Below are 227,613 nucleotides of genomic sequence, written 5' to 3' on the forward strand. Positions count from 1 at the left end.
CAGATTGCCGTTCCGGATCGACTGTGGAACCTCGGTCACAGTCTCGGTCATCGCCGCGGCCACCTGATCAGACCGCCTGGAAGCCAACACATTCAACGGCTCCTGCCGCAGAACCTGCCGCTCCAGCTCGATCAATGCGGCTCCGGGATCGATGCCCAGCTCCTCGGCGAGGACACCACGCACCCGACGGCAAGCCTCCAACGCATCGGCCTGCCGCCCGGACAGGTACAGCGCGGTGATCAGCTGGCCCCACAGCGGCTCGCGCAGCGGATGTTCGTTGGTCATCGACACCAGCTCGCCGATCACCGAAGAAGCGCGCCCGCAGGCGATTTCAGCGTCGACGCGGGCGGAGACGGCGAGCAGCCGCTCCTCGTTCATCGCGGTGGCGAAACCGTCGGCGAACTGCAATCCGGCCAGATCGGCCAGCGCCCGCCCGGTCCATTCCCGCAGTGCCGCACCGAAAAGATTGGCGGCACCGGGGTGGTCGCCCACGTCCAAACACCGCGTACCGGCTTCGCGCGCACTCTCGAACCGGCCGAGATCACAGGCGGTGTCGGGGATTTCGAGCCGATACCCCGCGCCCTCGGTCCGCAACACCTGCGCCGAATCGATCCCCGCGTTGCGCAGTGCCTTGCGAATATTCGACACGAACACCTGCAGGCTGGCGGCGTAGGAATCCGGCGGATCCTCGTTCCATACCATCTCGGCAAGCACAGCAGAAGACACCGCGCGCCGCCGGTTGACGGTGAGCGCGGCAAGGAGAGCGCGCGGCTTGGGCCCGCCGACCGCTACCGGCTCGCCGCCGACGAGCAGTCGAACGGGCCCGAGCACACGGACATCAAGACTCATGAGCTCGGGCCCCGTTTGTTGGTGCGAAAATCAGGAACCGCTGACGGAGCGTCCGGCCGACTTCAGGTCGTTGCAGGCCTCGGTCACGCGCGCGGCCATCGAGGTCTCGGCCTTCTTCAGGTAGCTGCGCGGGTCGTAGACCTTCTTGTTGCCGACCTCACCGTCGATCTTCAGCACACCGTCGTAGTTGGCGAGCATGTGACCGGCGACCGGGCGGGTGAAGGCGTACTGGGTGTCGGTGTCGACGTTCATCTTCACCACGCCGTAGCGCAGCGAGTCCTCGATCTCGGACTTCAGCGAGCCCGAACCACCGTGGAAGACGAAGTCGAACGGCTGCGCACCGGACTCGAGGCCCAGCTTCTCCGCGGCTACGCGCTGACCCTCGGCCAGCACCTCGGGCTTGAGCACCACGTTGCCCGGCTTGTACACACCGTGCACGTTGCCGAAGGTGGCGGCCAGCAGGTACTGCCCGTTCTCGCCCGCACCGAGCGCCTCGATGGTCTTCTGGAAGTCCTCGGGCGAGGTGTAGAGCTTGTCGTTGATCTCGGCCTCGACGCCGTCTTCCTCGCCGCCGACGACACCGATCTCGACCTCAAGAATGATGTTGGCCGACTGACAGGCCTTCAGCAGTTCCTTGGCGATTTCGAGGTTCTCGTCGATCGGGATGGCCGAGCCGTCCCACATGTGCGACTGGAACAGCGGGTTCTGGCCGTTGTTCACGCGCTCCTGCGAGATCGCGATCAGCGGACGCACGTAGGTGTCCAGCTTGTCCTTGGGGCAGTGATCGGTGTGCAGCGCGATCGTCACGTCGTACTTCGCGGCGATGACGTGCGCGTACTCGGCCAGCGCCACCGCGCCGGTGACCATGTCCTTCACGCCGAGGCCCGAAGCGAATTCGGCGCCACCGGTGGAGAACTGGATGATGCCGTCACTGCCGGCGTCGGCGAAGCCCTTGATGGCGGCGTTGATCGTCTCCGACGAGGTGCAGTTGATAGCCGGGAATGCGAACGAGTGCGCCTTGGCCCGGCCGAGCATCTCGGCGTAGACCTCCGGGGTCGCGATAGGCACAGCAGTGACCTCCGTCTTGTGGGGAGCAAAAACCAATTCTGTCAGGCCACACCCTAAATTAGGAAGACGAACGCGAGATCACCCGGTGGGCCGAGGTTCACCCGCAGGGCACTCGTGTCACAGATCGGACCGGTACTGTGGGGGCCGTGACTTTGCTGGCGGTATCCGATGCGGTGACGACCAACCTTGCGTTGACCCAGTTGCTGGACCCGATGTATCTACTCCAGGAGACCTGGCTCGCGAACGCGGTGCTGCCCGCCATCCTGGCGATTGTCTTCATCGAGACCGGTTTGCTGTTCCCGTTGCTGCCAGGTGACTCGCTGCTGTTCACCGGCGGCATGCTCGCCGCGCAACCGGGCTCGACCCTCTCGATCTGGGTCCTCGTACCGTTGGTGATTCTCACAGCCTTCCTCGGCGACCAGTGTGCGTATTGGATCGGCCGAAAGATCGGTCCGGCCATCTTCAACAAGGAAGACAGCCGCTTCTTCAAGAAGCACTACGTCACCGAGACGCACGAGTTCTTCGAAAAACACGGCCCCAAGACCATCATCCTGGCCAGGTTCGTGCCGATCGTGCGCACGTTCATGCCGGTGCTGGCCGGTGTGTCGCAGATGAGCTACCGCAAGTACGTGGCGTTCGACATCGTCGGCGCGGTGCTGTGGGGTGGCGGCGTCACGATTCTGGGCTACTTCCTCGGCAATGTGCCGTTCATCCGCGACCACATCGAGGGAATCTTCCTGCTGATCGTGTTCGTCTCGATCCTGCCCGCGATCATCACGGTCGGTAAGAAGGTGCTCGAGCGCCGCAACGCACCGGCCGCGTCGGCCCAGAGCGGCGAGCTGGCTGCTTCGACGAACGAGACGCACTGATCCCTGTGACCGCAGTACCGTCGACCCTCGCTATGGGCAGCTTCGATCCGCTGATCTCGGCAGGCCCCGCTGTGGTCTGCACGGTGGTGCTCGTTTTCGTCTTTCTCGAATGTGCGTTCATCATCGGGCTGTTCCTGCCCGGTGATTCGATGCTGATCACCGCGGGCATCGTGCTCGCCTCGCATGCCAATGGCGAAGCGCAGGTCTGGGCGTTGTCGGTGGGCACCATGCTCGCGGCGATCGCGGGTAATCAGGTGGGCTATGTCGTCGGGGCGCGTACCGGGCATCGCCTGGTGGCGCGGAAGAACGGCCGCTATATCAACACCAAGAATCTGGCCAAGGTCACCGGTCTGCTCGAACGGCACGGGTTCCTGGCGGTGCTGGTGGCCCGCTGGATTCCGTGGGTGCGCACGCTGTGCCCGATGGTGGCGGGCGCGGCCGGGATGGATCACCGGCGCTACACCGTCGCCAGCACGCTCGGCGCGGTCATCTGGGCGCCGGTGCTGTTGTTGATCGGGTATTACGCGGGCGAGTTCCTCGAGCAGGTGCCGTGGCTGATGCCCGTCGTGATCGGCACGCTGATCGTGGGTCTGATCATCGGCACCCTCCTCGGTATCCGGCACTATCGCCAGGAGATGGCGCGGCCGGTCGACGATTACGACCTCGAGCCGAGCATCGCGGGCGACGCCGAGCGCTGAGCTACAGCCCGGCCGCGCTGACCTGGTAGGCCGCTTCCATCAGCATCCAGCCGGCCAGCTGCACGGACAAGTCGCGTTCCGGCACCGCCGAGGCCGTCACCGAACCGCCCGGGGTGAACTTGCCCGCGCCCGCCGTGCCGCCGGGTAGCCGGGCCGGTTTGCACCAGTCGTACCCGAACAGCGGCTCGCCCTCGACCTCGAGCCGATTGGCCCAGGCGGCGGTGGCCGAGGCTTTGACGATGGCAGCGGCGGTGCGCCGATCGGTTTCGGCCTGCTTGCCCTCGCCCGGCAACATCAGGGCGACCACCGCGAGGTAGCGCGCCAGCACGCCGTTGAACAGGCCGCCGTCACCGCCGCCGCCGCCGTTGATCACCAGGCGGGTGGTCATGTGTTCTTCCACCGCGGCCAGCAGTGAACTGACCCGTTCGATATGACGTTCGTCGTCGTCGGTGTGCACGGCGAGCTCGGCTTCCAGGCCGAGGACGACACCCTGGCAGTAGCTGAACACCGGACGTTCGATCTCACCGGAGGGTAGGTGGATGCCGTCGAGGATCAGGCCGGATTCGGAGTCGCGGAGGGTGGCGTCGATCCAGTCGGCCATCTCGCGGGCGCGCTCCACGCGACCGAGGCGCAAGAGGGCAATGCCCGCCGGGCCGTTGGCGGGGGCATTGAAGAAGTCCGATTTGATCCGCCATGGAATGCCGCCGCCGACCTCGGGTTCCCAGGCGCTGTAGAGCTTCTGTTCCAGGGCGAGCAGGCCGCTGCGGGCCGAGGTGAGTTCCTGGGTGCGCTCGGCGCGTTCCAGTGCGATGGCCAGCCAGGCCATGTCGTCGTAGTAGCGGTTGGTCCAGCCGGTGAGGTTGCGCAGCCGGATGGCGCGGGCGATCGCGCCGATGCGCCTGCGCCGGGCGGGGGTGGGCACGCGATTGGCGGCGTCGACCGCCACATCGAGCAGGTGGGCCTGCCACCAGTAGTGCCAGCCCGCGAAGCCCCGTTCGCGGCGGGTCGCCGGCCAGCCGACAACACCCAATTCCGTTCCGGGACAACCCCACAGCATTCGCAGATGCCGCGAGATGATCGCGGACTCGGCCATATCGGCACGCTCGGACCACAGCGCCGGGGTGGGCATGGATCCGGCGCGATCAGTGGGCTGGGGGCGCCGGCCGCTGCGCGAGGTCATGGCTCCATGGTGCCAGGTGGTACCGACATTCCGTGCCCATTCCGTTACCAGGCCGCGGACAGGTCGGCGTGTTGACGGATCCAGGCGTGCATGGCGATGCCCGCGGCCACACCGGCGTTGATGCTGCGGGTAGATCCGAACTGGGCGATCGAAACAGTCAGGGCCGCTGCGTCTTTCGCGTCATCACTGACGCCGGGGCCCTCCTGGCCGAACAGCAGCATGCAGTTGCGCGGCAGATCGGCTGTTTCCAGCGGGACCGCGCCGGGCACATTGTCGACGGCAACAACCGTCAGACCCTCGCGCGTGGCGAATTCACGCAGTTCGGCGAGGTCGCTGTGGTGGACGAGGTGCTGATAGCGGTCGGTGACCATGGCGCCGCGGCGGTTCCAGCGCCGCCTGCCGACGATGTGTACCGCCGCCGCCGCGAAGGCATTTGCGGTGCGCACGACGGTGCCGATATTGGCGTCGTGGCCGAAGTTCTCGATGGCCACATGGAAGGGGAACCGGCGGGCATCGATGTCGGCGACGATCGCCTCGCGGGTCCAGTAGCGGTAGGCGTCGACGACATTGCGGCGGTCGCCTTCGGCCAGCAGGACGGGGTCATAGCGGGCGTCGGCAGGGGCGGGAGTGTCGTATTCCTGCTCCCACGGACCGAGGCCGTGCGGGTGCTCGCCCCACTCGGTCGGGCCCGCGACCTCTGGTTCATTCACCCGGCAATGCTAGGTGGGAGCTCAGTAGGTCGAAGAATCGGCCGTCATTACCAGCAGCAGTACCGAACCGGCCACGACGAGGATCGACACACCGAGGACGCAGCTGCCGACGATGCCCATGATGTAGCCGGCGTTGGCCTGCGAGCGGCCACCGAGCTGCCCGCCGGAGGCATCGATCTCGGCGACGACCTTGCGCCCCTTCACCCAGGCGAACGGGGCACACAGGCCACACAGGGCCAGTCCGAGGATGCCGAGGATGAGGACCGTCGTCGACTCGGGGTGCTCCGGCGGGCGCGGGTAATAGCCCTGGGGCGGATAGCTCATGGACCAAGGGTAATCGCGGCGGCCGCAGGGCGCTTACCCTGGAAGAACACCGACTTCGGGTGGTGAGCGAGATGGATCATGAGCGGGTATCGCGGGCGCTGGTCGGCGTCGTGGCGGGGTATCTGATCGCGCTCGCGGTGTGGCTGGCGTGGTTGGCTCCCCACGCACCGCCGGGGACCCTGCCGTATCAGGTGATGATCATGGTCGGGTTGTTCGGCTCGGCGTGCGGGATCGCGATGGCGTGGGCTTCTATGCCGACGCGGGCGGATCGGCAGCTGCGCAAGCACGGGCTGGAGGGGTGGGCGCGGATCGATGGGGTGCATCCGTTGAGTCGGACCGATCACGCGAGTGAACTGACCGAGTTCGATGTGGAGCTCACGGTGCCGGGGGCCGAGAGCTACCACGGGACGATCGTGGTGGATGTGATGCCGGTACACAAGGCGAGAATGGTTGTGGGAGAGACGGTTCCGATTCGGGTGGACCCGCAGGACCGCGATCGGATCATCCTGGTGCTGTGAGCGCGGGTGTGTTCGTGGGCGGGGGCTCGACCGACGGTGCGGGCTCGACCGACGGCACGGGTGCGTTCGACGGTGTGGGTGACGGGAGGCCGACGATCGGGCGGCCGCGGCGGAGAGTGCGCTGCCAGCGGAGGGGGTCGAAGACCGCGGGCTCGGTCTCCTCGATGAAGGAGAGAATCAGTTCGACGAAGCGGGTCGGGTCGAAGTGGTGGGGGAAATGGCCTGCGCCGACGAAGATTTCGATGCGACTGCCGGGGAAGGCGCGGTGAGCGCGATCGGCGTGACCCGACGGGATGACGGTGTCGCGGGTGCCGCCGACGACCAGCGTCGGGAGGTGGGCGGCGAGGTAGCCGCGGTCGAGCATGGTGATGGTCTGGCCGCGACGGTCGGCCGCGGCGCGAATGGTGCGCAGAAAGGCATTGCGGGCGCCGGCGTCGGAGAGGTGGCCGTAGAGGCTGAGCACGTATTCGGCGTCGGGGCCGAGGCCGAGTCCACCCGCCGCCGTCACCACCGGAATCGCGGCGCGCACCGCGGTGCGGACCGGCCAACTGGTGATCGCCTTCAGGGCTGGGCCCGCGCCTGCCAGCGTCGCGAGCCGGAAAGCGGGATGCACACCCGCGCCCATCCCGGCCGGGCACACCAGCGCGATCCGCTCCACCTTCTCGGGGAACTGGTAGGCGAACTGCATGGCCACCCCGCCGCCGAGTGAGTGCCCGACGACAGTGATCCGCTCGATCCCGAGGATGCTGAGCAGATCGCGCATGCCGTTGGCATAGGCCGCCACGGCGTAGTCGCCACGCGGTTTATCGGAATCACCGTGGCCGAGCAGGTCGGGCGCGATCACGGTGTAGTGCTCGGCCAACGCGTCGAAAACCGGCGCCCAGGTCAGGGAGCTGTCGGTGATGCCGTGGATGAGCAGCAGCGGCGGACCGGTTCCGGCCATCCTGAACGCCCGGCGATACCCGTGCACCTCGATGAACTGCGCTTCCCCGCTCATCTAGGAAGCGTGCGCGCGAGGTGTTGCATCGCGACAACACAGAAGTAAGCGCCATGTGACGGCGCTGCCTCCCAGAAATCAGCGGTGCTGGGGCGGCGGCTCCGTGAGCAGGTATTGCGCGGCGGTGTAGGTGGCCAGAATGGCGCCTTCGGTGATCCGGCGGGTGCGATCGTCGCGGGCGAACAGGCGGCGCAGGACGATCAGTCCGTCCGAAATCGTGAACAGCAGGGCGCCGAGACCGTAGCCGCTGCGTGGGTCCGCGTTCGGAATGTTCAGGCCCGCGATGTTTTTCGCATCCGGGGCGAGAGCTGGATCCGAAGCGAGCGTCGCGGCCGTGCCCAACGTCGCACCGTAGGCGGTGAGCGGGACGACGAGGTTCGGAGCTTTGGCACGCAGCAGGCCCGCAGCGCCGACCCAGGCCACCACTCGAGGTAGGGCGATCTCAGGGCGCGGGCGAGCGCCCCGTTTCCACCACAGCAGGGAGTAGCCGGTTTGCATGACCGCGAACGACGACGCGCCCGCGATGAGACGGCGGTCGTCGTCGGGATCAAGGAGCAGCACGTCACCCACGGTGGCCGCGGCCAACGAGCCGAGCAGCAACCGACGCTCGGCCGGATCCAGCTCGACGCCGCTGGTCACCGTGTCGGCGGCGAGCAGCGGCATCAGCAGTGGCTTGGCGACCCATTGCAGGCGGTCGCGGCCGGTGACGGCACCGAACACGGTGACCGCCGCCGCCGCCAGGTAAGCGACGCGCAGCCTTCGCATGTCAGAAGCTCGGTTCCTTCGGGGCGGGCGGCAGGGTGACGACTTGGCCCGCGTAGCTCAGACCCGCGCCGAAGCCGAGCAGCAGCGCGAGCTGACCGCCCTTCGCCTTACCGGTGACCAGCATTTCCTCGATCGCCAGTGGCACCGAGGCGGCGGAGGTGTTGCCGGTGTTCTCGATGTCGTTGGCGATCGGGACACCCTCGGCCAGGCCGAGGTTCTTCTTCATCAGCTCGTTGATCCGGGCGTTGGCCTGGTGCGGGACGAACACCTCGATGTCCTCCTTGGCCACGCCGGAGGACTCGAGCGCCGCCGAGAGCGCGCGCGGCAGGGTGACCGCGGCCCAGCGGAAGACCTTCGGGCCCTCCATGTGCAGCGACATCCGGCCGACGGCCTCGACCGCCGGATCGGTGCCCTGCAGGGCCTGGGCCTTGTTCATGTACGCCAGGAAATCGACGTCCTGGGCGATGGCTTCGGCGTTCTCGCCGTCGCTGCCCCAGACCGTCGGGGAGATGCCGTTGTCCTCGGCCGGGCCGACGACCACAGCGCCCGCACCGTCACCGAAGATCATCGCGGTGCCGCGGTCGGTGGGGTCGAGGCCGACGGTCATCGTCTCGGCGCCGATCACCAGCACGTAGTCGAACGAACCGGCACGGATCAGGTCGGCGGCGACACCGAGGCCGTAGCAGAAGCCACCACAGCCGGACGTCAAGTCGAAGGCGGCGACACCGTTGAGCCCTAGGTCGAAGGCCACCGAGGGGGCTCCGTGCGGGGTGAGCTTGAGCCAGCTCGAGGTGCACAGGATGACCGCGCCGATCTTGCTTCGATCGATCGGGGTGTTGTTCAGTGCGCGCTCACCCGCGGCCACGGAGATCGACCGGATCGTCTCGTCGCCACTGATCCAGCGACGGTTGTGGATACCGGTGCGCTCGAAGATCCAGTCGGGCGTCGAGTCGAGGGTCTCGCACACTTCGGCGTTGGTGACGATGCGCTGCGGACGGTAGGCACCGATCCCGAGCATCGCAACGTTGTCGCGACCTTTGTTTACTGCAATGCTCACCACAGGTGACTCACACGTCCTTCAGACTGTCCGGACAGACCACGTCGTCGTCCGGGTTCGGCGTTGTTCAGGCTATCCCAGGGCAAGATCGTCGAGGCCGAGGATGGATCGATATTCCAACCCCTCCTCAGCGATCACCTGGTCAGCGCCGGTTTCCCGGTCGACGACGGTGGCAACGCCGACCACGATCGCGCCCGCGTCACGCAGCGCGCGCACCGCGGTGAGCGGCGAATTGCCGGTGGTGGTGGTGTCCTCGACGACGAGCACCCGCTTGCCGACGACGTTGGGGCCCTCGATCTGGCGCTGCATGCCGTGCGCCTTGGCGGCCTTGCGGACCACGAACGCGTCGATCGGGCGGCCCGGCGCGTGCATCACGGCCATCGCGACCGGATCGGCGCCCATGGTGAGCCCGCCGACGGCGTCGAAGTCCCAGTCGGCGACGAGCTCGCGCAGCAGGGAGCCGATCAGCGGGGCGGCCTGGTGGTGCAGGGTCGCGCGGCGCAGGTCGACGTAGTAGTCGGCCTCCTTGCCCGAGGACAGCGTCACCTTGCCGTGCACGACCGCGAGCTCGCGCACGAGGGTGGCCAGCTGGTCGCGATCGGCCTTCGTGAGCGCCTGACGTGCTTGGTCGATCATCTAAGTCATGTCCTTCCGCGTGCGTTGAAGAGTCCGCGATTCATCCGGGTCACCAGGGTGCGCGGGACGAAGCCCGCAACCGCGGTGAGCACCTTGTACTGCACGCCGGGCACGCTGATCACCCGGCCGGAGTCCAGATCTTGTAAGCACCCGTCGACGACCTGATCGACGTCGAGCCACAGGCGCTTGGGCAGGGAACTCATCTCGATGCCGGCGCGCTCGTGGAACTCGGTGTGCACAAATCCGGGGCACAGCGCTTGGATGCGAACACCGGTGCCCACCAGTCCACCCGCCAAACCCTCCGTGAAGGATACGACGTAGGCCTTGGAGGCCGAGTAGGTCGACCCCCGTCCGGGGATCAACCCGGCCACGCTCGCCACATTCACGATCGAACCCGCGCCCGCCGCGACCATCGGCGGCAGGGCCGCCCTGGTGAGTTGCAGGACCGAGGTGACGTTGACGTCGAGCTGGGCTTGCAGCTCAGCGGGCTCGAGCGTCCAGAACTCACCCGAATGCGCGAACCCCGCGTTGTTGACGAGAAATTCGATGCCGCTCGCGGCGCGGGCGGCGACACGGGCGCGGTCGTCGTCATCGGCCAGGTCGGCGACGAGAACCTCGGACGAGGTGGCGAAACGGCGGGCCAGCTCGTCGGCGAGCTCCCGTAGTCGTTGTTCGTTCCTGGCCACGAGAACCAGGTCGTAGCCGAGGGCCGCGAGGCGGTGGGCGAAACCCTGCCCGATGCCGGACGTCGGTCCGGTGATCATCGCGACGGGGCGGTGTACGCCGGGCAGGCGCAGAGGACTATCGGTCATCGCAGATCGATTCCGGTCGAGGAAGGTGCCGCGACGACTACCGCGGCAGGTGGATCACTTCGGTACGGGGCCCTGGTACGGGCGGAAACCCGGGTGGAACGGCCCGCCCGGCCGACCCGGTTCCGCGTCGTCGAGCGGTGGCTCGGTGCGGGGACGCGGCTCGGGGACCACGGCCAGCGACGGGCGCTTGGGCGGTTCGCCGAGCGGGCGGCGGCCGGGTGCGGGCTGGTCTTCGAATTCGGGGTCGTCGAGATCGGGGTCGTAATCGGCGGGCAGTGCGGGGGCACGGCCGCCGATCGGGGCGCGATCGTCGCGGGGTCGGCCGCCGCCGTAGGAGTCGTCGTCCGGGCGGGCGGCAGCGCCGCGCGGGCGCTCGGCGTCGTCGATGCCGGCCGCGGCGCCACGACCGTCGTAGGGCTTGTCGGTCTCGGGCAGGCGTGCCGCCGCGCCTCGGGTGACGTAGGGCTCGTCGTCGGCCTCGAGTTCGTCGGGGCCGGGGAATCGGGCGCGGCCACGCTCTTCGGCGTCGGCGAATTCGTCACGCTCCGAAGCGAATTCGCGCTCCTCGTCGTCTTCGTCGTACTCGGGCCGGAAGCCCGGCGCCAGATTGGCGCTCGAGCGCGGGCGGTTGTATTCGTTGGGCTCGGCCACCGGCGGCAGCACGTGCAGCAGCCCGGACAGACGGAGCACCACGTCGATCGCGGTCTCCCAGTCCTTGGATCCACTGCCGACGGGCAGCATGCCGAGAGTCCAGTTGCCCTCACTCCACAGCATCTGCACGGTGTCGGACAGCGACTCGATGAAGCCCACCATCCGCTGATCTACCGCGTGGCGCGCGATCTCCGGATCGGTGGCGAACACGACCCGGTCGCCGATGGCACCGAGCAGTTCCAGATCGTGGTCCTTCGGCGGCGCGGCGGTCTTGAGCCGCATGTCGACGTCGATCTCGGAGCCGATCTGGCGGCGCACGGCCACCAGGGTCGCCGCGTCCTCCAGGTCGAAGAGCACGAACTTCTCGCCCTTGCGAATACCGGAGACCACATCGACCGCCGAGAGGTAGCCGAGCTTGGCCAGCGCGCCACGACGCCACGTCGAGGCGAGGGCGGGCTCCACCGACACGTAGGTGTAGCCCTGGGACTTCGCCCACACCTGTCTCGCGTGTCCGGTGCGCTGCCGCTGGACCCGATCGAAATACAGCAGAACTACCGCACCCACGAGTGCGATCGCTGCTAACCCGAACCACATAGCCGTCATCGTCGCCTAGCCTATCCAGCCGTCGCCGTGATTGCCCGGTAGCACCGGGGATTCGACGCGCGGGTCGCTCATCGGGGGCCGCCCGGCAACGCCGTACTGATGATGATCTTGGCGTGGATCGACCCATCTGGGTTCTTGTCGCCCTGCACCATAACCATGTCGCCGACGGGAAGCTCGCTCGCCTTAGTGCTGGTCAGCGAGATCACCTGGGTGGCATCGTCGATCAGCACCCGAACGTCGGATCCGCCGAGGGTGCTCATGGTGATCTCGGTGCCGGTATTTGCGGTGATGCTGCCCATGGTGGCACCGAGGTCTTCGCCGCCGCCGAGGCCCGGTAAACCGGGGAGTCCGCTCGTGCTCGGCGGCGCGCCCGGCGTGGTCTGTTTCAACGTCGGCGGGGCGAACGGTTGCGTGGACGTCGGTGCCGAAGCGGTGTTGTCGTTCGAGCCGTTGCCGCTCAGCACGAGCCCGGCCAGCACCCCACCGACCGCGATCAACGCCAGCACGCCCAAGCCGAGGGCGATCCACAACCCGGTGTGGCGTTTGGGCGGTTCTTCCTGGTCACCATCCTGCGGACGCGGTGGATAACCCGGTGGCGGCCCGGCGGGATAGCCCTGGTCGTAGCCGGGCGGCGCCTGCTGCGGCGGGGGTTGAGCCGCGGGGTAACCACTTTCGTAAGGACCCCATTGCGCGTCGTGCGGCGGCAACGCCTGCGTCGGGTTCGACGGTTGCCCCCACTCGTCGAACGAATTGCCCTTGTACGGCGTGGTCGAGTCGGAGCCCGGCGAACCCAGCCGTTCGGTCGGCGAATCCTCCGGGCGTTGCCCCCACGGATCGTTCGGGTTCGTCATGGGCTCCAGGGTAGGACAGCCCGGCGCGTTTGGGAGGTCCCTACGCACCGGGCTGTGGACAAATCACGAGCTGTGGACAACTTCGCGTTCGACGACGAGCTTGTCGGTGGCGTTGTCCACACTCACTTTGACGGTGTCACCGTCGGCGACCGAACCGGAGAGGAGTTCCTTGGCCAGGCTGTCGCCGATGGCCTGTTGGATCAGCCTGCGCAGCGGTCGCGCGCCGTAGGCCGGGTCGTAGCCGCGCACGGCGAGCCACTGCTTGGCCTCCTCGGTGACATCGAGGGTCAACCTGCGCTGCGAGAGCCGTTTCTGCAGCTGACGCAGGTTGATGTCGACGATCGATTCCAGTTGCTTCGCGTCGAGCGCGTGGAACATCACCACATCGTCGAGCCGGTTGATGAACTCCGGCTTGAACGCGCGGCGCACCGCCTCCATCACCTGATCGTGGTCACCACCGGCGCCGAGATTGGAGGTGAGGATCAGGATCGTGTTGCGGAAGTCGACCGTGCGACCCTGGCTGTCGGTGAGCCTGCCTTCGTCGAGAACTTGCAACAAAATGTCGAAGACGTCCGGGTGCGCCTTCTCGATCTCGTCGAACAGCACCACCGAGTACGGCCGCCTGCGCACCGCTTCGGTGAGCTGGCCGCCCTGGTCGTAGCCGACGTATCCGGGCGGCGCGCCGACGAGGCGGGCCACCGAGTGCTTCTCGCTGTACTCGCTCATGTCGATACGCACCATGGCGCGCTCGTCGGCGAACAGGAAGTCCGCCAGCGATTTCGCCAGCTCGGTCTTGCCGACGCCGGTCGGTCCGACGAACAGGAACGAGCCCGTCGGCCGGTTCGGATCGGCGACACCGGCACGCGCCCTGCGCACCGCGTCGGAGACCGCCTGCACCGCCTCTTCCTGCCCGACGACGCGCCCCGCTACCTCGGTTTCCATCCGCAGCAGCTTGGCCGTCTCGCCTTCGAGCATCCGGCCGACCGGCACCCCGGTCCACGCCGAGACGACATCGGCGATGTCGTCGGGAGTCACCTCCTCGTTGAGCATCACCTCACCGTCGGACGCTGCGGCACTGGCCTTTTCGGCGTCGGCGAGCTCCTTCTCCAGGTCGGGAATGCGCTTGTACCGCAGCTCGGCGACCTTGCCGAGATCACCGTCGCGCTCTGCCCGCTCCGACTCCCCGCGCAGCGCCTCCAACTGCTCCTTGAGCCCGCGCGCCGAATCGAGGGCGTTCTTCTCGTTCTGCCAGCGGGTGGTGAGCTGGCTGAGCTTCTCGCGGTCGTCGGCCAATTCCTGGCGCAGCTTCTCCAGCCGCTGCTTCGACGCAGCGTCGGTCTCCTTCTCGAGCGCCACCTCTTCGATCTCGAGGCGCCGTACCGCCCGCTCGATCTCGTCGATCTCGACGGGACGCGAGTCGATCTCCATCCGCAGGCGCGACGCCGATTCATCGATCAGGTCGATCGCCTTGTCGGGCAGGAATCGCGAGGTGATGTAGCGGTCCGACAGCGTCGCGGCCGCCACCAGCGCGGAATCGGTGATCCGCACGCCGTGGTGCACCTCGTAGCGTTCCTTGATGCCGCGCAGGATGCCGATGGTGTCGGCCACCGATGGCTCGCCGACCAGCACCTGCTGGAATCGCCGTTCGAGCGCCGCGTCCTTCTCGATGTACTTGCGGTACTCGTCGAGGGTGGTCGCGCCGACCAGGCGCAGCTCGCCGCGGGCCAGCAGCGGCTTGATCATGTTGCCCGCGTCCATCGCCGAGTCGCCGGTGCCGCCCGCACCGACGATGGTGTGCAGTTCGTCGATGAAGGTGATGATCTCGCCCGCGCTGTTCTTGATGTCGTCGAGCACGGCCTTGAGCCGCTCCTCGAATTCACCGCGATACTTCGCACCCGCCACCATCGCACCGAGGTCGAGGGAGACAACCTTCTTGTTGCGCAACGACTCCGGCACATCGCCTTCGATGATGCGTCGCGCCAGACCTTCGACGATGGCGGTCTTGCCGACGCCGGGTTCGCCGATGAGCACGGGGTTGTTCTTGGTGCGCCTGCTCAGCACCTGCACCACGCGCCGAATCTCGGTGTCGCGCCCGATCACCGGGTCGAGTTTGCCCGCGCGGGCCAAGTCGGTGAGGTCTGTGGAGTACTTCTCCAACGCCTGGTAGCTGGCTTCCGGATCGGCACTGGTGACCCGGCCGGTGCCGCCGCGGACAGCGGTGAACGCGTCGCGCAGGGCCTCCGGGGTGGCGCCGTGCTTGCGCAGCAGCTGAGCGACATCCGAAGCGCCTTCAGCCAACCCGACCAGCAGGTTCTCGGTGGAGACGAACTCGTCGCCGAGCTCGGTGGCGAGCTGCTGGGCGGCGGTCATCGCGGCCAGTACCTCACGGCCCAGCTGTGGTTTGGTGGTGGCGCCGGTGGCAGACGGCAGACGGTCGACGAGGGCACCTGCCTCACGTTCGACTGTCGCCGGATCGACCCCGATGGCCTTGAGCAACGGTGCGGCGATGCCGTCGGTTTGATCCAGCAACGCCACCAGCAAGTGTGCCGGACGGATCTCCGGATTGCCCGCCGCCGCGGCGGCCTGAAGGGCGGCGGTGAAGGCCGCCTGCGTCTTGGTGGTGGGATTGAACGAGTCCACGAATCTCCCTTGTGTGTGTCCGATATCGACTAGTTCAACGCTCACAAAGTTGAGTCTGTTCCGCTCAACTCTTAAAACTTTCAGCGGACTTCGGATCCGCGCTTCACGCTACGCTGCGACACCACCGAAGACGACCAATCACTGCATGTCGGACGGCTATCCGCCTAGGATTGCGATGCCCGGCTCACCCCCGATGCGAGGAGTTCACCCCCATGCGCGCGATCGTGGTTCAGAAGTTCGGCGCCACACCCGAGCTCGCCGATGTACCGGTCCCCGCCGCGGGGCCCGGTGAGGTTCAAGTGGCGCTCGACGCGGCCGGGGTCAACCCGTTCGACCTGAAGATGGCCGACGGCATCCTGAAGGGCAAGATGCCCACCGACTTCCCGATGATCCTCGGCGTCGACGGCGCGGGCACCGTCTCGGCGATCGGCGCCGGCGTCACCAAGTTCGCGGTCGGCGACAAAGTAGTCGGCAAATTCCTGACCGCGCCCGCGGGACACGGCAGCTGGGCGCAGTACGCCACGGTCCCCGAGGACGCGACCCTCGTCCCGATCCCCGACGGCGTCACCACGGTGGCAGCGGCAGCGCTGCCGGTCGCCGGCGTGACAGCCCAGGATCTGGTCGACGCCGCGCATATCCAACCCGGCCACACGGTGCTGATCGTCGGCGCGACGGGCGGTGTCGGGTCGTTTCTCGTTCAGCTGGCCAATATCGCGGGCGCCCATGTCATCGCGACCGCCCGAGGCGATGCCGCCGACCAGGTCGCGCGCCTCGGCGCCGCCGAAACCGTCGACTACACCCAGGCCCGCCCCGCCGACCCGAATTTCGTCGACCCGGACCCGGCCTCCCGCCAGGACTCCAACGTCACCGACGCCGTCCGCTTCACCCACCCCGACGGCATCGACGTCCTGTTCGACTTGATCAGCTCAGCAGGCGATTTCGCCTCCCACGCCACCCTCGTCCGCCGCGGCGGACACGCCTACTCGACGACCTGGGCGGCCGACGAAGCCGGCCTGCGCGACCGCGAGATCACCGGAGGAAACTTCGAATCCAAAGGCCGCTCACCGGAATTGAGCCGACTGCTGTCCCGGGTGGCCGCTGGTGATGTGGTCGTTCCGGTGCAGATAACGGTGCCGCTGGAGGCTGCTCCCGCCGTGCTCGGCCAGGGCAGCGCACGCGGAAAGACCGTCCTCGCCATCTGATTCGCGGCACATTGCGGCTTGGGCTGCCCCTCCGCGATGCCGGACGAGCGCTCACCGTCAGTTGGGGCGGTAGGTGCCGGTGCGGGCCTTGGTGGCTGTGGTGGCGAGGATGGTGGCGAGGGTGGTTTTGATTCGGGTGGGGGTGGTGGGTTTGGCTATGAAGGTGGTTTCGCCGTAGAAGACGTAGCGGCCGTCGCCGGGGATGTCGTGGAGTTGGAAATCGTCGCGGCCTTCGGTGTGGCGGTTGTCGACGCTGGCGTGGGCGTAGACGCCGATGTGGGTGAGGGTGGTGGTGGGTTTCGCCAGGAAGGATTCGAGTTGTTCTCGGGGGGTGGGGTTCCAGCGGTCGCGGACGTCGGGGCGGGGGGCCGCGAGTTCGGCTGCGGTGACTCGGATTTCGCGGCCTTTGCCGGGGGCGACCTTGGGGAGGGTGGAGAGGACGGCGGCAGCCAGGGCATCTGGGTCGAACAGGTGGAGGGTGATGTCGCCGGGGTTGGTCTCGTCGCCGGGGGCTTGGACGGCGAGGGAGGCGTAGGTGTCGCGGGCGCCGCCGTGGGCCCGGATCGTTTTGACGCCCTTGGACGCGCCCGCGACTTCGACACGGGCGTGCGGGGCGAGCAGGGCGGCCATGGCGCGGTCGAGATCGCTGTCGAACTCGGCCATCAGGTTCTCGGCGGCCTTGCTGCGCAGGCGCAGGACCTCGGCCTGGGTTTCGACATCGGTGTGGCGGTGATGCAGGGGGTACGGGAGGACATCGCGGCCCGCGGCTTCCCACAGGGTGCGGAAATCTAACGCGGTAAAAAGCCAGGTACGCACGGGAGATCTACTCTGTTCCATCAGGATTGGCGACTAGTCGGCGCCGATGACGGGCGGGACCATCTTGGGCAGGGTGTCCAGACCGGTGAGTTCGTCACCGTGTTCCTGAGTGATGAGGTAGTCAGGGATGCCCTTGGTCGATTCGTCGTCCTTGCCGCCGCCCTTGCCCGCGCCGGGGCTCATCATGCCGGGCGTGCCGGAGCGGCCCGCTGTGCCGGATCCCGTGCCGGTGCCGCGGCCCGCGGTGGTGCCGGCAGCCGTCGGACTTCCCGGTACCGCACCGCCGGGAGTGCCTGTGCCCGGCGTGCCCGCGCCTGGCGATCCGCCGCCGGGAGAGCCTGTGCCACTGGGTGATCCGGAAGTCGAGCCCGAGCCGGGGACGGTTGAGCTCGGGGTGGTCGAGGCGGGGGTGGTCGAACCCGGCTCCGTCGACTGGGGACTGGTCGATTCGGGGGTGGTCGAATCGGTTGTCGAGTCGTCGGTGTCGTCCGGGTCAGTGATGGGAGTGGTCGACGCCGGCGTGGTGGGCTGCGTCGCCGTGGGCTGCGTGGTGGGCTGCGTCGTCGAACCCTGAGTGGTGGATTGTGTTGTACTGCCCTTCGTTTCGGGTTCGCCGCCGCCGTTTTCGATGGTTTTCGGAATGGGGATCACCGGGACTTTGTTGTCGGATTCGTAAATCACCGGGGCGTAGACAGTTTGGAGAATACGGACGGCCTCGACTCGCGCGTTCTCTTGCGCAACATCGTCATTGCGCCACCCACGACCGGTGAGCAGGGCTCCGACATTGTCGAGACCGCTGCGGTGCTCGGGCTCGTGGGGGACGAGGCGTTTTGTCGGCTCGAGGCCGGTGCGGAGTTCGTCCAGTTTGGTGCTGGTGAGCGCCGCGGCGGCGGTGACCTTCTTTCCCGTAGTGTCATATGCCGCAACGGTTTGCGCGGCCGCGCTCGCAGCGGAACCTGCCCAGACGTCGGGGGACATGCCTCGGGCTATCTGCTTGCGGAACTCATCGAGGGACGTGCTGTTGCGGGTGGAGATTTCGTTCCATGCGCCGATCAAGCCATTTACGGCATCGAGATCAATCTTGTCGACCTTGTCGCGTAGTTCCGCGACGGTCCCAGGAAAGGCATCGTTTTTCGCCACCACGGTGGGGCGGTAATCGCCATCGAAACCGAGGTCGCCTGCTTTCCGTCGGTTGCCGTCACGCTGAGCGTTGTACTGGTTCTGAATATCAGCGATGTCTGAACTGTCGAGTTCGCCGTCGTCGCCGGAGAACGGGGACATGACGAAGTCGCGGAGGTTGCCGAACAGGTCGATGCCGCTGATGCTCTGCATGCCGGTCATGTCAGCTCACCTGCTCGGTGATGTAGTCGAGGGCGTTGGCGTTCTCGATGTCCTTGCCTGCGATGCGCTTGAAGGAGATGGAGAAGACCTCGCGCAACTGTTGCACAGCTTCGATGTCTTTCCTCACCACGGCATCGATCGAGTTCTGGTCTCCAGTCGCCTGAAGGAGGAACTTCTTCTCGAGATCCTTGCCGATCTGGAAGTCCCCAAACCCGGTGACGCTTTGGACCCGACGGGTGACAACCAGGATCTCTTGCAGATCGGCAAGTCGGTCATCGCACGCCTTGAACATGTGGAACGCCGCAGCTTCGTCGTTCAGATAGACCTCGCCCGCCTTTGCCTGCGCAAGCAACGCGCTGTACGCGGTGTTTTCACTCATGAACCCTCCCCGGTTCAGCTCGGAAAGATCGGAACGAGGACTTCGCCCACGCGCGCGAGGTACGCGCAGGGGTCATCCAGCCCTGTCTTCAGCGCCGAGTTGAAAATCTGCAACTGGACGACGCCCTGTTTTGCCGGGAAGACCACGTCACAACCGAGGTCCTTCGACGCACCCGTGACCTTGAACTCGCGTCCCGTACGGCCCGCAATGGTCACGTCTCGGAAGTCGACATTGCCAGGCTTCTGCTCGAACTCATCCACAGGCTTGTTCGTCGTGTAAACGGTGATCGAATAATCGGGTCCACCCCATCCACAGATCTCCCACCCCGACTGCGGAACCCCCGCGACACCCTTCTCCTCCGTAGCAGGATTCACCCCCGCCTCCGTCAACGCAGCATCAGGAATCTCCGTGCACGGATTCCACAGCACCGGCTTGGCCGTGGTCGTCGCGCCCTTCGACGTCGACTCCCCCGAGTCACACCCCGCCAACCCGACAACCGCCAACCCGGCAATCACCAACGCCGTACCTGCGCGTTTCATCCCCACCCCTTCCGGCCGAGCACTGCCTTGACCAGGGACATTAGCACGGTCAACTGACCAGAGTCGGGGCCGCGTAGGTTGTCTGAGCATGAGCGAACTTCGACTTTCGGCGCCCTTCGACGGGCGTGATCCCGAGGGCAAACCGGTGGTGAACCGGTCGGCGGTGGACTCCGATATCCAGGATCGGGTGCTGTCCTACCTCGAGCACGCGCCGGTGATTCTGAGCGCCCGCAGCCACGACGCCGACGAGTTCGACCCCGCCCAGCGCGACGTGCCGTTGAACTTCCACACCGACGGCGCGTTCGTCTGGCCGGGCGCTGTCCCCTACTACCTGCGCAAGTACGGGCTGCCGCCGGAGGCCGCGTTGGTCCAGCACATCGTGGGCAAGGGGTTCGAGATCGGGGAGGTCGACGAGGAGGCTCGGCAGGCGGCGGTGCAGAAGGTCGTGGGCTGACCTCCGGAAAACGCTCACCGCTCTCCGTGAAGTCACCGACCCTTACGCGTGAACGCGCTACCAGCTTCGATGCACAGTCGCCTTGGAACCGGTTACCAGGCTGCTCGCCGGAACGTCATCGGCGACGACCGCGCCCGCGGCGATCACCGCGTCGCGGCCGATGCTGACGCCGGGCAGGATCATCGCGCCCGCGCCGATCCACACGTTGTCCGCCACGTCGATCGGCGCGCCGGTGAGGAATCGCCGCCGCTCCTCCGGATCGACGGGATGGCCCATGGTGATGAAGGTGGCCTTCGGGCCGACCATCACGCCCCGACCCAACCGGATTCCGGCGTAGTCGAGGAATGTGCAGCCCTGATTGATGAACACGTGCTCGGCCAGCTCCAGGTTCAGGCCGTGATCGGTATAGAAGGGCGGATAGATCGTGAGACCCGCGGGCAGCGGACGGCCGAGGATCTCCTCGAGCAGCGCCGCCTTCGCTGGCTCGTCGTCGAAGGGCACCACGTTGAGCCGGGACGTCAACGCGGTGACCTGCAGAACCCGCTCGTGCATCGCCGTGAACTCGGCCCCGAGAACCCGTTCACCCCTGGCCAGAAGTTCGGGATCGTGAATCTCCATGAAGTTGTCGCTCGCCATCCCCCGATTCTCACGCACCCCACGCTCACCACCCGCAAGATCACTGACGCGTATCGATGATGGGGAGATCGCGCTGATCGGAGACGTGGGGTTTACGATCCGTGCGGCTGGGAACGGGCGTGACGAGCATCCCTGCACCGAGACGACGGTTTCGGGGGATACTGGGGAGGGCCTCACCGACGGGTGAGCCACATTGTGGCAATTGCAGAGAAACGGAGCTTGACGACGTGGATGCGCGTTCGCTTGCGCTGGTCCGCGCCGATTTCCGCGGGGTGGCCGAGACACCCGGTGGGTCCGAGCGGCTGATCAGCGCTTTCTACGGTCACCTGTTCGCGCAGGACCCGAGGTTGCGTGAGCTGTTTCCGCCTGCCATGGACATGCAGGCCAAGCGGATCACGACGGCGGTGCAGTTCGTCCTCGACCATCTCGAGGACTTCGAACGCGCCCAACGCTTCCTCGAGCAACTTGCCCGCGACCATCGCAAATACGGGGTCGAGGCCGACCACTACGACCTGGCCGGGCGCGCGCTGCTCGCGGCGTTGCGCACCTTCCACGGCAACCGCTGGACCAGGGAGCTCGACGAGGGCTGGCGTGACATCACGCTGCTGATCTCGGCGTCGATGGCGATCGGCGCCAACGAGGACACCTCGCAGCCGTACTGGGACGCGACCGTGGTGGGGCATCGGCGGGTGCTCGACGATCTGGCGATCGTGCGGTTACAGGCCGACGGGCCCATTCCGTTCAAGGCCGGACAGTTCGTGCCGGTCGCGGTGCCGCAGCGGCCGAATATGTGGCGATACTTCTCCCCCGCCATCCCCGCCAACCCGTATGGCGAGATCGAATTCCATGTGCGGCGGATCAGCGGCGGCTGGGTGAGTCCGGCGATTGTCAACGACACCAAGGTCGGAGACCGGTGGAAGATCGCCGGGCCGCTCGGCGGTTTGCACGTGGACCGGGAGTCGGGGCGCGATGTGCTGATGATCGGCTCCGGCACGGGGATCGCGCCGTTGCGAGCGCAGCTGATCGAGATGAGCCAGCGGGGGATCAATCCGCGCGTGCACTTCTTCATCGGCGGGCGCTATCCCGGTGACCTCTACGACGTGGACAACATGTGGCAGCTCTCGCAGTCCAATCCGTGGTTGACCGTGGTGCCGGTGTGCGAGGAACACACCAATCCCTGGTGGTATCCCCAGGATTCGGGCCAGACGCCGATGGGCATGCCGCGTCGGCTGGTCGGTAATCTGGGAGCGGTGGTGACCAGCTTCGGCGCCTGGTCGGACCGCCAGATCCAGATCGCGGGATCGCCGACAATGATCGCCAACACTCGTTACGCGCTCCAGCGGGCCGGTACACCGAGTGAGATCATCGCCGCCGATCCTGTCTGAACCCGCCCGCGACATCGCGAAAGAGGCTGATGAGCAACGCTTTTCCTGACCCCGCATGGACGGCTACCGTCGTCGGCCACCACCGCCTACGCCACGACCTCGCCGTGATCCGGCTGATCGGCGATTTCGTGCCGTTCGAGCCGGGCGGTTCGGTAGAGGTCGAGGTGCCGCAGCATCCCGGGGTGCGACGGCGGTTCTCCCCCGCGCTGCCGCCCTCGCTGGACGGCAAGCTCGAGTTCCATGTGCGGACCGTGCCCGGTGGGTGGTGTTCGAGTTCTATCGTCGCCGACACCAAACCCGGCGATCAGTGGCGAATCAATGCTCCCCATGGGGTTTTCGCCGTCGATCCCGATGCTGTCGAGGTGGTGATGATCGCCGGCGGTACCGGGCTGGCGCCGATGCGCTCCCAGATCCTGGACCTGGCTCGCCGTGACACTCCGCCGCGCACCTACCTGTTCTTCGGTGGCCGCTCGCCTCGCGACCTCTACGCCAACGACATGCTGTTCCTGCTGTCGGGCGAATTGCCTTGGCTGTCGGTCATTCCGGTTGTCGAAACCCCGGACGATCCCGCGGTGCGCGATGAATGGCACGAGCAGACCCGCTCCGACGTGGGCTTCGGGCCGCAAGAAATGCTCCACGGCACCCTCGCCGAGGTCGCCGCCGCCCACGGACCCTTCACCAAGAACCAAGTCCTGGTCTGTGGCTCACCCGCGATGGTGCGCACCACCGTCGACCGCCTGATCGAAACAGGCACTCCCCCGGCGAACATCATCTCCGAAGGCGCCTGACCTCAGGAGCTCAGAACAAGGGGTCGTGGCGGATCGATTGGGCTTGCGTGCCTGCGGGAATGACAAGTCAGAACAAGGGGTCGTGGCGGATCGATTGGGCTTGCGTACCTGCGGGAATGACAAGTCAGAACAAGGGGTCGTGGCGGATCGATTGGGCTTGCGTACCTGCGGCCATGAGGCGGAACTTGGTGGTCTGGACCATCGATGGGGAGCCGACGATCTGGACGTCGCGGTCTGCCCAGGGGCCGTAGCTGGCCACCACCTTGCCGATTTGGCCGGTCATGCGGGGCTCGAGGCCGGGGAGTTCGGGGTGGGGTTCACCGGAATCGAAGTACCACCACGGGTTTTCGTCACTTTCGGTGACGGGGGTGACGGTGAGCCATTTGTTGGCGATGGCGAGTTGGCTCAGGACCTGGAGGTCGTAGAGATCGCAGGGGTGGTGGCCGCCGACGAACAGGTGGACCTTCGGGTTCACCCGGCGCTGAGCCATCGACATGATCTGCGCGCGCAAGGGGGCGATGCCGGTGCCGCAGCCGACCATGAGCATCTTGCGTTTGGTGTTGCGTGGCACGCCGAGGCCGCCGAGGGGGGAGCCGAGCGCCCACTGGTCGCCGACGGCGGTGTGCGCGACCATGGCCGGGCTGACCCAGCCGCCGAGCACCCCGCGAATGTGGAACTCGATCTCGCCGTTGGGGTTGGCCGGGTTCGCGGGCGAGAGATAGCGCCACATCCGCGGCCGCGAGGGGATCTGCACGCTGAGATACTGACCGGCGGCGTACTGCATCGGCACGTCGAGCTGGACTCGGACGATCGAGAGATTGCGCAGCACCTCGCGATGTTCGACGACGGTGCCCGTCCAGGTAGCCGGGGTGGACTCCTTGTCGGCCGCGCTGATCATGGCGCCGCTGATGGTGGCCAGGCCCTCGTCCCAGGCGGTGGCGACCTCATCGGTCCACATCTCCGCGCCGGCGAACAACCGCATGGCCGACTTCAGCGAGTTGGCCACGGCCACATAGTGAGCCGGTTGCACGCCGTACTTACGGTGGTCGCGCCCGAGCTGGGCCAGGAACGGCAGCAGCTTGTCGGGCTCTTCCAGTCGGTCGAGGGCGTAGGAGATCGCCGTGACCAGACGGTCGCGCTGGGAATCCATGGCAGCCGGGAAGTAGTCTCGGACACCGGGGTAGTCCGTGAAGAGGATCGAGTAGAACGACCTCGACAGCTTCTCGGGTCCACCTTCTTCCGCAGCAACCGCCTTGAACGTAGTACGGATCAAAGCGACAGTCCGCGAATCCATATGTGTCACAACCTCGTTTCGCCATCGAACGCTAGCCGCGCCGGCGAGTGACGGGCTGGGAGGACACTCGTCAGCAGCCGATGCGAGAAGTCTAGGCGAGGTTTGCCAGCTTAGGAATCGTACTCTTAAACATCACGCATGTAATTCCCGAAATACCAGGCGGTTCCCAGCAGTTTCCCACGGAAACATACCTGGGGCCCGTTAATTGAGGGTGAACACTTGCTCACGATTCCTCAAAGTGCCCGGCATTCCACACAATTGGATATCAACGTGCCTGGTAGAGCGACCCTTCCGCTACGACGACGGCATGTCGTAAGCCGACGCGCCGAGCCATGACACGCAGGGTAGGCATACCAGAGCGGCTGGTCGAGGACGGCGAATTGCGTTCCGATTGAGCCGAATTCAGCATCCCGTCAGCAAACTTTTGGACGTCCACGGTGATAAATCCCCACCTCAGCGCGCCGCAACGCTACTTCCGATCAGCAAAATCATGAATAAGTGGGTTGCTGGAGAGTCACCAGCCGGTCGCCGGGGGTTGACCGGAGACCGACGAGCCCCCGGCTCGCCTCCACCACAGCGGAGGGGCGAACCGGAGGCTCGTCGGATCGAAGGCGGCTCAGCGACGATGCCGTGGCTGCCACACCACGAGCGCGGTACTGCGCGCCGGCGGCGACAGATCGGGCCGGTAGCCCGCCCGCAACCGCTCCATCTCCGCGCTCATCTCCTCGACGCGCTGCTGCAACGCCTCCACCTGATTGGTGAGTTCGATGATGCGCTTGATGCCGGCGAGGTTGACGCCCTCGTCCTGCGACAGGCGCTGCACTTCGCGCAGCACCTCGACATCGCGGGCCGAATAACGGCGTCCGCCACCCGATGTCCGTTGCGGGGTGACCAAACCCAGCCGGTCGTAGGTACGCAACGTCTGCGCGTGCATCCCCGCCAGTTGAGCCGCCACCGAGATCATGAAGAACTCGGCACGCGAGGTCGCACCCGAAACAGACTTCGGATCCGGGCTATCCGCGCCTCTTCCTACGCCCTCCGTGGTCACGCTGCGCTACCTCCTCCGGACGCTGAGCTCGATGTGCGGGGACATCAAGCACCCGCCCATCCCGCACGCGGTTCGAAGCCGCTGGCCTTCTCCGCCTCCTGATACCGCTTGAGCGCATCGGTGGCGTCGGAGTCGAGCGATTGCGGTACCGCGACCTTCACCGTGACCAGCAGGTCACCGGCGCCGCCCGCCGCACCGCGCTTGGGTACGCCACGACCACGAACTCGCAGGATACGCCCGTCGGCGGTGCCCGGGGGCACCTTCACGCCGACCCGGCCGTCGAGCGTCGGTACCGAAACTGTTGTCCCCAGTACCAATTCGCTGTAGCTCACCGGGAGCACCAGGGTGAGGTCGTCGCCCTGACGGCCGAAGACTTTGTCCTGGCTGACGTGCACGGTGACATACAGATCGCCCGAAGGCGCACCGCGCAGACCCGCCTCGCCCTGACCGGCCAGCCGGATCTTCTGACCATCGCTGACGCCCGGAGGAATCCGGACGGTGATGGTGCGGGTGCGGTTCTGGATACCGGTGCCCGAGCAGTCGGTGCACGGGTCGTCGATGATCGACCCGGTGCCGCGGCAGTCGTCACAGGGCTCGCTGAAACCGAACGCGCCCTGATTACGGCTGACCACGCCCGCGCCGTTGCAGTGCGGGCATACGCGCGGGCTGGTGCCCGGCTTGGCGCCGCTGCCGTGGCAGGTGGTGCACGGCGAGGGACTGGTCATCCGCAGCGGAACGGTGACGCCCTGGGCGGCCTCGCGGAAACCCAGGGTCGTCTCGGTCTCCACATCGGAGCCGCGACGCGGACGAGCCGCCGCCCGGCCGCCGCCGCCACCCCGGTTGAACAGCCCGCCCAGCAGATCGCCGAGCCCGCCGTCGCCCGCGGCGCCGGTGCCACCGGCCTGACCGAAGATGTCGCCGATGTTGAAGTCCTGCGAGAAGCCGCCGCCGGCACCGGGATTGAACCCGCCGCCGCCGTAGGCCCGTCCGCCACCGCCGCCGCCGGCGAACATGCGCCGCGTCTCGTCGTACTCCTTGCGCTTGGCAGGATCCGACAGCACCGCATTGGCTTCGCTCACGGTCTTGAACCGCTCCTCGGCCTTGGTGTCACCCGGGTTGGAATCCGGGTGCAGGTCGCGGGCGAGCTTGCGGTATGCCTTCTTGATCTCGTCCTGCGAGGCGCCGGAGGAGACACCCAGCTCCTTGTAGAAGTCCTTTTCGATCCACTCCCGTTGGCTCACCGGGCGTCTCCTCCTTTCGCGTTCTTATTGACTGTCGCCGGCATCCGGATCCGATGCCCCCGCGGTCTCGGCATCGGTTACCCCGACCAGCGCGTGCCGAAGCACCCGGTCGCCGAACCGATAGCCCTTGCGCATGACGATGCCGATCACCGGGTCGGCGCCCGAACCCTCGTGCTGCACTGCCTCGTGCAGCGTGGGGTCGAACGGGTCACCGGTGGAACCGAATTCGACGAGACCCTGCTTGGTGAGCGCGGTCTCGAGCTTGTCGGCGACGGACTTCAGCGGGCCGGAGTCGAGGTCGCCGTGCGCCCTCGCCCGATCCAGATCGTCCAGCACCGCGAGCAATTCGGTGACCACCGAGGCCTTGGCGGCATCGATGTTGGCCTGACGGTCGCGCTCGACGCGGCGGCGGTAGTTCGCGTATTCCGCGGTCAACCGCTGCAGGTCGGCGGTGCGCTCGGCCAGCTCGTCGTTCTCCGGCTCGACAACGTCGGCGTCGAGGGCGGAGTCCGCCGCGGCGGCCTCCGCGTTCTCGTCGTCGGTGTCTTCCAGAATGTCGTCGACCAACTCCTGCTCCGAGGAGTTCGCCTCGGTCACTTCTTGTCCGTGTCAACCGGCTCGTCCACGACCTCCGCGTCGACGACCTGATCGTCATCGGCCTGGCTGGGGCCCGCACCGTTGCCGGACTGCGCGTCGGCGGCGGCGGATGCCTCGTAGATCGCCTGGCCGAGGGCCTGCGACTCGGTGGCCAGCTTCTCCACGGCCGACTTCACCGCGGAGATATCGGTGCCCTCGAGTGCCTGCTTGGCCTCGGCGACCGCGTTCTCCACCTTCGCCAGCTGATCGGCGGAGACCTGTGCGCCACCCTCGCTCAGCTTCTGCTCGTTGATGAACTTCTCGGTCTGGTGCACCAGCGACTCGGCCTGGTTGCGGGTCTCGGCCTCTTCACGGCGCGCCTTGTCGTCGGCGGCGTGCGCCTCGGCGTCGGCGACCATGCGGTCGATCTCTTCCTTGGACAGACCGGAGCCGTCCTGGATCTTGATCTTGTTTTCCTTGCCGGTGCCCTTGTCCTTCGCGGTGACGTGCACGATGCCGTTGGCGTCGATGTCGAAGGTGACCTCGATCTGCGGCACGCCGCGCGGGGCCGGGGGCAGGCCGGTGAGCTCGAAGGAGCCCAGCAGCTTGTTGTGCGAGGCGATCTCGCGCTCACCCTGGAACACCTGGATCTGCACCGAAGGCTGGTTGTCGTCAGCGGTGGTGAAGGTTTCCGAGCGCTTGGTGGGGATGGTGGTGTTGCGCTCGATGAGCTTGGTCATCACGCCGCCCTTGGTCTCGATGCCCAGCGACAGCGGGGTGACATCGAGCAGCAGGACGTCCTTGACCTCGCCCTTGAGCACGCCGGCCTGCAGTGCGGCGCCGACGGCGACGACCTCGTCCGGGTTCACGCCCTTGTTGGGCTCACGGCCGCCGGTCAGTTCCTTGACCAGGTCGGACACGGCGGGCATACGGGTGGAGCCACCGACGAGCACGACGTGGTCGATATCGGCCACGTTCAGACCCGAGTCCTTGATCACGGACTGGAACGGCGCGCGGGTGCGATCCAGCAGATCAGAGGTGATCTTCTGGAACTCCGAGCGGGTGAGCTGCTCGTCGAGGAACAGCGGGTTCTTGTCCGCGTCGACGGTGATGTAGGGCAGGTTGATCGAGGTGCTCTGACCCGAGGACAGTTCGATCTTGGCCTTCTCTGCAGCCTCACGCAGACGCTGCATGGCCATCTTGTCCTTGGTCAGGTCGATGCCCGAGGACGCCTTGAACTTGTCGACCAGCCAGGAGACGACGCGCTCGTCCCAGTCGTCGCCACCGAGGTGGTTGTCACCGGAGGTCGCGCGGACCTCGACGACGCCCTCGCCGATTTCCAGCAGCGAGACGTCGAAGGTGCCGCCGCCGAGGTCGAAGACCAGGATGGTCTGCTCTTTGTCGCCCTTGTCCAGGCCGTACGCGAGCGCGGCCGCGGTGGGCTCGTTGACGATGCGCAGCACGTTGAGACCGGCGATCTGGCCGGCTTCCTTGGTGGCCTGACGCTGGGCGTCTTCGAAGTAGGCCGGGACGGTGATCACGGCGTCGGTGATCTCCTCGCCCAGATAGGCCTCGGCATCGCGCTTCAGCTTCATCAGCGTGCGCGCGGAGATCTCCTGCGGCGTGTACTTCTTGTCGTCGATCTCGACGTTCCAGTCGGTGCCGATGTGGCGCTTGACCGAGCGGATGGTGCGGTCGACGTTGGTGACCGCCTGGTTCTTCGCGGGCTGACCGACGAGAACCTCGCCGTTCTTCGCGAAGGCGACGATCGAGGGGGTGGTGCGCGAGCCTTCCGAGTTCGCGACGACGACCGGCTCGCCGCCTTCGAGCACGGCGACGACGGAGTTCGTGGTCCCGAGGTCGATTCCGACCGCACGAGCCATAGTGGTTTCCTCCTGTTTGACGTTCGGTTATTGCAACGCTGAGCGTAGTGGGCTCAATCCTGCCTTCGAGGTCCACCGTGAGTCAACCCGAAGTTGAGTCAGGTTCGCTCAGGTTGTTAATCGGCACAACCAGTAGCTGCGGCGATTCATTCCCGCCGCCCGAAAAAACTTCCCGACCCCGAGCCATTCTTGCCAGGAGTGCGCTCAACTGCAGCCGCTGATGCTGGATCGTGACGCGCCGGAGACGGAGTTATCGGGTGAGGCCGGGGTGGATGCCGGGACGAAGGCCGTTGCCTTCGGCGGTTCGGCGCAGGAGATCGAGGAAGACGGCACGATCCTCGGGAGCCAGCGGGGACAGGAGTTCGGCGTCGAGCTCGGCGACCCGCTGCTCGGCTTCGACCAGGAGGGCATGGGCGGCGGGCAGGAGATGGAGGGCGTGGGCACGGCGGTCGCTCGGGTGGCGACGACGCTCCACGAGGTTGCGCTTCTCCAGGTCGTCCACCAGGCCGACCATCACATTGCGATGGATCTCCAGCGCCTCGCCGAGCTCCTGCTGAGTGCGGCCGTCATGGGCACTCAGGAGTTTCAGCATGCCGAAGTGGCGCGGCTTGATGCCGAGCGGCGCCAGCAGATCACTGAAGCGGTAGGCGGTATGGAAGCCCAGTTGGCCGAGGAGGAATCCGGCGTGGGTCGACAGCTGCGTCGGGTCGGTCACACCCCTACGATACGCCGATTAACGCACCATTCATGATTGCCCTATTGATTGATAATCACCTGAGGTGCATAGTTTGAGAGGTCTCCACTCCCTACTCGAAGAGAGACCATCGTGACTACCTCCCCCACTCCCCCCGACGCCGATCCCCGGCGCTGGATCGCCTTCGCGGTGGTCCTGGCCGCCGGCTTCATGGATCTACTCGATGTGACCATCGTGAACGTGGCCGTGCCGAGCATTCGCAACGACCTGCACGCCGAATACTCACAGCTCGAATGGATCATCGCGGCCTACGTTCTCGCCTTCGCCGCGGTATTGATCACCGGCGGGCGACTCGGCGACATCTACGGTCGCAAACGCGTATTCCTCACCGGCATGGCCGGTTTCACGATCGCCTCGGCGGCCTGCGGGCTGGCCACCGATCCGACCGTGCTCATCGGCTCCCGCTTCGCCCAAGGCGCGATGGGGGCGCTGATGGTGCCGCAGATTCTGGCCATCATCCAGACGACGTTCCCGAAGGAGGAGCGGGCCAAGGCGATCGCCGTCTACAGCGGCGTCGGCGGGTCGGCCTCAGCGGTGGGTCTAGCGCTCGGCGGCGTCCTGGTGCAGGCCGACCTGTTCGGGCTGGCGTGGCGGCCGATCTTCTTGGTGAACATCCCGGTCGGCATCGCGGGCTTCATCGCGGCGTGGTTCGTGATGAGTGATTCGAAGTCGGCTACGCCGCCTCGACTGGACCCGGTCGGGATGGTGCTGGCGGTTTCGTCCGTACTGCTGCTGGTCTACCCGTTGACCGAAGGACGTCGACTCGACTGGCCCGCATGGGTTTTCGTCATGATCGCCGCGGCTCTCGCGATGTTCGTCGGGTTCCTGTTCTACGAGCGTGGGCTGGCTCGGACAGGGCGTTCGCCGTTGGTCGACCTCGGGCTCTTCCGGTCTCGGCCGTTCGCGGTCGGGGTGGGAACCTGGTTGCTGTTCTGGATCGCCATGGGCGGGTTCTTCCTGGTGTGGACGTTGTTCATGCAGGGTGGGCTCGGGTGGTCGCCGTTGCGGGCCGGGCTCACTGCGGCGCTGTTCGCGGTGGGAGCCGGTGTGGGAGCCGGTCTTTCGGTCGGAGTACTGGCCGCTCGGTACGGGCGGCGGGTGTTGATGATCGGGGCACTGGTGAATGCGGCGGGGTTCGCGCTGTACGGCGCGATGGGGGTGCGGTACGGAAGCGAGTTCACCTCGTGGCAGATGGCATTGCCGTTGCTGCTCACCGGCGCGGGATTCGGGATGGTGGTGGCGCCGACGCTGGATCTGCTGCTCGGGCAGGTACCGCAGCGCGAGGCCGGGTCGGCCTCCGGACTGCTGAACACGGGCCAGCAGTTGGGAACCGCGCTGGGCGTCGCGTTGGTCGGTGTGCTGTTCTTCACCGTGCTGGACCGGGATTCCGATCTCGGGGTGGCCGCCGTGACGCCCGATATCCGGGCGGAGCTGGCGCTCGAGGGAGTGCCGACAGAGGTCCAGGATCAGATCGTGGCCGGGTTCGCGGCGTGCGTGCACGATCGGTCGGCGGAGGATGATCCGGCCGTGACACCTGACAGTTGTCAGTCGAATCCTGTTGGCGAATCGGCGATCTCGCGGGTACTCGCCGAGGCGGGCACCGAGGCGAACGCGGTGAACTTCGCCGAGACGTTCCGGTACACGCTGTCCTACGGCGCCGGGATGCTGCTGGTGGTATGCCTCGGATTCTTGGCACTGCCGAAGGAGGCCAAGCTGGAACAACGCGTGCTCGAAGATGACGAGCCGGAAATCGTCACTGTATGAAACAGCAAGGACGGAAACTCATGTACACAGTTGATCTGCTTGCCGTCGGGCGCGGGCGCGAAGTCGTCGATGCCGCACTCGGCTATGTGGGCGAGCTCGGATTTCGCGCCCTCGGGTCGACCACCGACGACGAGGCACTCGCGATTATCGGGCGTGAGCGGGTTCGCGTGCTGGTGATCGGGGGTGGGGTCGAACCCGACTCCCGGAAGGTCTTGACGGCCGCGGCCGAGGAGCACGGCGCCACCGTCATCCAGGCGGAGCGGGCCGGGCGTGGGATCGAGCAGTACCTCGCGGAGGAGGTTGTGCCGAAGCTGGGTGAGTGATCAGCCCTACCGCACGCTCGACGAGCGCGTTGCCCCGAGAATTCGGGGCAACGATAGGGGTGCGAAACAGTTCGGTCCGGCACTAGTTTCGGGGTATGCGTGCATCGATGGGCAGAGTTCAGTGGAAGCGGGCGTTCGGCGGAGTGGCTGTGGTCGCCGCCTTGGCCGGGGGCGGGATGGTCTCGGCCGGGGGAAGCGCCGTGGCCGACAGCGGGGTCGCCATCGCCGATGATGGGTGCACGTTCTCCTCGGTCGGGGGGTCGTGCAGCGATCCGGGGCCGGTGGGAAATGCGTTGATCGCGGTTCGGGAGTTCGCCAAGAGCTTGGGGTACGGGACCGGAAGTTCTTCGGGGACTGCCTACTTCATCTGAGCGGCTCGTGATCCGCGGCGTTCACCGTGGCAGTTCGGCCAGGACTCCCTCGGCGCTGCGGGCCGCGGCGCGGCAGGCGGTAGCGGTCGATTGGTCGGCGAGTGGGTGGCCCGCTCGCGCCCGCCAAATACGGACGGCGGCGAAAGCCGTGGCGCGCAGGGAATTCGAGTCGGCCTCGGCGGGCAAGCCGAGGCGCAGGTGTGCCGCCACGCCCTCGCCGCCGAGAATGCGGTGCAGGTCGGCGAGTACCGCTGGCGGCAGAGGTAATTCGTCGGTGCGCAGGCGGCCGAGCAGTCGGAGTTCGGTGAAACCGTGTACGTCGGCGAGCCGCGCTCGCACGCGCGGGCGCAGGTCGTCGGCCTCGGTGCCGGGGTAGGCGGCCAGGATCCGGTCCAGCGTGCTCAGCGCCGAATGCGCCTTCAGTTCGTCGGCGCGCTGGCCGAATTGGACCTCCAGCACCGAACGCAGTTCGTCGATTCCGCTGCGGGCCGCCAATTCCGCTGCCAGCGAGGAAGAATCGCGAACTCCGAGGCGAATCAGCATGGTGGCCATGCGAATACCGAACAGGCCGAAGCGATCCACCAGCTGTGCGCGGAGTTCGGGAGCCACCGGCAGCGCGATGTCGGCGCGGGCGAATCGGTCTGCCGAGAGCAACGCGATCCCGAGGTCTTCCGCGGGCACCGTGGACAACGCCTCGAACGCCGCGAACTCCGGCTGCCGCAGCGTCGAAGCGGCGAACGCCAGTAGGCCCGCCACCGGAATCACCGCCTGGCACAAACCGGTTCGTTCCAGCTCACCGGCGAACCTGGCGGCCACATCGCGAGCCGAATGCAACGCGTCGATGCGGCCGGAACCGATCTCGTCGGCGCGCGACACCACCCCGATCACACCGAGAGGGCCCGCACCACCGGCGCCTGCCCCGATCTGCTCGAGGAAACTCACATCGGTGGCGTCGAGACGGCGCAGCAGATACACCACGGCATCGGCCCCCGGCACCGAGATCGGAGCGCCGCCCACTCGCGGATCACTCCCGGTATCAGTGGGAGTGAGCAATCGTGCGGTACGCAGCGACACCTCGCGCGAGAGCGACGACGTGCCGGGGGTGTCGATGATCGTGGTCTGTGACAACGCGGCCGAGGGCCAGCCGACCTCGAGATGGTCCACCTCGCGGGGACCGCGCGCGTCCCAGCGCAAACCGTTCAGGTCGAAGGTCAGGCCGTGCGCGCCACTTCCGCGGCGCACGATCACATTCGCGCGCGAGCCGTCGGCGGCGTGCGCGGTGACCGTGGGGGTCGCGCCGTCGCGATACCAGGTGACGACGCGGGTGCACTCGGTGGCATCGGTCGGGGCGACGGCCTGGCCCACCAGCGCGTTCAGCAACGTCGACTTGCCCGCCTTGATCGAACCGGCCAACGCGACGCGCAGCGGCTCACGCAATCGGTAGTCGCATTCGGCCAGCAGCGTGCGCGCGTACTCGTCGCGAGCGAATGCCCGCGCCGCCGCGCCGACCAACTCGTGCGCCTCGGTCAGGATCCTCGGTGTGGTCCGGTCGCCGGGCGCGGCGGTGTCGAAACGGTGGGTCACCCAGATACCGTACCGTCGGCCCGTCTCGGTTCGATCTGCATCGATTCCGCGTAACGCCGCAGCTCGGCGACCGCGTGCAGTTGGCGTTCCAGCACGATGGTGCGCTCGGCGCGGTGCGCGGCGGCCATCGCCGCCGCTTCCTGTGCTGCTCGCAGGGACGCGTCGATCGAGCGCAGACTGCGTTCGGCCACGCCGGCGAAGTGGTCGCGCAGGGCGCGGTGGATGCGGTGCAGCCGGTCTTTGGTGTCCTTGGCCGCCTGGAACGCCACGTCGTCGAGAAACCGGCGAACCTCCCCGTTGGCCTCGACGCGGCGCCGCGCCAGTCGGGCCGACTTGTCGTCGCGATAGGCCTTGCCGCCGACGATCAGACCCGCGCCGAGGGAGATCGGGTTGAGCATGGCCAGGCCGGCGAAGGTCGTGGCCAGACCGATCATCAGCACGCCGCCGTAGGAGCCGCGCATACCGACGAGCACCTTGCTCGTGAAACCGATATCCGGCTCGAGATCGGCCAGGGAGCCGGAGCTCACCAGGCCGCTCTCTTCGTCCATCTCAGCGTGCACCTGCGGCAGCTCGACCGCGCCGACCTCCCTGAAGTGGTCGGCGATCCGTTCGGCGAGCAGTTCTGTTCTGTGATGGGTCAGTACCAGGTTGTCGCCGAGCGCGGTGTCCACGGAGCCGGTGAGCCATTCGGTGATCGCACCCCAATGCCTGCCCGGATCGTTCTCGTCGATCCACTCCTGGCCGGTGCGGGCGATACCGCGCAGGCGGTCGCGCAGGTCGTGGTCGACATCGCCGACGAGGTCGGTGATGCCGTCGGCGAGGGTCTGCTGCCAGCTCGCGGTGCGCCGCTGCAGGTCCTCGGCGGCCGCGCGCGCCGACTGCAGCTCGCTGACCGCCGCCGTGCCGCTTGCCGGATCGCGCAGCGCGACCAGTTCGCTGCCCAGCGCCAGCGCCAGATGCTCTGCTGCCGAAGACAATTCGCGAGCCACTGCCTGCCGCGCGACCGCCTGGTCGCGGGCGACGACCCGATCGCGCAGAAAACCGAACAGCGCGCCGAATCCGGATTCCAGGCCGAGCTGCGCGTCCTGCAGACGCAGGGCGTGCGCGCGCAGCAGCGCCGACACCGGGATCAACGCGACCTCGGCTTGCGCGCGCGTCAGATGGGCGCGGTCGGCCTCTAGCACCTGACGCCAGTGCGGATACAGATCCGTCTTGGTGAGCAGGACCGCGACCGCGGGACACATTTCGCGGATCTGCCGGACGAAGGTGAGCTCGGGTTCGGTGAGCTCGGTGGAGGCGTCGGAGAGCACGAGCACCGCGTCGGCCGCCGCGGCGAGGCTGAGTACACCCGCGGCGCAGACACTTCCGTGTCCGCCGACGCCGGGGGTATCGATCAGGACGATGCCGTCGGCGAGCAGCTGAATCGGCAGCTCGGCCTCGATTCGGACGATCTGTCGGCCCTGTGCCAGCGGGCTGCGGGCATCGACGGCGCCGATCTCGTCGAACGGGATCTCCACCCGCGATTCGTCGGTTCCCGGCGCGGTGAGCACCAGGTACGCCCGCTGCTGCTCACCGTAGGACAGCTGCAAGGGGAGCACGGTGGTCGCGTCGTCGCCGACCCGGCACACATCCATCCCGAGCAGTGCGTTCACGAACCGGCTCTTGCCCTGACCGAGCTGACCGGTGACGACGATCCGGTGCCGCGGGTCTCGCACCCGCTCGGTCACCTTCTCCAAGCGTGCGACCAGGTCGTCGCGGCCCGCGGCATGGGCCGCCGCGACGGTGTCGGACAACACCGTCGTCAGCGGCACCGCGTTCGGTGCGAGAACAGTCATCGCATCGCCCGTTTCGCTCAGTGGAACAGTCCGTCGGTGTGCACTTCGGGCCCGTGGTCGGTGACGGTGCTCGATTCACCGAACAGCGACGTCTCGGTCCCGCCGAGGTCGGAACCGTGCAGGCCGGAACCGAACGCGCTCGATACGTCGACCGCGGACCAGGTGTCGGCCGCGGTGGTGACCGAGCCCTGCGTCGTCGCACCGACCGTGCCGGAAGCATCGGCCTGGGTTGTCGAGGTCGCCGTGGTCTGGCCGGAGAGGCCGCCGACCGCGGCGGTGCTGCCCTGTGCCGTGCCGTCGACGGCGGAGGTGAAGCCGCCCGCGAGCTGGGTGCTGCCGGACAATCCCGCGTCGCCGAAGCCGCCGAGGCCGGTCTCGAGGCCGGTTCCTGTTTCGGTGCCGCCGGTCGCGGAACCTGTCAGCCCGATGCCGGTTTCCGCGGCACCGGTCAGCCCTGTATGCGCACTGCCGACAGCGGAGCCCGCGAGCCCGGCGCCTACGTCGGCGGCACCGTTCAGACCCGCCTGCGCACCACCGGTCGCCGATCCGGCCAGACCCACACCCGACTCGACGAGACCGCCGAGGCCCGCCTGCGCACCGCCGGTCGCGGAGCCGGCCAGACCCACACCGGACTCGACGGCACCGTTCAACCCTGCCTGTGCACCCGAGGTGACAGCGCCGGACATGTCGGTGCCGAGAGTCGTCGCGGTATCGAGACCGCCCTGCAGGCCGGTGGTCAGGCCGATGCCTGTCGTGGTGGACAGCGCTGATTCCAAGCCGGTCGTGACCTGCCCCGAGCCGCCGCCGAGGAGCGACCCGTCGATACCCGACTCACCACTCGCACCGCCGGTGAGGCCGCCGATCAGACCCGTGCCCGCCGATGCGGCGCCACCGAGCCCGGTTTCCAGGCCGGTGCCGAGCTCCGCGCCGACCACACCGTCGAGACCCGTGATCGCCGTGGTGGTCGCGGCGGCTCCGAGCCCGCCCGCAGCCTGCGCCCCCGCGTTGGCTACCGCGCCGAGCCCGCCGTTGACTTCTGCCCCGAGCCCACCGACAGCGGTGCTCGCCCCGCTCAGCCCGGCTTCGAGGCCACCGCCCAGACCGGTAGCGACATCGCCACCCGCGGTCACTGCCCCATTCACCGCACCGTCGAGATCGGCACCCACCGCGCCGTTCAGCGCACCGCCGAGACCGGCACCCGCACCGACCGCACCATCGAGACCGGCCGCGAGATCCGCACCAGCACCGGCCGCACCGGACAGCACGCCACCCAGACCGACACCGGCACCGGCCGCGCCACCCAGCGCAGCGTTCAACCCGGTCTCCAGATCGGCACCCGCGCCGACGGCGCCGGTCAGCGCACTGTCCAGCCCAACACCCGCACCCGCCGCACCGTTCACTACACCGCCGAGGCCGGCGGCAACATCGCCCCCGACGCCGACCACACCACCAAGGCCGGCAGCCAGGTCGCCACCGACGCCGACAGCACCGTTCAGGGCGCCACCGACGCCAGCGGCCAGATCGCCACCCAGGCCGACCGCGCCATTCACGGCACCACCGAGACCAGCAGCCAAGTCGCCACCTGCGCCGACCGCACCGTTCAGAGCTCCATTGAGACCGGCGGCCAGGTCAGCACCTGCACCGACCGCACCGTTCAAGGCACCACCGACGCCACCAGCAAGATCGCCACCCAGGCCGACCGCGCCGTTCAAAGCTCCGTTGAGGCCGGCGGTCACACCGGCGGCCAGGTCGGCGCCGAGGTCGGCGTTCACGTCCACGTTCGCGCCGGTGACAGCGTTCAGGGCGACGTCGAGGCCGGCTCCCACCTGGGCGGCGGCGTCGGCGACTACCGAGGCCACGGCGCCGAGGCCCACGTCGAGGCCGAGGTCGAGTTCGGCGTCGGCTGCCGCGGCCGCGGTGACAGCGGCGGCCGCCGTCGCGGTGGACGCGAGAACCGCGCTCGTGCTCGCCGCGGCGCCCGCTGCCACGATCGCCTGCAACTGGGAGCCACCACTGACCAGCGCGGATTCGGCCACCATGGGCGCTACCGCGGAAATGTCCTCCGGGGTCACCGCCAGGCCTGCCACGCTCAGCGCATGGCACGGGTTGGCGCAATAACTGGCCGCGGCATCGGGGTCGCGCAGCAGATTGAGGATGAACTCCAGAATCGCGTTCGGTGTCATCGAGATCAGCTCCTCCAGATCATGGGCGGTGATGCCCGATCTGTTTGTCGTTGGAATGTCTTTCACGCTAGGCGGGCACGTCGTTACAGGTAACGGGGCGAATACCTAGTTCCCACCGAACGCACCCCATTAGGGGCCGACGCGGATTAGGGGAATTTCCCCATACTTCCCCCACCGCAGGTAACAGCTGCCCCCTAGCAACCGACAGATCGGATGGGACGCCCGCCCTCGGCGATCTCGCTCTACCCAAGCGTTTACCGGTCCACCGGAAGTCCTGCGAACGGGGTTGTCCAATGACAGAGCGTCTGGCGCTCGGCACCACTGTCGGAGCGGTGAATTCGGCTGCCGCGGCCACGACAGGCGACGTGGCCGGGGCCACCGTTCTCACTCACCGCAGCGCGCTGCGGCTCGGCACCGACGGATCGGTGAGCTTCGCCGACACGACCGGCCACCATCGCGGAGTAGTAATCGACGATTACTTGTCCAGAGTCGGCGATCCGGTGGACCTGCTGGCAGCGGATGGTTCCACCCACGACGCAGCCGATTTGTTCGCCGCCGCGACCCGCGCGCTGACAGCCGAACTCCGCTCCGCCGCCGCCGAATCCGACGACGCGGCGACCACCGTCGCGTGTTACCCGGCATGGTGGCCCGAGGTCACCGTCGAGGCCGCCAGGTCGGCACTCGCGCGCTCGGGCCTGCCCGAGGTGACGCTGGTGCCCGAGCCGCTGGCCGCGGTGCGCCGATACGAGATCGAGAACGGGCCGCTCGACGACGGCGCGCTGGTCGTCTACGACCTCGGCGCGAGCGGATCGACGGTGACGGTCCTGCGCACGGGCGAGCAGGCCGGACTCCTCGGTACGCCGGTGCACAGCACCGCGATCGCCGGTTCCGAATTCGATCTGCTGACGATGCGCTATGTGCTGGCAAATGCCCTGGGTGGAAACGACATCGATCCATTCGATCCGGTTGTCGAAGCGGAATTGTCGGCATTGCGCGAGCGCTGCAGAATTGCGAAGGAAGAACTGTCGAGGAATACCGCGACGGCGATTCCGGTCGGGATGCTCAGCCCCTCCGTGCACACCGAACAGGTGCGGCTGACCCGGGGCGAACTCGAGGATCTGCTGCGTCCGACCCTGCTCGGCTCGATGAGCCTGCTCCAGGACGCGGTCCGCCGTGCCGACCTCACCCTCGGCGATGTCGGTCGGGTGCTGCTCACCGGTGGCGGTGGCGCGATTCCCCTGGTAGCCGAGCTGATCTCCACCGAATTCGGCCTGCCGGTGATCGCGTGTGCCGACCCCACGACCTGCACGGCACTCGGCGCGGCCGAGATCGCCCTCGATATCGCCGCGATCAGCCTGCCCACCGCGGCCATCCCGGCCGTGGCGGTGGCATCGTCGTCGGTGGCGGTGGCCCCGGCCGTCGAGGTGCTCGCACTGCCACCAGCGGAACCGGTTCGAACCAAGATGTTCACAGCCAAACGCTCGGCGATCGTCGCGGCCGCGGCCTTGACCATGGCCGCGCTGGCGACCGGCACCCTCGCGCTCGGTGGCGCCACTCAGTTCTCACCCACCGGACCCGCCGCGACCAGCAACGCTCCACTGGTTCCCGGCGCACCCGCGTCAACCAGCGCGGGCGGCACGGCCGGGACAGCGAATACCACGAACTCCGGCGTCACCGACCCGGCTTTGCCAGGCGCGACCGGCACCGCGACGCCGTCGGGCGTGATCCCGGTCGGCACGACCGACGCCGGCGTTCCTGGCGGCACGCCCGCTGCGGGAACTCCGGCGCCTGCCGGTGGCGCCCCCGCCGCCGGAACACCAGCGACCGCAACACCGGAGACCGCTGGTCAACCAGGTCCCGCCGCGCAGCAACCGGCGCAGGCGCCGCCCGCCGGGCAGGCCCCGGCACCTGCCCCTGCGCCCGCGCCGGGACCGGGACCCGCTCCAGCACCTGCCCCCGCTCCGGCGCCCGCGCCCGCCCCGACCAAGCCGCAGGTTCCGACCATCCAGGTCGATCCCGGCGCTCTACTCGACGACGTAGGCGGCGCGGTCGGCGAGACCCTCGAATCGGGAACGCAACTGCCGGGCCGGGTCCTCGGAGGAAATGGTGGCTGAGATCGCTCACGACACTTTCCCGAACGCCCGAACCGTTTTCCGCGCACTCGACACCGCCGACGAGCAGACCGTGCTGCTGTTGATCCGCGGCCGAGCGGGCACCGGAAAATCGTTCCTGCTCAACGCCGTCCGAGCGCATCTACGTGGCCGCGGCATTCCGATGGTCGACTCCACGGCCGATCAGGTCGAAACCGAGATTCGCGACCGGGCAGTGCTCGTCGCCGACAATATCCATCGCTACAGCGACGCCGAGCTTCGCGCACTCTGCGCCGCCATCGAGACCGGACAACGCTCCGTTGTGCTGACCACCCAGCCGCGCCCACACGATCCCCGGCTGCGCGCGCTGGCCGACGCGGTGGCGCGCAACGGCCGCACGGTGGATCTGCGCGCACTGGGTAGCGCCCACATCACCTCGTTCGCCAGGGAACTCGGCGTGGCCGTGTCCCAGCCGCTCGCTTCGCACATCCATCAGCTGACCGCGGGGATTCCCGGCGGTGTCGTCGCGGCGCTGATGGGCGCCCGTTCGGCCTCGCTCGAGACCTGCGAGACAGCGGTGAACGAGTCCGTCACCGCCTGGACGCGGTCGCTGCTGGAAGCGGTCGAACCCGAGCTGCTCGAAACGCTGGTCATCGCGGCGACCGGAACCGGTTTGGACGCGACAGAACTCACCGAGGTGCTCGGCGTCGACACCGCCACCGCGCACGAGCTGATCGACCGTGCCAGAGCGGGCGCCCTGGTCACCGATGCCGACCTACTCCTCTCACCCGCCGTCGCTCCGCTGCGGACGCTGCTCGGCGATCGCCGCTATGTCGACGTACAACGCAGGCTGCTCACCGCGCGCCTCGACGCCGGCCTGCTCCGCGACCGCACGGCGCTGATCCTGGCCGAGTCCGGCGTGGTCGATGCCCGGCTCGCGGAGTTCCTCTGCCGCACTGCGGAGAAGTCGGACGAGGCTCCCCGCTGCTACGCGGCCGCGGCCGCGGCGGGCGCCGCGGTCGAGACGATCGCGGTGCGCTGGGCCGAGGCCGCCGCGCACGCGGGCGACACCGACACCGCCCTCCGCCTGGCCGAACCGCTGCTGACCGCACAGCACATCCCCGGAACCGAACTCGTCGCTGCGGTGCGAATCTGCGCGGGCGTGCTCACCCGTCGGGGCCTGGTGAGCCGCGCGGCGGGACTGTACAACTGGCTCGGACCGGAGCGAGTCGGCGCCGACTGGGCACCTGCGGCCATGGTCCTCAACCTGGCCGGTGACCAGGCCGCCGCCGCGCGCATGTCGGTCTCCGCACAGCACTGGCCGCCGACCGAGGCCGACGCCGGGGCTCGGCTGATCGCGGGCGCGCTCGACGAATCGCTCGACCCGCACGGCGCGGGCACGGCCGCGGCGATCTCCGCGCTGATCCAAGCGGGCAACACCGACACCGGCGACGATCGCTACCTGCCCTGCTCGGCCGTCTCGATCGCCACCCTGCTCTGCCTCGGCAGCGGCGAGCCGCGCCGCGCCGGTGACGCGCTGCGCCGGGCGGCCGGCATGGGCGGTAGCCGACAGCTTCCGGTGCTCACCGCGTGGACCGCGCTGCTCGGCGGCGACGAACGCCGCGCCGCGAGCACCCTCGCCGACATCGACATTCGCACCCTCGCGCCACGCGATCAGCTTCTCGCCCACGCCCTGACCGTGGGCCTTGCCCGCCGCGGCGGCGACCACGCCGCCCTGGCGCACGCGTGGCAGGCGGCCTGCCCCCTCTTCGACGAGCTGGAAGCCGACCTGTTGAGCCTGTTGCCGATCGGCGAACTGTGGCTGGCAGGCATCCGCATGGGAGATGTGCGCCGGATCGAACCGCTCGTCGACGCCGCGCGGGCGCTGGTCCGCAAGCTCGGCCGCGCCCCCGCCTGGACCAATTCCTTCCACTGGTACGGGGTACAGGCCGCGCTGGCCGACGAGTCACCTCGCGCGCTGCTGCCTCACGCCCATGCACTCAAAACGGCGGCGGAAGCGGGTGACCGGCAGGCCGCAGTGCTCGCCGACGCCGGGCGCACCTGGTTGCTCGTGCTGCGCGGACAGGTGGCCGCGGCCGACGTGCAGGCCGCGGTGTCGGCACTGGCCGAACTCGGACTCACCTGGGACGCCGCCCGACTGGCCAGCGAGGCCGCTCTCGCGGCAGGTGATTCGACGACCGCGACGGCCTTGCTCAAACTCGCGCGGTCGGTGCGCACCCAGTCCCAGCCGGTCGAGCCCCCACGACCGACCGCACAACCGCTGCCGCAGGTAACCGCGGGTCTCACGCCGCTGACCAGCGAGTCCAGCGCACTGAGCGACCGTGAACGCGAGGTGGCCGAACTGGTACTGCTCGGTCTGACCTATCGCGAGATCGGCGCGAGGCTGTACATTTCCGCGAAGACCGTCGAGCATCACGTCGCGCGAATCCGTCGTCGAATAGGCGCGCGCTCACGATCGGAATTACTGTCAATGCTGCGCGCGATGGGACACGGCCAACTGCTGGTGTGACTCGCGCGGACGATCTATGCCGAAGTGAGGGGTGTACCGCCGATGGCCACTGGGGTCGGCCTGCGTATCGCCGATGACGAATGCATCGCCGCGGTGGTCACCGAGGACGGCACGGTTCAGGTCATCGAGCGTGCTTCGGTCCTGCACATGTCCGACGAAGGTGACGCCGCCCTCGGCGGACCCGCGCCCACCGGGCACGCCCACTCGATCGCCGGATTCGTGCGCGCGATCGGCGACCCGGCCGGTGTCGATGTCGACGGCGGCGAGGCCTATCGCGCCGAAGATCTCCTCGCGACGGCCATGTTCTGCCTGATCGATCTCACCACCGAGCACCTCAGTGGTCCCGCCGAGTTCTACGCGACCCATCCCGCCGGCTGGTCGACCGAGGTCGTGCGCGGCGTGCGCGAGGCACTGGACTATCTGGGATTGAAGTCGGTGGCCCTGCTCGGCGAGGACGAACTGCCCCAGCCCGAGCACGGCGCCGATCCTGGCAAGACCTACGCCAACGCCGCCGCCCAGGCCGCGCTGGTCGCGGTGCTGGCCACCCCGGCGGGCGCGACCCCGCCCGATCCGATCGTCACCGAGAACGCCACGGTCGCCACCGATGTGATGCCCGCGCTGGAGCCGCCCGTGGTGACCGCGCAGGCGTACTCGGCGGCGCTGCCGGTCACCCCCCTGCCGACGAAGGCGATGGCGCCGGTCGCGCCCGCCCCGATCGCCGAGCCGGCGGTGGTGCCCGCCACGAAGCCCGCCCGCAGCAAGACCCCCTTGCTGATCGCCGCCGCAGCGCTCATCGGCCTGCTGCTCGGCGGCGTCGCGGTCTCGGTGCTGATCCGTGACGCCGAAACCACCCAGCCCCCCACGATTTCCGATGCCCGCCCGGAAACGCTGACCCCCACCTCGGCGCCCGCGCCGCCCCCACCGCCGGTCGTCGAATCGACCCCGCCGGTCACCACCACCGTCGAGCCGGAGCCGACGACCACCACCGAGGCGCCGCCGACGACCACCCCGGAACCGACCACCACCCCGCCGACGACCACGCCGAGCCCCACCACCAGCCGTCCGCGGTCGCCCTTCGGGACCTACCCACCGGGCTATCTCCCCGCGCCTCTCACCATCCCGGGTCAGCGCTGAATCCAGCAGCCGGACGGTAACCGAGCCAGCTGAGCGAGCGTGCCTTAGAGTGATGCGCTGACCGACATGATCGCCGCCGGCGGTGTTCTCGGTCACTGGTTGTCGACGAAGGGATTTCATGCGCAAGTTGGTGGCGCGTCGCGCCGCGGTCAAGGCAGCCTCCGCCGGGTTCGCTGCGACTGTTCTACTCGCACCCCTGCTCGGATCCGGTATCGCGTACTCGGAACCCGTTGCGCCACTACAACTTTCAGCCGACGCGTTACCCGGCGAATTGGTGACCGCGCTGTCACGTGATCTCGGGATGACCCCCACCGAGTACCTCGATCGCGCCGCGCGCGCCCAGCAGTTGCGCGACTACGCGACCGATTTCCGCGCCGCCAACCCCGATACCTTCGCCGGCGCCTGGCTCACGCCGGAAGGCAAGGCGGTCGTCGCCACCACCGACGCCGAGGCGGGCAAGCTCGTCACCGCCGCCGGCTACCAGACCCACCTCGCGCCGATCTCGGCCGGTGGACTGGAAGGCGCGCTGGTGCAACTGAGTCAGTGGGTCGCGAGCCTGCCGCCCGCCATCTCCGCGCCGATCAGCTCGATCGCGATCGACGCGCTCAACAGCCAGCTGGTGCTCAACGTGGCCAACACCGGCACCGGCCACATGCTCAACCTGCCGACCCTGATCGCCACCATCAAGGTGGTGCTCTCACCCGGCGGCGGTGGTCCGGTGGAATACAAGCCGATGGGCGGCGACACCTACATCACCGCGAAGAAGGACCTGCACGACGCCGACCTGCGCGGCGTGGATGTCTGCTCGTTCGGGTTCAACAGCACCGACGCCGCGGGTAACGCGCTCAATATCTCCGCGGGCCACTGCAACCCGAATGTCGACAACGGCGGCACGGCCTCGGTCTACGTACCGAACGTGCGCGATATCCCCAACAGCCCCGAGGTCGGCTCGTTCGCCCGCTCGGTGCTCGGCGGGCCCGCCTCGCTCGACTACTCGGTGATCAAGCTCAACGAGCGCGCGGTGAACGCGGGCATGGACCAGCCTCGGGTGCGCGGCGCCGAAGGCACCACCCTGACGCTCACCGGCACCGCCGAACCCGTCACCGGCGCGCCGGTCTGCAAGACCGGTCAGTCCTCCACCTTCACCTGTGGTTTCGTCTCGGCTGACCACGTGGAGACCCAGCTGTTCACCGAGACGGGCGTCAGCAAGACGATCCGCGGCTTCGCCAGCACCGCCTGCACCCTCGGCGGCGACAGCGGCGGCGCCATCGTGTCGGGCACGCTCGCCCTCGGCATCACCAGCGGCTCGAACGCCTCCGGCGCGCCCAACTGCACCGAAGCCAACACCCAGCTCGCCCCCTACGGCGGCACCGCTTCCCTCGGCATCCCGATCCGGCCCATCCTGGCCGATATCGAGGCTACTTCCGGCGGCGGGCTCGGCAGCGGAATCATGGTGCGCACCAAGCCCAACGCGGGCTGAGCGGGGACAAATCACCGACCGGACCGGGTGAGCGAAATCTCTTGCCCGGTCCGAGTAGGCATAAGTCGCTCGAGCCCATATAGTTCGGACCATGCTCCTGCCACGTATGGGTCGTACCCCGTCCGCGCGAAGCTCGAGAAGAGCTCGGAAATCCATGATCGCCGCTTCGGCGGCGTTTCTGCTGTTCGGCCCCACGATGGCGGTCGCCGACGCGCAGCCCGCGCCCGCCGACCTGCCCGCCCAGCTCATCGAGGCGGTCACCCGCGATCTGAAGATCTCCCCCGACGAGTACCTGCGCCGTGCCGATGTCGCGCAGCAGGTCGCCGCGTTCTCCACCACCGCGCAGCGTCAGTTCCCGCAGGTCTTCGCCGGTTCCTGGCTGAGCGACCAGGGCAACGCCGTCGTCGCGCTGTCGCACGGCCCCGGCGCCGACCAGGCCCGTGAAGCCGCGCAGTCGGCCGGTTTCGAGGTCCGCAACGTCGCCAAGAGCGAGTCCACCCTGCGCGGTGAGAAGACCGCCTTCGAGAACTGGCTCGCCGCCGCGCCGCCGGAGATCTCCGCGCTGGTGCGTGGCGTCGTCGTCGACACCGTGAACAACTCGATCGCGGTCCGCGTGCAGCAGGCCGGGCTTCCGCTGCCCAGCTTCATCGACCCCTCCCGCGTCATCGTCACCGCTCCGCCGGTGGCAGGCGAGCGCGTCGACCTGTCCGCCACCCCCATCGCCGGTGACGGCAACGGCGCGCTGGCAGGCGGCGACGCCTACGCCTCCATCGTGGGCCGTAGCTCGCTGCGCTGCTCGCTCGGCTTCAACGGCACCGACCGCTCCGGCAACGTCATCAACATCTCGGCGGGCCACTGCAACCCCGACATCGAGTCGGCGGGCACCGGCAACGCCGCCGCCGTGTACGAGATCAACGGCGACCGTGCGGGCGCCCAGCTCGGCACCTTCCAGAAGTCGGTGCTCGGCGAGCAGGACTACTCGATCATCCGGGTCAACGACAACGCGCGTGCCCGCTTCGAGAACAACCTGGTCCGCATCCCCGGTCAGGCCCCCATCGCCGTCGACGGCGTGGCCACCCCCGTGGTCGGCGCCCCCGTCTGCAAGTCCGGTGCCCGCACCGGCTTCAGCTGCGGCGTGATCAACGGCGTCGACCAGACCGTTCAGGTCGGCGACCGTCAGCTCACCCAGAGCTTCTCGGCCAACATCTGCGCCCTCCCCGGCGACTCCGGCGGCGCCATCGTCACCGGCCGCCTGGCCCTCGGCATCTCCAGCGCCTCCTCGGTCGCCGACTTCCCCATCTGCGAGATCCCGAACATCATCGGCGCCCTCACCGGCGACACCCCCCAGCTGTTCGCCCAGCCCCTGACCGTCGTCCTCTCGGACAACCCCGGCCTGGCGGTCCGCACCAACTGATCACCACCATGTAGGCATAGAGCAGCCCCAAAAAGGCCGGTAGCACTCCCGCTACCGGCCTTTTTGGCGTCAGTGCTCAGTGGGTTCACCCCAGGCCCACGCTGCCCTCACTGACCACACCAACCACACCACCCACCCCGAAGCCCCCACAACCGCACTCCCAGCCCCACCACACCGCACACCCCGAATCCGCCATGACCGCACACCCGACCCCGAACCCGCGACCCATAGGGAGCGGCGGCCACGAAGTGGCCGGTCGCGGCCGGGTCGCCGGTTAGGCGCCGTTGCGTAGGCGACGAAGGAGCAAGCAACGGCGCCTAACCGGCGGCCCCTCAGGGCCGCGACTCGAGCGCGCCAGCGCTCCAATAAACACAGCCTCAACCCTCCTGGGACTACCGAACAAAGCCCCCTAACCCAGATTGCCCACTACTTGCCAGTACTCCCCTCCCACACCCCACCCCGGATATACGCTCGCCCAGCGCTCCTGTCGGGGGGAGTCGCGCACACCGGCCATCCGACCGTCAGTGCAACTGTGAGCAGGGGACTTCAGACATGAATCACTCACCGGGGAAAGCGTTTCCATCACCACGCCACGCGCAAGCAGCAATGATCGCGGCAGCGATGCTGGCAGCAATCACCGCTTGCGCACCCGAGACCGTTCCGAGCGCCCCATCGACAACAACACTGCGCCCACCCACCACAGCCCAAGCCGCCGCTCCGACCGACACACCCACGATCGCACCACCCCCCGCGACCACGCCGGCGTCCGCCCCGACAACCGCCGCCGCACCGACCGCGATCATGCCCGCAGTGGTCTGCATGAACCTCCAGGCGGCACAGAACACCATCCAGACGGCAGGAGTGTTCTTCTCCCGCTCCACGGACGCCAGCGGACGTGGCCGAGCCCAGGTCATGGACCGCAACTGGACCGTCGTAGCCCAGGAGCCCGCACCGGGAACACCGATCGGCGAGGGAGAAGCCGTGCTGTCAGTGGTCAAGAACGAAGAACCCAACCAGTGCTGAGCTGAGACCACCGACTCGACCTAGGCGAACTAGTCCTTCACGGCCATAGGTCCACCTTGCGCGAGGACATACGCAGAAAAACAGTGAGGCGCGGATTCCTGAGAATCCGCGCCTCACTGGGGTGTCCAGTCGTCAGCTCTTGCGACCCGGAGACTTCGCACCGGACTTGAACCCGAGACCGCCGGGCTTGGCGGTCGGCGGCGCCACCGAGGTGCCGTTGCCATTGCCGTTGGTCGGCTCGGCCTTGGTGGCCGACTCCGCCGCAGGGGCTTCCGGCTCGGCCGCAGGTTCAGCTTCAGCCGGAGCCGCAGCTTCAGCCGGAGCCGCAGGTTCGGCCGGGGCAGCGGGAGCCGGGGCCGCAGCAGTGCCGGGGGCCTTCGGGCCGGGCCGCTTCAGACCGGACTTCATGGCAAGCCCCTTGGCGGGAACCGACGGCTTGGATTCCGCAGGAGCCGAAACCTCAGGAGCGGCAGGAGCTTCGGCGGGAGCCGCCTCTGCCACCGGAGCCGCCTCTGCCACCGGAGCCGCCTCTGCTGCCGGAGCAGCCGGTGCAGCGGGTGCCGGAGCTGCTGCCTTGGCACCCGGAGCCTTCGCCTTGCCCTTCATACCGAGGCCCTTGACCGGCGCGGCCGGTGCGGAAGCGGCTTCAGCAGCAGGAGCTTCGGCGGCGGGAGCTTCCGCAGCGGGAGCGGGAGCGGGAGCGGCCGGAGCCTTCGCACCGGGAGCCTTCGCACCGCCCTTCATGCCGAGACCACCACCGGGAGCCTTCGCTCCACCCTTCATGCCCAAACCCTTGACCGCAGGAGCTGCGGGGGCTTCGGCAGCAGGGGCAGCTTCAGCAGCAGGAGCCTTGGCACCGGGAGCCTTGGCGGCGCCCTTCATGCCGAGACCACCACCGGGAGCCTTCGCTCCACCCTTCATGCCCAGACCCTTGGCCGGAGCGGCTGCGGGGGCTTCGGCCGCGGGAGCAGCTTCAGCCGCAGGAGCCTTGGCACCGGGAGCCTTGGCGGCGCCCTTCATGCCGAGACCACCACCGGGAGCCTTCGCGGCGCCCTTCATCCCCAGACCGCCACCAGCAGGAGCAGCCTTCGGCGCGGCGGTAGTCGCGGTCGCGACCTCGGCCACCGGCTCCGGCTCCACCTCGGGTTCGGCCTTGGGCTCCTGAACAACAACCAGATTCGCCGACAACTGGGCTGCGTCGACACGGGTGATCGAGTCCAACATCAACTGCGAGACATCGACAACCTCGACACCCTCGCCTTGGCCCTGCTCCTGACGCGCGGTCACACCATCGTTGAGCATCACCCGACAGAACGGGCACCCCGTCGCGATCTTGGTCGGATTCGTCGACAACGCCTCATCGACCCGATCGACATTGATCCGCTTACCGAGCTGCTCTTCCATCCACATCCGAGCACCACCGGCACCACAACACATCGACCGCTCACCATGACGCGGCATCTCCACCAACGTCGAGCCCGACGCCTCCATCAACTCACGCGGAGCGTTGTAGATCTTGTTGTGCCGACCCAGATAGCACGGATCGTGATAGGTGATGTTCTGCGAGACCGTCGCGACCGGAACCAACTGCTTCTGGCGCACGAGCCGGTTCAGCAACTGGGTATGGTGCACGACCTCATAGGTGCCACCGACCTGCGGGTACTCGTTGTTGAGGGTGTTGAAGCAATGCGCACACGTGACAACGATCTTCTTCTTGGACTGCTCGACACCTTCGAACACCGAGTTGATGACCTCGATGTTCTGCAACGCCAACTGCTGGAAGAGGAATTCGTTGCCTGCGCGGCGAGCGGAGTCACCGGTGCAGGTCTCCTCAGCACCGAGGACCATGAACTTCGTGCCCGCGGTCGCCAACAACTCGGCCACGGCCTTGGTCGTCTTCTTCGCCCGGTCCTCGTAGGCACCGGCACACCCGACCCAGAACAGGTACTCGTAGCCGTCGAAGCTGTCAGCGTCTTTACCGAAGACCGGAATGTCGAAATCGACTTCCTTGATCCAGTTCAGCCGGTCCTTGGAGTTCTGACCCCACGGGTTGCCCTTGTTCTCGAGGTTCTTGAACAGACCCGCGAGCTCGGACGGGAACTCCGACTCGATCAACACCTGGTAGCGGCGCATATCGATGATGTGATCGACGTGCTCGATATCGACCGGGCACTGCTCGACACACGCACCACAGGTCGTGCACGACCACAACACCTCGGGATCGATGATGCCGAGAACATCCTCGCCACCGACCAACGGACGCTCCGCCTCCGCACGAGCGGCCTCGGGGATCTTGGCCAGCGCGGCCTCATCGGGCTTGCCGTCGGCATCGACCAGGCCGACCTCGTCGCCACCGGCGTCCTTGCGGCCACCGGCCAGCAGGTACGGGGCGGCGGCGTAACCGTGGTCGCGCAGCGACATGATCAGCAGCTTCGGCGAGAGCGGCTTACCGGTGTTCCAGGCGGGGCACTGCGACTGGCAGCGACCGCACTCGGTGCAGGTGGAGAAGTCGAGCCAGCCCTTCCAGGAGAAGTCCTCCATGCGGCCCGCACCCAGGGTGTCGACCTCGGGGTCGACGTTCTCCATGTCGAGAACCTTGCCGTTGGACACCATCGGCGCGGCCGCGCCCAGCGCGACGCTGCCGTCGGCATTGCGCTTGAAGTAGATGTTGAAGAAGGCCGAGAAGCGGTGCCAGGCCACGCCCCAGGTGATGTTGCGGCCGACCAGGTACAGGAACGCCATGCCCGACATCAGCTTGATGAACGCGAAGACCGACACCATGGTCGGGCTCGCGGGCAGCAGCTTGGCGATCTGCATGGTGAAGAAGTCGGTGCCGGCGTGCCCGTGTCCGTAGGTGGCGATCTTGCCGGCCTTGACGAAGATCATGCCGAGGCCCTCCAGCAAGACGATCGTCTCGATGACATAGGCGGGGGCCATCTTGGAGCCGCTGAAACGCGACAGGCGCTCGGGAATCCGCGGGTGGTTCAGCTGGCGGATGATGATCAGCGTGCCGATACCGATCACGGTGCCGATACCGAGGATCTCGTCGACGAGGTGGTAGATCGCCCAGTTGCCGATGATCGGCCAGTGGAACGAGCCGTCGAAGGTCTGGCCGTAGGCCTCGAACCACAGGATCGCGCCGAGGATGAAGCCGGTCATGACCAGCCAGTGCGCCCAGCCGACGGTGCGGAACTTGTTCATCCGCGTATGGGCCGCGACCTCGATGAACATGTTCTTGAACCGCGGGAAGAACGGTCGCCAACGGTCGGGGGCCGTCTGGCCGATGGTGACTGCCTTGCCGATGTTCCAAGCGCCGCCGATAAACGACGCCCAACAGAACAGGCTGAGCACAGCTCCAATCGTGCCCAACGTGATAGTCAGGGCATTCATGTCGCGACCTTTCTTTCGAGGCAACACGAGGTTCTGAGCGAGGAGACCTCGCCCGATTTGCTCGTATCGTAACCGCCACTAAGTTACCGGCCAGTAACTACCGCTGTCCACCGTAGGTTCGGCTTTTGCGCCCTGACCTCGTTTACTGCGACTTGACCTGTGGTTTGCCTGTGAGCAATATCACAAAATTGTTTGCTACGGGGTTCCCGTAGCGACTGTTGAACACCGTAAACCGTCCGTGAACTGCGGTGAAGCTAAGGTCAGGCTTACTAGCCCCGCCGAAATTCCTTCTGGCCTCAGGGGATTCAGTACATTAAGCTCCAGCTGTTCTGCATGCTGTGCCGGTCTTCACACTGCTCGGGGAGAAGTAGGGGACATCTCATAGGGATGCCCTGCTTGACGGGTCTCGCGTGTCGCTCGATCGCACTACGCACCACACCTGATGGATTGGAACCTGAATGAACTTCCGTAGGACCACTGCGGCTGCCGCGCTGGTTATCGGGGCGATGACCGTTGCCATGGGCACTGCTCATGCCGAAGAGGCACCGCAGGACATCAAATACTCGGTCAAGCTGGTCGACAAGACTGTCGTCGCCACCGTGAAGAACGGCACCTTCTCGATTGTCGAGCAGGCCGGCGAGACCCCAGAGGCCCCCAAGACCAAATTCGCCGAGATCAAGGACACCCGCGGCGACGTGGTAGTGGCGCTGCCGATCGCCTTCGCGATCAACGGCGCGGAGATCCCGACCGCTGTCAAAGTTGCCGAGGACTCCACCGTGCTCTCGCTGACCCCGGAGAAGCCGGCAGGCGTAGACGTGGCGGCCAACCCGGTCGCGGTCAAGCCGGTCATGAAGGGGCAGGAGATCGCCTCGGCTCAGGAAAACCAGAAGGCGATCAACGACTTCGCAGGCAAGTTCAGCATCGGCACCGCCATCGGTACGTTCGTCGGCACCGCCATCGGCGCCATCGCTGGCTGCGCTATCGGCTTCTTCGTTCTTCCGGTTGTTGGTTGCGTTCCCGGATTCGGCACCGGTGCCGCGGTCGGCGGAGTGCTCGGCATGATCGCCATCGGTGGTCCGACGATGATGGTTGCCGGCTTCGAGCTGCTCAACATCATGCAGGCTCCGGACGGCACCACCGTGTGGGCCGACAAGCCGCAGGCAGTCACTGCGCCGGCTCCGAAGTCCGCTCCGGCCAACTGATCGGCTCCTCCACAGTTTCCCGCAAAGGCCCCGCTCTTCGGAGCGGGGCCTTTCGCGTCCCCCGATTGCCGAACGCGGCGCCATCAGCAATCGGCGAACCAAGCCTTCACGAACCCCGCCGACTGATAGACGTAGTCCCACGCCCAGCGCACGGGCGACAGCTGTGGCTCCGGATCGACGAACAACAACTCCCCGTCCCAGCATTTTCCGAGGATGTAGCGAGCACGGGAGACGTGCGGAGTGAAGGTGACCACGATGACGCGGTCCCACTCGGCACCGAGGCGCGCCAGTTCACGGCCTTCACCGAGAGTCGTGCGCGGACTCGGGTCGAAGCAGATCACCTCGAAGCTGTAGCCCCCGTGGCAGATTCGATTCACCATCGGACTGTGGTCATAGGGGTTGGAGACCAGCACGCGTGGCGCGTACCCCTGCGCGGCCAACCGCAGCCCGAGTTGTTCGCGGCCGTCGTGTGCCCCACCGAGGATCACAATCGCATCGGCGACCTGCGGATCGTCCGTGCGCGGCCGCACATACACCGGCCACAGCGCGACCACCGCGATCAACACCACGACCAGCAATCCACCCGTGGCGAACAGGACCCGACGCATAGTCAATGCTCCATCCCCGATGGGGTATTCGTGCGATCCCGCCCGATTATGCCAACCCCCACACACCCGAGCGGCTCGCTGCGAGTGCAGGCCCACGATCCGAACCGTGCACCCACCGACTTTCTCGTTTACGCAGGTGAGAGCCCCGCGCACGGATCACCCTCGCTGGCGTTTCCCCCTGTACACCAGATGTTGCGCCCCCTCTTGCCTCGCTGACGCGGCGTAGCCACGCGCGCCGCTTACCAACAGAACTATGCGATGCACAGTCTTCGGAACGGGGTACCTCGGAGCCACGCATGCAGCGTGTATGGCCGAGTTGGGACACGACGTGGTCGGGGTGGACGTCGATCCCGGCAAGGTGGCCAAATTGGCCGATGGTGTGGTGCCGTTCTACGAACCGGGGCTCGAGGAAGTGCTGCAACGCAATCTCGCTACCGGCCGCCTGCGGTTCACCACGGATTACGAAGATGCCGCAGCCCACGCCGACGTGCACTTTCTCGGTGTCGGCACACCGCAGAAGAAGGGCGAGTACGGCGCCGACCTGAAATACGTGCACGCGGTGGTGGATACGCTCGCCCCGATGCTGGAACGCCCGGCGATGATCGTCGGCAAGTCCACGGTGCCGGTGGGAACCGCCGCTGCCCTCGGCGTTCGGGCCCGCGAGCAAGCGAAGGTCGACGTCGAGGTCGCCTGGAACCCCGAGTTCTTGCGCGAGGGTTTCGCGGTTCAGGACACCCTGCGCCCCGATCGCCTCGTTCTCGGTCTCGACCATGCCCGCGAACGCTCGGCGTGGGTAGAGGAACACATCCGCGAGATCTACGCCGATCTCATCGCCGCCGAGATCCCCTTCCTGCTCACCGACCTGGCCACCGCCGAACTGGTGAAGGTCTCGGCGAATGCCTTTCTGGCGACGAAGATCTCGTTCATCAACGCCGTCTCGGAGGTCTGTGAGGCCACCGGCGCCGACGTCACCATGTTGGCCGACGCGCTCGGCTACGACGCCCGCATCGGCCGCCGATTCCTCAATGCCGGACTCGGTTTCGGTGGCGGCTGCTTACCCAAGGACATCCGCGCCTTCATGGCACGCTCGGGCGAACTCGGCGCCGATCACGCCGTGGCATTCCTGCGCGAGGTCGACAACATCAATATGCGCCGCCGCACGAAGGTCGTCGACATGGCCGCCCGCGCCTGCGGCGGTTCCCTGCTGGGTGCGAACGTGGCGGTTCTCGGCGCGGCCTTCAAACCCGAATCCGACGATGTGCGCGATTCACCGGCCCTGAATGTGGCCGGGATGATCCAGCTGCACGGCGCCGTCGTCACCGTGTACGACCCCAAGGCCGTGGAGAATTCGCGCCGCGTGTTCCCCACGTTGAACTACGCCACCTCGGTCTCGGAGGCCTGTGATCGCGCCGATGTGGTGCTGGTCCTTACCGAGTGGAACGAATTCACCGCATTGACGCCGGCCGACCTCGACCCGGTGGTACGGTCCCGTTCGATTATCGACGGTCGCAACTGCTTGGACAGCGCAACCTGGCGTGCGGCCGGGTGGGTATACGCCGGACTCGGCACCCCGTAGAGTAACGAGCCAAGCGGGGGCTGGAGCGGATTTCGGTCCGCGTTATCGCAGTCCTCGCATGTCGTGCAGCACGGACGAGATGGGCAGCGGATGAGTTCGGTTCTGGGAATTTCGGTGGGGGCCGGGACGGTGCGCCTCGCGCGTCCGCAGCACGGCGGCCCACACGGTTCCGTTCCGCCGTATTCGTTCGACCTGCAATCGATCCCGATGCCCGAACAGCAGGCCGAAGAGACCGCCGCCGACGCGATCGCCGCCACGCTGGCCGCGTCGCCGGAGATCGCCGCCACCACCATCACCTTCCGCAGTGAGCCGCAGGCCAGGGCGGTGCGCGCCGCGATGGCACGGCGCCAGCTCACCAACTATCAGCTCGTGCCCGAAGCCGTTGCCGCCGTGAACTTCGCCCACGCCACCAGCGATATGCGCGAAGTGTCCACCCTGGCCGTTTACGACCTCGGCAGTTCCGGTCTCACGGTGAGCGTGATCAACGCCCGCACCAGCGATGTGTACCAGTGCGAGCGGATCAGCGACATCAGCGGCGACTACCTGGATTCGCTGATCAGGGAGCAGCAGATCGCCTCGGGCCGGATCGCGCATCCGGCCGACCCCGCGGGCCTCGCCGCCCTCGACGCGCTGTGCCGGGCCGCCAAGGAGCAGCTGTCCAACAGCAATGCGGTGGCGTTGCCCAGCGAGCAGGGCCTGGTTCTGCTCACGCAGGAGAACTTCGAAGCGCTGATGATGCTGGCGATCGAGTCGTCTGCCCGGATGACCCGCGATGTCATCATCCGCGCGCAGCATCCGGTGCAGGCGGTGATGGTTCTCGGTGGTGGCGCCCGGATTCCGTTGATCGCGCGCGTGCTCGAGCGCACGATCGGCGTGCCGGTGATCGTGCCGGCCGAGCCGGAGACCGCGCTCGCCCGCGGCGCCGCGCTGCTCGCCCGCCCCGCCCAGGTCCAGCAGGCGCCCGTCGCTCCGGCGCCGGTTCCGATGGACGAACACGACGACACGACCCCCGCCTGGCTCACCGCGCCCACCCGCGGCCGCCGCCCGCTCAGCGCACTCACCAACCGGGCTCATTCCCGTCGCGAACTGAATGTGGCGGTGCTGACGGTGAGTTCGCTGGTGGTCGTCGCCGCGATCGGCCTCGGCCTCGGCTACGGTCCCGAAGTGCTCGAGCGCGGTTCGTCGAGCGACGGTTCGCAGGCCGTCCCCGCGACCACTCCCCCGCGCCCCAGCGCGGTCAGTCCGTCGACGGCGCCGGTCGCGACCACCGAGGCCGAACACGAAACCGCCGCGGCCCCACCGGTCAATCCGCGCCGAGTCGAGGAAACCACCGACGCGCCACCATCCCAGGGTCCCAACACCTTCACCGTGGTTCCCGGCCTGCCCCCGGTGGTGCTGCCTACTCTGCCCCCGGTGGCCCTACCCGGCTTCCCACCTGCCGGTCAGTAACCCTCCAGCTGGACACCGCCCGGCATCCGAACAGGATCAGTTCCGAGCGTGCCTGGCCCGCGCGGGCGCCACCGCGGCCGTCTTCGCACCGAACGGCCGTGCCAACATCACCGCGATCATCGTCGTCAACGGCACCGACAACGCCAGCGCGATACCGCCCACCGCCGAGCGCGTGATCTCGATGGCCACCGCGTCTCCGGTCAGCACATCGGTGATCGACCGCCCCGCCACACTGAACAGCAGCAGCAGCGGCAACGCCCCACCGGCATAGGCGAGCACGAGCGTGTAGACCGTGCTGGCGATGTGATCGCGCCCCACCCGCATGGCCGCGGTGAAGATCTCCCGCCGCGTCGCGCCTTCGTCGAGCGCGGCGAGTTCGAAGGCCGCCGAAGCCTGCGTGATGGTCACGTCGTTGAGCACACCGAGCGATCCGATGATGAACCCCGCCAGCAGCAGCCCGGTGATGCTCACGTGCTGAATGTAGGTGGCCACGTTGGTGTTCTGTTCCTCGGACAACCCCGTGAGATGGGTGACCTCGATCGCCACCCACGACAGCACCGCCGCCAGCACCATCGACGCGAGCGTTCCGAGCAACGCCGAACTGGTCCGCAGATTCACCCCGTGCGCGAGATAGAGCACAACATAGAGAATCAGCGCCCCCGACACCAGCGCCACCGGAATCGCCGACTTCCCGTCGAGCAGCGCCGGCAACAGGAACATCACCACCACAGCGAAGGCGAAACACAACCCGACCAGCGCCCGGAATCCCCGCCACCGCGCGACCACACAGATCACCACGACGAACGCGAGCACGATCAAGGTCAACGGCAGCCCGCGCGCGTAGTCCTCGAACGCGTACATGGTGACTCCGGCCGGATCCGCGGCCCGCACCACCCGAATGTTGTCGCCCGCCCGCAGATCGGGCTGCCCCGGCCCCGGCGCGATCTCGAACAGCGTCTTCTTGCCCTCGTCGGGTCCCGTCCTGATGTCGATGATGCTGCGCTGACACGTATAGGAGGCGACCCGCGGCGGTTCCGGCTTGTCCTCGAACACCTTCCCGATCGACGGGCTCCCGCAGGCCCCGATGTCCTGCATGACGACGGTTCCGGCCTCGGTCTGTACCGCCCCGCCGGACATGGTCTGCATCGGCAACGGAATCTCGACGTGCTGCGCGCTCGGCCACAGGAACACCGTCGCGACCAACACCACCACCCCGATGATCGCCAGCAGCCCGACAACCACCTTCGCCGCGGTGTCACTGATGGCTATCGGCCCGGAATGGTCGTGATGGTGATGATGCTCGCTCACGCCCAGAGCTTAAAGGCTGCGGTTTTCAATAACACCCTCGCAACACCAGATCGCGCAAGAACATGGGTAGCTCACCCGGGACGGGCCAACTCGGCCGAAGATCAGACCCCCGGCCGCATACAAAAACCTCCCCGGGCTAGGTCTGACCTAGGCCCGGGGAGGCGGGTTTGTGCGGCGGCGGAGAGCAGGGGGGTGTCTCCGCCGCCGGAGGCAGGCGCCCAGGGGGGTAGGCGCGCATACCTTAAGGCTCTCGGTTGTCCAGGGGGGGTAGACAACCGGGCCAGGGCGCCGAAGCGCCGAGGTCTACTGTACACAAAAGATGGACTTTTGCACTAGTAGATCTTCATAACATCCAACATTCCGAACTCACAGTCGGTTTTCCCTGCGATACCAGGATGGCCATCCTGGCCCGAGCCCAGAAAACTCACTGGTCAAAGCCCTTACAAGTGAGCGCCGACTGTATCGCTACTGACGGTAGCTGGACAGGAAGTTGCCGAATCGCTCGATCGCCACGGCCAGATCTCGCGCCCACGGCAACGTCACGATCCGCAGATGATCGTTCGCAGGCCAGTTGAACCCGGTCCCCTGCACCATCAGGATCTTCTCCTGCAACAGCAGATCCAGGACGAGCTTTCCGTCGTCGTGGATCTCGTGCACATTCGGGTCCAACCGAGGGAACGCGTACAGCGCGCCACGCGGCTTCACGCAGGACACACCCGGGATCATGTTGAGCCGCTCCCACGCCACATCGCGCTGCTCGAGCAGCCGCCCGCCGGGCAGGATCAGATCCTCGATGCTCTGATGTCCGCCGAGCGCCACCTGGATGGCGTGCTGAGCGGGCACGTTCGGGCACAGTCGCGAGGACGCGAGCAGATCGATGCCCTCGAGGAAACCGGCCGCGTGCTCCTTGGGCCCGGTGATCGCCAGCCAACCCGAGCGGTAACCGGCCACCCGATACGCCTTCGACAGGCCGTTGAAGGTCAGGCACAGCAGGTCGGGGGCGAGCGAGGCCAGCGAGATGTGCTTGGCGTCGTCGTAGAGGATCTTGTCGTAGATCTCGTCGGCCAACAGCAGCAACCGATGCTTGCGCGCCAGGTCGACGATCTGCTGCAACACCTCCGCCGAGTACACCGCACCCGTCGGATTGTTCGGATTGATCACCAACAGGGCTTTGGTCTTGTCGGTGATCTTCGATTCGATATCGGCGATATCGGGCTGCCAGCCGTTCTCCTCGTCACACAGGTAGTGCACCGGAGTACCGCCGGCCAGGCTGGTCATGGCCGTCCACAGCGGGTAGTCGGGCGCCGGGATCAGCACCTCGTCGCCGTTGTCGAGCAGGGCCTGCATGGTGACGGTGATCAGCTCGGACACCCCGTTGCCGAGGTAGACGTCGTCCACATCGAGCTCCGGGAAGCCGGGTACCAGCTCGTAGCGGGTCACGATCGCGCGCCGCGCCGACAGGATGCCCTTGGACTCGGAGTACCCCTGGGCATACGGCAGCGCGGCGATGATGTCGCGCATGATCACATCGGGCGCCTCGAAACCGAAGGGGGCAGGGTTGCCGATGTTGAGCTTGAGAATGCGGTGGCCCTCGGCCTCCAGCCGTGCTGCCTGTGCGTGTACCGGCCCACGGATCTCGTAGACCACGTTCTGCAGTTTGGTCGACTGCTCGAGAACGCGCGGGGACACATGCGGCGATTGAGGACTCACCGGTCCCATGTTGCCATCCTGCGCAACCTCATTTGGTCGCACGGTCGCCTTGTGCCTGGTGACAGCCCTCTACGGTCGCGGGTGGCTGGCAAGCGCGGCGGTCGCTACACAGAATTCCTCGATGCGTTCGTCGAGTCCGCGCGCTTCCACCGCGTCGCGATAAGTCGGGGCGGCGATACGGCGGCGCAGGCCCACGAGGCGCTCGCTCAGCTGGGCGATGCGTTTGTCCTCGGGAAGGTCGAGGACCGGGCGCAGGGCGTCGGCGGCGCCGTCGATACTGCCGTTGATGAGGTGGGCGGCCGCGTTGTCGACGCGGGCCAGTGATTCGGCGCCGTAGGAACGTTGTAGCGGCGGGCCACTCGAGTAGAGCGTGATGGCGCGTTCGGTGGCGGCCAGTGCCTGTTCGGCGCGGCCGAGCTGGATGCAGGTGGCGCCCGCGTAGTAGGCGGCCTTGGGTGGGCCGAAACCGAACACCCCGCCGATCTCGTCGTGCAGCTCGTCGCGGCGATCACCGGCCGCCACTTCCGCCGCGCGCAGGCACCGGTCGGTCTCGGCATCGCTGCCGAGCCGTGCCCACACCCTTGCCTCGATATTGAGCAACCGCACCCGCCCCAGCCCCGGACCGGCGAATTCCTGTCCACTGCGGGCTAATTGGACGGCGTTGCGCGGCCGGTCGGACCAGTTCTCGATCAGCGCGTGCATGCCGCGGGTCCACGCGCGTAACCCGTTGTGCCCGCTCAGTTCCGCGTAAGCCCAAGCGGCCCTGATCTGTTCGCCCGCGGCATCGAGATAGCCCAGGTCGGTACTCGCGTTGGCCAGCAGCCCCGACAACGTACCGGCCAGCAGATATAGGTGGCTGGTGTCGACCGGCTTCTGCTGCCCGTCGAGTAGTCGATACACCCGCCTGCGCACCCGCAGCATCTCCACCATCATCGGCGCCGGTGCGGCATGAACATATTCGTTGGCGATGCGCCGGACGTCGGCGTCGAGCTGGGCCAACGTCGTCGCCCCCACGTTCGTGCCCTCCGCGGCGGCCGCGTGTTCGCTGGCCTCGTGCGCAGCCGCCATGATCAACTCCCTCTCCGACAACACCTCGGGGACAGCACCTTTGACAGTTCCCGCATCGACGAACGCGAGCAGGTCGGCATCACCCGCGGGCGCCAGCAGGGTCGAGAATCGCGCGCGCACAACGTCATCGGAGCGAGCCAGTGACGTATCGAGCGCTGCCTGGTTCACCGGACGTGGGCGCACCCGCACCCCACCGGCCTCCCATTTCGACACCAGCCGTTCGTGCACACCGAGATGGGCCGCGAACTCCCGGATGCTCATTCGTTTGGCATCGCGAAGAGCTCTGGCCTCTCTCCCTGTCCACTCTCCGACCACGGCGTCACCTCATCCGACGAACAACTCCCTCCAGAGTACGAGCGTGACAGTGAGACACACCACAAGTTCGCGGAATCGGTTGCCAGAGGCAGTGAAAGGGCGGTGCGGGGCAGTGGTCAGGCCCTCCCATATGCGGGATTCTGGAAGCGTGGAAGCCAGAACTGTCGACGACTGGGTGCAGTGTTACCAGCGCGAATTCCGGCTACCCGTCCGCGAGCGCGGTGGCTTTGTGATGCTGCCGATCACCGACCGGCTCTGCGTGGTGCATCTGCCGACCACGCGCGCCGAGAAGGTGCTCATGGCGCTGCGTGAGCAACGCTGTGAGGGTCCGGTGCTGGCACGTCAGATCCGCTGGAGCGTGCTCGCCGCACCCGACGCCAGGCCCTCCGAGGAAGAGGCCGCCGAGCTCGCGGGGCTCGATATCGATATCCCCGGCATCGGCAGCGCCGTGATGCTGCCGACCAATCTGGGTCGCTGGAGCCGCGAGGGTTGCCACTGGGTGCGCCCGCCGTCCGGTGGCGGAGACACCCTGCCCGCCCTGTCGCTGGTGCTGCGTATCGCGGTGGCGGCAGGCCCTCAGCGCGTCTCGACCGCGCTCAAAGAATCGGGCGACAAGGGAAAATTGAGGTACGACCGCGACGGCGTCGGCCCCCGCTGATTCTGGTACTTCGACCCGGCTTTCGCACTGCCGTACGGGTGCTCGGCCGGGCTCGACAGCCGGATCAGGCACAGCTGCCCGATCTTCATCCCCGGCCACAGCGTGATCGGCAGATTCGCCACGTTCGACAGCTCCAGGGTGATGTGCCCACTGAACCCCGGATCGATGAACCCCGCCGTCGAATGCGTGAGCAACCCGAGCCGCCCCAGACTCGACTTACCCTCCAGCCGCCCCGCCAGATCGTCGGGCAGCGAGCACACCTCGAGCGTCGACCCGAGCACGAACTCCCCCGGATGCAGCACGAACGGCTCCCCCGGCTTCGGCTCCACGAGACTGGTCAGCTCGTCCTGCTGCTGCGCCGGATCGATATGGGTGTAGCGACTGTTGTCGAACACCCGGAACAGCCCGTCGAGGCGCACGTCGATACTCGACGGCTGAACCATCGACTCGAGCATCGGTTCGACGCCGAGCCGCCCCGCGGCGATCTCGGCCCTGATGTCACGATCGGAGAGCAGCACCGGCCCAGTGTAGGCAGCTGCACCCCAGGTAGAACCCCCACCCCTGCGGCTCCGTTCAGCGAGCGCCCTCGTCAGCCCACCGGCGACGAAGGCAGACGCATCAACACTTGCCTCGCACGGCGAGAGGTCTGATAGAGTCGCGAACGCGCCCAACAGCGCACTGCCGATGTAGTTCAATGGTAGAACTTCTGCTTCCCAAGCAGATGGCGCGGGTTCGATTCCCGTCATCGGCTCAACAACGAAAGACCCCAAGATCACTTGGGGTCTTTCGTCATTTCTACGACAGATCAGCGGCGAACCCGACTCGCTGGCAAATCCCCGCTGTCGGAAGACGCATCACATACCGTGGACATGCTCAGCCTTGCCCGAGAGAGCATGGAGTCGTCATGACCGATACGGTGCCTGTGTCGCAGGAACAACGCGGCCTGCGGGGCTTCATGAATCGCGGCGGATTCTGGCGATTTCTCGCCTTCCTCGTTGTCTATCTGGTGATCTACCTCGGTTCCGGCTTCGTGATCGGCCGCCTCGGCGGGCACTATGTCGACGATGATCTGCTGAGCAGTCTGGGTAGCGTGTTCCTCCAGGTCACCGCATCATTGATCATCGGAGCCGTTGTGCTGGCGGCGTTCTCCGCGTATCTGGGCTGGAACCGGGAGCTGTACGGCCGACAGCCCATCTACCGGTCGAAGTGGATGTGGATCGCACCGGTGATCGTCGCTACGCCGATCGTGCTGCGCGTGCTCGGGATCGACTGGGGCCTGCATCAGGCCGACGTCGTCGCGCTCCTGCTCGCCACCGGATTGCTGATCGGCTTCGTCGAGGAACTCACCTACCGTGGGTTCGCAGTCAAGATGCTGCGCGACGGGGGCCACGGTGAGTTGGTGGTCGCGGCCGTGACCTCGCTCGCCTTCGCGCTGTCGCACAGCATGAATCTGCTCGGCGGGCAGTCGATCACGGTCGTCGGCCCCACCATCCTCTACACCTTCTCCTTCGGCGTTCTGATGTACCTGACGATGCGGGTGACCGGTTTTCTGCTGGGTGCGATGGTGCTGCACGGCTTGACCGACCCGACCACGATGCTCGCCACCGGCGGCGTCGACGAGGTCGCCGCCGACGCGTCCTCGGGCGGTCTCCTCCAAGCCGCCGGCCTGTTCACCATGCTCTTGATCATCAGCGGTTACGTGCTGGTGCTCTTCATCCGCGGCCGAGTGAAGGATCAGCGCCCGTCCTGAGCGGTACGACGAAGGTTCAGCCCGTGTGCAGAGTCCGGAACTTACTGCCGTGGAACACCAGTGGATCGATGTCCTCCCGTGCGGCGACACGATTCACGCGCAGGATCACCACGAGGTGATCGCCTGCGCTGACCTGCGTTTCCGGCACCCCTTCGATCCAGGCCGTCGCGCCGTCGATGAACACCGCCTCGCCGGTACCCCGGTGCAGGGCGGTCTCGCGGAAGCGGTCGCCGTTGCGGGCGCCGAGCGCCTTGGCCGCCGCCTGCTGGTCGGTGCCGAGCAGACTCAGGCCGAGGTGGCCCGCGCCTGCCAGCTTGGGCCAGGTCGATGACGAGTTCTGCACGCAGAACGACACGAGCGGCGGATCGAGGGAGACGGGCACGAAGGTGCTCACCGCCAAACCGTGTGGGACGCCGTCGATCTCGGCGCACACGGCCACTACGCCGCTGGGGAAGTTGGCGAAGGCGCGGCGTAAGCCGTTGCCGTCGGCGGGAAATTCCAAGAGCTCATGCATGATTCGTTGCCTCCACCGGCCGCACGGCCGGGTCTGTCAGTGCCTCGGCGACGGGTCCCCATCGCCGGGCGTATTCCTCGATGACGCCGTCCTCACCGAAAGTCCGGTCGGACAGATAGAGCCCGGGCAGCGCGGCGGTGCCACCGATTTCCACCAGCACGGGCTTGAGCAGCAGATCGGGTGCGAGCGCGTGGGCCGGACCCGCGCCGAGCATCACCGGCACGGTCACCACACCGGCCAGGCCGGTACCGCCGTCGAACTGTTCGAGGAACAGCTTCAGCAGCCCGGTGTAGGTGGCCTTGAAGGTCGGACTGGCGAACACGACGAGTTCGGAGGTCGCGACGGTTTTCGCGGCCGCCGTCACCGCCGGGTCACCCCAGCCGAGCAGGCCCGGCCCGAGGGTGACCAGGTCGATCACCTGTGGCTCGGTATCAGGGCGAAGCGCCCGCGCGACCTGCACCGCCGCGGCGAGGGTGCGCGAAGCGGGTTTCGGGTTTCCGACGACGACCGTCACTGTCATGGGCTGTCCTTGTCTCGCATGGTGGGTCTAGATCACGCCGTGCAGCGGCGGCGGTCGGTTGTGCAGAACGGCCCGGCCGATGTGCTGGTATTTCCAGCGAACCGGGTCGTGCAGCGTGTGGGTGCGCGCGTTGCGCCAGAAATGGTCGAGCCGGTGCTCGGACGCGGCGCTGCGGGTACCGCCCACTTCGAATATCGCGGCGGACACCTCGTTCGCAGCACGGTCGGCGAGGATCTTGGCCGTGGCGACGGCGATCGATGCCCGCGCGCCCGCGCTATCGACGTGCGCCACCGGATCCTCGCCCTCCGCGATCACCCCGGGCCGCACCGCCGCGTCGACCGCCGCACCCGCGGCGATCAGCGTCGATTCAGCGGCCGACACGGCAACAGCCAGTTCGCCGAACCGCTGCACGACGAGCGGATCGTCAGCCGCATTCGCCACCTGGGCCTCGAACCAGGGCCTGCTCCGCGTCCGGACGAACTCCGCCGCCGCCTCCAAGGCACCGCGTGCGATACCCGCGTCGATGCCGGCGTGCAGGAGCTGGGCGAACGCGCCGTAGCCGGTCGGCGCGTTGACCGCGGACGCCCGCGAGACCAGCTGCTCATGCCCGACCTCTACCGCGTCGAACTCGACCGTCCCGCTGCCGGTTGTCCGCTGCCCCAGCACATCCCAGTCGTCGACGATCCGTACGCCCGGCTCGAGCGCGGGCACGAAAGCCACGTACTCCCCAGGCGCGAGCCCCGAAATGCCCTGTGGATCATCGAGTCTGGTCAACACCGCGAGCACATCGGCGAACAGCGACCCGGTGCAATAGAACTTCGTCCCCTCGACGGCGAACCGCCGCGCACCGCCGCGCCCGGCCGCACCATCGACCGGCCGCAGCACCGTCGCGATCTCGGCGACCGTCGCCCCGCTGCGTTCGGACTGCGCGTTGGCGATCCGCGCACCAGCGAGCACCTTGCCGAAGTAGTCCCGCTGCTGCGCGTGAGTTCCCGCCAGCCGCAACAGGTTCAGATACACGAAGTGACTGTGCGGCACCTGCGCGATATTCGGATCGGCCGCGGCCAGGATCCGCACTACTTCGGCCACCACGCTCGGCGGGAGGTCGGCGCCACCGAATTCGGCGGGCACGGTGATCGCGAGCAAGCCACTGGCCGAGAGCTGATCCAGCTCCTCGTGCGGCAGCCGACGCGAGAGATCGCGCTCGGCGGCACCAGCGGCGAACGCCTCGGCCAACTCGGCCGCGATCCGCACCGCCTGGTCGGCCGTGGCGATCCGCTCAGCGGTCACCACCGTCATCAGCGTCCCGCCGCGACCGGCGTCGCGGCGGCCTCCAGTTCACGCACCAGCGGCAGCACCTTGGCGCCGAAGTATTCGACCTCTTCCTGGAAGTGCAGGAACCCGGCCAGGATCAGGTCGACGCCGAGCGCCCGGTAGGCCACGATCCGCTCGGCGATCTGCTCGGGCGTGCCGATGAGCCCCGTCCGGAAGCCGTCGTTGTACTGGACCAGATCCTCGAACGTGGAATCGGCCCACATGCCCTTGCGATCACCGGTGGACGCGCCCGCCTGCTGCACCGCGTCGCGGAACCCTTGCACGGCGGGCTTGTTCGCCTTCTCGACGATCTCGCGCAAGGTGTCGCGCGCTTCCTTCTCGGTATCGCGGGCGATGATGAACCCGTTGAGCCCGAACTTCACCTCGCGATCGTTGTCCCTGGCGACCTCGCGCAGATCGTCCAATTGCTCTGTGACGCCGTCGAAGTCCTTGCCGTTGGAGAAGTACCAGTCCGCGTGGCGGCCACCGTTGCGGCGGGCCGCCGTGGAGTTACCACCTTGGAACAGTTCGGGATTGGGCCGTTCGGGGGTATTGAGCGGCTTCGGCTTCAGGGTGAAGTCGCGGATCCGGTAGAAGTCGCCGCCGTAGTTCACCGCGTCCTCGGTCCAGATCTTGCGGATCACCTCGAGGAACTCGGCGCTGCGCCGGTACCGCTCGTCGTGTTCGAGCCACGGCTCGCCCAGCGCCTTGAACTCACCGGCGAACCAGCCCGACACCACATTGATCGCGAACCGGCCGCCGGACAGGTGGTCGGCCGTGGCGCCGAACTTGGCCAGCACCGCCGGATGCCACAGTCCAGGATGGATGGCGGCGATCACCTTGAGCCGCTCGGTGGCGGCCAGCAGCGCGAGGCTGAACGAGGTCGACTCGTGCTGGAACTCGGCGCCATAGGACGCGGTGTAGCGCACCTGGGTGAGCGCGTAGTCGAAACCGTTGCGCTCCGCGGTCTGGGCGAGCTTCTTGTTGTAGTCGAAATCCCAGCTGGTGCGCTGCTCGATATCGCTGGTCACCAGCCCGCCACTGACGTTGGGTACCCAGTAGGCGAATGAGACCTGGTCGGCGATTCTCTCCGTGGTCACGGGCAGTTCCTCCTCGTCGTCGGCTGTTCCAGTGCAACACCGGCAGCCGACCCCGACGAGGGTTTGAATCGACGCGATCGATACGGGCTCCGCTCAGCTCCCCACGCGTACGCAATCCGCGGCGATCTTCGACTGCGCCGAGCTCACCTTGGCCGCGTCGCCCTCGCTGAGCAGCTTGGCCGGATCGTCGGACTGCGCGTTCGACACCATCACCCGCAGCCCCTCCTGCGACATCCCCGAGTCGAGGAATACCTGCGCGGCGCAGTCGGCCAGCGCGGGATTACTCAACCCCTTGTCCTGCAACGACTTCGACAGCTCGGCCTGAGTAACCGCCGGTGCCTCGTCGCCACTGCCGCAGGCCGCCAGCACCGGCAGCGCGAGCAGCGCCGCGGCCATCAGACAGATCCGCATTCGGTGAGTCCTTTCGATCGTCGCGCATCGAATGACGCGCGATGCGTTCGGATCATGCCGCACCGTCGTCCGCGTGGCCACCCACTCGAACTGACTCGCGAGTAAGATAGCGATATGGGAGACCACATCACCGTCCGCTTCGACAACGACCGCGCCTATGTCGAATTGAACCGGCCCGGCAAACACAACGGGCTCACTCTGGAAATGCTCCGCGATCTTGTCGAGGCGGCTCGAAAAGTGGCCGAACACAAGACAACCCGCGCTGTCATCCTCACCGGAAACGGCCCGAGTTTCAGTAGCGGACTCGATATCGCCGCCGCCACTCGCAATCCGGTGGCTATCGTCAAAGAATTCCTCCCTCGGCCCCTGCGCGGCACCAATACCTTCCAGGAAGCCTGTTGGGCCTGGCGCCGACTCGACGTCCCGGTGATCGCCGCGGTCCACGGGCGCTGCTTCGGCGGCGGCCTCCAGATCGCACTGGCCGCCGACTTCCGGATCGCCGCCCCCACGGCCGAATTCTCGGTCATGGAAGTCGCCCACGGCCTGATTCCCGACATGACGGGCCCAGCCGCGTTGTCACAGCTCATCGGCATCGACCAGGCCAAGTTGCTGGCGATGACCGCCGACTCGATCGACGCCGACTACGCGCTCCGGATCGGCCTGATCACCGACGTCGCAGACGACCCCGTGAAGGCCGCGCAGGCCCTCGCCGACCGCGTCACCGCCCGCGACCGCGCCGCGGTGACCGCCGCCAAGCACCTGTTCGACCGCTCGTGGCACCGCGCTCCCCGTGCGACCTTCGCCGCCGAGCGGTTGGCCCAACTGCCATTGCTCCTGCGTAAGGCCATGAGTAGTAGCGGCTGACAAGCAATCCACCTGCAAATTCATGTCGGCTACCCAACGTATGTACCGCATATCACTCTTAGCTGCTGTTAGCATCGCTTCGATTCGCTGACCAGCCGAAGAGTGGTACGTGACGGAAAAGCCGCGACGTTCCCGGATTTCGGCCTGACCCGGAGGCTCGAACACCTGTGAACAAGACCGGATCCATCCTGCTGTCCGCACTCGCAGGTACTACGGCCTTGCTGGTGAGCGCCGCGCCTCCCGCCGTGGCGAACCCGAACGCCATCAACCCGATTCCGGTCCTCAACGGCACCAATGGCCTGCCCACCCTGCACGGACGCACCCAGGCGGTCTTCCAGGTCACGGGCATGGCCAGCCCCAACAACACCCAGAACTACAACGTTCTCGGCACCGACCTCGGCATCATGTGGGACAACGGGCGCGGCGAGATGCTCACCGCCTTCGGCGACACCGCGGGCATCGGCTTCCCCAACCTGCTCGCGGGCAGTACCTGGGCGTGGCGCTCCAACATCCTGGTCCGCAGCCACGACCAGAACCCGGCCGACGGGGTCATGTTCAACAGTGTCGTGCGCGATGTCATCGGCCAGGCACGCGACCTGATCCCCAGCCCCAAGATCCCCTTCCTCGAGATCAGCCGCATCCCCACCGCGGGCATCTCGGCCAACGGCGTGCAGTACATGTCGCTGATGTCGGTGAAGACCTGGGACGCCCCCGGTGAATGGACCACGAGCTTCTCCGGCCTCGCCGCCTCGGCCGACAACGGCGAGACCTGGGCCGATCTCGGCCACACCCGCCGTCCCGACGAGGGCGGCAACGCCAACTTCCAGATGAACAGCTTCGTGAAGGACGGCGGCTTCGTCTACGAATACGGCACCCGCTCCGGCCGCAACAACGAGGCCTTCATCGCCCGCGTCCCCGAAGCCCAGATCGAGAACCTCGCCGCCTACGAGTACTGGGACGGCCACGAGTGGAAGCTCAACGACGTGAACGCGGCGGCACCCATCATGGGCGGCGTCGGCGAACTCTCGGTGATGTACAACGAGTACCTCGGCCAGTTCATCTCCCTCACCACCGACCCGTTCAACTCTGTGGTGATGCGCCGCGCGTCCTCGCCGGTGGGCCCGTGGAGCGACCCGGAGGTGCTCATCGATGCCCGTGAACTCCCCACCGCCTACGCCCCGTCGATCTTCCCGTACCAAACCGGCCGCGACCTGTACTTCATGACCACCATCCACACCCAGTACAACGTCGTACTCATGCGCACCACGCTGTGAAGGTTTGACCAGCTCTAGTGAGTACATGGGTAACTCACGGGGAACGGGCTACCATGGCTTCGACCTACCGCCAGCCGCGTCGCTACCAGTTACGCCCCTGAGTCTGGCTTGAATTCGCGGGGAGGCGGAATGAGCGCGGCGGATTGGGACTCGCGTTATGCGCGCAGTGAATTGGTTTGGGGCGCACCGCCGAACAGCACCGTCGTCGAACATGTGTACGGCCTCGACCGCAGAATCCCCCTGCTCCCCGACGAATCAGGGGTGGCGCCGTCGCTCCCGCGGGCTCTCGACTTGGCCTGCGGCGAGGGCCGCCACGCACTCTGGCTGGCTACCCACGGCTGGCAGGTGACCGCCGTCGACTTCTCCCAGGTGGGGATCGACAAGGGCAGAACCGTCGCCGCTCGCCTGTCGCGCTCGGTCCGTTCTCGCGTGCACTGGCAAACAGCCGACATCACCGACCTCGAAGCCGCCGACATCACCGGCCCCTTCGAACTGATCCTGATGGTCTTCGTCCACCTCCCCGCCGACGAGCGCCGCACCCTGCTGCACCAACTGTCCGACATGCTCGCCCCCGGCGGCATGCTCCTGGTCCTCGGTCATGCCACTCGCAACATCACCGACGGCTACGGCGGCCCGCAGGAAGCGCAGATCCTGTTCTCCCCCGAAGATCTGCGAGCCGACCTCGCCCGCGACGACATCACTATCTCCCTCGCGAATGAGATCTTCCGCCCCACCGAGGGCCCCGACGCGATCGATTCCCTGCTCATCGCCGAACGCCCGCTCCCCGAACCCACCGACTGATCACCGCGCCCACCGGGCGAACCAGGGGGCCACGGCCGCCGCGATGACGTCGAATCCGGTGCGGAACGAGTGCGCTTGCTTGGGAATCACCCGTACTTCGGCGGCGTCTGCGGCGTCGGGCACCCCGAACGGGTCACTACCCCCGTTGATCACCACGACCTCGATATCTCCGGTCGCCAGCAGCTCATCGCGCCTGCTCTTCTCCGGCTTGCCCGGCGGATGCAACGGGAACGACAGCGCGATGACGCCCCTCGCCCCGACCGCCACCGCTGTGCGACACGCGACCCGCGCGCCGTTGCTGCGACCCCCCTGAACAACCGGCACTCCGGGAAATCTCGCCCGCAACGCCGCCACGATCTCGAGCCAGGCCCGGTCCTGCTTGTCCGCGTTCCCCGGCGCCCGCCCACCGGCAACCCGATAGGGCTGCACCACCCGAGCTACCGTCCCGCCCGCTTCGACGGCCGAATCACGCACGGCCAGAATATCTTCGGCATCGACGCCGCCACCGGCCCCATGCGTGATCACCAGCAGGAACGCCGGGTCACGCACCTCGTCGAGCTCGATCTCGGCCGGTCCCACAGTCGTCTCGATGCGCACATCTCACGGTAGCCCCGAGGTCGCGGCGAGCAACGCCTCCGCAGCCGCGCGTGTTTTTCACATCACATTGCCGCCTACCCCTTTGCCGAGACCATTACCCACCGGTAATATGATGGATAAGTTACCCGCGAGTAGCATGCGGAAAACCGGCGACGGGCGGGAACGGCACACCACCGACCGCACCAGAACTCAATGGAGAGTGAGTACTCACATGGGCCACTACAAGGCAAACGTTCGCGACCTCGAGTTCAACCTCTTCGAGGTCCTCGGCATCGACAAGGTGCTCGACGCAGGCGCCTTCGGCGACCTGGACACCGACACCGTCAAGGAAATGCTCTCCGAGGTCCGCCGGCTGGCCGAAGGCCCGCTGGCTGAATCCTTCGCCGACGCGGACCGCAACCCGCCCGTGTTCGACCCGAACACCCACACCGTCGCCATCCCCGAGTCCTTCAAGAAGTCCTACAAGGCGCTCGAAGACGGCGAGTGGGCCAAGGTCCCGCTGAACGAGGAGCTCGGTGGCCTCGGTGCCCCGTCCGCCGTCGCGTGGGCCCTGTCGGAGATGGTGCTCGGCGCCAACCCGCCCATCCAGATGTACGCCGCGGGCGCGGGCTTCGCGCAGGTGTTCTTCAACAACGGCACCGACGAGCAGAAGAAGTGGGCGGCCAAGATCGCCGACCGCAACTGGGGCGCCACCATGGTGCTGACCGAGCCCGATGCCGGTTCCGACGTCGGCGCCGGCCGCGCCAAGGCGATCAAGCAGGAAGACGGCACCTGGCACATCGAGGGCGTCAAGCGCTTCATCACCTCGGGTGACTCCGACGACATGTTCGAGAACATCATGCACCTGGTGCTGGCTCGTCCCGAGGGCGCCGGACCGGGCACCAAGGGCCTGTCGCTGTTCTACGTACCCAAGACCCACTTCGACTTCGACACCGAGACCTACGGCGACCGCAACGGCGTCTTCGTCACCAACGTCGAGCACAAGATGGGCATCAAGGCCTCGGCCACCTGTGAGGTCACCTTCGGCGGCCACGGCGTGCCCGCCAAGGGTTGGCTGGTCGGCGAGGTGCACAACGGCATCGCGCAGATGTTCGACGTCATCGAGAACGCTCGCATGATGGTGGGCACCAAGGCCATCGCGACCCTGTCGACCGGTTACCTGAACGCGCTGGAGTACGCCAAGACCCGCGTCCAGGGTGCCGACCTGACCCAGATGACCGACAAGGCCGCGCCCCGCGTGACCATCACCCACCACCCGGACGTGCGTCGTTCGCTGGCCACCCAGAAGGCATACGCCGAGGGCCTGCGCGCGATCTACCTCTACACCGCCGCGCACCAGAACCCGGAAATCGCCGAGGTCGTCTCGGGTGCGGACAAGGACGTCGCGTTCCGCGTGAACGACCTGCTGCTCCCGATCGTCAAGGGTGTCGGCTCCGAGCGCGCCTACCAGTACCTGACCGATTCGCTGCAGACCTTCGGAGGCTCGGGCTTCCTGCAGGACTACCCGATCGAGCAGTACATCCGCGACGCGAAGATCGACTCCCTCTACGAGGGCACCACCGCCATTCAGGCGCAGGACTTCTTCTTCCGCAAGATCGCGCGTGACCGCGGTGTGGCCCTGGCCCACGTGGCGGGCCAGATCCAGAAGTTCCTGGAGTCCGACTCGGCCAACGAGCGCCTCAAGGGCGAGCGAAAGCTGCTCGCCACCGCGCTCGAGGACGTGCAGACCATGGCCGCCACCCTGACCGGCCACCTGATGGGCGCCCAGGAGCAGCCGACCGAGCTGTACAAGGTCGGCCTGGGTTCGGTGCGTTTCCTGATGGCCGTCGGCGACCTGTTCATCGGCTGGATGCTGCTGAACCAGGCCGAGATCGCCCTCGCCGCGCTCGACAACGGCGCCACCGGCTCCGACGTCGCCTTCTACACCGGCAAGGTCGCCTCGGCGCAGTTCTTCGCCCGCAACGTCCTACCCGAGCTGACCGCAACCCGCGCGATCCTCGCCAACCTGGACAACGACATCATGGACCTGGACGAAGCCGCCTTCTGAGGTTTCTCACCTGATCCACGCAAAACGGGCCGGAGCATTCAGCTCCGGCCCGTTTTCTGTCTCTGCCTCTATGCGGAGCCGCTGGAGAGTGCAGCGAGCGTCGTGAGGAAGTACATCAGGCCATCCATGAAAAATCTCCTTCGAAGTGGGTCGGCCATTCCTATCACGGAATGGTTACCTACAACCTTGCCGAGGTGAACGCCGAGCGAACATGCCCGCTCAGTCCTCCTTCGACGCGGTGAGCACCTGAAACCAGCGCGCTGACGGGCTCGGCGGTCGCGGTTCCCCGCCGTCCGGCTACCCACCCGGCGTACCCTGGGATCTACCGTCGGTCGGGGTGAGGCTCGGGGGTTGAGATGGCCGAAAGCACTGCGCTCAGTGTGTATCTGCGCGAGCGGCGACTGGCTGCGGGGCTAGCACGGGGCGAACTCGCCACTCGCACACAGCTCGCGCCACTTCTCATCAGCCAGATCGAATCCGGGGCTCTCGTCCCGAATCCCCCGATGCTGCAACGACTTTTCGACAGCCTCGACGTGCCCCAGTGGTATCGCAAACACATCCTGGTCCGCGGCCTGCCCGCCATCGAATCCGGCACCGCACCCACGACCCCCTCGGCCGAAGACCTCGCCGACCTGGCCAGCCTCACCCATCCCGCCTGCTTCGCCCGCTTCCCCACCATGGACATGCTCGCCGCGAACTCCGACTACCAGCGCCTGTTCCCCGGCCTCGGCGCCGGCGTGAACATGCTCGAGTGGATGTTCCTCAACCCCGTGGCGAAGAAGGTCTACCTCGACTGGACCACCGAAGCCCAGCTCCTGGTCCACGCCTTCCGCATGCTCGCCCCGCTCGCCCCCTCTCAGCGCATCACCGCCATCACCGCGGCATGCAGCGACTCTCCCGACTGGGATCCGGTGTGGACCAGCGAAGTTCGTCCACAGGACATCGCGCGGCGCCACCTGCGCCTGCGCGAACGCAGCACCGGTCTGGAGCGACGCATGATGCTGCGCGTCTACGACCCCGCGTTCCCCAGCCGCCCGTGGTGGCTGTACCGCCTGATCCCCGTTCGATGACACACAGCGAAGCCCCCGTCGCCGCGACGACGGGGGCCCACGATTCTTCCGGAGTTACTCGCCGGACCCGGACGTCAGCTGCTCCAGCAGCGCCGCGAGACCGTCTGCCGAACCGGTCTCGGCCTCTTCCTCGACGACGTCCTCGGCTTCCTCGCCCGATCCCGAAGTCAGCGAGGCCAGGATCGCGGCCAGCTGCTCCGACGACCCGGTGCTGGGGGCAGGCTCTTCCGCCGACGCCGTGCCCGCACCGAGCACGGCGATGCTCGCCGCCGCGGCCATAGCCACACCGAAGACACGAATCTTGCTCATTGTGAACCCCTCATTGTTCAGATTTGCCACGGATTTCCGCCGCACAAGATGTTTAACAGCGGAAGAACCCTCGACGGCAGACCAATGAAAGGGGGGCAAGACAAGTTTCAGGCCGCCGAGCCACTCACCAACAGCTGCAACAGCCCGGTCATTCCCCACAACATCGTCGTAGCCGACCCGGTCGGCCATTCCTCCGCAATACCCATTCCCGAAACCTCTTACTGCTCATACCATCACCGATAATTTCCTGATCGACATCATAGTGAGTCACCCGATACGAAATCGGCGGCGGTACTCGTTGGGGGTCGTATCGAGCTGGCGGCGGAAGGCACGCGCGAGCGTATCGATGGTGTTGAAACCGCAAGTGGTAGCGATTCGTTGGAGCGTTTCGTCGCTCGTCTCGAGCCGATGCCGCGCCACCTCCACCCGCGCCGACTCGATATACGCTGCGGGCGTCATCCCGAGTTCGGTGCGAAAGATGCGCGTGAGCTGGCGTTCACTGACATGGACCTGCTCGGCGAGGTCGGTCACCGTCAGCGGATTCGCGATATTGCGCGCGATGTAGTGCCGCAGATCCTCGATCCGCCGAGTGGTCGACACCGGCTCGAGCGACACACTGAACTGGCTCTGCCCACTCGGCCGTTTCAGATACATCACCAGCTGGCGAGCAACCCGCAACGCCAACTCGTCCCCGAAATCATCGGCCACCAGTGCCAGCGTGAGATCTAAGCAAGCCGTGAGTCCCGCACCCGTCCAGATGTTTTCGTCGCGAATATAGATCGGATCCGCATCGACGATGACCTCAGGATGCTCGGCGGCCAACTGCTGCGCCGTCGACCAATGCGTGGTCGCCCGCTTCCCGTCGAGCAGCCCCGCGGCCGCCAGAATATGCGCACCGACACACACCGAAGCCACCCGCCGAGCCCCCTCGGCCAACCGCGCCACCGCCGCTACCACCCCCGAATCGACCACCGCGCTGACCCGCCGGTGACTGTCCGTCTCCACCGCCCCCGGCACCACCACCGTGTCCACCCGCCCCAACTCGGCGAACGTCACATCCGGCAGAATCCGCACCCCCGCCGAGGTGGTCACCGCCTCCATCGACTCGGCGGCCAACACCACCCGATACCCCGTCGGCTCGCCCATCTCCCGCTGCAGCAGCGAGAACACCTCCGGCGGGCCCGTGACGTCCAGCAGATCCACCCGATCGAACAACACGATCACCACGAGCCGCTCAGTCACCCACCACCTCCATGTCCGAATCTGCAGGTTACATGACATTGCCGACATGACACGGCGTCCATACCGTGGATCCCATGACCTCCACGACCCTGCGCGAACTCAACGGCTTCGACGAAACCCCCGCTTCCCTGACCAACTCCACCCTCGTCCTGATCGACTACCAGAACACCTACGCCCAGGGCGTCATGGAGCTGACCGGCTGGGAACCCGCCATCGACGCAGCCGCCGAACTCCTCACCGCGGCCAGGGCGGCAGGCACCCCCGTCATCCACGTCATCAACGACGGCGGCAAAGACACCCCCTACGACATCACCACCGACATCGGCCGAATCCATCCCCAGCTGTCCCCAACCCCCGACGAACCCACCGTCGTCAAATCCGTCCCCAACGCCTTCGTGAACACCGACCTCGCCGAATTGGTCGACGCCGCAGGCAACACCAACCTCATCATCGCCGGCTTCATGACGCATATGTGCGTCACCTTCACCACCGAAGGAGCCTTCCTCCGAGGCAACACCCCCACCGTGGTCGCCAACGCCTGCGCCACCCGCCCCCTCGGCGAAGTCCCCGCAGCCCAACTCCACGCCAGCGCCCTGGCCACCATCACCGACCTCTACGGCATCGTCGTCCCCACCCCCAACGACCTCAACGCCTGATCCGCAGACCGACTGGTGAATCACTGTTGCGCAGGGCCGCATACCTTTTCGAGCATGCGGCCCCACGCTTCCGATATCAGCTTCGAGTGGACCGGAACGCTACGACGGGCAGTTGACCGTGTACTCCCACTGGGTGTCATTCGGACCCGTGACCCGAACACTCACCGTCGATGACGACCCCGCGGGCAACGAGACGACTCGAGATCCGGTGCCCTGGTTGGCATTGTCGCCGACGTAGCCGGTGTCGAGCACCTGCCCGCCTTCGTAGAAGACCTGAATACGGTCGGGAATGTTGAGGGTTTCGTAGGTCAGGACGAACGAGGTGGGTCCGGTGACGCCGAGCTGGTGCGTGGTGTTGGTGACGCCCGCCCCACCCGACTTGGTCGAGCGGTTGCACTGCTGCACGGTCTCGGAGGACCCGCCGCTCGAGCTACCGCCGAGGATTCCGCTGCCGGTATCGAGCAGATCCCCCAGAATCCCACTGCCCGTGTCGATCACCCCGCTGCCGGTCTCGCCGCTGCCGGTGTCCGCGCCGGCCACTCCGGCGCCGGCGACAAGCGACAGTGCCGCTCCCACCACGGCCACCGTCCGAAGAATCCCCCGATTCGAAAGACTGATCTTGTTCATAACGCTTCCTCCACAACACTTCTCGCCACGGATCTGGATCAGGTGAAGCCGCCGACGCGACCGAACGATCGCTGGGCAAGAGAAGTTCTACACGCGTTGCGGAGGATCCGGAGGGCTCGAAATTCGGCCATCGCCGTGTTCGGATGCCGAATAGTTGCCCGGTAAGCGAGCACTCGATATTGGCGGTCGGGCAACACCACGAACGCAGCCCACCGCGCCTCGAGCAATTTCTTAGCACGCAGAAGAAAACACCGGACGGTAGACCAACATGGGCATTTCACTGCCTCATGGCAACTGTGCAGCGAATCAATTCAGGCCGATGAGTAAAGTCACAGCAATTCCGAGTAACAGCACCCATCACGATGACGATCGCCCGAAGCGCAAGGGCCCGAACATATTCCGCAGTGGGAACCTGTCCACCGCGCCCGAATACCGCAAGGGCCGCACACCCCCCTGGAGCGTGCGGCCCTTGTGGCTGGAGACTCAGCGCACGGTGGCGGTGAGGTGGGGGTAGCCCTTTTTGGGGTGCAGGATGGAGAGATCCCAGCCGGATCCGACCTGGTCGGCGTAGATGTTCACCGAGGACGGAAGGAAGATCGGCTTACCGAATTTGACCGCGTAGGTGGTCTTTTCGGGAACACGGCCCTCGATGGTGCTGAGGATCGCGGCGGCGGACCACATGCCGTGGGCGATGGTTTGCGGGAAACCCATTGCCTTGGCACCGATTCCGGAGACATGAATCGGATTGCGGTCGCCCGAGGCCGCGGCGTAGCGGTTGATCAATTTCTGATCGACGCGCTGCACGCGCAGCGGAGGCGGCGGCACCTCGTCGGCCGGAGGTTCCGACTTGGGACCGCCGGAGAGAGAGGTACGCTGCTGGTGCAGGAGGGTCGATACCTGCCGCCAGACGAGCTCGCGGCCTACCCGGATCTCCGTAACCGCGTCTACCAGAAGACCTTTCGGGTGTTCGCGAAGGTTCTCGATGTATGCGGAGAAGTCGAGGGGCTCGGCGGCGGAGATCTCCCGGGTGCGCTCGATGACGTTCTCGAAGTGCACCGCGCCGACCGCCGTGAACGGGAAGTCCCGCGCCACCATCAGTTCCATCATCAACGGGAACGCGAGGATGAAGGGGTAGGTCAGCGGCAGGGTGTCGCTGAAACGCAGGCCGGTGGCGTGGCAGTAGGCGGCCAGGTGGTCGGAGTCGATCCGCACGCCGTCGACGACGACGCGACGGTCGGGCAGGGTCGGCTTGCGACCCGACAGCGCGGCGGGCAGCGGGATGGCGCCCAGCGCCGCCTTCGCGTACAGGCCGCCGTTCTTGGGAACCTCGGTGAGGGTGATCGTCTGGGTCATCAGGCGCCGATCAGGCTCTGACCGCAGACGCGAACCACGTTGCCGCTCACCGCGTTCGACGCGGGGCTCGCGAAGTAGGCGATGGTCTCGGCGACGTCGACGGTCTGGCCGCCCTGCAGCAGCGAGCTCATCAGGCGACCGGCCTCCCTGGTGCCGACGGGGATGGCGGCGGTCATCGCGGTCTCGATGAAGCCGGGCGCCACCGCGTTGATGGTGATGCCCTTCTCGGCCAGCAGCGGGGACTCGGCGTCGACCATACCGATGACGCCCGCCTTGGACGCGCCGTAGTTGGTCTGACCACGGTTGCCCGCGATGCCCGCGATGGAGGACACGTCAATCACGCGACCGCCTTCCTTGAGCACACCCTTGGCGACGAGGCCGGAGGTGATGCGGTGCGGGGCAGCGAGATTGACGTTGATCACCGAGCTCCAGCGACCCTCGTCCATGTTGGCGAGCAGCTTGTCGCGGGTGATGCCTGCATTGTGGACGACGATGTCGATGCCGCCGAAACGCTCGGTGGCGAACTCGGCCAGACGCTCGGCGGCGTCGGGCGCGGTGACGTCGAGAGCCAGCGCGGTGGCGCCGATCTTGTTCGCGGTGTCGGACAGGGCCTCGCCCGCGGCGGGGATGTCGGCGACGATCACGGTGGCGCCGTCACGGGCGAACACCTCGGCGATGGTGGCGCCGATACCGCGTGCGGCACCGGTCACGACAGCGACCTTGCCGGCGAGCGGCTTGTCCCACGAAGCCGGGGCGACAGAATCGGCGGAACCGACGCGGATGACCTGACCGTCGACGAAGGCCGACTTGCCCGAGAGCAGGAAGCGCAGGGTCGACTCGAGGCCGGTCGCGGCGGCACCCGCTTCGGGGTGCACGTAGACGAGCTGGCCGGTGGCGCCGCGCAGCAGCTCCTTGGCGACCGAACGCGAGAAGCCCTCGAGCGCGCGCTGGGCGATCTGCTCATCGACCGAGCCGGCCAGTTCGGGGGTGGTGCCGAGAACCACGACACGCCCCGAAGGAGCGAGGTTGCGCATGGCGGGCTGGAAGAATTCGAACAGCTGCGCGAGCTTGTCGATCGAGTCGATGCCGGTGGCGTCGAAGACCAACGCGCCGTACTTGGTGCCCGAGTCGAGCGAGTCCGCGACGGTGTAGTCCGACAGCAGCGCGCGGACCGGCTCGGCCAGGCGGCCCTTGCCACCGAGCAGCACCGGGCCGGGCAGGGCGGGCTCGCCCGCCTTGTATCGGCGCAGCTCAGCCGGCTGTGGGAGGCCCAGTTTGCTCGCGAGGAACGCGCCGGGGGCGGAGTGGATGAAAGATCCGTAGAGGTTCGGTGCACCCTTGCTCTTGGCTGCCACTGTTCCTACCTTCTCTGTGCTCGACGAGTGTGTGACCGTGCTCCGCCCAGTGTCCCCCGTGTGAGCGCACACTTGCGGGTACGGTGTCGACAACGAACTTACTCCGGAGTAAGTTTAATGTAAACCGATACGACGCCGCGACCGCACGGGGGCCTATTCCACCGGCCGGCGTTACCCGGAACCGACGAGACCATGGAGAACTCGAGTGACAAGCAAAGCCCGCTCGGCGACGGCCAAGGACAGCACTGCTCAGACCAGCACTGCCAAGGCCGCGAAGACCCAGCGCCCGGTCGCCATCGTTGGCGGCAACCGAATCCCCTTCGCTCGCTCGGACAAGGCCTACGCCAAGGCGTCCAACCAGGACATGTTCACCGCGGCCCTCGACGGGCTGGTCAGCCGGTTCGGGCTGCAGGGCGAGCGCCTCGGCATGGTCGTCGGCGGCGCCGTGCTCAAGAAGGTCGGCGAGCACAGCCTGATCCGCGAAAGCGTGCTCGGCTCGAAGCTCTCGCCCTACACCCCGGCCCACGACCTGCAGCTCGCCTGTGGCACCGGCCTGCAGTCGATCGTGACCGTCGGCGACGCGATCGCCCTCGGCCGTATCGAGTCCGGCATCGGCGGCGGCGCCGACACCACCTCCGACGCGCCGATCGGCGTGAGCGAGGACATGCGCGAGTGGATGCTCACCGCCAACCGCGCCAGGACCAACAAGGACAAGCTCAAGCTGGTCGGCCAGCTGCGCCCCTCGATGCTCGGCATCGAGATCCCCAAGAACGCCGAGCCGCGCACCGGGCTGTCGATGGGTGAACACGCCGCCATCACCGCCAAGGAATTCGGCGTGGCCCGCGAGGCGCAGGACGAGCTGGCCTACCTCTCGCACAAGAACATGGCGGCCGCCTACGACCGAGGCTTCTTCGACGACCTGGTCACCCCGTTCCTCGGCCTGACCCGTGACGACAACCTGCGTCCCGGCTCGACCGTGGAGAAGCTGTCCACCCTGAAGCCGGTGTTCGGCGTCAAGGCGGGCGACGCGACCATGACCGCGGGCAACTCGACCCCGCTCACCGACGGCGCGTCGGCGGTGCTGCTGTCCACCGACGAGTGGGCCGCCGAGCACAAGCTGCCGGTGCTCGCGCACCTGGTGGACTCCGAGGTCGCCGCGGTGGATTACATCCACGGCCCCGACGGCCTGCTGATGGCGCCCACCTACGCGGTGGCGCGTCTGCTGGCCCGCAACGGCCTGACCCTGCAGGACTTCGACTACTACGAGATCCACGAGGCCTTCGCCTCCGTGGTGCTGGCCACGCTGGCCGCGTGGGAGTCCGACGCCTACTGCAAGGAGCGCCTCGGCCTCGACGGCGCGCTCGGCTCCATCGACCGCAGCAAGCTCAACGTGAACGGTTCTTCGCTCGCCGCGGGCCACCCGTTCGCCGCGACCGGCGGACGCATCGTCGCCTCGACCGCGAAGCTGCTGGCGGAGAAGGGATCCGGCCGCGCGCTGGTTTCCATCTGCGCCGCGGGCGGCCAGGGCGTGGTGGCGATCATCGAGCGCTAGTCCGCGCCGATCACACAGCGACGGCGGGTGGTCTCCGATTCTTCGGAGACCACCCGCCGTTCGTTGTCAGACCTCAGCGGCACATCGGGTTCGGGTGCGGCTGCGAGGAACCCCATGGTCCGCAGATGAGGAGCTTGATGAAGCCGAGGGGAATATCGATCGCGGCGGAACCGGTTCCGGCGGAACCCGATTCGGCTACCACAGCCGGTTGCGCGGGAGCGGCGAGCGCGGCGGGCGCGCCTGCGGCGATTCCGGCGACAGCCGCGGTGGCAACAAGGACTCGGATCATTCGACGATGCATGACTAGCCTTTCAAAGGACAAACTGAGCGAAGCTAATAACCACATCGGGTGCCCCGAGACGGGCGTTATCCATAACTTCCATGGGCTTGACGCCTCGAATTACTCAGTGCTACAAGCCATTCACGTTGCGCGAAGCACCGTCAGTTCGCGTCGATAGCGGCGGCGAGAAGTGGCCAGGATTTGTGCAGGTCTTGTTCCCAGTACTGCCAGGTGTGGGTGCCCGCGGGGCGGAATTCGGCGTGGGCGGGAATGTTCAGTTCCGCGAGCCGGGCGGCGAGTCGCTGGGTGCACAGGTTGGCGGCGGCCTCGATGGCGCCGCCGAGGAGGATCTGGTCGGTCATGCCGATGACTTTTCCGGGCGTGGCACCGGGCGGGAGAGTTTCGGCGGCGCCGGGCAGACCGTTCGCGCTGGAGAGGTAGATCGCTTTGCCGCGCAGACGTTCCGCGTTGAGGTAGGCGTCGTTCGCGCGCCAGGCTGGATCGCCGGGCGGGCCCCACATGTTGGCCGGGTCGGCTCCGCCACGGGCCAGGACGAAATCGATGTAGGCACGACTCACCGGGTCATCCACCGAGGCGCAGCCGCTGTAGGCGCCGACCGCGCGGTAGCGGTCGGGAGCGGCGATGGCCAGGTTGAGCACCGCCGTGGCCGACATCGACAGGCCCGCGATGGCGTTCACACCGGTGGTGTTCATGGTGGCGTCGATGATCGGCGGGAGTTCTTCGGTGAGGAAGGTCTGCCACTTGTTGCGGCCGAGCTTCGGATCGTCGCGCTGCCAGTCGGTGTAGTACGAGAACGCGCCTGCGGCAGGCGTGACCACGTTGACGTTCTTGTCGGCGAAGAACTGCACGATGTCGGTCTGGTTGTACCAGTTCGCGATGTCCTCACCGCCACCCGCGCCGTTGAGCAGATACAGCGTCGGCCGTGGCGCGCTGGTGTCGTGTGGGGTGATGACCTGCAGCGGGATCACCCGGTCCATCGACGCGGAGTACACGTGCAACATCTGCTGCCGCTGGCCTGGCCGTTCGATCCGATCCAGCCTCGATCCGTCCGCGTCGGCCGTCCCGATCGACGCGACCGACAGCGCGGTGACAGCGAGCGCGGTCAGCACCGTCCGCATGCAGGTGAACAAGAGTCCTCACAGAGTTCGAATCGAATCGCGCCACACAGAGAATGGTTCGCCGGGACGGCAGCGCGAATCCGTCCCGGCGACCAGGTGCTACGCGATCAGCTACCGATCAGATCGCCCAGCACGTCGGAGATGATGTCGCTCAGCGAGCCGGTGGAGCTCAGCTGGCCATCATCGGAACCCAGCCCGTTGTCGCCGAGGCTGCCGATCACCGTCTCGCCCGCGTTGGCGCCGCGCGCGGTGAAACAGGCAGTGAGGCCGGGCATTTCATTGCTGACACCCACGGTGCCCGCGACGCCGACGCCACCGCTGGTGACCATCTGGCCCACCTTGATGCCGCTGGGCACCGGGTAGGTGATGGTCAAGGTGACCGGGTTGCCGGAGTTGACGAACCAGCCGGTGCTCGTCACCTTCCAGCCGCCCGCGTTGGGCTCGGCGGTGACGTCCTCGGTGACCTGGCCGCCGACCGCGTGATAGGCGGTGATGGTGGCCTTGGTCGGCGCGCCGAAGCCGACCGGTGGGAAGTCGGTGATGGTGTTGACGTACGGGTTGCCGATCCCGGTGGTGCCGACGATCACCTTGTAGGTGACCGAGGTGCCGACGCCGATCTGCTCGGCGCTGGCGATCTTGTCGTAGACGTGGGTGACACCGACGGTGCTCCAGTCCTGCTTGGTGTCGTGACTGCTCACCGCGCAGGTGGCGGCGGCGGCGACGCCGGATCCAAGGCCGACACCGACACCGGCGACGACCAGAGCGGTGGTGGCGACGCCCGCGGCGATACGCGAAGTCCGGAACATGATTTTCCTCCATAGCCCCGGCCGACACGGCCGGAGCGAATTCCTCATCAGGTGGGCTTTCCCCCCTCTGACCACAAGGTATAGGTCTGATTGGACGATTGTCCTGGAAAATAGGAACGTGTTCTTATTTTGTGGAACATGATCGTTTTACTCTGCGGCACGGGTAAGATCCGAGAATTTTCGATCCTTCTGAATCCGTCCGAAAACGCGACAACCGGCCCTCCGTCTGGCGACGAAGGGCCGGTTGCGGGCGTCAAGGGGGCTATCGCCTACTGCTGCGGCAGCTCGTTGTGGCCACCGAACGCCTTTCGGAATAGGCGCGTCTGGCTACTGCTGCGGCAGCTCGTTGTGGCCACCGAACGCCTTTCGCATGGCCGAGAGCATCTTGTCGGCGTAGAGGGCCTGGCCGCGGGAGGAGAAGCGCTGATAGAGGGCTGCGGAGAGGATCGGGACGGGGACCGCGGTGTCGATGGCGGCGTCGACGGTCCAGCGGCCTTCGCCGGAGTCGGAGACTCGACCACTGTAGGAGTCCAGGTCGGGGTCGGCGACCAGCGCCGATGCGGTGAGATCGAGGAGCCAGGAAGCGACGACCGAACCGCGACGCCACACCTCGGTGATGGCCGGAATGTCCAGGTCGTACATGTAGTACTCGGGGTGCTCCATCGGCGTCTCCTCGGCGGAGTGCTCACCGTGCAGGTACTCCGAGCCCGCGTTGGCGTGCTCGAGAATGTTGAGACCCTCGGCGTAGGCGCCCATCGCGCCGTACTCGATGCCGTTGTGCACCATCTTCACGAAGTGGCCCGCACCGTGCGGACCGCACAGCAGGTAGCCCTTCTCCGCCTGCGACGGCTCACCGGTGCGGCCAGGGGTGCGCGGGGCCGACTCGTAGCCCGGAGCGATGGTCTTCAGCAGCGGCTCCAGGTAGTCGACCTGGGCCTGGTTCCCGCCGATCATCAGGCAGTAGCCGCGCTGTAGGCCGAAAACGCCACCCGAGGTGCCGATGTCCAGATAGTGAATGCCCTTGGGCTCCAGCGCCTTCGCGCGTTTGATGTCCTCGTGGTAGCGACTGTTTCCGCCGTCGATGATGATGTCGCCCGGCTCGAGCAGCTCGGCGACGTTCTCGATCACCGCACCGGTGGCGCCTGCGGGGATCATCACCCACACCACGCGAGGAACCTCGAGCCTGCCGATGAAATCGGCCAGGTCGGTCGTGCCGCTGAACTTGTCACCGAGCTCGGATTCCAGGTCGGCGAGGGGCCCTGGGTGGCGCTCGTACCCCACGGCGGTGTGCCCGTCGCGCACGATACGGCGCACGATGTTGGCACCCATCCGGCCGAGGCCGATCATTCCCAGCTGCATCAGTTCTCCTCGTTGTCCGGTCCGTGGTGTCGAGTCTCACCTCGATTGTCTCGCGCCGCAGCGACCTCGGCCGTGGGGGCGTCGCCCCGCGCGCCGAAATTCTTCCGAATGGGCTGTAACGCCCCGCTCCGGGCCACGATAAACAGATCGGCTCCGTGTAGTTGCCAGACCCCCGACCCGGCAACTACACGGAGCCTTTCTGCTGCCCCCGACCCGGTGCCGAGCTGCCGAGCGCGCCGAAGCGCGTTACCCTCGGGCCGGACCCCGCAAACATTCGGGGCCAACCTAACGGAAGGACCTCCGTGCCCAGCGAGTCGACCGCCGGACAACCGGCCGACCGAAGGGGCGAGGTCGGATTACGCAAGCTGCTCGAATCAAATCGCACTTTCGATCCGGACACCACCGCCCTCACCCAGCCCCTGAACACCGTGACCCGCGATCGCTGGTCACCCACTCCCGGCCCCGCGGGCAACCAGCCGCCGACCCCGCCGGGCAACCAGCAGCTGGTCAAGCGAATCGGGATCGCGGTCGGCGCCGTGCTGGCCGTCGGAACCGCCGCCTACCTGGCCGACCTCGCGTTGAGCTCGGGTGAGGTGGCGCGCGGCGTCGTCGTCGCCGGTATCGACATCGGCGGGATGGACCAGGCCGAAGCCGACGCGCTGCTGCACACCGAGCTCGGACCCAAGGCCGAACGACCGCTCCCTGTACGGATCGGTGACGTGCAGGCGAGCATGGTGCCTGCCGCAGCCGGTCTGTCGGTGGACTACGACCGCACCTGGGACGCCGTCGGCGGTCAGCCGTTGAACCCGGTGAGCCGACTGATCTCCCTGTTCGGCACCCGCGAGGTACCGGTGTCGAGCACTGTCGACACCGCGGCTCTCGACGCACAGCTCGCTGATTTCCGCGTCCACGACAATCCGACCGTCGAAGGCACAGTGCGGTTCGAGAACGGCAGACCCGTCGCGGTCGCGCCGGTGCCCGGCCGGGTGCTCGACACCGAGGCCGCGCGCACCACCATCACCGACCGCTGGGCCGCCAGCAGCCAACTGGATCTGCCCGTGGTGGCCGCACCCGTCGCCGTGCGCACCGATGCCGTACAGGCGGCGTTGCGCGAGATCGCGACGCCGGCTGTCGCCTCACCGATCACCTTGTCCGGCAAGGATGTTCAAGCCTCGCTGACCACCGGCCAGATCGCCGATGTGCTCGGTTTCGTCCCCGACGGCAACGGCGGACTGGCGCCCCAGATCGACAACGACGCCGTAATCGCATTGCTCGCACCGCAATTGGCGAAGTCCGAGGTGGAACCCAAGGACGCCACCTTTACGGTCGGTGCGGGTAAGCCGACCGTCGTGCCCGCTGTGGTCGGCGAGAAGATCGACTGGCCCAAGACGCTGGAGAAGCTGCCCGCCCTGCTCACGCAGTCGGGTCCGCGCACCACCCCGGTGGTGTATCAGCGCGTCGAGCCCAAGCTCACCACCGAGGCCGCGAACGCGCTCGGGGTGAACGAGACGATCGGCCAGTTCACCACCGGCGGCTTCAGCGGACCCTCCGGAGTGAACATCCGCACGGTCGCCGCCAAGGTCGACGGGGCGGTGATCAAGCCGGGAGATACGTTCTCGCTCAACGAGTTCACCGGTCCGCGCACCGCCGCGGAAGGCTATGTGGAGTCGGGCATCATCGACAAGGGCAGGCCGAGTACCGCGGTGGGCGGCGGCATCAGCCAGTTCGCCACCACGCTCTACAACGCGGCCTACTTCGCCGGGATGGAAGACGGCGGACACACCGAGCACAGCTACTACATCTCGCGCTACCCGGCCGCGCGCGAGGCGACCGTGTTCGACGGTGCGATCGACCTGGCGTTCCGCAACACCGGCACGACCGGCGTCTACATTCAGGCGGTCGCCACCGGATCCGACATCACCGTGCGGTTGTGGGGCACCAAAACCGTGAACGTGGAATCGATTACGGGTGAGAAGTCGAAGCCGACCGAGCCCAACGAGGTCGTCCTGCCCAAGGGCAAGGACTGCATCGCCTCCGAGGGTGCGCCCGGCTTCACCATCTCCGACACCAGGGTGATCACCGACGCGAAGTCCGGCGCCCAGGTGTCGCGGCATACGCGGACCGTGAAGTACGACCCGATCCCGATTGTGAAGTGCGAGTAGGGGTTCGACGGTAAAAGGCTCGCGCTGTCGGCGGATTCGCCACCACGCGAGCCTTTTTTTCGTCAGCAGCCGCAATCGCAACTGCAGTCGCCGCAACTGCAGTCCTCGCCGCAGCAGTTACCGCAGCAGTCACCGCAATCGCAGCAACTGTCGCAGTCGCAGTTCTTGGCCCAGGCGTCCTTCTGTTCGCCGGTGCACGGACTGGTGTGATCGACACAGCAGGCCATGCCGGTGCAATAGACGCCCAGGATCAGCCCACTGGCCTTGAACGGACCAGGACGGCCCGGGCGGCGACTCGGCGGCGACGGAAACTCGTACGGCGAATGCTGTTGAGCCGTAACGGAAGTACGGCAAGCATGCCCGACCGCCATGCCGAGCCCACGGCCGAGGCTTCGCAGCAGGCTCGCCAGCGGATCGAGCAACGCCCAGCGCACGGTCGGCAGCTGATCGAGTTCGGCCTCGGCCGCGGCCCGACGGATGTGGGATTCGCTCTCGCGCAGCAGATCGTAGGCGCGGGGCATATCCGTGCCGGTGGCCTCCAGTGGATTGAAACGGCCGCGGGCACGGTCGCGTTCGAGGTCTTCGATGGCGTCGGCCAGATGCGCGATACGACCGACGTGCCGACCGATCTCCTGGAGAGCGGCAACGTTTTCCGGGCGACCGGCCAGCGTGGCGGTATGCCCGAAGAGGGTGGCGGCACAGAGTTGAGTCGGCCCGGTGAGTTCGTCGAGCGAGACCGAACCCGGACCGCCCGCACGTCCTTGCGCGCTGAAGGCCGCCGCGCGGGACTCCAGCGAGGACTGGGTGCCGATCGCGTTCAGCATCGGCCGTACATCGAGCCCGATCAGGTCTGCCTGCTGTTCGGCTCGTGCCGCCCAGGAGTTCGACACCCTGCGCATCGGACCACGGGCAACAGCGGACGCATCACCGTCGTCGACGTGATCGCCAATCTTGGCCGCGCCCAACAGCAGTGACGCGGTGGCGGCCAAGCGCACGCCAGGCGCGCTCGCGGCGACCACCGAGGCGCGCTTCATTCCGCGCAGCGGACACGGACCCGCGGTCGTGCGCGCACCGGCACCCGACTGCGCCTCGGTGAGCACACTGAGCACGATCGCATCGGTATTGGTCGCCGCACGGGCCAGCTGACCGTGCCCGTCGCGCAGACCCAGACACAGCCCGCACATGTGTGCCTGCCACTGCCCCGGATCGATGCCATATTTCGCCGCGCCGTGCGCACACGGCTTCAACACACCGAACACTGCCACCCCGTCTTTCGTGAAACGTCAACCGTGCACGATCGCAGCCGACGGGGCGCGGCGCAACCGCTAGTCGGTCTTCTTCCGACCGGCCAGACCGCGCCAGGCGAGATCGTCGAGCAGGTCGACCGCCTCGGCCACTTCGATCCGACCGCTCGCGACCCGGTCGGCGATGGCCTCACCCGCGCCGATCACCGCCGCCGCGACGACCTCGAAATTGGTGCCGGGGTCGGCGTTCTTGGCACTGGATTCCAGCAGTTTCGCGGTGAGCTCGATGACGCGCTCACGGGCATTGTCGATTTCGGAGGCGAAAGTTTGCTGACCGATAGCCTGTCGGTAGAGAACCTGCCAGGACTGCCGATTGCGGTCGACGAAATCGAGGAAGCCCTCCAGCGCGGTGCGGACCTGTTCGTGGGGGGTCAGTTGCGGGTTGCCCGCGGGCGCGACGGCTTCGATGAAACGCAGACCCTCGCGCTGGATGCAGGCGCGAAACAGCTCGTCCTTGGAGCCGTAGTACAGGTAGAGCATCGGTTTGGAGATCTTCGCCTCGGCGGCGATGGCATCCATCGACGTGTCGTGGAAGCCTTTGCGCGCGAACACCTCGACGGCGGCATCGAGCATCTGCTGCTCGCGAACCGCCCGGGGAAGTCGCTTGGTCCCGCCTGCCATCCACTCTCCTACCGCAGGGTGAACCACCTATCTTACTTCAAGGTAAGTTCACCCGCGCTCATTTGCCGCACAGTCGCCGGGCACGATCAGCAGCCCAGCGCTACGCCCTTGTAGCGCGCCATCCGCAGTACGGAAGTGTCGACCCGGTCGGCGGGCAGTTTGCCACTAGAGACCGACTGTTCCAAACGGTCGAGTACCTGCGGCACCGCGTCGCTGCTGATCCACAGCGCGTTGTCGGCGCCCGCGACGAGGGTGGCCTCGACCGCGTCGACGATGGACATGCGGGCGGTGATGGCGGCCATGCCGCTGAGATCGTCGGTGAAGATCGGACCGTTGAACGGCGGGGCGCCGTAGCCGGTGCCCTCACGCAGCAGCGTCATCGCGGCCGGGCTGATGCTGGCGGGCACACCGGGGTCGGTCAGGCCGGGGACGTCGAGGTGACCGACCATCACCGCCGCGCCGGAGTTCACCAGGTCGCGGAACGGCACCAGGTCGGTGTTCTGCAACTGATCCAGCGGCGGGGTGGTCACGGCACCGGTGTGCGAGTCGCCCGAGCCCGAGCCGTGGCCGGGGAAGTGCTTGATCACCGAACCGAGGCCCACCTCGTTGGACGCGCGGATGTAGGCGCCCGCGAACTCGGAGACGACCTTCGGATCGTCGCTGAAGGAGCGGTCGCCGATCACGCTGTCGTCGGGCTGGCTGCTGACATCGACGTCGGGCGCGAAATCGACCGTGATGCCGACGTCCTTCAGCGCCTTCGACCGGGTCAGGGTGAGCTGGTAGAACTGCTCAGGGGTCTTGGCCTGCGCGATCTCGCGGGCCGACGGCACGGCGCCGATCACGTTCTTCGCGCGCGAGACACGCCCGCCCTCTTCGTCGATCGTCACCATCAGCGGCACCTTGGCCTGAGCTTTCACCGCGTCGAGCGCGGCGCGGTCGAGCAGGCTCGGATCGGTCCAGCTGCCGACGAAGATGCCGCCCACCTGCTCCGAACTCACCACATTCGAGGCATCCGCCGAACCGGTGATGCCGACGGTCAGCAACTGGGCGAGCTTCTCCCGCTGGGAGAGTTTGGCGAGATAGTCTGCGCCGCAATTACTTTGGACCGGCGTCGCCGACGCGGGCGCACTCGACTCCCCAGCGACAGAGGGGGCGGCCACTCCGCTGCTACTGACCGCGGGCGTCGTCTCGTTCGACGATCCTCCCGAACAAGCGGTGGCAACGGCGGCGAGGACTGCGAACACGACCACAGGCGATTTCCGCATGCGCTCCACGTTAGCCCGCCCGGGTCGCGAACCCCACAACGCTGGTTCGGATCGATACCCTCCGCCCGGGGGTAACCTGAGAAAAAAGCCGCTCCGACCAGCGCAGGAGGTCGTCATGGCATGCGATCGGATGCTCATCGCCTACGACGGTTCCGAACACGCCAAACGAGCTATCGAATACGCCGGGCGGTTCCTCACCGCCGAACGCGCGATTCTGCTCACCGCATGGGAACCGATGGTGCGCCAAGCCGCACGCATCTCCGGGATCTCCGGGGTGATGCAGCCGGAGTGGGTGCCCGACGAGGAGGTGGAGGACATCGCCTACTCCGACGCCCGCAAGATCAACGCCGAAGGCGTACACCTGGCGAAACTGGTCGGGATCGACGCCGAACCGCGCACCGCCGAGTGCACGACCACGGTCTGGAACGCCATCGTGGCCTGCGCCGATGAGCTCGACGTCGACATCATCGTCGCCGGTACGCGCGGTTCAACGGGGTTGCGCGCGCTGTTGCACAGCAGTGTCGCCGAGGCGGTGCTCAAGCACGGCCACCGGCCGGTCTTCCTGGTGCCGCCCGACCAGTGAGAGTTCGATCGCTCTCCCGAATCGATGCCACGGTCTCGGAGCTATGGTCGAGACACCATGAACGAATTCCTGCTCGCTCGACCCGACGCGGTGTTGCGGACTTCGGGCGTGCGCGCGACCTATTCGGATCCTAAGCAGGCGGTCGCGGCATTGCGTCGGACGAGGGCGCCGAGGTTGATCGTCGGTGCGCTGCCGTTCGATCCGCGCACGGCGGCCGCGCTCTGGGAGCCCGAGAGCGTGCTGCACACCGCGGGTCCGTGGCGGCCCGCCGCGCTGCCCGCGTTGCCCGACGTGCGGGTGGTGGCCGAGATACCCAGTGCACCAGAGCATGTGGCCCGGGTGACGAAGCTGGTCGAGCTACTCGGCGACCCCGCGAACGAACTGCGCAAGGTGGTGGCCGCGCGGTCGATGGTGCTGGCTGCCGACGCGCCGCTGGAACCAGAGGTGCTGGCCGGTCACCTGCTGACCAGGCATCCGAACGCCGCGGTGTACGCGGTAGATCTGTCCGCGGCGGGGCGAGCGGGCGAGACGCTGATCGGCGCGACGCCCGAAGTACTGGTCGCACGGCGCGGCGATCGTGTGAGCCTGCATCCGCTGGCAGGCACCCTCCCCCGCCTCGCCGACCCGGCCGATGACGCGAAGCAGGCCGCAGCGCTGTTGTCCAGCACCAAGAATCACGACGAGCACGCCTTCGTGATCGATTGGATCCGTGCGCAACTGGCGCCGGTCTGCGCGGAGCTCCACATCCCCGACGCGCCCGAACTCCTCAGCACCGAACAGGTCTGGCACCTCGCCACGCCCATCTACGGCGTGCTGCGCGATTCGTCGACCACCGCACTCGACCTGGCGCTGCTGCTGCACCCGACCCCCGCTGTCAACGGCACGCCCTTCGCCGCCGCGCTCGACGCCATCACCTCCGACGAACCGTGGCGCGGGTTCTACGGCGGGGCGGTGGGCTGGTGTGACGACGACGGCGACGGCGAATGGGTCGTGGCGATTCGCGGCGGCGAACTATCCGCCGATCAGCGCGTCCTGCGAGCCAGTGCGGGCGGCGGGATCGTGGCGGCGTCGGACCCCATGGCGGAGCTGGCCGAGACGACCGCCAAACTTCGCACCCTGCTCGGCGCCCTGCGTTGCGAGCTGCCCAACGACTGACCGAGCCCGATAGACCTGCTAGGTTTGCCGGAGACAGGCCCCGACGCCGAGCGTATTGGAGTGCGCGATGAAGTTTGCTGTTCCGGCTGTTGCCAGCGCGGTCGGCGGCGCCTTGCTGAGCGCGATCGCCGTCTTCGCCATCACGGCGGCGGTGCAGCAGAACACGGCGCCCTCGATCGACCGCAGCGGTGACAAAGACTCCTCGCTGCTCAACGCACCTGAATACGGCAGCCGCTGAGGCTGACGCCCGCGCGTCGCGCCCCGCATCGGGGCAACCGGACAGGGCGCCACTGGGTTGGCGCTGGCTCGTCGGCTCGGTAGTAGCCGCCTTCGTACTGACCTTCGCGCAGGCGCCCGGCCTCACCGTCGCCGACACCAAATACGACCTCGCGCAGAACCCGCTCGGCTTCCTCGCGCGGGCATCGCACCTGTGGAGCAGCCAGGCCACGATGGGCCAGGTCCAGAACCAGGCCTACGGCTACTTCTTCCCACACGGCGCGTTCTTCTCCGCAGGGCACCTGCTGCACCTGCCCGCGTGGGTCACCCAGCGCGTCTGGTGGGCGCTGCTCCTGCTCGCCGGGTTCTGGGGCATCGTCAAGCTGTGCGAAACGCTCGGCATCGGCTCGCGCGGGTCACGCGTGATCGCGGGCATCGCCTTCGCGTTGTCGCCGCGAGTGCTCACCACGCTCGGGTCGATCTCCTCGGAAACCCTGCCCATGATGCTGGCCCCGTGGGTTCTGCTCGCGCCCGCGGCGCTCGGCACGGCGATCAAACGACGGCGCGGCGGCCCGCTCTCTCCCGCGGGCAGTGCGTTGGCGTTGGCGCTGATGGGATCGGTCAATGCCGTGGCGACCGTGGCGGCGTTCCTGCCCGCGGCGCTGTGGTGGGCGTCCTATCGGCCGAATCGGCAGTGGTGGCGGTTTACGCGGGCGTGGATTCCGCTGCTGGTCCTCGCCACTTTGTGGTGGGTGGTGCCGCTGCTGCTGCTCGGCAAGGTGAGTCCGCCGTTCCTCGATTTCATCGAGTCCTCGGGGGTGACGACGCAGTGGGCCGCGCTGAGCGAGGTGCTGCGCGGGACCGATAGTTGGACGCCGTTCGTCTCGCCGGAGCGGATCGCCGGTGCGGTGCTGGTGACCCAGCCTGCCGCGGTGCTGGCGACCGGTCTGCTCGCGGCGGCAGGCATGGCCGGACTCGCCCGGTCGACGATGCCGTTTCGGGGTCGATTCGCGCTGATCCTGTGCGTGGGGCTGGCGGGAATCTGTGCCGGGTATGTCGGGACGCTCGGTGGGCCGTTCGCCGAATCGGTGCGGATCTTCCTCGACTCCGGCGGTGCGCCGCTGCGGAATGTGCACAAACTCGAACCGCTGATCCGGCTGCCGCTGGTGGTGGGGATGGCGCACCTACTCGGTCGCGTCGCCCTGCCCGCCTCCGTGCCGATGCCGGTGTGGCGCAGCTCTTTCGCCCATCCCGAGCGGGATCGGCTCGTCGCGGTCGCCGCGCTGGTCCTGGCCGCGCTCACCCTCGCGACCTCACTGGCGTGGACCGGTCGGCTCGCCCCGCGCGGCGCCTACGACCGGGTGCCCGCTTACTGGACCGATACCGCCGACTGGCTGGCCGACAATGCCGCCGACACCCGCGCGCTCGTGGTGCCCGGCGCGCCGTTCGGCAGTCAGATCTGGGGACTCACCCGCGACGAACCGCTGCAAGCCTTGGCGAGTACCCCATGGGCCGTGCGTGATTCGGTTCCGCTGAATCCGCCGGGCACGATTCGCGCGATGGATTCGGTGCAGCGGCTGATCGCCGACGGCAGGCCCTCGACCGGTCTCGCCGCGACCCTCGCCGACCAGGGCATCGGCTTCCTGGTGTTGCGCAACGACCTCGACCCCGAGACGTCGCGTTCCACCCGGCCGATCCTGGCGCACCGCGCGATCGAGGGCTCGCCGGGGTTGACCAAGGTGACCTCGTTCGGCGCGAATATCGGGCCGCGCGCGGCGGATGCGGGACTGGTGGTCGACAACGATCTGCTGCCCGCCTATCCGGCGGTCGAGATCTACCGGGTCGACGTGCCGCCGCCCGGCACGCCCGTCGACGTGCGAAGCGGTACCGGGGCACCGCCCGGATTCCCCGGCGCGTACACCACCCCGCTGGATTCGATCCCCGTAGTCCGCGGCGGCCCCGAGGTTCTCGAGCGGGTGCGTCGAGACGGCGAGAACCCCACGGCGCCGGTACTTCTCGAAGCGGACGCGCAGCGTGCCGGGTTGCCTCCGCGGCCCGTATCGCTGACCGACACTCCGATGGATCGAGAGTCCGACTTCGGCCGGGTCGACAATCACAACTCCGCGGTGCGCGCCGCCGACGATGCTCGGCGCACCCACAATCTGGTCTCCGACTATCCCGTCGAAGGCACCGAACTCGTGCAGGGCGAGTGGTCGGGCGCGAAGGTCACCGCCTCCAGCTCCGCCGCCGACGCCACTCAGATCGGTGGGGCAGCGCCCGGTAGCTCCACCGCGGCCGCCGTGGACGGCGATCCGAGCACCGCGTGGATCAGCAATGGTTCCGAATTCGCTCTCGGGCAATGGATTCGGCTCGATCTGGACAAGCCGATCGCCAACGGATCGCTGCGTTTCACCACCACGGCGGCGGCGCTGGGCGATCCGGTGAAGTGGGTCGAGGTGCGCACCTCACGCGGCACCGTCTCGGCGCGGATCACCGAACCCGGTGAGCCCGTATCCGTCGCGCTGCCCGCGGGCAAGTCCGACTGGGTGATGATCTCCGCGGCTCGCACCGAAACCGGCACCCGTGGTGGGCAATTCGGGATAAGCGAACTCACGCTCGACGACTATTCGAATCGGGAAGACCCGGTGCGCGTCGACATCCGGCACCGGGTGGTGCTGCCCGATGTCGCCGCGGGAACGATTGTCAGCGGGTGGGATCTCGGACAGGAATTCCCCGGTCGCGGTAACTGTTTCGACGGTCCCGACCGCGTGCACTGCAGTAAGGGACTCGGCTTGCCCGCCGAGGAACCCGGCATCTTCGGCCGCACCCTTTCGGTGCCGGAGCCGCTCACCGTCAGCACCGACCTCACCGTGCGCACCCGACCCGGTCCCGCGCTGGAGGGGTTGCTCACCGACCCGACCAGGCCGGTGGCGCGCGGCAAGGCCGATGTCGCCGATCTGCGCGGCGCCGCCTTCGCGGCCACCGACGGCGACCCGAAGACCACCTGGACCGCACCGGAATCCACCGTGCGCGAGCTCGCGAGCGGCAGACCCACACTGGTACTGGAACTTCCGGAACCGACGATGGTGACCGGACTCGACATCACCACCGCCCTCGGCGGGCTACCCGCCACCGCCACCTCCGTGGCGGTGAACCTGGGCAACGGTCCGCAGATCCGCGAACTGCCCGAACGCGAACACGGTGAACCGGCACGGATCTCGCTGTATCCCACCGAAACCGATCGCGTCGAGATCAGCATCCAGAGCTGGAACGAGGTTCTCGACCGCACCGCGCTCGGCTTCGTCCTCACCCAGCCCGCGGGCCTGGCCGAAGTGGAAGTGCTCGGCCCCGAGTACCCCGCGCACGCGCCGGGCGAACGGCTCGTCACCATCGGCTGCGACGTGGGACCGGTGATCGCCATCGGTGGGCGCGCCGTCCACACGACGATCACCGCCACCGCCGACGAACTGCGCTCCGGCGCACCGGTTTCCGCGCAGCCGTGCCCCGAGGACGCGGCCGACATCGAACTCCTGCCCGGCCACCCCGACCTCACCGTCGCACCGACCGAACTGTTCACCGTCGACCGGCTTCGCCTGCCGCGCACCGACCCCTACCCCGGCAAAGCCGTGAACCCGACCGATGCCATACCCACCGAGGCCGTACCGGAAGACGCCGCCGAACCCGCGCCTGCGCCTCCCACCTACGTCCCGGATCCGGCGTCGGGTACTCAGCTGCTGGTCCTGCCGCTGAGCACCAATGTCGGCTGGCAGGCGCACACCGCGGACGGGCGGGAACTCTCGCCCATCGTTGTCGACGGTTGGCAGCAGGCTTGGCTCGTTCCGCCTGGAACCAGCGGCGAGATCACGGTGTCGTTCCCGGCGGACCGCTGGTATCGGCTGGCGATCTTCGGCGGACTGCTGTTGCTGATTCCCCTTGTTCTGCTGGCGATTCCGCGTCGACGTGCGGTTCCCGACGTCGGCCCGGCACCGAGCACATGGGGGGTCGGCTGGGTCGCGGCGATCGGGCTGACCGGCGTGATCGCGGTCATCTCCGGGCCGTTCGGTGCGGGATTCACGCTGATCACGTTGGGCTGCAACTACTTCCGACCCGCGGTGACGGCTCGGACGCTGCCCTGGCTCGCGGGCCTCGGGACGTTGATCTCCGCGGCGGCCCTGTCGACGGGGACCTGGCGCTCCGGTACCGAATACATGGGCGGCTCGCTGTGGGCCCAGGCACCGGCGGTTGTCGCGGTCGTCGCCGTGGGGGTGGCGGCACTCCCGCGCCGTCGCTGACCGCGAGTCAGCGCACCGCCGAGGTCTCGACCGATTCCGCCCCGGGTTCGAGGCGCGCGGACGCGGTCCGCTTGTCCCAGCGGGCCGCCCAGCGGCGCGCGGGTTCTTCGATCAGGGCGAAACTGGCGGCGGCCAGCGGGAGGGTCAGGGCGGTGGTCAGGATGAGCACGTAGAGGAAGTGGCCGTGGAAGGGCATGATGCCGAAGACCGGGAAGACCACGGTGAGCACCACCAGGTGCCACAGGAAGATGCCGTAGGACCAGCGGCCGAGGATCGAAGCCGTTCGCGATTCCAGCCAGCGGTGCGGGGCGCCCGATCGGCGTAGCGCCAGGGGCGCGAGCAGGCAGAAGCCGAGGATCATGCCGAGCACCATCTTCATCGCGTACTGCCACGGCTGCGCGCGTTCCAGACCGGCCGGCCCGCCGTACTCGGTCGCCGAGAGCACGAACGCCGCGAGCGCGAACGCCCACATCAAGGGCTGACTCGACAGGATTCGGGCCCACCGGACATCACCTCGCGCGAGGTGGATCAGTTCCGCCAGGAGCATCCCCGCCGCGAACCACGGCAGGTAGGCGGGCAGCCAGTTGTCGGAGTGGATCGCGTCCGGCGTCGGGACCGGCCACAGGTTCCAGGTCAGACACACCGCGATCAGCCCACACAGCACCGGCACCCGCCACCGGGCCGCGGGGCCGCGCAGGCGCACGACCAGCCAGGCCAACAGCGGCAACACCAGGTAGAAGGCCATCTCGACCGACAGGCTCCACATCTGCGTGAGCCCATCGGTCAACGTCAACGGCACGAACACCTGCAACAGAAACAGATTCGACACCCACACTCGCAGGTTCGCCGAATGCGCCGCGCCGGGCAGCAACAGCAGGACGAACACCACAACGACCCAGTACGCGGGCATGACCCTGGCCACCCGGTGCAACAGGTAGCGGGAGGTCTTCGGCGCGCGGCCGAGACCGTGCGCGGCCGCCGCGTGTGGGCGCCACAACAGGAAACCCGACAGCGCGAAGAACACCGCGACCGCCATATCGAAGCGTTCCAGGAGCGGGCCGAGGACCGGTATCCCACTCGTTCCGGTCTGGAAAGCGACGTGGGTGACCAACACACCGAACGCCGCCATCCCGCGCATTCCTTCGAGGGCGGGAATGAAGGCGCGCGGGGGCGAAACGGGGGCGGTGGCGGTCGTCATCGGAGTCCAGTCTGCCGTGTCGGCGATTTCCACGGCACAGCGCCGCACCTTCGGAGTCCGGGCTGTTAGTGTCGGGGCTCACGAGTGCCTGTGGTGCAATACCAGACCACCGGGCCATCCGTGTTCGAACGACGAGGAGAGTTTGCATGGCACTGAGTGCCGGTACCAGAAGAACGGTCGCCTGTGTGCTCGTGGGTCTGGGCGCGGCATTACTCGTCGCCGCGCTGCTGATCCCCACCTACACGGTGAGCAAAGTCGCCAAGACTCCACTCGATCTCGAGATCACCACGATCGCGGAGAACCAGAAGGGCGAGGAAAGTCTCGTCCTCGACTCCAAGTCGTTGACCTCCGGTGAGGGTGCCGCCGTGGTGAACAAGGATGTGCCGCTGGTCTCCCAGCGTTTCGTCACCGTCGAGGAGCCCTCCGACGCCGACGATATGACGCTGCAGGCAGGTCAGACGCTGCGGCGCACCGACGTGCAGGGCGACACCGGCCTGCTCACCGCCGCCATCGACCGCGTCACCATCTCGCGCACCACCGGCATGCCGGTGGAGACCGACCCCAACGGGTCGATCGCGGTGACCGTGGACAAGGAAGGCAGCGTCATGGAGCCGGTGCAGCACACCGGCATCGGCTACCGCTTCCCGATCGGCACCGAGAAGAAGACCTACCCGTACTTCGACATCAATGTGCGAAAGTCCTTCGACGCGAACTTCATCGAAGAGACCGAGATCAACAACACGAAGGTGTACCACTTCCAGATGACCGCGCCGGTCACGAGCACCTGGGACGTCGTGCAGTCGCCGACCAACCGGCTCACCCTGCCCGCCTCCAAGTGGGGCGTCGAGGGTGGCGACACCCCCGTCACCATGACGCGTTACTACACCAACGTGCGTGACCTGTGGGTCGAGCCGGAGACCGGCACCGTGATCAAGGGTGGGGAGTCGATCCACCTGTACTACGCGCGGTCCGGGGACAAGCCCGAGGTCACCGCGCTGAAGTCGCACCTGGTGTTCGACGAGGCGACCGTCGAGTCGCAGATCGCCATCGCCAAGGAGAACACCGACAAGCTGTCGCTGTTCGGCCGCGTGGTGCCGATCGTGTTCGGCGTGCTCGGCGTACTGGCGTTGCTGGCGGGGTTGTTCCTCGGACTGCGCGGTGGTGGCACTCCGGCTCATGCGAGTCCTCGTCGGACCCGCCCGACGCCTGCGCCTACTACGGCACCTGATGACAGTGCGGCCACTCGCTGGGACGGCGACGACGCGCCGACCACGCAGTTCCCTCGTGGGGACTATGACACTCCCACCGAGCAGATTGATATCGACAAGCGTCCCTGAGTTCTGATGCTGTTCGACGGCCCCGGTCATTGACCGGGGCCGTTGTTCTCTGTGGGGAGACTTCGGGTCCGGATGGGCTACCTGGGCGCTCTCAGTCCAGGTCAGGCCGCGCCGCGCCGGACAGGGGCACTTCGGGGCGGTCCGCGGCTCGGGGTGTGGTGCGGGCGGCTCGTAGGACCACGACGGCGACGATCGTGGTCGTGACGGCGGCTACGGAGACCGCTGTGCCGATCAGGGATTCGATGGTGCGGGCGAAGGCCAACATCAGGGTTATCTCGATTGCCAGGCCGATCCAGGTGACGGCCGCCAGGGCGGTGCGTTCGACGGCGATCGCGGAGAGCAGGGCACCCTGTAGTACCGCCAGGATCGCGCCGTGCAGGGCGAACAGCCACAGCAGACCCTGAATGGGCGCGTAATCGGCACCGGCGAACAGGGGGGCAAGGGGGGCGGCCAAAGCGGCGCCGATCACCGCGACGACGCCGATCGCCGATAACACCGAGAGCGCGTCGCGGATCGCACGGGCCGACTGGGTGGGCTGGGCCATGCGGGGATACAGCACGACGCCGACTGCTTGCGGCAGCCAGAACGCGATCTTGGTGGCGATGGTGCCCAGCGAATAGCGGCTCGCGTCGACCTCGTCGAGGACGATGCGGACCACGATCAGGTCGACCGAGGACAGTGCCATCAGCGCCGCTTGCACCTGGACAGCACGCAACACTGGCACGACGCCGACGGCGGCCGATTCTCGACTGTCCCCGCCGCTGCTGCCCTCGGTCGAGGCCGTCGAACGAGCGATTCGACCGGCGACGATCGCCGCGCCGACGATGCCCGCCGCACCCGCCCACAGCGCACCGGCGGCACCGCCGCCCAGCGCGAGCGCGAGCAGCGCGGGCACCACCCGGGCCGTACCGGCCATCGCGAGTACCGTCGCGAGCGCGCGGAAGTGGTTGCCGCCCTGCAGGATTCCCTGTTCACCGGAGAGGATCACCAACGCGGGTGCCGCACCGAGCGCAGCGGCCGCGGCCCACACTCCGACGTTCAGCACGCCGGCCACCACCGGAATCAGCACGACAGCGACCGCGGCGACCATCGCCGCGCACCGCCACATCATCGCCCGCACGGCCCGCAGCGACGCCCCGCGCACCACCTCTCGGGCGACCACGTTCTGCATGGCCAGGGCGGGGACCGCGCACAACAACTGCACCGCGAGCAAGCTCGCGAACTCGCTGTACCCCTCGACCCCCAACCAGCTCGCCGCCAACAGTTGCAGCAGGTAGCCGGCGACGTTGGCGGTCATCGCGCCAGCCGTCACCCAGGTCAGGTCGGCGACAACGGGAGGGCGGCGGACTGAGGACACGCCTCATCGTCGCACCTGCCTGTGTTCGCCATCACGCCTACCCCGAAAATGTGAGTCCGAGCGGACTCACCTCGAGCGATTCCGCCCCGAACAGCGCCGATACGACCCCGGCCACGGCGACGCGCGACGGGACGTAAGGTGCGTGGACGTGATGAGTAGCGGGCGTGCAAGGGCCTTGGTGGCCGGATACTGCGCTCTACTCACGATGATCATCGTCGGACCATTGGCCGGATCAGGCTATCTGCTGCTGCGGGACGCGGTGAGTACCCCGCGCTCGTACCTCACCGATTCGGCACTCGGCTTGGGCGCCGCCGCACCACGCGCCGTTCCGCAAGATGCCTTGCTCGCGGTGCTCTCGCCGGTTATCGACGGCGGGATTCTCGTGAAGGCGATTCTGATCGTCGCGCTGTGGTCGGCCGGCTACGGCGCGGCGGTCCTCGCCCGACGATTCGTCTCCGCCTCTACCGGAGCACAATTGGTCGCCGCGACGCTCGCGTTGTGGAATCCGTATGTCGCCGAACGACTTCTGCAGGGTCACTGGAGTCTGCTCGCCGGCTACGCCGCCCTCCCGTGGACCGCGCTGGCCGCCGCGCGTATCAGAACAGCCACGGGTGCAACAGAATCCAGTCCGACCCAACGCTTCGGCTCGCTCGGGGGGTGGGCCGCGCTGACCGCGAGTTTCGCCGCGGCTGGGTTGACGCCGACCGGTTCGTTGCTGGCCGCCATCATCGGGCTGGCGCTGATCGGGCGGCGGGCTCTTCTCCCCGCCACTGTTCTCTGGGTCGCCACCTGCGCGCCATGGCTGACCGCGACCGCGCTCGGATCGGGGGCCGAGCCGTCGGACCCGGCCGGGGTCTCGGCGTTCGCGGCCCGTGCCGAACCGTGGCTCGGCACGCTCGGCAGCCTCGCCGGGCTCGGTGGGATCTGGAACGGCGAGGCGGTACCGGCGAGCCGCACGACTCCGCTCGCCCTGGTCGGCACGCTCTTGGTGCTCGGCATCGTCGCCCTCGGAGTGCGGGCGGTGTGGGCGCTCGGCCGTGACGGGCGGGCACTGCTGGTGATCGCGGCGGTGGCGATCGTGCTGCCCGCCCTCGGCGCGACCAGTTGGGGGCTCGGGGCCGGGGAATGGTTGATGGTGCATGTTCCGGGGGCGGGGCTGCTGCGGGATACGCAGAAGTACGTCGCCTTGGCGATGCCCGCGTACGCGCTGTGCGCCGCGGCCGCGTGCCGAACCGTCGCCGCGGCGAGCCGCCGACTGCTGACCGACGGGCAGCCGGGGAGCACAGATGCGGCAGACACCGAGTCGGTCTCCGGCTTCGGAATACGATTCACCGCAACGCTTTTCATTCTTCTCATCACCCTCCCCATGGCCGACCTGGCCTGGGGAGTCGGCGGCGCGATGCGTCCCGTCCATTACCCCGCGGGCTGGCAGCAGGCCATCGACCATATCGATGCCCCCGGTGACATAGCCGTACTCCCCGGGGGGATGTTCCGCCGATTCCCTTACAGCGGAACAGCTCCCGTCCTCGACCCCGCGCCGCGGATTCTCCCCCACGACGTCCTACAAACCGGCGAGCTCCGCGTCCGCGGCTACGCGGTCACCGGCGAAGGCAATCGCGCCCGCACAGTCGAGGAAGCGCTGCTCCGAGGCGCCCCGGCCGCCGACCTGGCAGCCCTCGGCGTCGGCTGGATCCTCATCGAACACACCACCCCCGGCCCCCTCGGCGCATCAGCGAACACCCTCGCCACAGCCGAACTCGAATACCAGGACTCCGACCTGTCCCTCTACCGAGTCCCCTCCCCCACCACCCTCGACACCGCCACACCGGCCCAACGCAGAATCTCCGCCGCAGCCCACCTTCTCTGGGCCGGACTCCTGCTCGCAGGACTGATCGTCGCCGCGCTACGCCCCTACCGCACACCACCGGAGCGTCGTCCGGCGAGCCGGAGCGTCACTTAGCACCGCTGAGAGCCCGCGCTCAGTCGCGCGACGCGACCAACCCGGAGACCCGTTCTCCGCGAGCCGCGGCGGCGAGAACCGTGTGTACCCCGGCGCCGGTCTGCTCCCAGGAGAACTCGTTGGCGCGGGCTCGGGCTTTTTCGCCCATGACCAGTCTGACTTCGGGATCGGCGAGGAGGTCGGCGGCGGCTGAGGCGAGCGCGGGCGCGTCGTCGACCAGGAGGCCGGTGACGCCGTCGACGATCGAATCGGTGAGGCCGCGAGAGCTGCGGTAGCCGATGGTGGGAACGCCGTGCTGGGCGGCTTCGATGACAGCCAGGCCCCAGCCTTCCTTGCGCGAGGGCATCACGTGGACCCAGGCGGTCGAGAGGATCTCGTGCTTGCGGCGTTCGTCGACGTGCCCGTGGAAGGTGACGGCGTCGGCGATGCCGAGGTCGTCGGCGCAGGCGCGCAGGTTGGGGGCCCACCAGCCGTCGCCGATGACGTCGAGGTGCACGTCGGGGAAGCGTTCGCGCAGGTGGGCGACGGCGGTGAGGGCGTCTTCGATCTGCTTGTGCGGGACAAGGCGCGACAGCACCGCGACGCGCGGGTGCGTGGCGCGGGTGTCGTCGTCGCCGGGGACGACCTCGGCCGGGACCGGTTCGGCGCCGTTGCGGACCACGGCGATGCGCTCACGGCCCACCCCGAGCACCGACAGCTCCTCGGCGGAGGGCAGCGACACGGTGAGGTACTGATTCTCGCGGTGCACGCGCGGGGACAGCGTGGATTCGATCCACCAGCCGATCCGCCCGACCAGGCGACCGGCGACCGGCCACTGCTCCCGGTGCCCGTGATGCACCAGCACCACCGAGGGCACGCCCGTGGCCGTGGCGAAGAAGGGGATCCCGTTCTGGGTGTCGATCACGACGTCGGGGCGCACGCCGCGCAGCGGACCGAAACCGAGCCGACCAGCCACGATGGCGGCCAGCGCGCGGGGGTAGACGGTAAAGCGCCCGCCCGCGCGACTGATGTCGATCCCATCGATCCGCTCGCGCTTGGGAGCGCCCGGATACCCGGCCGTACGCAGGGTGACCTTGATGCCGCGCGCGGCCAGCTGCGCGCCGACCTGCTCCAGATACCGCTCGCTGCCGCCACCCTGTGGGTGCCCGGTGTCACGCCAGCAGAGTAGGAGGACTTCACGCACGGTCGGGGCTCGCAATCGGTTCGGAGGAAGACAAACGTCGGACCCCACACTAGCGGGTGTGCTCTGCGTAACACGGACGGATCGACAGTGTCCGCCCAAACCGCGCGATCCACCCCAACCCCTCACCGACCACACCCACTCACCCGCACCAAACCCCACCCCGACCACACCCCCGAACCAAGCCCACAAACCCAACCCACCCACCACCGACCGCACCCACTCAACCGCGCCGAACCCCACCCCGTTCACACCGCCCAACCCAAACCCACAAACCCAACCCACCCACCACCAGCCGCGACCGAAGGGTCTGCCCATAAACTCCAGCCCGTGTCGACCGCCACCATGCCGAGAACCGAGCAGCCCGTCGCGCGACGTGACCGATCCAGGTTCGCGCGCCGGGCGAGCCTGCGCCGCTCGCTGCGCCTGCTCACCAGCTTCCGCTTCGAGCAGTCCGACCCGGCCCGCTTCTACGGCGGCATCGCCACCGACAGCGCCGAGCTGATCGGCGACTTCTACGCCGACGTCACCGGCCGCGACCTCACCGGCACCGTGCTCCTCGACGTCGGCGGTGGCCCCGGGTACTTCGCCGACGAGTTCACCGCGGTGGGCGCGCGCTACGTCTCGGTGGAGCCGGACCCGTCGGAGATGCACGCGGCCGGACTGCGGGTGTCGGGTTCGGTGCGCGGATCGGGGATGGCATTGCCGTTCCGCGACAACGCCTTCGACGTATGCTTCTCCTCCAACGTCGCCGAGCACGTGCCGCAGCCGTGGCTGATGGCCGACGAGATGGTGCGGGTGACCAAGCCAGGCGGCCTCATCGTGTACTCGTACACGGTGTGGCACGGGCCTTTCGGTGGTCACGAAACCGGCCTCTGGCACTACCTCGGTGGCGAGTACGCGGCCCGCCGATACCGGCGCAAGCACGGACACGAACCGAAGAACAGGTTCGGCCGATCACTGTTCACGGTGACGGCGGCGGATGGGTTGCGCTGGGCGGCAATGACATCAGCTGATGTGCGGACTATTTTTCCGCGTTATCACCCGCGCTGGGCCTGGTGGCTCGTCCGCGTTCCGGTGATCCGAGAGCTACTGGTCAGCAACTTGGTCGTGGTTGCCACCAAAGCGTGATCACGCCAGCCAGCTCAAGCGCCTCGATCTCCGCATCGGCTCGGGCAACACCCTGACCCACGGCGATTCCTGAATCGCCAGGCCGACGGTCTCCAACGTGGTCAGGCCGACCTGATCGGCCAGCGCGCCGACCATCGCGACCGCCTCAGCGGCCTGGATAGCGGCAGTCGCCTGCTCGATCGTGAGTGTGCGGCCCGGCAGGAATGAGACAACCCATCCGCCACTGCCCACACTTTTCGCTTGATGGTCGGTCTGGTCGCTGGTCATCAACGATCGGCCGATCACTTGCACAGCCATGAGTCGGTCTCCCCAATTCGCTGTTAATGTCCGATGAATCGAGCGAGCTGATCAGTAGCTAAAGCATCCCCTTTTCACCACCGGAACGCAATAGTGCGTTTCCCCGAAAAGCGAACCGACAGGTTGGAATTCGCAATCTTCACAGTCGTTGCGCCACAGCGAATTAGAACAGGTTGCAGACAATTCGCCCGCAAAACTGTAACGTGTTCTCATGCACTACGACAGTCTGTTCATCGGCGGGAAGTGGACCACCCCGGCCGGTAGTGACCGCATTTCGGTAGTCTCCCCGGCAACGGAGGAGACCGTCGGCAGCGTGCCCGCGGTAACGAACGCCGATGTCGACGCGGCGGTCGCCGCGGCGCGCGACGCGTTCGACAGCGGGCCGTGGCCATCGACGCCCCCACTGGAACGAGCCGAGGTACTCACCAAGGTTGCCCGGCTGATCGAGCAGCGTTCGCCAGAATTGGTCGCCGCGCTCACCGCGGAGATGGGTGCGCCGCCGTTAGCCGCCTTGACACTCAACCAGATTCCGGCCGTCGCGGCATTGGACGCACTCGCCGAGCTCGCGAAAACGTTCGCCTGGAACGAGACTCGAGTCGGCCTGTTCGGAACCTCGCGTGTCTCACGGGAACCGCGCGGTGTCGTCGCCGCGATCACCGCATGGAACGTCCCGTTGTTCCTCGCCGCGAACAAGCTCGGACCCGCGCTGCTGGCCGGCTGCACGGTGGTGCTCAAGCCGTCGCCGCTGACTCCGCTGACCGCGAATATCCTCGCCGACCTGTTCACCGAGGCGGGCCTGCCCGACGGCGTCCTCTCGGTGCTGCCCGCCGAGGCCGAGGCCAGCGAGTATCTCGCGAGCCACCCCGGCGTCGACAAGGTGACCTTCACCGGCAGCACCCCCGTCGGCAGGAAGCTGGCCGCGTTGGCCGGTGAACAGCTCAAGACCGTATCGCTCGAGCTCGGCGGTAAGTCGGCCGCGATCGTGCTGCCCGACGTCGACCTGGCCGCGAGCATTCCCGTGCTCGCGTTCTCCGGGCTGATGAACAGTGGGCAGGGCTGCGTCGCGCAGACGCGAATTCTCGCGCCGCGCAGTCGCTATGACGAGATCGTCGACGCGCTGGTCGCGCACGTCAAGACCATGCAGACCGGCGATCCGACCGATCCCGCGACCCAGCTCGGCCCCCTGATCAGCGAAAAGCAGCGCGATCGCGTGGAGGGCTACATCGCCAAGGGCAAGGCCGAGGGTGCTCGACTGGTGCTCGGCGGCGGCAGGCCCGAAGGCGTGGAGCGCGGGTGGTTCGTGGAGCCGACGATCTTCGCCGACGTCGACAATGCCAGCACCATCGCCCAGGAGGAGATCTTCGGCCCGGTGCTCTCGGTGATCCCGTACGAGACCGAGGACGAGGCCATCGCCATCGCCAACGACTCCGATTACGGTCTCGCCGGTTCGGTGTGGACCACCGATATCGAGCACGGCGTCGAGGTCGCGGCCCGGATTCGCACCGGCACCTTCGCGATCAACTGGTACGCCTTCGACCCGACGGCGCCATTCGGCGGCTACAAGAACTCGGGTATCGGCCGCGAGAACGGCCCGGAGGGGCTCGACGCGTTCTGCGAACAGAAGTCCGTCCTGATGCCGATGGGCTGGACCGCCGAGTAATCAGTGCTGGACCGCCGAGTAGTCGGTGACGGCCGCCTAGAGGTCCGGCATATGGACCCGGAGAACCGGCTGGGCGGCCACCTCACCCCGGGCAGGTAGATCGACGACCTCGACGCGCCAGCCCGGGGGCAGGACTCGCTCCAGCCGGCCCGCCACGCGCTGCATGGGTGTACTCGAATAGGTGTCGGACTCGAATCCGGTCACCAGATCGGTCATGCGTCAAACCACCTCTCAGCGTCGATCTCGTCGTTGACCGCATGGCGGTGCAGGAGTCTCGCAGGGGTATCAGCTCGAGAGGAAATATAGGCGAAGGTAACGCTGCCGCCACACGCGACTCTCTGACACCGAAAGATGTACCCAGAAAGAGACCGCGAGAATCGTCCGACGAACTCGGACGAACAGAACCGCCCGTACCGATTCGGTACGGGCGGTTCTGTGTTTGCGGGCAACTAGCAGTGTGATGCGCACGCGTTGGTGTGCGTGCGCATTCTGGACTGCTCGGGCGACTAGCCCAGGCGCTCCTTGAGAGCCTCGAACTCGTCGCGCACGCCGGAAGGCAGCTTGTCGCCGACGAACTCGAACCATTCCTCGATCGACGGGATCTCCTTGCGCCACTCATCGGCGTTCACCGAGAGTGCCTCGTCGACGTCGGCGGCGACCACGTCGAGGCCGTCCAGGTCGAGATCGGCAGCCGAAGGCACGTTGCCGACCGCGGTGGCCGTGGCGCCCGAGCGACCCTCGATGCGGCCGACGATCCACTCCAGCACGCGGGAGTTCTCACCGAATCCGGGCCACAGGAAGCGGCCGTCGTCGCCACGACGGAACCAGTTGACGTAGAAGATCTTCGGCAGCTTGTTCGAGTCGGCGTTCTTGCCGAGGTCGATCCAGTGGTTGAGGTAGTCGCCGACGTGGTAGCCGAGGAACGGCAGCATCGCCATCGGGTCGCGGCGCACGGTGCCGACCTTGCCCTCGGCGGCGGCGGTCTGCTCGGAGCCCATCGTGGCGCCCATGAACACGCCGTGCTCCCAGCCGAACGACTCGGTCACCAGCGGAACGGTGGTCTTGCGGCGACCGCCGAACAGGATGGCCGAGATCGGCACGCCCTGCGGATCGTCCCACTCCGGCGCCAGGGTCGGGCACTGCGACATCGGGGTGCAGTAGCGCGAGTTCGGGTGCGCGGCGTGGCCCTCCGACTCGGGGGTCCAGTCGTTGCCCTTCCAGTCGATCAGGTGCTGCGGGTCGCCTTCGAGACCCTCCCACCACACATCGTTGTCGTCGGTCTGGGCGACGTTGGTGTAGACGGTGTTGCCCGCGTCGATGGTGGCCATCGCGTTGGGGTTGGAGCTGTGGTTGGTGCCCGGCGCGACACCGAAGAAGCCGAACTCCGGGTTCACGGCGTACAGCTGGCCGTCCTTGCCGAAACGCATCCAGGCGATGTCGTCGCCCAGGGTCTCCGCGCGCCAGCCCGGGATGGTCGGCTGGATCATCGCGAGGTTGGTCTTGCCACAGGCGCTCGGGAACGCGGCGGCGACGTAGTAGTTCTTGTTCTCGGGCGAGATCAGCTTGAGGATCAGCATGTGCTCGGCCAGCCAGCCCTCGTCGTGGGCCATCGCCGAGGCGATGCGCAGCGAGTAGCACTTCTTGCCGAGCAGCGCGTTGCCGCCGTAGCCGGAACCGAAGGACCAGATCTCACGGTCCTCGGGGAAGTGGGTGATGTACTTGGTGTCGCTGCACGGCCACGGCACGTCGGCCTGGCCCTCGGCGAGCGGCGCGCCCACGGAGTGCAGCGCCTTCACGAACGGGCGGTCGGTGCCCAGCTTCTCCAGCGCGGCGGCGCCCATGCGGGTCATCACGCGCATCGAGACGACCACGTACTCGGAGTCGGTGATCTCCACGCCCAGCTTGGGGTCCTCGGCGCCGAGCGGGCCCATGCAGAACGGCACCACGTACATGGTGCGGCCCTTCATCGAGCCGCGGTACAGCTCGGTCATGGTGGCGCGCATCTCGGCGGGGTCGACCCAGTTGTTGGTCGGGCCCGCATCGGCCTCGGTGGCGGAACAGATGTAGGTGCGCGATTCGACGCGAGCCACATCGGAGGGATCGGACAGCGCGAGGAAGGAGTTCGGCTTCTTCTTCTCGTCCAGCTGCTTGAAGGTGCCTGCCTCGACCAGCTGAGTGGTCAGGCGATCCCATTCCGCGTCGGAGCCATCGGCCCAGACCACGCGATCGGGCTGAGTGAGCTCTGCGACTTCCTGTACCCAGGCGAGCAGTTCACTGTGCTCGGTCGGCGCCTTGCCGTCGGATCCACGAAGACCAGGAATGGTCGCTGAGGTCATGAAAACTCTCCTGAGATGGGCGGTTGTTCGATCCATCGATCGCCACCATGGGCGGGTAAGGCGTCCGCAGTGACCAACCGTCGCACAACCCCGATAGACGGCTAGGAAGGCCGTACACGGACGGTGGCCGCGCATCGACTGGCAAGAGCGGACGCCCAGGTTCCTGCCTCAAGGTTAACGCGATATGACGACCGATATGGCATCGGGCTCCATTACAGGTACCCACAGGTGTATCGGTCAATCCCGCGCTCACAGTTGATCGAGGGTGGCGATGTCGCGCTCACAGGCGGTCAGCTGTGCCGGACGCTCCGCGACGAGCCTGCGCGCGAGCGCGTCTAGTTCGGTGACACGCCGATCGACGGCGATCGCCCGCGCGGTCGATTCCCGGACCACGTGCTCGGCCAATTCGGCCTCGATATCCACCAGCACCGCGGCGACACGCTGTTCGAACTGGGCTTTGATATTCACCAGCGCTTCGGAGACCCACTGGGCCATGTGATTGCGCTCGGCGAGTTGGCCGCGGGCGCGCACGACCCATGCGGCCGCGCCCGCGCCGAGCAGCAAGGTCACCGGGACGCTCGCCACGTCGAGAGTCGGCACCAACGACAGCGGCGCCACGACCAACCTGCCGAGCCCGACACCCGCCGACGCGCCGAGCGCGATCATGAGGTGATCTTCGACACCCCGGTGTCTCTTGTCGGGATCGGGACCCACCCGCGGGGCCGGATCACGGCGACGAGTGGTCGGGGCGGTCGTGCCGATCCGGCGGGCGGCTTCGATCACCCGTTCGTCGATGACGGCGTCGACCGAGGCCGACAGTTCACCGGCGGCCTGCTGCAGGCGCTGGGGATAGGCGCGCAGTTCGGCGCGGTCGCAGCGGTCGAGTTCGGCGCGGGAACGGGTGTGCAGGGCGCGCACCATGGCGCCGAGCTCGGTGGTCAGGTCAACGCGGGAGAGCTGGACCTGGCTGCGCACGGCGGCCAGGCCGGTCTGGCGGCCGCCGTCGCGCTCGGCGACCAGGCCGATGCGCTCCTCTCTGATCCGCTCGGTGTCGGTGCCGGAGCGCAGCGCGGTGATCTGCTCGTCGATTCTCGCCCTGGTGTCGGCGAGTACGCGGGTGCGGACGGCGGTTCGACGCTGGGCACCGTCGGTCGGGCGCCGCGCGGTGGCCGCGGCGAGGGTGGCGTGCAGTCCGGCCACGCCGGAGCGATCGAGCAGCGCGGAGTCGTCGGTGGCGCGGGCCGCGGCGGCCAGCCGGGCGGAGACGGCGACGATGTCCAGGTCGGTGATGCCGCGCGCGGCGAGCAGTTCGAGGTTGCGGACGCGGGTCGCGCGCCAGTCCTGATAGGCGTGAAAGCCGTTCATGGCGAGCAGGATTCGCTGGTCGGCGGCGCGGAGGCAGTCGATCAGGGCGAACATGTCGGCGCCGAGAACACTGCCCGCGTCGAAGAGGATGAGGGCCGCGGCGGGTTCGTTCTCGGGGGTGAGCGCCGCCGGGTCGGCCAGGTCGATATGAGGTTCGAAGCGGGCGAGTTCGGTGCGAAGGAGGGTGGTGTTGGCGTCGTCGGCGGCGTAGAAGGTGATGCTGGTGCCCTCGCCCGCCTCGGCCATCGCCCGCAGTAGCGCGCCGCCCTGCGGGTTCCACCGGTCGATCACCGCGTCCACCGCAGGCGCGAGGGCACCGGGATCATCGGCCGTTCCTCGGTCGGACGGGACCTCAGAGGCCTGCACTGGACATCCGCTCCCAGGCTCTGACATAGCCGTTGTGGACGCGCAGCGCGGCGCGCCGGGCGGCGGGCGGCATGTCGCTGGACACGACGGCACGCCAGCGGGTGGCGCGCGCGAGCGCTTCGTCGGCGTCGCCGGGCGCGGGCGACGGATAGCCGGCGGCCAGATGCGAAACCTGCGGGCAGGCCAATCCGGCGCACAAGCCGGCCCAGAGCGCTTCGTCGCCGGCGAGATAGTGCTCGATCATTTCGCGGGCGCGTCCGCCGTCGCCGGGGACCGCGCGGGCGGCCAGCCGGGTCAGCTCGTCGAGCAATTCGCCGCCACGTACCGCTTCCACCTGCTCGTACCTGCGGTGGACCAGCTTGTGCAGCGGATCGATCCCGCTGGCCGAGTGCAGGATCTGGATGATCGCCGACGCGGGCAGATCCGGGTCGGCGCGCAGAGCCGTCAGCGCGCAGTCCACGCCGTAGAGGTCCCAGTTGGCGATCAGCCGCCGACGGGCTTCCTGGTCGGAGCCGTCGCCGATGAACAGATCGGCCGCGAGTACCGAGGGCACATCGGGGCCGACCGCGAGCCTGCGCAGATCGCTCAGATCGGCGGCGCTCACCGCGCCCGCCCTCGTGCGGGCGGCGACCGAGGCGATGATCGGCACGATCGGCATCCCGAGCTCCTGTGCGTGCCGCTGCGCCGCGGCCACGGCCTCACCCCAGCGCGCGCCCACCGCGTCGGCCTTGTTGAGCACCACCACCCCGCGACCCGGCGGCACGGTGGCCAGCAGGCGATAGTCGGCGGCCTGCGGCGCACCGGCCAGTACATAGATGACCAGATCGCCGTCGAGGACGGGATCGGGCAGTTCGGGCTGATCGACCGGCGCGGTCTCCTGCGCCGACAGCAATGCCAGCGCGGCCATCACGGTCGTGCGCCCGCTGAGCGCACGCCCCGTGATCTGGATGTGCAGCGGACGACGACGGCTCGCCGCCGCTGTCGCGAGCTGTTCGGCGATCCCCGGATCACCCCCGCGACCTGCACCTAGAGCCGAGATCAGCTCGTCGAGCTGATCCGCGGGCCGTGTCTGTGCGAATTCGGTGGCTGTCGACATTCTGCACACCCCCTTTTCGGAGGGCATTGTGTCAGATCCGCGCCGAGCCGGGGCCGGGCGAACCTTCGGCCGACCTGGGCGGATCAGCGGTCCCATGAACTCGCCTGCGACGCACCCGCGCGCATGCTGGACAATGGACGCGTGAACGACGCCGCCGACCACGCCGAGCCGACCAGCCACAAGCTGTCGGAGATGCCGAACGACGCGGGCCGACGCTCGCTCACCGGCTCCAGGCTGTACCCGCGCGTGACGAGCTTCCGCACGCGGCGGGGCGCGCTGACGCCGAACCAGCAGGCCTCCTGGGACAACACGTGGCCGAAGATCGGGCGCAATGTGTCCAATGATCCGGTCGAGGCCGACGCCTGGTTCGGACGCGAGGCGCCGCTGGTGATCGAGATCGGCACCGGCACCGGCACCGCGACGGCCGCAATGGCCAAGGCCGAACCGCACCTGAATCTCATCGGCATCGAGGTGTACCAGCCAGGTCTAGCCCAGCTGGTTCAGCAGATCGAGCGCGAACAGATCGAGAACATCCGATTGCTGCGCGGCGACGCCGTCGACGTACTGGAGAACATGGTTGCCCCGGAATCGCTGATCGGCGTTCGGGTGTTCTTCCCCGACCCGTGGCCGAAGGCCCGCCACCACAAGCGCAGACTGCTACAGGCGCCGACTTTCGCCCTGATCGCCAGCAGATTGAAGCCGGGCGGAGTGCTGCACGTGGCCACCGACCACGCGGATTACGCCGAGCATATTCTCGAAGTAGGCTCCAAGGAACCGCTGTTCACCGGCCTGAACGACACCACCGGTGGCGACAGCGCCGTCAACCGCTCTACCGCGCCGATCGGTTTCGAACGGCCCGTCACCAAGTTCGAAGGCAAAGGCCTGCGTGCCGGTAGCGCCATCAACGAGTTCATATGGGGGAAGATCGACAGATGAGCGTGAGTGAGATCGCCCCCGAGATGCCGGTGCCCGCCCAGGCAGGCTCCGGTTCCGAGGCGTTGAGCGGTTCCGATGTTCGACGTGTGCTGCTGGTCTGGGACGCGCCGAACCTCGACATGGGGCTCGGCGCCATCCTCGGTGGACGGCCCACTGCCGCTTATCGCCCCCGCTTCGACGCGCTCGGCCGCTGGTTGCTGGCCCGCACCGCCGAGATCTCGGTGGCCTCCAAGGGCCGCATCGAGGCCGAGGCCACCGTCTTCACCAATATCGCGCCCGGCACCGCCGACGTGGTCCGCCCCTGGGTGGAAGCGCTGCGCAATGTCGGTTTCGCGGTGTTCGCCAAGCCCAAGATCGACGAAGACTCCGATGTCGACGCCGACATGCTCGCGCACATCGCGACCCGTCAACGCGACGGCGGTTTAGCCGGCATCATGGTCGCCTCGGCCGACGGTCAGGCGTTCCGTGAACCACTGGAGGCCATCGCGGCCAAGGGAATCCCAGCTCAGGTGCTCGGATTCCGTGAGCACGCGAGTTGGGCCGTCACTTCGGATACCCTCGGGTTCGTCGACCTCGAGGACATCCCCGGCGTGTTCCGTGAACCGCTACCGCGGGTGAGTCTCGAGTCGCTGCCCGACGAGGGTGCCTGGCTGCAGCCTTTCCGGCCGCTGTCGGCACTACTCACTTCTCGCCCTGGTCAAGGAGTCGCTTAAGTGTTCACCCGCTGGGGCGATCTGGTCTTTCGGTTCCGCTTCGCCGTCATCGCTGTCGTCGGTGCGGCGTTGTTGGCGTTGGGCGCTTACGGCATGGGACTCGGCCCTCGCCTGACATCGAGCGGGTGGTTCGATCCCGGCTCGGAATCGGTGGCGGGCGCGCAGATCGCCGACGGCTCCTACGGACGCGACCACATGGCCGACGTCATCGTCATGTACAACGCCCCCGAGGGCAAAACGATCGATGACCCGGAGTTCCAGCAGAAGGTCGTCGGCAGCCTGACCACGGCCCTGGCCGAACACCCTGATCAGATCGACAAGATCAACGGCACCTATTGGAAGGTGGGCGACGCGCCCGCCGTGCCGTCGGCGTTCGGCTCCAAGGACAAGAAGCACGCGTTCGCCTCGATCGCCATCGTCGGCAACGACGACACCGTCATCATGGCCAACTACCGCGCCGTGCAGGACGTCTTCTACATTCCCGGCGTCGACGTGGAGGTCTCGGGTCTCCAAGCCATCGCGGTCACCCTCAACGACACGATCGCGCACGACACCAAACGGATGGAAGTGCTGGCCATCCCCGCGGTGGCAGTGCTGCTGTTCTTCATCTTCGGCGGCATCGTCGCGGCCGCGCTGCCGCTGGTCATCGGCGGTCTGACGATCCTCGGCGCCAACGGCATCGTCATGGCGCTGACCAACTTCACCGAGGTCAACTCCTTCGTCAGCGGCGTTGTGTCGATGATCGGCCTCGGCCTCGCGATCGACTACGGCCTGTTCATAGTCAGTCGTTTCCGCGAAGAACTGGCGGAGGGTTACTCCACGCGCGCCGCCGTCCGGCGGTCGGTGATGACCGCTGGACGAACAGTCGTGTTCTCCGCGACGATGATCATCGCCAGTCTCGGCGGCATCCTGCTGTTCCCGCAGGGCTTCCTGCGATCGGTCGCCTACGGCACCATCGCCACCGTCTCCCTGGCCGCACTGACCGCGGTGACGATCCTGCCCGCGATGCTCGCCGTCCTCGGCCCGCGCGTCGACTCGTTCGGCCTCAAGCGGTTCCGCAAGACCAAGACCGCCGAGCAGATCGAGAACGGCTTCTGGGGCAACACTACCCGCTGGGTCATGAAACACCCGCTCAAGATCGCCATTCCGATCACCGTCGGTCTGCTGTTGCTGATCATCCCGGTCAAGGATCTGGCGTTCGGCGGTATCAACGAGAAGTACCTGCCGCCGGACAACAAGGCCCGATCCGCGCTCGAGCACTTCTACGAGGTCTTCCCACAGAGCAAGACCGACCCGATCCAGCTGGTCTTCGTCTCCGGCGACACGAACGCGATCGGTCAGGTCTGGAAGGAAGCCAACCAGGCTCCCGGAATGGTCGGCCCGTTCGCCGTGCCGACCAAGTCGCCGACCAACCCGGAGGTGTTCCGCACCTCGGCGACCCTGGTCGATCCCACCGGCAACGCCGAACCGACGATCGACTATCTCCGTTCGATCGAAGTACCCGACGGCGTCACGATGTACGTCACCGGTCAGCCCGCGCTCATGGCCGACAGCATCGACACGCTGCTGGAACTGATGCCGTGGATGATCTTGCTCGTGCTGGTCACCACGACCGTGCTGATGTTCCTGACGTTCGGTTCGCTGGTGCTGCCGATCAAGGCCGCGTTGATGAGCGCGCTCGGTCTCGGCGCGACGCTGGGCATCCTGACCTGGATCTTCATCGATGGCAACGGTGCCGGGCTGCTGAACTTCACGCCACAGCCGATCAGCGCGCCGGTCTTGATGTTGATCATCGCGATCATCTACGGCCTGTCGACCGACTACGAAGTCTTCCTGCTGTCGCGCATGGTGGAGGCGCGCGCCCAAGGCGCGTCGACCACCGAAGCCGTGCGGATCGGCACCGCGCAGACCGGGCGGATCATCACCGCCGCCGCCCTGATCCTGCTCGTGGTGACCGGCGCGTTCGCGTTCTCCGATCTGGTGATGATGCAGTACATCGCCTACGGCATGATCGCGGCGCTGTTCATCGACGCCACCGTGCTGCGCATGCTGCTGGTCCCCGCGATCATGAAGCTGCTCGGCGACGACTGCTGGTGGGCGCCGAAGTGGATGAAGCGCATCCAGGAGAAGATCGGCCTGGGCGAACCCATTCTCGACGACGAACGCCCGGAACACGGTGGCGTGGTCGACCTGGTGAAAACCACCCCGATCACCGACCCGCCGACCATGCAGATGACGGCGGTCCCCGACTCCAAGCTGGCGCGTACGCCCCGCAGGCCGCGCACGGTCGCCGAGATCGAGGCCGAGGCACCGACCCAGCGCATCGACAAGATCACCGATGCCGACTCCGCTGAGCCCGCACGCGCGCGCCAGCCGATGTCGCCCGATCCGACGCGCCCCCGTGCCTCGATGTTGTCTTCGGGTGAGCCGACGCGGGAATTGCCGGTGGTGAAGCCGGGTACGCCCGCGAAACCAGATGCCGAAGGCGCCGCGAAGCAGGAAGACGCCGAGTTCGAGCTGCCGAAGTACGTGTCCGGCGAGCCGACTCAGGTACTCCCGATCGTGAAGCCGGATACGCCGAATCCCACTCAGGGACACAGTGATTCGACCCCGGATACTGCCGCGGACGAAGACCGTGGCTATTCGGGCCCCAGCTTCGGCACGCCTCCCACACCCCACACCGACCTCGGCGACCCCGAAACCGGACCCGGTGGGGCCACTCGCTCCACCAACGGGCTCGGACAGACCAACGGCACCGCCGACTCGCCGTCTCGTACCGCTACGCCGGACACCGCCTTCGGTATCACCGAAACCACCGGTGGCCCTTCTATTTCCCGTCCGGCCGGCGACAGCGGGTCCGACCTCGACCTGCCCGGCATCCTCCCCGGGGCCGCGCCGCGTGGCTCCTCGCGCGTGCAGCCACCTACGGGGTACACCCCGGGCGTGATCGGCGAAACTCCGCCGACGCCTCGGGTGTCGACGCCGAACGAGACCGGCGACGGCGCCGGATTCGGTACGCCCCCAGCGGATTTGCCGCAGCGGCCGAGCATCGTCCCCCCGGCCCGGCCGAGCACGGCGACCCCGCCGCCTCGCGGAATCGTCCCGCCGGCCGCACCGAGGATCGTCAACACGCCGCCGAACGCGCCGACCTCCGCACCTCGCACGGGCGACACTGCACCTCGCGCGGGCGAGCCGACACCCGCACCCCGTACGGGCGACACGCCTCCTCGCGCTGGTGATACTCCGTCGGGCGGAACCTTCAACGGGTTCAGCCCCGTGACGGCCTCGAATCTGCGGCCGATCACGCCCGACTCCCCCGCACCTGATTCGGGCACCCCGGCTGAGCCGAGCCGTCCGTCCGACCAGGCTGATGCCGCAGTGCGCGAAGCGGATTCGCGCCCGCGCGGATTCGCATCACCGAGTCCCGACCTCTCGGCCGCGCCCGGCACACATCGTGCCGAGTCGCACCAGGGCGATTCAGCTCGTGCGGAGACCGAACCCGATTCGGAGATCCCCCCGCAGGGCGTTTTCGGCACTGCGGTGCCCGTCGAACCGCAACCGAGCACTCCGTGGAACAACGGCATGACCAGCCCTGGCACGCCGCGCGGTTTCAACACGCCCGATCAGGACAGCGGACCACGCTTCTCGCCGGTCACGCCCTCCTCGCAGGACCGTGCGAGCGACCGCACCCGCCCCGCCGTCGATCACCCGGCCGACTTCTCCGATGCGTCGAATCCGTCCGGCGCTCAGTCGGACTCGGCTCGCCAGGCGGACATCGTGCGCCCGCAGGTGGCGCCGCCGGGATTCACCGAGGTCACGCGCGATACCGATCCTTCACCCCAGCAGCCGGATTCACCGGCGACTTCGCCGATCCAGAGCGGCAACGGTGAAACACCGGCGACAGGTCGGGAAGCAGCCGACGAGGCACCGACGACCGACACCGCCGGTCGGTGGCAGGCCCCTTCGGGTTTCACCGCCGTCCCGTCCCCCGCCGCCTCGCCCTCGGAGCCGTCCAGCGAGGTGTCCCCGGAGACTGCCGGTGCGGCGGAAACCGATTCCACCGCACCGGAATCCGGCGAACCCCCGGCCGACACTCGTAACGAGATCGAGAACTGGATGGCTCAGTTGCGCTCGTCGCGCCGCGGTACCGCCGCGGACGAAGGTCGCCATCATGGTGCTGAAGGCCGGACGGTCAGCGTGAACGAACTTCTGCGTCGGCGCGAGGACGACTGAGGGGCAGGTCTGCTCAGGGAGCCTGGCGAGGCTGCGCCGCGTCGGCGAAGGCGCGGGCGTAGCGGGTTCCGGTGAGTAGCAACAGGATTCCGACCGCCAGGAACGCGGTGACGCGGATCAGGCCGGACAGTGTCGCGAGGTCGAACAGGAACAGTTTCGCCAGTGCGGCCGCGGCCACCAACAGGCCGGAGACCAGGCAGACTTTCGCGACGGCGGGCGAGCTGGACAGTCGGCGCAGACCGTAGAACAGCGAGCCGGTCGCCGCGACCATCCACACGATGGTCGCGAGGCTGTGGCCGACGATGAAACCGTCTGCGCCGCCGAGAGATACGCCGAGGGATACCGCGGCGACCAGCACGTAGTACAGCCCGGCGATGCTCACCGAGATCCACACTCCGGTGACGAGTGCGGGATCGTCGCACCGTGGCAACCGCGGCACTGTCCACGCCACCATCGCCGCCACGCCCAACCCGACCACCGCGGCCACCGCCGTCGAGGTATCGAGGTTTTGGTCCGCGAGTCGTTGCAGTGCCAGCGTTTCCGGCGTAGCGATCGCCAGCATTACCAGCCCGCCCAGCAGGGCGAACGCGATACCGAGCCCCGCGGCCACCCGCGTGCGACTCGCCGCGGCAACCGCGAGGAACGCGAGACCGACCGCGAACAACATGGTCGGCAGCAGTCGAGGGTGACCGCCCGTCGCGATCGTGCAGGTCTGCAACAGGGCGACAGCGCCGGTCAGCCCCGCCACCAGCGCCGTGTGCCGGGCAATTCGCAACCGTCCGACCAGCCCGTCCGGAACGACCGCGGCACTCGCGGAGCCGGGATCTACCTTCGCGGTGTCCACTGCCGAATCCCCGTGCCCGCGAATCTCGGCTGTCGCCGTACGAAGCGGGATCAGCACCGTGGCCGCCAGGCCGAGGAGAACGGCGGCGAACACGGCGGTGATCGAAGCGCTCACCACCCGGTCGAACAGCACAGCGGCGGCGAGCACCGGAAGCGCGGTCAGCGCGATCGTGATGCTCGCGGTGATGTCGCCGGACCTGCGCCGCACCGCGAGCAGAGCGCCGACCAGCCCGACCACCGCGCAGGCGATCGCCGCGATCAGCAGTCCCTGCCGCTGCTCCGTCTCGGCACCGGAGATCGCACCCTCGATCCCGCTCAATGCCACCATCCCCAGCACAGCGAGCACGACCGGCAACGTGCGTGCCACGTGCAGCACGGGCCAATTCCTGCGCATCTGCACCGGGACCCCCGCCGCCTGCAACACCACCAGGAACCCGAGCAGCATCAGTTCGGTCGTCAACGCCGGTGACAACACCGCCGCACCCAACACGACACCGACCGCCAACGGCTGAGACTGCCACCGCACCGCGATTCCCAACCCGACCAACGCCACCCCGAGCGCCACCGCGAGCCCCACACCACCAGGAATCCACCGGTAATACCCGGTCACCGCGACAACATCCAGATACAACCCGGCAATACCCGTGGCCACCAGCGCAATTCCGCCGACACGACCACCAGGACGCCCGAAGACCCGCCACCCGAGCCCGACCAGAACCACCGACAGTGCGGCCCCGGCAACAACTCTCGCCACCGGCCCGAAGAACCCCGCCTGCGCGGCCAACACCAACAGCATCAGCACACCGACCAGGGTCACCCCGACCCCGGCCACCGCGAGCACCCGAGAAATAACGCCTTCCCGCTGCCACCACGGCACCCGAGCCGCGCGCCCCGGCCCGAATTGCCCGCCACGCCCCGGAGCGCCGTGCCCCGCCGTCCCTGCCCAACCGGCCGGCTGCCCGACCTGCCCGTACGGCGCAGCTCGCCCACCCTGCGGCCCAGCCGGGCCCACCCATTTCGGCGGCTGCCCCGCCGCGCGGTAAGACGTGGCGGGTCCACCGGGCATCCCGTTCGAACCCATCCAGTTCGGAGCCACCCCACTCGCCCCAGCGCCTACCGGCCCGCCGTACCGCGCACCCACCGGCCATCCCGCCGACCCGTACGCCACACCACCAACCGGACCTACATAGCCGTGCCCTGTACCCGGAACTTCTTGCCCCGCAACACTTTGCGTACCGCCGACACCTGATACAACACCCGGCTCCGGAGGCGCGCCGACTCGACCGACCTCGCCCACACCGATCCCAGGCACCCCCGAAACCGCATCCGAATCAGCTCGCGCAGCAACCGAACCCGACGTCGTCGCCTCCGAACTCCCCGCGCGCGCCACCTCCCCCCGCAACTGCGCGGACAGCACATCCAAATCGCCCCCCAGCTGCCCCATCCGGACGCCGAGCGCGGTGAACTCCCCCGAGAGCCGCGCAACCAGCGCGGGATCGATAGCGGTACTCATAACCCCATAGTCGGCCCGAAAAGACCGCCGAACATGAGTAGAAACCCCCGCCCTACCCACTGTTCCTACCCGAATTCACACCTCAACCTGTGAACCGCCGAACAGCCGAGGGCCGGGTCACGACCCCAAGAAGCGTCTCCACTGAACCATCAACGGATACTTCGCGGTGACAGAGCCGAACCGAATACGCCCGTGCACAACAAGATGCAGCGGCCCGATCGGCGGCCCCGTACGAACCTTGTTATTAGCCGAAGACCCCACCAAATCCAACCCGTTGAGGTCAACAGTCGCGGCCGCCGGCACAAGCAAAGTCAAACTCGTGCAGTAATCGTCGACCTGGATTTCAACGATCTGCGTCTGCATGACCGCCTCGGTGAAGTCCAAGGTCACACTGGACATCAGGTTGTTGAGATGCAGCACCGGCGGTACCTGCCACGGCCCGCGTCGATTGACCCCCGACAACCGACTACGGATCGCGCTCGGATTGGACCCACCGGCCGGAACCGGAACGTGTCGTGGACGCGGCATAGCGGCGGGCTGGGGCGTACCCGCCACCCGCATACCGGGCAGGTCGACCAGCACGGCATTGAGTTCACCACGGGTCTTGGCGGCCAGCGCGGTATCCATCCGCTCGGTGAACTCCCCGAGCGAGAGCATGCCGAGCCCGACAGCTCGCTGCAGCAACTGCCCGACATGTTCTCGTTCGGCATCGGAAACACGCAGCTCACGGTCACCGACGGGACCAGCCGTCGCGGCACCGGGTACGAAGAGGGATTCAGGACCGCCCATGCCATCGAGGGTAGCCAGCCACACCCCCCGAGCGCATCAGGGCAAACCCCTAATCACTGCGACTACTCGAGCCCCTGTTCGATCGCGTAGCGCGTGAGCTCGACCCGATTCGCCAGCTGCAATTTGCGCAGCGTCGCCTGCACATGGTTCTCCACCGTCCGATGCGAAAGGTTCAATCGGGTAGCGATCTGCTTGGCAGACAGTCCCTTGGCCACCATTCGCAACACCTCGGTCTCCCGGTCGGTCAACGACGGCCGGTGCGGCTGATCGGCGGCCACCGGCGCGGTCGCCATTCGCCGATACTCCCCGAGTACCAACCCGGCCAATCCGGGCGTGAACACCGGCTGACCTGCGGCGGTGGCCTTGACGGCATCGATCAACTCGGCAGCCGACGCGCTCTTCACCAGGTACCCGCTCGCCCCTGCCTTGATCGCGTCGAGCACGTCGTCGCGCTCGGCCGAAGCCGACAGCACCAGCACCCGACTATGGGGCGAAACCCGCAACACCTCGGCGGTAGCCGCGACCCCGGTGCCATCGGTGAGCTGCATATCCATCAACACCACATCCGGCCGCACGGCCGCGGCGCGCCGAGAAGCGGTGCCGACACCGTCCGCGGTGGCCAGCACCTCGAAACCGGCTTCGGCGAGATCACGAGAAACACCCTCACGCCACATCGGATGGTCATCGACCACCATCACCGTAATGACCGGCATCGCCCAGCTCCTCTTCTCAGCGCGCCGGGTGGCGCGGAATCCGGAATTCCCACTCGGTACCGAGGTCCTGCCCCTCGGTCAGCAACTCGGCGCTACCGCCGAGCGCCTCGACCCGCCCGACGATCGACCGCGAAACCCCCATCCGCCCTTCGGCTTCGGCCGCTCGCAGGCGCCCCGTCGCGATCCCGACTCCGTCGTCACGCACGCTCACCACCAGCATGTCACCGGTGTCTTCCAGCAGCACATAGGCTTTCGCGTCGGCCCCGGCGTGCAGCGAGACATTCGACAGCGCGGTGGTCACCGCCGCCGCGATCTCCTGCGCGACCACCCGCCCGACGAGCACCGGATCACCCGGCGTGGCCACCGACACCTCCGGGGTGGCGCGTGCGGTCAGCAGCGGCCGCAGATCCACCTCGCCCGAATCGGGGTCGGGCAGCTCCGCCTGTTCGGAAAGCAGCACCCGCAACGCCACCTCCTGCTCCCCGGCTCGCTGTGCGAGTTCTGCTGCGGGCCCGCCTATTTCGCCGCTGCGCCGCTTGATGAAGGCCAGCACCTGCAGCACTCCGTCGTGCACCTCGCGAGCCAATCGCTCCCGCTCCTGCGCCGCCGCCGTGATCCGCAGGGCCCGTTCGAGCTGACCCTGCGCCCGCCGAGCGGTATTGGCCGCGAGTCCGAGCGCCAACCCCACCGAGACGAGCACCGGTGCGGTCGCGTCACCCCAGACGTCCTGCCCCCACTGATCCCGCACCGTCACCACGACTGCCGACATCACCAGCCCCGCGACGACACCCGCGACGGGACCGCGCAGAATCGCCATGGAGATCACCGAGTTCGCGATCCACAACGTCGTCGGCAGAGTCTGGTGGCCGTGATACCAGTCGTAATCCGCGACCAGCCGAGTCGAGGCGATCAGCGCGATCGTCACCACCTGATCGCCGAACACCACCCAGCCGCGGATCTTCCCGGTCGCCTCGGGGAAGTACCACTGCGACAGCAACAGCGCCGAGCTCCCCGACCAGATCGCCATCACCGCGATCAGCATCCAGCTCAGTCGCGGATGGTCGTAATACGGCACCGACGCGATCTGCTGGCCGATCGCGTACAGCAGCGTGACCAGCCGAAACGCCTGCGCGGCCCGCCACAGTGGCGCGGTCGCGGCGTCGGCCGAGCTCAACTCAGCTGTGTGGGTCCGCATCGCCTAACTCGGCTTCTTCCATGCGCAGCCGCGTCGCCACGTCGAAGCGGCCCGGCGGTTCGGGTTTGTCGGGCTCGGCGGTGAACCGTTTTCGCTCTTCGGTGCCCACTAGTTCGCCGAACGCCTCCGCCGGGCTGTCGGCGAGCAGGTATCGAATCGCGGTGTTGCCCACCGCGATCAGCGGCACCGCGAGCAGCGCCCCCGCGATCCCACCGACGACCAGACCGGCGGTGATGGCGAGCACCACGGCCAGCGGATGGATGCTCACGGCCCGCCCGAGCAGCAGCGGTTGCAGCACATGGCCTTCCAGCTGCATCACCGCGATGATGATGCCGAGCACGATCAGCGCGGTCACCAAACCCTTCGTGACCAGCGCGATGAACACCGCGACGAACCCGGCGAAGAACGCGCCGATAATCGGGATGAAGGCGCTGATGAACACCAGCGAGGCCAACGGCAAGGCCAGCGGCACATGCAGAATCGCGAGCCCGGCCCCTATACCGATGGCGTCGACCGCCGCCACCACCACGGTGGCGCGCACAAAACCGACCAGCGTCCCGAAGCCCAATTCACCGGCGGTGCGAACCTTCTCACGGTGCACGGTAGGGATGATCCGGGTGACGAAGTTCCAGATCTGATCCCCGCCGTAGAGGAAGAAGATCAGGATGAACAGGATCAGGAACGCGCCGGTGAGGATATGTCCGATGGCGGTGGCGGTGGTGAGCGCGCCGCTGGTCAGGCTCTCGCGGTTGTCCTGAATGGTGCGCACGATGGTGTCGCCCGCGCTGCGGATCTGCTGATCGCTCAGGTGTGGCGGACCGTTGATCAACCAGTCCTGCACCTTGTGCACGCTGTTGGTGACCTCGTTGGACAGCCCCGGCACACCGTCGACGAACTGTTCGACGACAAAGGTCAACACCCCGGCGAGCAGCCCGATCGACCCCAGCAGCGCGACGAACACGCCGAGCGAGCGCGGGATCCCCACCCGCTGCATCCAATCGACCAGCGGCGCGAGCAACGCGGCGGCGAGCAACGCGATGGCCAGCGGAATCACCACCGTGGCGAACTTCTGCACGAGCATCCCCACCGCGAGCAGCGCCCCGAAGATGATCAGCAGCCGCCAGCTCCACGCCGCGGCTTTCCGGACCACGGGATGAACTGCCTCGGCGTCCGAACGCCACGGTGTCGACGCGGTCCCGGAATCTACCTGCTGGTCGGTCACTCGACAGAGCCTATCGGTCCGAACGCTGGATCGGTGCTCGCGTCGACGCCTCGGAAAGAGGTTCTGACCACAGTTCCCCCTGACAGTGATCGCCCGGCCGACCGGATCCGGCGATCGCCTGCCTGCCGACCACAAACCCGCATGTCAGTGCCCGAACAAGCCCGCCAGGGGGTAGATCGGCGGTGATCCGGCCAGCTGGCCGACAACCTCGGAGGTCGCCCGCCGCACAACTGCACGAGTAGCGCGAATTATCCTGTAAGACAGTGTCTTTCACATATAGCCGGAGCGAATTACTGTGAAATCGCGCAGGGGTTTCCTCGGTTTCCACCCAGTAACGGTCGAGCGTAGGTGCGATAATGCACACCCGGTCGCCTGTCCTGATCACCTGGGCACGTGGTCGGATAGATTGGCTAGCGTGTCAGCGCCACTTGAAGCGGTCAAACAGACCATGCGAACGCGCTGGCCGCTGTACCTGACGTCTGTGCTGCTGGCCAATGCCTTCGGCGCGGTGCTGGTGTGGGCCTTCATCCAATACGGCCTGCCGGTTCCCGAGGGCGATCCGGGTGGGGTGCGCCAGACCGGTCTGCTCGCGCCGCTGCTCGTTTTCGGTGTCGCCGCGGTGTTGAGCATCTTCGCCGCCGCGCTCATGTTGCGGCCGGTGATGCGCTGGCAGATGCGCGGCGGGCCGCCGAGCCGACGCGAGCAGATGGCGGCGCTGCACGTGCCGCTGCGGCAGTCGATCGTGCACCTGGTGCTGTGGGTCATCGGTGGCGGGATCCTGGCCGCGCTGATCATCGCCGAATCGCCCGAACTGGCGGGCGCGGTGATCGTCACCGAATGTATGGCCGCCACCATCGTGTTCGGCTTCACCTACATGCTGGGTGAGCGCATCCTGCGTCCGGTCGCCGCCGAGGCGCTGACCGAGGGCACCTTCGACCACACGCTCACCCCTGGTGTCGGCACGCGCATGGCGATGACCTGGGGCATGGGTACCTTCGCACCGACCATCGCGATCGTGCTGCTGTGCGTCACCCAGATCTCCTCGGATGTGAAGTTCTCGGCGAAGTCCCTCGCGATCTCGATTCTGCTGCTGTGCGGCGTGGTGATCCTGCAGGCGCTGGCCTTGTCGATGCTGACCGGATCCTCGATCTCCGACCCGGTGCGTCAACTGTCCCAAGCCATCAACAGGGTGCAGGCCGGCTCGCGCGATGTGCAGGTGGAGGTCTACGACGGCAGCGAGATCGGGCTGCTGCAGGTCGGCTTCAACCGGATGATGGACGAGGCGGCCAAGCGGCGCAAGCTGCAGGAACTGTTCGGCCAGCACGTCGGCGAGGACGTGGCGCAGCGGGCACTGGACTACGGCACCGAACTGGGCGGTGAGACCCGATTCGTGGCGGTGTTGTTCGTGGATATGGTCGGCTCCACCGCCGCCGCGGCCGAGCGCCCGCCGACCGAGGTGGTCAGCCTGCTCAACGAGTTCTTCCGGGTGGTGGTCGACGTGATCGACAGCCACCACGGTTTCGTCAACAAGTTCGTCGGCGACGCGGCGCTCGCCATCTTCGGCGCCCCGCTGGATCGCCCCGACGCGCCGAGTGCCGCGCTGGCCGCGGCCCGCGATCTGCGTGAGGCGCTGCGCGAGGTGACCAGCCTCGACATCGGCATCGGCGTCTCGGCGGGCCTGGCGGTCGCCGGAAACATCGGCGCCGCAAATCGATTCGAATACACCGTGATCGGCGACCCCGTCAACGAGGCGTCGCGGCTCACCGAATTGGCCAAAGATCATCCCGGCCGCGTTCTCGCTTCGGGCAGCGCGCTCTACTTCGCCGACGAAAGCGAGCAGGAACATTGGATAACCGGAGACGAGGTCCAATTGCGAGGCAGACGCAGAAAAACCCGCCTGGCCTGGCCGAAGTCCGCGATCGCCGCGCCGCGCATGGACGAGGAAGAACAGGCACGTTCGCTAGGCTGAGACCGTGACGGCCGACGGCGACCTAGCAGGTGCACCGGCCGGGCGCCGCCGCCGCTTCCGGTGGGTCAAATGGGTGCTCGGTGCGGTGATCCTCGCGCTGCTCGTCGGCGAAGGCTTGTATCTGTGGCCCCGCCTGCACGAATCCTGGCGCACGCTCACCGAGATCCACTGGGGCTGGCTGTTCCTGTGCATCGTGTTGCAGGCGATGTCGATGAGCGGATTCGGGCGGGTGCAGAAGCAACTGCTGCACGCGGGCGGGGTGGACGTCAGCCAGGGGAAATCGGTATCGGTGGTCTACGGCGCGACCGCGATGTCGCTGACGCTGCCCGCGGGCCAGGTCTTCTCCACCGCGTTCACCTACCGTCAGACCCGGCGCTGGGGCGCGAGCCCGATCGTGGCCTCCTGGCAACTGGTCTTCTCGGGCGTGGTCGCCGCGGCCGGCCTGGCGCTGATCGGAATCACCGGCGCGGCGCTGGTCGGGCAGGGAATCGGCTTCAAATTCGTCGGCTCGCTGGTGGTGCTCGGCCTGGTCCTGTTCATCGGCAACTATCTGGCCCGCCATCCCGGCATGCTGGAGGCCATCCTGCGGCGGGTGCTCGCGCTGATCAATCGGCTGCGCAAGAAGCCCGCCGACCACGGCATCGCCAAGCTGGCCGAGATCCGGGCCCAGCTCGAGTCGGTCGAGCTGGGGAAGAAGGACGGGGCGCTCGTCGGGGTGTGGGCGCTGGTGCACCGGTTCGCCGACGTGGCGTGTCTGGGCGCCGCCTGTTTCGCGGTCGGTGCCGACCCCAAGTTGTCCGGGCTGCTCATCGCGTTCGCGGCGGGCAAGGCGGTGGGGTCCATCCCGTTCGCCCCGGGCGGCATCGTCTACGTGGACGCCACGTTGATCTACGGTCTCACCGCGGGCGCGGGGCTGCCCGCCGCACAGGCCGTGGCGGCCGCGTTCGTCTACCGGCTGGTCAGCTTCATCCTGGTCGCCGTGGTCGGCTGGATCGTCTTCGCGTTCCTGTTCCGCACACCGCAGGCCGACGACCACGAGTACGAGCAGGAATTCTATTCCGCCTCTCCGCGTATTCAAGCCAGACGTAGGCGCGGGGAATCCGGGAAGGCGGCCGGCGGAGCAATGGAGTCGGGTTAGCCCGTACCCGGTGAGTTACCCATGTCCTAACCATCGATCGGCGTCACCGCAGCGCGCGGATCGCGGCGCGCCAGCCCAAGAGAAAAAGCACGAGAACGCAGGCCGCGACGATCATGAAACTCAGTGCGACGCCCTGACCGCTGATGGCGCGCAACGCCATCCCGCCGACGAGCGTGCTCGCCCAGATCAGGATTCCGGTGGGCCACAGCGCCGTTGCGTCGAATCGTGTATCCCGCGCGGCGTACACCGCCAACACCCAGCCGAGAATCAGCCCTACCCCGAAGGGCCACACCGTTTTCAGCAGACCGGCGATGACAGCCTCGTCGTGACTGCGCCTCCCGATCGCGCAGAAAATGATCACCAATAAAGCATCGATACCGAACGGCGCGTATCTCTTCACGGAAAGCAGCGTAACCGCTCAAGATCGACTTCGAGACCGGGTTCATGCCCACTGATCAGTGGTAACCCTGTGCTTACGGCTCCGGCGTCGCCAGTGATTTCAGCAGAACGGCCGCGAGACGTGAAGTGGCGTCACCACTGTCGACATCGGCGATGTGCACCGCGAAGACCAGATCGCCCATCGTCGCCAGCAGCCACCCGTCGGCGCCACCCGTCGCGGCGAACGCGGTGACGTCGCGGAATCCGCGCAGTGCGGTGGTTTCCGGCTTGTTGATGCCGTCGTTCATCATTGCGCGCAACCGGTCGACCGCCGGCTGTGACAGCGCGGGAACAGGCGTATCGGTGGTGCCCGGATTGCCTGCCACGATCATCGGCGGCACCACCGAGCCGCGCGAGATCGCGGCGGCCGCGATGGCCATCCCGAAGGGGCTGACCTGCACCGCGTCGGCGCCCGCGCCTTGGCGCACCTGTTCGGTGCTGCGGCCCGGTGCGCTGATCCGCCCGGTCACCTCGTCGAGCCCGGCCACCTTGAAGTCGACGCCGACACCCAGCGCGGTGGCCGCCTCGGCCGCTTCCTGCACGGTGACGTCCTGCGGCGGCTTGTTCTTGGTCGCCGCGGCGACGGTACGGAACAGTTCCATCGTGCCGCCCGCCGGGAACAACCCGGTGAAGGCGATCGGCCCTTTCTCGGTGGCGTAGGAGTTCTGTGCCACCGCGACGACCGCGCCGGTCGAGGGCTGGATGGCCACGACCGTAGCCGGGGTCCCCGCGCTCACCACCGCGTCTTCGGCTGCGCGCTGTAGACGCTGGTCCATCGTCGCGGCGATATCCGGCCCGGAAGGTCCCTGATATCCGGCCACCTGGTTGACGAACCTGCCATCGGCCTCGAAGATCTGCACACCCCAGCCCGCGGTGGCCTCGAGACTGTCCTGCCACACCTTGCGCAGCGCGTCGAGCATCGGCGAACGCGTGCGCCGGTCGGCCGAGATCAGTTTGGTCTGCTTCTCCATCACCACGCCGGGCACCTTGGCCATCCGCGGTTCCAGGATCGCGAAATCCCCGTCGCGCAGGTTCACCGCGACGATCGGCTGACCCTGCGAGCCCGCCAGCTGCTGCATCAGCGACGGCCCGGTGATCAGCGGCGCCACCGGTTCGATGGCGTCGGCGAGGGCGTTGGTGGTACCGACGAGATCGCCGGTGCGGCTCGGGTCGATCTTGATGACATTGAGCGTCTGCTCGGTCATCAGCGCCTCACCCGGCAGATCGACGACCTTCGGCGGCGGCTTCGCGGTCGTGCGCACGAGCTTGACGGTGCGGTTGTCCGTCAACTGCGGCATCACCACCGCGGGCTCCCAGGAGATCCGCCAGCCGATGGCGAGCTTGCGAACGGTGCCCTGCAGTGTGTAGGTCCAGTCCTTCTTCTCACCGAAGTTCCAGGCGACCTCCATGCTGAAGATCGCCGACTGCTTGTCGAGGTCGATCACCTGGGAGGCTTCGTAGTCGACGGTGCCCGATTGCAGGCCCTCGAACATTTGCTTCATAGTTGCCGAAGCGGCAGCGGGGTACGAGGTCAGGTCGGCGGCCTTGCCGTAGTCCTTCTCATCGAGGAGCTCGGTGAACCGTTGGACCACCGTCTCCGACTCGCTCGTCTTCCCACCCACTCCGCACGAGCACAGCGCGATGGCGAGGGTCGCAACCCCCGCGATCGCCATAGCGCCCCGGACGCGAAAGCGGCGGGATCCCCACACATCCATATCGCCCACTCTTCACTCTTGCCACTCCGGTAACAAATACACCGTACCGGAAGTTGACCTGTCTCCAATGCCCCGGTCAGTCGGGATACTCCCCGACCTCGACACCTCGATTGTGCCGGAAATCTCGCCCTGATGAGGGTCCGTTTTCCAACCTCGCCCAGTAAGCGGCAACAACTGCTGTGTCAACCGTACCGACAGCCGCGCCAGGTGGCGCGGATCTTGCAATTGTCCGGCGATTCAACGCGAGGGTACCCAAGCCCGTCTCCATCCAACCGCGCGGCATGGGCTTTACCGAGTCGGTACGCACCCGTTCACGCAGAGCGGAATTCAGTGCGCAGATATCGGCGTAATCTTGTAATCAACGCAACACGCACAACAGAGACAGCAGGTGATTTCCATGCGGAACGATCGACGCGAGCGCGGATTCGGCCGACCCGGCGGTTGGCAGCAAGCCGACCTTCCCGATCCGGCCGACGCCCCCGACTGGTTCGCCGGACGGTTGCCCGCCGACTGGTTCACCGGGCCGGTGGACATCGAGATCGACCGCGACGAGATCGTCGTGGTCGGCGAACTACCCGTCCCCGGCGACGCGAGCACCTCGACAGCCACCAAAGAAGGCGCACTCGCCCGCTTCCGCGAGTCGACCCGCCCGGCCCGCATGCAGATCGCCGACGAGGCCCAGCGCCGTTACGGCCGCAGCGTCGCCTGGGGCGTGCGAGTAGACGGTGAACGAATCCTGTTCACCCACCTGGCCGTGCCCGTGATGACCCGCCTACGCCAGCCCGAACGCCAGGTCCTCGACACCCTCATCGACGCAGGCGTAGCCCGCTCCCGCGCCGACGCCTTGGCCTGGACGGTCAAACTCGCGGGCAAGCACGCCGAAACCTGGCTCGCCGAACTCCGCGAAGCCATGCGCAAGGTCGACGACCTGCGCTCGGAGGGCCCCACCGGCTTGTGACTTACAGTGGCCTGCATGGAATCCGCGCAGGCCACTGGTCCGATCCTGGTAATCAACGGACCGAACCTGAACATGCTCGGGACCCGCCAGCCCGAGATCTACGGCGCCGACACCCTCGACGACGTCGTCGCACTGTGCGAACGCACCGCCGCCCGGTTCGACCTCAAGGTCATCGCCTTCCAGTCCAATCACGAAGGCGCGCTGATCGACCGGATCCAGCAGGCCCGCGGCGAGGTGTCGGCCATCGTCATCAACCCCGGCGGCCTCACCCACACCTCGGTCGCACTGCGCGACGCCTTGGCGATCCCGGAGGTGCCGATCGTCGAGGTGCACATCAGCAATGTGCACGCGCGCGAGGAGTTCCGGCACCACTCGTTCGTCTCCCCGATCGCCACCGCGGTGATCGCCGGGCTGGGCATCCACGGCTACGCCGCGGCCATCGAGTTCTTGAGCAAGCCATAGGCCGGTCGGCCTCGGCGTGATCACGCGAGTCGGAAGACCGGGAATCCGGGGGCGATGGCGACGAGTTGTTCGTCTGTCGCGTCCTTGGTGAGGCCCTCGAAGAACTTGCCGACCTCCCAGCCCCACTTCTCCAGGTACAGCCGAAGCAGCGGCACCTTGTCGGCGTCGGCGACCTCGGTGGCGGTGAACTGTTCGGTCTTGCGGCCGAGGCGCAGTTCGCCGTCGCCTGCCACGCGCAGATTGCGCACCCACTGCACGTGCCCGCGCGGCGCGACCAGGTAGCGCTCGCCGTCGGCGGCCGTCATCACGTTGACCATGGTGGTGCGCCATTCACCGCTCTTGCGGCCGCGCACGGCCAGCAGCCGCGAACCCATGATGCTGATCCCCAGCTTGGGCAGTAGGTTGGCGATCTTGTTGACGATCGGATCGATGCCGGTCGGGGGGAGGTGGCGAGTCGCGTTGTCCATGTTGATCACTCCTGAAACTGTGAGCACTGCTCTCTGTTGAGTACAAGCATGAGCCCCGCCCGATCCGAAGTCAAGAGCAGTGCTCACAGTTTTCGAAATGTCCTTTTTCAGCGAAGCATTACCGCGATGATATGTAGTACGTATGCTACATATCATCGAAGGTCGATGACTGGGAGGACTCATGACTTCGAACAACAACGTCGTTCTCGATGTCGCGCAACTACGGATGCGATACGACGAGACAGACGTCCTGCACGATGTGACTTTTCACGCGAAGCGCGGGGAAGTGCTCGTCATGCTCGGGCCCAACGGCGCGGGCAAAACCACCACGATCGAGATCCTCGAGGGGTTCCGCAGGAGGTCGGCCGGCCGGGTCGAGGTGCTGGGGGCCGATCCCGAACACGGTGACGAACTCTGGCGCGCCCGCATCGGCGTCGTGCTCCAATCCTGGCGTGACCACGCGAAATGGCGAGTGCGCGAGCTGCTCGGTCACCTCGGCGGGTACTACAGCCCGTATTCCACGGCACGGATCACCCGACCGTGGGACACCGATGAACTCATCGCGCTGGTCGGGCTCACCGAGCAGCGCGACGCGAAGATCGCCACCTTGTCCGGGGGCCAGCGACGCAGACTCGACGTGGCGATCGGCATCGTCGGCCGACCGGAACTGCTGTTCATGGACGAACCGACCGCCGGCTTCGACCCCGCCGCACGGCGCGACTTCCACGACCTGGTGCATCGTCTGGCCGATCTGGACGAGACCACCGTCCTACTCACCACCCACGACCTGGATGAAGCCGCGAAACTGGCCGACCGGATCCTGATCCTGGCCGGTGGCCGGATCATCGCCGACGGCTCCCCGGAGGAGCTCAGCGCCGCCACCGCGGGCGAGGCCGAGGTGCGCTGGACCCACGATGGTCAACGCTTCGTCCACACGACGACCGAGTCGACGAAATACGTCCACGAACTGTTCGAACAGCACGGCGAACTGATCGAGGACCTCGAGGTACAGCGCGCGTCGCTGGAGGACACCTACATGGCACTGGTCCGCCGTTTCGAATCCGACGCGGCCGCCGAACCCGTTCGTTCACTGCAGGAGGTCACGCGATGAATCCCACGCTGGTAGCGGTCAGGGGCGGCCTGGCGGCGATGTGGATCGAACTGCGGCAGCTGTACACCAACGGGGCGAGCCTGATGGCCCAGTTCCTCACTCCCACACTGTTTCTGATCGCGATCTTCTTCCTGCGCGACCGGACCTACCAGGACACCGAGCTGTCACTCGGCGAACTCGCGGTGCCCGGCCTGCTCGGCAGCATCATCGCGTTCAACGGCCTGTACGGCATCGCCGAAGTCCTCGCGCTCGACCGGGAGGACGGAACCCTGTTGCGCGCCAAGACAATTCCGAACGGCATCCTGGGCTACTTCATCGGCAAGATCGGTACCACCGCGGGCGCGGTACTCGTACAGCTGGTGGTGGTGCTGACCATCGGCGCCGTGATCGTCGGCGGATTGTCGACGCCCGGCGGCGCCGTGATCACGCTGACGTGGGTGATCATGCTCGGCCTACTGGCCACCTTGCCGATCGGCGCCATCCTCGGTGGGTTGATCGTCGGCGCCCGCGACATCTTCCTGCTGACCTTGCCGCTGATGGGACTCATCGCCATCTCCGGCATCTGGTACCCGATCACCGCGCTCCCCGGCTGGATACAGAGCCTGGCCCAACTCTTCCCGATGTATTGGCTCGGCCTCGGCATGCGCTCCGCACTGCTGCCCGCCGAGGCGGCGGCCATCGAGATCGACGGGTCCTGGCGGCACCTCGAGACCGCCGCGGTGCTCGGCGTATGGTCGATCGTCGGGTTGCTGCTCGCGCCGATCGTGCTGCGGCGAGCGGCCCGCCATGAGTCGGGATCCAGCGTGGCCGTCCGCCGCGAGAAAGCGATGCAGCGTGCCTTCTGAGGTCATCTACAACCGCATCGCGATGTTGCGTGCCGAGCGCGGCATCTCGCGACGGGACCTGGCCGAAGCACTCGGCGTGCACTACCAAACCGTCGGCTACCTCGAACGCGGCGAATACAGCCCCAGCCTGCATCTGGCCCTGCGGCTCGCGGCCTATTTCGAGGTAGCGGTGGAGGTGGTGTTCTCCACCGAGCCGTTCCCGAGACTGGGATCGGGCGCCGAGACTGCGTGAACACCGAAACCGTTCGGCATCAACGCGCCGAACGGTTTCGGTGTGTCAGCCGCGAAATATCCGGAATGTCGATTCGGGGGCGCCGACAGCTCGCTCCCAATACGACGAAACCGACTCGGCCAGCACAGTATCCACACCGACCGCGGCGCCGGTTGCCACGACATGGCGCGCGCCGGCCGCCATCATCCGCAGGTACGCCGGATCGGCCGGACCACCGTCGTCTGCCGTTTCCGCCCACGCGGCGTACAACTCGGCGACGCTGCCCAGTGAACGCTGGGCGTACGGCACGAACCGATCTATCGAGGAACCGGACCGATCGACGATCGCCAGCGCCTGTTCGTAGCCGAGCATCAAAGGCAGGAACAGGGCGAGCATGGCCTGGTAGAAGACCTGGGCCGCACCGTCATCCGCACCCAGGTACTCCATTTCCGCCAACGGCCGCAACGACTCGCGTCGATCCTCGAAGACCTCTGGTGGACCGCTGTAGAAGATGTAAGCCGCCGGGCCCGCCAGCTCGTGCGGCTGCGCCATCACCCCACCGGCGAGAAATTCGCCACCACGCGCCCGGACGAACGCCGCGCCCCGCCGAGTCCGCTGCGGCGAATCCGAGGACAGGTTGACCACTACTTTTCCGGTCAGATCGAGGGAGCCGAGAACCTCGTCCATCGCGTCGTAGTGGGTCAGGCTGAGCACGACGAGCTCGGCCGCGGCCACCGCGTCGGCGACCGTCTCGGCGAGCTGGGCACCGAGACCCTGTGCTTTTCCAGGGGTTCGGTTCCAGACCGTCACGGTGAAGCCCGCGTCGAGGTACGTGCGCACGATCTGCTGTCCCATCGGGCCGAGGCCGATGACGGTGACCGCATCGGCCGCTCGGTCCGGAGCCGGCATCAGGACGCCTCGCCACGGAACAGCGCGTACGGCGAGATCTGCCTACCCGTCGCCTCGGAGGCGGTGACGGCCTTGCGCCAGAACGACTGGGCGAGGTGGGACAGGCTCGCGTCGACGCCTGCTTCTTCGCTGGCGTCGATGATGTGCTGGGCGCCGGCGTCCATCATCTTCAGGTGCGCGAGGTCGGCATAGCCGCCTTCCTTGTTCGCCTCGGCGAACTGTTCGATGAAGAACGGGTAGGCGCCGGCGGAGCGGACGGCGAACGGTACGAACTGGTCGATGCTGTGGCCGGAGTTCGCGATCATCGCCGACGCCTGGTCGAACGCCAGCAACCAGGGGTGGAAGGTGATCAGCAGGGCCTGGTAGAAGATCTGGGCCAAGCCGTCGTCGGCGCCGAGGTATTCCTGCGGGCTGAGCGGGCGCAGCAGTTCGGCGTGCGCGTCGAAGACCGCCTTCGGACCGCTGTAGAAGATGTAGGACGAGGGATGGACGATATTGTCGCCCGCCGACATCACGCCGCCGGAGAGGAATTCGGCGCCGCGCTCACGAACCCAGGTCGCGCCCGCCCGTGCCTTGGCCGGTGAATCGGAGGACAGATTGGCGATGACCTTGCCGGGCAGCTGGTCGACGGCTCGGCCGAGCACGTCGTACATGGCGTCGTAGTGGGTGAGGCTGAGCACGGAGACCTCGTTGGCCGCCAGCGCCTCGGCCACGGTGTCGGCCCGCTTGGCGCCGAGCGCCACCAGCGCGTCGACCTTGGCGGTGCTGCGATTCCATACCGTCACCTCAACACCTGCTTCGAGGAAGGCCTTGACCATGGCCTGACCCATCGGGCCGAGGCCGAGAACGGAAACGGAACGGGAGGTGGTCTGCTCGGACATTGTGTGGCCCTTCGATTCTCGCTACGGGTTGGTTCGGCGCCGCTTTCCATGGTGTCCGCGCGGGTATCGTCCGGGAAGACCGAACGTTCGGGTGTGGTTGCTTACCTAGAGGTTCGAAATACGGTCAGAAGGGTGCGCCGAAGATGAGTAGTGACGCAGATCACGATGTATGCGGCATGAGCCTGGCCATCGACGTCGTCGGCGGTAAATGGAAGCTGCACCTGATGTGGGTGCTCGACGCCGGGCCGCAGCGATTCGGCCAGATCCGGCGGCTGCTCGACGGCGTGAGCGAGAAGGTGCTCGCCGAGAACCTGCGGCATCTGGAGAGCTCCGGCGTGGTGCACCGCGAGATCTTCCCGGAAATCCCCCCGCGCGTGGAGTACTCGCTCACCCCGCTCGGCGAGACCCTGCGCCTCGCCTTGGCACCGCTCGAAAGCTGGGGCGACGAGCACCGCGCGGTGCTCGCCACCGCTACCCGACCCACCGCCGCGGCGTCTTCGTCCTCCCCGATCGCGCTGTAACTACCCGCGCTTCATCGTGCTTCGCGCACGTGCGCTGTCATTTCAAGTGCTCCATGGCGATTCGCTCGCCGATCCGTTCGAGTAGGCGCGCCGCGGCCATGATCGAGCGTGCGGGATCGGGCTCCAGGTCACTGAGCGGATAGCACGCGGCGAAACCCGCGGCTCGAATCTCACCGGGTGACAACAGGGTTCGACCTACCGCTGCGACCACCGGCACCCCCGCTTTCTTGGCCGCGGCCGCGACCCCGACCGGCGCCTTCCCGTGCATGCTCTGGTGATCCAGCGAGCCCTCACCGGTGACGACCAGCGTGGCCCCGTCGACCAAGTCCGTGAATTCCAGCAGCTCGAGCAGCACATCGATCCCGCTGCGCACCTGCGCCCCCAGCACCGCGAGCGCCCCGAACCCGGTACCACCGGCCGCCCCTGCCCCACCGATCTCGGCATACCCCGTACCCAGCACCGCCGCCCAATTGGTCAGCCCTGCTTCGAGTTTCACCATCTGTCGGGCGTTGGCCCCCTTCTGTGGCGAGTACACCGCAACGGCACCGGCCGGTCCGAGCAACGGATTGTCCACATCGCAGGCAAGGGTGAACAGCGCCGTCGAGACCGCCGGATGCAACCCGGCTCGATCCACCGAGGCCACCTGCGCGAGCATCGCGGCCACGTCCGCGACCCCCGACAATTCCCGCCCCTCCCGGTCGAGCAGCCGCAACCCGAGCGCCCGCAACAGCCCCGCCCCGCCATCGGTCGACGCACTCCCACCGAGCCCGAGCACGATCTCCCGAGCCCCCGCGTCGAGCGCGTGCGCGATGGCCACCCCCAACCCGAACGTGTCGGCCCGGAGCGGGTCGAGCCGCCCACCGGGCAACTTCACCAGACCGACGGCCGCCGCCAACTCCACCACCGCGACATCTCCGCGCACCGCGTACACCGCCGTCGAAGCCTCCCCCGTCGGCCCGGGCGCGGCCAGCTCCACTCGCTTCCACCCCGATGCCACGAAGGCATCGACCATCCCGTCGCCGCCGTCGGCCACCGGCACACACCGCACCTGCGCCCCCGGCGCCCGCCGAGCAATCCCCCGTCCCAACGCCTCGGCAACCTCCGGTGCCGAAAGCGAACCCTTGAACTTGTCCGGTGCAAGCACAACAAGCGGTCCACGAGTCATCCCGACATCTTCCGCCCTGAGACCAAAACCCGCATCCCCGCAGTTCCAGCCATCCGCAACGCCCTGAGTCCGCCGTAACCGCACTACCGAACCTCCTGGGACCACCGATCGACAAGGGCCGACGCCGAACAACACGGTAGCGTCGACCTATGGCGACCGAGGTCCGCAACAACACCGCGCTAGAGCGGTTCGAACTCACCGCCGACGGTCAACCCGCCGGCTACATCGAATACCAGGACACCGGCGACGAACGCGCGCTCGTCCACACCGAGATCTATCCCCGATTCGAAGGCCGCGGCCTGGCGAACATCCTGGTCGAGTCCGCACTCGACGCCAGCCGCGACCAAGGATTCAGCGTGCTACCGATGTGCCCGGTGGTGCTGCATTTCATCAACACCCATCCCGACTACATCGCCTACGTCCCGCAGCGGGCCAGGGAGCTGTTCGGCCTACCTCAGTAGTGCGCGACGGCCCCGTCGACAGCCAGTTGCAGCTCTTCTTTGACGAGCCTGGCGATGTCGGCGGGCCGCTGCGGCACCTCGAGGATCGGTGCCCGGAAGTAGGCGACCCCCGACACCACGTCGGCAGCAGTCGTTTCGGCGGACGCGTCGCGGTCTCCGTAGTTCATCCCGATGGCGATCAGCGCGGGCGCGGCGCCCAGTTTGGCCGCACGGAACGCGATGTGCCCGATCCCACTACCGACCGCCTGCACCTTGGTGTGATCTACCTCATTGCAGGTGCCCTCGGGGAAGATCGCGAGGTGATCACCGGCGGCCAACCGCTGCGCGCACACATCCATCATCCGCTGACCTGCGGCGTTGACCGCCCGGATTCCGTGATCCTTGCCGCGGAACACCGGGATCCCGCCCATCATGTCCACCTTGCGGCGCTGCTCGGGATCGAGAAAGAGCTCGTCCTTGGCCAGCACCCGCACCCGCCCGATCTTCGAGCGCAACGGTGACCGCCACGCCGTGGCCGCGACCGTGTACGGGTCGCTGGTCGACAGATGGTTGATCGCGTAGATGACCGGCCGCCCACTGCGAACCAGGGCCTTCAACTGCTGCTTCGCACCCTCGGCGAACACCACGCGCGGCCGGAACCGCCGGGCCAGCACCGCATACGAAGCCAGCGCCTTCCACCTGTTCTGCTGATGGCGCAGGTAGTAGTCGTACACGGCGTCGTTGTCGTCGAGCAGGACCTCGGGCAAGTGCATAGCGCGACCCTACCGGGCGATCCCAGCGGCCCCGCGCGCGAGGATTTCCGATTTCGATGCGGTCCGCGGGAAGCGCGCACCGGCGCTGAAAATGCGATGATGACTCGGTGGCAGGCGGAGACGACCCGGACGAGCGGCGGACTCGCGACGGACACGGTGACGATCGGCGGCGCGGTCAGCCCGCGGTGAACGTCCGCGCGGGCAACCTGCTGGTGTCCGCGACAGACCTGGTGGAACCTACTTTCCGGCGTACCGTCGTGTATGTGATCGAGCACAACGACGCGGGCAGCCTCGGCGTGGTGCTGAACCGGCCGAGCGAGACCCCGGTCGTCGATGTGCTGCCCGCCTGGGCCGACCTGGCCGCCAGCCCGACCGACCTCTACATCGGTGGGCCGGTCAAACGCGATGCGGCGCTGTGCCTGGCGGTGCTGCGCACGGGCGTCGACATCTCCGATATCCGCGGGCTGCGCCGGGTCGACGGCCGCGTGGTGCTGGTCGATCTGGACGCCGACCCCGCCGAGATCGGCCCGCTCATCGAGCAGATCCGGGTCTTCGCCGGATACGCGGGCTGGTCGATGGGCCAGCTCGACGGCGAACTCGACAACGACGACTGGATCGTGGTCTCGGCGCTGCCGTCGGACCCGATAGCCACCGACCGCCACGATCTGTGGGCCGCGGTGTTGCGGCGTCAGCCGTTGCCGCTGTCCCTGCTGGCGACACACCCGATTGAACTCGAACGCAACTGACACCGTTACTCCTTCGACGAGCAGGAGTGACACATGAATTACGACGAGCAGTGATCAGGGCCGCCGATGAACGATGGTCGCGACGAATTGATGCGTGCGCTCTACGCCGAGCACGCACCCGCCCTGTGGCGTTTCACCCTCGGGCTGGTGCGCGATCCCGGCCGGGCCGAGGACATCGTGCAGGAGACGCTGCTGCGCGCCTGGCAACGCCCCACCGTGCTGGAACAGACCGAAACCTCGCCGCGCGCATGGTTGTTCACCGTGGCTCGTAATCTCGCGGTCGACGAGCATCGCAGCGCCAGGCACCGTCGCGAGTTCGGTACCGACACCCCGCCCGAGCAGGTGAGCCCCGACCAGTCCGATCGCGCGCTCGACGGCTGGCTGGTCGCCGACGCGCTGAGCACATTGAGCCCGGATCATCGCGAGGTGATCGTGCGGGCCTACTATCGCGGCCTCGGCATGGCCCAGATCGCCGACGAATTGGGTATCCCACCGGGAACGGTGAAGTCGCGCCTGCACTACGGCATGCGCGCGATGCGGCTGGCATTACAGGAGATGGGGGTGACGAACCGATGACCGACCTCGCCGACGAGTACAGCACCTGGGACGCTGCCTATGTCCTCGGTTCGCTGGGTGCCGCCGAGCGGCGCGAATACGAGACACACCTGCTCGGGTGCACGCACTGCCAGCAGGCGGTGGCCGAACTGTCCGGGATGCCGGGCATGCTCGGTCTGGTGGACCGCGATACCGCGCTGTCGATGATCGCATCGCCGGAGCCGGACGCGCCGCAGGTTCCCGACCTGATTCCGTCGCTGGCCGCTGCGGCCGAACGGCGCAGGCGGCGGCGGCGCTGGATGGGTGTCGGAAGTGCGGTGGCGGCTGCCGCGGCGGCGGTGGCGATCGCGATTCCGGTGACGGTCACCGTGGCGCGCTCGGAAACGCCGACCGAACAGATCGTCGCCGAACAGGTGATGCAGGCGGTGGAGCAGACCCCGGTGAGCGCGCAGGTGAAGCTGGTGCGCGACGGCGACCGCACCCGCCTGGTGATGACCTGCCGCTACGCGCCGAGCGCTTACGGCTCCGGCTACACCCGCACCTACGGGCTGGTGGTGACCGCGGGTGAGCAGCGCTACGAACTCGACCAGTGGCCCGCGGGCCCCGGCACCGAACTGACGGTGGCTCGCACCATCGACGCGCCACCGGATTCGATCAGCAAGGTGGAGATCACCTCCGTCGATTCCGGCCGGACCGTCTTGGTCGCCCAGGTCTGAACGCGCGAAACGGTCCGGCCTCCTGATGGAGACCGGACCGTTTGTGCCACAGGCTACTTCGACTGCTTGGCGAAGATCGACTTCGACCAGAGGAAGCCGCCGCCCGCGATCACCGCGCACCAGACCAGCGAGATCCAGCCGTTGGCGCCGACCTCGGTGCCCATCAGCAGTCCGCGCAGCGTCTCGGTGATGGGAGTGAAGGGCTGGTACTCGGCGAACTGGCGCATCCCGACCGGCATCGTGTCGGTGGCCACGAGGCCGCTGCCGAGGAAGGGCAGCAACACGATGGGAAACGGTGCGTTGCTGGCACTTTCGGGAGTCGGCGAGAGCAGGCCGAGCGCGATGGCCAGCCAGGTGAAGGCGAACGTCACCAGCGCCAGCAGCCCGAGCGCGGCGAGCCACTCGGCGACGTTCGCGTTGGGCCGGAAGCCGACCAGCATCGCCACGGCGGTCATCGCGACAACGCCCGCCATCGCCTGGACGAGCGCACCCAGCACATGGCCGGTGAGCACCGACGACTGCGAAATCGCCATCACCCGAAAGCGATTCACGATCCCCTTGCTCGCGTCGGTGGCGATAGAGACCGCCACCGACACCGTCAGATAGGCGGGCAACAGCAACATCATGCCCGGCGCCAGATAGTCGATATAGCTACCGCCAGAGGACTTCTCGAGCGCCCCGCCGAAGACGTACTTGAACACCAGCATCAGCACGATCGGCATGATGATGATGCTGAACGTCATGCTGGGGTAGCGCTTGACGTGAATCATGTTGCGCCGCAGCATCGTCATCGTGTCGGCGAAGGCGTAGGACTTGGATTTGGTCAGTGTGGTCATCGCAGTGACTCCTGCTCGATGGTGGCGCGGCTGTTGACATTGGGCATGCTCGGGCGGCCTGCGTGGTCACGCTCCGCTCCCGCCTCCGGCCGCTGACCGCTCATGCCGGTGAGGGTGAGGAAGACGTCGTCGAGGTTGGGGGTGTGCACCGAAATGCCGCCCGCTTCGATGTTCTCGGCATCGAGCAGGTCGAGCACGGAGCGCAGGGAACGCACGCCGCCGTCGCTCGGCACGGCGAGGGTCAGGCCGTCGGTGCCCTCGACCACCTTCGCCGTCGACCCGAACGCGCGCTGGGCGGCGACCACGTCGGGCTGGTCGGCGAAATCGATGCGGATGTGGCCGCCCGGGATCAGTCGCTTCAGTTCTGCCGCGGTGCCTTCCGCGACGATCCGGCCGTTGTCGAGCACCGCGATGCGATCGGCCAGCTGGTCGGCCTCCTCGAGGTACTGGGTGGTGAGAAAGACGGTGACGCCGAGATCGTCGACCAGGCCGCGGATGATCTCCCAGATCGAGCGGCGACTGCGCGGGTCGAGGCCGGTGGTCGGTTCGTCGAGGAAGATCACCCGCGGATCGCCGACCAGCGTCATCGCCAGGTCGAGCCTGCGGGTCATGCCGCCGGAGTAGGTACTCGCGGGCTTGTCGGCGGCCTCGACCAGGTCGAATCGTCGCAGCAGTTCCTCTGCCAGCGCGCGGGTCTCGCGGCGCGGCAGGTGGTTCAGGTCGCCCATCATGTGCAGGTTCTCGCGGCCGGTCAGCAGCTCGTCGACGGCGGCGAACTGCCCGGTGACGCCGATCAGCTCGCGCACCCCGCCTCGGTCGGTCACCACGTCGTGGCCGCCGACGGTGCACTCCCCCGCATCGCCTGCGATCAGCGTGGTGAGGATCTGCACCGTGGTGGTCTTGCCCGCGCCGTTGGGGCCGAGCAGGGAGAAGACAGTGCCCTCGGCGACGGTGATGTCGATGCCGTCGAGAACAGTTTTGTCGCCGTAGGCCTTGCGCAGGCCGCGTGCGGTGATGGCCGAGTTGACCATGATCGTCCCTTTCCACAGGATTGCATTCATTACTGCGTATATATGCATGAGTTATCGACACAGCCCCCAGGGGCTGCGGTTCGGGTGTGATGTGCGGTTGTAGTCGAGGAGTTAGATGTCGAGCTCCTCGATCTGCGGGTGCGCGGTGATGTCTTCGACCTTGCGGTAGAGCTTGTCGGGCACGCGATCCTTCAGGTCTTTCAGGTCGTCGAGGACCTCGTACTCGTAGTCGCCCCAGTCCCACGCCCGGTCACCGATGCCGAACATGCGGCGCCAGTATTTCCAGTCCTTCATGTCGCCCGCGGCGTCCCCGGTCGGATATTCCGACCACAGCGCCGAGTGCGTGTGGAGCACGAGCTTGCCCTTGCGGCTGCGGTAGACCTGCTGGTGCAGCACCTGCTTGTCGCCGACATCGCGCCATTCACCCAGCAGCACGCCTTGGAAGCGCACCTGCCGGACGCCGTCGCGACCCACCTGCAGCACAACCTCCTCGAAGCCGGCCTCACGTCCTTCTTCCAGCTCGATGAGCCTGCGCAGCGCGCTGACCACGGTGCTGGAGAGGTTTCCGCCGACAAGCTCCTGCGCCCGCTGGAACACGGGGAGATCGTCGTCGGCTACGTAGATCGTCTTGTTGGGCATGAACTCACTATACGTATATGTGTACGTACACACAAGGGGTGGTTTTCACCCACCCTCTGAACTCCCCCTCGGCGCGCCTCGTAACCACATCAGACGCGGTGCACAGCGGCGTCACATTTTCGTCGCGGAGAAGGAGGGCCGATGCCGGACAGAGTGGTCGACTACCTGGTACGAACGGTAGCCGACCGGGGAATCACCCAGATCTTCGGCGTGGACGGCGCCAATATCGAGGACCTCTACGACGCGATCTTCGACGCGGGCGGTTCGCCCGCCGGAATCGTCGCCAAACACGAGTTCTCCGCGGCGACGATGGCTGACGGATATGCGCGCAGCACCGGCGGGATGGGTGTCGTGGCTGCCACTTCGGGTGGCGGAGCGGTCAATCTTGTTGCCGGACTTGCTGAGTCGTTCACCTCGCGAGTGCCGGTACTGGCATTGGTCGGACAGCCGCCCACCAACCTCGAAGGGCTCGGCGCATTTCAGGATTCGAGCGGTCTGGCCGACTCCATCGACGCGGCAGCGCTGTTCGCGACGATCAGCAGGTACTGCGCTCGCGTAACCGACCCGATCGAGCTGCCCGATCAGCTCGCCGCGGCGATCGCGGCCGCGGAAGGCGGCGGACCGGCGGTGCTACTGATCCCGAAAGATGTACAGCAGCAGGCGATGCCGGATTCCACCCTGGTGCGGCAGTTCGACACCGCTGCGGCCGGAACACAGCGCGATCGAGCCTCGCTGAGCTCCCCGGCAGAGACTTCCTCGCACGCCATCGCCACCGAACTCGCAGACGCCCGGCGCACAGGGAAGGTGGTGATCATCGCCGGTGATCAGGTCGCCCGCGACGATGCCCGCGCTGAACTCGCCGAACTGGTCGCCACGCTCGACGCCGCCATCGGCTTGGCCCCCGACGCCAAGGACGTGTACTCCAACACGGGCCCCGGCTACTGCGGCGTCTCGGGCAGCATGGGCCATCCCGAGCTGGTCGAGGCCCTTTCGGCGGCCAGCGCCTGCCTGCTGGTCGGCACCCGCCTCCCGGTCACTGCCCGAGCCGGGCTCGACGCCGCCCTCGCCGACCTCCCGGTACTCAGCGTCGGCGCACGTGCGCCGTACCTCGCGGCGACCCACGCCACCAGCGCGGATCTCGCGGGGACCATCGCCACGCTGCTGGCCGACATCGGCGCGGGGTCGACGACGAGCCCTCGTTCCGCCGAGCTCACGCCGATGGCAGTCCCCGAAGCGGCGGGCCCCGGGCTGCGCTATCGCACCGTCGTCGAGGCGATCCAGCGCGCGCTGCCCGATGGCGCGGATATTTTCGCCGACGCGGGTAACACCGGCGCCTCGGTGGTGCATTACCTACGGGTACCCGAGGGCGGACGGTTCACAGTCGCACTCGGGATGGGCGGAATGGGTTACGCCTTCGGCGCGGGTATCGGTTCCGCGTTCGCCCGCCGCGCCGCGCCCGACGGCTCGCACCGCACCGTCGTCATCGCAGGTGACGGCTCCTTCTTCATGCACGGCATGGAGATTCACACCGCGATCGAACACGACCTGCCCATCACCTTCGTGGTGTTCAACAACAACGCGCACGCCATGTGCGTCACCCGGGAACAGCTCTACTACCGGGATCGCTACAGCTTCAACCGTTTTCAACCGTCACATCTGGGAGCCGGCATCGCGGCCATGTTCCCCGGGCTGCCGGCCCGCACCGTCTCCGACCCGCACCGGTTGTCCGACGCGCTCGACCACAGCTTCGCCGCCGCCGGACCCGCGTTTCTCGAAATCCTCTGCGACCCCGACGAAGTCCCGCCGTTTCTGCCCTTCCTGTCCGCCCTCGAATCCTCCAGGAGCACCCCGTGACCACCAGCGCCCTGCCTGCCCTGTCCGACATCCCCGATGAGGTGGTGCCCGGCGTCATCCGCATCGAGAACTCCGATCGGGAGACCACTACGCCGATCATCATGGACATGCTGCGGTCGGTGTATCCGCACGACCAGATCTTCGGCGACTACTGCCCCGTGCAGACCTACATCGCGGCGCCGCCGCGCGAGGTCTACGAGTACCTCGCCGACACCCGCTCGCTCGAGGAATGGACCTACAGCCTGCGGGGATTCGTCGAAACCGCCGAACCCGGCCTGTGGCTGTCCTACGACCGCCTCGGTGACGCGACCAAGTGTTTCACCCGCACCGTCGCCCATTCCGACGCGATGACCGTCGACTATCACTGCGCGTGGGACCAGTCCGAGCACCTCTGGATGATCTATCTGATGCGGGTGGTCGACGCCCAGGTGGTGTTCAACAAGCCGGGTTCGGTGGTGACGTGGGTCAACTGCAAGCACCCCTTCTACGACGAAAACGGCTATCCCGAAACAGCTCCGCCGAAACGCCCGGTCTGGGTCGGCGATTTCTGGGAGATGTTCTCCGCCGGACACCAGCTCGAGCTGGACAACCTCAAAGCCATTTGTGAATACCGCGCGGCCAACGGGCTGCCCATCAAGCCGGAGTGGATGCAGTGAATATGCCGCAGGTGAGTCTGGTCGATGTCGCGAGCTATCTGCCCGGCGACCCCGTTCCGACCGACTACTTCACCCAGTTCTCGCGTTCGGAGCGGATGGCGAAGAACGTGATGTTCCGTTCGCCGACCGGTCGCCATCACATCGGACGCGACGAAACCGCCGTCGACATGGCCGAGCAAGCGTTCGCCCAACTGCGCGAACGCCACGGCGCCGATCTCGCCGCCGAGATCGATATCATCATCACACACACCCAACTGCCCGATAATCCGGTGCTCGGCGCCGGGCCCGAACTGGCCCGACGGCTCGGGGCGAAACCCTCGCAGGTGCTCGATGTGCACAACAGCGGTTGCGCGGCCTTCGTCCAGATGATGGCGATGGCCCGGATGATGATGGCCACCAGCGACGCCAAGACCGCGCTGATCGTCGCCGCGCAGAATTGCGCGGGCCCGGTGTTCACCCAGCCCGATATCCGGAAGCTGGCACAGGCTCCGGTGCCCGGTGACGGCTGCGGAATCGGCCTGCTGCGCAAGGACGATTCGGGCCCGATCCTCGACATCGAAACCCGCACCTACCCCGAATTCGCCGGTGACATGGACTTCTCCACGAACGGTCCGCGCAAGTACTGGGAGCCGGGCGAGGGCCAGGGCTGCGTGAGCTTTTCCGAATCCAAGATCACCAAGGTGTTCGCGCGCGGCAATCGCTTGGTACCCGAGGTGGCGCTGGAGGTCTGCAAGCGGATCGGGGTGAAGAGCAGCGATATCGACACCTTCATCACCAATCAGCCGAACCGGCTGTTCCTGCGCAACTGGCACGATGCGCTGGAACTGCCCGCCGAACGTCACCCCGATACGTTCGATCAGTGCGGAAACCTTTTCGCCGCAGGCATTCCCGTAACGCTCGACGCGGAGAACCGCGCGGGCCGATTGCGCAACGGGTCGGTGGTGTTGCTGTCGGCGTTCGCGCACGCGGGTGACTTCGCCGGCGCGGCGGCTATTCGCTGGGGCGCCGCGCGATGACTATGCGGCTGGTGGACCCGACGATCCCCTCCCGTCGGTTCCACACCACTGCGACCCCGACGCTGTTCGACCTCGGCCTCAGCGAGAATCCGTTCCCACCGTTGCCTTCCGTGCTGTCGGCGGTGAATACCGCACTGACTCATGCCAACCGGTATCCGGAGTTCCTTCCGGAAGAACTGCCGCGAGTCATCGCCGATCACCTCGGGGTCTCGCCCGACGACGTGGTGGTCGGCGCGGGGGCCACCGGTGTCGCGATGCAGGTGATGCGGACGCTCGGTAGCGGTGAACTGCTCACCAGTACACCGACTTTCGACGGCTACCCGATCATGGCCGACATGGCCGGGATGACGCTGGTCCCGATTCCCCTCGACGTCGGCGGCAATCAGGACCTCACCGCCATGCGCCGCTCGGTGAACCGGCGCACCTCCCTGGTCGTGCTGTGCCGCCCCCACAACCCCACCGGCACCGTGCTCGACTCGGCGGCCGTCCGATCCTTTCTCGCCGCGATTCCCCGCCGGGTGCCGGTTCTGCTCGACGAGGCCTACGTCGAATTCCTCGATCCGACAGACCGTCTCGACATTCGCACCCTGCTGCACCGCCACCCGAATCTGCTGATCCTGCGCACCTTCTCCAAGGCGTACGGATTGGCCGGGCTGCGGATCGGCTACTGCGTGGGCCGTGGAAAGCTGATCGAACGAATCCGCCACCAGCAGTTGCCCTTCGGCACCCCCACCGCGTCCGTCGCCGCGGTGCGCGCCGCCTACGCGGCAGGCAAGGAACTTCGCGACCGCGTCGACCGAATCAACGGCGAACGCGATCTCCTGCGAATGACCCTGCTGGCCTGCGGAATCGATGTCCCCCGCAGTCACGCGAACTTCCTCTACCTGCCCGGACCCGGGGTAGCCACCGCCCTGCGCCGCGCCGGCATCAAGGCAAAGGCCTACCCCGACGGTAGCGCCCGCATCGCGGTCGGCGACCCTGTCGCGGGCCGGGCAGTCCACGCCGCCCTCGTCGACCTGCGGTAGTCAGTTCGACAACGGAACCCGACCCGGTGCGCACCGGGTCACCACGACCGGGACCCGGTCCCTCCACCAGGTCCCGGTCATCCGCGGCTCAACACCCACCACCGCCACCACAGCCGCCCCCGCCACCGCACCCACTTCCGCCACCGCAGCTTCCCCCGCTGCCGCCGTCACCGCTGCCACCATCACCCGTTCCGGCGAAACCGGCACCGGCACCACCCCCGGCAATCCATCCCGACCTGCGCGCTTTACCGCTTTTACCCCGCTTCGACCCCAGTACGATCCGAGTGGCGCCCAAGACGAAGAACACCAGCGAGCCGAACAGAATCGCTTCCGTGAACATCCACCCGAATGCCGCGGAAATCAGCCCGACAACCAGCAGAACAAGTGACCCGGCAACGTATACCCTGCCTCCTCGTAGGTCAGCACGCGTAGCGGCCATCGGAACCTCCTGTGACTTTCGAAATTCGGTGCGTAGCTCCCATGAACCCTCGACTTACCGGTCCGCTACTGTCGCTGTCGCTGGACCAGCATGTCGAGACCGAACGTAACCGCGAGTTCTTACAATCCCCTTTCGGAAAACCAGCGGCGTCCCACCGCGACACCTCAGTCGTCGCGCTCTCTTTCGATCGAGCGGCGCCCGCCTTTCGCCCGCCCCGCCTGCTCCGACACCGCCCGACCGCGCGCCCTGCGGCCGGCGGCAGCGTGCCGTTCGCGTCTGGCTTCCGGTGTGGCACCGAGCATGACCAGCCCGAACAACACCAGCACGGCCGTGGTCGCCAGCAGGACTGCTCCCGTACCGCCCCCGAGCAACAGCCCGACTACAGCGACGATGAATGCCAAGACAAAGACCATGGTTCCTCCCCGAGATGAGCATCGCCGCCTACCGACGACACCGAATTACCTACTGCCCCCACGGCTTTCCTCAGCAGCTGCTGCCGCCACCACAGCTACTGCTGCTACCGCCGCCACAGCTACTGCTCGACCCGGAATCGCAACTCCCCGACCAACTGCTACCGCCGCTGTCACTACTACCGCTGGACCAGCTCGTTCCGGCCGAACTCCAACTGCTACTCGCCCCCGAGCTGTGCCCCCGATTCCGATTCCGAGCCCGCGCCAGCTCCCGTGCATGTCGATTCGCCGCGATCCGCGCGCGCCTTTCCGGTCGCCCCGCCGGATCGGAGACCTGCTGAACTATCGCCAGAATGGCCATGACCGGCACGGTCACGATTCCCACCACGCCGATCATTCCGACAAGAAGCGCGAGAACAGTGGTGACCACATCGCTGATACTCATGGACCCCTCCTACCTGGATCGGTATGTCGAGGGAGACCGTAACCGCGCGTTCTTGCAATCTCCTTGTGGCTCAACCACTGTCGAGGCCGTGGTCAGCGATCACTCGCCGCCGCCACCCCCACAGCCGCCGCCTCCGCAGCTGCTGCCACCCCCGCAGCCGCCCCCACCGTGCCCACCGCTGCCGCTGTTTCCACTGCCGCCGTGATGCTGCCCGCCACCGTCACCGAACCAGCTGACCCCGGCCGTAGACGTCCCCGCAGCCCACCACCGCTTCGACTTCCGTGACCCGCCGGGATCACGAAAGGCGAGAATGCCGCCGACCACGACGACGACCGCCGCGATCACGAGCACGACGATCCCCGTGCTCGTCGAATAGCTGGTAGTGATCGCACCGATCAACGCGAGAACGAGCCCCGCCCCGACAACCTTCATGATTCCCCCGATCAAGGTCCTGCCTCCGTTGTACCGGAGTGCGAGACCCGCCGCTAGGGGGTTAGTTCGCGGGGGCGCAGGTGTCGCGGATGGAGCAGCCGCCGCAGGAGGAGCCGCAGCCGCCCACCGGAGCGGGAGGCAGCAGGGGTTCGACTGTGCGTGCCGCGGCGTTGGCGCCCGCGCCGAGGGTGAAGACCGCGATCACCGCGACCAGCGCGGCTACGCCGAGGCCCGCGAAACCACCGGCTCCGAGGACGACGAGGCCGCCGGCGAACAGCAGGGCGCCCGCGCCGACCGAGGTGGGGGCGGCGATGCGGTTGGCGATACGGAAATTGTCGTCGCTGTGCAGCGCGGCTTCCGTCGTGACACCGAGAAAGCGATTGCGGGGCAGTTTGCCGAGCAGTCCGAGCACGCCGGTCGCGATGGCGACCGCGGCCAGCGCGAACAACAGGAGAGCGACGACGACCATTCATGCAGGCTAGCGCACCCGTAAAGACCCGAAAATAGGGCTCCCCACCGAGGGTGACCGGCCACACACCGACGGTGCGCGCCTGCGGGGGCGCGCAGGACCGGGCGGCCCGTTCTCGGCCCTTGGGAAATCGCCTCGCATCAACGTTCTACGCTGTTAGACGATGTTTACCGGGGATCGGCGAGAACAAGAAGGCAGGACCGTGCAGGACACTCGTGCAACCGAGACTGACGTACCTCAGCACCGGTACAACGCCGAGCTGGCTGGGCGGATCGAGCGCCGCTGGCAGCAGAACTGGACCGAGCGCGGCACCTTCAACGCGCCGAACCCGGTCGGCCCGCTGGCTGGTGAGACGCCGCCGGACAAGCTGTTCATCCAGGACATGTTCCCGTTCCCGTCGGGTGCGGGCCTGCACGTGGGTCACCCGCTCGGCTATATCGCCACCGATGTGTTCGGCCGCTACCACCGCATGCGCGGCCGCAACGTGCTGCACGCGCTCGGTTACGACGCCTTCGGTCTGCCCGCCGAGCAGTACGCCGTGCAGACCGGCGCGCACCCGCGGGTGACCACCGAGGCCAATATCGCCACGATGCAGCGTCAGCTGGACCGGTTGGGCCTCGGCCACGACCCGCGGCGTTCGTTCGCCACCACCGACCCCGAGTACTACCGGTGGACACAGTGGATCTTCCTGCGCATCTACAACGCCTGGTACGACCAGGAAGCCGGCCGGGCACGGCCGATCGCGGATCTGGAAGAGCAGTTCGCCACGGGTGCGCGTCCGGTTCCCGACGGTGAATGGAACACCATGTCGCCCGCCGGACGCGGCGCGCTGATCGACTCGTATCGCCTTGTGTACCAGTCGGATTCGATCGTCAACTGGTGCCCAGGGTTGGGTACGGTGCTGTCGAACGAAGAGGTCACCACCGATGGGCGCAGCGAGCGCGGGAACTTCCCCGTGTTCCGTAAGCGCATGTGGCAGTGGATGATGCGCATCACCGCCTACTCCGATCGCCTGGTCGACGATCTGGACACGCTGGACTGGCCCGACAACGTGAAGTCCATGCAGCGCAACTGGATCGGGCGCTCGCGTGGTGCGCAGGTGCGGTTCGACGCCGATGGCGAGACCATCGAGGTGTTCACCACCCGACCCGACACGCTGTTCGGCGCGACGTATGTGGTGCTGGCCCCCGAGCACGAGCTGGTCGACAAGCTGACCGCCGGAGCATGGCCCGCCGGCACCGACGCCCGCTGGACCAACGACAGCGCCACCCCCGCGGAAGCCGTTGCCGCATACCGCAAGTCGATCGCGGCGAAGTCGGATCTGGAACGTCAGGAGAACAAGGAGAAGACCGGCGTCTTCCTCGGCTCCTACGCCACCAACCCGGCCGACGGCACGCAGGTGCCGATCTTCATCGCCGACTACGTGCTGAGCGGCTACGGCACCGGCGCCATCATGGCGGTCCCCGGCCACGACGGCCGCGACTGGGATTTCGCGACCACGCTGGGTCTGCCCATCGTCGAGGTGATCGCGGGCGGCGACGTGAGCGAGGCCGCTTACTCCGGCGACGGCGCTCTGGTGAATTCCGGCTTCCTGAACGGACTTCCGGTCGACGAGGCCAAGGCGACCATGATCGGTCACCTCGAAGCCGAAGGCCATGGCACCGGCACCGTCCAGTACAAGCTGCGCGACTGGCTGTTCGCCCGTCAGCGGTACTGGGGCGAGCCGTTCCCGATCGTCTACGACGCCGACGGTGTGGCGCACGCACTGCCGGAATCCATGTTGCCCGTGGAACTTCCGGAGATGGAAGACTTCGCGCCGGTCACCTTCGACGCCGACGACGCGAACTCCGAGCCGTCCCCGCCGCTGGCCAAGGCCACCGATTGGGTCAACGTCGAGCTGGATCTGGGCGACGGCCCCAAGCAGTACCGCCGCGACACCAATGTCATGCCCAACTGGGCCGGATCCTCGTGGTACCAGCTGCGCTACGCCGACCCGACCAACGCCGAGACATTCTGCGCCGAGGAGAACGAGAAGTACTGGCTCGGCCCGCGCACGGCCGAGCACGGCCCGAACGACCCGGGCGGCGTCGACCTGTACGTGGGCGGTGTGGAGCACGCGGTGCTGCACCTGCTGTACGCGCGGTTCTGGCAGAAAGTGCTCTTCGACCTGGGCGATGTATCGGGCAGCGAGCCCTACCGCCGCCTGTACAACCAGGGTTACGTGCAGGGTTACGCCTACACCGACTCCCGTGGCGCGTATGTGCCCGCCGCCGAGATCGTCGAGCGTGACGCGAAGTTCTTCTGGACCGGCGCCGACGGCGTGGAGATCGAGGTCTTCCAGGAGTACGGCAAGATCGGCAAGTCGCTGAAGAACGCCATCTCGCCCGACGAGATGTGCGACCTCTACGGCGCCGACACCTTCCGCTTCTACGAGATGTCGATGGGTCCGCTGGACACCTCGCGCCCGTGGGCGACCAAGGACGTCGTCGGCGCGCACCGCTTCCTGCAGCGCGTCTGGCGCCTGGTGGTCGACGAGGAAACCGGCACGGTGAAGGCAACCGACGCCGCGCCCTCGGACGAGACCCTGCGCCTGGTGCACCGCACCATCGCCGGTGTCGACGATGACCTGGCCGCGTTGCGCGACAACACCGCCGGCGCCAAGCTGATCGAGCTCACCAACCACCTCACCAAGAACTACCCCACCGGCGCCCCCCGCGCCGCCGTGGAACCCCTGGTGCTGATGCTCGCCCCGATGGCTCCCCACATCGCCGAGGAACTGTGGGAACGCCTGGGCCACAACGCATCCCTGGCCCACGGACCCTTCCCCGCCGCCGACCCGGCGCTGCTGGTCGCGGACTCGGTGGAATACCCGATCCAGGTGAAGGGCAAGGTACGCAGCCGAATCCATGTTCCCGCCGATGCCGATTCAGCGGCGATCGAAGCTGCCGCCCTGGCCGACGAGAAGGTCATCGCCCTGCTCGAAGGTCAAGCACCGCGCAAGATCATCGTGGTGCCGGGCAAGATGGTCAACATCGTCCCCTGACCTGCGATAGCACCTACGGCAAAGCCCCGGAACGATCTCTGACGAAAGTCACATCGCCGGGGCTTTTCCGTCAGGCCTGCACCTGGAGAACATCATTCAGCGTGACCAAGGCCAAGTTGCGTTCCCTGATGATGTCGACCAGTTGGCCGTAGCAGTGGGTGACCGGGGGGAAATTGGCGTGGCCGATGATGATGGTCTGGGCGGCGAAATACTTGTGGGCGCATTCGATCAGGTATTCCTCGGTGATGAGGCCTGAGTCGGAGAGCGAGCCGTACCACATGGTGGGGACGGTGTAGCCGAGGTCGGCGGCCACCTTGTCGACGGTGGCGTTGTGATATCCGAACGGCGGGCGATAGTACGGCGTGCCATCGACGCCGAAGTTGTTGCGCAGGAACGTTTTCGTGCGGCTGAGCTGGTCGGCCACCTCGGTGGTGCCGATCTTGGTCAGGGCGGCGTGGTTCCAGGTGTGGTTGCCGAGTTGGATCTGACCCGATTCCACCAGCGGGCGTAGCGCGTCGCGATGGATGGTCCAGGATTCGTAGTAGCCGGTGACGAAGAAGGTGAAGCGGGCGCCGGTGTCCTTCGCCCACTTCACGTAGGCGCCGACGACTTCGGGGCTGGCGCCGTCATCGACGGTGAGCGCCATGGAACGACCCTGACCAGGGAGCGCGGTGATGGGCTTCGGGGGAATGATCGACTTCGGGCCGCCCGGCGGGGGCGGGAGCAGGGGCTGGACGGGGGTCGGAGCGGGCGGCAGCGTGGGGATCTCCCCGGCGGAACCCGCCTCGGCGGTCTCGCCCTCGGCGGTCGCACAACCGGTCAGCGCCACAGCGGTACCTGCGGCCAACAGCGCCAGCATTCGACGTCTATCCACTTACGAACCCCTACTCGAACCGGGTGCGCCTGGCCGCTGACCAGGGCACGATCAAATCAGCGGGACGGTACCCGTCGAATCCATCGAGCGCCTGAACCAGCGGATACCTCTGCGCGAATTCCGGTACCGACCCCCTGGACGCAGCCATCGGCGACCATACCGAATCACGCGATTTCGGTCAGCGGGGGCGCAGCACGATCTCGGTGGGATGTCCGTCACGCGGTGTGTCGAGAGCGGTCCGCACGGCACCGGCCACCGTCTCGGCGGTGAGGAATTCCTCCGCCCGGTACTCGCGACCCTCGTCGGCGACGATCGCACGCTGCATATCGGTGTCGATGCGGCCGGGGAACAGCGAGGTCACGCGCAGCGCGGGCTCCTCTTGGCGCAGCGCGTCGGCGAAAGCGCGCAGCCCGAACTTGCTCGCCGCATAGGAACCCCAGCCGGGATGCGCGCGCAGCCCGGCTCCCGAATTGATCAACACCACATGCCCGTTCGCGGCGCGCAGCGCGGGCAGCAGCACCCGCGTCAACTCGACGACGGCGATCAGATTGACCTCGAGAGTCTCGCGCCACTGCTCGGACGAGGACTCGGCGACCGTTCCGAGGTCGGCGATACCCGCGTTGTGCACGAGGACATCGAGCCGCGAGATCTGCTCGGCGGCCGCCGCCACCGCGGGGTAGTCGGTGAGCGCGACCGGCCAGCCCGTCGCATCGGGCAGTTCGGTGAGAATCGGCTTCAGCGCGTCGGCTGAGCGGGCACCGAGCAGCAGGTCGTGGGTGGGCGAGAGCTCGCGAGCGATCGCGGCACCGAGTCCACGGCTCGCGCCGGTGATGAGAGCGGTCTGGGCGGGAGTACTGGTCACCGTCATACATCCCACGCTAGCGGGCACAGAGATCTCGACACCCTGGCCGTTTCCCCCAGCGGAGGACAGCAACGACTAGTACCGTCGGACTATGACCGATCCCCGGTACAACTACGGACCAGCGGACCCGCAGTACCCCCAGCACCAGGGCCAGCCTCAGTACGGCCAGGGCCAGCCCCCCTATCCTCAGGGCGAGCCGGAGCCCAAGGTCAATGTGGGCAAGCTGTGGGCGGGCGGTATCGGCACGGCGGTCGTCGCCGCCCTGCTGGTGGTCGTCGCGATCATGCTGATCCGGGGCGTGCTCGGCATCGCGATCCTCTCGCCGGAAGGCGCGGGTGCGTACGGCACCGTCTCCACCACCTCCTACGCGATCGCCGCCGCGGCCGCCGCGCTGCTGGCCACGGCCCTGCTGATGGTGTTGTTGCTCGCCATGCCGAGCCCGCTCACGTTCTTCACCTGGATCTGTCTGCTCCTCACCGCCGTCGCGGTGATCCTGCCGTTCACGCTGGTCGCCGATCTGGACGCCAAGATCGCGACCGCGGCGGTCAACCTGGTGGTGGGGCTGTGCATCACCACCATGCTCAGCTCGGTCGGATCGGCCGCCCAGAACACGCCGCGTCAAGCCGGGTACTGATCGTCACAGTGCTGTCGAGATGCCATAGGGCCTGCTCCGCCGCAGAATAGACAGATGACCGACCCAGGTTTCACCTCGACGCAGCTCGCGGCCCGCGCCGCCTACCTCCTGCGCGGCAACGACCTGGGCACGATGACCAGCGCCGCGCCCCGCCTCTACCCACACATGTGGAGCTGGGACGCGGCGTTCGTCGCGGTGGGGCTGGCTCCGTTGAGCGTGGAGCGGGCCGTGGTCGAACTCGACACGCTGCTGTCGGCACAGTGGAAGAACGGGATGATCCCGCACATCGTCTTCGCCAACGGTGTGGACGGGTACTTCCCCGGGCCCGCGCGGTGGGAATGTCGCAAGCTGGCGACGAACGCGCCCGACGGCCCCGACACCTCCGGCATCACGCAGCCGCCGGTGCACGCCATCGCCGTGCAGCGCATCCTCGACCATTCCCGCAGGCACGGCCGCTCCACCCGGGCCGTGGCCGAGGAATTCCTGAACCGCCGCTGGCCGGATCTGGTGCGCTGGCACCGCTGGCTCGCGCACGCCCGCGACCCCAAGGAAACCGGGCGGATCACGCTGTACCACGGCTGGGAATCCGGCATGGACAACTCCCCGCGCTGGGACCGCGCCTACGCCAATGTTGTTCCGGGGAAGGACCTTCCGCCGTATCGACGCGCGGACACCTCGATCGTCTCCGACCCGACCCAGCGCCCCAGCGACCGCGAATACGACCGCTACCTGTGGCTGGTCGAGCAGATGCGGCGCGCGAACTACGACGATTTCCAGCTCACCTCGGTGATGAGTTTCGCCGTGGAGGACGTGTTCGTCTCCGCGATCTTCGCGCTGGCCTGCGAGGTGCTGGCCGATATCGGCGAGGAGTACAAGCAACCGCACGCCGACGTCCGCGAACTGCACGGCTGGGCCGAACGTTTCCGCAAGGGCGTGGTCGCCACCACCGACGAACGAACCGGCGCCGCACGGGATTACGATTCCCGCTTGCAGCGCTGGATCAGCACCGAGACCCTCGCCATGTTCGCGCCGCTGATCTCGGGCGGCCTGTCCCGCCACGCCGAGCGGGCCCTGCTCAATACCTTCGAGGGCCCTCGCTTCTGCGGGCACCCCGACCTGCGCTACGCCCTGCCACCGTCGACCTCCCCCGTCTCCAAGGACTTCCGTCCCCGCGAATACTGGCGTGGCCCCGTCTGGCCCGTCATGAGCTGGCTGTTCTCCTGGGCCTTCGCCCGCCGAGGCTGGGCCGAGCGCTCCTACATGCTCCGAGCCGAAGGTCTGCGCCAGGCCAGCGACGGCAGCTTCGCCGAGTACTACGAGCCGTTCACCGGCGCTCCGCTGGGCAGTATGCAGCAATCCTGGACTGCCGCTTCGGTTCTCGACTGGTTGGGCTAGTTCTCAGCGACAGCGGTGTGCCATTCGACAACGATGCCGAGTTCGCGCGCCAGAGTTGATGCCAGCCCTTCCGGGTCGCCGCCGTTGATGGTGGCGCCGCGCAGCGCGGTAATGCCGTAGATGCCGGTGAGGTCGCAGTCTTCGAAGCGAAGGTTCTGCTGGATGCGCGCGCCGGCGAAGCGGGCGCCGACGAGGTTGCAGCGCTCGAAGCGGACGTTGCGGAACTCGACGCTCTGGAAGTCGGCTTGACGAAGGTCGCAGTCGCGAAAAACTACTGTGCGCATGCGAGATTGGGCGAACGAGGACAGGTCGGCGCGCGTGGAGTCGATCAGTACGTCGCGCAGAACGCCTGCGGTCCAGGACAATCCGGTGAGGCGACCGTGCTCGATCAGGGATTCGATCAGCGAGGAGTCGTCGGCCTGCACGTTGGCCAGATCGCAGACCCGCAGGGTGGATTCGGCGATGGTGCTGTGGCGCAGGGTGCTCGGAAATCGCACACTGTCGAACAGGCAGGCCTCGACGCTCATCCCGGAAACGTGACTCTCGGCGAAATCCGCGTCGCGATATTCGACGTCGGTGACGGTCAGTTCGTCGGTCGGATCGTCGCCCGGCGAGATCGCCGGTCGCAGCGCCCCCGGCTTCGCCACCGCCGGTTCGAACCGCACCTCACGCTTGCGCGCCATGCCCACCACTCCCTGTCAGCCGAATGTCCGCACCAAGATACGGGCACGGGCAGACAGGCTTTGTCGTAACTATTCACAGACACCCACCAACACCACTGGTCACACGAGCAACAAGCCACTACGGTCGACGGCCATGGACACCAAGCGCTGGAGTTCGACGGTTCGTGGTTGTGTTGCGCTCGTCGCCCTGGCCTGCGTGCTTCCCGCCACCGCGCAGGCGGAGCCCAGCGGGCCGGATGTGTCGTCCTGGCAGCATGTGGACGGCCGGATGATCGACTGGCACGCGGTGCGCGCGGCCGGACACCAGTTCGCGATGGTGAAGGCCACCGAGGGTCTGCACTACATCAACCCGTACTTCGTGCAGGACAGCATTCTGATGCGAACCGCCGGTGTAGCGCGCGGCACCTACCATTTCGCCCGTCCCGAACTGCCGCCCGAACCGCAGGCCGCGATGTACGCGGCGACGGTCCTCGGCCAGAACGGCCCCCTCGACCTCCCGCCGGTCCTCGATCTGGAAACCTCCGGCGGCCTGGCCCCCGCCGCCCTCATCGACTGGACCCACCGCTACCTCGACACTGTGCAGACCCTCACCGGCCGCACCCCGATCATCTACACGTATCCGAACTTCTGGAAGACCGCGATGGCCGACACCAGCGCCTTCACCAGGTATCCCCTCTGGATCGCCGACTACAGCGGCGACGACCAGCCCGAAGTCCCCGGCAACTGGCCCACCTGGACCTTCTGGCAGACCACCGACCGTGGCGTCGTCCCCGGCATCCATGGCGGCACCGACGTCAACCGTTTCAACGCCGCCCATGGCGATTTCGCCCGCTTCGCCAACATGTCCGGTTTGTTCGGCAGCAGCTGACATGACAAAACCGCTACTCGCCCAGCCGAGTAGCGGTTTCGTCAGCGGATCGGGGGTCGGCTAGACGCCGATTCGTCCGCCGTTCTTCTTCCAGACGACCGCTACGGCGGGACGGGGCTGAGAGGTGCCGCCGTCGGGCCAGTGGGACTGCGGGTTGTCGGGGGTGGCGTCATCGGCTTCGCCGGGGTGCTGGACCGAGACGATGACGTGGGATTCGGTGACGATCGGGCCGCAGGTCTCCGCGCCCTTCGGGACGGTGAGGAACTGCTTGGTCTCGCCACGGTTGGGGCCGTCGAGGATCACCGAGAACAGGCCGTCGTTGGTCTTGAGGGCGTTGCCGTCGGTGGAGATCCACAGGTTGCCGTACGGGTCGAAGGCCAGGTTGTCCGGGCAGGAGATCGGGCTGACCTTGGTCTTGTCGAAACCGGCGAAATAGGTGTCGGCGGCGGCGGGGTCACCGCAGACCAGCAGCAGCGACCAGGTGAAGTCGGTGCCGGTGTGGTTGTCGGTGAGCTCGAGGACCTGGCCGTTCTTGTTCAGCTTGCGCGGGTTGGCCTCGTCGACGCCCGGCTTGTCGTCCTTGGCGCGGTTGTCGTTGTTGGTCAGCGCCACGTAGACCTTGCCGGTGAACGGGTTGGCCTCGAAGTCCTCGGGGCGGTCCATCTTGGTGGCGCCCACCTTGTCGCCGGCCAGACGGGTGAACACCGCCACCTCGGCGGCGGTCATGCCGTCGACCAGGGACTTGCCCTTGCCGTCGTCGCCGGTCTCCAGGATCGGAATCCACTGACCCTTGCCGGTGAAGCCGCCGGTGGGGACCGTGCCGGAGCCATCGATCTCGGCGGCGTGGTCGCCGGTGAGCTTGGCGACGTAGAGGGTGCCCGCGTCGAGGATGGTCAGGTTGTGTCGCATCGCGGAAGCGCCGGTGCCGGACTGGATCTTGCGCGAGGACACGAACTTGTACATGTAGTCGAACTTCTCGTCGTCGCCGGTGTAGGAGACGACGTCACCGGAATCGGTGACGTAGATCGACGCGCCCTCGTGCTTGAGGCGACCCATCGCGGAGTGCTTGATCGGCGTGGACGAGGCATCCCACGGGTTGACCTCGACGACGTAACCGAAACGGTTGGCCTCGTTGGGTTCCTTGCTCAGATCGAAGCGCTTGTCGGTGCGCTCCCACTGGTTCGGGGTGCCGCCCTTGGCGAAGCCGTAGCGCTTGACCCGACCCTGCGGGTCGGAGGCCAGGTCACCGTTGGCGAAGTAGCCGTTGAAGTTCTCCTCACCGGAAAGAACTGTGCCCCAAGGGGTCACACCGCCCGCACAGTTGGCGAAGGTGCCGAGCACCCTGGTGCCGGAGGGGTCCGCGCTGGTAACGGTGAACGCGCTGCCCGCGGCGGGCCCGGTGAGAAGGAACTCGGTGTCGGCGGTGATGCGGCGGTTGTACTTACCGAAGGCCGGAGTCAGCTTGCCGGAGCCCGCTTCGCCCTTGACCTCGACCACGGCCATGCCGTGCGCGGCCTTGGTGATCGCGATCTGCTCGTCGGTCGGCTTGGCCTTGTCGTAGCCGCGGAACATCATCGGGCCGGTGGTGTACTCGTGGTTGACCACGAGCAGGTAGCTGTTGGCCTGGCCCTCGATCGGCAGCAGCGCGGCGAAGTCGTTGTTGTACCCGAACTGCTTCAGCTGCGCGGCGACGGTCTGGGAGTCGAAGTCGAACGCGGGAGCGTCGGCGAAGATCGGGTCACCCCAGCGGATCACGACCTGCTGGTCGTAGCCTTCCGGAATGGTCAGCGCGTCTTCCTTGTTCGGCACCACGGCCGTGAAAGCCGTTCCGGTGCCAGGTGTTCCGGCCGGAGTCGGGGCCGGGGTCTTCGCGGCCTCTGAGTCGTCACCGCAGGCGGCCAGCGCGCTCGCCGCACCGACGGCCAGCACCGCGGCCGCGCCGCCCTTGATCAGGCCACGGCGGTTGAGGCCGCTGACGATGTCACCGAAGTAGGCACCCTCTGAGGTGTTCGGGGGCTCGTGGAAGCAGGCGTTGCCGCACTTGTATTCACAGGTCAGGGCGGCGCGTGCCGACTGGCCGTCATGCTTGACGAACAGGGCGAGCGGTTTCGGACTCACGGTGACTCCTGAGTAGAACGGACTCCGGGCACCGTAAGCAACCCAAGCGAGCCATCGGGAACGCGAAGATGAACGGACGACCAAAACTCGGCGCGTCGTCGCGACCGCTGTCGTCCAGGTGAGGCCCACCGGGTCGACGGCGTCGCGGTCTGTGACAGTTGGCCGGTGTGCTCGCCGTGCTCATGCGAGGATGCCGAGACCATAGTCCGATCTACCGTGGGGATCTCGATGTCTTTCGTTCGCAATCTGAAGAAAGTATTCCTGTATCGGGCCGGCTACCAACCCTCGATCCGACTCGCGCATCGAGACCCCGCGAGATCCGCGCACAATGTCGATGTCTATGCGCTGACTGCCATCACCGTGCCGAGGCCACCCTCGGGAACGATCCGAGCACACGTGCCGTGTTCGCTGTGTCGGCAAGCGGTGCCGATGGACATCACCGACGCCCCGGGCACGCAGCGCAGCGTGCTGGTGTGGCGAATCCTGGCGACGATCATCGGTGTGCTCTTCGTGGCCTTCTCCGCGTACATGGTGTTCGGCACCTTCACCGCTCCCAAAACTGAACGGCCACCGGAGATCCTGTGGTTGATCGGCTACGCGCCGCTGCTCGTCGCACTGCTGTTCGTGACCTCGAGATTCGACACCGCCGATGGCGTGGTGCTCCTCGAACGGGAGATCCACGCACTGCGCAATTCCGACTGACGCGCGCCGTGACCGATCACCGGGATCGGTCACGGCGCGCGCCGCGGGTATGGAGTTGTCATCAGGCGTTGATCGGAAGGGAGATCACCACCTCTTGCTCGTTGCCGGGCAGGTAGTGCACCTGCACGATCCGGCCGACCTGTACGTGCCCGACCGCGGTGGGCGGCAAGTACTTCTCGGCGCGGGTCTCGAAGGTGGTGCCGTCGGGGCGGGTGACCACCAGGCCGAGGGCGATCTCGGTGTAGCCGCCGCGGATCCGGCCGGGCACGTCGAGGCTGCGAACCACCGCCTGGGCGGCGATGCCGCGATCGGCGATGTCGAGCTTGCCGCGAGTGGTGATGCCCTTGCGGATGAGGGATTCGTTCATCGCGCGCTGAGCGGCGCCGTTGTCGCCGGATCGGTCGACCTCGACCTTGTCGGTGCGACCGGGCAGGTACCGGACCGGCAGGACCACGCCCGGCTGCAGCAGGGCCAGTTCGGTGAGCGGCACGATCATCTTGGCGTGCGAGTCGAAGACCTTTCCGTCGGACCCCTCGACCCGGAAAGCGATCTTGACCTGTGGTTGGTCGTTCACCGAGACACCGGTCTGGCGGAACGAGGTGATGGTGCCGATGCCGACCGCGGCGTCGCGGAACTCGCTGCTGTTGCGACCGGTGAAGGCTTCGAGAATGCCGTCGCCGGTGAAGGCGAAGACGATCGGGACGATGGTGAGCGCGATGATCGGCAGGGCCATCTGGGGACCGACCCAGCCGAGCATCGCACCGGTGTATTCGTCGGGGGTGTAGGTGAGGCCGTAGAAGAGGTAGTAGCCGATGGCCAGGATTCCGAAGGCGACCGCGGCCGCACGCAGCTTGGATTTCATGATTTCTCCTTGAATGGATGCGACCGGGTCGCGAGGGATCAGGCGCCGACGATGGTGGAGCAGGCGAAGGTGATGTCGAACTTCGCCGTCGACGGGCCTGCCAGCGGGTTGGTCATGTCGGCGCTGATGCCCTCGCCGGTGATGCGGTAGGTGTTGCCGTCCTTGGCCAGGGTCGCGGAACCGCCGGGCTGGCCGTTGCCGTAGCCCACGGCGTAGGGCAGGCCGTTGGGGCCGCCCTGGCTACCGCCGATGGCGACCGCCTGGACCTTCTCGCCTTCGACCGACGCGCTGACCGAGAGGCTGCCGTAGGTGGCGTTGGCCGTGTCGGTGAGCGCCAGCGCGAGGGTGCCACCCTGCTTGGCGCAGGTCGTGTCGAACTTCGCGGTGAATTCCTTGCCGTCGACAGTGGCGGTGGATTTGCCCGCGGCCGGAGCCGGGGCAGCCGATCCGGCGGTGCTCGGGGAGGTGGTGCCCGCATCGTCGCTACAACCGGTGACGAACAGCGCGGTGGCGGCGGCGGAAGCGGCGAGGGCGGCGATCAGCTTGGTGTTCATGGTGTTTCCGTTTCTCTCGGTGTGACCGGGCTGGTAACCCGTTGAGAGAAAGGTAGAAATCTTTCCCCGCCTACCGATCCCAACTTTCGCGCTCGGTAACCGCCGCACCGGCCGCCGAAAATACCTATAACCTGGTCGTATGCGGAGACCGCGCGCCATGGTGCTCGATGAGGTGTGGCGGGAGATCAGTGATGTCGACGCGTTGAGTGGGGCCGACGGCGGACCGCTGCGCCGGACGGTGAAGTTGATTCTGGATCCGCTGGTGCTTCGGCCGATGCAGCATCCGGTGTTGGCGTCGAGCGTGCTCGACGAGGACGGGATCGCGCTGCTCACGGCCTTGGTGCACGCGCAGTCCGATGCGCTTCGGGCCTGCGCGGCGTGGTTCGTCGTACTGAAGCAGGTGCGGCGTCGGCTGCGGATCACCGAGGGCAACGCCCAGGACCTCTACTTCCAGCGCTGTTTCGAGCTGGCGACCGTAGCCGGTGCGCCGGAGGGCGTCAGCGGGCACGCGCGGGCCGAGGCGACGCTGCGGGAAGTCCACGACAGCACCGGCGGGCGCACCACCGCATCCCTCAAACGCCATGTCACCGAGCCTCGTCGAGCCGCCGAGCTGGCGGAACTGCTGGGTATCGCCTGGGCGCGACGCCCGCTCGCCCCCTACGCGGCCCGTGACCTGGCAGCGGAACTGACCGAGCTGCTCGAAGCCTGCACGCTCGCCCACTCCGGCGATCCGGCCGACGCCGGTCCCCTGTTCGACGACCTCCTCGACAACCGCGCGGGCACCCACCGCGGGATCGCCCTGTGGCTCGAGCATCCCGAGGCCGGAGCCGATGACCTGGGGCTCACCACGTTTTCCAGCCCACAACGACCCGAGCTCGGCGCGTCCGCGTCGACCGCGAGTCTCGGTCTGCCCTTCGACCGGACCGTCTACGAACGAGTCTTCACGGTGTTGCAGGGCAGCATCGATCGGACAGATCTGCCCGAGATTCCGGAACTGGTGACACGGGAGATCTCGCGGAGCTGTTCCCCGTGGGGACTGCTCGAGGAATCCCTGCGGGTCGCCGCGGCGGCGGGTTCCGAACTGGCGCTCGGTCTTTCACCGATCGGGACGGCCGCCGAAGAATTCCACCAACGAGTGCCGTCGTCGCGTGCGCACGAGGTGGTCAACGGTCGCTGGCGCCGCGAAGGGTATGTGCTGCAGGCCCGTCGGTACGCGGTGCATGTGGTCGACGGACAGACGGGGCCGCTCGCGGCGGTGGCCGCCGAGTTGCGTACGCCGTGGCGGCCGTATTCGCGCAGGTTGTGGGTGCGGTTGCACGGTCGGGATGTGCGCGAGATGCCGGTGTTCGATCCCGGCGAGCTGTGGGATCTGCTCGACGGTGTCGCCCGGTCGGTGATCCTGGACCACCGCACCCGGGTCAAACAGGCGCTGACCGCCGACAGCATGGCCGACAGGGAAGCGAGGGCCAGCTGATGACCGTCGTCCATCTTCGCCATGCGGAGCCCGGCCTGCTCGTGATCGCTGCGGACGGGGCTCCCCTGGTCACCGATGCCGCGCCGGGGCTCGATGTGCTGGTCCTCGAAGTGCTCGGGGGACATCTGAGTTGGCGCCTGTTCGACAGCGACGTGGTACCCGCCGCTGTGCTCGACGACGTCGAGGCGGCACAGGAATGGGTGTGGGCGGTATACGGCGAGGAAGTCGCCTTGGCCGTCTCGGACAACCGTCCCCGTGCGGTGACAGCCGTGCCCGCTCGGCGGGAGTCGGCGGCGGCCCTGCGGCGACTCGCCTACGCGCACTGGGCAAGTCGGTGGTGGCCCGCGTCGACTGTCGACGGGATACCAGCCTTGGATCAACGGCTGCTGCTCGAGGAGATCGAGTTGCTCACCGCGACATGCGAGATGGTGATCGACGAAGACGCCGACGAGCTGTTCCGTGAGCAAGAGCTCGGCGCGGCGCAGACCTCCGACGACGGCGCACCCTCGATCAGCGGCCGCGCGCAGGATTACGCCCTGGCGGCCGGTGGCGCCGATTCGGCCGAAGGGCTGATAGTCGCGCGCGGCAGCGGCGGTTGGGATTGGCGACTGTGCCCGCCCGGCATTCTGGACGCGGGTGAGCAGGCTGTGTCGTGGCAGGTGTCCCGGGCGGCCGGGGTATCGACGGTGCAGGTCAGCGTGGTTGCCGCGCCGGACTGTAGACAACTCGTTCCCGAATATCTTCGGCCGTACGCACGGGTGCGAGCGCAGCTGCCCTCGACCGACGTGGAGATGCCATTGCAGCTGCGGGGCGATGCCTGGACGGGCTCGGCCACGCTCCCCGGCACACCTGAAAAGTCGCCGGAGATCACCGTTTTCGTGCCCGGTGTCGGTCCGGTCGATCAGCCGGAAGACGAGTCGGCCGTTCGGAATGGGATTCGCCGATTCGTCCGAGCACGGCTCACCGAACACATCTCCGACCAACGCCTGACCGCCGAAACAGCGGCCGCCGAGACAGACGAGGACTTCTGATGGCAGCCACGGGTAGAACCTCGGATCGCGACGACGCACAGCTCACCGCGGGGTATGCGGCCTATCAACGTGGCGATGTGGTCGCGGCACTGGAGATGTTCGAGAAAGCGGCCGAGGGTGCGCCGCCGCGGTTGCGGAGTGCGGCCCTGATCAATGCCGCGAGTATGGCCGATGAGCTCGGCGATCACCGGCGGTCGGTGGTGCTGTTCCGGACGGCACTCGCCGAAATGCCCGAGGACGCCGCGCATCAGCGACCGGCCGCGTTGGTGAACCTGTCGCAGGCTTTCCAGCATCTGGGCGAGTTCGATGCCGCACAGGATGTGCTCGAGGAAGCGCGGACGCTGCTCGCCGACAGCACCGATCAGGGACTGTTGCGGGTGGCGTGCCTGCTGTCGCTGACAGCGGTGGCGTTACACCGGCAGCAGTGGGCGCGCGCGGGTGAGTTGGCCACCGAATCTCTCGGGGTGACAGAACGTTTCGCGCCCGAGATGGCCGGGCACCCGTTGATGAACCTGGCCGCCTGCTCGTTCGAGACCGGGCGATGGGAACTGGCCATCGACTTCGCCCGGCAGGGAGTGGCCGCTTTCGCCGCGGCGGGTGAGGACGCCTCGGTCGCCGAGTCGCAGCAGAATCTGGCCACCATGCTGATACGTGCGGGGCAATTCGACGAGGCCGAGGAGCCGTTGCGGGCCAGTCAGAAGTTCTTCGAGGCGGGCGGGTTGGGCCATTGGTCCGGGATCGGGGCCAAGACGATGGGCTTTCTCGCCGAACGTCGAGATGACTTCGCTACGGCACGTGCGCATTACGAGCGCGCACTGGATGGGTTCGACGCCGCCGGTGCGGTGGTGGACGCGGCGGATGTTCGACTGCGACTCGCCACCCTCGCCTGCGCGGAAGGCGATCTCGCGCTCGCCGAGGAGCTCCTCGACGCGTCGTTCTCGGTCTACGCCGCCCACGGACTCGGGATGCACTGCGCTCAACTCGACTACTGGCACGCCGAACTCCTCCACGCCTCGATCGAGCAAGCGCCACAACCTGATCCGGAACTCTTGGGCCGCGCGGTCTCGCTGGCGGTCCCCGCCGCCCTCGCCATCGACGCCGTCCGCCACACCCTTCCCAACGGCAACCAGCGTGAGCACTGGCACCGCACCGTCGCCGAACCGGCCATGCGCCTGGCCTTCCGCTGCGCCGCTCTCTCCGGCAACGGCCAACTGGTCAGCGACCTGATCGACACCCAGTGCGCGGGAACGACTCTCGACCTGAACTCCTACAACGACTCCGACGCGCCCACCCTCGATTTCGAGCTGCTCGAGCCGGCCGCCGCCGAGCAGATAACCACTCCCGCTCTGCAACTCGGCACCGCGCTCGCCGACGTGGCGGCAGCGGCCGGGATACCCGTCGCACTCCCCCCTCGACTCACCGACGGTGATCGAATAGTGCTGGCGGACTTCATCACCTACGCCGAACATCGCTACGGCCGTTCGGTCCGCGACCAGCGGGTACTCGCGCTGTGAACGCGCTACCGCCATCCCCGACCGCGCTCATCAGGATGGCTGACGCGGGCGATGTCTACGTGTCGTGGCGATGGGTCGACGACGCACTCGCGCGCGGGGTCGCCACCCTGCCCGGCGACCAGGTACGCGAGGCGCTGCGGCTGCTGACCCAGGCGGTGCCCGATCCCACCCGGCCCGAGGATCTGCGGCGGGTGATGACCGAGGGCGCGCTGGTCGATCCCGCCGCGGAAAGTGCGCTGGCGCAAGCATTGTCGCGCACCCTGTTGCCCTATGGACTGGCTGTGCAGCTCTACGAACTCTCGCAGCGCGGAGTTCGGCCGCATCTGCGGATTCAGCCCTCGCCACGGCTGGCGCAGGTTCCGTGGGAGCTCATCGCTCCCGATCCCGCGCTCAGGTTGCTCGACATCGCCGATGTGAGCCTGCTCGCGCCGGTGTCGGTGGTTCACGCGCCGCAACGAATCGTGCACCGCTGGAATGACACTCGCGATCTGCCCGTCGTCGCGGTGCTCGATCCTCGGGTGCCCGGATTCCGTGCCGACTCAGAGCTCGGATCGGTGCTCGGTCGACCGAGCCCGGAAACCCTGGTGGCCCGGCATTTCGGCCGGTACGGCAATCGCGTCGTGCCCCGTGCCGACGATCCCGTAGAGCTGTTCCGCCGCGCCGACACCGACCGTGACTGGCTCTCCGAAGTTCTCCGGGCCGGTGCGAGCCGACTCGTCTACGTCGGCCATGTCACCGCCCCCGCACCGGAATCCGGGCAGAGCGAACACGCCGAACTGCACCTCAGCTGCACCGCCGATACGCGCGGCTTCGCGGCGACGAACCGCACCCACCGCCCCCTCTCGGCGAAGGACCTCCTACTCGGCACCCATTCGCTCGACTCGCACCCGATCCCCGGCCGCGACCTCTGGCCGATGCCGAGCCGGGTAGCCCTGATCGCCTGCGAAAGCGGCGGCGACCTGCGCTTCACCGAGGCCCTCGGCCTCACCACCGCGGCCCTGGCAGCAGGCGCGGAACTGGTGACGGCCACCCGCTGGCCCCTGCCCACCGACCACGCCTTCCACACCCTCACCCCCACCACGACCTACCCCTTGCAATCCGCCATCTGCGCCGTGGACACCGCCCACGATTCACCCACACCCATCCCCACCCTGCTGACCTGGCAAAGGTCGCGACTGGCCGCCTGGCGTGACGCGCCCACGCCCGAGAACTCACCGCTGCTCTGGGCCGCCTTCGCCACCGTCACCGGCTGACTCGCGTACGACTATTCGGGCAGTCCCAAGCCCGCGGCGAGAACCGGCCACGACCGATAGAAGGCATCGCGCCAGTAGCCCCAGGAGTGCGTGCCGCTCGATCGACGATCGAAGGTCGCGGGAATTCCCAACTCGTCCAGCCGGGACTCGAGATTGCGGGTGCACCAGTTGACCGCCGCCTCGATGATGCCGCCGACGACGACCTGATTGGCCAGGCCGACCGGCGTCGGATTCATCATGTACGGGTCGTCGACGCGGTCATGCGGGCCGGGTAGTCCGGAGGCATCCGAGACGAACAGCCTTGTGCCGCGCAATTTCTCGGCATGGACGACGGGATCGTTGGCGGCCCAGGCCGGGTCGTCGTCGGCACCGTACATATTGGTGACATCGCCGCCACCGTAGGTCTCCACGACCAGCTTGGTGAACTGCTTGCCGATCGGGTCGGCGATCTGCGCGCAGCCGCTGTAGCCGGCCACGGACTGATAGAAGCCCGGCCTGGCCTCCGCCAATTGCAGAACGGCCGTGGCGGTCATCGAGTTGGCGGCGATGGCGTTGACGCCGTTGGTGCCCAGCGCCGCGTCGACCAGGGGCGGGAGTTCGTCGAGGAGGAAGGTGCGCCATTTGTTGCGACCCAGCGCGGGGTCGTCGCGCTGCCAGTCGGTGTAGTACGCCCAGGCGCCGCCGATCGGCATCACCACATTGACGTCCTTGGTCGCGAGGAAGTCGCCGATATCGGTGTTCTGCCACCAGGTCGCGCGGTCCTCGCCGCCGCCTGCGCCGTTGAGGAGGTAGAGCGCCGGGCGCGGCACGGAGGCGTCCTCAGGCCGCTGCACCTTCACGGTGATGGCTTTGTTCATCGCGGCGGAGAAGACCAGCATGGTCAGATTTCGGTCATCGACCCTGCTCGAGATGATGTTCGAGCCGTTCGCGGTGGTCGGCGTCGCGAGGAGTTTCTTGGATTCTACGATCGGATCGCGGCCGTCGGCCAGGCCGTTGCCCGCGCCGAAGGTGGCGGCACACGCGGCCAGCACACTGCCGACGACACCGAAAGCCATTGTGCGCCTGATTGTTTTGCCCATCGGCCGAGAATTCCCCATCCATGAAGCGGCAGGCATGACGCAGGCCGCAGGCACAGACAGTATCCGGGGAACCGATCGATCGTCGAGCCAGGGTTACCGGCTGCCGACCCCACCCGAGGTGGGGTCGGGGCCTGGTGGTCAGTGGTCGTCGTAGTGGTCCGCGTGGGCAGCGTGGCGGTGACCGTCGTGGATGTAGTCGACGTGGTCGCCGTGCGGCACGGCGACGTGCCCGCAGCCGGGGCCGTGCTCGTGGGTGTGGGCGGTGTGCTCGACGTGTGCTGAGGTCTCGCACTCGTCGAAGTGGCCCTCGTGTTCGCGGTGCAGATGGCCGTCGTGGACGTAGTCGACGTGGTCCTCGTGCGGAACGGCGACGTGGCCGCAGGTGGGCCCGTGGACGTGGGTGTGCTGCGGATGTTCGGCGTGCGTGGTGGTCATCGGCTCTCTCTTTCCGGTTTCCCGGAACTCGGTCCGGTACTGATCGAATGGAGCTGAAGCACTTCCGACATTAGCAGTTGCGCATAGGTTGCTGCGACCCCCCGAACCTGGTTAGAGGACCTGATCGAGGAAGCGACGCAGGCGGGGGGTCTCGGCATCGTCGAACAGGGCGTCGGGGGTACCGGTCTCCACGACGACGCCCTGATCCATGAACACGACGCTGTCGGAGACCTCGCGCGCGAACCCCATCTCGTGGGTCACCACGATCATCGACATACCGCCCGAGGCGAGGTCGGCCATCAGTGCGAGCACGCCCTTGACCAGCTCCGGGTCGAGCGCGGAGGTGGCCTCGTCGAAGAACATCAGCTCCGGTTTCATGGCCAGCGCGCGGGCGATGGCGACGCGCTGCTGCTGACCGCCCGACAGTGACGCGGGCCTGGCGTCGGCCTTGTCGGCCAAGCCGACGATCTCGAGCTGTTCGATCGCCAGCGCGCGGGCCTCGTCGGCGGACAGGCCACGCAGTTTGCGGGGGCCGAGGACGATGTTGTCGGCGACGGTCTTGTGGGGGAACAGGTTGAACTGCTGGAAGACCATGCCGATGCGCTGACGCAGCTTGTCGGGGTTGTCCTTCAGCACCGACTTGCCATCGAGGAGCACGTCGCCGGAATCGGGCTCGTGCAGGCGGTTGAGCACCCGCAGCAGGGTCGATTTGCCGGAGCCGGACGGGCCGATGACGGTGGTGGCGTGGCCTGCCTCCACGTGGATGTCGACACCACGCAGGATGTGGTTGTTGCCGAGCGTCAGGTTGAGCCCGGTGCCGGTCAACGATGCGCTCATGCCTCCACCTCGCTGGCGCTCGGTTCCGCCATGACCGCATTTGCGGCTGTGCTGGTCCGCCGCTCGCTACGCTCGCTCATGCGCCTCGCCCTTCTGTGATGACCGCCTGCTCGATCGGGTCGGCGGGGGTGGGTTTGCCGGTGCGCATGCGCTGGTCGATGTAGTTGACCAGGTGGGTGAGCGGGATGGTGAGCACCAGATACATCAGGCCCGCGGCCACCAGCGGGGACAGGTTGCCGGTCTGGGCGTTGAGGTCGCGGCCGACGGCGAACAGCTCGCGCTGGGAGGCGAGCAGGCCGAGGAAGTAGATCAGCGACGAGTCCTTGATCAGCGCGATGAACTGGTTCATCAGCGCGGGCAGCACCCGGCGCACACCCTGCGGGATCACCACCAGCGTCATCGACTGCCGGTACCCGAAGCCGATGGCGCGCGCGGCCTCGAGCTGACCGGGCTCCACCGACTGGATACCCGAGCGGAAGATCTCACCGATATAGGCCGACGAGAGCAGGGCCAACGCCACCGCGCCGAGCCAGTACGGGTTGCCGCCGGTGATATTGCGGACCACCGGACCGACGCCGAGGCCGATCAGCAAGATGATCACCACGGCGGGCAGGCCGCGGAAGATGTCGGTGTAGACGCGGGCGGGCCAGCGCAACCAGCGGGTACGGGAGATGCCCATCACCGCGAGCAGCATGCCGATCACGGTGCCGAGCACACCCGAAACCAAGGCCAAGATCAGGGTATTCGGCAGGCCGACCTTGATCAGGTCGGGAAAAGCCTTGCGGTACAACGACCAGTCGAAGAAAGTGTCCTTCAACTGCTGCAGGGTCGATTTCTGCGCGACCTGTTCGGTCTCGCCCGGCTGGTTCTCGGCCGCGAGCGCCTTGAAGTCCGGAAGTTGGGGCGTGGGTGCGGCTTTCGAACCGGGCTTCCAGCCCGGCGGGAGTTCGCGTGGCACCCAGTCGGCGTAGAGGCGGGCGTAGGTGCCGTCGGCGATCACCGCGTCGAGGCCCGAGTTGAGCGCGTCGATCAGCGGCTGATTGTTCTTCGCCACCGCGTAGCCGACGAAGTTGTCGAGGCTGAAGGTGTTCTGTGAGATCACCATTCCGTCGCCGGGCTTGATCGCGCCCTCGGCCTGGGCCGACGGCGCCACCCAGGCGTCGACCTGGCCGGACTTCAGATTCGCGTAGGCGGTGTTGTAGTCGGGGAATTTCACCGGATCCAGCTTCAGCTGGTTCACCACGAATTCGTCCTGCACGGTGCCCTGCACCACCGCGATGCGCGAGCTCTGGTTCAGATCGCCGAAGCCCTTCACCGCGCTTCCCTGCGGAACGACAAGGGAGAAGTAGCCGAAGTCGTAGCCGTTGGTGAAGCCGACGAGTTCGCGGCGGGCATCGGTGGTGGTGATGTTGGACGAGCCCACATCGAAGCGCTTGCCCGATACCTGGGCGAGCAGACCGGCGAACTCGGTGCCGGAGAACTCCACGCGCAAACCGAGTTTCTCGGCGATCGCGGTGAGGAGTTCGTTGTCGAAGCCGGTGAAGTGGCCCTCGCTGTTGACGCAGATGCTCGGCGGGGCGTCGGACAAAGTGCCGACGCTCAGCGTGCCCGGATTGAGCAGGCCGAGTTTCGCTGTGTCGATCGAGTCGACCGGCGCCGTTGTCGCGGTGGTGTAGCGATCGGCGCCCGCCGTCTCGCCCGCGGCCAAGTTGGTGGGCGCGGCGGCGGCGGCCGATGGCCCCGGTGGGGAACACAGATCGCTCGCGGTGCTGGTGTCCGAGCCACCGCACCCGGTCGCCGCGACGCCGACGAGGAGCAAGAGGGCAGCGATCCGCGCCCGAGTTCGTACACCTGCCATGCCGATAGACCCTAGCCGCAACCTTGCATACCGAGGGTTACGCACGCGCGGCGTATCCGCCGTCGACCGTGCGACGTGGCACTGCGGCGGCTACACCGTCGCCGCGCCGGACTCAGGCGAGACCTTCGAGCACCTCGGGGTTCACCTCATCGCGCCATTCGATCGCGCGACGCACTTCGGTCAGGTCGTAAGCGGGACCGGAGACGCCCACGGTGAACAGAGTCACACCCGCGTCGTGCAGCGCCTTCGCGTTGTCGCGGCCCTGCCACTGCACCGAGCGTTCGATCCGCGACTCGTCGGTGCCGACCGCCGCCGCATGCTCTGCCAGCACCTTGTTCTTGTGCGCGAGCGTCGACACGTCGGCGAAGGAGTGCCAGATGTCGGCGTACTCGGCGACCAGGCGCAGCGTCTTGCGCTCCCCACCACCGCCGATGAGAATCGGAAGCTCCCGCACCGGCGGCGGGTTCAGCTTCGCCAGCCGGGAGGTGAGTCGAGACATGCTGTCCTTCAACAGGTTCAGCCTGCTGCCCGGCGTGCCGAACTCGTAGCCGTACTCGTCGTAGTCACGCTCGAACCAGCCCGCGCCGATGCCGAGGATCAGCCTGCCGCCGCTGATGTTGTCGACCGTGCGCGCCATATCGGCGAGCAGGTCGGGATTGCGGTAGCCGCCGCCGGTGACCAGCGCGCCGAGCTCGACCCGCTCGGTCTGCTCCGCCCACGCGCCGAGCATCGTCCAGCATTCGAAATGCGCGCCCGCCGGGTCGCCGGTGAGCGGATAGAAGTGGTCCCAGTTGAAGACGATGTCGACCCCGGCGTCCTCTGCCCGCAACACCGCGTCACGGATGAGTCCGTAATCGGGCGCGTGCTGCGGTTGAAGCTGGACTCCGATACGGACCGGACGACTCATATCGTTGGCTCCTCGATAGCTCGGTTGGCTCCGCGACCGAGGCTACCCGGCGCCGTTGTCGGCCGCTACGATCCCCAGCGACCCACTACTCGGATCGTCCGGCACGTTCCTGCCGGGATGGGATGTTGATCTACGCATGGCTACCGTGACTTTCGACCGCGCTACCCGGCTCTACGCCGGCGCCACCAAACCCGCGGTCGACGCACTCGACCTGGAGATCGCCGACGGCGAATTCCTGGTGCTCGTCGGACCCTCCGGGTGTGGCAAATCGACCTCGCTGCGGATGCTGGCCGGCCTCGAGGAGGTCAACGGCGGGTGCATCCGAATCGGCGACAAAGACGTGACCAACGCCGAACCCAAGGATCGCGATATCGCGATGGTGTTCCAGAACTACGCGCTCTACCCGCACATGTCGGTGGCGGAGAACATGGGCTTCGCGCTGAAACTGGCCAAGGTGTCCAAGGCCGAGCGCGACGAGCGGGTGCTGGAGGCGGCCAAGCTCCTCGACCTCGAGCAGTACCTCGACCGCAAGCCGAAGGCGCTGTCGGGCGGGCAGCGGCAGCGCGTGGCGATGGGGCGCGCGATCGTGCGGCAGCCGCGGGTGTTCCTGATGGACGAGCCGCTGTCGAACCTCGACGCCAAGCTGCGCGTGCAGACCCGTACCCAGATCGCGCAGTTGCAGCGGCGGCTCGGGACCACCACGGTCTACGTCACCCACGACCAGGTCGAGGCGATGACGATGGGCGACCGGGTCGCTGTCCTCAAGGACGGCCTGCTCCAGCAGTGCGCGTCGCCGCGCGACCTCTACCGCGATCCGGCGAACATGTTCGTGGCCGGGTTCATGGGTTCGCCCGCGATGAACCTGTTCACGCTGCCCGTCGAGAACGGAACCGTCACCATCGGTGGGTATCCCGTCCGGGTGCCGCGTGCGGTGTCCGACGCGGGTGAGGGTTTCGTGGTGCTCGGCATCCGCCCCGAACACCTCGAGGTGGGCGACGGCGGCCTCGAGATGGAGGTCGACGTGGTGGAGGAACTCGGCTCCGACGCGTACGTGTACGGCCGCGCCCTGTCCACCGGCGTCAACGGCCAGACCGGCGAAACCATTGTGGCGCGCGTGGATTGGCGCAACCCGCCGCGCAGGGGCGATCGCCTCCGCCTCACCACCGACTCCGAACACGTGTACTTCTTCAGCGTCGACGGCCGCCGCCTGCGCTGATTCGGATGCGCGGGCGGCTCGTCGATCGAGTCGCCCGCGCCCGATTGCGCTGTGCGCGTAGACGCTCAGCTCGATGCCTGGTCCGGCCCTATGCTGATGCTCGCCGCCGGTGATCGCCGGGCAGGTCTGTCGACATGAGGTAGTGACATGCGCATAGCAGTACTCGGCACCGGCCAGGTGGGTCGACGGCTGGCGAGCAAGCTCGTCGAGGTCGGGCACACGGTGACGATGGGGTCGCGAACTGCCGACAATGCCGACGCGGCGGCCTGGGCCGCCGAAACCGGGGGAACACATGGCACTTTCGCCGAAGCGGCGGGCGCTGCCGAGCTGATCGTGAACGCCACGTCGGGCACGGTCTCGGTGGCCGCGCTCACCGCTGCAGGCGCGGACAACCTCGCGGGCAAGATCATTGTCGACGTCTCCAACGCACTCGACTTCGCACAGGGCTTTCCGCCGAAACTCGTTGTCCCCGAAGCGGGCAGCGTCGCCGAGGAAATCCAGCAGGCCTTCCCCACCACCCGCGTGGTGAAGACGCTCAACACCACCAACAATCAGGTGATGGTCGACCCGACCCGAATTCCCGGACAGCACACCGTCTTCCTCAGCGGCGACGACGCAGCCGCCAAGAAAGAGGTGGCGCAGTTGCTGAACTCCTTCGGCTGGGCCGACGAGCAGCTGGTCGACCTCGGCGCTCTGAACACCGCCCGCAGCACCGAACCGGTCGTCCTGCTGTGGGTCAGCCTGTTCCAAGCCCTCGGCACCGAGGACGTGACCATCGGCGTGTTCAGCGCCTAGTCGTCCGACTTCTTCTTCCGGCGCTCGGCGCGGTCTCGGAGATAGTCCTCGTTGACCCGAACCGCCAGGCGCTCGAGGGGGATTTCGGTGCCGTCGGCGGTGCGGAGATCGACGCGGACCGGTTCGCCGGTCTCGACGTCCACCCGAAGCAAGGGCGCGGGGCCGGGCTGGAGGTAGGCGTCGCCCCATTGCCAGAGGGCCACTACCGCGGGGAGTAGGTCTCGGCCCATCTGGGTGAGGACGTACTCGTGCCGGGTCCGCTTGCCTTCTTCCTGGTAGGGGCGTTTTTCCAGGAGGCCGGCGGCGGTGAGTTTGCGAAGTTGGCCCGCGGCGGCGGCGTCGGTGATGCCGACGCGGCGGGCGAACCCGTCGAAGCGGCGGGTGCCGTAGTAGGCCTCGCGCAGGATGAGCATCGCGGAGCGGGTGCCGATGAGGTCCATGGCCCTGGCGATGGAACAGCCCGCCGTGTCCCATTTGCTGAGATCGGCCAGAGGTCCCTCCATCACGGCTCCCATGAGGGACATCATAGCGAATCTGACTTGAGTCGATGATAGTTAGCGACTACGCTGACTATTGTTAGATAGAGCCAGCGTTGTCGAAAGAGGACTCCCATGCGAGACGCGGTCATCGTCGAAGCGGTACGCACCCCGATCGGGCGGGGTAAGCCGAACGGCGCACTTCACGACGTTCATCCGGTTGATCTGCTGGCGCACAGCCTGCGCGCGGTGGTCGAGCGCAGCGGGATCGATCCGGTGCTGATCGACGATGTGATCGGCGGCATCGTCACCCAGGTCGGCGAACAGGGGGCGAACATGACTCGGCGGGCCGCACTGGCCGCCGGGTATCCGGAATCTGTGCCCGCCACGACGGTGGACCGGCAGTGCGGCAGCAGCCAGCAGGCGATCCACTTCGCGGCACAGGGGGTTATCGCAGGGGCCTATGACATCGTCGTGGCGGCGGGCGTGGAATCGATGGGACGAGTTCCCATGGGCGCCAGCGTGCTCGGCGCCACCGATCTGTCCGGCATCGCCTTCGCGCAGCGCTATCCCGAGGATCTCGTCCCGCAGGGAATCAGCGCCGAGCTCATTGCCGCGCAGTGGGGCCTGACGCGAACCCAGCTCGACGAATTCGCCCTCGGCAGTCATGAAAAGGCCGCTCGGGCAACCAAAGACGGACTCTTCGCCGATGAACTCGCGCCGATCAACGGATTGAACACCGACGAGGGAATCAGGGTCGGCAGCACCATCGAGACCCTCGCGAAATTGAAGCCCGCCTATTACGACCCCGCGATGGCGGCGCGGTTCCCGCAGATCGGCTGGGAGATCACCGCCGCCTCGGCCAGCCAGGTCAGCGACGGAAGTTCCGCGGTGCTGATCATGTCCAGCGAACGCGCCGAGCAACTCGGGCTGCGGCCGTTGGCCCGGCTCCACAGCTTCTCCGTCGCGGGCGACGACCCGTTGCTGATGCTCACCGCGGTCATCCCGGCCACCGAGAAGGTGCTGCGGCGGGCGGGTCTGGAGATCGCCGACATCGACCTGTTCGAGATCAACGAGGCGTTTTCGCCGGTTGTGCTGGCGTGGGCTAAGGAGACCGGTGTGGATATGAGCCGGGTCAACGTCAACGGCGGGGCGATCGCGCTCGGGCATCCGCTCGGCGCGTCCGGGGCGCGGTTGATGACGACGCTGGTGCACGCGATGCGGCAGCGTGGGGCGCGCTACGGATTGCAGACCATGTGCGAAGCGGGTGGTCTGGCCAACGCCACCATCATCGAACGGTTGTGACGCGCGACGGCGGCGCTCACCGCGAGCGCCGCCGTCCGGCTCGAGCCTCGGGCCGGGCCGGGCCGCAACCTCTACGATCGGTCCGGTGAGCGCCGACCTGTTTGTCTATGCGATTCCGTTGCGGACACGGTTTCGGGGGATCACCATGCGCGAGGGGATGTTGATTCGCGGGGAGTTGGGCTGGGGGGAATTCTGCGCGTTTCCCGAGTATGACGATCGCGAAGCGGCTGGGTGGTTGGCTACCGCTGTCGAACAGGTGACAGTGGGGTGGCCTGCGCCGGTGCGAGATCGGATTCCCGTGAATTGCACTGTGCCCGCTGTGGATGCTGAGCGAGCAGGCCGGATCGTTCGGGAATCCGGTTGTGCGACCGCGAAAGTGAAAGTGGCGGATCATCCCGACTCGCTGGCCGAGGATGTGGCTCGGGTGGCGGCGGTGCGGGAGGCGATCGGGGAATCGGGAGCTGTGCGGGTCGATGCGAACGCGGTGTGGGATGTGGAGACCGCTGTTCGGCATATCGAGGAAATCGATAAGGCCGCCGGAGGTTTGGAATACGTAGAACAGCCGTGCCGGACCGTAGCGGAATTGGCCGAGGTACGCCGCCGCGTCTCGGTGCCGATCGCGGCGGACGAGTCGATTCGGCGGGCCGAGGATCCGATGCGGGTGGCGGTGGCGGGGGCCGCTGATGTGGCGGTGCTCAAGTGCACGCCGTTGGGTGGGGTACGACGAGCGTTGGCGGTCGCCGGGGCGGCCGGGCTGCCGACTGTGGTCTCGTCGGCGCTCGAGACCAGCGTCGGCTTGGCGGCGCAGCTGGCGTTGGCGGGCGCGCTGCCCGAGCTCGAATTCGCCTGTGGTCTCGGCACTCTCGCACTGTTCGAAGGTGATCTCGTGGCGGAGTCGTTGCTGCCGGTCGACGGCTGGTTGCCGGTCCCGACTTCGCCGCCGGAGCCCGACCCCGCGTTGCTGGACAAGTACCGACACCCCGATCCCGAGCGGGTCGACTGGTGGCTGCGGCGCTACGAGCGAGTCAGCGCACTGCTCGAGCGCGGTTAGCCGAAACGAACACCGCAACCGGTCAACGTAGTTCGAATCAGCAAGGCGGCCTCCGGGCCGATCACACCGTCGACCAATTCGACATAGCGGCTACAGAATTCGGGCCCGTGCGGTGCTGCCGCCGAATCGGGCGACAGGTGGTGGGCGAGTTCGTGCAGGACCACCAATTCGCGAAGCGCCCATGCGGTGGAACCGGTGTGAAGCGGGACGGCGAGAACGGCGGTCTCCGGCTCGTAGTGCGCGGCCGCGGCACCACCACGGGCGCGGACCCTGATCGATACCGCGGCCCGCTCCCATTTCGCGCGAACCCAATTCAGCGCCAGCACCTTGTCGGCATAGCTCTGCACCGACTCCACCGAGGCGAAGCGGCGCTCCACCGGCAATGTCAATTGCGAGCCGTAGACATCGACCGTCCGATGCCCGAACTCGTCGGCACGATCGAAGACCCCACGCACCAACTGCTCACCGTCGTAGACCTTGGCGCGCTGACTGTCGCGCTGCGGCCGTTCAGAACTACCCGGCGACACAGCTCATCGACCCGACAGCTTCCCGCGTGCGGCGGGGAGTTCCGGTGCGGTGCCGAGGCGGGCGGTACGACCCGCTCGGTCGCCTGCCCGCCGAGCCGCCGCCGAATGACCGGTCGAGGTTTGCGGGCCTCGCCACGTTCCGCGAGCCTCGGAGGTAGCTGTGTAGAAATCGGTGAGTGCGACCTCTTTGTCGCGCAGGGCAAGGGCGGTTCCCGTCGATTCCACGACCGATGCCTCGGCGACGACCTCAGCTTTCACCTCGGCCAGGCGGGCGCCGATCCGGGCGGCGAAGGCCATCTGGAAGTTCAGGCGGGCAGTGACGCCTGCCACCGGGACCTCCACCTTGCGGCGCACGGTACGACCGAGGCGCTTCTCGGTGACGATCTTGCTGACCGTCGCCTCGCGGTAGGAGCCGGATTTGATGTAGTGGTCCGACGCTCGGACCATTTGAATGAGCAGGCTCGCGTAGAGCGCTTCGCAGGTATCGATGTCGGCGGCGAAGCCATAGGCGTAGACCTGGGCGGAGGTACGGGCGACATCGCAGCGAACGTCGTTGGCGCCCGCGATCGCGACGAACAGCTGGACGTAGGTGCGTAGGCCCTTTCGGCCCGGTTCGCCGATCGGAACAATCCGCTGAACAGGGACCGACCTGCGCTCACGCGAGGCCACATGCGAGCGCGCCACGGCCAGATCGATCGAGGATTTCGTCGCCAGCCGTTGGGCCGCGGCGAGGAAGGCTTCGGCCTCGTGAGCATTGTCGGTGGACTCGGCTTTACGCAGCAAACCACCGATGCGGGTGAGCATCCGATCGGGCGTCGACGGCGGTGGACTGGTCACGGTGTCGAGGGTAGGGCACGGCACCGACAGCGAATCGTAAGCGAACTGACCGGGAAGTAAGCCGAAGACCAGGACGATCGGACGCGGGGACCACTCACCATGTATGTTGCCTGTTGCACCGCACGGTGTGCTGCTGCTCACGTCTTGACCCTGGAGTGTCTGCGATGGCCTTGAAGTTTGTCCCCAGAGCGACGATGGCTGCTGCCTCGATCGCGTTGCTCACCGCAACGTTCGCCAGTGGTTGCTCCAGTGACGACGGTGGCAACGCGCTCGACCAGAACCTGACGGGCCGCGGCCCGATCACCTACGTCGAAGGCAAGGACACCACCGAAACCGGTGTGGTCAAACAGCTCATCGACCGCTGGAACGCCGCGCATCCGAACGAGCTGGTGACGTTCAAGGAGCAGTCCGCCGACGGCACCCAGCAGCACGACGACCTCGCCGAGCACTTCCGCGCCAAGCAGGACGGCTACGACGTGGTCGCCCTCGACGTGCCGAACACCGCCGAGTTCGCGGCCAAGGGCTGGATCCAGCCGCTCGAGGACAGCTTCGCGATCGACACCGCGCCGCTGCTCGCGCCGACCGTGGCCAGCGCCACCTACAACGGCAAGCTGTACGCGGCGCCGAAGAACACCAACGGCGGCCTGCTGTACTACCGCAAGGATCTGGTGCCCAACCCGCCCAAGACCTGGACCGAGATGCTCGGCCAGTGCCAGGTGGCCCGCGACAACAACATCGGCTGCTACGCCGGCCAGCTCGCCCCCTACGAGGGCCTGACCGTGAACACCTCCGAGGTCATCAACGCCTTCGGCGGCAGCTTCGTCGGCGCCGACGGCAAGACCCCCACCGTGAACAGCCCGGAGTCGAAGGCGGGCCTGAAGGTCCTCGTCGACGCCTACAAGAACGGTGACATCCCCAAGGAAGCCATCACCTTCAAGGAAGGCGAGAGCGCCAGCGCGTTCGAGTCGGGCAAGCTGCTGTTCCTGCGCAACTGGCCCTACCTCTTCGCCCAGGCATCCGCGGAGGGCTCCGCGGTGAAGGACAAGTTCGGCGTCGCCCCGCTGCCGGGCAACACCGGCGTCGGCGCCTCCACCCTCGGTGGCTACAACGCCGCGATCAGCGCGTTCTCCAAGAACAAGGCCACCGCCGCCGACTTCGTTCGCTACCTGATCAGCGAAGAGGCGCAGCAGATCATCGCCTCGGGCTCGCTGCCCTCGGTGCGCTCCTCGCTCTACGACGACCCGGCCCTGATCGCGAAGATGCCATACCTGCCCACGCTGAAGGAATCCATCGCCAGCGCGGTGCCGCGTCCGGTGACCCCGTTCTATCCCGCGGTGTCGAAGGCCATCCAGGACAACGCCTATGCTGCCCTCAACGGCACGAAGTCCGTCGACGACGCAGTCGCCGGCATGCAAAAGGGCATCGAGACCGCCGGTTCGTAGCGGTACGCGCAGCGGACCCGACCAGACCGTAGGAGAGTAGTAACGGTGTCGGATCCTTCGGGAGTCAAGCAGCGCGGGCTAGCGCTGGAACTGCGACAATCCGGCAAGGCGTGGCTGTTCGTCGCGCCCGTGCTCGTCGCACTGGCCGTGGTCATCGGATATCCGGTGGTCGAGGCGATCTCGATGTCCTTCTCGAAGGACTCCGGCATCGACCCGGCCACCGGGATGTTCGTCGAGGGCGGCAGCGCCGGATTCAGCAACTACACGCACTGGCTGCTGCAGCAGTGCGGGTCGCTGTCGGGCACGGTGTCGTGCCCGACCGGCACCCTCGGCTCACAGTTCTGGTCGGCCGTCGGGATCACCCTGTTCTTCACCGTGATCACGGTGTCGCTCGAGGCCCTGCTCGGGCTCGGCATGGCCATGGTGATGGGCAAGACCTTCCGTGGCCGGGCGCTGTTGCGCGCCGCCGTGCTGATCCCGTGGGCGATCCCCACCGCCGTCACAGCGCGGTTGTGGGAGTTCATGTTCCAGTACGACGGCGTCGTGAACCGAGTGCTCGGCACGCACATCCTGTGGACCTCGGATATGTGGGCATCGCGCTTCGCGGTGATCGCGGCCGACGTGTGGAAGACCACGCCGTTCATGGCGCTGCTGATTCTCGCTGGGCTGCAAGTGATTCCGGCTGATGTGTACGAGGCGGCCAAGGTCGACGGCGCGTCGGCCTGGCAGCGGTTCCTGCACATCACGCTGCCGCTGCTCAAGCCCGCACTGCTGGTGGCGGTGCTGTTCCGCACCATGGACGCGCTGCGCATGTACGACCTGCCCGCGATCATGACGCTGGGTAACCCGTCGACCAACACGCTGTCGATCCTGGTGGTCGAGCAGGTGCGCCAAGGTCCCAACAGCGCCGCGGCACTGTCGGTGATCACCTTCCTGCTCGTCTTCGCGATCGCGTTCATTCTGGTGAAGGTGCTGGGCGCCAACGCTGTTCGCACGCAAGAAGATCAGCGGAAGGCGAACTGATGAGCATTGTGATGACGAAAGATTCTGCCGCCGAAACGAATTCGTTGCCGGTGCAGCCGGTGCCGTGGAGTAAGCGACTCGGCACGGCGCGGCTCTACCTGGGTGTGGCCATCGTGCTGATCTGGGGCCTCGGGCCGTTCTACTGGATGGCCGTGGTGGCGTTCCGCGACCCGGCCCACACCTTCGACAGCACCCCGTGGCCGACCCACGTGACGCTGGAGAACTTCCGCAACGCCTTCGACACCAGCCGCGGCAACGACTTCGGCAAGGCGCTGCTCAACAGTGTGATCATCGGATCGGCGACCACCGCCGTGGCGCTGATCCTCGGTGTGCTCGCGGCCTACGCGCTGGCCCGGATGGCCTTCGCGGGCAAGTACCTGATCTCGGGGCTGATCCTGTCGGCGTCGATGTTCCCGGCCGTGGTGCTGGTGACGCCGCTGTTCCAGCTGTTCACCGATATCGGTTGGATCGGGCAGTACCAGGCGATGATCATCCCGAACATCTCGTTCGTGCTGCCGATGACGGTCTACATCCTGGCCTCGTTCTTCGCCGAACTGCCGTGGGAGCTCGAAGAGGCCGCGCGCATCGACGGCGCGAGCAAGTTCCAGGCCTTCCGGTTGATCATGCTGCCGCTGGCCGCGCCCGCGGTGTTCACCACCGCGATCCTGGCGTTCATCGCCTCGATCAACGAGTACCTGCTGGCCAGGTTGCTGTCGGGCGACGACACCAAACCGGTGACGGTCGCGATCGCGAGCTTCTCGGGCAACGACCCGCTGGTGCAGCCATACGCGGCCATCATGGCGGCGGGCGTGATCGTCACCGTGCCGCTGGTGATCATGGTGCTGATTTTCCAGCGTCGCATCATCTCCGGTCTCACCGCGGGCGGCGTCAAGAGCTGACCTGCCGGGTTTAGCCGCTACCGCCGGGTAGAGTCGCCTGCACCGATATCGACATCGGTGCAGGTGAGTTCTTCTGCTCGCTCCGAAAGGAGATGGTGTGGCCTCCCAGCGCGGGCGCGGGCGTTCCGATGATGACGTGCCGTATACCTCGATAGCCGGGTTCCGCGATCCACTGGCGAAGGACCAGAAGCCGAGCAAGGGTGCGGCGCGACGGGAACAGGCGGCACGACTGGCCGCCACCGACGAGCCCCGCGACAAAGGTCGCGCACGACGGGAACAGGCCGCCCGGCTCGGCACCGACGAACAGCCCTCGGAACGTAAGCGGCGCACCAGGGGTCAACGCATCCGGCGGCTGCTGCTCGCGTTGTTCGTGATCTTCGTGTGTGTGCCCGCGCTGCTGTTCGTCGCGGTGTACTGGAGTTCGGAGATCCCCGAACCGGCCGAGGTCGCGGTCGAGCAGCCCGCCACCGTGCTGGCCGCCGACGGCACCACGGTGCTGACGAAATTCATTCCGCCACAGGGCAATCGGATTCCCATTCCGCTCACCGATGTGCCGTATCCGGTGCGCGACGCTGTGCTGGCGGCCGAAGATCGCACCTTCTATACCAACGCCGGGTACTCGACCAACGGCTTCCTGCGGGCCGCTCGCGACAATGTGAGCGGACAGGACAACGCGGGCGGCGGCTCGACGATCACCCAGCAGTACGTGAAGAACGCCTTCCTCAGCTCCGAACGCACCGTCACCCGCAAGATGCGCGAGCTGATCATCGCGGCCAAGATGGCACGGCAGTGGAGCAAGGACGAGATCCTGTCCGCCTATCTCAACACCATCTACTTCGGGCGTGGGGCATACGGGATCGCCGCCGCGTCGAAGGCCTATTTCGACAAGCCGGTGCCGGAGTTGACCCTCGCCGAGGGCGCGGTGCTCGCGGCAGTGATCCGCTCACCCTCGGTGCTGGATCCGGAGAACCATCTCGATCAGTTGCGGGCGCGCTGGCAGTACGTGCTCAACGGGATGGTCGAGATGACCGCGCTCGCGCCGGGCGACCGCGACGCGACGGAGTTCCCGGCGATCATCCCGCTCGACGATGTGCCCGCCGAAGCCGTCGCGCTCGGACCGGAAGGGCATATCCGCACCCAGGTACTGCGCGAATTGCGTGCCGCCGGTCTCGACGACGCCGACATCAATACGGGCGCACTGCAGATCACCACCACCATCGATGCCGCGGCGCAGGCGGGCGCGGTGGAATCGGTGCGTGAGCGGTTGTCGTGGCAGCCGCCGGAACTGCGCTCGGCGGTGGTGTCGATCGATCCGCGCAGCGGGGCGGTGCGCGCCTATTACGGCGGTGAGGACGGGACCGGGTTCGATTTCGCGCAGGCGCCGCTCCAGACAGGCTCCGCGTTCAAGGTTTTCGCCCTCGTCGCCGCCCAACTGCAAGGCATTCCCATCTCGCGGGCGATCGACAGCGCGCCCATCACCGACCGCGGAACCGAGATCACCAATGTCGAGGGCGACTCGTGCGGGCGATGCTCGCTCGCCGAGGCACTCAAACGCTCGCTGAACACCAGCTTCTACCGGCTCACCATGACGATGGCCGACGGTCCGCGCTCGATCGCCGAGGCCGCGCACCTGGCCGGAATCCCCGAGTACATTCCCGGCGTCGACGGCGTGAGCCTCGCGGAGCCGGACGGTTATCCGCTCAACGGCATCGTGCTCGGCCAGTATCTGGTGCGCCCCCTCGACATGGCGTCGGCGTACGCGACGCTGGCCGCGTCCGGGGTCTATCACCAGCCGTACTTCGTGCAGAAGGTGAGCACCGGGGACGGGCGGGTGCTGCTCGACCGCAGCTGGGAAACCGCGACGGGCAAGAGACATTCAGAGCCCGAGCAGCGGATCTCCGCCGAGATCGCCGATGCGACTACGTCGGCGATGGTGCCGATCGCCAATTACTCCAACGGCCACGGGCTCGCAGGCGGCAGGCAGTCGGCGAGCAAGACGGGAACCACTCAGCTCGGCGAGAGCAAGGACAACAAGGACGCGTGGATGGTCGGGTACACGCCCTCCCTGTCCACCGCGGTGTGGGTGGGCACCGAGCACCCGCAGCCGTTGCGCACGGGACGCGGTGGGGCCGTCTGGGGTTCGGGCCTGCCCGCCGACATCTGGAAGCAGACGATGGACACGGCGCTGGCCGGAACGCCGGTCGAACAGTTCGAGGTGCCACCGCTGTCCAGTCCGCCGCTGGTGCCGACTCCGGGTACCGGTGTGGCGCCGACGCCGGGCGGCGGCTTCGATATCTTCGGTCCGCCGACGAGCTCACCGCGCCCCGCGCCGCCGCCGTTGATCGTCATTCCGCCCGCGCCGAACCCGTCGACACCGGGTGAATTGTTCCCCGGGCTCGGTGGCGAAGGGCCGCGCTAGATCACGAGTTGGCGCACCCGGACCCGACTACCCTGGCGACATGGCAACATCGTTGCCCAGAGCGCGAACCGCCCGACCAGGGGTCGAATGATCCCGGCGCGGAACCTGTCGGACCGATACGGGAGGATGTGCGGTCGGTACCGACATGCGACGACACTAGACATAGGGGCTACGCAGGTGGATTTCAATGTCGTTGACCGTCCCGAGACGCTGATCGCGGGCACGGTGCTTCGCAGCCCGGCGCTCGCCGTCGAGGGGCCGCGCCGCGCCAAAGTGGTCGAGGCGTGGGCGCACCTGCGGGCGAGGACGTTACCGGGGCCGGTCGCGACGGGCTATGTCGATTTCGCGCCGGAGATCAACTCCTACCTGACTCACATCGTCGGATACGAGTGCAAAACCCTCGCCGACCTGCAGCCAGGCGACGTGCTCGGCCGGATTCCGGCGGGGCGCTACGCGCGATTCGTGGCCAGCGGCGACAACCTCGGCGATACCATCGTCGGGCTGTGGCGCCAGGTGTGGGACGCGGAGGCCGCGGGCGAATTCGTGCGCGCCTATACCGGCGATTGCGAGCAGTATCCCGACGAGCGCACGGTCGAGATCTTCGTTTCGCTGACCGAGGAGAAGGACAGCTGATGGCCGTGGATTTCGAAATCGTCACCCTCGACGACGGCTTCGTCGCGGGTCTCACCGTGCCGTTGGCCGGCCGTGAGGTGACCGCTCGTGATCTTGATCTGGTGAATTTCACCTGGGATCGGTATCTGTCGCGGGAGAAGACGGTTCCCCGCGCAGCTGCCTATATCGGCCAGAACGATCACGCGGTGGCCGTGCTCGGCTACGAGGTAGCCGGGCTGGACGACATCGACGAAGGTGATGTACTCACCCGCATTCCCGCGGGCCGCTACGCCAAGTTCGTGGTCTCGGACAAGCCCTACGATCTGCTGCGCACCGCGTGGGCACAGGTGATCAAAGCCGAGAACGCGGGCACCATCACCCGCTCGCACACGGCGGAGTTGGAGCGCTACACCGGCCCGACCTCGGTCGAGGTCTACGTCTCCCTGGACTGAGACAAGAAGAGCCGGTGTGCACGAGAGTTCGTGCGCACCGGCTCTTTTCGTTCAGTGATTAATCGGCACCGATGATGAACGCCTCGAGCTGAGTGCGCGCGACATCGTCGGCGATCTGCACCGGCGGGGACTTCATCAGGTAGGCCGAGGCCGGGATGACGGGTCCGCCGATGCCGCGGTCCTTGGCGATCTTGGCCGCGCGGACAGCGTCGATGATGATGCCCGCCGAGTTCGGCGAGTCCCACACCTCGAGCTTGTACTCCAGGTTCAGCGGAGCATCGCCGAACGCACGACCCTCGAGGCGCACGTAGGCCCACTTGCGGTCGTCGAGCCACTCCACGTAGTCCGAGGGACCGATGTGGACGTTGCGGTCGTGGACCTTGCCCGCGAGCGCACCGGTGAGGTTCGACGTGACGGCCTGGGTCTTGGAGACCTTCTTCGACTCAAGGCGCTCACGCTCGAGCATGTTCTTGAAGTCCATGTTGCCGCCGACATTGAGCTGGTAGGTGCGGTCGAGCACCACGCCGCGGTCTTCGAACAGCTTGGCCATTACGCGGTGGGTGATGGTCGCGCCGACCTGCGACTTGATGTCGTCGCCGACGATCGGCACACCGGCGTCGACGAACTTCTGCGCCCAGACCGGGTCGGAGGCGATGAAGACCGGCAGCGCGTTGACGAAGGCAACGTTCGCGTCGATCGCGCACTGCGCGTAGAACTTGTCGGCCTCTTCGGAACCGACGGGCAGGTACGAGACCAGCACGTCGACCTGAGCATCCTTCAGCGCCTTGACCACGTCGACCGCGGGCGCCTCGGACTGCTCGATGGTCTCGGCGTAGTACTTGCCGATGCCGTCGAGGGTCGGGCCACGCAGGACCGTCACATCGGTCGGCGGCACGTCGGAGATCTTGATGGTGTTGTTCTCGCTGGCGAAGATGGCCTCGGCCAGGTCGAAGCCGACCTTCTTGGCGTCGACATCGAACGCGGCCACGAACTTCACGTCGCGTACGTGATAGGTACCGAACTTGACGTGCATGAGGCCGGGAACGACCTGGTTCTCGTCGGCATCCTTGTAGTACTGCACGCCCTGCACCAGCGACGATGCGCAGTTGCCCACACCGACGATCGCGACGCGAACTTCGCCGGATCCAACCTTGTTGACATCACTCATGGCCGCTCTTTCCCTCTTTCTGTGGTGCCGCCTTCGTCGATTGCTCCGCCGCAATCAACTCGTTGAGCCAGCGCACTTCGCGCTCGCTTGATTCCAATCCGAGCTGGTGGAGCTGCTTGGTGTAGCGATCCAGTGACCCGCTGGCCTTCTTGATCGCTTCCCGCAGACCCTCTCGGCGCTCCTCGACCTGACGACGCCTGCCCTCCAGGATCCGCATTCTCGCCTCGGCGGGAGTGCGGCTGAAGAAGGCGAGGTGAACGCCGAAGCCGTCATCGGTGTAGTTCTGCGGACCGGTGTCGGCAAGGAGTTCGGAGAACCGTTCCCGGCCTACCGGTGTGAGCCGGTAGACGCGGCGCGCACGACGCGCGAGCGCGCCGTCCGGAAGCTCCTCGGCGATCAACCCGTCGGCCTGCATCCTGCGCAGCGTCGGGTAGAGCGAACCGTAGGAGAAGGCCCGGAACGCTCCGAGCAGGCCCGTCAACCGCTTGCGCAGCTCGTAACCGTGCATGGGCGCGTCGAGGAGCAGGCCGAGAATCGCCAATTCGAGCACTGCCGACCTCACTCCCTGACTATGTCGACCTGACAGGCCGAACGGACCTAACCGTGGATGCGAGTTCCAACTATATCGGAGCGATACATCTACGCACAGTTGAATGTGACGCATGCGTCATCGACGCAGGTCAGGAAGAGGGAGAGTTGCAGCGCTAGGCGGGGTACACCGCGATGGGTTCGCCGTTGGGACGGATTTTGAGGTATCCGCTTTGCGCGGCTTCGTTCTTGACGTAGATGCTGATTTCCAGTTCGGCGTCTTGGCCGCCGCCGGGCGGATACCTGACCAGAACGTGCGAGACCCAGCCGTTGGGGACGCGGGTTGTTCCGGCTGCGCCTGACATGAGGCGGGCATAGCGGGCCAGGTCGATGGTGGCGAGGTCGAACGAGCGAGTGTCGGGTGGACGAGAGCCTGATGAACCCCAGTTTTCGAAGTCGCCGCGGTACTTCAGCTCGTCCTGCTTGCCAGGTTTGCCGGAATCACGTTCCACCAGGGCGTATTCCGGATACAGGGTCAGCTCGTCGGCGATCGTGGTGCCGTATTCGGCGCGGTAGTCCGCGACGAAGTGGGCCAATCCGTTGCCGGTGGTGAGGTCGGGTAGCGGATCGCCGAGGACGGCGTCACCGACAGTGCGGCCGAGCAGCCCCGCACCCGCGCCGAGCAGTCCGGCGAGCACGATTGCGCCTACCGGAATCCACCACCGCCGGGGCGCGCGGGCAACGCCACGCGCCACAGGAGTGGCGGCGAGTTCGGCCGGGACCTGTAGATCGTCGACGAGACGGTCGAGGGCGGCGAAGTTCTCGGCACGCATCGCGGTGGCGGTGCGGGTCTCGTGCTCAGCGGCGCTGAGCTGGCCGTCGGAAAGGGCGGCATCGAGTACCGAGCACACGTCGGCGCGGTCGGCGTCGCGAGCGCGCAGGTTGTTCGTCGGAGACGGAGGCTTCATCGCTGGGTCATCCTTCGTACGGGTAGGTCTTCAGCACGTCCCCCGACAGCGCGAGGACGAAATGGCCCGATTGGGCGACTTCGTTCCGCACGAAGATCGTGATCCCCGGCCCTCCGGCCCAGCTGTCGTTCGCGATCCGGAAGTGGGTGACCGCGCCGTTGGGTACCCGCACGGTGACCGCCGCCTTCGCGAGCGCCGCGCCGAGCGCCTCGACGTTCACCTGCGCCAGATCGATGTCGACAGCATCGCGCCGACGGGTGTTGATCTGCGAACTCGACCGCGCGAAGCCACCGCGATAGGTGTAATCGGCGGTTGATTTCGCATTGCCGGGCACGCGCCGCACAGCGGAGGCGTGCTCGTCGTGCAGAACCGCCTCGTCGACCACGGTGTCGCCGAAGATGGCGCGGTAATCGTCGCGAAACTGGACGAAACCGGCGAGGGTATTGAGCATCGGCGTGGGAATCACCAGCGGTGATGCCGCGTCGTAGTCGACTGCCACCGTCGCGGCTGCGGCGGGCGCGGGCTCGTCGTCGCGGACCGTCCACACGAATCCGACGATGGCGGTGACCGCGGCGAGTGCGATGACCGCCGACCGTGTGCGGTCCCGGCGGGCGCGAGGTTTGGTCGGCGCGGCCGGGCGCTGTTGAAGTTCGGCCACCAAGGTGGACAAATCGCCCAATGTTCGCGCTTCTGCGGCTAATTCGACCATTGCGGCGTGTTCGTCGGAATCCAGTTGGCCGTCGGCGTGGGCGGTGTCGAGGGCGGCGACGGTCGTCGCGCGGTCGGTCGACCTGGCTCTGGTGCGGGCCGGGTACTGGTCGGGGGCACGGCGGCGGGGGCGTTCGACGGGGGCGTCTTCGCCGAAAACCGCAGGTGATTGCAGGTCGGCGGTCAGGCGAGCGAGCTCGCCGACGGTGCGCGCGCTGCTCGCCGACGCGACGCGGTCGTGGTACTCCTGCGCGCCGAGTTGGCCCTCGGCGTAGGCCGCGTCAAGCACGGTCGACACCTGTGCGCGATCGATGTCACGTGCGCGCAGCACCGAATCGACGGCGGCCCGTCGCTGCCCGGAATCAGCCATGGCCGTGGGTCACCTCACCTGCGAAAACATCCGGATGAACCCCGGTATCGGGAGTTTAATCGGCAAAGTCGGATCAAACGATGCCGTGGGCACGTGAATCCGAACCCCGCTACTCTGGTGATCGTGCGAATTCAGCGGCAGGTGGTGGACTATGCGCTTCGGCGCAGGTCCCTGCTGGCCGATGTCTACGCGGGGCGGGTCGGCGTCGCCGAGGTGTGCGATGCGAATCCCTATCTGCTCAGGGCCGCGAAGTTCCACGGCCGAGGCAGCGAGGCGACCTGTCCGATCTGTCGAAAAGAGCAGCTGACGTTGGTTTCGTGGGTGTTCGGCGATGGGCTCGGCCAAGCGGCCGGGTCGGCGCGGACGCCCGAGGAACTGATTCGGATGGCCGAGTCGAACGAAGAATTCTCGGTGCATGTCGTCGAGGTATGCCGCTCGTGCAGCTGGAATCATCTGGTGCAGTCGTACGTGCTCGGCACGGCTCCCGCGCCTGCCAGGCGACGGACGAGTTCGCGAGCCCGGCGCTCTGCTGCCGAATGATGGCTTGTCGAGCGACAGGGCTGCCGAGTAACGCGCTGCCCGCACAAGTAATGGTGGCCACCGCGTGATGCGCCACTGTTCGGGGTGCACCCTCTCCGCGCCGGTACTCCGGCGCGGATGTTGTGTGTCCGAACCTTACAAGTTATGGAGATCTGGTCAGTGAGTTCGCCCTACGAGTCCTCCCCCCACGGCGATGATCCGCGCGGCGGTCGTCCGGCTCGGGGTGCGCAATCGGGTCTCCCCCCGCAGTCGGGTGATCGTCCCGGCGGTCCCCCGCCGCGTCGGCCGATGCCGCCCGCCGGACCGCGCCCGCAGGGTGCGCCCGGTGGTCCCCCGCAGGGCGGGCGCCCGCAGGGTGGCCCGGTGCCCGGTGGACGTGGTCCGCAGGGGCCGCCGCCGAATCGTCAGCAGGGGCCGCCGCCCGGTGGGATGCCGCCGCGTCGGCCGGGTCAGCCTCCGCAGCGTCCGGGTGGACCGCAGGGTGGTCCGGTTCCGCAAGGCGCGCCCGGTCAGGGCAGGCCGCCGCAGGGCCGGCCGGTGCAGCCGGGTCGGCCCGGCGCGCCCGCCGCAGGCGCCACGCAGAAGTTGCCGCATCCCGGCGGCCTCGACGAGTCGACTGTGCGTCCCGGTCAGCCCCGGACCGTGCGCGGCGCGAACGACGATCTGGCCCGGCCCGCCCGCGCGGGCGGCGCCGCCGCGGCCGCGCGTGCCGGAGCGGGTCAACGCCCCGGTGGCCCCATCTCCGGTGAACGGCGCGCCACCGCGGGCCCGACCACCGGTGAACGTCGGGCCGCGGGCGGTACACCACCGCCGACCGGTCCGCGCAACCGCCGCGACGGCAGCGGGGGCGACGACGGCTCGGGTAGTGATGGCGCGGTCAAGAAATCGCCGTGGCGAATCGTTCGCCGCACGCTCTACGTACTGATGGCCCTGGCCATCGTCGTGCCGAGTGCGGTGTTCCTGGTCGCCTACACGGCGGTTTCGGTGCCGAAGCCGGGCGATCTGGAGACCAACCAGGTAGCGACGATCTTCGCCAGCGACGGCACCACCGAGATCAGCAAGGTGGTCCCGCCGCAGGGCAACCGCACCGAGGTCTCGATCGATCAGATCCCGCCGCACGTGCGCAATGCCGTGATCGCCGCCGAGGACCGTGACTTCTACACCAACCCCGGCTTCTCGGTCTCGGGCTTCGCCCGCGCCGCCCGCGACAACGTCCTCGGCAAGGAAAGCGCCGGTGGTGGTTCCACGATCACCCAGCAGTACGTGAAGAACGCGCTGGTCGGTGACGAGCGGTCGATGACGCGCAAGATGCACGAACTGGTGATCTCGGCCAAGATGGCGCGCCAGTGGAGCAAGGAAGACATCCTCGCCGCCTACCTGAACACGATCTACTTCGGTCGTGGCGCGTACGGCATCGACGCCGCGTCCAAGGCGTACTTCGGCAAGCCGGTCCAGGAGCTGACCGTGGCCGAGGGCGCGGTCCTGGCCGCGACGATCCAGCTGCCCTCGATGCTGGACCCGGAAAAGAACCCCGACGGCGCCAGGTCGCGCTGGGGCTACGTGCTCGACGGCATGGTCGCGGAGAACAACCTGCCCGCGACGGAGCGCCAGGGGATGCAGTACCCCCAGGTGGTCACGCTGGAATCGCTGGGCGACAAGAACAACGACGGTGGTCCCGAGGGCCTGGTGAAGAACCAGGTGCTCAAGGAGCTCTCGTCCGCGGGCATCAGTGAGCAGCAGCTGAACACCGAGGGTCTGCAGATCACCACCACGATCGACCAGAAGGCACAGGACGCCGCGATCAAGGCCGCGCAGGGCAAGCTCGAAGGCGAGCCGGAGAACCTGCGCACCGCCGTGGTCTCGGTCGACCCGCGCACCGGCGCGGTTCGCGCCTACTACGGCGGCAGCGACGGTCAGGGCTTCGACTTCGCCAATGCCGGTCTGCCGACGGGCTCCTCGTTCAAGGCGATCGGCCTCGCCGCCAATCTCGAACAGGGCATTCCGCTCTCGCAGCTCTACGACAGCTCGCCGATCACCGTCAACGGCATCAAGATCGGCAATGTCGAGGGCGAGGGCTGCGGTATGTGCACCATCGCCGAGGCGCTCAAGCGTTCGCTGAACACCAGCTTCTACCGTATGCAGCTGGACATGCAGAACGGTCCACAGAAGATCGCCGATATGGGCCACAAGCTCGGTATCGCCACCGAGCTGCCCGGCATCGGCGAGACGCTGACCGAGCCCGGCGGCGTCGGCCCCAACAACGGCATCGTGCTGGGCCAGTACCAGTCGCGCCCGCTCGACATGGCCTCGGCCTACGCCACCCTCGCGGCGTCGGGCGTGTACCACGCACCGCACTTCGTGCAGAAGGTCGTCACCGCCGACGGACAGGTGCTGCTCGATCGCGGCGAGCCCGCAGGCGAGCAGCGGGTGAGCGCGGCCGTGGCCGACAACGTCACCGCGGCGATGAAGCCGATCGCGGCCTACTCGCGCAACCACAACCTGGCCGGTGGCCGCGAGTCCGCGGCCAAGACCGGTACCCACCAGCTCGGCGACACCGGCAACAACCGCGACGCCTGGATGGTCGGTTACACCCCGTCGCTGTCGACCGCGGTGTGGGTCGGCACCGAGCAGGGCGACGCGCTCAAGAACTACGGCGGCGGCCCCATCTACGGCTCCGGTCTGCCTTCCGACATCTGGAAGGCGACGATGGACGGCGCGCTGTCGGGTACGTCGAACGAGTCGTTCCCCAAGCCCGCCCCGATCAAGGGCCAGGCCGGTGTGCCGGAATGGTCGGCGCCCTACACCGCGCCGTCCACCACCGTGCCCGCGATCGTGCCGCCGGTGATCGTCCCCTCGCAGGTCGAGATCCTGCCCGGCATCCGGATTCCGGTGCCCGGGGTGCAGCAGCCCGCGGTGCCGCAGTCGCAGCAGACCCCCGCTGAGACCGGCGCGGGCCCGCTGCCCGGTCAGCCGACGGCCGGACCCGAGGGCTCGCCCGCGACGCCAGGAAACGGCAACGGCGGGTCGAACAGACCGAGCAACGGCGCCACAGGTAACGACAACGAGAGCGACGCGGGAACCACGCCGACCCGATCTCGGTAACCACCGGTAGCCTCGGATGTCGTGACCGATCAGCAACTCGCGGACCAGCCGGCGTCGAGCGGTACCCGGCTGGGCCGCGAGGGTTACGTGGCGCCCGCCCGGCTGGCGCCCGACCTGCGCTCGATCGACGCGCGGGACCGGCCAAGCCGCAACGACTCACTCACGGCGCAACTCTCCACCGTGATCGGCGGCCCGGTCGGCGATCACGCGCTGATCGGACGCGTGCGGTTCTGGACCCCGCTGCGGGTGATGTTCGCCTTCACGGTGATCTTCCTGGCGCTGGGCTGGACTGCCAAGGCGGGCTGCATCCAGCAGACGAGCGACGGCGACGGCGGTCTGATGCTGGACTGGAACAACGGTCGCCAGTACGTGGCCATGTGCTATTCCGACACGGTGCCGCTCTACGGCGCCGAACGGCTCAACGAGGGCGCGTTCCCGTACAAGAAATCCTGGACCGAATCGACGCCCGACGGTGGCACCGAGACCAGATACATGGAGTATCCGGTGCTTTCGGGCCTGTACCAGTACGCGGCGATGCAGATCGGCAATGTCTGGGACCACCTACCGCTGCCCGGCGCGATGTCGGTGGTGGTGTATTTCAACGTTGTCGCGCTCGGCCTTTCGGTCGGCTGGCTGATCACGGTCTGGGCCTCGTCGCGATTAGCCGGGCGACGGGTGTGGGACGCCGCGTTGATCGCGGTGTCGCCGTTGGTGATCGTGCACATGTTCACGAATTTCGATGCGCTGGCAACGGCTTTCGCGGCCACCGGACTGTTGGCGTGGGCGCGGCGTAAGCCGGTGCTCGCGGGCATCCTGCTCGGACTCGGCGGGGCGGCGAAGTTGTATCCACTGTTGCTGCTCGGACCGATCGTGGTGCTGTGCATGCGGATCGATCCGATGCAGCGTCAGCCCGCCGCGCGAGCCGCGCTGCGGTTGCGCGATGTCGACAGTCTCGAGGCCGCTCGCACTTGGTTGCGTGAAACACCCGCGAGGACACACCTTTTCGCGTTGCGTCCGCTCGGCGCGGCCACCCTCACCGTGCTCGCCGCGGCGGGCACCTGGGCCGCGGTGAACCTGCCGATCGCGGCGCTGTATCCAGAAGGTTGGCGAGAGTTCTTCCGCCTCAACACCACTCGCCACGCCGATCCCGATTCGATCTACAACGTGATCACCTCGTTCACCGGCTGGTCGGGCTTCGACGGGCAGCTCGGACACGGCGAGCCGCCGACGATCCTGAACACCGTCTCGCTGCTGGCCTTCGTCGCCGCCTGCGCGGGCATCGCCTACCTGGCCCTCACCGCGCCACGCCGTCCCCGTCTGACCCAGCTGTGCTTCCTCGTCGTCGCGGCCTTCCTGCTGACGAACAAGGTGTGGAGCCCGCAGTACTCGCTGTGGCTGGTGCCGCTGGCGGTACTCGCGCTGCCACATCGCCGAATCCTGCTGGCCTGGATGACGATCGACGCGCTGGTCTGGGTGCCGCGCATGTACTACTACCTCGGCGAGGACAACAAGGGCCTGCCCGAACAGTGGTTCACCGGCACCGTCGTCCTGCGCGACCTGGCAGTGCTCGGCCTGTGCGCCCTGATCGTCTACGAGATCCTGCGCCCACAGCACGACGTGGTCCGCCGCGATTTCGTCGACGACCCCGCAGGCGGAGTCCTCGACCGCGCCCTCGACCCGCTACTCCCCTGGCTCCCGGAGTTCCTGCGCCCCCGACAGGCCACGGTCAGCTCGCGACCGGTATCGGTTCTGAACTGACCGAAGCGGGCCCGACGAACACTCCCGCACTACATCCGTAGGTAGCGGGCCTGGAGTTCGGGTTCGGCGGGGAGCATGTCGAGGTCGAGTTCCCAGGCGTTGCCGGTCCATGGGTCGAACAGGGGGGTGCCGGGCAGGGTGGGGAGGTGCCTGCACGACTGGGCGAGGAGATCTACTGGGCCGTCACCGAATTCGCCGCTGCCGCTGCCGACGATGACCAGGGACAGGCCGATCAGGTCGCCGCGCACCATCAGTTGACCCAGGCGCACTACGTCGCTGCCCTGGTAGCCGTGGGGGAAGTCGGCGGCGACGAGGATGCGGTGTTCGGTGGGGGGTACGGCTTGTCCACTGTTGTAAGCGATGTCGGCGAGTTCGGCCGCGTGGGCGAGTTCGGCGAGGCGGGCGGAGATGTCGCCGTGGTCGGCGATGACCGGGCCCGCCAACAGCGGCGCGAGGGGGGCGGCGAGGGTGCGCAGGCCGCCGGTGAGGTCGATCAGGTCGACCTTGGTCGGCTTGTCGGGGATCGCGGCGACGAGTCGGGCCACCAGGGCGCCGACCACGCGTGAGGCGGCGGCGGTGGATTCGGTGTCGACCCAGAGTGGACGATTCAGCGGCACCGGAACGCAATACGGCACGCGCAGGCCGCCGCGGTCGAGGGCGTAGAGCTCGCCGAGCCGGATGCCGTCGGCGCGGGCGGCGCGGGTGGTCCATGCGGGAGCGAGCCACGAGGCCAGCGCGGCGGGCATGGCGGCGTCGGCTTCGGCGATCTCTTGGCCGAGCTGGTCGCTGTCGCGACGGTGGTCGGCGTCGGCCAAGGCGACCAGTTCGTCGTGCCGACGTTGTGCTTGCGCGCGGGCCGCGTCGGCGGCGGGGGTATTGCGGGTCGCCGGATTCGACACCGCTTCGGAGAGTTCCTGATCCAGGCGTTTGGTCGCGTAGTCGCGGGCCGAGACCAGCGCGGCGGCCGAGCGGGCGGCGTCTTCGAAGATCATCCACATGCGTTGCAGCCCGTGGTCGACTTCGAGCGGAATACCCGACGCGGGAACGGGTCTCGCGACCGTCTCGGTGGGAGCGCTCGGCGGCGCGAGTGGTTGCGGCTGCCAGGCCTGGGCGGGTGCGGGCTCCGGCGCGGTCACGCCGTGCGCGGTGAGCAACTGTGCCGTGCCGCCCGCGTAACCCTGACCGAGCGCGCGCAACTTCCAGCCACCGCCACGGCGGTACACCTCGAGGCAGATCAGCGCGCTCTCGCCCGCTGTCGGAGCGACGACGAATTCAGCGGCGGGACTACCGTTTTCGTACAGCGACGCGGTCACCGCACCGAGCGTCCGCCCGCCCGCGACGAACAGCAGCACCGCGTGCGCATCGGACCTGAGCTGCGACAGCGTCAGATCCACCGCCGCCCCGGCGAAGCTCACCCCTGGCGCCGCGGGCCGCGACGCGCACACGTGATCGTGCACGTCGCGAACCCGCAGATCCTCGCCGACCACCAGCGCACCGAGTTCGACGGTGCCGGAGGTCTGCGCGGTGAAGCGCACGGAATCAGCGGTCAGAGCAGTGTTCTGCCCCGCTTTCAGGTGAATCACGGTGTCTGCCCTGCTCTGTCGCTTGGTTCAGTTGGCGCCGAGGAATCGGCCCAACTGCGGCACGGCCTCACCGGGGTGCTTGGCGTTGAAGCCCTCGCCGAGCGCCTGCATCTTCCAGTCGCCGCCTGCGCGGTACACCTTCGCCATCGCCATCGCGGTGAACGGCATGCCGCCCGCGAGGGTGTAGCGCGCCAGTTCGCCGTTGGTGGTGCCGTCGATGAGGCGGCTGAACGCGTTCTGCACCTGCTCGAAGGAGTGGCCCTTGTACGAGGTGACGATGAACAGCAGCGTGGTGATGTGCGCCGGGATCCTGGTCAGGTCGACGAGGATCATCTCGTCGTCGCCGTCGCCCTCGCCGGTGAGGTTGTCGCCCTGGTGGCGCACCGAACCGTCCTTCGACGACAGCTGGCCGTAGTAGGCCACGTCGACGAGGTTCTGGTCGGCGAACAGGCAGACCGAGGCGTCGAGGTCGATGTCGACGGTGCGGTTGCCGAACATTCCGCGCGTGCGCACCGGGTCCCAACCCAGACCCATCTTCACGAAGGTCAGCGCGGCGCCGCCATCCTTGCGCAGCGTGACCCGCTGGCCCTTCTGCAGGCTGACCGGGCGATCCTTGCTCAGGCTGATCTCACCGGCCGGCTGCTGCGGCGCCCCCTGCGCGGGCGGCGGGTAGCCCTGTCCGGGCGGCGGCGGGTAGCCGCCGGGGGGCTGCTGGGCCGGGCCGGGCGGGGGCGGGTAGCCACCACCGGGCGGAGCGTAGGCGGGCGCGGGCTGCTGCGGGTAGCCGGGCGCGGACTGCGCCGGGTACGCGGGCGGGGCCTGCTGCGGCGGGGGCGGCGGGGGTGCGGCCTGCTGCGGGGCGGCCTGAGCGGGCGAATCATCGACCTGCACACCGTGATCGGTGACCAGCGCCGCGAAACCGCCCGCGTAGCCTTGGCCGACCGCGCGGACCTTCCAGCTGCCCTGACGGCGGTACAACTCGAGCGCGATCACGATCGACTCGGAGTTCAGACCATCGATCTGGTAAGTGAACAGCTGGTTGCCCGACGCGTCGGAGACGATGGCGGTGGGCGGGGCGAAGCGGCCGAAGTTGCTGTTCGCGTCGTCGAGGGTGATCACCGCGCGGATCTGATCGATGTCGGCGGGCACCGCGGGCAGCGAAACAGCAAGCGAGGCAGGCTGACCCGCCGGTCCGGGCCGGAGATCGACACCCGGTCCACTCGGCTGGTTGTAGAAGACGAAATCAGCGTCGGTGCGGACCTTGCCCTGCTCGGTCACGAGCAGCGCGGACAGGTCGGCCGGTGCGGTGACCTGGAGCGAGATCACCACGTCACTGACGGCCACCGGGCCGTTCTGGCCCTTGGCGAGTGTTGCAGACAAGTTCGACCCTTCGCTTGTCGTTGGTGGGTGTCGACGGAACTCGTCTGCCACTCTACGAGAAACCGGGCACACACGTCCGCGCTCTTCGCCGCTCACCCACATTGTTCGGCGTCGCGGGCGGAGTTTCGCCTGATCGGTTAGGGTGACGACGCAGTCGGACGACGGCGGTTTGTCCGCCTTTTCAGAGGGGACAGCGGAGCCTGTCATGGCGCAATTGTTCGAACAGTCGAAGAAGGTGATCGAGGCGCAGCTCGCGGGGACGAGTATCCGCGCGATCGCAGGCTCGATGGTGGCCTACGAAGGCAATGTGCAGTTCAAATCGGCCGGGTTCGGCGGCGGCGAGGGCGTGCTCAACGGCCTCAAGCGCCGCGCCACCGGCGAGAAACTGTCACTGATGGAATGCAACGGCAACGGGCGCGTTTTCCTCGCGGTGAACGGTCAGAACGTCACCGTGGTGAATCTCGACAACGAGACGTTGCAGGTGGAGTCGCAGCAGCTGCTGGCCTTCGCGGGCAATCTGCGCACCGATGTGCGGTTCGCCGGGGTCGGCGGGATGTCGGCGGGCAGCGGACTGTTCACCACCACGGTCAGCGGACAGGGTCAGGTGGCGCTGCTGTCGGCCGGTGGGCCGCTGATCCACCTGGAGGTGTCACCGCAGTATCCGCTCATCGTGGATCCCGACGCGTTCGTCGCCTCGCGCGGCAATCTCAATCAGTCGTTCGTCACCGACGTCTCCTGGCGGAGCATGGTCGGTCAGGATGCGGGCGAGGCGTTCTCGCTGCGGTTCGACGGCCAGGGTGTCGTGCTGATCCAGCCGGCGGAACGGTAGGGGCAGGCGATGTTCGAGAAGGTCAACAGCAAGGTCGTCAAGGTCAACGTCGGGCAGGCGGGCGGCGTCGTCGCCCGCTCCGGCGCGATGCTGTTCTACACGGGTCAGGTGGCGTTCGCGCCGCATCAGATTCCCGGCGCCGGTCAGGGCATGGGCGGTGGTGGTTTGATGCGGATGGCCGGGCAGATGATGGCCGGTGAGCACGAGCGGACCATGCTGGCGCAGGGCAACGGCGAGGTCCATTACGGATTCGCCGGGCTCGAGGTGCACGTGGTGCAGATGCAGCCGGGTGCGGTGTTGCGAGCCGAGGCGTCGCGACTGCTCGCGCAGTCGGCCGGTTTGCAGGCTTCCGTGGTGTCGGTGGCCAGTTCGGGCGGCGGCGGCGGTGGCGGCGGCGGTCTGATGGGCGCGCTGCGCGGTGCTGCCGCGGGTGTCGCGACCGGCACGGGCATGTTCACCACCCAGCTCAGCGGACAGGGTTCGGCGGCGCTGCTCGCGCACGGCGGATTCCTGGAACTGCAGGTGGGCGGTCCGAATCCGATCGTTGTCGACCCGCAGGCGTTCGTCGCCGCGTACGGCAATGTGCAGACCGAATTGAAGTCCGCGATGAGCTGGCGCGACGCGGTGGGTCGCGGCGCGGGCGAGGCGATGCAGTTGCATTGCCACGGACAAGGTGTGGTGTTCGTGCAGGCCTCCGAAGAGAAGTTGTGAACCGATGAGCGAAATCCTCTCGCCGATGAATCTCGGTGCCAGCGACAACATTCCGGGCAACAGCTACGCCTACTGCATCGATCTGACCGGTCCGTGGTTCATGCGCAAGGGCGCGATGATCGCCTACTACGGCCAGATCGAGTTCCAGATGCTCACCCACGGGCTGCAGGGCGGCCTGATGCATATGGTGAGCAGCCAGTTCTCGGCGCCGCTGTTCGCGGGCGACTACGTGGTGGCGCAGGGCCACGGCAAGCTGATCATCGGCGACCGCGGGTACGACATCAATTCCTACGATCTCGAAGAAGGCAATCTCACCATCCGTGGTGCGAACCTGCTGGCCTTCGAGCCGGGACTGGCCCTCAAGCAGTCGATCGTGCCCGGGTTCCTCACACTGATCGGTACCGGCAAGTTCCTCGCGTCGTCGAACGGGCCGGTGATGTTCGCCGAACCGCCGCTGCGCGTTGACCCCGAATCCCTTGTCGGCTGGGCCGATTGCCCATCGCCCAGTCACCACTACGACCAGGGGTGGATCGGCAGCTTCCTCGCGGCGGGTGCGGCCAGGATGGGCGCCAACTCCGGCGAGGAACGTCAGTTCGACTTCACCGGCGCGGGCACCGTCCTGATCCAGTCGACCGAGAAGATCATGAGCGACAACGCGCTGGTCCGCACGATCGAGGGTCAGCTCCAGAGTGGTGTGACGGTCGGTGGTCTACAGCGCATCCAAGGTGTGATCGCCCAGCAGCTGGCTGGTCAGCAGCAGCACTACTGAGCGCTTCGAACCCGGGGGCCGATTCGGCGCCCGGGTTCGTGCCGGTCAGCCGACCGGCACGGTGGTGCGCTGCGCCGCGGCGTGGAACCACTCGAGGATTTCCTCGCCCGCCAGGATTCCCGCCGCGGTGGTGATCGTGAGGTTGGGGGCGGTGAAGTTCAGTTCTTCGAGCTCGCCGTGGCGCGGACGGATGGCGGCGTCGGCGGCTTTCAGCATCTCCGCGTCGAGTGCGCCGTCACCAGCGGCGAACAAGGTTGCGCTGCTGGCTGATTCGCCCGCTTCGGTCAGCCTCTTACGGACTTCGGCGACGGCGAGACTCTTGCAGACCGCGTCGGGCATCGTGTAGATCTTGCGCCCCTGCTGGGACGCCGACCAACCGTTGGCGCGGCACCAGGTGTCCCATTCGGCGAGAAAGCCGGTGGGCACCTGATCGGGGCGGACCACCAGGTAGCAGAACAGTTCGTCGGCCTCGCGGTACTTGGTGACCCAGGAATCGTCTATGCGGGAGCGCAATTCGGCGCCGACATCGGCGAGGGTCGCTCCGGACACGTTGACCTGGTCGTCGATGGCGACGCGCCACGCGGGGTCGGGGATGCCGTCGACGAGGATGTTGCCGCCGTTGCTGGTGATGGCGTAGCGCCACGGTGCGCCGGGCAGCGTGATGCGCTGGAACTGTTCGATCGTGCGGGTGGTCGTGGGGATCACCGGGGCGATGCCCGCGAGTTCGCGCAAGGCGGCGACGGCGGTGGTGGTCATGTAGGAGAGCGGTTCACCCTCGTAGTACTCGACGCACTCCTTCGCAACGGTTTCGGCGCCACCGAAGCCATTGCGGGAGAAGATCATCGTGCGATCCAGATCGGTCGCGAAGAGGGACTCGGCGGTCACCGGGGTAGCTCCTTGATCAGGCCCATACAGGAATAGGCCAGGTCGGGGACCACTTCCACCGGGACATTGCGCGCTGCGGCGAGCAGGCGGATGTGGGCGTGCTCCGGTGCGTCTGCCTCGCGGACCAGCACTCGCCACGGTACCCGGCGCAACAGCACGCGAGTGGTCTCGCCGACGCCGGGCTTCACGTAATTGACTGTGCTGATGCCGTATTCGGCACGGACCTTCTCCACCGAGGCCCACCCGGACCAGTCGGGAGTGCGGTCGGAATCCCGGATCGCGGCGACGGCGGCCGGGACCTTGTCGCTGATCGCGTCGAAAGCCGCTGTGACGGTGTCGATCAGCTGATTCGAGACATCGGCGTCGATCAGATCGCGATAGAACTTGGCACCGTGGAACTCGCCGGGGCCGATCAGGGTGCTGTTGAGGACCGTGCGGGAAACCAGCCCTGACACTGTCGAATTCAGGCAGGCGGAGGCGATGAGGAAGTCGTCGCGGGTGCCGTAGGTCCGCACGCAATTCGCGGGATCGGCCAGGACGACGAGCTCGTCGTCGAACCGAGCGCCACCGGCAGCGTGATACGCGTCGAGCGCGGCGGTGAGCTCGTGGGTGATGGCGCCCTTGCCGGTCCAGCCGTCGACGAAGACGATCGAGGACGGATCGTGGTGGCGCGCGAGATAGTCGAGTGCCACCGCGTCGATGCCGCGGTCACGCACGATCGAGACCGCGTAGTGCGGGGCGGTGAGTGGCTCGCGGCCGATACCGCTGACGAGCCACCGTCGCATCAGCACGCCGACGGGAGTGCCCGCCCTGGCCAACGAGACCACAACGATGTTCTCACCGCGTTCGGCCACAACGAGTTCGGCCACGGTCGCGACCGCCAGCGCCAACCGCTCGGCGCTGTCGGCCAGCACGCGGTCGAAGAGCTCGCGATATTCGGCGTCGGGCTGGAACTCCACCGGCAAAGACTCGGCGTAATGGGCAACGCCGGCCTGGATGCGCTGCTCGCGCTCGGTCACGTCGGCTTCCAGATCCGCGTCCGAGAGATCCTTCAGCAGCCACGAAACATCTTCGGGCGCATAGGAACCGAACTCGGGGCCGTGCAGGGCAACGAGGAGTGCGTTGTGCGACACAGAGACGGCCACCGGCTCAGCGGTCCGGCCCGCGTGCAGCGCACGGGGATCCGCGCCAGGGAGCACAGCGACCAGGACATCGGCACCGGATGCCGTGAGGGCGTCGACCAGGCCGCCGGGAGCGACCAACTCCGGGGTGTCGGCGGGGGGATCGATGACGACCAGGAGGACGGGGTCGGCGTCGGGCCACTGCGCGTTGTACAGGTAGCGCTGGGCGGTGGGGTCCGGTTCCGGGGCGGTGAAGCGGAAGCCCCGGCGGAGGGGATAGCCGGGTTCGTCCAGGACGTATGCCGGTGAGCGGGTGGTGGTTTGGAAGCGGGTGGGAGTGCCCGCGTCGGCCAGTTCGGCGGCCAGGCGCAGGGGCAGGTACATGAGTTCTTCGTGGCCGATGACGATGACCGGGCGGCCGACGAACTCCGCGTCGAGGCTGGTGTTCACCTCGTCGGCGATGGATTTCAACGCGATGTCGAACGCGGCGGCATCCGAGCGCAGGATCCCGTGCCTGCCGCCCTCGGGAACGTCTGCGGGCCAGGTCAATTCGATGCGACCGTACGAACCCGTTTGTGCTGCGACCGGATTCAGCTGCGGATCAGGCAGCGCCGTGACGGTGTCGATCAGCCCGGAAGGCAGCTCGGTACGACCGGACGCCAGGCAGACCGTGTCGATGCGCGCACCGAGTTGGGCTGCGGCGGCTTCGAATTTGACCCGGTCGGCAGGTGTGCGCATGTCGACCAGCGAGGCGAGCACGTAGTGCGAGCGGGGAGCGAAAGCGTGCAGCGCTCGCACCGCGTCGATGGCGGTGTCGCCGGTGGATATCTCGTCGTCGACCAGCACCAGCGGCAGATCGTTGGCGAAGATGGCGGCGGGCGCGGGTTGGAGCAGGTGTGAAGTGGCGTGCGAGTGGCCCTCTTCGAACCCGGTGAGCGTGGTGGCTCGCGACTCGTGCCTGCGGGTGGAGTGCAGATAGCAACCCGCGTCGATCCGCGCGGCCACGCAGTGACCCAGACCTGTTGCCGTCTCGGCGAATCCGAGCACGACGGCTTCGCGATCACCGAGCACTTCACGCACGAGATCGCCCAGCCGATTGCCCGCGCCGATCACCACACGCGGGTCGGTCGGCAGGTGCTTGCCGAGCACGGTGGACACCAGCAGGTGCGCCCGGCGCGGATTGCGGCGCAGACCCGGCTGCACCAGCGCACCGATCGACAGTGCGCCCGTCAGCACGCTGTCAGCGGACAACGCGACAAACCCGCCGTCGGCCGGCACGCCCTCGGCAGACGTCCCACCCGGCAACCCATCCTCGGCCGAGCGCGCGGCGAAGGACTCGCCGTGATGCAGCTCGATACCGAGATTCACTGTTGCCCATGGCATTTCGAACGCACTCATTCGGCGATCATCGCTGTCAGCAAGTCCACGAAAGACACTCCCTTGTTCGCCACCCCGAACGCACGGGCCCGAACCAGCGTCTGGCGGGCCCAACTGCGGTGGGGGCGCATCTCGTTCATCTTGTTGCGGTATTCCGAGGCCGCGACGCCACCGACATCGGCAGCCATGATGTGCAGCGCGTCGGCGTACTCCTCGTGGGTCACCACCGACAGCGCGTGCACCACGGCCACGTGCGAGGGGTGGATCACCGTTTTGCCCTGGATTCCGTTGGCGCGGTCGAGAGTGATCTCGCGCAGCAGGCCGTCGAGGTCGCGGCTCACCAGGTACTGGCGGAACTTCACCGCGTCGGATTCCTCGAAGGGCGCGCTGCGCAGCTGCGGCCGGAACATCCGCTCGTGGTCGGCGAAGTACTCCCACACCGGTCCGGTGATGATGAAACCGGTGCCGTCGACGCGCCCGAGGTAGTTGACGATGTCGGCGATCACGTCGGCGACCACTCGCACGTCGTAGATCGTGAGGTCGCGGTCGCGACGGATGCCGAAGGTCGAGCACATGTCGGTGGCGCCGATCCGCACGGCCAGCAGCTGCTCACGGTGTCCGGCGAGCAGTTCGGCGATGCGGGCGAGCTGCTCGTCGCGGGTCTGGCGGTGCACCAGGTTCGCCGATTCGAGCACCGGCATGGCGTAGACCGGACGGCCGAGGCTGCGGTTGGCATCGTCGAGCGCGGCCAGGTAGGCGGGCCCGCTGACGGCGTCGAACTTGGGGAAGACGAATCCGGTGAGCACGTCGGCGCCCGGCCCGAGCGCGGCGACCAGCTCGCCGACCGAGGCCGCGTCACGCACCCGGATGAACAGCATCGGATTGGCGTCTTCGCCCCTGGCGAGCAGGTCGAGGGTGTCCACCGCGTGCTGTTTGGCGGCCTCCACCTCGTGATCTGCGACAGCGTCCTCGAGGTCGATCACCATCGAGCACACCCCGCGCGCGGCACGCCGGCGGATCGTCGCGGCGAGATCAGGGCGGGTCGCGGGCACGTAGAGGGTCGCGCCGAGCGCGGTCGCCAACAGCTCCCGGTCGTCGGGGCCCTGAATCGGCTCCGGTTCGACCAGGAACAACTCCCGCCTGCGGGGACCCTGCAACTGCTGGAAATGGCGCAGCGGTATCTGCTTACGCAAGCAAACTTCCGGTGCGATGGCGTAGCCCGCGGTCATTCCCCCCACCTCATCTGTCGACCCATTGTCATTTCTACTTTTCGGCTGCGTGTTTTCTGATCCGCTCGACTACGCCCGCGATGAACTCAGCGACGGTACCCAGCTCGGTAACATACGCCCAATAGTCCGGATGGCGACCAGTAAGTCCAGCGGTGATGCGGTCGAGGCGTTCTGCTTGTGCATCGAGAACCGAGCCCCACTCGGCGACCAGTCCTCGGTCGACCGCGAGCATCTGCGCGTCCCGCAGCCGAAATCGTACGGTGCGGGCCTGAGCTTCGGGATCGGCACGTACCTCACGGAGCAATTCGAGGCGCCGGGTGACGGCGTCGACCAACTGCTCGGCCTCGGCGAGGTACTCGCGTGCGGTGGCGGTCACATCAAGGGCGGTCTCCGGATCACGATCGGCTGCCGCGACGCGCGCGCCGACCAGCGCCTCGTCGGCGGCATCCATGCCACGACGGCTTTCCCGCTCATTGTTGGTCAAGTCCGCCGAACTCGCAGCACTGAACTCACGCAACAGTGCGGAGTACGCGGGCCCGAGCGCACCGGCGCGATTACGGACCGCGGCCAGCCGGGTGGTCACCGACGCTATCGCGTTCGCGGCGGCCGAAGCGCGAGAAGGTGCCTGCGCCAACGCATTCGACAATTCCGTGGTTGCTTGCTCCACCTGTGCCGCTGCCTCGCGCGCGCCCGCGACCGCGGTGCCGGGATCGACCGAAGAGGCTGTGATCAGAGCCTCATTCAGTCTCCTTACACCCGCGGAGATCGAGGGGTAATTCGTGAATCCGGACGACGCCGCGGCGGCCAGCACCTGCTCGGCCTCGGCACGCACATGCGTCAGCAGCTGTGGCACCGACGCCCGCACGGTCGCGGCCTCGGCCAGACCGGCGCGGTTCGCGTTGTAGAACTCGTCGACCCCTCGGGCGGCGTCGTTCAGCTGCCTGACCAACGCATCGGCCCGCCCCGGACCATCGAGCACAGCGGTGCCCGCGGCCTCGGCGGCGTCGAGCTCGTCGGTGAAGCTCAGGTACGCGCCCGCCGCGGCGTAGCACCGCGCGCGCACCGGCTCCCAGACGGCGGCGATCCGGCGCTCGGGAAAGACCTGCCCACTGGCCACCACGCCCGCCTCCGCTGCCGACTGCCTGCTGTCCATATCCAGAAAGGCGGCCGACGTCGCGGCCCGCGCCCCGCTGATCCACTCATGATCCGCCCCCGATCTGAACCATCCGCGTCTGCGAGGTGTCACCGGCACATCCCCTTTCCGAACCACGCATGCGGCCCGCCCGCTCACTGCCGTCGATGGTAGGAGATTCCCCCCGTTAACCTGGGCTGCAGACGGTTCCTACGCAAGATCTGCGAAACCTATTACTGTCGTAGCGGTACCCGGCGATTCGGACATGCTGGGAAACGACACACCGGACTAATCGAAGGGATTCCCGCATGGGTGTCAGTCTGTCCAAGGGCGGCAATGTTTCGCTGAGCAAAGAGGCTCCGGGCTTGACCGCGGTCTCGGTCGGCCTCGGCTGGGACGTGCGCACTACCACCGGCACCGACTTCGACCTCGACGCGAGCGCCATCGCGACCGGCGCCGACAAGAAGGTCGTCTCCGACAAGCACTTCGTCTTCTTCAACAACCTGAAGTCCCCCGAGGGCGCCATCGAGCACAAGGGCGACAACACCACGGGTGAGGGCGAAGGCGACGACGAGGTCATCGACGTCGACCTCGCCAACACCCCGCCGACCATCGAGAGCATCTTCTTCCCGGTATCGATCTACGATGCCGAGACTCGCTCGCAGTCGTTCGGTCAGGTACGCAACGCCTACATCCGCGTGGTCAACAAGGCCAACGGCACCGAGCTCGCCCGCTACGACCTGTCCGAGGACGCCTCGACCGAGACCGCTATGGTCTTCGGCGAGCTGTACCGCAACGGTGCCGAATGGAAGTTCCGCGCCGTCGGTCAGGGCTACGCCTCCGGCCTGTCCGGCATCGCTCGCGACTACGGCGTCAACGTCTAGTCACCCTCGCGAACAGGGGGCTCGGCATATCGGGCCCCCTGTTCGTGCGAAACAGAAAGGTCCCTCCGCGTGATAACGCGCATCTTCGGCCTGTCCATCGCCCTCACGGTGGTCTCACTGGTCGTGGCTTACCTCTACGGTGGCCTGACCGCACTCGCACTGTGCGCGATCCTCGGCATTCTCGAGGTGTCGCTGTCATTCGACAACGCTGTCATCAACGCCACCGTCCTGGAACGGATGAGCGAATTCTGGCAGAAGATCTTCCTGACCATCGGCGTACTGATCGCCGTGTTCGGTATGCGCCTGATCTTCCCGCTGGCCATCGTGTGGGTCACCGCGGGACTGAACCCGGTCGAGGCGTTCGATCTGGCGCTGAACCCGCCGGCCGACGACGCCGCGTACTTCCCCGACGGCACCGCGAGCTACGAGACCCTGCTCACCGACGCCCACCCGCAGATCGCGGCCTTCGGTGGCATGTTCCTCGCGCTGCTGTTCCTGAACTTCATCTTCGACGAGCGTGACATCACCTGGCTCAGCTGGCTAGAGAAGCCGCTGGCCAAGGCGGGCAAGCTCGACATGCTGTCGGTGGTCGTCGCCGGTACCGGTCTGGTGCTGGTCGCGGAGTTCCTCGCCGACGCAGACGATCGCTCGACCGTGCTGGTCGCCGGCCTGCTCGGCATGATCGTCTACATCCTGGTCGACGGACTCGGTTCGATGTTCCACGTCGAGGAATTCGAGGAGGGAACATCCGGTGGCCCTTCCACGCTGGTGAAGGCGACCGGTAAGGCCGCGTTCTTCCTGTTCCTGTACCTCGAGGTGCTCGACGCGTCGTTCTCCTTCGACGGTGTCATCGGCGCGTTCGCCATCACCTCCGACCCGATCATCATCGCGCTCGGCCTCGGCCTGATCGGTGCGATGTTCGTCCGGTCGATCACGGTGTACCTGGTTCGCCAGGGCACGCTGTCGGATTACGTGTACCTCGAGCACGGCGCGCACTGGGCGATCGGCGCGCTGGCGGCGATCCTGCTCGTCTCGATCGGCGTGCACATCAACGAGCTCATCACGGGTCTGGTCGGCGTGGCGTTCATCGGCGCGGCGCTCGTCTCGAGTATCTTGCGCAACCGCAAGTCCGAGCCCGACGCTGTGGAGGACGCCAAGGAGTCCACTCCGGTCAGCTGATCCACGGCCGAAGATTCACAGCGGCGGCGAGTCCCTTTTCGGGATTCGCCGCCGTTGTCGTTCACGCGGGTTGCAGTTGGCGACCCGGTGCCGGGCTCGGCTCGAGGCGCCTGCCACGCATCCTCGCCCGCAGAAAGAGGAAGAACAGGGTGATCAACAGGGCGGTGCGCAACCACACGCCGAACTGGACGATCCCTTCCATCAGCTCGACGCTCTCGCCCTCGCCCAGTGCGGCGAAGTACCGGAACACCCCGACGCCCACCGCAGCGTCGGCCACCAGATAGGCCATGACCAGCGACCACGGCACCTCGAGCAACACCAGGAACGGAATTATCCACAGGGTGTACTGGGGTGAATGCACCTTGTGGAAAAGCATGAAGGCGGCCAGCATCGCCGCGCTCACACCCACCCACGGGTACGCCGAACCTGGAGTCCAGCGCCGCCAGCCCAGCCACATGGCCAGCGCGAACCCGCCGAAGATCAGGGCGGGCGAGGCGATCGCTACCGCGTCGTGCCAGGTCTGGGTCGTCTCCGCCGCGCGGCCGAATAGGAGCTGGTGACCCCAGTACCAGATCGAGTTGGTGGTGATGTCGGCCTGGCGCAACTGCTGGAAGGTGATCGAGGCGCGCCAGCCCTCCACCCCGGCCAGCACGAACGGCAGGTTCACCGCCACGACCGTGCCCATCGCGGCCAGCAGGGTCTGCGCGGCCCCCGCCACATCGAGCTCGCCGATCCGGCGTCGATCGCGCGGGGCGCCCTCGGTGAGCACGAACACCGCGAGCGGGAGCACGAAGATTCCCGGATAGAGCTTGAGACAGAAACCCAGCGCGAGCAGCACCGCGGCGATGATTCCGCGGGTGCGTACGGACAGTCCGGTCAGCATCGTCATCACGTAGACCGCCGCTACCGCCGTGCACACCACCGGCAGTTCCCAGTTGTGGAAGGCGTAGAACACCAGCGGCGGGCCGATCGCCCACAGCAGCGCCGCCGGGCCGGCCATTCTGGCCAGCATCCAGGCGGTGAGCAGGGCGAACGGCGCGAGCAACAATGCCGAATGCCACAGGAAGTCGGCGTCGTTGTCCACCCCGACGGCGCCTGCCCACATCAGCACGCCGCTGAGCACCGGGTATTCCACCGCGCCGCCGGTCAGCGCACCGTCGTCGGTGATCGCGCCGTCGACGTACGGGAAGACGTGATTGTCGATATCGCGGCCGAGCCACAGGAATTGGATATCGGAATAGCAGACATCCGAATCCTTGCGCTCGTCGAATACCAGACTGCGACCGGATTCATCGATCGCGCCACCCGCGCACCTGGCTTTGTTGGCATAGGCCAGCGCGAGGGTGAGCCCACACAGCAGCATCACCACGATGCTCAAGGCCGCGGCCCACGTCGCGCCGCGCCGTGCTGCGCGCTGTCGCGGGCCGACTGTGGTCATGGCGACCACATTATGCGGCGACGCCGCGATCACCGGGGTACACCCGCGGCGGGCATCGATTTCGCTGGTCACTACCCGCTCATGTAGCCTTGGCGGGTTGCTGACGCAACGAACCCTCCTGCCATGGAGAGTCCATGGCCGTTTCCTAGTCCACAGGAGGTGATTGGTCCGTGCGTCAATATGAAGTAATGGTCATCCTCGACCCGAGCCTGGACGAGCGCATCGTCGGGCAGTCCCTGGATACTCTGCTCACGGTCGTCAAGACCGAGGGCGGCAACGTCGACAAGGTCGACATCTGGGGCCGCCGCCGGCTCGCCTACGAAATCGCCAAGCAGGCCGAAGGCATTTACGCGATCGTCAACCTGACCGCGACCCCGGCCACCGTGAGCGAACTCGACCGCCAGCTGGGCCTGAACGAGACGGTGCTGCGCACCAAGGTTCTGCGCAACGACAAGTAGTCCGCACCCTTCTCGAATTTGATGTCAGAGCCTAGCTTTAGGCTCGAGCGCAAATCCCCGAGATGCGGACTGCACCCCGAGCAGGAGGAACCCCCATGGCAGGCGACACGGTCATTACCGTCATCGGAAACTTGACGGCAGACCCGGAGCTTCGTTTCACGCCCGCAGGCGCAGCGGTGGCAAATTTCACCGTCGCGTCGACTCCCCGTGTGTTCGATCGCAATTCGAACGAATGGAAAGACGGCGAGGCTCTGTTCCTGCGCTGCAATATCTGGCGTGAAGCAGCGGAGAACGTCGCCGAAAGTCTGACCCGAGGCGCTCGCGTCATCGTGAGCGGTCGGCTCAAGCAGCGCTCCTACGAAACCCGCGAGGGTGAGAAGCGCACTGTGGTCGAGCTCGAGGTCGACGAAGTCGGTCCCTCGCTGCGTTACGCGACTGCGAAGGTCTCCAAGGCCGGTCGCGGTGGCGGAGGCGGCGGTGGCGGCTTCAGTGGTGGTGGTTCCGGCAATGCCGGTGGTGGATCTAGCGCAGGCGGCTACAACGCCAACAATGGCGGCGGACGTCCGGCCGGCGGCAGCAATGCCGGTGGCGAAGACGATCCGTGGGGTAGCGCGCCCGCGGCCGGCTCCTTCGGGGGCGGCGGCCGCATGGATGACGAACCGCCGTTCTGATCGAACGGCACTCATAGTACGGAGAGAAAACCATGCCTAAAGCGCCCGCGCGCGAAAAGGTACTGAAGAAGAAGGCCTGCGCTTTCTGCAAGGAAGCAAAGTCCGGAATCGTCAATATCGATTACAAGGACACCACGCTGCTGCGTAAGTACGTCAGCGATCGCGGCAAGATCCGCGCTCGCCGCGTCACCGGCAACTGCGTGCAGCACCAGCGTGACATCGCTGTCGCCGTCAAGAACTCGCGTGAGGTGGCTCTGCTTCCTTACGTGTCGACCGCTCGCTGAGAAAGGGAGTCACACAGATGAAGCTCATCCTCACCGCTGATGTCGACAACCTCGGCGCCCCCGGCGACCTTGTCGAGGTCAAGGACGGCTACGGCCGTAACTTCCTGCTGCCCCGCGGTCTGGCCATCCAGGCCACCCGTGGCGCCCAGAAGCAGGTCGACGGAATCCGTCGCGCCCAGGACGCCCGCAAGGTGCGCGACCTGGATCACGCCAACGAGCTGAAGCAGGCCATCGAGGGCCTCGCCGCGGTTTCGCTGGCCGTGAAGACCGCCGACAGCGGCAAGCTGTTCGGTTCGGTCACCACCACCGACGTGGCTTCGGCCATCAAGGCCGCTGGCGGCCCCGTGGTCGACAAGCGCAGCATCGAGCTGCCGAAGTCGCACATCAAGGCGACCGGTAAGCACGGCATCGTGGTGCACCTGCACCCCGATGTGGTTGCGAAGTTCAACCTCGAGGTTGCTGCGAACTGAGTTCGCTGGAAACCACCCCTGTGCGTGCACAGGGGTGGTTTCTGCTTGCCTTTTTCAGGCTGTTTTTGCGATAACTGATCAGTAGCCGATGTTTCGGCCGGTGCGAGCCGTGTTGCGCGGCTCACGGTCGGTAACCGCGTGACCTCCGGTTATTCACCCTGTGGATGACTGTGGAAACCGACCGGCAGATTTGTGACTCTCGTCATAGCCTGCACCATCGCTGTTTACCCAACACGCCCGGCTGTTCACCTTTACCGACACGCCGGAACTTCTTTCATCCACAGGGCCCAGGTTGGACAAACCGGGGTCTAGCAGGGCGTTTTACCGTATTGACCTGGGTTTTCCCCATGTTTTCCACAGGCGCTGCACAACAACGGGTGAACTACCCCCAAGTTATCCACAGTTGTGTGCACATGTCGGGTTGGCGAGTCCCGAAAACGTCGCCTAGGTTCGTCGCATTGCCCCGCTTGCGGCCCCCGGAATCACGCAGGCAACCGATTGCTGACATCCGTGTCGGTGTCCGGGAGTACAACGAGTACATCGATGTGTAACCCCCGGTTCTGCGGGCAGAGAGGACTCCCCTGGTGACAACCACCGGTGACCGCGCGCAAACCGAGTTCACGCCTGAGCCGCCCGGCGAGGACTTCGGCCGTCAGCCTCCGCACGACATGGCCGCTGAGCAGTCCGTCCTCGGCGGCATGCTGCTGAGCAAGGACGCCATCGCCGATGTGGTGGAGGTGCTGCGCCCCGGAGACTTCTACCGCCCCGCGCACCAGGCTGTCTACGACACCATCCTCGACCTCTACGGCCGTGGCGAACCCGCCGACCCCGTCACCGTCTCCGCGGGTCTCGACCGCCGCGGCGAACTCAAGCGCATCGGCGGCCCGCCCTACCTGGTCACCCTCACCCAGACCGTCCCCACCGCGGCCAACGCCGGCTTCTACGCCGAGATCGTCGCCGAGAAGGCCATCCTGCGCCGCCTCGTCGAAGCGGGCACCCGCATCGTCCAGTTCGGCTACGCGGGCGCCGACGGCCAGGACGTCGCCGAGGTGGTCGACCGCGCCCAGGCCGAAATCTACGAAGTCACCGAACGCCGCACCACCGAGGACTTCACCCCGCTGGAAGAACTCCTCCAGCCCACGATGGACGAGATCGATTCCATCGCCTCCCGCGGCGGCATCTCCCTCGGCGTCCCCACCGGCTTCACCGAACTCGACGAACTCACCAACGGTCTTCACCCAGGTCAGATGATTATTGTGGCCGCCAGACCTGGCGTCGGCAAATCGACCCTTGGAATGGATTTCATGCGGAGCTGCTCGATCAAGCACGGCATGGCGAGCGTCATTTTCTCGCTGGAAATGAGCCGCACCGAGATCGTGATGCGTCTGCTTTCGGCCGAGGCGAAGATCAAGCTCGGTGATATGCGGTCCGGGCGGATGAGCGATGACGACTGGACCAAGCTGGCTCGCCGGATGAGTGAGATCAGTGAGGCGCCGTTGTTCGTCGACGATTCGCCGAACTTGACCATGATGGAGATTCGGGCGAAGGCTCGACGGCTCAAGCAGCGTCATGATCTGAAACTCGTTGTGGTGGACTACCTGCAGCTGATGAGCTCGGGTAAGAAGGTCGAATCGCGTCAGCAAGAAGTCTCGGAATTCTCGCGACACCTCAAGCTGCTCGCCAAGGAACTCGAAGTTCCGGTGATCGCGATCTCGCAGCTGAACCGTGGTCCGGAACAGCGAACCGACAAGCGGCCCATGGTCTCCGACCTTCGCGAGTCCGGCTCGCTCGAGCAGGACGCCGATATGGTCATCCTGTTGCACCGTCCCGACGCCATCGAACGCGACGACCCTCGCGGCGGCGAGGCCGACCTCATCGTCGGCAAACACCGTAACGGCCCCACCGCCACGATCACCGTCGCCCACCAGCTGCACCTCAGCCGGTTCGTGGATATGGCGAGGGGCTGATCCACGCTCAGGTGCTGATGGTGGCTACGGGTTCGAGGCCGTAGGTGCGGGCGTAGCCGTTTTCGGTGCCGACGAGTAGGTCGATGACCTCGAAATAGCGGTCCCAGAACGGGGTTTCGCGTAGGGCGTCGATGAGGAGTTGGTAGGCGTGGTGGTCATCGGCTTCCCATACCCAGACGTCGGTGACGCGGGCGGAGTAGAACTCGGTGTCGTAGAAGCGTGACCGTACGCCGGTGGTCTTGGCCTCGATGGCTGGTAGGACCTGGGTGGTGAAGGCGTTCACGCGTTCCCGGACGGTCAGTGCGAGCCATTCGGGTGTCGTCTTGACGAGCATGAACGCGGTGACCGGTGGTTCAGTTTTCTGAGTGGGCATCGGGGTGTCTCCCAAGGTGTCGGTAGGTCTCAAGCGCGGACGGCGGGGGCGAGCGTGTGGGCGCACCACTGCTCGAAGGTGGTGGGGGACGCGGTTTTCGGGGTGCGGGTGACTCCGGCGTCGAGGCCGTGGTCTTTGGCCCGCTTCATGTCGACGACACCCTGGGCGAATGCCTCGTCGAGGCCATAGCCGACCAGCTCGGTGCGCAGTTCGTCGAACGACTGGCGTTCGTAGCGGACCGGGCGGCCGAGCTGTTGGGTCATGATGCGGGCCATGTCATCGGGCGACAGGTCGTGCGGCCCGAGGACCGGGACCTCGGCGGTGCCGGTCCACGAACGGTCGAGCAGCAGGCCTGCGGCGACGGCCGCGATATCGGCGACCGCGACGAGCGGGGCTTTGCGGTCGGCATCGACAACATCGACGAACACCCCTTTGTCGCGGATCGAGTCGACCTCCTCCAGGAGGTTCTCGAAGAAGGACGGGTTGGCCAAGGCTCGGTAGGCCACGCCGGAACCCGCGATGAGGTCGTCCATGGCGAGGGAGGCGGTGACCAGGCCCGCGCGGTCGGCGACCTTGGTACCTCGCCCGAGCGCCGAGACCCCGACTACATGGCCGACGCCGTGGACGGCGAGCGCCTCAGCGGCGGGGCGGGTGAAGCCGCTCCAGCCGTCGTGCGGGGACCGGGAGGCGTCCGGGGGAACGAGCCAGAAGACAGCATCCGCGCCGTCGAGGGCGCGGTCGAGGACGTGGGCGTCGCCGTGCGAGCCGGGAATCACCTCGACCCGTTCGTGCGCGACGTCCGAAAGCCGCGCGGGATCACGCACGATCACCCGCAGCTGCTCATCGGACTCCATGAGCTGGGCGAGCAGTGGGCGGCCGATGTTCCCGGTAGGAGCGGTGATAACGATCATGAGGGCCTCGCAGTTCGTTGGATCGGTACACCCGCCATCCTGCGAAGAACCACGCATTGCCACAATGGGAATTTCAGCACTGAATTATTGACTGAAATGGAATAATGCTGGTGAACAGCCCCGATCCGGTCATCGATGCCAATCTCGCCATCGCGCTGAACGCCCTGTTGGCCGAGCACAGCGTCACGCGCGCCGCCGCCCGCCTACACACCTCACCCGCCGCGATGAGCCGCACCCTCGCCCGTCTGCGGCGCATCCTCGGCGATCCGCTCCTGGTCCGTGCCGGACAAGTGATGGTTCCCACCCCGCGTGCCGAGCCCTGCGCGAGGAAGCCGCCGCGGTGGTGCGCAGCCTGGGTGCGCTGCTCAGCCCCGGCACCGGCGTCGACCCCGCGGGTCTGATCAGCACCTTCACCCTGCAAGCCGCCGACCTGGTCGGCGCGGCGCTGGCGCCCCGACTGCTGCAGCTGGCCGAGCAGGAGGCGCCGGGCGTCTCGTTCCGGCTGCTGGCCGAGGAGTTGGAGGCCGGATCCGCGCTTCGCGACGGCCGGATCGACCTGGAGATCGGGTCCATCGACCACATAGATCCTGAGACCCAGGTCGAAGAGCTGGTCCGGCTGCGGATGGTGGCGGCGGTCCGGCCCGGCCACTACCTCACCGAGGAACCCCTGACCCCAGCGCGATTCGCTGCCGCCGAGCACGTCGCGGTCAGCCGACGCGGCCGGTTCACCGGACCACTCGATGCCGCGCTGGCCGAGCAGAACCTTCGACGACGGGTCAGGGTCGTCCTCCCCAGCCACCTGGCCGCCATGACCCTCGCCGCCCGCAGCGATATCGTCTGCCTCGTCCCCGCCGCGCTACCCGGCGCCGACCCGTCACCCCTCACCGATGACGCGACCGCCCTCGGACTGCACCTCCTCGACATCCCCCTCGCACTGCCGCCGGTGACCATCGGCATGGCCTGGCACCCCCGCCACACCGCCGACGGTGCCCATCACTGGCTGCGCGACGCCGTCCGCCGCACCCTCACATCACCTGAGCCCTGATCGCCGCATCGCTGAGCCGGAGCGGCCACTCTACGGTTGAGCGGACGACCGCACGGCGCATCGCCTGCGGCAACGCCGCGATGAGATCGGAATCAGGGTGGGGAAGAGTACGGCGCCGGTCAATCCGGTGGTGCCGGCGTATTGGGCGGTATCGGCGGTTGGCGCGGTGCTGTATTCCTCGGCGTCCTCCATGTGGGGATGCGGTTGGCGCAGTCTGGTGCGCGGACGCGCCGCGGGATTCGATGTGCCGCAGCGACCGCAGTGGGTCGACATCTGGTAGCAGTCCATCGCTACGCCGACCACGGCCCGATACCGATCGCGCAACCGATCTACAACATGTGGCGACCCCTCGGCAAACCCGTTGGAGGGGGCGGATGATGAGTCGATGACCGAAGCGATCCTGCAGGTGAAGTGGAAGTCCGCCCCGGAAGACCACGACTATCCGGCTGCCGCCGACTATCTCGAGCTACTCGGCGACAAGGCGCTGGTAGACGCGATCGTGGCCGAGCTCAGGGCCGCGCCGGTGGTCGTCAAGAAGGTGAAGGACATTCTGCGGGCCTCCCAGCTCAATGCCCTCACCCCGGACAACCCGCATGTGCGCAGAGACCTGCTCAAGGTGACCGAGGGCAAGAAGCTCTCGCCGATCCTGCTGGTGCGCGGTGACTGTCGCCGGAACGTGCCGATGCTGATCGCGGACGGCTACCACCGGGTGTGCGCGCTGTACTGGGCCGACGAGAACATCGAAGTACCGGCCAAGATCGCCACGATGCCATGACCTTCGCGACCCTGGCGCTGGTGGTCGCGCTCGGGTTGATCGGGCCGCTGCTGGCTTTGCCCAAGCAGCTGTACCTGCCGGTGCTGCTCGGCGAGATGGTCGCGGGAATCATCTTCGGCACCACCGGTCTCGGCATCCTCGACCCCACCGATCCGATCTTCGTCTTCCTCGCCGATATGGGCTTCGCGCTGGTGATGTTCGCCGCGGGGACCCACGTGCCCGTGCGTGATCCGCAGGTGCGCACCGCGCTCGGCAGCGGTGCGGCGCGGGCCGTGCTGGTCGGCGTGGTCGCGGCGGTCGCGGGCTGGGCGGTGGCGCAGGCGTTCGACATCGGGCACGCGGCCGTGTACGCGGTGCTGATGGCGTCGTCGTCGGCGGCGATGGCGTTGCCGATCATCGATTCGATGCGGTTGACCGGGCCGCCGGTCCTGTCGCTCACCGCACAGGTGGCCATCGCCGACACCGCGTGCATCGTCGCGCTGCCGCTGGTGATCGATCCGGCGAACGCTCTCAGAGCCGCGATCGGCGCGGTAGCCGTCGCGCTCTGCGCGGTGGTGATGTTCTTCGTCCTGCGCTACCTACAGAAGACGGGTGCGCAGCGTCAGGTGCACGAGGTGTCCGAGGACCGGAAGTTCACGCTCGAACTGCGGGTGAGTCTGGTCTTGGTGTTCGCGCTGTGTGGGGTGGCGAGCGCGATGCACGTCTCGATCATGCTCGGCGGGTTCGCTGCAGGCCTGGCGGTGGCCGGGGTCGGCGAACCACGGCGGGTGGCCAAGCAGGTGTTCGCGATCAGTGACGGCCTGCTCGCTCCCCTGTTTTTCGTCTGGCTCGGCGCCCGGCTCGACCTCCGGGAGTTCGGAGAGCATCCGCGGTTCATCCTGCTCGGCCTCGCCCTCGGCTTCGGTGCGGTTGCCGTGCACTGCGCGGCGCGACTGCTCGGCCAGCCGGTGGCCTACGGCACGCTGGCCGCGGCCCAGATCGGGGTGCCCGTCGCGGCGGTGACCGTCGGTAGTCAGTTGGGGGTGCTCGTACCGGGTGAGGGCTCGGCGATCATGTTGGCGACGCTGTGCACCATCGTGGTGGCGGCGATAGCGGCCGGGCGACTCGCGGCGAAGGCGACCGCTCCTACGGTCGACCTGTGAGCCCGATCAATTCCTGTTCGCGTCAGTAACGATCTTGCTGGTGGTCACGACAATGTTCGTGACATGCGGCCCGTCGGGGGGCCTGCCCACCTGTAGGTCATTCGAACGGGATCACATATGAATCTGCGTGAGTTTCTTGCGAAACATCGCCTTGCTTCGGCTGTCGCCGCGCCTGCGGCGTTGGGGGTCGCGGCGATCGTGGCCGCCTCGTTCGCGGTGACGTCGCAGCCTGCTTCACCGCGCTACGAGCTGACCACGTCGGTGACCGAATGCCGCGAGATGGTGACCATCTCGGTGGCCGGTCGCAACGACACCCCGGTCGAGGGCACCACGGCGATGCTGCTCGACGCCAACGGAAACCCGCTGCCCGCGGCGCTGTCGGGTGATCACAGCAGCGTCTGGGTGGATCCGGTGGTGAACGCACCACGTGACGATCTGGCCGAGGGCGAGTACGCGGCGGTGTACATCGCTTACCCAGCCGATATGTCGACCTATGAGGACGCGGTCAACGCGGGTGTCGCCAACACCCAGCAGGTGATGCGCGAGATCTCGGCGGCCTGCCCGGACACCAAGTTCTCCATCGTCGGCTACAGCGAGGGCGCCGACGTGGTGCGCCGCGTGGCCGAGGGCATCGGCAACGACGATCCCGCAGACGGATACGCGACCGTGAATCCGGACGACGTGCTCGGTGTGGTGATGTTCGCCGATCCCGGTCGCAAGGCAGGCGACGGCACGTTCCTCGGTGCCGAGGACCCGTTCGCCAACCCCGACAACTTCGACCAGAAGTACCAGAACGGCACCAAGCCGATCTCGGGTCAGGGCGTGACCACGGGCAACGACTTCGGCGCGCTCAACGGCAAGATCGCCTCGTTCTGCTCCGAGGGCGACCTCACCTGCGCGGCGCCGGAGAACATCTCGCTGCTGCAGCTGGCCGCCAATGTGGGTCGCCAGATCAATATCGACGACCTGCAGCGCGACGGGCTCACTCCGGCCACCGGCCAGGACATGGCCTTCACGCTGGGCCGGATCGCGATGGCCGCGTTCTCCGATATCGGCTCGAACCCGAACTGGATGGCCAGCGACGAAACCTTCCTCGACGTGCTGCTGAAGGTCTCCGACCCGGATTACAAGCCGGGTAAGACCACCACCACCCCGGCGAAGGCCGACGTGATCGCCGGTGAGCAGCTCTCGCCGCTGGCGTACCTGCCGCAGAAGATCTTCAACGAGATCGTCGGGCTGATCGTGACGAACCAGAACACGATCCCGGTGGCGATGAGCGATCCGTACCAGCTCACCCTCGGCCCGAACGGCACCGGTCACCACTTCGACTACTGGCGTGATTCCGACTCCTCGAACGGCAAGCCGCTGACCTCGGCGGAGTACGCCGCGGCATGGCTCACGCACCTGGCCAAGCAGGCACAGGCGGGCGAGACGGTGAACACCAAGGCCGCACCGGACGACTCCTCGGTGACAGCCGCGCTGGCCGCTCCGACGAAGCCTGCGACGACCACCACTGCGCCGACCAGCACGTCGAAGTCGACCACCTCGAAGTCGACGACGACCAGCCCCAAGTCGACCACCACGTCGAAGACGGACACCAGCACCACGGCGCCGTCCACGACCGTCCCCCCGACTACTACCCCGTCGACCACCACACCGGAACCGGCGACCAACCAGGCCGCCGCACCCGCCCCGACCACGACCGTGGCTCCCACCACGACCGTGGCCCCGACCACGACGGTGGCTCCGACCACGACGGTCGAGCCGACCACCACGGTGGCCCCGACAACCACCACGCCGGCCAACTAGTCACCGACGACGAAATCCCCGGTGGGCAGCGATAACCGCTGCGCACCGGGGATTTTCGTCTGCCTAGACCGCCACGGGTTCGGCGACCGGGGGCCCAACGGCACGCTCGCCGCGAGTAGCCGCGATCAACACCACCAGCCCGGTCGCCGCGAACCCCATCCCGACCCACAGCGGTGAGACCCAGCCGAACCCGGCACTGATCGCCAGCCCGGACAGCCACACGCCGAGGAAGTTGCCCACATTGAAGGCCGCGATATTGGCCGACGAGGCGAGAGTCGGTGCGGCACCGGCATGGTCGAGCACCCGCATCTGCAGGCCAGGAGTCGCGCCGAAGCCGAAGAAGCCCATGGCGGGCAGGAGCAGCAGCGCCGCGATCTTGTGATCGGCGAGCAGCGCGAACGCCGCCAGCGAGAGCCCGAGGGCCAGCGCGAGCGCCAGCAGGGTACGGGTGAGTGCGCGGTCGGCCCAGCGGCCGCCGAGCAGATTGCCGAAGAACAGCCCGACACCGAACAACACGAGCAGCCAGGGCACCAAACCCTCGGAGAACCCGGTGACACGGGTGAGCAGCGGCTCGATATACATGAACGCACCGAACATGCCACCGAACACCAGCACGGTCATGACCAGCGAGTACCAGACCTGGGTGTTGCGGAATACCGACAGTTCGGCCCGCAGGTCCGGCCGTTCGCGGGTGGTCGGTGCGTCGGGGACGAGCGCGGTGATACCTGCCAGCGCGACCAGCCCGACGACAGTGATCACCACGAACGTGGCTCGCCAGCCCCACTGCTGTCCGATGAACGTCCCCAGCGGGACGCCGAGAACATTGGCGACGGTGAGCCCGCCGAACATGATCGAGATGGCCCCCGCCTTCTTCTCCGGCGCGACGAGCGAGGACGCGAGCACCGCCCCGATGCCGAAGAACGCACCGTGCGCGAGGGCCGCGAGGATCCGTCCGCCGAGCAGTGCCGCGTAGCCGGGAGCCAGCGCCGAGGCCGCGTTGCCGACAACGAACAGCACCATGAGCAGCTGCAACGCGCGCTTGGGTTGCCAGCGGTTGACGAGCGGCGTGAGCGCGAGCGCGCCGATGACGACGGCCAGCGCGTAACCGGAGATGAGATAGCCGGCGGTGGGCACCGAGACGCCCAGGTCGGCCGCCGCCGGGGAGAGCAACCCCGCGATGACGAATTCGGTGAGTCCGATGCCGAAGCCCCCGAGCGCGAGAGCGATGAGACCGAGTGGCATGTGAACGCTTCCTTCCAACAAGAGCCGATTACCCGCGTGTGCAACTAACGATAGACGACGCTAGTTGCACACGCGCTATATTGCAACCGCCAGCTATACTCGTCACATGGGTATTGCTGATGACGCCATCGAGGTGCGGGCGACCGGCTGGCGCACCCTGGCCGCGCTACACGGGCACATCGAGACCGCGCTCGAACGCGAGCTGGTGCGCGAGCACGAGCTGTCGATCGTCGAGTTCACCGTGCTCGACGCACTGGCCCGCCAGGATGGCTGGCACATGCGGATCTCACAGCTCGCTCGCGCTGCCGCACTCTCGGCGAGTGCGACGACCCGACTGGTCAATCGACTGGAAGACCGTGGCTTCCTGGTGCGCGTGCTGTGCGCCGACGACCGCCGCGGCATCTACACCGAACTCACCGAAACCGGTCGAGCCGCCTACGAAATGGCGAAACCGACCCACGATCGAGCACTCGAAACCGCACTCGCCGACGCTGAGCAGATCCCGGAACTGGCCCCCCTCATCGGTTTTCTGCACGGGGTTCCGACGCCGAGCTGACACGCGACATCGATGCCAACGCGCCGATCATGGTGACTGTTGCGGGCACCGGTGCAATGATCGCTTGGTGACTCAGTGGCTTCCACTCCTCGGCTCGCTCCCGGTCGCCGGCGCAGTTCTGGTCGGCCTCATCGCCAACAACCGAACCCACCGCGAAGGAATCGCGGCCGCCGATGAGCGCGGCAGGCAGGCACTCGACGCCGCGCAGCGCAATGTCGAGCTGTCGAATATGGTGGGCGACCAGCGCGATCACGAGGCGTGGCGCCGCGAGGCGGTGCTCGCCGCGGTCGCCTCGATCCTGGAGACCTCGGCCTCGGTGCGCTCCGATCTGACCACCTGCGGCGAGTGGGATCTGGTCACGGCCGACGAGATCGACGGCGTCGGCGCGCAGATTCACAAGGTGATCTGGGATCGCCCCGGCAGCATGCTGACTCGCCTGCGGGTGGTGGCGCATCGCCGGATCCCCAACAAGTGCGAAGACCTGCTACGCACCCTCACCGCCGCCCAGCACATCACGATGCAGCGGCTGAAACTGCACATCGACGTGGAGGCGACCGTCGAGGAGCTCGAGGAGATGGCCTCGCTGTGGCAGAAGGCGATGCGCCACGCGGCCGAGCAGGAGCGAGCGCTGGTCGAGACGACGCGCATCGAACTCGGCATCGAGATCGCGTCGAAAGGCACGGGGGTAGAGCCTGTTCCGGCGCCTCAACCGACGACCACCGAAACCCGTTCGGAAGAAGTCGCCTTCGAGGAGGTCGCCGAGGAGCGGCCCGCCGAGTCGGAGCAATCAGCCGAGCCGGAGCAGGCCGTCGAGCCGGAGCAGGCCGTCGAGCCACAGCAGGCCGTCGAGCCACAGCAGTCGGTCGAGCCGGAGCGCGCGAATGAGGCGTCGCAGCAAGATGATCCGCGCGACGCCGTCGACCCGCGCGAAGCACAGACCGTCAAGGTCTGACCTCGACGAACGCAAGCCGGCCCGGCCGGATGCTCATCGCGGTAGCGGCTCCAACAGCTCGTTTTCGAACAGCTCGAGCATCCAGTAGCGTTCCGCCGAATGAACATCCGGCGAACAGCATAGAGTTCGTGATGGTCTGAGCGTTCAGCTGACGCGACACCATAGGGCCGGGTAGCGTGGATATATGGCACGCAGGGGTGCCGTACCCGACAGCGTGGTCGATCGTCTGAAGACTTTTCACCGAACCACTCTCGTCAGGGGGCGATCTCTCATGGATTTCATCGCGCCGTTGGATGCGCTGTTCCTGCTCGCGGAATCTCGTGAGCACCCGATGCACGTCGGATCACTGCAGTTGTTCGAACCGCCGGAAGACGCCGGTCCCGAATATCTGCGCGAGTTCCGCGACACCTTGTTGGCCGACAAGAACGTTCGGCCCACTTTCAGTAAGCGGCCCGCTACCTGGCTGGGCGCACCGCAGATGGCATGGACCCAGGACGACCACGTCGACCTGGACTATCACGTACAGCGCAGCGCCCTGCCCGGACCGGGCAAGATAGACCAGCTGCTCGACCACGCGTCGACCTTGCACAGCGGCCTGCTCGACCGGCACCGGCCGATGTGGGAGGTGCACTTCGTCGAGGGCCTGGCCGACGGACGTTTCGCGCTTTACTGGAAGGTGCATCACGCACTGGTGGACGGAGTTTCGGCCCAGCGCCTCATGCGCCGCACGCTGAGCACCGATCCGTTCGCGACCGAGCTCATGCGGCCGTGGAACCTGCCGCGCAAGGTCGGCCCGGCACGCCCCGGCAAGTCACGGCTCGGCGGGCTGATCGACACCGTCACCTCGGCGCGCTCGTCGACCACCGCGTTGATGAAGGCGACCCGCACCGGCCTGCTGCAGCAGCAGCTCACCCTGCCGTTCGAGGCGCCGCGCACGCTGTTCAACGTGCCGATCGGCGGCGCCCGCAAATGCGCGGTGCGCAGCTGGTCGATGGATCGGGTCAAGCAGGTGAAGAAGGCCACCGGCGCCACGCTCAACGATGTGGTGCTGACGATGTCGGCGGGTGCGTTGCGGGCCTATCTGCTGGAGCGCGATGCCCTGCCGGACAAGCCGATGATCGCACTGGTACCGATGTCCTTGCGCGAGGAAGACGATGTCGACAGCCAAGGCGTGAAGGTCGCGGCGCTGCTGTGCAACCTGGGTACCGATATCGCGGATCCGCTGGAACGTCTTCGGGTGGTGAGCGAATCGACGCGTCGCAACAAAGAGGTGTACCGCTCGCTCACGCCGATGCAGACGCTGGCGATGGCCGGGGTGATGTTGAGTCCGCTGGCGGCGATGCTGTTGCCCGGGTTCGCCTCGGTGGCGACGCCGCCGTTCAACATCGTCATCTCGAATGTGCCCGGTTCGAACGAGTCGCTGTACTGGAACGGCTCGCGCCTGGACGCCACGTATCCGCTGTCGATCCCGCTCGACGGGCAGGCCGTGAACATCACCCTCACCTCCAGCGGCAACAACCTCGATTTCGGCCTCGTCGGCTGCCGCCGCACACTGCCCGACCTGCATCGACTGCTCGATCACCTCGAGGATTCCCTGGTCGCGCTGGAGGATGCCGCGCTCTAGAAATTAACCATTTTCGACTAAAATAGAACGTGTTACAGTTCGGTATGCGTACCGAATTCTGCGAACAGCTCGGCATCGAGTTCCCCATCTTCGCCTTCACCCACTGCCGCGACGTCGTAGCGGCGGTGAGCAACGCGGGCGGGTTGGGGGTACTCGGCGCGGTCGGCTTCACCGCTGAACAGCTCGAGGTGGAGCTGGCCTGGCTCGACGAACACGTCACCGGCATCTACGGCGTCGACCTGGTGATCCCGTCGAAATACGAGGGCAAGGGCGTCGACGGGCTCACCCCCGAGCAGCTGGAAAAGCAGCTGGCGCAGATGGTTCCGCAGGGCCACCGCGACTTCGCCCAGCAGATCCTCACCGACCACAACGTGCCGGCGCTGCCCGACGGTGAGCACCACAACGAGTTGCTCGGCTGGACCGCGACCACCGCGGGTCCGCAGGTCGACGTGATCCTGAACCACCCCAAGGCCAAGCTCGTGGCCAACGCGCTCGGCACCCCGCCCGACGACGTCGTCAAGCGCATCCAGGATTCCGGCCGGGTGATCGGCGCGCTGTGCGGCTCGGTCAAGCACGCGATGAACCACAAGGCAGCCGGCCTCGACTTCGTCGTGTGTCAGGGCACCGAAGGCGGCGGACACTGCGGCGAGGTGTCCTCGCTGGTGCTGTGGCCGCAGGTGATCGACGCGATCGGCGATGTGCCGGTGCTGGCCGCCGGTGGCATCGGCAACGGCGCGCAGGTCGCGGCGGCCCTGGCGATGGGCGCGGCGGGCGCGTGGACCGGGTCGCTGTGGCTCACCGTCGAAGAGGCCAATGTGCCGCCCGCCCAGATGGACACCTACCTCGAGGCCACCAGCCACGACACCATCCGCTCGCGTTCCTGGACCGGCAAGCCGTGCCGCATGCTGCGCAACGACTGGACCGACGCCTGGGAATCCACCGAGACCCCCGACCCGCTGCCCATGCCGCTGCAGATGATGGTCGCCCTCGACGGCGTCAAACGCGGACACCGCTACCCCGAGGCCGCCAAGGACGTGAACTTCAACCCGGTCGGGCAGGTCGTCGGCATGATGAACAAGGTCGAACGCAGCGCCGACGTGGTCAACCGCCTCGTGGAGGAGTACGTCACCGCCTACGACCGCCTCACCCGACTCAACGGCTGAGCTGGGTCGCCACGAAGATCGGTGCCCGGCCGATAACTGTCGGCCGCGCCCGATCCCAGCACTCCAGAACCTTCGACGCACCTCTTCCGCACCGCACCTGCCCTACACTCGGCATATCTCACCAGCGATGCGGGGCGGTGCGCCCCCCGCAGCATTGCCCTACGGTTGCGGACGGCGGTGACATGGCTTCGGAGGAGTACGCGGGCAACACGTGGAAAGTGGCCAGGACCCGAGTCACCCACGCCATCGCCAAGATTCGCGAGGAATACGCGAAGGCCACGCCACGGCCCACCGAGCACGCACCCGTCGACCCGCCGGTACCCGCCGATCTGCTGAATCTGCTGTGCCGCATCGGCGTGGCACTGGTCGGCGCGGGCGAGACCTCCGCACGGGTGCAGGTCATCCTCGACAAGTTGTCGCGACGCTACGGCACCGACAACATCCATTTCATGGTGTTGCCCACCGCGGTCTTCGTCCGGGTACGCACCGACGAAAGCTCCGCGATCGACATGCTCGACGCCCGCGTCGGCACCCTGCCGCTCGACCAGATCGACGGCCTCTACCGGCTCATCGACCAGATCGAGCAGGACGCGCCGCCGCCGAGCCAGGCGTCGATAGATCTCGACAAGATCCTCACCCAGAAGCCCGGCAGTCCGCCGTGGCTGATCCTGCTCGGGCAGGTGGTACTGACCGTCGGCATCGGCATGATGCTCAACCCGGGCGCGCGGGCGCTGGTCGGCTATGTGGTGCTCGGCCTCGTCGTCGGCGCGCTGACCCAGCTCGCCGACAAGGTGCGGCTGCTGTCGATGGCGTTGCCGGTGGTCGCTTCGGCGGTGGTCGCGGCGCTCGCGTACGGCTTTCCCGGCGCGCTCGCCGGTGGGCAACCGCAGCAGTTGCTGATTCCCGCGGTCGCGACGCTGCTACCCGGCGCGATGCTCACCAACGGCACGATCGAGTTGGCGACCGGATCGATGGTGGCCGGTGCCAGCCGGGTCGTCTACGGCATCAACATGCTGTTCCTGCTGGCCCTGGGTTCCTACGTGGGGATCAGCCTGCTCGGACCGCTGTCGGATCCGCCGGTGAACACTGCCCAATTGGGTTGGTGGGCACCGCTGCTCGGGGTGCTGCTGATCGGCTACGGGCATTCGTGGCGGTCGAGCGCGCCGCAGAACACGGTGGGCTGGCTGCTGCTCGTCCTCTATGTCACCTACGCTGCCCAGGTTCTCGGCAAGCACGTGTCCGGTCCGCTGACCGGCACATTCCTCGGCGGGCTCGTCGCCGTGAACGCCGCGTATCTGATCCAGAGCCGCAAGCACGCGCCACCGACGCAGGTGGCGTTCCTGCCCGCGTTCTGGATGCTGGTGCCCGGCGGGATCAGTTACACCGGGATCTCCGACCTGGTCACGCATTCCCTGTCGGGTGTGTCGAGCGGCGGGCTGGAGGTGTTGGTGTCGGCGCTGCTCTCGGTGATGTCGATCGCGCTCGGCGTGATGGTCGGGTCGGGTCTTGCCACCGCGCACACGCCGCGTGTCAGCACCCTCATCGACACCGTGGTGCCACACCATCTGCCCTGGATACATCCCGCGGGCACGTCGAAGAAACCCGACTCAGACAGCTAGCCGTTCGGTTCAGACGGCCGAGCTCAGAGGCACCGTGTGGATCGGCGTCTCGCCGACGAGCTGGCCGAAGCGGGCGATCACCTTCTCGTGGTACAGCGCGAACAGGTCTTCGAACAGCGCGAGTTGCGCCTCGCTCGGCGGGGAATCGGCGTCCCATACCGCGAGCAGCGCGCGCCAGACTAGTACGTGCAGATCGGGGGCGACGGCGAAATAGGCGGCGATCGCCTCCGGCACTTCCACGACCATATCGGCGATCGAATTCAGCACCGCGCGTTGCATACTCATCTCGAGCACGCCGAGGAGCTTGCGCACCAACGCGATCTCGGCGGCGATGATGCGCGCGTGGTCGGGCACGGCGTGGCGCGCCATCGCCTCCAACTCGTCGACGGCGGCGGCGAGCTCGGCCGGATCGAGCACCTTCTCCCCCGCGGTGTAGGCGAGCAGCGCCTCGCCGACGATCCCGCGCTCCACCTCGACGATGTCGGTGAACATCTCGGCGGCGACCGCGGGCGCGGTGATCGAGAACCGGAACAGGTGCCGGTAGACGTCCATGCCGCCCTCCACCCGCACATCGCGGATGGTGAATCCCTTGCCGCGCCTGGCCTCGACGAATCCGTAGGACTCGAGCCTGCCGAGGATGAGCTGGGCGGTGGCGCGGTTCATCCCGAACTCGTCGGCGACCTGACGCACCGACGGCATCAGCTGGCCGGGGCGGTACTCGCCGGTGGCTACCCGGCGCGCCAACTCATCGGCAACGTCGGCGACCACCGTCCGGGATCCCATCGAAACACCTTTCGGTCATCATCCGGCTACGTCCCAGACAGTTTAGGCGCTGGAACCCGACCCCGCACCCACCTACCTGCGCTGTGGGGCGGTTCACGTCACTCAGCTGTTCATTGCTTGGAACCGACCGAACAGCTTGTTCGGCAAGCGGTGGGCAACCCCGCCGATACCGAGGCACGCGATGCCCGAACCGCAGATCGTTCGCCGGGCAACGCGCGCCGCTGGATCAGACAGCACTGTGCGACACCGTGATTGAATACGCAGGCAACAGGGCAGCTAAACATCTTGGGAGGAATTGTGAGAACAACTCGGCTCGCCGCGAGCGCGGTTGCCGCACTCGCCGTGATCGCAGGCTTGTCCGGCTGCAGCAAGGACGAGGAGGATCACTCAGCGCACGCGTCGAGCACCACCGCGACGCCGACGACCTCCGCCGCGGCCACCACCGCGACGAAGCTGACCGGTAGTTCGGCCGCCCCGCTGCCACCGCCGAGTCCGACCCATCCACCGCAACCCGCCCTCCAGGACGTGAACTGCGGCCAGGTCACCGGCGGAAACGGCGCCACCGCCGAGGTCATCGTGTTCGCCTCCGACGCGGGCCGGGCCGGCTGTACCGAGGCGATCGATGTCGTCTCCGATTACCTCGGTGTCCCGCGCACCGGTGACGCCGCGGCCGTCGACGGCTGGACCTGCGAACCGCAGCCCGACACCACGGTGCCGCATATCTGCGTCAACCAGGGCCTGACCATCGGCCTGCGCGGCAACGCGGCACCGGCCAGTCCGCCGCCGCCCGCCCCGAGCCCGGTCCGCACGGTCGACCCGACCATGCCCCCGGTAACGACCACCAGCAGCGTCCCGCCCGTCCCGCCGCCCGTCGTCGACGACGTGAACTGCGGACCGGTCACCGACGCGGGCGGCGCCACCCGCACCGTGATCGCGATCGGCACCGCCGACGGCCGTCCCGGTTGCACCGAGGCGATCAACGTGGCCACCACCTACGTCACCACGATCGCCCCGTCGGATTCGGTCGTCGTCGACGGCTGGCAGTGCAATTCCCAGCCCGATACCCAGGTCCCGCAGGTGTGTTCGAAGGACGGCCTCGTGATCGCCCTCCGAGCAATCTGATTCTGGAAGCCTCGTCTTCGCAGCCCGCCCGATTCTGGACTGACCGAAGGGCCGCGACTCGAGCGCGCCAGCGCTCCAACAATTCAGATCATGTCCTTCTTGTCGAGCCAACCCATCACCGGCCAGCCAAGACCGACCGGGATCCAGCAGGTCAGTACGCGGTAGAGCAGCACCGCGGGGACCGCGATCTCGGCCGGGACGCCGAAGGCCGCGAGACCACCGATCAGCGCCGCTTCGACCGCGCCGACGCCACCGGGTGTCGGCGCGGCCGAGGCCAGCGTGCCGCCGATCATGGTGACGATGGTGACGGCCACGAAATCCGTGCCACCACCGAAGGCTTCGACGCTCGTCCACAGCGCCAGCGCCTGCCCGAGAGTGATCATGCCGCAGCCGCCGACGATGACCACGAAACGCTTCGGGTCCTTCGCGAGGTCGACGAGTTCGCCGAACACTTCCTTGACCTGCGGGCGCACCGAATGATTCACCCAGCGACGCAGCGTCGGCACGAACATGAACGCGCCGATCAGCCCCACACCCACGCCCGCGGCCAGATACAGCACCGTCGCGTCGGGCACGATGTGGGCCAGGTTGCTCGACGTTCCGGCCACCACACTGAACACCACGAGCAGCACCAGGTGGGTGAGCACCTGCATCGACTGCTGCATCGCCACCGCGGCCGTAGCCCGCAGCGTGGACATGCCCGCCTTCTGCAGGAACCGCACGCTCAGCGCCAACCCGCCGACACCGGCGGGGGTGGTCGTCGCCACGAAGGTGTTGGCCAGCTGCTCCACGAGCAGATAGCGCATCTTGATCAGGCCGTCCGCACAGGCACCGAGCGCGGCGGCAGCGCCGACGTAGGTCAACCCCGACACGGCGAGACCCGCGAGCGCCCACCACCAGTTGAGCGTGCGCAGCTGACTGAAGAACGTCGGCACCTGGCTGAAGAACGGATACGCCACGTAGACCAGCGCGACCAGTAGGACGAGCTGGATGAGCTGGTTGCGGGAGAAACGGGTGATCTGCTCGGACTGGATGCGGTCGTGGCCGGTTTGCCTGCGCACCTCCTCGCGGGCGGTGGACATCACCTTGGTCCACTGCGGCACCGACTTTCGGATGCCGATC

At 67.3% G+C, this 227,613-nt stretch carries 208 protein-coding genes, 1 tRNA gene and 1 pseudogene (2 of these 210 cut by a window edge); 101 read left to right on the top strand and 109 right to left on the bottom strand.

The window, feature by feature from the left end; translation table 11 throughout:
- On the bottom strand, nt 1-849 hold the 5' portion of the coding sequence (locus OHS03_RS26635) for a BTAD domain-containing putative transcriptional regulator (RefSeq protein WP_056823376.1). It extends 270 nt beyond the left edge of the window; 849 of the gene's 1,119 nt are visible here — the first part of the coding sequence; its start codon is at nt 847-849; its stop codon lies beyond the left edge, outside the window.
- Between the two features lie 30 nt (nt 850-879).
- The gene (gene fbaA / locus OHS03_RS26640; RefSeq protein WP_328657865.1) at nt 880-1,917 is read right to left on the bottom strand and encodes a class II fructose-bisphosphate aldolase; all 1,038 of its coding nucleotides are present in this window, start codon (nt 1,915-1,917) and stop codon (nt 880-882) included.
- Between the two features lie 212 nt (nt 1,918-2,129).
- Here fbaA and OHS03_RS26645 point away from each other — a divergent pair, with 212 nt between their 5' ends.
- Entirely contained in the window at nt 2,130-2,786 is a 657-nt protein-coding gene (locus OHS03_RS26645; RefSeq protein ID WP_056824144.1) for a DedA family protein, read from the top strand.
- A gap of 32 nt (nt 2,787-2,818) precedes the next feature.
- Nucleotides 2,819-3,484, top strand: a complete 666-nt coding sequence (locus tag OHS03_RS26650) for a DedA family protein (RefSeq protein WP_328664410.1) — start codon at nt 2,819-2,821, stop codon at nt 3,482-3,484.
- A gap of 1 nt (nt 3,485) precedes the next feature.
- On the opposite strand, the gene OHS03_RS26655 is transcribed toward OHS03_RS26650, so the two are convergent.
- The 3 genes from OHS03_RS26655 to OHS03_RS26665 form a co-directional block, all read right to left on the bottom strand.
- Nucleotides 3,486-4,613: a glycoside hydrolase family 76 protein gene (locus tag OHS03_RS26655; protein ID WP_328664412.1), complete on the bottom strand. Its 1,128-nt coding sequence runs from the start codon at nt 4,611-4,613 to the stop codon at nt 3,486-3,488.
- Between the two features lie 95 nt (nt 4,614-4,708).
- The gene (locus OHS03_RS26660; protein WP_328657867.1) at nt 4,709-5,374 is read right to left on the bottom strand and encodes a TrmH family RNA methyltransferase; all 666 of its coding nucleotides are present in this window, start codon (nt 5,372-5,374) and stop codon (nt 4,709-4,711) included.
- 21 nt (nt 5,375-5,395) lie between these two features.
- Nucleotides 5,396-5,698 carry a DUF4190 domain-containing protein gene (locus tag OHS03_RS26665; protein WP_328657869.1) on the bottom strand — a complete coding sequence of 101 codons (303 nt, stop codon included), beginning with the start codon at nt 5,696-5,698 and terminating at the stop codon, nt 5,396-5,398.
- 71 nt (nt 5,699-5,769) lie between these two features.
- Here OHS03_RS26665 and OHS03_RS26670 point away from each other — a divergent pair, with 71 nt between their 5' ends.
- Complete coding sequence (locus OHS03_RS26670; protein ID WP_056823391.1) at nt 5,770-6,216, top strand: hypothetical protein; 447 nt, start codon at nt 5,770-5,772, stop codon at nt 6,214-6,216.
- On the opposite strand, the gene OHS03_RS26675 is transcribed toward OHS03_RS26670, so the two are convergent.
- From OHS03_RS26675 to clpB, 8 genes are all read right to left on the bottom strand, one after another.
- Nucleotides 6,200-7,213: an alpha/beta fold hydrolase gene (locus tag OHS03_RS26675; RefSeq protein ID WP_328657870.1), complete on the bottom strand. Its 1,014-nt coding sequence runs from the start codon at nt 7,211-7,213 to the stop codon at nt 6,200-6,202. The genes OHS03_RS26670 and OHS03_RS26675 overlap by 17 nt on opposite strands.
- 78 nt (nt 7,214-7,291) lie before the next feature.
- Nucleotides 7,292-7,978: a lysoplasmalogenase family protein gene (locus OHS03_RS26680; protein ID WP_062991710.1), complete on the bottom strand. Its 687-nt coding sequence runs from the start codon at nt 7,976-7,978 to the stop codon at nt 7,292-7,294.
- 1 nt (nt 7,979) lies between these two features.
- Nucleotides 7,980-9,038, bottom strand: coding sequence for a beta-ketoacyl-ACP synthase 3 (locus OHS03_RS26685; RefSeq protein ID WP_056823401.1), 1,059 nt, complete (start codon nt 9,036-9,038; stop codon nt 7,980-7,982).
- A 69-nt stretch (nt 9,039-9,107) separates the two neighbouring features.
- Nucleotides 9,108-9,671: an orotate phosphoribosyltransferase gene (gene pyrE / locus OHS03_RS26690; protein WP_056823404.1), complete on the bottom strand. Its 564-nt coding sequence runs from the start codon at nt 9,669-9,671 to the stop codon at nt 9,108-9,110.
- A gap of 5 nt (nt 9,672-9,676) precedes the next feature.
- On the bottom strand, nt 9,677-10,483 hold the full coding sequence (locus OHS03_RS26695) for an SDR family NAD(P)-dependent oxidoreductase (protein ID WP_056823407.1): 807 nt from the start codon (nt 10,481-10,483) through the stop codon (nt 9,677-9,679).
- A gap of 54 nt (nt 10,484-10,537) precedes the next feature.
- Nucleotides 10,538-11,698 (bottom strand): TtfA family protein, encoded by a 1,161-nt coding sequence (locus OHS03_RS26700; RefSeq protein ID WP_328657872.1) that lies wholly within the window; start codon nt 11,696-11,698, stop codon nt 10,538-10,540.
- Nucleotides 11,699-11,805: 107 nt separating this feature from the next.
- Nucleotides 11,806-12,588 (bottom strand): DUF5666 domain-containing protein, encoded by a 783-nt coding sequence (locus tag OHS03_RS26705; RefSeq protein ID WP_328657874.1) that lies wholly within the window; start codon nt 12,586-12,588, stop codon nt 11,806-11,808.
- A 63-nt stretch (nt 12,589-12,651) separates the two neighbouring features.
- Entirely contained in the window at nt 12,652-15,228 is a 2,577-nt protein-coding gene (gene clpB, locus OHS03_RS26710) for an ATP-dependent chaperone ClpB (RefSeq protein ID WP_328657876.1), read from the bottom strand.
- 212 nt (nt 15,229-15,440) lie between these two features.
- On the opposite strand from clpB, the gene OHS03_RS26715 reads away from it, so the two are divergent.
- Nucleotides 15,441-16,430 (top strand): NADP-dependent oxidoreductase, encoded by a 990-nt coding sequence (locus OHS03_RS26715; protein ID WP_328657878.1) that lies wholly within the window; start codon nt 15,441-15,443, stop codon nt 16,428-16,430.
- A 57-nt stretch (nt 16,431-16,487) separates the two neighbouring features.
- Here OHS03_RS26715 and OHS03_RS26720 read toward each other — a convergent pair whose 3' ends face one another.
- From OHS03_RS26720 to OHS03_RS26735, 4 genes are read right to left on the bottom strand one after another with little or no spacing between them, the layout of a single operon-like run.
- Entirely contained in the window at nt 16,488-17,246 is a 759-nt protein-coding gene (locus OHS03_RS26720; protein WP_328657880.1) for an ESX secretion-associated protein EspG, read from the bottom strand.
- A gap of 33 nt (nt 17,247-17,279) precedes the next feature.
- Nucleotides 17,280-18,587: a hypothetical protein gene (locus tag OHS03_RS26725; RefSeq protein WP_328657883.1), complete on the bottom strand. Its 1,308-nt coding sequence runs from the start codon at nt 18,585-18,587 to the stop codon at nt 17,280-17,282.
- 1 nt (nt 18,588) lies between these two features.
- On the bottom strand, nt 18,589-18,966 hold the full coding sequence (locus tag OHS03_RS26730) for a hypothetical protein (protein WP_328657885.1): 378 nt from the start codon (nt 18,964-18,966) through the stop codon (nt 18,589-18,591).
- Between the two features lie 14 nt (nt 18,967-18,980).
- Complete coding sequence (locus OHS03_RS26735) at nt 18,981-19,505, bottom strand: DUF3558 domain-containing protein (RefSeq protein WP_328657887.1); 525 nt, start codon at nt 19,503-19,505, stop codon at nt 18,981-18,983.
- An 88-nt stretch (nt 19,506-19,593) separates the two neighbouring features.
- Between OHS03_RS26735 and OHS03_RS26740 the strand changes: the two genes are divergently transcribed.
- Nucleotides 19,594-19,959: a hypothetical protein gene (locus OHS03_RS26740; RefSeq protein ID WP_328657889.1), complete on the top strand. Its 366-nt coding sequence runs from the start codon at nt 19,594-19,596 to the stop codon at nt 19,957-19,959.
- 57 nt (nt 19,960-20,016) lie between these two features.
- Here OHS03_RS26740 and OHS03_RS26745 read toward each other — a convergent pair whose 3' ends face one another.
- Nucleotides 20,017-20,595: a DapH/DapD/GlmU-related protein gene (locus OHS03_RS26745; protein ID WP_328657891.1), complete on the bottom strand. Its 579-nt coding sequence runs from the start codon at nt 20,593-20,595 to the stop codon at nt 20,017-20,019.
- A 227-nt stretch (nt 20,596-20,822) separates the two neighbouring features.
- On the opposite strand from OHS03_RS26745, the gene OHS03_RS26750 reads away from it, so the two are divergent.
- Both OHS03_RS26750 and OHS03_RS26755 read left to right on the top strand, forming a co-directional pair.
- Complete coding sequence (locus tag OHS03_RS26750) at nt 20,823-21,980, top strand: globin domain-containing protein (protein WP_056823460.1); 1,158 nt, start codon at nt 20,823-20,825, stop codon at nt 21,978-21,980.
- Nucleotides 21,981-22,009: 29 nt separating this feature from the next.
- Nucleotides 22,010-22,768, top strand: a complete 759-nt coding sequence (locus OHS03_RS26755; RefSeq protein ID WP_328657893.1) for an FAD-binding oxidoreductase — start codon at nt 22,010-22,012, stop codon at nt 22,766-22,768.
- Nucleotides 22,769-22,892: 124 nt separating this feature from the next.
- Here the strand turns inward: OHS03_RS26755 and OHS03_RS26760 are convergent, their stop codons facing one another.
- The 6 genes from OHS03_RS26760 to OHS03_RS26785 all read right to left on the bottom strand — a co-directional run bounded on the left by OHS03_RS26760 (nt 22,893) and on the right by OHS03_RS26785 (nt 29,525).
- On the bottom strand, nt 22,893-24,062 hold the full coding sequence (locus OHS03_RS26760; RefSeq protein ID WP_056823477.1) for a globin domain-containing protein: 1,170 nt from the start codon (nt 24,060-24,062) through the stop codon (nt 22,893-22,895).
- Between the two features lie 616 nt (nt 24,063-24,678).
- Nucleotides 24,679-25,026 (bottom strand): heat shock protein transcriptional repressor HspR, encoded by a 348-nt coding sequence (locus OHS03_RS26765; protein WP_062991685.1) that lies wholly within the window; start codon nt 25,024-25,026, stop codon nt 24,679-24,681.
- 128 nt (nt 25,027-25,154) lie between these two features.
- Nucleotides 25,155-26,351: a molecular chaperone DnaJ gene (gene dnaJ / locus OHS03_RS26770; protein WP_056823483.1), complete on the bottom strand. Its 1,197-nt coding sequence runs from the start codon at nt 26,349-26,351 to the stop codon at nt 25,155-25,157.
- Nucleotides 26,352-26,375: 24 nt separating this feature from the next.
- Nucleotides 26,376-26,948: a nucleotide exchange factor GrpE gene (gene grpE, locus OHS03_RS26775; RefSeq protein WP_328657895.1), complete on the bottom strand. Its 573-nt coding sequence runs from the start codon at nt 26,946-26,948 to the stop codon at nt 26,376-26,378.
- On the bottom strand, nt 26,945-28,810 hold the full coding sequence (dnaK, locus tag OHS03_RS26780; protein WP_056823486.1) for a molecular chaperone DnaK: 1,866 nt from the start codon (nt 28,808-28,810) through the stop codon (nt 26,945-26,947). The genes grpE and dnaK overlap by 4 nt, the downstream gene beginning before the upstream one ends.
- A gap of 250 nt (nt 28,811-29,060) precedes the next feature.
- Nucleotides 29,061-29,525 (bottom strand): MarR family winged helix-turn-helix transcriptional regulator, encoded by a 465-nt coding sequence (locus tag OHS03_RS26785; protein WP_328657897.1) that lies wholly within the window; start codon nt 29,523-29,525, stop codon nt 29,061-29,063.
- A 111-nt stretch (nt 29,526-29,636) separates the two neighbouring features.
- Here OHS03_RS26785 and OHS03_RS26790 point away from each other — a divergent pair, with 111 nt between their 5' ends.
- Both OHS03_RS26790 and OHS03_RS26795 read left to right on the top strand, forming a co-directional pair.
- Entirely contained in the window at nt 29,637-31,328 is a 1,692-nt protein-coding gene (locus OHS03_RS26790) for an MFS transporter (protein ID WP_328657899.1), read from the top strand.
- A gap of 20 nt (nt 31,329-31,348) precedes the next feature.
- Entirely contained in the window at nt 31,349-31,651 is a 303-nt protein-coding gene (locus OHS03_RS26795) for a hypothetical protein (RefSeq protein ID WP_328657901.1), read from the top strand.
- 118 nt (nt 31,652-31,769) lie between these two features.
- Here the strand turns inward: OHS03_RS26795 and OHS03_RS26800 are convergent, their stop codons facing one another.
- The 4 genes from OHS03_RS26800 to OHS03_RS26815 form a co-directional block, all read right to left on the bottom strand.
- Entirely contained in the window at nt 31,770-31,970 is a 201-nt protein-coding gene (locus OHS03_RS26800) for a hypothetical protein (protein ID WP_131816846.1), read from the bottom strand.
- Nucleotides 31,971-32,043: 73 nt separating this feature from the next.
- The gene (locus OHS03_RS26805) at nt 32,044-33,606 is read right to left on the bottom strand and encodes a dynamin family protein (RefSeq protein ID WP_328657904.1); all 1,563 of its coding nucleotides are present in this window, start codon (nt 33,604-33,606) and stop codon (nt 32,044-32,046) included.
- Nucleotides 33,603-35,441, bottom strand: a complete 1,839-nt coding sequence (locus OHS03_RS26810; protein ID WP_328657906.1) for a dynamin family protein — start codon at nt 35,439-35,441, stop codon at nt 33,603-33,605. Before OHS03_RS26810 ends, OHS03_RS26805 begins: the two co-directional genes overlap by 4 nt.
- A 17-nt stretch (nt 35,442-35,458) precedes the next feature.
- The gene (locus tag OHS03_RS26815) at nt 35,459-37,624 is read right to left on the bottom strand and encodes an IniB N-terminal domain-containing protein (RefSeq protein ID WP_328657907.1); all 2,166 of its coding nucleotides are present in this window, start codon (nt 37,622-37,624) and stop codon (nt 35,459-35,461) included.
- A gap of 293 nt (nt 37,625-37,917) precedes the next feature.
- Between OHS03_RS26815 and OHS03_RS26820 the strand changes: the two genes are divergently transcribed.
- The 5 genes from OHS03_RS26820 to OHS03_RS26840 all read left to right on the top strand — a co-directional run bounded on the left by OHS03_RS26820 (nt 37,918) and on the right by OHS03_RS26840 (nt 46,272).
- Complete coding sequence (locus tag OHS03_RS26820) at nt 37,918-39,738, top strand: Hsp70 family protein (RefSeq protein WP_328657909.1); 1,821 nt, start codon at nt 37,918-37,920, stop codon at nt 39,736-39,738.
- Nucleotides 39,728-42,244: a LuxR C-terminal-related transcriptional regulator gene (locus tag OHS03_RS26825; protein ID WP_328657911.1), complete on the top strand. Its 2,517-nt coding sequence runs from the start codon at nt 39,728-39,730 to the stop codon at nt 42,242-42,244. Before OHS03_RS26820 ends, OHS03_RS26825 begins: the two co-directional genes overlap by 11 nt.
- Before the next feature lie 42 nt (nt 42,245-42,286).
- Nucleotides 42,287-43,378 (top strand): hypothetical protein, encoded by a 1,092-nt coding sequence (locus OHS03_RS26830; RefSeq protein WP_328657913.1) that lies wholly within the window; start codon nt 42,287-42,289, stop codon nt 43,376-43,378.
- 118 nt (nt 43,379-43,496) lie between these two features.
- Nucleotides 43,497-44,858 carry a S1 family peptidase gene (locus OHS03_RS26835; protein WP_328657915.1) on the top strand — a complete coding sequence of 454 codons (1,362 nt, stop codon included), beginning with the start codon at nt 43,497-43,499 and terminating at the stop codon, nt 44,856-44,858.
- Between the two features lie 154 nt (nt 44,859-45,012).
- The gene (locus tag OHS03_RS26840; RefSeq protein WP_056823508.1) at nt 45,013-46,272 is read left to right on the top strand and encodes a S1 family peptidase; all 1,260 of its coding nucleotides are present in this window, start codon (nt 45,013-45,015) and stop codon (nt 46,270-46,272) included.
- Nucleotides 46,273-46,829: 557 nt separating this feature from the next.
- On the opposite strand, the gene OHS03_RS26845 is transcribed toward OHS03_RS26840, so the two are convergent.
- Nucleotides 46,830-47,093: a hypothetical protein gene (locus OHS03_RS26845; protein WP_328657918.1), complete on the bottom strand. Its 264-nt coding sequence runs from the start codon at nt 47,091-47,093 to the stop codon at nt 46,830-46,832.
- Here OHS03_RS26845 and OHS03_RS26850 point away from each other — a divergent pair.
- Nucleotides 47,092-47,295 (top strand): calcium-binding protein, encoded by a 204-nt coding sequence (locus OHS03_RS26850; protein ID WP_328657919.1) that lies wholly within the window; start codon nt 47,092-47,094, stop codon nt 47,293-47,295. The two genes, OHS03_RS26845 and OHS03_RS26850, sit on opposite strands and share 2 nt — an antisense overlap.
- Before the next feature lie 132 nt (nt 47,296-47,427).
- On the opposite strand, the gene OHS03_RS26855 is transcribed toward OHS03_RS26850, so the two are convergent.
- Nucleotides 47,428-50,685: a (Fe-S)-binding protein gene (locus OHS03_RS26855; RefSeq protein ID WP_328657921.1), complete on the bottom strand. Its 3,258-nt coding sequence runs from the start codon at nt 50,683-50,685 to the stop codon at nt 47,428-47,430.
- 458 nt (nt 50,686-51,143) lie between these two features.
- Here OHS03_RS26855 and OHS03_RS26860 point away from each other — a divergent pair, with 458 nt between their 5' ends.
- Nucleotides 51,144-51,887, top strand: coding sequence for a DUF8020 domain-containing protein (locus tag OHS03_RS26860; protein ID WP_328657924.1), 744 nt, complete (start codon nt 51,144-51,146; stop codon nt 51,885-51,887).
- An 83-nt stretch (nt 51,888-51,970) separates the two neighbouring features.
- Here the strand turns inward: OHS03_RS26860 and OHS03_RS26865 are convergent, their stop codons facing one another.
- Nucleotides 51,971-52,495 (bottom strand): YdcF family protein, encoded by a 525-nt coding sequence (locus OHS03_RS26865; protein ID WP_063005130.1) that lies wholly within the window; start codon nt 52,493-52,495, stop codon nt 51,971-51,973.
- Nucleotides 52,496-52,748: 253 nt separating this feature from the next.
- Between OHS03_RS26865 and OHS03_RS26870 the strand changes: the two genes are divergently transcribed.
- Nucleotides 52,749-54,071 carry a UDP-glucose dehydrogenase family protein gene (locus tag OHS03_RS26870; protein ID WP_056823524.1) on the top strand — a complete coding sequence of 441 codons (1,323 nt, stop codon included), beginning with the start codon at nt 52,749-52,751 and terminating at the stop codon, nt 54,069-54,071.
- A 90-nt stretch (nt 54,072-54,161) separates the two neighbouring features.
- On the top strand, nt 54,162-55,520 hold the full coding sequence (locus OHS03_RS26875) for a DUF7159 family protein (RefSeq protein WP_328657927.1): 1,359 nt from the start codon (nt 54,162-54,164) through the stop codon (nt 55,518-55,520).
- A 36-nt stretch (nt 55,521-55,556) separates the two neighbouring features.
- Here OHS03_RS26875 and OHS03_RS26880 read toward each other — a convergent pair whose 3' ends face one another.
- From OHS03_RS26880 to OHS03_RS26890, 3 genes are all read right to left on the bottom strand, one after another.
- Nucleotides 55,557-56,828: a YibE/F family protein gene (locus tag OHS03_RS26880; RefSeq protein ID WP_062987774.1), complete on the bottom strand. Its 1,272-nt coding sequence runs from the start codon at nt 56,826-56,828 to the stop codon at nt 55,557-55,559.
- Nucleotides 56,829-57,293: 465 nt separating this feature from the next.
- A complete protein-coding gene (locus tag OHS03_RS26885; protein ID WP_328657929.1) occupies nt 57,294-58,547 on the bottom strand; it encodes a pyridoxal phosphate-dependent aminotransferase in 1,254 nt (417 codons plus the stop codon).
- A 60-nt stretch (nt 58,548-58,607) separates the two neighbouring features.
- Nucleotides 58,608-59,867: a helix-turn-helix domain-containing protein gene (locus OHS03_RS26890; RefSeq protein ID WP_082844197.1), complete on the bottom strand. Its 1,260-nt coding sequence runs from the start codon at nt 59,865-59,867 to the stop codon at nt 58,608-58,610.
- Nucleotides 59,868-60,069: 202 nt separating this feature from the next.
- Between OHS03_RS26890 and OHS03_RS26895 the strand changes: the two genes are divergently transcribed.
- Nucleotides 60,070-60,579, top strand: coding sequence for a hypothetical protein (locus tag OHS03_RS26895; RefSeq protein WP_328657930.1), 510 nt, complete (start codon nt 60,070-60,072; stop codon nt 60,577-60,579).
- Here OHS03_RS26895 and dcd read toward each other — a convergent pair.
- On the bottom strand, nt 60,498-61,097 hold the full coding sequence (gene dcd, locus OHS03_RS26900) for a dCTP deaminase (RefSeq protein WP_056823535.1): 600 nt from the start codon (nt 61,095-61,097) through the stop codon (nt 60,498-60,500). The two genes, OHS03_RS26895 and dcd, sit on opposite strands and share 82 nt — an antisense overlap.
- 162 nt (nt 61,098-61,259) lie before the next feature.
- On the opposite strand from dcd, the gene OHS03_RS26905 reads away from it, so the two are divergent.
- Together OHS03_RS26905 and OHS03_RS26910 are read left to right on the top strand one after the other, a co-directional pair.
- Nucleotides 61,260-61,330 (top strand) — tRNA-Gly (locus OHS03_RS26905).
- 153 nt (nt 61,331-61,483) lie between these two features.
- Nucleotides 61,484-62,329: a CPBP family intramembrane glutamic endopeptidase gene (locus OHS03_RS26910; protein WP_328657931.1), complete on the top strand. Its 846-nt coding sequence runs from the start codon at nt 61,484-61,486 to the stop codon at nt 62,327-62,329.
- A 16-nt stretch (nt 62,330-62,345) separates the two neighbouring features.
- Here OHS03_RS26910 and OHS03_RS26915 read toward each other — a convergent pair whose 3' ends face one another.
- The 5 genes from OHS03_RS26915 to OHS03_RS26935 form a co-directional block, all read right to left on the bottom strand.
- Nucleotides 62,346-62,843, bottom strand: coding sequence for a flavin reductase family protein (locus tag OHS03_RS26915; protein WP_056823586.1), 498 nt, complete (start codon nt 62,841-62,843; stop codon nt 62,346-62,348).
- Nucleotides 62,836-63,363 (bottom strand): NADPH-dependent FMN reductase, encoded by a 528-nt coding sequence (locus OHS03_RS26920; protein ID WP_328657933.1) that lies wholly within the window; start codon nt 63,361-63,363, stop codon nt 62,836-62,838. Before OHS03_RS26920 ends, OHS03_RS26915 begins: the two co-directional genes overlap by 8 nt.
- A gap of 27 nt (nt 63,364-63,390) precedes the next feature.
- Entirely contained in the window at nt 63,391-64,662 is a 1,272-nt protein-coding gene (locus tag OHS03_RS26925) for an SfnB family sulfur acquisition oxidoreductase (protein WP_328657935.1), read from the bottom strand.
- Complete coding sequence (gene sfnG / locus OHS03_RS26930) at nt 64,662-65,777, bottom strand: dimethylsulfone monooxygenase SfnG (protein WP_062987762.1); 1,116 nt, start codon at nt 65,775-65,777, stop codon at nt 64,662-64,664. Before sfnG ends, OHS03_RS26925 begins: the two co-directional genes overlap by 1 nt.
- 93 nt (nt 65,778-65,870) lie before the next feature.
- The gene (locus tag OHS03_RS26935) at nt 65,871-66,188 is read right to left on the bottom strand and encodes a hypothetical protein (RefSeq protein ID WP_056823598.1); all 318 of its coding nucleotides are present in this window, start codon (nt 66,186-66,188) and stop codon (nt 65,871-65,873) included.
- 114 nt (nt 66,189-66,302) lie between these two features.
- On the opposite strand from OHS03_RS26935, the gene OHS03_RS26940 reads away from it, so the two are divergent.
- The 3 genes from OHS03_RS26940 (at nt 66,303) to OHS03_RS26950 (ending at nt 69,127) form a co-directional block, all read left to right on the top strand.
- Complete coding sequence (locus tag OHS03_RS26940; protein WP_328657937.1) at nt 66,303-67,052, top strand: crotonase/enoyl-CoA hydratase family protein; 750 nt, start codon at nt 66,303-66,305, stop codon at nt 67,050-67,052.
- A 167-nt stretch (nt 67,053-67,219) separates the two neighbouring features.
- Nucleotides 67,220-68,326 (top strand): glycoside hydrolase family 183 protein, encoded by a 1,107-nt coding sequence (locus OHS03_RS26945; protein ID WP_328657939.1) that lies wholly within the window; start codon nt 67,220-67,222, stop codon nt 68,324-68,326.
- A gap of 129 nt (nt 68,327-68,455) precedes the next feature.
- A complete protein-coding gene (locus OHS03_RS26950) occupies nt 68,456-69,127 on the top strand; it encodes a class I SAM-dependent methyltransferase (protein ID WP_328657942.1) in 672 nt (223 codons plus the stop codon).
- Here the strand turns inward: OHS03_RS26950 and OHS03_RS26955 are convergent, their stop codons facing one another.
- A complete protein-coding gene (locus OHS03_RS26955; RefSeq protein ID WP_328657944.1) occupies nt 69,128-69,724 on the bottom strand; it encodes an alpha/beta hydrolase family protein in 597 nt (198 codons plus the stop codon). It lies immediately after the preceding gene.
- Between the two features lie 211 nt (nt 69,725-69,935).
- On the opposite strand from OHS03_RS26955, the gene OHS03_RS26960 reads away from it, so the two are divergent.
- Entirely contained in the window at nt 69,936-71,771 is a 1,836-nt protein-coding gene (locus OHS03_RS26960; RefSeq protein WP_062987752.1) for an acyl-CoA dehydrogenase, read from the top strand.
- A 356-nt stretch (nt 71,772-72,127) separates the two neighbouring features.
- Nucleotides 72,128-72,841 carry an MmyB family transcriptional regulator gene (locus tag OHS03_RS26965; protein WP_056823617.1) on the top strand — a complete coding sequence of 238 codons (714 nt, stop codon included), beginning with the start codon at nt 72,128-72,130 and terminating at the stop codon, nt 72,839-72,841.
- Between the two features lie 54 nt (nt 72,842-72,895).
- On the opposite strand, the gene OHS03_RS26970 is transcribed toward OHS03_RS26965, so the two are convergent.
- Together OHS03_RS26970 and OHS03_RS26975 are read right to left on the bottom strand one after the other, a co-directional pair.
- Nucleotides 72,896-73,150 carry a hypothetical protein gene (locus OHS03_RS26970; RefSeq protein ID WP_328657946.1) on the bottom strand — a complete coding sequence of 85 codons (255 nt, stop codon included), beginning with the start codon at nt 73,148-73,150 and terminating at the stop codon, nt 72,896-72,898.
- Between the two features lie 267 nt (nt 73,151-73,417).
- Complete coding sequence (locus tag OHS03_RS26975; protein WP_328657948.1) at nt 73,418-74,392, bottom strand: GlxA family transcriptional regulator; 975 nt, start codon at nt 74,390-74,392, stop codon at nt 73,418-73,420.
- A 74-nt stretch (nt 74,393-74,466) separates the two neighbouring features.
- Between OHS03_RS26975 and OHS03_RS26980 the strand changes: the two genes are divergently transcribed.
- Nucleotides 74,467-75,048, top strand: a complete 582-nt coding sequence (locus OHS03_RS26980) for a cysteine hydrolase family protein (protein WP_328657950.1) — start codon at nt 74,467-74,469, stop codon at nt 75,046-75,048.
- A gap of 99 nt (nt 75,049-75,147) precedes the next feature.
- Here the strand turns inward: OHS03_RS26980 and OHS03_RS26985 are convergent, their stop codons facing one another.
- The 3 genes from OHS03_RS26985 to OHS03_RS26995 form a co-directional block, all read right to left on the bottom strand.
- On the bottom strand, nt 75,148-75,675 hold the full coding sequence (locus OHS03_RS26985; protein ID WP_062987741.1) for a hypothetical protein: 528 nt from the start codon (nt 75,673-75,675) through the stop codon (nt 75,148-75,150).
- A 483-nt stretch (nt 75,676-76,158) separates the two neighbouring features.
- Nucleotides 76,159-77,028: a MaoC family dehydratase gene (locus OHS03_RS26990; protein ID WP_328657952.1), complete on the bottom strand. Its 870-nt coding sequence runs from the start codon at nt 77,026-77,028 to the stop codon at nt 76,159-76,161.
- Entirely contained in the window at nt 77,028-78,383 is a 1,356-nt protein-coding gene (locus tag OHS03_RS26995; RefSeq protein WP_328657954.1) for a 3-oxoacyl-ACP reductase, read from the bottom strand. Before OHS03_RS26995 ends, OHS03_RS26990 begins: the two co-directional genes overlap by 1 nt.
- 205 nt (nt 78,384-78,588) lie before the next feature.
- Here OHS03_RS26995 and OHS03_RS27000 point away from each other — a divergent pair, with 205 nt between their 5' ends.
- Nucleotides 78,589-79,935, top strand: coding sequence for an acetyl-CoA C-acetyltransferase (locus tag OHS03_RS27000; RefSeq protein WP_328657956.1), 1,347 nt, complete (start codon nt 78,589-78,591; stop codon nt 79,933-79,935).
- 73 nt (nt 79,936-80,008) lie between these two features.
- Here the strand turns inward: OHS03_RS27000 and OHS03_RS27005 are convergent, their stop codons facing one another.
- The 4 genes from OHS03_RS27005 to gnd all read right to left on the bottom strand — a co-directional run bounded on the left by OHS03_RS27005 (nt 80,009) and on the right by gnd (nt 83,519).
- A complete protein-coding gene (locus OHS03_RS27005; RefSeq protein ID WP_157125352.1) occupies nt 80,009-80,236 on the bottom strand; it encodes a hypothetical protein in 228 nt (75 codons plus the stop codon).
- 140 nt (nt 80,237-80,376) lie between these two features.
- The gene (locus OHS03_RS27010) at nt 80,377-81,354 is read right to left on the bottom strand and encodes an alpha/beta hydrolase (protein ID WP_062987735.1); all 978 of its coding nucleotides are present in this window, start codon (nt 81,352-81,354) and stop codon (nt 80,377-80,379) included.
- Between the two features lie 107 nt (nt 81,355-81,461).
- Nucleotides 81,462-82,160: a hypothetical protein gene (locus OHS03_RS27015; RefSeq protein WP_062987733.1), complete on the bottom strand. Its 699-nt coding sequence runs from the start codon at nt 82,158-82,160 to the stop codon at nt 81,462-81,464.
- Nucleotides 82,161-82,487: 327 nt separating this feature from the next.
- Nucleotides 82,488-83,519: a phosphogluconate dehydrogenase (NAD(+)-dependent, decarboxylating) gene (gene gnd / locus OHS03_RS27020; protein ID WP_328657957.1), complete on the bottom strand. Its 1,032-nt coding sequence runs from the start codon at nt 83,517-83,519 to the stop codon at nt 82,488-82,490.
- Nucleotides 83,520-83,821: 302 nt separating this feature from the next.
- On the opposite strand from gnd, the gene OHS03_RS27025 reads away from it, so the two are divergent.
- Entirely contained in the window at nt 83,822-85,681 is a 1,860-nt protein-coding gene (locus OHS03_RS27025; RefSeq protein WP_328657960.1) for a VanW family protein, read from the top strand.
- Between the two features lie 62 nt (nt 85,682-85,743).
- Here the strand turns inward: OHS03_RS27025 and OHS03_RS27030 are convergent, their stop codons facing one another.
- The 3 genes from OHS03_RS27030 to OHS03_RS27040 form a co-directional block, all read right to left on the bottom strand.
- The gene (locus tag OHS03_RS27030; protein WP_328657962.1) at nt 85,744-86,946 is read right to left on the bottom strand and encodes a DUF5685 family protein; all 1,203 of its coding nucleotides are present in this window, start codon (nt 86,944-86,946) and stop codon (nt 85,744-85,746) included.
- Between the two features lie 60 nt (nt 86,947-87,006).
- Nucleotides 87,007-87,606 (bottom strand): TetR/AcrR family transcriptional regulator, encoded by a 600-nt coding sequence (locus tag OHS03_RS27035; protein ID WP_056823668.1) that lies wholly within the window; start codon nt 87,604-87,606, stop codon nt 87,007-87,009.
- Between the two features lie 86 nt (nt 87,607-87,692).
- Nucleotides 87,693-88,871, bottom strand: a complete 1,179-nt coding sequence (locus tag OHS03_RS27040; RefSeq protein ID WP_328657964.1) for a glycoside hydrolase family 3 N-terminal domain-containing protein — start codon at nt 88,869-88,871, stop codon at nt 87,693-87,695.
- Between the two features lie 115 nt (nt 88,872-88,986).
- Between OHS03_RS27040 and OHS03_RS27045 the strand changes: the two genes are divergently transcribed.
- The 4 genes from OHS03_RS27045 to OHS03_RS27060 all read left to right on the top strand — a co-directional run bounded on the left by OHS03_RS27045 (nt 88,987) and on the right by OHS03_RS27060 (nt 95,117).
- Nucleotides 88,987-89,454, top strand: a complete 468-nt coding sequence (locus tag OHS03_RS27045; protein ID WP_328657966.1) for a universal stress protein — start codon at nt 88,987-88,989, stop codon at nt 89,452-89,454.
- A gap of 57 nt (nt 89,455-89,511) precedes the next feature.
- The gene (locus OHS03_RS27050) at nt 89,512-90,609 is read left to right on the top strand and encodes an isochorismate synthase (protein ID WP_328657967.1); all 1,098 of its coding nucleotides are present in this window, start codon (nt 89,512-89,514) and stop codon (nt 90,607-90,609) included.
- A gap of 67 nt (nt 90,610-90,676) precedes the next feature.
- Nucleotides 90,677-90,847 carry a DUF2613 domain-containing protein gene (locus tag OHS03_RS27055; protein ID WP_022566695.1) on the top strand — a complete coding sequence of 57 codons (171 nt, stop codon included), beginning with the start codon at nt 90,677-90,679 and terminating at the stop codon, nt 90,845-90,847.
- On the top strand, nt 90,828-95,117 hold the full coding sequence (locus tag OHS03_RS27060; RefSeq protein WP_407942525.1) for an alpha-(1->3)-arabinofuranosyltransferase domain-containing protein: 4,290 nt from the start codon (nt 90,828-90,830) through the stop codon (nt 95,115-95,117). Before OHS03_RS27055 ends, OHS03_RS27060 begins: the two co-directional genes overlap by 20 nt.
- Before the next feature lie 7 nt (nt 95,118-95,124).
- Here the strand turns inward: OHS03_RS27060 and OHS03_RS27065 are convergent, their stop codons facing one another.
- A complete protein-coding gene (locus OHS03_RS27065; RefSeq protein ID WP_328657969.1) occupies nt 95,125-96,315 on the bottom strand; it encodes an acyltransferase family protein in 1,191 nt (396 codons plus the stop codon).
- Nucleotides 96,316-96,461: 146 nt separating this feature from the next.
- Here OHS03_RS27065 and pgfA point away from each other — a divergent pair, with 146 nt between their 5' ends.
- Nucleotides 96,462-97,652, top strand: a complete 1,191-nt coding sequence (pgfA, locus tag OHS03_RS27070) for a cell envelope lipid trafficking protein PgfA (RefSeq protein ID WP_328657971.1) — start codon at nt 96,462-96,464, stop codon at nt 97,650-97,652.
- A 91-nt stretch (nt 97,653-97,743) separates the two neighbouring features.
- Here pgfA and OHS03_RS27075 read toward each other — a convergent pair whose 3' ends face one another.
- A complete protein-coding gene (locus OHS03_RS27075; protein ID WP_328664415.1) occupies nt 97,744-98,949 on the bottom strand; it encodes a polysaccharide biosynthesis protein in 1,206 nt (401 codons plus the stop codon).
- A gap of 211 nt (nt 98,950-99,160) precedes the next feature.
- On the opposite strand from OHS03_RS27075, the gene OHS03_RS27080 reads away from it, so the two are divergent.
- Nucleotides 99,161-100,969 (top strand): MmpA family trehalose lipid delivery protein, encoded by a 1,809-nt coding sequence (locus OHS03_RS27080; protein WP_328657974.1) that lies wholly within the window; start codon nt 99,161-99,163, stop codon nt 100,967-100,969.
- 19 nt (nt 100,970-100,988) lie between these two features.
- Here OHS03_RS27080 and OHS03_RS27085 read toward each other — a convergent pair whose 3' ends face one another.
- On the bottom strand, nt 100,989-102,152 hold the full coding sequence (locus OHS03_RS27085) for a glycosyltransferase family 4 protein (protein ID WP_328657976.1): 1,164 nt from the start codon (nt 102,150-102,152) through the stop codon (nt 100,989-100,991).
- A gap of 342 nt (nt 102,153-102,494) precedes the next feature.
- On the opposite strand from OHS03_RS27085, the gene OHS03_RS27090 reads away from it, so the two are divergent.
- Nucleotides 102,495-103,280 carry a class I SAM-dependent methyltransferase gene (locus OHS03_RS27090; protein WP_328664417.1) on the top strand — a complete coding sequence of 262 codons (786 nt, stop codon included), beginning with the start codon at nt 102,495-102,497 and terminating at the stop codon, nt 103,278-103,280.
- Here the strand turns inward: OHS03_RS27090 and OHS03_RS27095 are convergent, their stop codons facing one another.
- Complete coding sequence (locus tag OHS03_RS27095; RefSeq protein WP_056823697.1) at nt 103,281-103,577, bottom strand: hypothetical protein; 297 nt, start codon at nt 103,575-103,577, stop codon at nt 103,281-103,283.
- A 211-nt stretch (nt 103,578-103,788) separates the two neighbouring features.
- Here OHS03_RS27095 and OHS03_RS27100 point away from each other — a divergent pair, with 211 nt between their 5' ends.
- The gene (locus OHS03_RS27100) at nt 103,789-105,237 is read left to right on the top strand and encodes an aldehyde dehydrogenase (RefSeq protein ID WP_056823700.1); all 1,449 of its coding nucleotides are present in this window, start codon (nt 103,789-103,791) and stop codon (nt 105,235-105,237) included.
- A gap of 36 nt (nt 105,238-105,273) precedes the next feature.
- Here OHS03_RS27100 and OHS03_RS27105 read toward each other — a convergent pair whose 3' ends face one another.
- From OHS03_RS27105 to OHS03_RS27120, 4 genes are all read right to left on the bottom strand, one after another.
- Entirely contained in the window at nt 105,274-105,453 is a 180-nt protein-coding gene (locus OHS03_RS27105) for a hypothetical protein (protein WP_056823702.1), read from the bottom strand.
- A gap of 290 nt (nt 105,454-105,743) precedes the next feature.
- Nucleotides 105,744-107,573, bottom strand: a complete 1,830-nt coding sequence (locus OHS03_RS27110; protein ID WP_056823705.1) for a phosphoenolpyruvate carboxykinase (GTP) — start codon at nt 107,571-107,573, stop codon at nt 105,744-105,746.
- Between the two features lie 249 nt (nt 107,574-107,822).
- Nucleotides 107,823-109,304, bottom strand: a complete 1,482-nt coding sequence (locus OHS03_RS27115; protein ID WP_328657978.1) for a hypothetical protein — start codon at nt 109,302-109,304, stop codon at nt 107,823-107,825.
- Nucleotides 109,291-110,400 (bottom strand): hypothetical protein, encoded by a 1,110-nt coding sequence (locus OHS03_RS27120; RefSeq protein WP_328657980.1) that lies wholly within the window; start codon nt 110,398-110,400, stop codon nt 109,291-109,293. The genes OHS03_RS27115 and OHS03_RS27120 overlap by 14 nt, the downstream gene beginning before the upstream one ends.
- A gap of 192 nt (nt 110,401-110,592) precedes the next feature.
- Here OHS03_RS27120 and trmB point away from each other — a divergent pair, with 192 nt between their 5' ends.
- The 3 genes and pseudogenes from trmB to OHS03_RS27135 form a co-directional block, all read left to right on the top strand.
- Complete coding sequence (trmB, locus tag OHS03_RS27125; RefSeq protein WP_405151437.1) at nt 110,593-111,336, top strand: tRNA (guanosine(46)-N7)-methyltransferase TrmB; 744 nt, start codon at nt 110,593-110,595, stop codon at nt 111,334-111,336.
- Nucleotides 111,333-112,049 carry an NYN domain-containing protein gene (locus OHS03_RS27130; RefSeq protein WP_082844190.1) on the top strand — a complete coding sequence of 239 codons (717 nt, stop codon included), beginning with the start codon at nt 111,333-111,335 and terminating at the stop codon, nt 112,047-112,049. The genes trmB and OHS03_RS27130 overlap by 4 nt, the downstream gene beginning before the upstream one ends.
- A pseudogene (locus tag OHS03_RS27135) lies at nt 112,050-114,701 on the top strand (MMPL family transporter); the annotation flags it as partial.
- A 1,594-nt stretch (nt 114,702-116,295) separates the two neighbouring features.
- Here the strand turns inward: OHS03_RS27135 and OHS03_RS27140 are convergent.
- The 5 genes from OHS03_RS27140 to OHS03_RS27160 all read right to left on the bottom strand — a co-directional run bounded on the left by OHS03_RS27140 (nt 116,296) and on the right by OHS03_RS27160 (nt 122,557).
- Entirely contained in the window at nt 116,296-118,206 is a 1,911-nt protein-coding gene (locus OHS03_RS27140) for a DUF2339 domain-containing protein (RefSeq protein ID WP_328657983.1), read from the bottom strand.
- 549 nt (nt 118,207-118,755) lie between these two features.
- Nucleotides 118,756-119,427, bottom strand: a complete 672-nt coding sequence (locus OHS03_RS27145) for a DUF1707 SHOCT-like domain-containing protein (RefSeq protein WP_056823714.1) — start codon at nt 119,425-119,427, stop codon at nt 118,756-118,758.
- A 62-nt stretch (nt 119,428-119,489) separates the two neighbouring features.
- Nucleotides 119,490-120,140 (bottom strand): response regulator, encoded by a 651-nt coding sequence (locus tag OHS03_RS27150; protein ID WP_328657985.1) that lies wholly within the window; start codon nt 120,138-120,140, stop codon nt 119,490-119,492.
- 16 nt (nt 120,141-120,156) lie between these two features.
- Nucleotides 120,157-121,335 (bottom strand): MacS family sensor histidine kinase, encoded by a 1,179-nt coding sequence (macS, locus tag OHS03_RS27155; protein WP_328657987.1) that lies wholly within the window; start codon nt 121,333-121,335, stop codon nt 120,157-120,159.
- Nucleotides 121,316-122,557, bottom strand: a complete 1,242-nt coding sequence (locus OHS03_RS27160; RefSeq protein ID WP_328657988.1) for an AI-2E family transporter — start codon at nt 122,555-122,557, stop codon at nt 121,316-121,318. Before OHS03_RS27160 ends, macS begins: the two co-directional genes overlap by 20 nt.
- Before the next feature lie 448 nt (nt 122,558-123,005).
- Between OHS03_RS27160 and OHS03_RS27165 the strand changes: the two genes are divergently transcribed.
- Together OHS03_RS27165 and OHS03_RS27170 are read left to right on the top strand one after the other, a co-directional pair.
- Entirely contained in the window at nt 123,006-124,526 is a 1,521-nt protein-coding gene (locus OHS03_RS27165) for an adenylate/guanylate cyclase domain-containing protein (RefSeq protein WP_301908169.1), read from the top strand.
- A gap of 4 nt (nt 124,527-124,530) precedes the next feature.
- Nucleotides 124,531-125,664 (top strand): lysylphosphatidylglycerol synthase transmembrane domain-containing protein, encoded by a 1,134-nt coding sequence (locus tag OHS03_RS27170; RefSeq protein WP_328657990.1) that lies wholly within the window; start codon nt 124,531-124,533, stop codon nt 125,662-125,664.
- A gap of 43 nt (nt 125,665-125,707) precedes the next feature.
- Here the strand turns inward: OHS03_RS27170 and OHS03_RS27175 are convergent, their stop codons facing one another.
- Complete coding sequence (locus OHS03_RS27175; protein ID WP_062987695.1) at nt 125,708-126,064, bottom strand: DUF3054 domain-containing protein; 357 nt, start codon at nt 126,062-126,064, stop codon at nt 125,708-125,710.
- 73 nt (nt 126,065-126,137) lie between these two features.
- On the bottom strand, nt 126,138-127,817 hold the full coding sequence (locus OHS03_RS27180) for an NTF2-like N-terminal transpeptidase domain-containing protein (protein WP_328657991.1): 1,680 nt from the start codon (nt 127,815-127,817) through the stop codon (nt 126,138-126,140).
- 397 nt (nt 127,818-128,214) lie between these two features.
- On the opposite strand from OHS03_RS27180, the gene abmR reads away from it, so the two are divergent.
- Both abmR and aroQ read left to right on the top strand, forming a co-directional pair.
- The gene (gene abmR / locus OHS03_RS27185) at nt 128,215-128,775 is read left to right on the top strand and encodes an ATP-binding transcription factor AbmR (protein WP_194829453.1); all 561 of its coding nucleotides are present in this window, start codon (nt 128,215-128,217) and stop codon (nt 128,773-128,775) included.
- Between the two features lie 15 nt (nt 128,776-128,790).
- Nucleotides 128,791-129,237, top strand: coding sequence for a type II 3-dehydroquinate dehydratase (aroQ, locus tag OHS03_RS27190; RefSeq protein ID WP_328657993.1), 447 nt, complete (start codon nt 128,791-128,793; stop codon nt 129,235-129,237).
- Between the two features lie 20 nt (nt 129,238-129,257).
- On the opposite strand, the gene OHS03_RS27195 is transcribed toward aroQ, so the two are convergent.
- Nucleotides 129,258-129,704, bottom strand: coding sequence for a nitroreductase family deazaflavin-dependent oxidoreductase (locus tag OHS03_RS27195; protein ID WP_328657995.1), 447 nt, complete (start codon nt 129,702-129,704; stop codon nt 129,258-129,260).
- 181 nt (nt 129,705-129,885) lie between these two features.
- Here OHS03_RS27195 and OHS03_RS27200 point away from each other — a divergent pair, with 181 nt between their 5' ends.
- Genes OHS03_RS27200 through OHS03_RS27210 form a run of 3 tightly spaced genes read left to right on the top strand, consistent with a single transcriptional unit; the run spans nt 129,886 to nt 131,892 of the window.
- Nucleotides 129,886-130,815, top strand: coding sequence for an ABC transporter ATP-binding protein (locus OHS03_RS27200; protein WP_328657997.1), 930 nt, complete (start codon nt 129,886-129,888; stop codon nt 130,813-130,815).
- Nucleotides 130,812-131,660, top strand: coding sequence for an ABC transporter permease (locus OHS03_RS27205; RefSeq protein ID WP_328657998.1), 849 nt, complete (start codon nt 130,812-130,814; stop codon nt 131,658-131,660). The genes OHS03_RS27200 and OHS03_RS27205 overlap by 4 nt, the downstream gene beginning before the upstream one ends.
- Nucleotides 131,650-131,892, top strand: coding sequence for a helix-turn-helix transcriptional regulator (locus OHS03_RS27210; RefSeq protein ID WP_056823747.1), 243 nt, complete (start codon nt 131,650-131,652; stop codon nt 131,890-131,892). Before OHS03_RS27205 ends, OHS03_RS27210 begins: the two co-directional genes overlap by 11 nt.
- A 45-nt stretch (nt 131,893-131,937) precedes the next feature.
- Here the strand turns inward: OHS03_RS27210 and OHS03_RS27215 are convergent, their stop codons facing one another.
- The gene (locus OHS03_RS27215; RefSeq protein ID WP_063005213.1) at nt 131,938-132,780 is read right to left on the bottom strand and encodes an NAD(P)-dependent oxidoreductase; all 843 of its coding nucleotides are present in this window, start codon (nt 132,778-132,780) and stop codon (nt 131,938-131,940) included.
- Nucleotides 132,780-133,661: an NAD(P)-dependent oxidoreductase gene (locus OHS03_RS27220; RefSeq protein WP_328658000.1), complete on the bottom strand. Its 882-nt coding sequence runs from the start codon at nt 133,659-133,661 to the stop codon at nt 132,780-132,782. The genes OHS03_RS27215 and OHS03_RS27220 overlap by 1 nt, the downstream gene beginning before the upstream one ends.
- Before the next feature lie 143 nt (nt 133,662-133,804).
- On the opposite strand from OHS03_RS27220, the gene OHS03_RS27225 reads away from it, so the two are divergent.
- Nucleotides 133,805-134,182 (top strand): winged helix-turn-helix transcriptional regulator, encoded by a 378-nt coding sequence (locus OHS03_RS27225; protein WP_328658002.1) that lies wholly within the window; start codon nt 133,805-133,807, stop codon nt 134,180-134,182.
- A gap of 37 nt (nt 134,183-134,219) precedes the next feature.
- On the opposite strand, the gene OHS03_RS27230 is transcribed toward OHS03_RS27225, so the two are convergent.
- Nucleotides 134,220-135,347, bottom strand: coding sequence for a glycerate kinase (locus OHS03_RS27230; RefSeq protein ID WP_328658004.1), 1,128 nt, complete (start codon nt 135,345-135,347; stop codon nt 134,220-134,222).
- A gap of 149 nt (nt 135,348-135,496) precedes the next feature.
- On the opposite strand from OHS03_RS27230, the gene OHS03_RS27235 reads away from it, so the two are divergent.
- Entirely contained in the window at nt 135,497-135,808 is a 312-nt protein-coding gene (locus tag OHS03_RS27235) for a GNAT family N-acetyltransferase (protein WP_056823762.1), read from the top strand.
- Here the strand turns inward: OHS03_RS27235 and OHS03_RS27240 are convergent.
- The gene (locus OHS03_RS27240; RefSeq protein ID WP_056823766.1) at nt 135,802-136,560 is read right to left on the bottom strand and encodes a lysophospholipid acyltransferase family protein; all 759 of its coding nucleotides are present in this window, start codon (nt 136,558-136,560) and stop codon (nt 135,802-135,804) included. The genes OHS03_RS27235 and OHS03_RS27240 overlap by 7 nt on opposite strands.
- A gap of 107 nt (nt 136,561-136,667) precedes the next feature.
- Here OHS03_RS27240 and OHS03_RS27245 point away from each other — a divergent pair, with 107 nt between their 5' ends.
- The 3 genes from OHS03_RS27245 (at nt 136,668) to OHS03_RS27255 (ending at nt 138,577) form a co-directional block, all read left to right on the top strand.
- Nucleotides 136,668-137,306 carry a YqgE/AlgH family protein gene (locus tag OHS03_RS27245; protein ID WP_407942416.1) on the top strand — a complete coding sequence of 213 codons (639 nt, stop codon included), beginning with the start codon at nt 136,668-136,670 and terminating at the stop codon, nt 137,304-137,306.
- A gap of 66 nt (nt 137,307-137,372) precedes the next feature.
- Entirely contained in the window at nt 137,373-137,882 is a 510-nt protein-coding gene (locus OHS03_RS27250) for a sigma-70 family RNA polymerase sigma factor (RefSeq protein ID WP_056823775.1), read from the top strand.
- Nucleotides 137,879-138,577: a zf-HC2 domain-containing protein gene (locus OHS03_RS27255; RefSeq protein WP_328658006.1), complete on the top strand. Its 699-nt coding sequence runs from the start codon at nt 137,879-137,881 to the stop codon at nt 138,575-138,577. The genes OHS03_RS27250 and OHS03_RS27255 overlap by 4 nt, the downstream gene beginning before the upstream one ends.
- Before the next feature lie 53 nt (nt 138,578-138,630).
- Here the strand turns inward: OHS03_RS27255 and OHS03_RS27260 are convergent, their stop codons facing one another.
- The 3 genes from OHS03_RS27260 to OHS03_RS27270 all read right to left on the bottom strand — a co-directional run bounded on the left by OHS03_RS27260 (nt 138,631) and on the right by OHS03_RS27270 (nt 141,083).
- The gene (locus tag OHS03_RS27260; RefSeq protein ID WP_063005217.1) at nt 138,631-139,413 is read right to left on the bottom strand and encodes an ABC transporter permease; all 783 of its coding nucleotides are present in this window, start codon (nt 139,411-139,413) and stop codon (nt 138,631-138,633) included.
- Nucleotides 139,410-140,474 (bottom strand): ATP-binding cassette domain-containing protein, encoded by a 1,065-nt coding sequence (locus tag OHS03_RS27265; RefSeq protein ID WP_328658008.1) that lies wholly within the window; start codon nt 140,472-140,474, stop codon nt 139,410-139,412. The genes OHS03_RS27260 and OHS03_RS27265 overlap by 4 nt, the downstream gene beginning before the upstream one ends.
- An 81-nt stretch (nt 140,475-140,555) precedes the next feature.
- Nucleotides 140,556-141,083, bottom strand: a complete 528-nt coding sequence (locus OHS03_RS27270) for an EXLDI protein (RefSeq protein ID WP_062987666.1) — start codon at nt 141,081-141,083, stop codon at nt 140,556-140,558.
- 141 nt (nt 141,084-141,224) lie between these two features.
- Between OHS03_RS27270 and OHS03_RS27275 the strand changes: the two genes are divergently transcribed.
- The 4 genes from OHS03_RS27275 to OHS03_RS27290 are packed head-to-tail and all read left to right on the top strand — an operon-like array spanning nt 141,225 to nt 145,634.
- Nucleotides 141,225-142,937: a thiamine pyrophosphate-binding protein gene (locus OHS03_RS27275; RefSeq protein ID WP_328658010.1), complete on the top strand. Its 1,713-nt coding sequence runs from the start codon at nt 141,225-141,227 to the stop codon at nt 142,935-142,937.
- Nucleotides 142,934-143,593 (top strand): hypothetical protein, encoded by a 660-nt coding sequence (locus OHS03_RS27280; RefSeq protein ID WP_063056601.1) that lies wholly within the window; start codon nt 142,934-142,936, stop codon nt 143,591-143,593. Before OHS03_RS27275 ends, OHS03_RS27280 begins: the two co-directional genes overlap by 4 nt.
- A gap of 2 nt (nt 143,594-143,595) precedes the next feature.
- Nucleotides 143,596-144,609, top strand: a complete 1,014-nt coding sequence (locus OHS03_RS27285) for a 3-oxoacyl-ACP synthase III family protein (protein WP_328664419.1) — start codon at nt 143,596-143,598, stop codon at nt 144,607-144,609.
- The gene (locus OHS03_RS27290) at nt 144,606-145,634 is read left to right on the top strand and encodes an aminotransferase class I/II-fold pyridoxal phosphate-dependent enzyme (RefSeq protein WP_328658012.1); all 1,029 of its coding nucleotides are present in this window, start codon (nt 144,606-144,608) and stop codon (nt 145,632-145,634) included. Before OHS03_RS27285 ends, OHS03_RS27290 begins: the two co-directional genes overlap by 4 nt.
- 603 nt (nt 145,635-146,237) lie before the next feature.
- Here the strand turns inward: OHS03_RS27290 and OHS03_RS27295 are convergent.
- Nucleotides 146,238-146,486 (bottom strand): hypothetical protein, encoded by a 249-nt coding sequence (locus OHS03_RS27295; protein WP_328658013.1) that lies wholly within the window; start codon nt 146,484-146,486, stop codon nt 146,238-146,240.
- A gap of 14 nt (nt 146,487-146,500) precedes the next feature.
- On the opposite strand from OHS03_RS27295, the gene OHS03_RS27300 reads away from it, so the two are divergent.
- A complete protein-coding gene (locus OHS03_RS27300) occupies nt 146,501-146,824 on the top strand; it encodes a hypothetical protein (protein WP_328658015.1) in 324 nt (107 codons plus the stop codon).
- A gap of 203 nt (nt 146,825-147,027) precedes the next feature.
- Here OHS03_RS27300 and OHS03_RS27305 read toward each other — a convergent pair whose 3' ends face one another.
- Both OHS03_RS27305 and OHS03_RS27310 read right to left on the bottom strand, forming a co-directional pair.
- Complete coding sequence (locus OHS03_RS27305) at nt 147,028-147,360, bottom strand: hypothetical protein (RefSeq protein ID WP_328658017.1); 333 nt, start codon at nt 147,358-147,360, stop codon at nt 147,028-147,030.
- 61 nt (nt 147,361-147,421) lie between these two features.
- Entirely contained in the window at nt 147,422-147,829 is a 408-nt protein-coding gene (locus OHS03_RS27310; protein WP_056823805.1) for an SdpI family protein, read from the bottom strand.
- Nucleotides 147,830-148,031: 202 nt separating this feature from the next.
- On the opposite strand from OHS03_RS27310, the gene leuS reads away from it, so the two are divergent.
- The gene (leuS, locus tag OHS03_RS27315) at nt 148,032-150,872 is read left to right on the top strand and encodes a leucine--tRNA ligase (protein WP_328658018.1); all 2,841 of its coding nucleotides are present in this window, start codon (nt 148,032-148,034) and stop codon (nt 150,870-150,872) included.
- A 70-nt stretch (nt 150,873-150,942) separates the two neighbouring features.
- Here the strand turns inward: leuS and OHS03_RS27320 are convergent, their stop codons facing one another.
- Together OHS03_RS27320 and OHS03_RS27325 are read right to left on the bottom strand one after the other, a co-directional pair.
- The gene (locus tag OHS03_RS27320) at nt 150,943-151,731 is read right to left on the bottom strand and encodes a polysaccharide deacetylase family protein (protein WP_328664422.1); all 789 of its coding nucleotides are present in this window, start codon (nt 151,729-151,731) and stop codon (nt 150,943-150,945) included.
- A gap of 193 nt (nt 151,732-151,924) precedes the next feature.
- Nucleotides 151,925-152,614, bottom strand: a complete 690-nt coding sequence (locus OHS03_RS27325) for an SDR family oxidoreductase (protein ID WP_328658020.1) — start codon at nt 152,612-152,614, stop codon at nt 151,925-151,927.
- An 85-nt stretch (nt 152,615-152,699) separates the two neighbouring features.
- On the opposite strand from OHS03_RS27325, the gene OHS03_RS27330 reads away from it, so the two are divergent.
- Both OHS03_RS27330 and ggh read left to right on the top strand, forming a co-directional pair.
- On the top strand, nt 152,700-153,242 hold the full coding sequence (locus tag OHS03_RS27330) for a DUF6069 family protein (RefSeq protein ID WP_328658022.1): 543 nt from the start codon (nt 152,700-152,702) through the stop codon (nt 153,240-153,242).
- 54 nt (nt 153,243-153,296) lie between these two features.
- Nucleotides 153,297-154,637: a glucosylglycerate hydrolase gene (ggh, locus tag OHS03_RS27335; RefSeq protein ID WP_056823820.1), complete on the top strand. Its 1,341-nt coding sequence runs from the start codon at nt 153,297-153,299 to the stop codon at nt 154,635-154,637.
- Here the strand turns inward: ggh and OHS03_RS27340 are convergent.
- Nucleotides 154,634-155,320, bottom strand: a complete 687-nt coding sequence (locus OHS03_RS27340; RefSeq protein ID WP_328658024.1) for a pentapeptide repeat-containing protein — start codon at nt 155,318-155,320, stop codon at nt 154,634-154,636. The genes ggh and OHS03_RS27340 overlap by 4 nt on opposite strands.
- A 133-nt stretch (nt 155,321-155,453) precedes the next feature.
- Between OHS03_RS27340 and OHS03_RS27345 the strand changes: the two genes are divergently transcribed.
- Entirely contained in the window at nt 155,454-156,188 is a 735-nt protein-coding gene (locus OHS03_RS27345; protein ID WP_328658025.1) for a glycoside hydrolase family 25 protein, read from the top strand.
- A gap of 60 nt (nt 156,189-156,248) precedes the next feature.
- Here the strand turns inward: OHS03_RS27345 and OHS03_RS27350 are convergent, their stop codons facing one another.
- Nucleotides 156,249-158,306, bottom strand: coding sequence for a PhoX family protein (locus OHS03_RS27350; RefSeq protein WP_328658027.1), 2,058 nt, complete (start codon nt 158,304-158,306; stop codon nt 156,249-156,251).
- Between the two features lie 228 nt (nt 158,307-158,534).
- On the opposite strand from OHS03_RS27350, the gene OHS03_RS27355 reads away from it, so the two are divergent.
- Nucleotides 158,535-159,008, top strand: a complete 474-nt coding sequence (locus tag OHS03_RS27355; protein ID WP_328658029.1) for a hypothetical protein — start codon at nt 158,535-158,537, stop codon at nt 159,006-159,008.
- A 61-nt stretch (nt 159,009-159,069) separates the two neighbouring features.
- Here OHS03_RS27355 and OHS03_RS27360 read toward each other — a convergent pair whose 3' ends face one another.
- Complete coding sequence (locus OHS03_RS27360; RefSeq protein WP_328658030.1) at nt 159,070-159,870, bottom strand: hypothetical protein; 801 nt, start codon at nt 159,868-159,870, stop codon at nt 159,070-159,072.
- A gap of 38 nt (nt 159,871-159,908) precedes the next feature.
- Nucleotides 159,909-160,424 (bottom strand): lipoprotein LpqH, encoded by a 516-nt coding sequence (locus tag OHS03_RS27365; RefSeq protein WP_328658032.1) that lies wholly within the window; start codon nt 160,422-160,424, stop codon nt 159,909-159,911.
- A gap of 157 nt (nt 160,425-160,581) precedes the next feature.
- On the opposite strand from OHS03_RS27365, the gene OHS03_RS27370 reads away from it, so the two are divergent.
- The 4 genes from OHS03_RS27370 to OHS03_RS27385 are packed head-to-tail and all read left to right on the top strand — an operon-like array spanning nt 160,582 to nt 165,696.
- The gene (locus tag OHS03_RS27370; protein WP_328664423.1) at nt 160,582-161,898 is read left to right on the top strand and encodes a hypothetical protein; all 1,317 of its coding nucleotides are present in this window, start codon (nt 160,582-160,584) and stop codon (nt 161,896-161,898) included.
- A complete protein-coding gene (locus OHS03_RS27375) occupies nt 161,898-162,929 on the top strand; it encodes a hypothetical protein (RefSeq protein ID WP_328658034.1) in 1,032 nt (343 codons plus the stop codon). Before OHS03_RS27370 ends, OHS03_RS27375 begins: the two co-directional genes overlap by 1 nt.
- Nucleotides 162,929-164,443, top strand: a complete 1,515-nt coding sequence (locus OHS03_RS27380; RefSeq protein WP_328658036.1) for a tetratricopeptide repeat protein — start codon at nt 162,929-162,931, stop codon at nt 164,441-164,443. Before OHS03_RS27375 ends, OHS03_RS27380 begins: the two co-directional genes overlap by 1 nt.
- A gap of 35 nt (nt 164,444-164,478) precedes the next feature.
- On the top strand, nt 164,479-165,696 hold the full coding sequence (locus OHS03_RS27385) for a CHAT domain-containing protein (RefSeq protein WP_328658038.1): 1,218 nt from the start codon (nt 164,479-164,481) through the stop codon (nt 165,694-165,696).
- Nucleotides 165,697-165,707: 11 nt separating this feature from the next.
- Here OHS03_RS27385 and OHS03_RS27390 read toward each other — a convergent pair whose 3' ends face one another.
- From OHS03_RS27390 to OHS03_RS27410, 5 genes are all read right to left on the bottom strand, one after another.
- A complete protein-coding gene (locus tag OHS03_RS27390; protein ID WP_328658040.1) occupies nt 165,708-166,775 on the bottom strand; it encodes an alpha/beta hydrolase in 1,068 nt (355 codons plus the stop codon).
- 138 nt (nt 166,776-166,913) lie between these two features.
- Nucleotides 166,914-167,210: a hypothetical protein gene (locus OHS03_RS27395; RefSeq protein WP_056823850.1), complete on the bottom strand. Its 297-nt coding sequence runs from the start codon at nt 167,208-167,210 to the stop codon at nt 166,914-166,916.
- A 111-nt stretch (nt 167,211-167,321) separates the two neighbouring features.
- Complete coding sequence (locus OHS03_RS27400; protein WP_056823853.1) at nt 167,322-168,047, bottom strand: amino acid ABC transporter ATP-binding protein; 726 nt, start codon at nt 168,045-168,047, stop codon at nt 167,322-167,324.
- Nucleotides 168,048-168,123: 76 nt separating this feature from the next.
- Nucleotides 168,124-169,905, bottom strand: a complete 1,782-nt coding sequence (locus OHS03_RS27405; protein WP_328658041.1) for an ABC transporter substrate-binding protein/permease — start codon at nt 169,903-169,905, stop codon at nt 168,124-168,126.
- Between the two features lie 112 nt (nt 169,906-170,017).
- Nucleotides 170,018-170,812, bottom strand: a complete 795-nt coding sequence (locus OHS03_RS27410; RefSeq protein WP_056823859.1) for an LLM class F420-dependent oxidoreductase — start codon at nt 170,810-170,812, stop codon at nt 170,018-170,020.
- A 136-nt stretch (nt 170,813-170,948) separates the two neighbouring features.
- On the opposite strand from OHS03_RS27410, the gene OHS03_RS27415 reads away from it, so the two are divergent.
- Entirely contained in the window at nt 170,949-172,028 is a 1,080-nt protein-coding gene (locus OHS03_RS27415) for an ABC transporter ATP-binding protein (RefSeq protein WP_328658042.1), read from the top strand.
- Between the two features lie 147 nt (nt 172,029-172,175).
- Nucleotides 172,176-172,823, top strand: a complete 648-nt coding sequence (locus OHS03_RS27420; RefSeq protein ID WP_328658045.1) for an NADPH-dependent F420 reductase — start codon at nt 172,176-172,178, stop codon at nt 172,821-172,823.
- Here OHS03_RS27420 and OHS03_RS27425 read toward each other — a convergent pair.
- Nucleotides 172,820-173,350 (bottom strand): winged helix-turn-helix transcriptional regulator, encoded by a 531-nt coding sequence (locus OHS03_RS27425; RefSeq protein WP_407942417.1) that lies wholly within the window; start codon nt 173,348-173,350, stop codon nt 172,820-172,822. The genes OHS03_RS27420 and OHS03_RS27425 overlap by 4 nt on opposite strands.
- Nucleotides 173,351-173,434: 84 nt before the next feature.
- Between OHS03_RS27425 and OHS03_RS27430 the strand changes: the two genes are divergently transcribed.
- Both OHS03_RS27430 and OHS03_RS27435 read left to right on the top strand, forming a co-directional pair.
- Nucleotides 173,435-174,604: a thiolase family protein gene (locus OHS03_RS27430; protein WP_328658048.1), complete on the top strand. Its 1,170-nt coding sequence runs from the start codon at nt 173,435-173,437 to the stop codon at nt 174,602-174,604.
- Nucleotides 174,605-174,689: 85 nt separating this feature from the next.
- Entirely contained in the window at nt 174,690-175,655 is a 966-nt protein-coding gene (locus OHS03_RS27435; protein ID WP_442942347.1) for an o-succinylbenzoate synthase, read from the top strand.
- Here OHS03_RS27435 and OHS03_RS27440 read toward each other — a convergent pair.
- Nucleotides 175,652-176,182 carry a TIGR04338 family metallohydrolase gene (locus tag OHS03_RS27440; protein WP_328658050.1) on the bottom strand — a complete coding sequence of 177 codons (531 nt, stop codon included), beginning with the start codon at nt 176,180-176,182 and terminating at the stop codon, nt 175,652-175,654. The genes OHS03_RS27435 and OHS03_RS27440 overlap by 4 nt on opposite strands.
- 3 nt (nt 176,183-176,185) lie before the next feature.
- Nucleotides 176,186-176,986: a DUF2786 domain-containing protein gene (locus OHS03_RS27445; RefSeq protein WP_328664426.1), complete on the bottom strand. Its 801-nt coding sequence runs from the start codon at nt 176,984-176,986 to the stop codon at nt 176,186-176,188.
- Between the two features lie 197 nt (nt 176,987-177,183).
- Between OHS03_RS27445 and OHS03_RS27450 the strand changes: the two genes are divergently transcribed.
- From OHS03_RS27450 to OHS03_RS27475, 6 genes are all read left to right on the top strand, one after another.
- Nucleotides 177,184-178,461, top strand: coding sequence for an ABC transporter substrate-binding protein (locus tag OHS03_RS27450; protein WP_328658052.1), 1,278 nt, complete (start codon nt 177,184-177,186; stop codon nt 178,459-178,461).
- A 45-nt stretch (nt 178,462-178,506) separates the two neighbouring features.
- Nucleotides 178,507-179,484: a carbohydrate ABC transporter permease gene (locus tag OHS03_RS27455; RefSeq protein WP_328658054.1), complete on the top strand. Its 978-nt coding sequence runs from the start codon at nt 178,507-178,509 to the stop codon at nt 179,482-179,484.
- Between the two features lie 11 nt (nt 179,485-179,495).
- A complete protein-coding gene (locus tag OHS03_RS27460; protein WP_235569907.1) occupies nt 179,496-180,383 on the top strand; it encodes a carbohydrate ABC transporter permease in 888 nt (295 codons plus the stop codon).
- 97 nt (nt 180,384-180,480) lie between these two features.
- Nucleotides 180,481-182,802: a transglycosylase domain-containing protein gene (locus tag OHS03_RS27465; protein WP_328658057.1), complete on the top strand. Its 2,322-nt coding sequence runs from the start codon at nt 180,481-180,483 to the stop codon at nt 182,800-182,802.
- Nucleotides 182,803-182,979: 177 nt separating this feature from the next.
- A complete protein-coding gene (locus OHS03_RS27470) occupies nt 182,980-183,435 on the top strand; it encodes a GyrI-like domain-containing protein (RefSeq protein ID WP_056823884.1) in 456 nt (151 codons plus the stop codon).
- The gene (locus tag OHS03_RS27475; protein WP_228537906.1) at nt 183,435-183,866 is read left to right on the top strand and encodes a GyrI-like domain-containing protein; all 432 of its coding nucleotides are present in this window, start codon (nt 183,435-183,437) and stop codon (nt 183,864-183,866) included. Before OHS03_RS27470 ends, OHS03_RS27475 begins: the two co-directional genes overlap by 1 nt.
- A gap of 58 nt (nt 183,867-183,924) precedes the next feature.
- Here OHS03_RS27475 and OHS03_RS27480 read toward each other — a convergent pair whose 3' ends face one another.
- The 4 genes from OHS03_RS27480 to OHS03_RS27495 form a co-directional block, all read right to left on the bottom strand.
- Nucleotides 183,925-185,034, bottom strand: coding sequence for an inositol-3-phosphate synthase (locus tag OHS03_RS27480; RefSeq protein ID WP_328658059.1), 1,110 nt, complete (start codon nt 185,032-185,034; stop codon nt 183,925-183,927).
- Nucleotides 185,027-185,584 (bottom strand): PadR family transcriptional regulator, encoded by a 558-nt coding sequence (locus OHS03_RS27485; protein WP_056823890.1) that lies wholly within the window; start codon nt 185,582-185,584, stop codon nt 185,027-185,029. The genes OHS03_RS27480 and OHS03_RS27485 overlap by 8 nt, the downstream gene beginning before the upstream one ends.
- Before the next feature lie 154 nt (nt 185,585-185,738).
- Entirely contained in the window at nt 185,739-186,530 is a 792-nt protein-coding gene (locus tag OHS03_RS27490) for a DUF1707 SHOCT-like domain-containing protein (protein WP_328658061.1), read from the bottom strand.
- Between the two features lie 7 nt (nt 186,531-186,537).
- Nucleotides 186,538-187,608 carry a DUF1707 SHOCT-like domain-containing protein gene (locus OHS03_RS27495; RefSeq protein WP_328658063.1) on the bottom strand — a complete coding sequence of 357 codons (1,071 nt, stop codon included), beginning with the start codon at nt 187,606-187,608 and terminating at the stop codon, nt 186,538-186,540.
- Between the two features lie 123 nt (nt 187,609-187,731).
- Between OHS03_RS27495 and OHS03_RS27500 the strand changes: the two genes are divergently transcribed.
- The 3 genes from OHS03_RS27500 (at nt 187,732) to OHS03_RS27510 (ending at nt 193,008) form a co-directional block, all read left to right on the top strand.
- Entirely contained in the window at nt 187,732-188,148 is a 417-nt protein-coding gene (locus tag OHS03_RS27500) for a DUF5318 domain-containing protein (protein ID WP_170112103.1), read from the top strand.
- 924 nt (nt 188,149-189,072) lie between these two features.
- Complete coding sequence (locus OHS03_RS27505; protein WP_328664428.1) at nt 189,073-191,250, top strand: transglycosylase domain-containing protein; 2,178 nt, start codon at nt 189,073-189,075, stop codon at nt 191,248-191,250.
- Between the two features lie 21 nt (nt 191,251-191,271).
- Nucleotides 191,272-193,008, top strand: a complete 1,737-nt coding sequence (locus OHS03_RS27510; RefSeq protein ID WP_405148957.1) for a glycosyltransferase family 87 protein — start codon at nt 191,272-191,274, stop codon at nt 193,006-193,008.
- Nucleotides 193,009-193,037: 29 nt separating this feature from the next.
- Here the strand turns inward: OHS03_RS27510 and OHS03_RS27515 are convergent, their stop codons facing one another.
- Nucleotides 193,038-194,591, bottom strand: a complete 1,554-nt coding sequence (locus OHS03_RS27515; RefSeq protein ID WP_328658066.1) for a TerD family protein — start codon at nt 194,589-194,591, stop codon at nt 193,038-193,040.
- A gap of 27 nt (nt 194,592-194,618) precedes the next feature.
- On the bottom strand, nt 194,619-195,971 hold the full coding sequence (locus tag OHS03_RS27520) for a TerD family protein (RefSeq protein WP_328658068.1): 1,353 nt from the start codon (nt 195,969-195,971) through the stop codon (nt 194,619-194,621).
- A 205-nt stretch (nt 195,972-196,176) separates the two neighbouring features.
- Here OHS03_RS27520 and OHS03_RS27525 point away from each other — a divergent pair, with 205 nt between their 5' ends.
- Genes OHS03_RS27525 through OHS03_RS27535 form a run of 3 tightly spaced genes read left to right on the top strand, consistent with a single transcriptional unit; the run spans nt 196,177 to nt 198,280 of the window.
- Nucleotides 196,177-196,800 carry an AIM24 family protein gene (locus OHS03_RS27525; RefSeq protein WP_062990549.1) on the top strand — a complete coding sequence of 208 codons (624 nt, stop codon included), beginning with the start codon at nt 196,177-196,179 and terminating at the stop codon, nt 196,798-196,800.
- Nucleotides 196,801-196,809: 9 nt separating this feature from the next.
- Nucleotides 196,810-197,511: an AIM24 family protein gene (locus tag OHS03_RS27530; protein ID WP_056823912.1), complete on the top strand. Its 702-nt coding sequence runs from the start codon at nt 196,810-196,812 to the stop codon at nt 197,509-197,511.
- A 4-nt stretch (nt 197,512-197,515) separates the two neighbouring features.
- Nucleotides 197,516-198,280 carry an AIM24 family protein gene (locus OHS03_RS27535; RefSeq protein ID WP_062990545.1) on the top strand — a complete coding sequence of 255 codons (765 nt, stop codon included), beginning with the start codon at nt 197,516-197,518 and terminating at the stop codon, nt 198,278-198,280.
- A 45-nt stretch (nt 198,281-198,325) separates the two neighbouring features.
- Here the strand turns inward: OHS03_RS27535 and OHS03_RS27540 are convergent, their stop codons facing one another.
- Genes OHS03_RS27540 through OHS03_RS27555 form a run of 4 tightly spaced genes read right to left on the bottom strand, consistent with a single transcriptional unit; the run spans nt 198,326 to nt 204,045 of the window.
- Nucleotides 198,326-199,123 (bottom strand): HAD family hydrolase, encoded by a 798-nt coding sequence (locus OHS03_RS27540; RefSeq protein WP_328664432.1) that lies wholly within the window; start codon nt 199,121-199,123, stop codon nt 198,326-198,328.
- A gap of 38 nt (nt 199,124-199,161) precedes the next feature.
- The gene (locus tag OHS03_RS27545) at nt 199,162-201,684 is read right to left on the bottom strand and encodes a phosphoribosyltransferase (protein WP_328658070.1); all 2,523 of its coding nucleotides are present in this window, start codon (nt 201,682-201,684) and stop codon (nt 199,162-199,164) included.
- On the bottom strand, nt 201,681-202,892 hold the full coding sequence (locus OHS03_RS27550) for an HpcH/HpaI aldolase/citrate lyase family protein (RefSeq protein WP_328658072.1): 1,212 nt from the start codon (nt 202,890-202,892) through the stop codon (nt 201,681-201,683). The genes OHS03_RS27545 and OHS03_RS27550 overlap by 4 nt, the downstream gene beginning before the upstream one ends.
- A gap of 34 nt (nt 202,893-202,926) precedes the next feature.
- On the bottom strand, nt 202,927-204,045 hold the full coding sequence (locus OHS03_RS27555) for a hypothetical protein (protein WP_328658073.1): 1,119 nt from the start codon (nt 204,043-204,045) through the stop codon (nt 202,927-202,929).
- 287 nt (nt 204,046-204,332) lie between these two features.
- On the opposite strand from OHS03_RS27555, the gene OHS03_RS27560 reads away from it, so the two are divergent.
- Together OHS03_RS27560 and OHS03_RS27565 are read left to right on the top strand one after the other, a co-directional pair.
- Complete coding sequence (locus OHS03_RS27560) at nt 204,333-204,908, top strand: TerD family protein (RefSeq protein ID WP_062990541.1); 576 nt, start codon at nt 204,333-204,335, stop codon at nt 204,906-204,908.
- A gap of 69 nt (nt 204,909-204,977) precedes the next feature.
- On the top strand, nt 204,978-206,087 hold the full coding sequence (locus OHS03_RS27565) for a DUF475 domain-containing protein (protein WP_328658075.1): 1,110 nt from the start codon (nt 204,978-204,980) through the stop codon (nt 206,085-206,087).
- A 61-nt stretch (nt 206,088-206,148) separates the two neighbouring features.
- Here the strand turns inward: OHS03_RS27565 and OHS03_RS27570 are convergent, their stop codons facing one another.
- Nucleotides 206,149-207,525: a glycosyltransferase family 87 protein gene (locus OHS03_RS27570; protein WP_328658077.1), complete on the bottom strand. Its 1,377-nt coding sequence runs from the start codon at nt 207,523-207,525 to the stop codon at nt 206,149-206,151.
- 170 nt (nt 207,526-207,695) lie between these two features.
- Here OHS03_RS27570 and rpsF point away from each other — a divergent pair, with 170 nt between their 5' ends.
- From rpsF to dnaB, 5 genes are all read left to right on the top strand, one after another.
- Nucleotides 207,696-207,983 carry a 30S ribosomal protein S6 gene (rpsF, locus tag OHS03_RS27575; RefSeq protein ID WP_056823926.1) on the top strand — a complete coding sequence of 96 codons (288 nt, stop codon included), beginning with the start codon at nt 207,696-207,698 and terminating at the stop codon, nt 207,981-207,983.
- A 95-nt stretch (nt 207,984-208,078) separates the two neighbouring features.
- Nucleotides 208,079-208,654 carry a single-stranded DNA-binding protein gene (locus tag OHS03_RS27580; RefSeq protein ID WP_056823931.1) on the top strand — a complete coding sequence of 192 codons (576 nt, stop codon included), beginning with the start codon at nt 208,079-208,081 and terminating at the stop codon, nt 208,652-208,654.
- 32 nt (nt 208,655-208,686) lie between these two features.
- Nucleotides 208,687-208,938: a 30S ribosomal protein S18 gene (gene rpsR, locus OHS03_RS27585; RefSeq protein WP_056823934.1), complete on the top strand. Its 252-nt coding sequence runs from the start codon at nt 208,687-208,689 to the stop codon at nt 208,936-208,938.
- Nucleotides 208,939-208,955: 17 nt separating this feature from the next.
- Nucleotides 208,956-209,408: a 50S ribosomal protein L9 gene (rplI, locus tag OHS03_RS27590; RefSeq protein ID WP_056823936.1), complete on the top strand. Its 453-nt coding sequence runs from the start codon at nt 208,956-208,958 to the stop codon at nt 209,406-209,408.
- A 584-nt stretch (nt 209,409-209,992) separates the two neighbouring features.
- Entirely contained in the window at nt 209,993-211,375 is a 1,383-nt protein-coding gene (dnaB, locus tag OHS03_RS27595; RefSeq protein WP_174552012.1) for a replicative DNA helicase, read from the top strand.
- A 7-nt stretch (nt 211,376-211,382) separates the two neighbouring features.
- Here dnaB and OHS03_RS27600 read toward each other — a convergent pair whose 3' ends face one another.
- The gene (locus tag OHS03_RS27600) at nt 211,383-211,748 is read right to left on the bottom strand and encodes a darcynin family protein (protein WP_328658079.1); all 366 of its coding nucleotides are present in this window, start codon (nt 211,746-211,748) and stop codon (nt 211,383-211,385) included.
- A 29-nt stretch (nt 211,749-211,777) separates the two neighbouring features.
- Nucleotides 211,778-212,659, bottom strand: a complete 882-nt coding sequence (locus OHS03_RS27605; protein ID WP_328658081.1) for an NAD(P)H-binding protein — start codon at nt 212,657-212,659, stop codon at nt 211,778-211,780.
- A gap of 104 nt (nt 212,660-212,763) precedes the next feature.
- On the opposite strand from OHS03_RS27605, the gene OHS03_RS27610 reads away from it, so the two are divergent.
- The 6 genes from OHS03_RS27610 to OHS03_RS27635 all read left to right on the top strand — a co-directional run bounded on the left by OHS03_RS27610 (nt 212,764) and on the right by OHS03_RS27635 (nt 217,430).
- Complete coding sequence (locus tag OHS03_RS27610; RefSeq protein WP_328658083.1) at nt 212,764-213,060, top strand: helix-turn-helix domain-containing protein; 297 nt, start codon at nt 212,764-212,766, stop codon at nt 213,058-213,060.
- Nucleotides 213,000-213,704: a LysR substrate-binding domain-containing protein gene (locus OHS03_RS27615; protein WP_328658086.1), complete on the top strand. Its 705-nt coding sequence runs from the start codon at nt 213,000-213,002 to the stop codon at nt 213,702-213,704. The genes OHS03_RS27610 and OHS03_RS27615 overlap by 61 nt, the downstream gene beginning before the upstream one ends.
- Nucleotides 213,705-213,801: 97 nt before the next feature.
- A complete protein-coding gene (locus OHS03_RS27620; protein ID WP_328658089.1) occupies nt 213,802-213,984 on the top strand; it encodes a hypothetical protein in 183 nt (60 codons plus the stop codon).
- Nucleotides 213,985-214,101: 117 nt separating this feature from the next.
- Nucleotides 214,102-214,479, top strand: a complete 378-nt coding sequence (locus OHS03_RS27625) for a hypothetical protein (RefSeq protein ID WP_328664434.1) — start codon at nt 214,102-214,104, stop codon at nt 214,477-214,479.
- Nucleotides 214,476-215,621: a cation:proton antiporter gene (locus tag OHS03_RS27630; RefSeq protein ID WP_328658091.1), complete on the top strand. Its 1,146-nt coding sequence runs from the start codon at nt 214,476-214,478 to the stop codon at nt 215,619-215,621. The genes OHS03_RS27625 and OHS03_RS27630 overlap by 4 nt, the downstream gene beginning before the upstream one ends.
- A gap of 117 nt (nt 215,622-215,738) precedes the next feature.
- On the top strand, nt 215,739-217,430 hold the full coding sequence (locus OHS03_RS27635; protein ID WP_328658093.1) for a cutinase family protein: 1,692 nt from the start codon (nt 215,739-215,741) through the stop codon (nt 217,428-217,430).
- 63 nt (nt 217,431-217,493) lie between these two features.
- Here OHS03_RS27635 and OHS03_RS27640 read toward each other — a convergent pair whose 3' ends face one another.
- Nucleotides 217,494-218,672, bottom strand: a complete 1,179-nt coding sequence (locus tag OHS03_RS27640) for an MFS transporter (protein WP_328658095.1) — start codon at nt 218,670-218,672, stop codon at nt 217,494-217,496.
- Between the two features lie 106 nt (nt 218,673-218,778).
- Between OHS03_RS27640 and OHS03_RS27645 the strand changes: the two genes are divergently transcribed.
- From OHS03_RS27645 to OHS03_RS27665, 5 genes are all read left to right on the top strand, one after another.
- A complete protein-coding gene (locus OHS03_RS27645; RefSeq protein ID WP_328658097.1) occupies nt 218,779-219,228 on the top strand; it encodes a MarR family winged helix-turn-helix transcriptional regulator in 450 nt (149 codons plus the stop codon).
- Between the two features lie 67 nt (nt 219,229-219,295).
- On the top strand, nt 219,296-220,180 hold the full coding sequence (locus tag OHS03_RS27650) for a hypothetical protein (protein WP_328658099.1): 885 nt from the start codon (nt 219,296-219,298) through the stop codon (nt 220,178-220,180).
- Between the two features lie 271 nt (nt 220,181-220,451).
- Complete coding sequence (locus tag OHS03_RS27655; RefSeq protein WP_056823964.1) at nt 220,452-221,804, top strand: WS/DGAT/MGAT family O-acyltransferase; 1,353 nt, start codon at nt 220,452-220,454, stop codon at nt 221,802-221,804.
- Between the two features lie 44 nt (nt 221,805-221,848).
- Nucleotides 221,849-222,967 (top strand): NAD(P)H-dependent flavin oxidoreductase, encoded by a 1,119-nt coding sequence (locus tag OHS03_RS27660; RefSeq protein WP_301904126.1) that lies wholly within the window; start codon nt 221,849-221,851, stop codon nt 222,965-222,967.
- Between the two features lie 182 nt (nt 222,968-223,149).
- The gene (locus OHS03_RS27665; RefSeq protein WP_328658101.1) at nt 223,150-224,586 is read left to right on the top strand and encodes a threonine/serine exporter family protein; all 1,437 of its coding nucleotides are present in this window, start codon (nt 223,150-223,152) and stop codon (nt 224,584-224,586) included.
- Between the two features lie 9 nt (nt 224,587-224,595).
- On the opposite strand, the gene OHS03_RS27670 is transcribed toward OHS03_RS27665, so the two are convergent.
- Complete coding sequence (locus tag OHS03_RS27670) at nt 224,596-225,369, bottom strand: GntR family transcriptional regulator (protein ID WP_056823973.1); 774 nt, start codon at nt 225,367-225,369, stop codon at nt 224,596-224,598.
- Nucleotides 225,370-225,666: 297 nt separating this feature from the next.
- Between OHS03_RS27670 and OHS03_RS27675 the strand changes: the two genes are divergently transcribed.
- Nucleotides 225,667-226,491 (top strand): hypothetical protein, encoded by an 825-nt coding sequence (locus OHS03_RS27675; RefSeq protein ID WP_328658102.1) that lies wholly within the window; start codon nt 225,667-225,669, stop codon nt 226,489-226,491.
- An 83-nt stretch (nt 226,492-226,574) separates the two neighbouring features.
- On the opposite strand, the gene OHS03_RS27680 is transcribed toward OHS03_RS27675, so the two are convergent.
- On the bottom strand, nt 226,575-227,613 hold the 3' portion of the coding sequence (locus OHS03_RS27680; RefSeq protein ID WP_328658104.1) for a lysylphosphatidylglycerol synthase domain-containing protein. Its footprint extends 1,334 nt past the window's final position; the window shows 1,039 of its 2,373 coding nt (coding positions 1,335-2,373); its start codon lies beyond the right edge, outside the window — the gene reads right to left on this strand; its stop codon occupies nt 226,575-226,577.

The sequence above is a fragment of the Nocardia salmonicida genome, from assembly GCF_036142455.1.
Lineage (GTDB): Bacteria > Actinomycetota > Actinomycetes > Mycobacteriales > Mycobacteriaceae > Nocardia > Nocardia salmonicida.

What these genes read in the sequence shown, in the direction of transcription:
- trmB (WP_405151437.1), top strand. Translation starts at nt 110,593, where the DNA reads ATGCCGAACGACGCGGGCCGACGCTCGCTCACCGGCTCCAGGCTGTAC.
- OHS03_RS27260 (WP_063005217.1), bottom strand. Translation starts at nt 139,413, where the DNA reads ATGACCACACTGACCAAATCCAAGTCCTACGCCTTCGCCGACACGATG.
- OHS03_RS27015 (WP_062987733.1), bottom strand. Translation starts at nt 82,160, where the DNA reads ATGTTCCGGACTTCGCGTATCGCCGCGGGCGTCGCCACCACCGCTCTG.
- OHS03_RS27545 (WP_328658070.1), bottom strand. Translation starts at nt 201,684, where the DNA reads ATGAGTGCGTTCGAAATGCCATGGGCAACAGTGAATCTCGGTATCGAG.
- OHS03_RS27075 (WP_328664415.1), bottom strand. Translation starts at nt 98,949, where the DNA reads ATGACCGCCAACGTCGCCGGCTACCTGCTGCAACTGTTGGCGGCGAGC.
- OHS03_RS27205 (WP_328657998.1), top strand. Translation starts at nt 130,812, where the DNA reads ATGAATCCCACGCTGGTAGCGGTCAGGGGCGGCCTGGCGGCGATGTGG.
- OHS03_RS27225 (WP_328658002.1), top strand. Translation starts at nt 133,805, where the DNA reads ATGAGTAGTGACGCAGATCACGATGTATGCGGCATGAGCCTGGCCATC.
- OHS03_RS26910 (WP_328657931.1), top strand. Translation starts at nt 61,484, where the DNA reads ATGACCGATACGGTGCCTGTGTCGCAGGAACAACGCGGCCTGCGGGGC.
- OHS03_RS27050 (WP_328657967.1), top strand. Translation starts at nt 89,512, where the DNA reads ATGAACGAATTCCTGCTCGCTCGACCCGACGCGGTGTTGCGGACTTCG.
- OHS03_RS27010 (WP_062987735.1), bottom strand. Translation starts at nt 81,354, where the DNA reads ATGCGGACGGTGCTGACCGCGCTCGCTGTCACCGCGCTGTCGGTCGCG.
- OHS03_RS27445 (WP_328664426.1), bottom strand. Translation starts at nt 176,986, where the DNA reads ATGCTCACCCGCATCGGTGGTTTGCTGCGTAAAGCCGAGTCCACCGAC.
- OHS03_RS26940 (WP_328657937.1), top strand. Translation starts at nt 66,303, where the DNA reads ATGGGAGACCACATCACCGTCCGCTTCGACAACGACCGCGCCTATGTC.
- OHS03_RS27525 (WP_062990549.1), top strand. Translation starts at nt 196,177, where the DNA reads ATGGCGCAATTGTTCGAACAGTCGAAGAAGGTGATCGAGGCGCAGCTC.
- OHS03_RS27535 (WP_062990545.1), top strand. Translation starts at nt 197,516, where the DNA reads ATGAGCGAAATCCTCTCGCCGATGAATCTCGGTGCCAGCGACAACATT.
- OHS03_RS27325 (WP_328658020.1), bottom strand. Translation starts at nt 152,614, where the DNA reads ATGACGGTGACCAGTACTCCCGCCCAGACCGCTCTCATCACCGGCGCG.
- OHS03_RS27600 (WP_328658079.1), bottom strand. Translation starts at nt 211,748, where the DNA reads ATGCCCACTCAGAAAACTGAACCACCGGTCACCGCGTTCATGCTCGTC.
- OHS03_RS27610 (WP_328658083.1), top strand. Translation starts at nt 212,764, where the DNA reads ATGCTGGTGAACAGCCCCGATCCGGTCATCGATGCCAATCTCGCCATC.
- OHS03_RS27305 (WP_328658017.1), bottom strand. Translation starts at nt 147,360, where the DNA reads ATGAAGGTTGTCGGGGCGGGGCTCGTTCTCGCGTTGATCGGTGCGATC.
- OHS03_RS26920 (WP_328657933.1), bottom strand. Translation starts at nt 63,363, where the DNA reads ATGACAGTGACGGTCGTCGTCGGAAACCCGAAACCCGCTTCGCGCACC.
- OHS03_RS27320 (WP_328664422.1), bottom strand. Translation starts at nt 151,731, where the DNA reads ATGCTGGCGCTGTTGGCCGCAGGTACCGCTGTGGCGCTGACCGGTTGT.
- OHS03_RS27270 (WP_062987666.1), bottom strand. Translation starts at nt 141,083, where the DNA reads ATGCCCAACAAGACGATCTACGTAGCCGACGACGATCTCCCCGTGTTC.
- OHS03_RS26965 (WP_056823617.1), top strand. Translation starts at nt 72,128, where the DNA reads ATGGCCGAAAGCACTGCGCTCAGTGTGTATCTGCGCGAGCGGCGACTG.
- OHS03_RS27635 (WP_328658093.1), top strand. Translation starts at nt 215,739, where the DNA reads ATGAATCTGCGTGAGTTTCTTGCGAAACATCGCCTTGCTTCGGCTGTC.
- OHS03_RS27095 (WP_056823697.1), bottom strand. Translation starts at nt 103,577, where the DNA reads ATGGCTGTGCAAGTGATCGGCCGATCGTTGATGACCAGCGACCAGACC.
- OHS03_RS26765 (WP_062991685.1), bottom strand. Translation starts at nt 25,026, where the DNA reads ATGATCTCGGTGGCGGCTCAACTGGCGGGGATGCACGCGCAGACGTTG.
- rplI (WP_056823936.1), top strand. Translation starts at nt 208,956, where the DNA reads ATGAAGCTCATCCTCACCGCTGATGTCGACAACCTCGGCGCCCCCGGC.
- OHS03_RS26885 (WP_328657929.1), bottom strand. Translation starts at nt 58,547, where the DNA reads ATGGGACCGGTGAGTCCTCAATCGCCGCATGTGTCCCCGCGCGTTCTC.
- gnd (WP_328657957.1), bottom strand. Translation starts at nt 83,519, where the DNA reads ATGCAGCTGGGAATGATCGGCCTCGGCCGGATGGGTGCCAACATCGTG.
- OHS03_RS26655 (WP_328664412.1), bottom strand. Translation starts at nt 4,613, where the DNA reads ATGCCCACCCCGGCGCTGTGGTCCGAGCGTGCCGATATGGCCGAGTCC.
- OHS03_RS26815 (WP_328657907.1), bottom strand. Translation starts at nt 37,624, where the DNA reads ATGACACCGAACGCGATTCTGGAGTTCATCCTCAATCTGCTGCGCGAC.
- OHS03_RS26875 (WP_328657927.1), top strand. Translation starts at nt 54,162, where the DNA reads ATGAGTTCGGTTCTGGGAATTTCGGTGGGGGCCGGGACGGTGCGCCTC.
- OHS03_RS27560 (WP_062990541.1), top strand. Translation starts at nt 204,333, where the DNA reads ATGGGTGTCAGTCTGTCCAAGGGCGGCAATGTTTCGCTGAGCAAAGAG.
- OHS03_RS27150 (WP_328657985.1), bottom strand. Translation starts at nt 120,140, where the DNA reads ATGCCGGTCATTACGGTGATGGTGGTCGATGACCATCCGATGTGGCGT.
- OHS03_RS27380 (WP_328658036.1), top strand. Translation starts at nt 162,929, where the DNA reads ATGGCAGCCACGGGTAGAACCTCGGATCGCGACGACGCACAGCTCACC.
- OHS03_RS27035 (WP_056823668.1), bottom strand. Translation starts at nt 87,606, where the DNA reads ATGGCAGGCGGGACCAAGCGACTTCCCCGGGCGGTTCGCGAGCAGCAG.
- ggh (WP_056823820.1), top strand. Translation starts at nt 153,297, where the DNA reads ATGACCGACCCAGGTTTCACCTCGACGCAGCTCGCGGCCCGCGCCGCC.
- OHS03_RS27215 (WP_063005213.1), bottom strand. Translation starts at nt 132,780, where the DNA reads ATGCCGGCTCCGGACCGAGCGGCCGATGCGGTCACCGTCATCGGCCTC.
- dnaK (WP_056823486.1), bottom strand. Translation starts at nt 28,810, where the DNA reads ATGGCTCGTGCGGTCGGAATCGACCTCGGGACCACGAACTCCGTCGTC.
- OHS03_RS27290 (WP_328658012.1), top strand. Translation starts at nt 144,606, where the DNA reads ATGACTATGCGGCTGGTGGACCCGACGATCCCCTCCCGTCGGTTCCAC.
- OHS03_RS27400 (WP_056823853.1), bottom strand. Translation starts at nt 168,047, where the DNA reads ATGAGCGCATCGTTGACCGGCACCGGGCTCAACCTGACGCTCGGCAAC.
- OHS03_RS27370 (WP_328664423.1), top strand. Translation starts at nt 160,582, where the DNA reads ATGGTGCTCGATGAGGTGTGGCGGGAGATCAGTGATGTCGACGCGTTG.
- OHS03_RS27655 (WP_056823964.1), top strand. Translation starts at nt 220,452, where the DNA reads ATGGATTTCATCGCGCCGTTGGATGCGCTGTTCCTGCTCGCGGAATCT.
- OHS03_RS26715 (WP_328657878.1), top strand. Translation starts at nt 15,441, where the DNA reads ATGCGCGCGATCGTGGTTCAGAAGTTCGGCGCCACACCCGAGCTCGCC.
- OHS03_RS27140 (WP_328657983.1), bottom strand. Translation starts at nt 118,206, where the DNA reads ATGGGTTCGAACGGGATGCCCGGTGGACCCGCCACGTCTTACCGCGCG.
- OHS03_RS27040 (WP_328657964.1), bottom strand. Translation starts at nt 88,871, where the DNA reads ATGCGGAAATCGCCTGTGGTCGTGTTCGCAGTCCTCGCCGCCGTTGCC.
- OHS03_RS26725 (WP_328657883.1), bottom strand. Translation starts at nt 18,587, where the DNA reads ATGACCGGCATGCAGAGCATCAGCGGCATCGACCTGTTCGGCAACCTC.
- OHS03_RS27330 (WP_328658022.1), top strand. Translation starts at nt 152,700, where the DNA reads ATGACCGATCCCCGGTACAACTACGGACCAGCGGACCCGCAGTACCCC.
- OHS03_RS27165 (WP_301908169.1), top strand. Translation starts at nt 123,006, where the DNA reads ATGCGAACGCGCTGGCCGCTGTACCTGACGTCTGTGCTGCTGGCCAAT.
- OHS03_RS26665 (WP_328657869.1), bottom strand. Translation starts at nt 5,698, where the DNA reads ATGAGCTATCCGCCCCAGGGCTATTACCCGCGCCCGCCGGAGCACCCC.
- OHS03_RS26845 (WP_328657918.1), bottom strand. Translation starts at nt 47,093, where the DNA reads ATGCAGACCACTGCGGGCATGATCGCGGTCGGTGCGGCGGCGGTTGTC.
- OHS03_RS26950 (WP_328657942.1), top strand. Translation starts at nt 68,456, where the DNA reads ATGAGCGCGGCGGATTGGGACTCGCGTTATGCGCGCAGTGAATTGGTT.
- OHS03_RS26870 (WP_056823524.1), top strand. Translation starts at nt 52,749, where the DNA reads ATGCGATGCACAGTCTTCGGAACGGGGTACCTCGGAGCCACGCATGCA.
- OHS03_RS26755 (WP_328657893.1), top strand. Translation starts at nt 22,010, where the DNA reads ATGAGCAACGCTTTTCCTGACCCCGCATGGACGGCTACCGTCGTCGGC.
- OHS03_RS27375 (WP_328658034.1), top strand. Translation starts at nt 161,898, where the DNA reads ATGACCGTCGTCCATCTTCGCCATGCGGAGCCCGGCCTGCTCGTGATC.
- OHS03_RS27360 (WP_328658030.1), bottom strand. Translation starts at nt 159,870, where the DNA reads ATGAAATCCAAGCTGCGTGCGGCCGCGGTCGCCTTCGGAATCCTGGCC.
- OHS03_RS27395 (WP_056823850.1), bottom strand. Translation starts at nt 167,210, where the DNA reads ATGACCACCACGCACGCCGAACATCCGCAGCACACCCACGTCCACGGG.
- OHS03_RS27285 (WP_328664419.1), top strand. Translation starts at nt 143,596, where the DNA reads ATGCCGCAGGTGAGTCTGGTCGATGTCGCGAGCTATCTGCCCGGCGAC.
- OHS03_RS27230 (WP_328658004.1), bottom strand. Translation starts at nt 135,347, where the DNA reads ATGACTCGTGGACCGCTTGTTGTGCTTGCACCGGACAAGTTCAAGGGT.
- OHS03_RS26695 (WP_056823407.1), bottom strand. Translation starts at nt 10,483, where the DNA reads ATGACCGATAGTCCTCTGCGCCTGCCCGGCGTACACCGCCCCGTCGCG.
- OHS03_RS26850 (WP_328657919.1), top strand. Translation starts at nt 47,092, where the DNA reads ATGAACCTCCAGGCGGCACAGAACACCATCCAGACGGCAGGAGTGTTC.
- OHS03_RS27110 (WP_056823705.1), bottom strand. Translation starts at nt 107,573, where the DNA reads ATGACCTCAGCGACCATTCCTGGTCTTCGTGGATCCGACGGCAAGGCG.
- OHS03_RS27235 (WP_056823762.1), top strand. Translation starts at nt 135,497, where the DNA reads ATGGCGACCGAGGTCCGCAACAACACCGCGCTAGAGCGGTTCGAACTC.
- OHS03_RS27200 (WP_328657997.1), top strand. Translation starts at nt 129,886, where the DNA reads ATGACTTCGAACAACAACGTCGTTCTCGATGTCGCGCAACTACGGATG.
- OHS03_RS27670 (WP_056823973.1), bottom strand. Translation starts at nt 225,369, where the DNA reads ATGGGATCCCGGACGGTGGTCGCCGACGTTGCCGATGAGTTGGCGCGC.
- OHS03_RS26970 (WP_328657946.1), bottom strand. Translation starts at nt 73,150, where the DNA reads ATGAGCAAGATTCGTGTCTTCGGTGTGGCTATGGCCGCGGCGGCGAGC.
- OHS03_RS26830 (WP_328657913.1), top strand. Translation starts at nt 42,287, where the DNA reads ATGGCCACTGGGGTCGGCCTGCGTATCGCCGATGACGAATGCATCGCC.
- OHS03_RS27005 (WP_157125352.1), bottom strand. Translation starts at nt 80,236, where the DNA reads ATGCATCGTCGAATGATCCGAGTCCTTGTTGCCACCGCGGCTGTCGCC.
- OHS03_RS27460 (WP_235569907.1), top strand. Translation starts at nt 179,496, where the DNA reads ATGACGAAAGATTCTGCCGCCGAAACGAATTCGTTGCCGGTGCAGCCG.
- OHS03_RS27120 (WP_328657980.1), bottom strand. Translation starts at nt 110,400, where the DNA reads ATGTCGACAGCCACCGAATTCGCACAGACACGGCCCGCGGATCAGCTC.
- OHS03_RS26865 (WP_063005130.1), bottom strand. Translation starts at nt 52,495, where the DNA reads ATGCGTCGGGTCCTGTTCGCCACGGGTGGATTGCTGGTCGTGGTGTTG.
- OHS03_RS26860 (WP_328657924.1), top strand. Translation starts at nt 51,144, where the DNA reads ATGAACTTCCGTAGGACCACTGCGGCTGCCGCGCTGGTTATCGGGGCG.
- OHS03_RS27570 (WP_328658077.1), bottom strand. Translation starts at nt 207,525, where the DNA reads ATGACCACAGTCGGCCCGCGACAGCGCGCAGCACGGCGCGGCGCGACG.
- OHS03_RS26670 (WP_056823391.1), top strand. Translation starts at nt 5,770, where the DNA reads ATGGATCATGAGCGGGTATCGCGGGCGCTGGTCGGCGTCGTGGCGGGG.
- OHS03_RS27665 (WP_328658101.1), top strand. Translation starts at nt 223,150, where the DNA reads ATGGCTTCGGAGGAGTACGCGGGCAACACGTGGAAAGTGGCCAGGACC.
- OHS03_RS27550 (WP_328658072.1), bottom strand. Translation starts at nt 202,892, where the DNA reads ATGACCGCGGGCTACGCCATCGCACCGGAAGTTTGCTTGCGTAAGCAG.
- OHS03_RS27240 (WP_056823766.1), bottom strand. Translation starts at nt 136,560, where the DNA reads ATGCACTTGCCCGAGGTCCTGCTCGACGACAACGACGCCGTGTACGAC.
- OHS03_RS26650 (WP_328664410.1), top strand. Translation starts at nt 2,819, where the DNA reads ATGGGCAGCTTCGATCCGCTGATCTCGGCAGGCCCCGCTGTGGTCTGC.
- OHS03_RS26645 (WP_056824144.1), top strand. Translation starts at nt 2,130, where the DNA reads ATGTATCTACTCCAGGAGACCTGGCTCGCGAACGCGGTGCTGCCCGCC.
- OHS03_RS26980 (WP_328657950.1), top strand. Translation starts at nt 74,467, where the DNA reads ATGACCTCCACGACCCTGCGCGAACTCAACGGCTTCGACGAAACCCCC.
- OHS03_RS27300 (WP_328658015.1), top strand. Translation starts at nt 146,501, where the DNA reads ATGAGCATCGCCGCCTACCGACGACACCGAATTACCTACTGCCCCCAC.
- OHS03_RS26820 (WP_328657909.1), top strand. Translation starts at nt 37,918, where the DNA reads ATGACAGAGCGTCTGGCGCTCGGCACCACTGTCGGAGCGGTGAATTCG.
- OHS03_RS27385 (WP_328658038.1), top strand. Translation starts at nt 164,479, where the DNA reads ATGGCTGACGCGGGCGATGTCTACGTGTCGTGGCGATGGGTCGACGAC.
- OHS03_RS27080 (WP_328657974.1), top strand. Translation starts at nt 99,161, where the DNA reads ATGAGTAGCGGGCGTGCAAGGGCCTTGGTGGCCGGATACTGCGCTCTA.
- OHS03_RS26840 (WP_056823508.1), top strand. Translation starts at nt 45,013, where the DNA reads ATGATCGCCGCTTCGGCGGCGTTTCTGCTGTTCGGCCCCACGATGGCG.
- OHS03_RS27055 (WP_022566695.1), top strand. Translation starts at nt 90,677, where the DNA reads ATGAAGTTTGCTGTTCCGGCTGTTGCCAGCGCGGTCGGCGGCGCCTTG.
- OHS03_RS27295 (WP_328658013.1), bottom strand. Translation starts at nt 146,486, where the DNA reads ATGGTCTTTGTCTTGGCATTCATCGTCGCTGTAGTCGGGCTGTTGCTC.
- OHS03_RS27100 (WP_056823700.1), top strand. Translation starts at nt 103,789, where the DNA reads ATGCACTACGACAGTCTGTTCATCGGCGGGAAGTGGACCACCCCGGCC.
- OHS03_RS26890 (WP_082844197.1), bottom strand. Translation starts at nt 59,867, where the DNA reads ATGAGCATCCGGGAGTTCGCGGCCCATCTCGGTGTGCACGAACGGCTG.
- OHS03_RS27580 (WP_056823931.1), top strand. Translation starts at nt 208,079, where the DNA reads ATGGCAGGCGACACGGTCATTACCGTCATCGGAAACTTGACGGCAGAC.
- pyrE (WP_056823404.1), bottom strand. Translation starts at nt 9,671, where the DNA reads ATGATCGACCAAGCACGTCAGGCGCTCACGAAGGCCGATCGCGACCAG.
- OHS03_RS26855 (WP_328657921.1), bottom strand. Translation starts at nt 50,685, where the DNA reads ATGAATGCCCTGACTATCACGTTGGGCACGATTGGAGCTGTGCTCAGC.
- OHS03_RS27265 (WP_328658008.1), bottom strand. Translation starts at nt 140,474, where the DNA reads ATGAATGCAATCCTGTGGAAAGGGACGATCATGGTCAACTCGGCCATC.
- pgfA (WP_328657971.1), top strand. Translation starts at nt 96,462, where the DNA reads ATGGCACTGAGTGCCGGTACCAGAAGAACGGTCGCCTGTGTGCTCGTG.
- OHS03_RS26835 (WP_328657915.1), top strand. Translation starts at nt 43,497, where the DNA reads ATGCGCAAGTTGGTGGCGCGTCGCGCCGCGGTCAAGGCAGCCTCCGCC.
- OHS03_RS27065 (WP_328657969.1), bottom strand. Translation starts at nt 96,315, where the DNA reads ATGACGACCGCCACCGCCCCCGTTTCGCCCCCGCGCGCCTTCATTCCC.
- OHS03_RS27410 (WP_056823859.1), bottom strand. Translation starts at nt 170,812, where the DNA reads ATGAGTCGTCCGGTCCGTATCGGAGTCCAGCTTCAACCGCAGCACGCG.
- abmR (WP_194829453.1), top strand. Translation starts at nt 128,215, where the DNA reads ATGCGGAACGATCGACGCGAGCGCGGATTCGGCCGACCCGGCGGTTGG.
- OHS03_RS26925 (WP_328657935.1), bottom strand. Translation starts at nt 64,662, where the DNA reads ATGACGGTGGTGACCGCTGAGCGGATCGCCACGGCCGACCAGGCGGTG.
- OHS03_RS27390 (WP_328658040.1), bottom strand. Translation starts at nt 166,775, where the DNA reads ATGGGCAAAACAATCAGGCGCACAATGGCTTTCGGTGTCGTCGGCAGT.
- OHS03_RS27530 (WP_056823912.1), top strand. Translation starts at nt 196,810, where the DNA reads ATGTTCGAGAAGGTCAACAGCAAGGTCGTCAAGGTCAACGTCGGGCAG.
- OHS03_RS27430 (WP_328658048.1), top strand. Translation starts at nt 173,435, where the DNA reads ATGCGAGACGCGGTCATCGTCGAAGCGGTACGCACCCCGATCGGGCGG.
- OHS03_RS27495 (WP_328658063.1), bottom strand. Translation starts at nt 187,608, where the DNA reads ATGGCTGATTCCGGGCAGCGACGGGCCGCCGTCGATTCGGTGCTGCGC.
- aroQ (WP_328657993.1), top strand. Translation starts at nt 128,791, where the DNA reads ATGGAATCCGCGCAGGCCACTGGTCCGATCCTGGTAATCAACGGACCG.
- OHS03_RS26740 (WP_328657889.1), top strand. Translation starts at nt 19,594, where the DNA reads ATGAGCGAACTTCGACTTTCGGCGCCCTTCGACGGGCGTGATCCCGAG.
- OHS03_RS27540 (WP_328664432.1), bottom strand. Translation starts at nt 199,123, where the DNA reads ATGATCTTCTCCCGCAATGGCTTCGGTGGCGCCGAAACCGTTGCGAAG.
- OHS03_RS26825 (WP_328657911.1), top strand. Translation starts at nt 39,728, where the DNA reads ATGGTGGCTGAGATCGCTCACGACACTTTCCCGAACGCCCGAACCGTT.
- OHS03_RS27660 (WP_301904126.1), top strand. Translation starts at nt 221,849, where the DNA reads ATGCGTACCGAATTCTGCGAACAGCTCGGCATCGAGTTCCCCATCTTC.
- OHS03_RS26705 (WP_328657874.1), bottom strand. Translation starts at nt 12,588, where the DNA reads ATGACGAACCCGAACGATCCGTGGGGGCAACGCCCGGAGGATTCGCCG.
- OHS03_RS27555 (WP_328658073.1), bottom strand. Translation starts at nt 204,045, where the DNA reads ATGGACAGCAGGCAGTCGGCAGCGGAGGCGGGCGTGGTGGCCAGTGGG.
- OHS03_RS27490 (WP_328658061.1), bottom strand. Translation starts at nt 186,530, where the DNA reads ATGAAGCCTCCGTCTCCGACGAACAACCTGCGCGCTCGCGACGCCGAC.
- OHS03_RS26795 (WP_328657901.1), top strand. Translation starts at nt 31,349, where the DNA reads ATGTACACAGTTGATCTGCTTGCCGTCGGGCGCGGGCGCGAAGTCGTC.
- OHS03_RS27365 (WP_328658032.1), bottom strand. Translation starts at nt 160,424, where the DNA reads ATGAACACCAAGCTGATCGCCGCCCTCGCCGCTTCCGCCGCCGCCACC.
- OHS03_RS26810 (WP_328657906.1), bottom strand. Translation starts at nt 35,441, where the DNA reads ATGACTGTTCTCGCACCGAACGCGGTGCCGCTGACGACGGTGTTGTCC.
- OHS03_RS27475 (WP_228537906.1), top strand. Translation starts at nt 183,435, where the DNA reads ATGGCCGTGGATTTCGAAATCGTCACCCTCGACGACGGCTTCGTCGCG.
- rpsR (WP_056823934.1), top strand. Translation starts at nt 208,687, where the DNA reads ATGCCTAAAGCGCCCGCGCGCGAAAAGGTACTGAAGAAGAAGGCCTGC.
- OHS03_RS27130 (WP_082844190.1), top strand. Translation starts at nt 111,333, where the DNA reads ATGAGCGTGAGTGAGATCGCCCCCGAGATGCCGGTGCCCGCCCAGGCA.
- macS (WP_328657987.1), bottom strand. Translation starts at nt 121,335, where the DNA reads ATGCGGACCCACACAGCTGAGTTGAGCTCGGCCGACGCCGCGACCGCG.
- OHS03_RS27255 (WP_328658006.1), top strand. Translation starts at nt 137,879, where the DNA reads ATGACCGACCTCGCCGACGAGTACAGCACCTGGGACGCTGCCTATGTC.
- OHS03_RS26680 (WP_062991710.1), bottom strand. Translation starts at nt 7,978, where the DNA reads ATGCGAAGGCTGCGCGTCGCTTACCTGGCGGCGGCGGCGGTCACCGTG.
- OHS03_RS26960 (WP_062987752.1), top strand. Translation starts at nt 69,936, where the DNA reads ATGGGCCACTACAAGGCAAACGTTCGCGACCTCGAGTTCAACCTCTTC.
- OHS03_RS27105 (WP_056823702.1), bottom strand. Translation starts at nt 105,453, where the DNA reads ATGACCGATCTGGTGACCGGATTCGAGTCCGACACCTATTCGAGTACA.
- OHS03_RS26675 (WP_328657870.1), bottom strand. Translation starts at nt 7,213, where the DNA reads ATGAGCGGGGAAGCGCAGTTCATCGAGGTGCACGGGTATCGCCGGGCG.
- OHS03_RS27090 (WP_328664417.1), top strand. Translation starts at nt 102,495, where the DNA reads ATGCCGAGAACCGAGCAGCCCGTCGCGCGACGTGACCGATCCAGGTTC.
- OHS03_RS27195 (WP_328657995.1), bottom strand. Translation starts at nt 129,704, where the DNA reads ATGGACAACGCGACTCGCCACCTCCCCCCGACCGGCATCGATCCGATC.
- OHS03_RS27630 (WP_328658091.1), top strand. Translation starts at nt 214,476, where the DNA reads ATGACCTTCGCGACCCTGGCGCTGGTGGTCGCGCTCGGGTTGATCGGG.
- OHS03_RS27250 (WP_056823775.1), top strand. Translation starts at nt 137,373, where the DNA reads ATGAACGATGGTCGCGACGAATTGATGCGTGCGCTCTACGCCGAGCAC.
- OHS03_RS26985 (WP_062987741.1), bottom strand. Translation starts at nt 75,675, where the DNA reads ATGAACAAGATCAGTCTTTCGAATCGGGGGATTCTTCGGACGGTGGCC.
- OHS03_RS27345 (WP_328658025.1), top strand. Translation starts at nt 155,454, where the DNA reads ATGGACACCAAGCGCTGGAGTTCGACGGTTCGTGGTTGTGTTGCGCTC.
- OHS03_RS27480 (WP_328658059.1), bottom strand. Translation starts at nt 185,034, where the DNA reads ATGAGTGATGTCAACAAGGTTGGATCCGGCGAAGTTCGCGTCGCGATC.
- OHS03_RS27220 (WP_328658000.1), bottom strand. Translation starts at nt 133,661, where the DNA reads ATGTCCGAGCAGACCACCTCCCGTTCCGTTTCCGTTCTCGGCCTCGGC.
- OHS03_RS26745 (WP_328657891.1), bottom strand. Translation starts at nt 20,595, where the DNA reads ATGGCGAGCGACAACTTCATGGAGATTCACGATCCCGAACTTCTGGCC.
- OHS03_RS26735 (WP_328657887.1), bottom strand. Translation starts at nt 19,505, where the DNA reads ATGAAACGCGCAGGTACGGCGTTGGTGATTGCCGGGTTGGCGGTTGTC.
- OHS03_RS27425 (WP_407942417.1), bottom strand. Translation starts at nt 173,350, where the DNA reads ATGATGTCCCTCATGGGAGCCGTGATGGAGGGACCTCTGGCCGATCTC.
- OHS03_RS27415 (WP_328658042.1), top strand. Translation starts at nt 170,949, where the DNA reads ATGGCTACCGTGACTTTCGACCGCGCTACCCGGCTCTACGCCGGCGCC.
- OHS03_RS26990 (WP_328657952.1), bottom strand. Translation starts at nt 77,028, where the DNA reads ATGACCCAGACGATCACCCTCACCGAGGTTCCCAAGAACGGCGGCCTG.
- OHS03_RS26915 (WP_056823586.1), bottom strand. Translation starts at nt 62,843, where the DNA reads ATGCATGAGCTCTTGGAATTTCCCGCCGACGGCAACGGCTTACGCCGC.
- OHS03_RS27640 (WP_328658095.1), bottom strand. Translation starts at nt 218,672, where the DNA reads ATGCCACTCGGTCTCATCGCTCTCGCGCTCGGGGGCTTCGGCATCGGA.
- OHS03_RS26760 (WP_056823477.1), bottom strand. Translation starts at nt 24,062, where the DNA reads ATGGATTCGCGGACTGTCGCTTTGATCCGTACTACGTTCAAGGCGGTT.
- OHS03_RS27405 (WP_328658041.1), bottom strand. Translation starts at nt 169,905, where the DNA reads ATGGCAGGTGTACGAACTCGGGCGCGGATCGCTGCCCTCTTGCTCCTC.
- OHS03_RS27145 (WP_056823714.1), bottom strand. Translation starts at nt 119,427, where the DNA reads ATGGGCGGTCCTGAATCCCTCTTCGTACCCGGTGCCGCGACGGCTGGT.
- OHS03_RS27340 (WP_328658024.1), bottom strand. Translation starts at nt 155,320, where the DNA reads ATGGCGCGCAAGCGTGAGGTGCGGTTCGAACCGGCGGTGGCGAAGCCG.
- OHS03_RS27045 (WP_328657966.1), top strand. Translation starts at nt 88,987, where the DNA reads ATGGCATGCGATCGGATGCTCATCGCCTACGACGGTTCCGAACACGCC.
- OHS03_RS27355 (WP_328658029.1), top strand. Translation starts at nt 158,535, where the DNA reads ATGTCTTTCGTTCGCAATCTGAAGAAAGTATTCCTGTATCGGGCCGGC.
- OHS03_RS27605 (WP_328658081.1), bottom strand. Translation starts at nt 212,659, where the DNA reads ATGATCGTTATCACCGCTCCTACCGGGAACATCGGCCGCCCACTGCTC.
- OHS03_RS27450 (WP_328658052.1), top strand. Translation starts at nt 177,184, where the DNA reads ATGGCCTTGAAGTTTGTCCCCAGAGCGACGATGGCTGCTGCCTCGATC.
- OHS03_RS27275 (WP_328658010.1), top strand. Translation starts at nt 141,225, where the DNA reads ATGCCGGACAGAGTGGTCGACTACCTGGTACGAACGGTAGCCGACCGG.
- OHS03_RS26935 (WP_056823598.1), bottom strand. Translation starts at nt 66,188, where the DNA reads ATGCGGATCTGTCTGATGGCCGCGGCGCTGCTCGCGCTGCCGGTGCTG.
- OHS03_RS27180 (WP_328657991.1), bottom strand. Translation starts at nt 127,817, where the DNA reads ATGGATGTGTGGGGATCCCGCCGCTTTCGCGTCCGGGGCGCTATGGCG.
- OHS03_RS27505 (WP_328664428.1), top strand. Translation starts at nt 189,073, where the DNA reads ATGGCCCTGGCCATCGTCGTGCCGAGTGCGGTGTTCCTGGTCGCCTAC.
- OHS03_RS27420 (WP_328658045.1), top strand. Translation starts at nt 172,176, where the DNA reads ATGCGCATAGCAGTACTCGGCACCGGCCAGGTGGGTCGACGGCTGGCG.
- OHS03_RS27645 (WP_328658097.1), top strand. Translation starts at nt 218,779, where the DNA reads ATGGGTATTGCTGATGACGCCATCGAGGTGCGGGCGACCGGCTGGCGC.
- OHS03_RS27310 (WP_056823805.1), bottom strand. Translation starts at nt 147,829, where the DNA reads ATGGTCGTCGTCGCTCTCCTGTTGTTCGCGCTGGCCGCGGTCGCCATC.
- OHS03_RS26730 (WP_328657885.1), bottom strand. Translation starts at nt 18,966, where the DNA reads ATGAGTGAAAACACCGCGTACAGCGCGTTGCTTGCGCAGGCAAAGGCG.